Origin of the sequence: Desulfurobacterium thermolithotrophum DSM 11699 (assembly GCF_000191045.1) — a bacterium.
Classification (GTDB): domain Bacteria; phylum Aquificota; class Aquificia; order Desulfurobacteriales; family Desulfurobacteriaceae; genus Desulfurobacterium; species Desulfurobacterium thermolithotrophum.
This window is the reverse complement of record NC_015185.1, coordinates 1-228513: the sequence shown is the minus strand read 5'-3', so window position 1 is coordinate 228513 and position 228513 is coordinate 1. Positions and strand designations below refer to the sequence as shown.

General features: G+C 35.5%; 245 protein-coding genes, 4 tRNA genes, 3 pseudogenes and 1 riboswitch (1 of these 253 only partly in view). Of the genes and pseudogenes, 98 read left to right on the top strand and 154 right to left on the bottom strand.

The annotated features are described in order from the left end of the window. On the bottom strand, window positions 1-424 hold the 5' portion of the coding sequence (locus DESTER_RS01255; RefSeq protein ID WP_013637861.1) for an ABC transporter substrate-binding protein. 1334 nt of this gene lie to the left of the window's left edge; only the first 424 of its 1758 coding nucleotides appear in the window; the start codon lies at window positions 422-424; its stop codon lies off the left edge, out of view. A gap of 288 nt (window positions 425-712) precedes the next feature. Here DESTER_RS01255 and DESTER_RS01250 point away from each other — a divergent pair, with 288 nt between their 5' ends. Continuing rightward, the gene (locus DESTER_RS01250; RefSeq protein ID WP_013637860.1) at window positions 713-2788 is read left to right on the top strand and encodes a WD40 repeat domain-containing protein; all 2076 of its coding nucleotides are present in this window, start codon (window positions 713-715) and stop codon (window positions 2786-2788) included. A gap of 473 nt (window positions 2789-3261) precedes the next feature. On the opposite strand, the gene DESTER_RS08270 is transcribed toward DESTER_RS01250, so the two are convergent. Then, entirely contained in the window at window positions 3262-3423 is a 162-nt protein-coding gene (locus DESTER_RS08270; RefSeq protein ID WP_218914921.1) for a DUF4315 family protein, read from the bottom strand. A 245-nt stretch (window positions 3424-3668) separates the two neighbouring features. Between DESTER_RS08270 and gyrB the strand changes: the two genes are divergently transcribed. Next, window positions 3669-6083 (top strand): DNA topoisomerase (ATP-hydrolyzing) subunit B, encoded by a 2415-nt coding sequence (gene gyrB / locus DESTER_RS01245; protein ID WP_013637859.1) that lies wholly within the window; start codon window positions 3669-3671, stop codon window positions 6081-6083. A 9-nt stretch (window positions 6084-6092) separates the two neighbouring features. Further along, complete coding sequence (locus tag DESTER_RS07980) at window positions 6093-6506, top strand: gamma-glutamylcyclotransferase family protein (protein WP_013637858.1); 414 nt, start codon at window positions 6093-6095, stop codon at window positions 6504-6506. Between the two features lie 36 nt (window positions 6507-6542). On the opposite strand, the gene DESTER_RS01235 is transcribed toward DESTER_RS07980, so the two are convergent. The 3 genes from DESTER_RS01235 to DESTER_RS01225 are packed head-to-tail and all read right to left on the bottom strand — an operon-like array spanning window position 6543 to window position 10073. Then, window positions 6543-8450 carry an Ig-like domain-containing domain gene (locus DESTER_RS01235; RefSeq protein WP_013637857.1) on the bottom strand — a complete coding sequence of 636 codons (1908 nt, stop codon included), beginning with the start codon at window positions 8448-8450 and terminating at the stop codon, window positions 6543-6545. 12 nt (window positions 8451-8462) lie between these two features. Next, a complete protein-coding gene (locus DESTER_RS01230; RefSeq protein WP_013637856.1) occupies window positions 8463-9752 on the bottom strand; it encodes an OmpP1/FadL family transporter in 1290 nt (429 codons plus the stop codon). 33 nt (window positions 9753-9785) lie between these two features. After that, window positions 9786-10073, bottom strand: a complete 288-nt coding sequence (locus DESTER_RS01225; protein ID WP_013637855.1) for a DUF503 domain-containing protein — start codon at window positions 10071-10073, stop codon at window positions 9786-9788. 84 nt (window positions 10074-10157) lie between these two features. On the opposite strand from DESTER_RS01225, the gene rd reads away from it, so the two are divergent. From rd to DESTER_RS01210, 3 genes are read left to right on the top strand one after another with little or no spacing between them, the layout of a single operon-like run. Further along, window positions 10158-10337: a rubredoxin gene (gene rd, locus DESTER_RS01220; RefSeq protein ID WP_013637854.1), complete on the top strand. Its 180-nt coding sequence runs from the start codon at window positions 10158-10160 to the stop codon at window positions 10335-10337. Next, window positions 10337-11314 carry a glycosyltransferase family 9 protein gene (locus tag DESTER_RS01215; RefSeq protein WP_013637853.1) on the top strand — a complete coding sequence of 326 codons (978 nt, stop codon included), beginning with the start codon at window positions 10337-10339 and terminating at the stop codon, window positions 11312-11314. Before rd ends, DESTER_RS01215 begins: the two co-directional genes overlap by 1 nt. A gap of 21 nt (window positions 11315-11335) precedes the next feature. Next, on the top strand, window positions 11336-12325 hold the full coding sequence (locus DESTER_RS01210) for a DUF475 domain-containing protein (protein ID WP_013637852.1): 990 nt from the start codon (window positions 11336-11338) through the stop codon (window positions 12323-12325). Here DESTER_RS01210 and DESTER_RS01205 read toward each other — a convergent pair. The 4 genes from DESTER_RS01205 to DESTER_RS01190 form a co-directional block, all read right to left on the bottom strand. After that, window positions 12322-13191, bottom strand: coding sequence for an MTAP family purine nucleoside phosphorylase (locus tag DESTER_RS01205; protein ID WP_013637851.1), 870 nt, complete (start codon window positions 13189-13191; stop codon window positions 12322-12324). The two genes, DESTER_RS01210 and DESTER_RS01205, sit on opposite strands and share 4 nt — an antisense overlap. Beyond that, window positions 13184-13675: a preQ(1) synthase gene (gene queF, locus DESTER_RS01200; RefSeq protein ID WP_013637850.1), complete on the bottom strand. Its 492-nt coding sequence runs from the start codon at window positions 13673-13675 to the stop codon at window positions 13184-13186. Before queF ends, DESTER_RS01205 begins: the two co-directional genes overlap by 8 nt. Window positions 13676-13846: 171 nt before the next feature. After that, a tRNA-Glu gene (locus tag DESTER_RS01195) sits at window positions 13847-13924 on the bottom strand. Between the two features lie 33 nt (window positions 13925-13957). Then, window positions 13958-15031, bottom strand: coding sequence for an IS481 family transposase (locus tag DESTER_RS01190; RefSeq protein ID WP_013637849.1), 1074 nt, complete (start codon window positions 15029-15031; stop codon window positions 13958-13960). Between the two features lie 153 nt (window positions 15032-15184). Here DESTER_RS01190 and gltB point away from each other — a divergent pair, with 153 nt between their 5' ends. From gltB to cimA, 3 genes are read left to right on the top strand one after another with little or no spacing between them, the layout of a single operon-like run. Then, window positions 15185-19513 (top strand): glutamate synthase large subunit, encoded by a 4329-nt coding sequence (gltB, locus tag DESTER_RS01185; protein WP_013637848.1) that lies wholly within the window; start codon window positions 15185-15187, stop codon window positions 19511-19513. Between the two features lie 22 nt (window positions 19514-19535). Beyond that, window positions 19536-20756, top strand: a complete 1221-nt coding sequence (locus DESTER_RS01180) for an aspartate kinase (protein ID WP_013637847.1) — start codon at window positions 19536-19538, stop codon at window positions 20754-20756. A gap of 26 nt (window positions 20757-20782) precedes the next feature. Next, window positions 20783-22378, top strand: a complete 1596-nt coding sequence (gene cimA / locus DESTER_RS01175; protein ID WP_013637846.1) for a citramalate synthase — start codon at window positions 20783-20785, stop codon at window positions 22376-22378. A gap of 38 nt (window positions 22379-22416) precedes the next feature. Here cimA and DESTER_RS01170 read toward each other — a convergent pair whose 3' ends face one another. Genes DESTER_RS01170 through speB form a run of 3 tightly spaced genes read right to left on the bottom strand, consistent with a single transcriptional unit; the run spans window position 22417 to window position 25143 of the window. Continuing rightward, window positions 22417-23472 carry a bis-aminopropyl spermidine synthase family protein gene (locus DESTER_RS01170; RefSeq protein WP_013637845.1) on the bottom strand — a complete coding sequence of 352 codons (1056 nt, stop codon included), beginning with the start codon at window positions 23470-23472 and terminating at the stop codon, window positions 22417-22419. Between the two features lies 1 nt (window position 23473). Then, window positions 23474-24337, bottom strand: coding sequence for a polyamine aminopropyltransferase (speE, locus tag DESTER_RS01165; RefSeq protein WP_013637844.1), 864 nt, complete (start codon window positions 24335-24337; stop codon window positions 23474-23476). A 2-nt stretch (window positions 24338-24339) separates the two neighbouring features. Continuing rightward, on the bottom strand, window positions 24340-25143 hold the full coding sequence (gene speB / locus DESTER_RS01160) for an agmatinase (RefSeq protein ID WP_013637843.1): 804 nt from the start codon (window positions 25141-25143) through the stop codon (window positions 24340-24342). 66 nt (window positions 25144-25209) lie between these two features. Between speB and DESTER_RS01155 the strand changes: the two genes are divergently transcribed. From DESTER_RS01155 to DESTER_RS01145, 3 genes are read left to right on the top strand one after another with little or no spacing between them, the layout of a single operon-like run. After that, complete coding sequence (locus DESTER_RS01155) at window positions 25210-25860, top strand: septum site-determining protein MinC (RefSeq protein WP_013637842.1); 651 nt, start codon at window positions 25210-25212, stop codon at window positions 25858-25860. Continuing rightward, window positions 25860-26657 carry a septum site-determining protein MinD gene (gene minD, locus DESTER_RS01150; protein ID WP_013637841.1) on the top strand — a complete coding sequence of 266 codons (798 nt, stop codon included), beginning with the start codon at window positions 25860-25862 and terminating at the stop codon, window positions 26655-26657. Before DESTER_RS01155 ends, minD begins: the two co-directional genes overlap by 1 nt. Window positions 26658-26661: 4 nt before the next feature. Next, entirely contained in the window at window positions 26662-26895 is a 234-nt protein-coding gene (locus DESTER_RS01145; protein WP_013637840.1) for a cell division topological specificity factor MinE, read from the top strand. Window positions 26896-26972: 77 nt separating this feature from the next. On the opposite strand, the gene rplQ is transcribed toward DESTER_RS01145, so the two are convergent. From rplQ to DESTER_RS00930, 43 genes are all read right to left on the bottom strand, one after another. Next, window positions 26973-27353 (bottom strand): 50S ribosomal protein L17, encoded by a 381-nt coding sequence (gene rplQ / locus DESTER_RS01140; protein ID WP_013637839.1) that lies wholly within the window; start codon window positions 27351-27353, stop codon window positions 26973-26975. Next, on the bottom strand, window positions 27350-28306 hold the full coding sequence (locus tag DESTER_RS01135; protein ID WP_013637838.1) for a DNA-directed RNA polymerase subunit alpha: 957 nt from the start codon (window positions 28304-28306) through the stop codon (window positions 27350-27352). Before DESTER_RS01135 ends, rplQ begins: the two co-directional genes overlap by 4 nt. A 27-nt stretch (window positions 28307-28333) precedes the next feature. Then, entirely contained in the window at window positions 28334-28960 is a 627-nt protein-coding gene (gene rpsD / locus DESTER_RS01130; RefSeq protein WP_013637837.1) for a 30S ribosomal protein S4, read from the bottom strand. 12 nt (window positions 28961-28972) lie between these two features. After that, window positions 28973-29365, bottom strand: coding sequence for a 30S ribosomal protein S11 (gene rpsK, locus DESTER_RS01125; RefSeq protein ID WP_013637836.1), 393 nt, complete (start codon window positions 29363-29365; stop codon window positions 28973-28975). Between the two features lie 19 nt (window positions 29366-29384). Further along, window positions 29385-29765, bottom strand: coding sequence for a 30S ribosomal protein S13 (gene rpsM / locus DESTER_RS01120; protein WP_013637835.1), 381 nt, complete (start codon window positions 29763-29765; stop codon window positions 29385-29387). A gap of 11 nt (window positions 29766-29776) precedes the next feature. Further along, the gene (gene rpmJ / locus DESTER_RS01115) at window positions 29777-29893 is read right to left on the bottom strand and encodes a 50S ribosomal protein L36 (RefSeq protein WP_013637834.1); all 117 of its coding nucleotides are present in this window, start codon (window positions 29891-29893) and stop codon (window positions 29777-29779) included. Window positions 29894-29955: 62 nt separating this feature from the next. Next, window positions 29956-30174, bottom strand: a complete 219-nt coding sequence (gene infA / locus DESTER_RS01110; RefSeq protein ID WP_013637833.1) for a translation initiation factor IF-1 — start codon at window positions 30172-30174, stop codon at window positions 29956-29958. Window positions 30175-30226: 52 nt separating this feature from the next. Next, window positions 30227-31009: a type I methionyl aminopeptidase gene (map, locus tag DESTER_RS01105; protein ID WP_013637832.1), complete on the bottom strand. Its 783-nt coding sequence runs from the start codon at window positions 31007-31009 to the stop codon at window positions 30227-30229. After that, window positions 31002-31565, bottom strand: coding sequence for an adenylate kinase (locus tag DESTER_RS01100; protein WP_013637831.1), 564 nt, complete (start codon window positions 31563-31565; stop codon window positions 31002-31004). The genes map and DESTER_RS01100 overlap by 8 nt, the downstream gene beginning before the upstream one ends. A gap of 1 nt (window position 31566) precedes the next feature. Beyond that, on the bottom strand, window positions 31567-32895 hold the full coding sequence (gene secY / locus DESTER_RS01095) for a preprotein translocase subunit SecY (RefSeq protein ID WP_013637830.1): 1329 nt from the start codon (window positions 32893-32895) through the stop codon (window positions 31567-31569). Between the two features lie 9 nt (window positions 32896-32904). After that, window positions 32905-33363 carry a 50S ribosomal protein L15 gene (rplO, locus tag DESTER_RS01090; protein WP_013637829.1) on the bottom strand — a complete coding sequence of 153 codons (459 nt, stop codon included), beginning with the start codon at window positions 33361-33363 and terminating at the stop codon, window positions 32905-32907. Window position 33364: 1 nt separating this feature from the next. After that, window positions 33365-33550 (bottom strand): 50S ribosomal protein L30, encoded by a 186-nt coding sequence (rpmD, locus tag DESTER_RS01085; RefSeq protein WP_013637828.1) that lies wholly within the window; start codon window positions 33548-33550, stop codon window positions 33365-33367. Window positions 33551-33552: 2 nt separating this feature from the next. Next, the gene (gene rpsE / locus DESTER_RS01080) at window positions 33553-34110 is read right to left on the bottom strand and encodes a 30S ribosomal protein S5 (RefSeq protein WP_013637827.1); all 558 of its coding nucleotides are present in this window, start codon (window positions 34108-34110) and stop codon (window positions 33553-33555) included. 12 nt (window positions 34111-34122) lie between these two features. Then, window positions 34123-34488, bottom strand: coding sequence for a 50S ribosomal protein L18 (gene rplR / locus DESTER_RS01075; protein ID WP_013637826.1), 366 nt, complete (start codon window positions 34486-34488; stop codon window positions 34123-34125). A gap of 22 nt (window positions 34489-34510) precedes the next feature. Beyond that, on the bottom strand, window positions 34511-35053 hold the full coding sequence (gene rplF / locus DESTER_RS01070; RefSeq protein ID WP_013637825.1) for a 50S ribosomal protein L6: 543 nt from the start codon (window positions 35051-35053) through the stop codon (window positions 34511-34513). Between the two features lie 22 nt (window positions 35054-35075). Then, on the bottom strand, window positions 35076-35498 hold the full coding sequence (gene rpsH, locus DESTER_RS01065) for a 30S ribosomal protein S8 (RefSeq protein ID WP_013637824.1): 423 nt from the start codon (window positions 35496-35498) through the stop codon (window positions 35076-35078). A 26-nt stretch (window positions 35499-35524) separates the two neighbouring features. Further along, window positions 35525-35710, bottom strand: coding sequence for a type Z 30S ribosomal protein S14 (locus DESTER_RS01060; protein ID WP_013637823.1), 186 nt, complete (start codon window positions 35708-35710; stop codon window positions 35525-35527). A gap of 13 nt (window positions 35711-35723) precedes the next feature. Further along, complete coding sequence (gene rplE / locus DESTER_RS01055) at window positions 35724-36278, bottom strand: 50S ribosomal protein L5 (protein WP_013637822.1); 555 nt, start codon at window positions 36276-36278, stop codon at window positions 35724-35726. 23 nt (window positions 36279-36301) lie between these two features. Next, window positions 36302-36655, bottom strand: a complete 354-nt coding sequence (gene rplX / locus DESTER_RS01050; RefSeq protein WP_013637821.1) for a 50S ribosomal protein L24 — start codon at window positions 36653-36655, stop codon at window positions 36302-36304. A gap of 11 nt (window positions 36656-36666) precedes the next feature. After that, window positions 36667-37035, bottom strand: coding sequence for a 50S ribosomal protein L14 (gene rplN / locus DESTER_RS01045; protein WP_013637820.1), 369 nt, complete (start codon window positions 37033-37035; stop codon window positions 36667-36669). Between the two features lie 23 nt (window positions 37036-37058). After that, window positions 37059-37349, bottom strand: a complete 291-nt coding sequence (gene rpsQ / locus DESTER_RS01040; RefSeq protein ID WP_013637819.1) for a 30S ribosomal protein S17 — start codon at window positions 37347-37349, stop codon at window positions 37059-37061. 11 nt (window positions 37350-37360) lie between these two features. Then, a complete protein-coding gene (gene rpmC, locus DESTER_RS01035) occupies window positions 37361-37561 on the bottom strand; it encodes a 50S ribosomal protein L29 (RefSeq protein ID WP_013637818.1) in 201 nt (66 codons plus the stop codon). A 1-nt stretch (window position 37562) separates the two neighbouring features. Next, window positions 37563-37991, bottom strand: coding sequence for a 50S ribosomal protein L16 (rplP, locus tag DESTER_RS01030; RefSeq protein WP_013637817.1), 429 nt, complete (start codon window positions 37989-37991; stop codon window positions 37563-37565). 2 nt (window positions 37992-37993) lie between these two features. Continuing rightward, window positions 37994-38692 (bottom strand): 30S ribosomal protein S3, encoded by a 699-nt coding sequence (gene rpsC / locus DESTER_RS01025; protein WP_013637816.1) that lies wholly within the window; start codon window positions 38690-38692, stop codon window positions 37994-37996. A gap of 12 nt (window positions 38693-38704) precedes the next feature. Continuing rightward, on the bottom strand, window positions 38705-39100 hold the full coding sequence (rplV, locus tag DESTER_RS01020) for a 50S ribosomal protein L22 (RefSeq protein WP_013637815.1): 396 nt from the start codon (window positions 39098-39100) through the stop codon (window positions 38705-38707). A 13-nt stretch (window positions 39101-39113) separates the two neighbouring features. Continuing rightward, window positions 39114-39398: a 30S ribosomal protein S19 gene (gene rpsS, locus DESTER_RS01015; RefSeq protein WP_013637814.1), complete on the bottom strand. Its 285-nt coding sequence runs from the start codon at window positions 39396-39398 to the stop codon at window positions 39114-39116. A gap of 9 nt (window positions 39399-39407) precedes the next feature. Beyond that, window positions 39408-40232: a 50S ribosomal protein L2 gene (rplB, locus tag DESTER_RS01010; protein ID WP_013637813.1), complete on the bottom strand. Its 825-nt coding sequence runs from the start codon at window positions 40230-40232 to the stop codon at window positions 39408-39410. A gap of 15 nt (window positions 40233-40247) precedes the next feature. Further along, window positions 40248-40571, bottom strand: a complete 324-nt coding sequence (gene rplW, locus DESTER_RS01005) for a 50S ribosomal protein L23 (protein ID WP_013637812.1) — start codon at window positions 40569-40571, stop codon at window positions 40248-40250. Continuing rightward, window positions 40568-41194 carry a 50S ribosomal protein L4 gene (rplD, locus tag DESTER_RS01000; RefSeq protein ID WP_013637811.1) on the bottom strand — a complete coding sequence of 209 codons (627 nt, stop codon included), beginning with the start codon at window positions 41192-41194 and terminating at the stop codon, window positions 40568-40570. The genes rplW and rplD overlap by 4 nt, the downstream gene beginning before the upstream one ends. Window positions 41195-41204: 10 nt before the next feature. Continuing rightward, window positions 41205-41828 (bottom strand): 50S ribosomal protein L3, encoded by a 624-nt coding sequence (gene rplC, locus DESTER_RS00995; RefSeq protein WP_013637810.1) that lies wholly within the window; start codon window positions 41826-41828, stop codon window positions 41205-41207. Between the two features lie 11 nt (window positions 41829-41839). Then, a complete protein-coding gene (gene rpsJ, locus DESTER_RS00990; protein ID WP_013637809.1) occupies window positions 41840-42151 on the bottom strand; it encodes a 30S ribosomal protein S10 in 312 nt (103 codons plus the stop codon). A gap of 14 nt (window positions 42152-42165) precedes the next feature. Further along, window positions 42166-43362: an elongation factor Tu gene (tuf, locus tag DESTER_RS00985; RefSeq protein ID WP_013637778.1), complete on the bottom strand. Its 1197-nt coding sequence runs from the start codon at window positions 43360-43362 to the stop codon at window positions 42166-42168. Between the two features lie 129 nt (window positions 43363-43491). Then, complete coding sequence (fusA, locus tag DESTER_RS00980) at window positions 43492-45591, bottom strand: elongation factor G (protein WP_013637808.1); 2100 nt, start codon at window positions 45589-45591, stop codon at window positions 43492-43494. Between the two features lie 24 nt (window positions 45592-45615). Then, window positions 45616-46086 carry a 30S ribosomal protein S7 gene (rpsG, locus tag DESTER_RS00975; RefSeq protein ID WP_013637807.1) on the bottom strand — a complete coding sequence of 157 codons (471 nt, stop codon included), beginning with the start codon at window positions 46084-46086 and terminating at the stop codon, window positions 45616-45618. A gap of 16 nt (window positions 46087-46102) precedes the next feature. Then, window positions 46103-46483: a 30S ribosomal protein S12 gene (rpsL, locus tag DESTER_RS00970; protein ID WP_013637806.1), complete on the bottom strand. Its 381-nt coding sequence runs from the start codon at window positions 46481-46483 to the stop codon at window positions 46103-46105. A gap of 100 nt (window positions 46484-46583) precedes the next feature. Continuing rightward, window positions 46584-47012 (bottom strand): hypothetical protein, encoded by a 429-nt coding sequence (locus tag DESTER_RS00965; protein ID WP_013637805.1) that lies wholly within the window; start codon window positions 47010-47012, stop codon window positions 46584-46586. 21 nt (window positions 47013-47033) lie between these two features. Beyond that, window positions 47034-48341 carry an IS110 family RNA-guided transposase gene (locus tag DESTER_RS00960; RefSeq protein ID WP_013637804.1) on the bottom strand — a complete coding sequence of 436 codons (1308 nt, stop codon included), beginning with the start codon at window positions 48339-48341 and terminating at the stop codon, window positions 47034-47036. Window positions 48342-48361: 20 nt separating this feature from the next. Next, on the bottom strand, window positions 48362-49909 hold the full coding sequence (locus tag DESTER_RS00955; RefSeq protein WP_013637803.1) for a 2-isopropylmalate synthase: 1548 nt from the start codon (window positions 49907-49909) through the stop codon (window positions 48362-48364). A gap of 55 nt (window positions 49910-49964) precedes the next feature. Then, on the bottom strand, window positions 49965-50672 hold the full coding sequence (locus DESTER_RS00950) for a rhomboid family intramembrane serine protease (RefSeq protein ID WP_013637802.1): 708 nt from the start codon (window positions 50670-50672) through the stop codon (window positions 49965-49967). 9 nt (window positions 50673-50681) lie between these two features. Continuing rightward, complete coding sequence (locus DESTER_RS00945; RefSeq protein WP_013637801.1) at window positions 50682-51536, bottom strand: dUTP diphosphatase; 855 nt, start codon at window positions 51534-51536, stop codon at window positions 50682-50684. Then, a complete protein-coding gene (locus DESTER_RS00940) occupies window positions 51529-53667 on the bottom strand; it encodes a polyribonucleotide nucleotidyltransferase (RefSeq protein WP_013637800.1) in 2139 nt (712 codons plus the stop codon). The genes DESTER_RS00945 and DESTER_RS00940 overlap by 8 nt, the downstream gene beginning before the upstream one ends. Before the next feature lie 134 nt (window positions 53668-53801). Further along, window positions 53802-54071 (bottom strand): 30S ribosomal protein S15, encoded by a 270-nt coding sequence (rpsO, locus tag DESTER_RS00935; protein WP_013637799.1) that lies wholly within the window; start codon window positions 54069-54071, stop codon window positions 53802-53804. 83 nt (window positions 54072-54154) lie between these two features. Further along, window positions 54155-55414: a tetratricopeptide repeat protein gene (locus DESTER_RS00930; RefSeq protein ID WP_013637798.1), complete on the bottom strand. Its 1260-nt coding sequence runs from the start codon at window positions 55412-55414 to the stop codon at window positions 54155-54157. 85 nt (window positions 55415-55499) lie between these two features. Between DESTER_RS00930 and DESTER_RS00925 the strand changes: the two genes are divergently transcribed. The 14 genes from DESTER_RS00925 to DESTER_RS00860 all read left to right on the top strand — a co-directional run bounded on the left by DESTER_RS00925 (window position 55500) and on the right by DESTER_RS00860 (window position 68398). Next, complete coding sequence (locus tag DESTER_RS00925) at window positions 55500-56822, top strand: peptidylprolyl isomerase (protein ID WP_013637797.1); 1323 nt, start codon at window positions 55500-55502, stop codon at window positions 56820-56822. Between the two features lie 18 nt (window positions 56823-56840). Continuing rightward, window positions 56841-57710, top strand: coding sequence for a YicC/YloC family endoribonuclease (locus DESTER_RS00920; protein WP_244829569.1), 870 nt, complete (start codon window positions 56841-56843; stop codon window positions 57708-57710). A 15-nt stretch (window positions 57711-57725) separates the two neighbouring features. Next, window positions 57726-58379 (top strand): guanylate kinase, encoded by a 654-nt coding sequence (gene gmk, locus DESTER_RS00915; RefSeq protein ID WP_013637795.1) that lies wholly within the window; start codon window positions 57726-57728, stop codon window positions 58377-58379. After that, entirely contained in the window at window positions 58372-58578 is a 207-nt protein-coding gene (rpoZ, locus tag DESTER_RS00910; RefSeq protein ID WP_013637794.1) for a DNA-directed RNA polymerase subunit omega, read from the top strand. Before gmk ends, rpoZ begins: the two co-directional genes overlap by 8 nt. Window position 58579: 1 nt before the next feature. Further along, window positions 58580-59329 carry a dihydroorotate dehydrogenase electron transfer subunit gene (locus tag DESTER_RS00905; RefSeq protein ID WP_013637793.1) on the top strand — a complete coding sequence of 250 codons (750 nt, stop codon included), beginning with the start codon at window positions 58580-58582 and terminating at the stop codon, window positions 59327-59329. A 38-nt stretch (window positions 59330-59367) separates the two neighbouring features. Further along, complete coding sequence (locus DESTER_RS00900) at window positions 59368-60609, top strand: (Fe-S)-binding protein (protein WP_013637792.1); 1242 nt, start codon at window positions 59368-59370, stop codon at window positions 60607-60609. A 196-nt stretch (window positions 60610-60805) separates the two neighbouring features. Further along, a complete protein-coding gene (locus DESTER_RS00895; RefSeq protein ID WP_041737302.1) occupies window positions 60806-61162 on the top strand; it encodes a hypothetical protein in 357 nt (118 codons plus the stop codon). 4 nt (window positions 61163-61166) lie between these two features. Beyond that, window positions 61167-63272, top strand: a complete 2106-nt coding sequence (locus tag DESTER_RS00890; RefSeq protein WP_013637790.1) for an HD domain-containing phosphohydrolase — start codon at window positions 61167-61169, stop codon at window positions 63270-63272. Between the two features lie 158 nt (window positions 63273-63430). After that, window positions 63431-64600, top strand: a complete 1170-nt coding sequence (gene sucC, locus DESTER_RS00885) for an ADP-forming succinate--CoA ligase subunit beta (RefSeq protein WP_013637789.1) — start codon at window positions 63431-63433, stop codon at window positions 64598-64600. Between the two features lie 18 nt (window positions 64601-64618). Next, window positions 64619-65521, top strand: a complete 903-nt coding sequence (gene sucD / locus DESTER_RS00880) for a succinate--CoA ligase subunit alpha (protein WP_013637788.1) — start codon at window positions 64619-64621, stop codon at window positions 65519-65521. Window positions 65522-65535: 14 nt separating this feature from the next. Beyond that, a complete protein-coding gene (locus tag DESTER_RS00875) occupies window positions 65536-65763 on the top strand; it encodes a 4Fe-4S binding protein (RefSeq protein ID WP_013637787.1) in 228 nt (75 codons plus the stop codon). A gap of 10 nt (window positions 65764-65773) precedes the next feature. Next, window positions 65774-66916, top strand: a complete 1143-nt coding sequence (locus tag DESTER_RS00870; protein WP_013637786.1) for a 2-oxoacid:acceptor oxidoreductase subunit alpha — start codon at window positions 65774-65776, stop codon at window positions 66914-66916. A 10-nt stretch (window positions 66917-66926) separates the two neighbouring features. Further along, window positions 66927-67775 (top strand): 2-oxoacid:ferredoxin oxidoreductase subunit beta, encoded by an 849-nt coding sequence (locus tag DESTER_RS00865; RefSeq protein WP_013637785.1) that lies wholly within the window; start codon window positions 66927-66929, stop codon window positions 67773-67775. After that, a complete protein-coding gene (locus DESTER_RS00860) occupies window positions 67772-68398 on the top strand; it encodes a 2-oxoacid:acceptor oxidoreductase family protein (protein ID WP_013637784.1) in 627 nt (208 codons plus the stop codon). The genes DESTER_RS00865 and DESTER_RS00860 overlap by 4 nt, the downstream gene beginning before the upstream one ends. 35 nt (window positions 68399-68433) lie before the next feature. Here the strand turns inward: DESTER_RS00860 and DESTER_RS00855 are convergent, their stop codons facing one another. From DESTER_RS00855 to DESTER_RS00845, 3 genes are read right to left on the bottom strand one after another with little or no spacing between them, the layout of a single operon-like run. Beyond that, window positions 68434-68907 carry a universal stress protein gene (locus DESTER_RS00855; protein WP_013637783.1) on the bottom strand — a complete coding sequence of 158 codons (474 nt, stop codon included), beginning with the start codon at window positions 68905-68907 and terminating at the stop codon, window positions 68434-68436. Next, on the bottom strand, window positions 68907-69377 hold the full coding sequence (locus tag DESTER_RS00850; protein WP_013637782.1) for a universal stress protein: 471 nt from the start codon (window positions 69375-69377) through the stop codon (window positions 68907-68909). Before DESTER_RS00850 ends, DESTER_RS00855 begins: the two co-directional genes overlap by 1 nt. A gap of 9 nt (window positions 69378-69386) precedes the next feature. After that, complete coding sequence (locus DESTER_RS00845) at window positions 69387-70370, bottom strand: DUF814 domain-containing protein (RefSeq protein WP_013637781.1); 984 nt, start codon at window positions 70368-70370, stop codon at window positions 69387-69389. A 61-nt stretch (window positions 70371-70431) separates the two neighbouring features. Here DESTER_RS00845 and hpf point away from each other — a divergent pair, with 61 nt between their 5' ends. Then, complete coding sequence (gene hpf / locus DESTER_RS00840; protein WP_013637780.1) at window positions 70432-71001, top strand: ribosome hibernation-promoting factor, HPF/YfiA family; 570 nt, start codon at window positions 70432-70434, stop codon at window positions 70999-71001. Between the two features lie 112 nt (window positions 71002-71113). On the opposite strand, the gene DESTER_RS00835 is transcribed toward hpf, so the two are convergent. Then, window positions 71114-72460: an alginate export family protein gene (locus DESTER_RS00835; protein ID WP_013637779.1), complete on the bottom strand. Its 1347-nt coding sequence runs from the start codon at window positions 72458-72460 to the stop codon at window positions 71114-71116. Window positions 72461-72711: 251 nt separating this feature from the next. On the opposite strand from DESTER_RS00835, the pseudogene DESTER_RS00830 reads away from it, so the two are divergent. The 17 genes and pseudogenes from DESTER_RS00830 to DESTER_RS00750 form a co-directional block, all read left to right on the top strand. Next, window positions 72712-73776: pseudogene (locus DESTER_RS00830) on the top strand (IS481 family transposase); the annotation flags it as partial. A 41-nt stretch (window positions 73777-73817) separates the two neighbouring features. Further along, window positions 73818-73894, top strand: a tRNA-Thr gene (locus DESTER_RS00825). A gap of 183 nt (window positions 73895-74077) precedes the next feature. Beyond that, complete coding sequence (tuf, locus tag DESTER_RS00820) at window positions 74078-75274, top strand: elongation factor Tu (RefSeq protein ID WP_013637778.1); 1197 nt, start codon at window positions 74078-74080, stop codon at window positions 75272-75274. 29 nt (window positions 75275-75303) lie between these two features. Beyond that, window positions 75304-75468 (top strand): 50S ribosomal protein L33, encoded by a 165-nt coding sequence (rpmG, locus tag DESTER_RS00815; RefSeq protein WP_013637777.1) that lies wholly within the window; start codon window positions 75304-75306, stop codon window positions 75466-75468. Window positions 75469-75494: 26 nt separating this feature from the next. Then, window positions 75495-75570: transfer RNA gene (locus DESTER_RS00810), tRNA-Trp, on the top strand. A 96-nt stretch (window positions 75571-75666) separates the two neighbouring features. Continuing rightward, window positions 75667-75849 carry a preprotein translocase subunit SecE gene (secE, locus tag DESTER_RS00805; RefSeq protein WP_013637776.1) on the top strand — a complete coding sequence of 61 codons (183 nt, stop codon included), beginning with the start codon at window positions 75667-75669 and terminating at the stop codon, window positions 75847-75849. Window positions 75850-75862: 13 nt separating this feature from the next. After that, window positions 75863-76600: a transcription termination/antitermination protein NusG gene (gene nusG, locus DESTER_RS00800; protein ID WP_013637775.1), complete on the top strand. Its 738-nt coding sequence runs from the start codon at window positions 75863-75865 to the stop codon at window positions 76598-76600. Window positions 76601-76620: 20 nt separating this feature from the next. After that, window positions 76621-77046 (top strand): 50S ribosomal protein L11, encoded by a 426-nt coding sequence (gene rplK / locus DESTER_RS00795; RefSeq protein ID WP_013637774.1) that lies wholly within the window; start codon window positions 76621-76623, stop codon window positions 77044-77046. 85 nt (window positions 77047-77131) lie between these two features. Further along, window positions 77132-77854: a 50S ribosomal protein L1 gene (gene rplA, locus DESTER_RS00790; RefSeq protein ID WP_013637773.1), complete on the top strand. Its 723-nt coding sequence runs from the start codon at window positions 77132-77134 to the stop codon at window positions 77852-77854. Window positions 77855-78043: 189 nt separating this feature from the next. Beyond that, window positions 78044-78571 carry a 50S ribosomal protein L10 gene (rplJ, locus tag DESTER_RS00785; protein WP_013637772.1) on the top strand — a complete coding sequence of 176 codons (528 nt, stop codon included), beginning with the start codon at window positions 78044-78046 and terminating at the stop codon, window positions 78569-78571. Window positions 78572-78603: 32 nt separating this feature from the next. After that, on the top strand, window positions 78604-78981 hold the full coding sequence (gene rplL / locus DESTER_RS00780) for a 50S ribosomal protein L7/L12 (protein WP_083802004.1): 378 nt from the start codon (window positions 78604-78606) through the stop codon (window positions 78979-78981). A 137-nt stretch (window positions 78982-79118) separates the two neighbouring features. Beyond that, window positions 79119-83459 carry a DNA-directed RNA polymerase subunit beta gene (gene rpoB / locus DESTER_RS00775; protein ID WP_013637770.1) on the top strand — a complete coding sequence of 1447 codons (4341 nt, stop codon included), beginning with the start codon at window positions 79119-79121 and terminating at the stop codon, window positions 83457-83459. A 54-nt stretch (window positions 83460-83513) separates the two neighbouring features. After that, window positions 83514-87926: a DNA-directed RNA polymerase subunit beta' gene (gene rpoC, locus DESTER_RS00770; protein WP_013637769.1), complete on the top strand. Its 4413-nt coding sequence runs from the start codon at window positions 83514-83516 to the stop codon at window positions 87924-87926. Between the two features lie 138 nt (window positions 87927-88064). Continuing rightward, window positions 88065-90053 carry a TonB-dependent receptor gene (locus tag DESTER_RS00765; protein ID WP_013637768.1) on the top strand — a complete coding sequence of 663 codons (1989 nt, stop codon included), beginning with the start codon at window positions 88065-88067 and terminating at the stop codon, window positions 90051-90053. Between the two features lie 302 nt (window positions 90054-90355). Further along, window positions 90356-91879 carry a helicase HerA-like domain-containing protein gene (locus DESTER_RS00760; RefSeq protein ID WP_013637767.1) on the top strand — a complete coding sequence of 508 codons (1524 nt, stop codon included), beginning with the start codon at window positions 90356-90358 and terminating at the stop codon, window positions 91877-91879. An 84-nt stretch (window positions 91880-91963) separates the two neighbouring features. Next, a complete protein-coding gene (locus DESTER_RS00755) occupies window positions 91964-92197 on the top strand; it encodes a ribbon-helix-helix domain-containing protein (protein WP_013637766.1) in 234 nt (77 codons plus the stop codon). Beyond that, window positions 92187-92465 (top strand): type II toxin-antitoxin system RelE family toxin, encoded by a 279-nt coding sequence (locus tag DESTER_RS00750; RefSeq protein ID WP_013637765.1) that lies wholly within the window; start codon window positions 92187-92189, stop codon window positions 92463-92465. The genes DESTER_RS00755 and DESTER_RS00750 overlap by 11 nt, the downstream gene beginning before the upstream one ends. Here DESTER_RS00750 and hydE read toward each other — a convergent pair. From hydE to DESTER_RS00710, 8 genes are all read right to left on the bottom strand, one after another. Next, complete coding sequence (gene hydE / locus DESTER_RS00745; RefSeq protein ID WP_013637764.1) at window positions 92412-93539, bottom strand: [FeFe] hydrogenase H-cluster radical SAM maturase HydE; 1128 nt, start codon at window positions 93537-93539, stop codon at window positions 92412-92414. The two genes, DESTER_RS00750 and hydE, sit on opposite strands and share 54 nt — an antisense overlap. Beyond that, window positions 93508-93789 (bottom strand): hypothetical protein, encoded by a 282-nt coding sequence (locus tag DESTER_RS00740; protein ID WP_013637763.1) that lies wholly within the window; start codon window positions 93787-93789, stop codon window positions 93508-93510. The genes hydE and DESTER_RS00740 overlap by 32 nt, the downstream gene beginning before the upstream one ends. Next, window positions 93782-95251, bottom strand: a complete 1470-nt coding sequence (gene hydG / locus DESTER_RS00735) for a [FeFe] hydrogenase H-cluster radical SAM maturase HydG (RefSeq protein WP_013637762.1) — start codon at window positions 95249-95251, stop codon at window positions 93782-93784. The genes DESTER_RS00740 and hydG overlap by 8 nt, the downstream gene beginning before the upstream one ends. Beyond that, complete coding sequence (hydF, locus tag DESTER_RS00730; RefSeq protein ID WP_013637761.1) at window positions 95208-96500, bottom strand: [FeFe] hydrogenase H-cluster maturation GTPase HydF; 1293 nt, start codon at window positions 96498-96500, stop codon at window positions 95208-95210. Before hydF ends, hydG begins: the two co-directional genes overlap by 44 nt. After that, window positions 96484-97887, bottom strand: coding sequence for an aspartate ammonia-lyase (locus DESTER_RS00725; protein WP_013637760.1), 1404 nt, complete (start codon window positions 97885-97887; stop codon window positions 96484-96486). Before DESTER_RS00725 ends, hydF begins: the two co-directional genes overlap by 17 nt. Before the next feature lie 88 nt (window positions 97888-97975). Further along, window positions 97976-98653 carry a cytochrome b/b6 domain-containing protein gene (locus DESTER_RS00720; protein ID WP_013637759.1) on the bottom strand — a complete coding sequence of 226 codons (678 nt, stop codon included), beginning with the start codon at window positions 98651-98653 and terminating at the stop codon, window positions 97976-97978. Next, window positions 98643-99008 carry an iron hydrogenase small subunit gene (locus DESTER_RS00715; RefSeq protein ID WP_013637758.1) on the bottom strand — a complete coding sequence of 122 codons (366 nt, stop codon included), beginning with the start codon at window positions 99006-99008 and terminating at the stop codon, window positions 98643-98645. Before DESTER_RS00715 ends, DESTER_RS00720 begins: the two co-directional genes overlap by 11 nt. A gap of 25 nt (window positions 99009-99033) precedes the next feature. Continuing rightward, on the bottom strand, window positions 99034-100386 hold the full coding sequence (locus tag DESTER_RS00710; protein WP_013637757.1) for a [Fe-Fe] hydrogenase large subunit C-terminal domain-containing protein: 1353 nt from the start codon (window positions 100384-100386) through the stop codon (window positions 99034-99036). A 209-nt stretch (window positions 100387-100595) separates the two neighbouring features. Between DESTER_RS00710 and DESTER_RS00705 the strand changes: the two genes are divergently transcribed. Genes DESTER_RS00705 through fsa form a run of 5 tightly spaced genes read left to right on the top strand, consistent with a single transcriptional unit; the run spans window position 100596 to window position 104198 of the window. Next, window positions 100596-101864, top strand: a complete 1269-nt coding sequence (locus DESTER_RS00705) for a cation diffusion facilitator family transporter (RefSeq protein ID WP_013637756.1) — start codon at window positions 100596-100598, stop codon at window positions 101862-101864. Next, window positions 101839-102426 (top strand): LabA-like NYN domain-containing protein, encoded by a 588-nt coding sequence (locus tag DESTER_RS00700; protein ID WP_013637755.1) that lies wholly within the window; start codon window positions 101839-101841, stop codon window positions 102424-102426. The genes DESTER_RS00705 and DESTER_RS00700 overlap by 26 nt, the downstream gene beginning before the upstream one ends. Next, window positions 102386-103033 carry an MBL fold metallo-hydrolase gene (locus tag DESTER_RS00695; RefSeq protein WP_013637754.1) on the top strand — a complete coding sequence of 216 codons (648 nt, stop codon included), beginning with the start codon at window positions 102386-102388 and terminating at the stop codon, window positions 103031-103033. The genes DESTER_RS00700 and DESTER_RS00695 overlap by 41 nt, the downstream gene beginning before the upstream one ends. Further along, a complete protein-coding gene (locus DESTER_RS00690) occupies window positions 103030-103539 on the top strand; it encodes a metal-dependent hydrolase (protein WP_013637753.1) in 510 nt (169 codons plus the stop codon). Before DESTER_RS00695 ends, DESTER_RS00690 begins: the two co-directional genes overlap by 4 nt. Next, window positions 103536-104198, top strand: coding sequence for a fructose-6-phosphate aldolase (fsa, locus tag DESTER_RS00685; protein ID WP_013637752.1), 663 nt, complete (start codon window positions 103536-103538; stop codon window positions 104196-104198). Before DESTER_RS00690 ends, fsa begins: the two co-directional genes overlap by 4 nt. 31 nt (window positions 104199-104229) lie before the next feature. Here the strand turns inward: fsa and DESTER_RS08515 are convergent, their stop codons facing one another. The 4 genes and pseudogenes from DESTER_RS08515 to DESTER_RS00660 form a co-directional block, all read right to left on the bottom strand. After that, complete coding sequence (locus tag DESTER_RS08515) at window positions 104230-104442, bottom strand: KH domain-containing protein (RefSeq protein ID WP_083802003.1); 213 nt, start codon at window positions 104440-104442, stop codon at window positions 104230-104232. Then, window positions 104431-105485, bottom strand: a pseudogene (locus DESTER_RS08525) (IS481 family transposase); the annotation flags it as partial. The pseudogene DESTER_RS08525 and the gene DESTER_RS08515, both read right to left, overlap by 12 nt. Window positions 105486-105555: 70 nt before the next feature. Continuing rightward, on the bottom strand, window positions 105556-106902 hold the full coding sequence (ffh, locus tag DESTER_RS00665) for a signal recognition particle protein (protein WP_013637750.1): 1347 nt from the start codon (window positions 106900-106902) through the stop codon (window positions 105556-105558). A gap of 10 nt (window positions 106903-106912) precedes the next feature. Next, entirely contained in the window at window positions 106913-107626 is a 714-nt protein-coding gene (locus tag DESTER_RS00660; protein WP_013637749.1) for an MBL fold metallo-hydrolase, read from the bottom strand. Window positions 107627-107736: 110 nt separating this feature from the next. On the opposite strand from DESTER_RS00660, the gene DESTER_RS00655 reads away from it, so the two are divergent. Beyond that, window positions 107737-107823: transfer RNA gene (locus DESTER_RS00655), tRNA-Leu, on the top strand. Between the two features lie 14 nt (window positions 107824-107837). Further along, window positions 107838-108659, top strand: coding sequence for an SIR2 family NAD-dependent protein deacylase (locus DESTER_RS00650; protein ID WP_013637748.1), 822 nt, complete (start codon window positions 107838-107840; stop codon window positions 108657-108659). On the opposite strand, the gene DESTER_RS00645 is transcribed toward DESTER_RS00650, so the two are convergent. Continuing rightward, window positions 108581-110158 carry an ArnT family glycosyltransferase gene (locus tag DESTER_RS00645; RefSeq protein ID WP_013637747.1) on the bottom strand — a complete coding sequence of 526 codons (1578 nt, stop codon included), beginning with the start codon at window positions 110156-110158 and terminating at the stop codon, window positions 108581-108583. The two genes, DESTER_RS00650 and DESTER_RS00645, sit on opposite strands and share 79 nt — an antisense overlap. Beyond that, on the bottom strand, window positions 110136-110384 hold the full coding sequence (locus tag DESTER_RS00640; RefSeq protein ID WP_013637746.1) for a hypothetical protein: 249 nt from the start codon (window positions 110382-110384) through the stop codon (window positions 110136-110138). Before DESTER_RS00640 ends, DESTER_RS00645 begins: the two co-directional genes overlap by 23 nt. Before the next feature lie 80 nt (window positions 110385-110464). Between DESTER_RS00640 and DESTER_RS00635 the strand changes: the two genes are divergently transcribed. From DESTER_RS00635 to DESTER_RS00615, 5 genes are read left to right on the top strand one after another with little or no spacing between them, the layout of a single operon-like run. Continuing rightward, window positions 110465-112012, top strand: coding sequence for an ArnT family glycosyltransferase (locus DESTER_RS00635; protein WP_013637745.1), 1548 nt, complete (start codon window positions 110465-110467; stop codon window positions 112010-112012). Continuing rightward, the gene (locus DESTER_RS00630; protein ID WP_013637744.1) at window positions 112005-112970 is read left to right on the top strand and encodes a glycosyltransferase family 2 protein; all 966 of its coding nucleotides are present in this window, start codon (window positions 112005-112007) and stop codon (window positions 112968-112970) included. The genes DESTER_RS00635 and DESTER_RS00630 overlap by 8 nt, the downstream gene beginning before the upstream one ends. Beyond that, window positions 112957-113862: a lysylphosphatidylglycerol synthase transmembrane domain-containing protein gene (locus DESTER_RS00625; RefSeq protein ID WP_013637743.1), complete on the top strand. Its 906-nt coding sequence runs from the start codon at window positions 112957-112959 to the stop codon at window positions 113860-113862. The genes DESTER_RS00630 and DESTER_RS00625 overlap by 14 nt, the downstream gene beginning before the upstream one ends. Before the next feature lie 43 nt (window positions 113863-113905). Beyond that, window positions 113906-114547, top strand: coding sequence for a nicotinate (nicotinamide) nucleotide adenylyltransferase (gene nadD / locus DESTER_RS00620; protein ID WP_013637742.1), 642 nt, complete (start codon window positions 113906-113908; stop codon window positions 114545-114547). After that, window positions 114537-115751 (top strand): phosphoglycerate kinase, encoded by a 1215-nt coding sequence (locus DESTER_RS00615; protein WP_013637741.1) that lies wholly within the window; start codon window positions 114537-114539, stop codon window positions 115749-115751. The genes nadD and DESTER_RS00615 overlap by 11 nt, the downstream gene beginning before the upstream one ends. A 43-nt stretch (window positions 115752-115794) precedes the next feature. On the opposite strand, the gene DESTER_RS00610 is transcribed toward DESTER_RS00615, so the two are convergent. Further along, window positions 115795-116994 carry a LysM peptidoglycan-binding domain-containing protein gene (locus DESTER_RS00610; RefSeq protein ID WP_013637740.1) on the bottom strand — a complete coding sequence of 400 codons (1200 nt, stop codon included), beginning with the start codon at window positions 116992-116994 and terminating at the stop codon, window positions 115795-115797. Next, window positions 116973-118283, bottom strand: coding sequence for an FADH(2)-oxidizing methylenetetrahydrofolate--tRNA-(uracil(54)-C(5))-methyltransferase TrmFO (gene trmFO, locus DESTER_RS00605; RefSeq protein ID WP_013637739.1), 1311 nt, complete (start codon window positions 118281-118283; stop codon window positions 116973-116975). Before trmFO ends, DESTER_RS00610 begins: the two co-directional genes overlap by 22 nt. Before the next feature lie 54 nt (window positions 118284-118337). Here trmFO and rfaE2 point away from each other — a divergent pair, with 54 nt between their 5' ends. Further along, window positions 118338-118817: a D-glycero-beta-D-manno-heptose 1-phosphate adenylyltransferase gene (gene rfaE2, locus DESTER_RS00600; RefSeq protein WP_013637738.1), complete on the top strand. Its 480-nt coding sequence runs from the start codon at window positions 118338-118340 to the stop codon at window positions 118815-118817. A 39-nt stretch (window positions 118818-118856) separates the two neighbouring features. On the opposite strand, the gene carB is transcribed toward rfaE2, so the two are convergent. Further along, the gene (carB, locus tag DESTER_RS00595; RefSeq protein ID WP_013637737.1) at window positions 118857-122072 is read right to left on the bottom strand and encodes a carbamoyl-phosphate synthase large subunit; all 3216 of its coding nucleotides are present in this window, start codon (window positions 122070-122072) and stop codon (window positions 118857-118859) included. Window positions 122073-122163: 91 nt separating this feature from the next. Here carB and DESTER_RS00590 point away from each other — a divergent pair, with 91 nt between their 5' ends. From DESTER_RS00590 to DESTER_RS00580, 3 genes are read left to right on the top strand one after another with little or no spacing between them, the layout of a single operon-like run. Next, on the top strand, window positions 122164-122664 hold the full coding sequence (locus DESTER_RS00590; protein WP_013637736.1) for an adenylate kinase family protein: 501 nt from the start codon (window positions 122164-122166) through the stop codon (window positions 122662-122664). Then, entirely contained in the window at window positions 122639-123976 is a 1338-nt protein-coding gene (gene rsmB, locus DESTER_RS00585; RefSeq protein ID WP_244829537.1) for a 16S rRNA (cytosine(967)-C(5))-methyltransferase RsmB, read from the top strand. The genes DESTER_RS00590 and rsmB overlap by 26 nt, the downstream gene beginning before the upstream one ends. A gap of 10 nt (window positions 123977-123986) precedes the next feature. Continuing rightward, a complete protein-coding gene (locus DESTER_RS00580; protein WP_013637734.1) occupies window positions 123987-124664 on the top strand; it encodes an HDOD domain-containing protein in 678 nt (225 codons plus the stop codon). Here DESTER_RS00580 and truD read toward each other — a convergent pair. Together truD and DESTER_RS00570 are read right to left on the bottom strand one after the other, a co-directional pair. Continuing rightward, window positions 124654-125823: a tRNA pseudouridine(13) synthase TruD gene (gene truD / locus DESTER_RS00575; protein WP_013637733.1), complete on the bottom strand. Its 1170-nt coding sequence runs from the start codon at window positions 125821-125823 to the stop codon at window positions 124654-124656. The genes DESTER_RS00580 and truD overlap by 11 nt on opposite strands. Further along, on the bottom strand, window positions 125789-126328 hold the full coding sequence (locus DESTER_RS00570) for a D-glycero-alpha-D-manno-heptose-1,7-bisphosphate 7-phosphatase (RefSeq protein ID WP_013637732.1): 540 nt from the start codon (window positions 126326-126328) through the stop codon (window positions 125789-125791). Before DESTER_RS00570 ends, truD begins: the two co-directional genes overlap by 35 nt. Before the next feature lie 76 nt (window positions 126329-126404). Between DESTER_RS00570 and DESTER_RS07970 the strand changes: the two genes are divergently transcribed. Genes DESTER_RS07970 through DESTER_RS00555 form a run of 3 tightly spaced genes read left to right on the top strand, consistent with a single transcriptional unit; the run spans window position 126405 to window position 128298 of the window. Next, window positions 126405-127022 (top strand): DUF309 domain-containing protein, encoded by a 618-nt coding sequence (locus tag DESTER_RS07970; RefSeq protein ID WP_013637731.1) that lies wholly within the window; start codon window positions 126405-126407, stop codon window positions 127020-127022. Between the two features lie 45 nt (window positions 127023-127067). After that, window positions 127068-127388 carry a hypothetical protein gene (locus DESTER_RS00560; RefSeq protein ID WP_013637730.1) on the top strand — a complete coding sequence of 107 codons (321 nt, stop codon included), beginning with the start codon at window positions 127068-127070 and terminating at the stop codon, window positions 127386-127388. A 7-nt stretch (window positions 127389-127395) separates the two neighbouring features. Continuing rightward, complete coding sequence (locus tag DESTER_RS00555) at window positions 127396-128298, top strand: selenium metabolism-associated LysR family transcriptional regulator (protein ID WP_013637729.1); 903 nt, start codon at window positions 127396-127398, stop codon at window positions 128296-128298. Here the strand turns inward: DESTER_RS00555 and DESTER_RS00550 are convergent. The 5 genes from DESTER_RS00550 to DESTER_RS00530 are packed head-to-tail and all read right to left on the bottom strand — an operon-like array spanning window position 128279 to window position 133489. Then, a complete protein-coding gene (locus DESTER_RS00550) occupies window positions 128279-129256 on the bottom strand; it encodes an HpcH/HpaI aldolase/citrate lyase family protein (RefSeq protein WP_244829535.1) in 978 nt (325 codons plus the stop codon). The two genes, DESTER_RS00555 and DESTER_RS00550, sit on opposite strands and share 20 nt — an antisense overlap. Window positions 129257-129307: 51 nt before the next feature. Further along, entirely contained in the window at window positions 129308-131080 is a 1773-nt protein-coding gene (locus DESTER_RS00545) for a TonB-dependent receptor plug domain-containing protein (RefSeq protein ID WP_013637727.1), read from the bottom strand. A gap of 3 nt (window positions 131081-131083) precedes the next feature. Next, window positions 131084-131830: an ABC transporter ATP-binding protein gene (locus tag DESTER_RS00540; protein WP_013637726.1), complete on the bottom strand. Its 747-nt coding sequence runs from the start codon at window positions 131828-131830 to the stop codon at window positions 131084-131086. Further along, a complete protein-coding gene (locus DESTER_RS00535; protein WP_013637725.1) occupies window positions 131817-132725 on the bottom strand; it encodes a FecCD family ABC transporter permease in 909 nt (302 codons plus the stop codon). The genes DESTER_RS00540 and DESTER_RS00535 overlap by 14 nt, the downstream gene beginning before the upstream one ends. Beyond that, on the bottom strand, window positions 132713-133489 hold the full coding sequence (locus tag DESTER_RS00530) for a helical backbone metal receptor (protein ID WP_013637724.1): 777 nt from the start codon (window positions 133487-133489) through the stop codon (window positions 132713-132715). Before DESTER_RS00530 ends, DESTER_RS00535 begins: the two co-directional genes overlap by 13 nt. Window positions 133490-133520: 31 nt before the next feature. Further along, window positions 133521-133708, bottom strand: a riboswitch (cobalamin riboswitch). A gap of 70 nt (window positions 133709-133778) precedes the next feature. Here DESTER_RS00530 and alaC point away from each other — a divergent pair. From alaC to DESTER_RS00505, 5 genes are read left to right on the top strand one after another with little or no spacing between them, the layout of a single operon-like run. Continuing rightward, window positions 133779-134987: an alanine transaminase gene (gene alaC, locus DESTER_RS00525; protein ID WP_013637723.1), complete on the top strand. Its 1209-nt coding sequence runs from the start codon at window positions 133779-133781 to the stop codon at window positions 134985-134987. Window positions 134988-134995: 8 nt separating this feature from the next. Continuing rightward, a complete protein-coding gene (locus DESTER_RS00520; protein WP_013637722.1) occupies window positions 134996-136279 on the top strand; it encodes a homoserine dehydrogenase in 1284 nt (427 codons plus the stop codon). Between the two features lie 2 nt (window positions 136280-136281). After that, window positions 136282-136980: an orotidine-5'-phosphate decarboxylase gene (gene pyrF, locus DESTER_RS00515; RefSeq protein ID WP_013637721.1), complete on the top strand. Its 699-nt coding sequence runs from the start codon at window positions 136282-136284 to the stop codon at window positions 136978-136980. Between the two features lie 19 nt (window positions 136981-136999). Beyond that, window positions 137000-137875, top strand: a complete 876-nt coding sequence (locus DESTER_RS00510; RefSeq protein WP_013637720.1) for a DNA-methyltransferase — start codon at window positions 137000-137002, stop codon at window positions 137873-137875. Next, complete coding sequence (locus DESTER_RS00505; protein WP_013637719.1) at window positions 137875-138777, top strand: type II restriction endonuclease; 903 nt, start codon at window positions 137875-137877, stop codon at window positions 138775-138777. Before DESTER_RS00510 ends, DESTER_RS00505 begins: the two co-directional genes overlap by 1 nt. A 1-nt stretch (window position 138778) precedes the next feature. On the opposite strand, the gene DESTER_RS00500 is transcribed toward DESTER_RS00505, so the two are convergent. The 17 genes from DESTER_RS00500 to DESTER_RS00425 form a co-directional block, all read right to left on the bottom strand. Then, on the bottom strand, window positions 138779-139363 hold the full coding sequence (locus tag DESTER_RS00500) for a flavin reductase family protein (protein WP_013637718.1): 585 nt from the start codon (window positions 139361-139363) through the stop codon (window positions 138779-138781). After that, window positions 139363-139785, bottom strand: a complete 423-nt coding sequence (locus tag DESTER_RS00495; RefSeq protein WP_013637717.1) for an FKBP-type peptidyl-prolyl cis-trans isomerase — start codon at window positions 139783-139785, stop codon at window positions 139363-139365. Before DESTER_RS00495 ends, DESTER_RS00500 begins: the two co-directional genes overlap by 1 nt. A 32-nt stretch (window positions 139786-139817) precedes the next feature. Beyond that, the gene (locus DESTER_RS00490) at window positions 139818-140966 is read right to left on the bottom strand and encodes a pyridoxal-phosphate-dependent aminotransferase family protein (protein ID WP_013637716.1); all 1149 of its coding nucleotides are present in this window, start codon (window positions 140964-140966) and stop codon (window positions 139818-139820) included. Between the two features lie 22 nt (window positions 140967-140988). Then, window positions 140989-143106: an ATP-dependent helicase gene (locus DESTER_RS00485; RefSeq protein WP_013637715.1), complete on the bottom strand. Its 2118-nt coding sequence runs from the start codon at window positions 143104-143106 to the stop codon at window positions 140989-140991. 61 nt (window positions 143107-143167) lie between these two features. Beyond that, window positions 143168-144742: a hydantoinase B/oxoprolinase family protein gene (locus tag DESTER_RS00480; RefSeq protein WP_013637714.1), complete on the bottom strand. Its 1575-nt coding sequence runs from the start codon at window positions 144740-144742 to the stop codon at window positions 143168-143170. Window positions 144743-144762: 20 nt separating this feature from the next. Further along, the gene (locus DESTER_RS00475) at window positions 144763-145389 is read right to left on the bottom strand and encodes a nucleotidyl transferase AbiEii/AbiGii toxin family protein (RefSeq protein ID WP_013637713.1); all 627 of its coding nucleotides are present in this window, start codon (window positions 145387-145389) and stop codon (window positions 144763-144765) included. Continuing rightward, a complete protein-coding gene (locus DESTER_RS00470; protein ID WP_013637712.1) occupies window positions 145325-145621 on the bottom strand; it encodes a hypothetical protein in 297 nt (98 codons plus the stop codon). Before DESTER_RS00470 ends, DESTER_RS00475 begins: the two co-directional genes overlap by 65 nt. Before the next feature lie 77 nt (window positions 145622-145698). After that, complete coding sequence (locus DESTER_RS00465; protein WP_013637711.1) at window positions 145699-147669, bottom strand: hydantoinase/oxoprolinase family protein; 1971 nt, start codon at window positions 147667-147669, stop codon at window positions 145699-145701. Between the two features lie 81 nt (window positions 147670-147750). Beyond that, window positions 147751-148365 carry a hypothetical protein gene (locus tag DESTER_RS07965; protein WP_083801940.1) on the bottom strand — a complete coding sequence of 205 codons (615 nt, stop codon included), beginning with the start codon at window positions 148363-148365 and terminating at the stop codon, window positions 147751-147753. Further along, window positions 148277-148873 (bottom strand): hypothetical protein, encoded by a 597-nt coding sequence (locus DESTER_RS07960; RefSeq protein ID WP_083801939.1) that lies wholly within the window; start codon window positions 148871-148873, stop codon window positions 148277-148279. Before DESTER_RS07960 ends, DESTER_RS07965 begins: the two co-directional genes overlap by 89 nt. A 278-nt stretch (window positions 148874-149151) precedes the next feature. After that, the gene (locus DESTER_RS00455) at window positions 149152-149337 is read right to left on the bottom strand and encodes a hypothetical protein (RefSeq protein WP_041737293.1); all 186 of its coding nucleotides are present in this window, start codon (window positions 149335-149337) and stop codon (window positions 149152-149154) included. A gap of 13 nt (window positions 149338-149350) precedes the next feature. After that, window positions 149351-149971 (bottom strand): site-2 protease family protein, encoded by a 621-nt coding sequence (locus DESTER_RS00450; protein WP_013637710.1) that lies wholly within the window; start codon window positions 149969-149971, stop codon window positions 149351-149353. A 38-nt stretch (window positions 149972-150009) separates the two neighbouring features. Continuing rightward, window positions 150010-150621, bottom strand: a complete 612-nt coding sequence (locus DESTER_RS00445; RefSeq protein ID WP_013637709.1) for a TIGR00296 family protein — start codon at window positions 150619-150621, stop codon at window positions 150010-150012. A gap of 19 nt (window positions 150622-150640) precedes the next feature. Then, on the bottom strand, window positions 150641-151015 hold the full coding sequence (crcB, locus tag DESTER_RS00440) for a fluoride efflux transporter CrcB (RefSeq protein ID WP_013637708.1): 375 nt from the start codon (window positions 151013-151015) through the stop codon (window positions 150641-150643). Then, the gene (locus tag DESTER_RS00435) at window positions 151012-152172 is read right to left on the bottom strand and encodes an ATP cone domain-containing protein (protein WP_013637707.1); all 1161 of its coding nucleotides are present in this window, start codon (window positions 152170-152172) and stop codon (window positions 151012-151014) included. Before DESTER_RS00435 ends, crcB begins: the two co-directional genes overlap by 4 nt. Next, the gene (gene mltG, locus DESTER_RS00430) at window positions 152132-153163 is read right to left on the bottom strand and encodes an endolytic transglycosylase MltG (RefSeq protein WP_041737291.1); all 1032 of its coding nucleotides are present in this window, start codon (window positions 153161-153163) and stop codon (window positions 152132-152134) included. Before mltG ends, DESTER_RS00435 begins: the two co-directional genes overlap by 41 nt. Further along, window positions 153160-153741 (bottom strand): CDP-alcohol phosphatidyltransferase family protein, encoded by a 582-nt coding sequence (locus DESTER_RS00425; RefSeq protein WP_013637705.1) that lies wholly within the window; start codon window positions 153739-153741, stop codon window positions 153160-153162. Before DESTER_RS00425 ends, mltG begins: the two co-directional genes overlap by 4 nt. 68 nt (window positions 153742-153809) lie before the next feature. On the opposite strand from DESTER_RS00425, the gene DESTER_RS00420 reads away from it, so the two are divergent. The 3 genes from DESTER_RS00420 (at window position 153810) to nifB (ending at window position 156241) form a co-directional block, all read left to right on the top strand. Then, the gene (locus tag DESTER_RS00420; RefSeq protein WP_013637704.1) at window positions 153810-154190 is read left to right on the top strand and encodes a hypothetical protein; all 381 of its coding nucleotides are present in this window, start codon (window positions 153810-153812) and stop codon (window positions 154188-154190) included. Next, window positions 154190-155116 carry a tRNA modification radical SAM protein MnmL/YtqA gene (mnmL, locus tag DESTER_RS00415; RefSeq protein WP_013637703.1) on the top strand — a complete coding sequence of 309 codons (927 nt, stop codon included), beginning with the start codon at window positions 154190-154192 and terminating at the stop codon, window positions 155114-155116. The genes DESTER_RS00420 and mnmL overlap by 1 nt, the downstream gene beginning before the upstream one ends. A 156-nt stretch (window positions 155117-155272) precedes the next feature. Then, window positions 155273-156241, top strand: a complete 969-nt coding sequence (nifB, locus tag DESTER_RS00410) for a nitrogenase cofactor biosynthesis protein NifB (protein WP_013637702.1) — start codon at window positions 155273-155275, stop codon at window positions 156239-156241. Window position 156242: 1 nt separating this feature from the next. Here the strand turns inward: nifB and DESTER_RS00405 are convergent, their stop codons facing one another. The 7 genes from DESTER_RS00405 to DESTER_RS00375 all read right to left on the bottom strand — a co-directional run bounded on the left by DESTER_RS00405 (window position 156243) and on the right by DESTER_RS00375 (window position 163295). Continuing rightward, window positions 156243-156656, bottom strand: coding sequence for a 23S rRNA (pseudouridine(1915)-N(3))-methyltransferase RlmH (locus DESTER_RS00405; protein ID WP_013637701.1), 414 nt, complete (start codon window positions 156654-156656; stop codon window positions 156243-156245). Next, window positions 156653-157021 carry a ribosome silencing factor gene (gene rsfS / locus DESTER_RS00400; protein WP_013637700.1) on the bottom strand — a complete coding sequence of 123 codons (369 nt, stop codon included), beginning with the start codon at window positions 157019-157021 and terminating at the stop codon, window positions 156653-156655. Before rsfS ends, DESTER_RS00405 begins: the two co-directional genes overlap by 4 nt. Before the next feature lie 10 nt (window positions 157022-157031). Next, a complete protein-coding gene (locus tag DESTER_RS00395) occupies window positions 157032-157982 on the bottom strand; it encodes an outer membrane protein assembly factor BamD (protein WP_013637699.1) in 951 nt (316 codons plus the stop codon). A gap of 16 nt (window positions 157983-157998) precedes the next feature. Next, window positions 157999-159525 (bottom strand): Rne/Rng family ribonuclease, encoded by a 1527-nt coding sequence (locus tag DESTER_RS00390; RefSeq protein ID WP_013637698.1) that lies wholly within the window; start codon window positions 159523-159525, stop codon window positions 157999-158001. Beyond that, window positions 159482-161905 (bottom strand): TIGR03936 family radical SAM-associated protein, encoded by a 2424-nt coding sequence (locus DESTER_RS00385; protein WP_013637697.1) that lies wholly within the window; start codon window positions 161903-161905, stop codon window positions 159482-159484. Before DESTER_RS00385 ends, DESTER_RS00390 begins: the two co-directional genes overlap by 44 nt. Continuing rightward, window positions 161892-162509: a hypothetical protein gene (locus tag DESTER_RS00380; protein ID WP_013637696.1), complete on the bottom strand. Its 618-nt coding sequence runs from the start codon at window positions 162507-162509 to the stop codon at window positions 161892-161894. The genes DESTER_RS00385 and DESTER_RS00380 overlap by 14 nt, the downstream gene beginning before the upstream one ends. Window positions 162510-162584: 75 nt before the next feature. After that, window positions 162585-163295 (bottom strand): DUF481 domain-containing protein, encoded by a 711-nt coding sequence (locus DESTER_RS00375; RefSeq protein ID WP_013637695.1) that lies wholly within the window; start codon window positions 163293-163295, stop codon window positions 162585-162587. Window positions 163296-163356: 61 nt separating this feature from the next. Between DESTER_RS00375 and lepB the strand changes: the two genes are divergently transcribed. Then, on the top strand, window positions 163357-163998 hold the full coding sequence (lepB, locus tag DESTER_RS00370) for a signal peptidase I (protein ID WP_041737289.1): 642 nt from the start codon (window positions 163357-163359) through the stop codon (window positions 163996-163998). An 18-nt stretch (window positions 163999-164016) separates the two neighbouring features. On the opposite strand, the gene dprA is transcribed toward lepB, so the two are convergent. Both dprA and pgeF read right to left on the bottom strand, forming a co-directional pair. After that, a complete protein-coding gene (gene dprA / locus DESTER_RS00365) occupies window positions 164017-165030 on the bottom strand; it encodes a DNA-processing protein DprA (protein ID WP_013637693.1) in 1014 nt (337 codons plus the stop codon). Then, window positions 165030-165632, bottom strand: a complete 603-nt coding sequence (pgeF, locus tag DESTER_RS00360; protein ID WP_013637692.1) for a peptidoglycan editing factor PgeF — start codon at window positions 165630-165632, stop codon at window positions 165030-165032. The genes dprA and pgeF overlap by 1 nt, the downstream gene beginning before the upstream one ends. Window positions 165633-165670: 38 nt before the next feature. Between pgeF and DESTER_RS00355 the strand changes: the two genes are divergently transcribed. From DESTER_RS00355 to DESTER_RS00325, 7 genes are all read left to right on the top strand, one after another. Beyond that, window positions 165671-166045, top strand: a complete 375-nt coding sequence (locus DESTER_RS00355; RefSeq protein ID WP_013637691.1) for a hypothetical protein — start codon at window positions 165671-165673, stop codon at window positions 166043-166045. Further along, on the top strand, window positions 166042-166392 hold the full coding sequence (locus DESTER_RS00350; RefSeq protein WP_013637690.1) for a hypothetical protein: 351 nt from the start codon (window positions 166042-166044) through the stop codon (window positions 166390-166392). The genes DESTER_RS00355 and DESTER_RS00350 overlap by 4 nt, the downstream gene beginning before the upstream one ends. Next, window positions 166382-167074, top strand: coding sequence for a hypothetical protein (locus DESTER_RS00345; RefSeq protein WP_013637689.1), 693 nt, complete (start codon window positions 166382-166384; stop codon window positions 167072-167074). Before DESTER_RS00350 ends, DESTER_RS00345 begins: the two co-directional genes overlap by 11 nt. Before the next feature lie 147 nt (window positions 167075-167221). Continuing rightward, window positions 167222-168775, top strand: coding sequence for a glutamine-hydrolyzing GMP synthase (guaA, locus tag DESTER_RS00340; protein WP_013637687.1), 1554 nt, complete (start codon window positions 167222-167224; stop codon window positions 168773-168775). Window positions 168776-168779: 4 nt separating this feature from the next. Further along, window positions 168780-169682: a quinolinate synthase NadA gene (gene nadA, locus DESTER_RS00335; protein ID WP_013637686.1), complete on the top strand. Its 903-nt coding sequence runs from the start codon at window positions 168780-168782 to the stop codon at window positions 169680-169682. 23 nt (window positions 169683-169705) lie between these two features. Next, window positions 169706-170155, top strand: coding sequence for a hypothetical protein (locus tag DESTER_RS00330; protein WP_013637685.1), 450 nt, complete (start codon window positions 169706-169708; stop codon window positions 170153-170155). 9 nt (window positions 170156-170164) lie between these two features. Further along, window positions 170165-170581 (top strand): NIL domain-containing protein, encoded by a 417-nt coding sequence (locus DESTER_RS00325; protein WP_013637684.1) that lies wholly within the window; start codon window positions 170165-170167, stop codon window positions 170579-170581. Here DESTER_RS00325 and DESTER_RS00320 read toward each other — a convergent pair. The 7 genes from DESTER_RS00320 to DESTER_RS00290 all read right to left on the bottom strand — a co-directional run bounded on the left by DESTER_RS00320 (window position 170578) and on the right by DESTER_RS00290 (window position 176053). Further along, a complete protein-coding gene (locus tag DESTER_RS00320) occupies window positions 170578-171771 on the bottom strand; it encodes an HD domain-containing protein (RefSeq protein ID WP_013637683.1) in 1194 nt (397 codons plus the stop codon). The genes DESTER_RS00325 and DESTER_RS00320 overlap by 4 nt on opposite strands. Further along, a complete protein-coding gene (locus DESTER_RS00315; protein ID WP_013637682.1) occupies window positions 171758-172186 on the bottom strand; it encodes a Fur family transcriptional regulator in 429 nt (142 codons plus the stop codon). Before DESTER_RS00315 ends, DESTER_RS00320 begins: the two co-directional genes overlap by 14 nt. An 89-nt stretch (window positions 172187-172275) precedes the next feature. Next, the gene (gene fmt / locus DESTER_RS00310; RefSeq protein ID WP_013637681.1) at window positions 172276-173211 is read right to left on the bottom strand and encodes a methionyl-tRNA formyltransferase; all 936 of its coding nucleotides are present in this window, start codon (window positions 173209-173211) and stop codon (window positions 172276-172278) included. Then, a complete protein-coding gene (locus DESTER_RS00305) occupies window positions 173195-173806 on the bottom strand; it encodes an L-threonylcarbamoyladenylate synthase (RefSeq protein ID WP_013637680.1) in 612 nt (203 codons plus the stop codon). Before DESTER_RS00305 ends, fmt begins: the two co-directional genes overlap by 17 nt. Continuing rightward, window positions 173790-174689, bottom strand: coding sequence for a damage-control phosphatase ARMT1 family protein (locus DESTER_RS00300; RefSeq protein WP_013637679.1), 900 nt, complete (start codon window positions 174687-174689; stop codon window positions 173790-173792). The genes DESTER_RS00305 and DESTER_RS00300 overlap by 17 nt, the downstream gene beginning before the upstream one ends. 1 nt (window position 174690) lies before the next feature. Continuing rightward, window positions 174691-175158: a 5-(carboxyamino)imidazole ribonucleotide mutase gene (purE, locus tag DESTER_RS00295; protein ID WP_013637678.1), complete on the bottom strand. Its 468-nt coding sequence runs from the start codon at window positions 175156-175158 to the stop codon at window positions 174691-174693. Then, window positions 175127-176053 (bottom strand): fibronectin type III domain-containing protein, encoded by a 927-nt coding sequence (locus DESTER_RS00290; protein ID WP_013637677.1) that lies wholly within the window; start codon window positions 176051-176053, stop codon window positions 175127-175129. Before DESTER_RS00290 ends, purE begins: the two co-directional genes overlap by 32 nt. A 79-nt stretch (window positions 176054-176132) precedes the next feature. Here DESTER_RS00290 and efp point away from each other — a divergent pair, with 79 nt between their 5' ends. The 5 genes from efp to DESTER_RS00265 all read left to right on the top strand — a co-directional run bounded on the left by efp (window position 176133) and on the right by DESTER_RS00265 (window position 179661). Further along, entirely contained in the window at window positions 176133-176705 is a 573-nt protein-coding gene (gene efp, locus DESTER_RS00285; RefSeq protein WP_013637676.1) for an elongation factor P, read from the top strand. A gap of 9 nt (window positions 176706-176714) precedes the next feature. Further along, a complete protein-coding gene (gene accB / locus DESTER_RS00280) occupies window positions 176715-177149 on the top strand; it encodes an acetyl-CoA carboxylase biotin carboxyl carrier protein (RefSeq protein ID WP_013637675.1) in 435 nt (144 codons plus the stop codon). 10 nt (window positions 177150-177159) lie between these two features. Next, window positions 177160-178509: an acetyl-CoA carboxylase biotin carboxylase subunit gene (accC, locus tag DESTER_RS00275; RefSeq protein WP_013637674.1), complete on the top strand. Its 1350-nt coding sequence runs from the start codon at window positions 177160-177162 to the stop codon at window positions 178507-178509. A gap of 111 nt (window positions 178510-178620) precedes the next feature. After that, complete coding sequence (locus DESTER_RS08135) at window positions 178621-179157, top strand: RNA chaperone Hfq (protein ID WP_013637673.1); 537 nt, start codon at window positions 178621-178623, stop codon at window positions 179155-179157. A 9-nt stretch (window positions 179158-179166) separates the two neighbouring features. Beyond that, window positions 179167-179661: an RNA chaperone Hfq gene (locus tag DESTER_RS00265; protein WP_013637672.1), complete on the top strand. Its 495-nt coding sequence runs from the start codon at window positions 179167-179169 to the stop codon at window positions 179659-179661. 249 nt (window positions 179662-179910) lie between these two features. On the opposite strand, the pseudogene DESTER_RS00260 reads toward DESTER_RS00265, so the two are convergent. Then, window positions 179911-180888 (bottom strand): annotated as a pseudogene (locus DESTER_RS00260) (IS5-like element ISDeth1 family transposase). Between the two features lie 89 nt (window positions 180889-180977). On the opposite strand from DESTER_RS00260, the gene DESTER_RS00250 reads away from it, so the two are divergent. From DESTER_RS00250 to DESTER_RS00225, 6 genes are read left to right on the top strand one after another with little or no spacing between them, the layout of a single operon-like run. Next, entirely contained in the window at window positions 180978-181511 is a 534-nt protein-coding gene (locus DESTER_RS00250) for a hypothetical protein (protein WP_013637669.1), read from the top strand. Window positions 181512-181520: 9 nt separating this feature from the next. Continuing rightward, window positions 181521-183497 carry a chemotaxis protein CheA gene (locus tag DESTER_RS00245; protein ID WP_013637668.1) on the top strand — a complete coding sequence of 659 codons (1977 nt, stop codon included), beginning with the start codon at window positions 181521-181523 and terminating at the stop codon, window positions 183495-183497. Continuing rightward, on the top strand, window positions 183494-183997 hold the full coding sequence (locus tag DESTER_RS00240; RefSeq protein ID WP_013637667.1) for a chemotaxis protein CheW: 504 nt from the start codon (window positions 183494-183496) through the stop codon (window positions 183995-183997). Before DESTER_RS00245 ends, DESTER_RS00240 begins: the two co-directional genes overlap by 4 nt. 1 nt (window position 183998) lies before the next feature. Then, entirely contained in the window at window positions 183999-185876 is a 1878-nt protein-coding gene (locus DESTER_RS00235) for a methyl-accepting chemotaxis protein (RefSeq protein WP_013637666.1), read from the top strand. 3 nt (window positions 185877-185879) lie between these two features. After that, window positions 185880-186845, top strand: a complete 966-nt coding sequence (locus tag DESTER_RS00230; RefSeq protein WP_013637665.1) for a chemotaxis protein — start codon at window positions 185880-185882, stop codon at window positions 186843-186845. A 23-nt stretch (window positions 186846-186868) separates the two neighbouring features. Beyond that, window positions 186869-187270 (top strand): response regulator, encoded by a 402-nt coding sequence (locus DESTER_RS00225; protein ID WP_013637664.1) that lies wholly within the window; start codon window positions 186869-186871, stop codon window positions 187268-187270. Window positions 187271-187283: 13 nt separating this feature from the next. Here the strand turns inward: DESTER_RS00225 and DESTER_RS00220 are convergent, their stop codons facing one another. From DESTER_RS00220 to DESTER_RS00135, 18 genes are all read right to left on the bottom strand, one after another. Then, entirely contained in the window at window positions 187284-187880 is a 597-nt protein-coding gene (locus tag DESTER_RS00220; RefSeq protein WP_013637663.1) for a GGDEF domain-containing protein, read from the bottom strand. A 3-nt stretch (window positions 187881-187883) separates the two neighbouring features. Continuing rightward, window positions 187884-188549 (bottom strand): FIST C-terminal domain-containing protein, encoded by a 666-nt coding sequence (locus tag DESTER_RS00215; protein WP_041737280.1) that lies wholly within the window; start codon window positions 188547-188549, stop codon window positions 187884-187886. Between the two features lie 167 nt (window positions 188550-188716). After that, window positions 188717-189037: a hypothetical protein gene (locus tag DESTER_RS00210; protein WP_041737278.1), complete on the bottom strand. Its 321-nt coding sequence runs from the start codon at window positions 189035-189037 to the stop codon at window positions 188717-188719. A gap of 90 nt (window positions 189038-189127) precedes the next feature. Continuing rightward, window positions 189128-190924, bottom strand: coding sequence for a translation elongation factor 4 (gene lepA / locus DESTER_RS00205; RefSeq protein WP_013637662.1), 1797 nt, complete (start codon window positions 190922-190924; stop codon window positions 189128-189130). 42 nt (window positions 190925-190966) lie between these two features. Further along, window positions 190967-191698 (bottom strand): methyl-accepting chemotaxis protein, encoded by a 732-nt coding sequence (locus tag DESTER_RS08460; RefSeq protein ID WP_013637661.1) that lies wholly within the window; start codon window positions 191696-191698, stop codon window positions 190967-190969. Then, window positions 191677-192453, bottom strand: coding sequence for an oxygen-binding di-iron domain-containing protein (locus tag DESTER_RS00195; RefSeq protein WP_013637660.1), 777 nt, complete (start codon window positions 192451-192453; stop codon window positions 191677-191679). The genes DESTER_RS08460 and DESTER_RS00195 overlap by 22 nt, the downstream gene beginning before the upstream one ends. 29 nt (window positions 192454-192482) lie before the next feature. After that, window positions 192483-193454, bottom strand: a complete 972-nt coding sequence (locus tag DESTER_RS00190; RefSeq protein WP_013637659.1) for a carbohydrate kinase family protein — start codon at window positions 193452-193454, stop codon at window positions 192483-192485. Window position 193455: 1 nt separating this feature from the next. Then, window positions 193456-193989, bottom strand: coding sequence for a YlxR family protein (locus DESTER_RS00185; protein ID WP_013637658.1), 534 nt, complete (start codon window positions 193987-193989; stop codon window positions 193456-193458). Further along, window positions 193986-195110: a transcription termination factor NusA gene (gene nusA / locus DESTER_RS00180; RefSeq protein ID WP_013637657.1), complete on the bottom strand. Its 1125-nt coding sequence runs from the start codon at window positions 195108-195110 to the stop codon at window positions 193986-193988. The genes DESTER_RS00185 and nusA overlap by 4 nt, the downstream gene beginning before the upstream one ends. Before the next feature lie 16 nt (window positions 195111-195126). Then, on the bottom strand, window positions 195127-195615 hold the full coding sequence (locus DESTER_RS00175; protein ID WP_013637656.1) for a ribosome maturation factor RimP: 489 nt from the start codon (window positions 195613-195615) through the stop codon (window positions 195127-195129). A 149-nt stretch (window positions 195616-195764) separates the two neighbouring features. Then, a complete protein-coding gene (smpB, locus tag DESTER_RS00170) occupies window positions 195765-196223 on the bottom strand; it encodes an SsrA-binding protein SmpB (RefSeq protein WP_013637655.1) in 459 nt (152 codons plus the stop codon). Then, the gene (locus DESTER_RS00165; RefSeq protein WP_013637654.1) at window positions 196199-197215 is read right to left on the bottom strand and encodes a 30S ribosomal protein S1; all 1017 of its coding nucleotides are present in this window, start codon (window positions 197213-197215) and stop codon (window positions 196199-196201) included. Before DESTER_RS00165 ends, smpB begins: the two co-directional genes overlap by 25 nt. Continuing rightward, a complete protein-coding gene (ispH, locus tag DESTER_RS00160; protein ID WP_013637653.1) occupies window positions 197163-198062 on the bottom strand; it encodes a 4-hydroxy-3-methylbut-2-enyl diphosphate reductase in 900 nt (299 codons plus the stop codon). The genes DESTER_RS00165 and ispH overlap by 53 nt, the downstream gene beginning before the upstream one ends. Then, window positions 198043-198699 carry a lysophospholipid acyltransferase family protein gene (locus DESTER_RS00155; protein WP_013637652.1) on the bottom strand — a complete coding sequence of 219 codons (657 nt, stop codon included), beginning with the start codon at window positions 198697-198699 and terminating at the stop codon, window positions 198043-198045. The genes ispH and DESTER_RS00155 overlap by 20 nt, the downstream gene beginning before the upstream one ends. A gap of 9 nt (window positions 198700-198708) precedes the next feature. Beyond that, complete coding sequence (locus DESTER_RS00150; protein ID WP_013637651.1) at window positions 198709-199947, bottom strand: EAL domain-containing protein; 1239 nt, start codon at window positions 199945-199947, stop codon at window positions 198709-198711. A 211-nt stretch (window positions 199948-200158) separates the two neighbouring features. Next, window positions 200159-201181: an outer membrane beta-barrel protein gene (locus DESTER_RS00145; RefSeq protein WP_013637650.1), complete on the bottom strand. Its 1023-nt coding sequence runs from the start codon at window positions 201179-201181 to the stop codon at window positions 200159-200161. 59 nt (window positions 201182-201240) lie between these two features. Beyond that, the gene (locus DESTER_RS00140) at window positions 201241-202524 is read right to left on the bottom strand and encodes an ammonium transporter (RefSeq protein WP_013637649.1); all 1284 of its coding nucleotides are present in this window, start codon (window positions 202522-202524) and stop codon (window positions 201241-201243) included. A 23-nt stretch (window positions 202525-202547) separates the two neighbouring features. Continuing rightward, complete coding sequence (locus DESTER_RS00135; RefSeq protein WP_013637648.1) at window positions 202548-202886, bottom strand: P-II family nitrogen regulator; 339 nt, start codon at window positions 202884-202886, stop codon at window positions 202548-202550. A 158-nt stretch (window positions 202887-203044) separates the two neighbouring features. Between DESTER_RS00135 and rsmH the strand changes: the two genes are divergently transcribed. Continuing rightward, a complete protein-coding gene (rsmH, locus tag DESTER_RS00130) occupies window positions 203045-203935 on the top strand; it encodes a 16S rRNA (cytosine(1402)-N(4))-methyltransferase RsmH (protein ID WP_013637647.1) in 891 nt (296 codons plus the stop codon). A gap of 41 nt (window positions 203936-203976) precedes the next feature. On the opposite strand, the gene hisA is transcribed toward rsmH, so the two are convergent. From hisA to dapA, 4 genes are all read right to left on the bottom strand, one after another. Continuing rightward, on the bottom strand, window positions 203977-204699 hold the full coding sequence (gene hisA, locus DESTER_RS00125) for a 1-(5-phosphoribosyl)-5-[(5-phosphoribosylamino)methylideneamino]imidazole-4-carboxamide isomerase (protein WP_013637646.1): 723 nt from the start codon (window positions 204697-204699) through the stop codon (window positions 203977-203979). 278 nt (window positions 204700-204977) lie between these two features. Further along, window positions 204978-205760 carry a 4-hydroxy-tetrahydrodipicolinate reductase gene (gene dapB, locus DESTER_RS00120; protein ID WP_013637645.1) on the bottom strand — a complete coding sequence of 261 codons (783 nt, stop codon included), beginning with the start codon at window positions 205758-205760 and terminating at the stop codon, window positions 204978-204980. Window positions 205761-205763: 3 nt separating this feature from the next. After that, entirely contained in the window at window positions 205764-206792 is a 1029-nt protein-coding gene (locus DESTER_RS00115; protein ID WP_013637644.1) for a protoglobin domain-containing protein, read from the bottom strand. Further along, complete coding sequence (gene dapA, locus DESTER_RS00110) at window positions 206792-207664, bottom strand: 4-hydroxy-tetrahydrodipicolinate synthase (RefSeq protein WP_013637643.1); 873 nt, start codon at window positions 207662-207664, stop codon at window positions 206792-206794. Before dapA ends, DESTER_RS00115 begins: the two co-directional genes overlap by 1 nt. A gap of 98 nt (window positions 207665-207762) precedes the next feature. Here dapA and thrC point away from each other — a divergent pair, with 98 nt between their 5' ends. From thrC to DESTER_RS00095, 3 genes are read left to right on the top strand one after another with little or no spacing between them, the layout of a single operon-like run. Next, a complete protein-coding gene (gene thrC, locus DESTER_RS00105) occupies window positions 207763-208824 on the top strand; it encodes a threonine synthase (protein WP_013637642.1) in 1062 nt (353 codons plus the stop codon). A 2-nt stretch (window positions 208825-208826) separates the two neighbouring features. Continuing rightward, entirely contained in the window at window positions 208827-210095 is a 1269-nt protein-coding gene (gene hisZ, locus DESTER_RS00100; RefSeq protein WP_013637641.1) for an ATP phosphoribosyltransferase regulatory subunit, read from the top strand. 18 nt (window positions 210096-210113) lie between these two features. Then, the gene (locus DESTER_RS00095; RefSeq protein WP_013637640.1) at window positions 210114-211403 is read left to right on the top strand and encodes an adenylosuccinate synthase; all 1290 of its coding nucleotides are present in this window, start codon (window positions 210114-210116) and stop codon (window positions 211401-211403) included. Window positions 211404-211450: 47 nt separating this feature from the next. Here DESTER_RS00095 and DESTER_RS00090 read toward each other — a convergent pair whose 3' ends face one another. The 8 genes from DESTER_RS00090 to murI form a co-directional block, all read right to left on the bottom strand. Next, a complete protein-coding gene (locus DESTER_RS00090; RefSeq protein ID WP_013637639.1) occupies window positions 211451-212203 on the bottom strand; it encodes a hypothetical protein in 753 nt (250 codons plus the stop codon). 190 nt (window positions 212204-212393) lie between these two features. Then, on the bottom strand, window positions 212394-212675 hold the full coding sequence (locus DESTER_RS00085; RefSeq protein WP_013637638.1) for an HU family DNA-binding protein: 282 nt from the start codon (window positions 212673-212675) through the stop codon (window positions 212394-212396). Window positions 212676-212751: 76 nt separating this feature from the next. Beyond that, complete coding sequence (locus DESTER_RS00080) at window positions 212752-212973, bottom strand: DUF167 domain-containing protein (RefSeq protein WP_244829532.1); 222 nt, start codon at window positions 212971-212973, stop codon at window positions 212752-212754. Further along, window positions 212930-213433, bottom strand: a complete 504-nt coding sequence (locus tag DESTER_RS08325; RefSeq protein WP_083801934.1) for a DivIVA domain-containing protein — start codon at window positions 213431-213433, stop codon at window positions 212930-212932. Before DESTER_RS08325 ends, DESTER_RS00080 begins: the two co-directional genes overlap by 44 nt. A gap of 2 nt (window positions 213434-213435) precedes the next feature. Then, complete coding sequence (locus DESTER_RS00075; RefSeq protein WP_013637636.1) at window positions 213436-213678, bottom strand: YggT family protein; 243 nt, start codon at window positions 213676-213678, stop codon at window positions 213436-213438. Further along, entirely contained in the window at window positions 213672-214268 is a 597-nt protein-coding gene (gene rdgB, locus DESTER_RS00070; RefSeq protein ID WP_013637635.1) for an RdgB/HAM1 family non-canonical purine NTP pyrophosphatase, read from the bottom strand. The genes DESTER_RS00075 and rdgB overlap by 7 nt, the downstream gene beginning before the upstream one ends. Further along, window positions 214268-214975 (bottom strand): ribonuclease PH, encoded by a 708-nt coding sequence (gene rph / locus DESTER_RS00065; RefSeq protein ID WP_013637634.1) that lies wholly within the window; start codon window positions 214973-214975, stop codon window positions 214268-214270. Before rph ends, rdgB begins: the two co-directional genes overlap by 1 nt. Beyond that, window positions 214962-215753 (bottom strand): glutamate racemase, encoded by a 792-nt coding sequence (gene murI / locus DESTER_RS00060; protein ID WP_013637633.1) that lies wholly within the window; start codon window positions 215751-215753, stop codon window positions 214962-214964. The genes rph and murI overlap by 14 nt, the downstream gene beginning before the upstream one ends. A gap of 67 nt (window positions 215754-215820) precedes the next feature. Between murI and DESTER_RS00055 the strand changes: the two genes are divergently transcribed. The 4 genes from DESTER_RS00055 to pdxA are packed head-to-tail and all read left to right on the top strand — an operon-like array spanning window position 215821 to window position 220820. Then, window positions 215821-217971 carry a RelA/SpoT family protein gene (locus tag DESTER_RS00055; protein ID WP_013637632.1) on the top strand — a complete coding sequence of 717 codons (2151 nt, stop codon included), beginning with the start codon at window positions 215821-215823 and terminating at the stop codon, window positions 217969-217971. 59 nt (window positions 217972-218030) lie between these two features. Next, the gene (clpP, locus tag DESTER_RS00050) at window positions 218031-218633 is read left to right on the top strand and encodes an ATP-dependent Clp endopeptidase proteolytic subunit ClpP (protein ID WP_013637631.1); all 603 of its coding nucleotides are present in this window, start codon (window positions 218031-218033) and stop codon (window positions 218631-218633) included. Between the two features lies 1 nt (window position 218634). After that, window positions 218635-219888 carry a bifunctional 3,4-dihydroxy-2-butanone-4-phosphate synthase/GTP cyclohydrolase II gene (locus DESTER_RS00045; protein ID WP_013637630.1) on the top strand — a complete coding sequence of 418 codons (1254 nt, stop codon included), beginning with the start codon at window positions 218635-218637 and terminating at the stop codon, window positions 219886-219888. Beyond that, window positions 219843-220820 (top strand): 4-hydroxythreonine-4-phosphate dehydrogenase PdxA, encoded by a 978-nt coding sequence (pdxA, locus tag DESTER_RS08125; RefSeq protein WP_218914925.1) that lies wholly within the window; start codon window positions 219843-219845, stop codon window positions 220818-220820. The genes DESTER_RS00045 and pdxA overlap by 46 nt, the downstream gene beginning before the upstream one ends. Here the strand turns inward: pdxA and dxs are convergent. The 7 genes from dxs to DESTER_RS00005 all read right to left on the bottom strand — a co-directional run bounded on the left by dxs (window position 220809) and on the right by DESTER_RS00005 (window position 228474). Further along, window positions 220809-222668, bottom strand: coding sequence for a 1-deoxy-D-xylulose-5-phosphate synthase (gene dxs, locus DESTER_RS00035; protein ID WP_013637628.1), 1860 nt, complete (start codon window positions 222666-222668; stop codon window positions 220809-220811). The genes pdxA and dxs overlap by 12 nt on opposite strands. A gap of 14 nt (window positions 222669-222682) precedes the next feature. Continuing rightward, window positions 222683-223567, bottom strand: coding sequence for a polyprenyl synthetase family protein (locus tag DESTER_RS00030; RefSeq protein WP_013637627.1), 885 nt, complete (start codon window positions 223565-223567; stop codon window positions 222683-222685). Then, window positions 223567-224157: a glycerol-3-phosphate 1-O-acyltransferase PlsY gene (gene plsY / locus DESTER_RS00025; RefSeq protein ID WP_013637626.1), complete on the bottom strand. Its 591-nt coding sequence runs from the start codon at window positions 224155-224157 to the stop codon at window positions 223567-223569. Before plsY ends, DESTER_RS00030 begins: the two co-directional genes overlap by 1 nt. Beyond that, window positions 224150-224677: a CDP-diacylglycerol--glycerol-3-phosphate 3-phosphatidyltransferase gene (gene pgsA / locus DESTER_RS00020; protein WP_013637625.1), complete on the bottom strand. Its 528-nt coding sequence runs from the start codon at window positions 224675-224677 to the stop codon at window positions 224150-224152. The genes plsY and pgsA overlap by 8 nt, the downstream gene beginning before the upstream one ends. A 3-nt stretch (window positions 224678-224680) precedes the next feature. Continuing rightward, on the bottom strand, window positions 224681-225778 hold the full coding sequence (gene dnaN, locus DESTER_RS00015) for a DNA polymerase III subunit beta (RefSeq protein ID WP_013637624.1): 1098 nt from the start codon (window positions 225776-225778) through the stop codon (window positions 224681-224683). A gap of 220 nt (window positions 225779-225998) precedes the next feature. Beyond that, a complete protein-coding gene (gene dnaA, locus DESTER_RS00010) occupies window positions 225999-227408 on the bottom strand; it encodes a chromosomal replication initiator protein DnaA (RefSeq protein ID WP_013637623.1) in 1410 nt (469 codons plus the stop codon). Then, on the bottom strand, window positions 227389-228474 hold the full coding sequence (locus tag DESTER_RS00005; RefSeq protein ID WP_013637622.1) for a glycosyltransferase family 4 protein: 1086 nt from the start codon (window positions 228472-228474) through the stop codon (window positions 227389-227391). Before DESTER_RS00005 ends, dnaA begins: the two co-directional genes overlap by 20 nt. Window positions 228475-228513: the final 39 nt, after the last annotated feature.

The window sequence follows — 228513 nt, the reverse complement described above, 5'->3', positions numbered from 1 at the left end:
TGTAGGTAAAAACAACATCGTCAGCTGTGAACTCCTTTCCATCAAACCATTTAACACCTTTTCGAAGATGAAAGATCCACTTTAGACCATCGTTTTTAAACTCCCAGCTCTCTGCAAGAGCTCCTCTTGGCTTTAAAGTTTTCAAGTCAACCTCTGTTAAACCTTCAAAGAGCTCTCCAATCGTCTCTGTTGATGATGTTTCGTGTGCCATTACAAGGTTAAACGTTTTAGGGTCTGAAGAAGTAGCAGTGTAAAGTGTTCCTCCGTAGTGTCCTACTTGAAATGTGACGTTATCAAGATCTACTGTTTTCCCAAGGGTGTAGTTTCCACTTTTTCCAGATGGTTCTAGAATGAAGAAAAGAGGAAAAATTATTGCTACAATAAAGCAGAAGAGGAAGATAACTAAAGATCTAATAGATTTCATTTTCCTCTTTACGATCCTATCGTATGGTTTTGTGTGATTTTATACGATGCTATTGTATAGGTCAATTTTTCAAATGTAATCACATAACAATGAGAATATCAGAGTTTGCAAAAATTGATAAAACGTGGATAAATAACTCTTTGGTTACACCTCAAATTGTTTTTGTCCTACCAATTATACTTCCTTTTGGAGATATTTTTCTGATTACAGATAAAAAATTTTCTGTTTCTCTGAAGAGTATAATTGTGGTATAATAGAATTTGGGGTTATTCCAAATGGGGGAAGATAATGAAAAAAGTAGTAAGCTTAATAGTAAAACACTTACTATACATTTGTTTAAATCTTATTTTTATAATCTTTAGCCTTAATTCCGTGGCATCTCCTCAAAAAGAAAAATTTAAGTTACCCAAAATCAGAACTATCCCGAACAAAATTACCTTAGATGTCTGGGAAAAATGGAACTCAAAAAATTGGATTCTTTCTGTCACCTTTAGCCCTAATGGAAACTGGATTGCTTATGGAAGTTATTCCAGCTTCAATGGGAGAGGAACGGTAACTATTATTGATCCACTAACAGGAAACCGTAAAGCAGTTCTATACACTACAGGTGGGCAGGTTGAAAAGTTAGCCGTTAGTCCCGACGGAAATTTAATTGCCGCTGGGAATGCAGGAGGAACTATTGATATATTCGATGTAAAAAGTAAAGAAAAAATTAAAACTTTAAGGGAACACAAAAGAACTATCTCTTCCATAGCTTTTAGCCCCAATGGAAAACTATTGGCTTCTGCTGACTACGATGGAGTTGTCAAATTATGGGACCTTAATACATGGGAACCTATTAAAACTTTTTCAGGAAAGTTAGTCGCATTTAGTCCAGACAGCAAGTATCTTGCAATACTAAATAGGAAAGAATTATTTATATACGATATAAGCAAAGGAAATACTTCGAAAATCCTAAGTCTTAAAAATTTATATGGTCCTGTTGATACTATATGCTTTAGTCCAGATGGAACCTTAATTGCCTTTAGCAATTTTGACAATATTTATATTTTAAAGGTTAGTAAAGACAATAAAATGCAAATAAAGCTTAAGATGAAAAAAGTAATAAAAGGAACACAATACAGAAAAAGAATGGAACACTATCCTAACTACGGGGAGATACTATCTATGTCCTTTAGTCCAGACAGTAAATTGATAGCCATTGGTACGATTAACTTCTTTAAGAATAGACCTCAAGCAGGAGTAGTTGCTATTTTCGATGTAAAGACTGGAACGTGTATCAAACTTTTAGAAAAATACAGGAACGATGTTAGAAGTGTAACTTTCAGTCCAGACGGTTCTATGATCGCCTTTGGATGTCATTCAGGCGAATTAGGGGTTTTAAAAGTAGAAGAACCCTTTTTCTCTCTAACTACTCTTGATATTCTTGACAAAGACAAACTCTTAAGTATTCCTAAAGGCACTGTAATTAAAGCTGTTAGAGGTAACGGTGGAACTTATATAGTCTATCCTATATACGGGAAACTTAAAGAAGGAAGACTAAATCCATTATATTATTCAGCCAATCCCATCCTTGTTTTTAAAGAGTCTCCTTTACTTCCGTATCCCGGTTCCCAGTACCCAGTGGGTACCATTAAAAAAGGTGAAATTGTAGATAAAAAGCAGATTCTCATCACACGAGACAAGAAATATCTGTACTTAGATAGAAAAGGTTTCATAAGTGCAAATTCGACAGTTAAAATAAAGCCGTGCAAGATTTCTTTTCTTGCGAAAATAGAAGGAACAGTACTAAAAACATTACCAAATGAAAACGCTTCATACACAGTTCCAACTGGAACAGTTTTATTTGCAAAATATTTTTGTCCATACTTCAATTATTACCTAGTTACTTCCCCTTCTGGCAAAAGCGGGTGGGTTTCTGCCCAGTATCTTGAAAAGCTTCCCGTAAAAGATATTAATAAAGATGCAGTGGCTTTAAAAAGTACAAACTTGTTCTTTTCTGTTTCCTCTAAGGATCACGGAATCCCGATTAATCAAGGAGAAATTATAAAAGTAGTATTTAAGCTTAAAAACTATCCCCTTTATTATGTCAAAAAAGGGAAAAACAAGGGACTTATAAATAAGGATAGTATAGCTTTCATAAAAATGTTTAATCCACAAAAATTGTGGACCATTACAGATACTGTCCTCCTAAAAGCTCCTCAAAAGTCTGCTGACGTAATCAGGAACCTTCCTAAATTCACAGAACTCAAAGTTTTAGGTAGGGTAAATGATTTCTATTACGTAGAAGTTATTTCAATAAAATTGAAAGGGTGGATTCCAACAGAACTCACAACACTTGTTAAACCTGATAAGCTAAGTTAGTATAGTTAGAAATTAGACGACATTTGACTGCATAAATCTTGCATACACGAGTAAGAAGTGTCATAGGTGTAGGGTAAACTGTAGGAAGTAGTAAGTTAGGTAATTATTAAACCCCTCAGGTCAATTCCATAGAATTTTTGCACTTTATAAGCATGATAGAATTTACGCAGTTGCATGAACATTCCCTGGGAGGATGTCACTAGCTCTTTCTTCAATTTCCACTATCTATTCAATAGATTTATTTTTAGTGAATTTAAATCCAAGTTTTATCAAATCATAATCCTTTGCAGATATCCTTTCGTTTTCCTACTCTCAATATCAAGATAACAAGTTAATTATTTTTAACTCTAAAAAAAGCTCTTATTTCCTGGCAATCACAAACCTGTAAAACTTACTGCCCTCTTTAAGTTTCTTTACTTTCTTTAATACTAAAATGTTCTAAATCTTTTTTGGCAACTTCAGAGAATAGGAGTTTATACATCTATTTCCAACTCTTTAAAAACCTCTTCTGCTTCATAAACTTTCATTCTGCCTTTTTCTATTTCCTTATTTATTTTTTCGGCAACAGCTACATCCAAGTAATCAAAGTAAAATCTCGCTGGGTAACTCACAATAGAATAAAAGTTCGCTATCAAGCTTCTCGCTTATAGTAATTAGCTTTTTAGTAATAGCTACAACTCCCCCGTACGTAAATTACTTTATAATATCCTTTATCTTAAAACTATGATTCTATTAACTTTCTTTCTTCTTCGTTCGTAAGGAAGGTAAGATCGTTAGAATGGAAACTCAATCCCTTTTTCTTCTTTAAGCCAACGGTAACCATTGATTTACAAATATTTTGCTATAATTTTAAACAAAAATCTCGCTTAAAGGAGAGTTAATGGCAAATAACGAAAAGTATGATGCTTCAGCAATAAAGGTTCTTGAAGGGCTTGAAGCTGTAAGAAAAAGACCTGGAATGTACATTGGAGATACTGGAAGCTACGGTCTCCACCATTTGGTCTTTGAAATTATTGATAACAGTGTAGATGAAGCCCTTGCTGGATACTGTACAGAGATAAAGGTAATAATCCACGAGGATAACTCAATAACGGTTGAGGATAACGGAAGGGGAATCCCAGTTGATATACATCCTGAGTACGGTAAACCGGCAGCAGAAATTGTTATGACTGTTCTTCACGCTGGTGGTAAATTTGAGAAGAAAGCTTATAAATACTCTGGTGGTCTTCACGGTGTTGGAGTTTCAGTAGTTAACGCACTTTCTGAATGGCTAAAACTTGAAATTCATAAAGATGGAAAGGTCTATAAACAGATCTATGAAAAAGGTAACCCTGTAACAGAATTTGCATGTATTGGAGAGACAAAGAAAAGAGGGACAATAGTAACCTTTAAACCAGATCCAGAGATATTCGAAGTAACAGAGTTTAGCTGGGACATTCTTGCCAATAGATTAAGAGAATTGGCTTTTCTTAATAAAGGCTTAAAAATAACTCTCATAGATGAAAGAACAGAGCCTCAAAAAGAAGAGACTTTTTATTACGAAGGTGGAATTGTTGAGTTTGTTAAGAAAATTAACGAAAAGAAAGACCCTCTTTTTCCAAATCCAATATACATAGCGGGAGAAAAGGACGATATTCTCGTTGAAGTCGCTCTTCAGTACAACTCTACCTATACAGAACAAGTCTTTAGCTTTGTTAACAACATCAATACTCGTGAAGGTGGAACACACGTTTCAGGATTTAGAACTGCTTTAACAAGAGCTATAATCAAATTCATTGAGGAAAATAATCTATTACCCAAAAACGCTAAGATTTCTGTAACTGGAGATGATGTAAGAGAAGGTCTCGTTACTGTAATTTCTGTTAAGGTTCCAAATCCTCAGTTTGAAGGTCAGACAAAGGCAAAGCTTGGAAACTCAGAGGTTAGACCTATTGTTGCTTCCATTGTTTACGACAAACTTTATGCCTTTTTGACCGAACGTCCTGATATTGGAAGGAAGATTGCAGAGAAAGTGATAACTGCCGCAAGGGCGAGAGAAGCTGCCAAAAGGGCGAGGGAGCTGACAAGACGTAAGAGTGCCCTTGAGGAGTTCTCCCTTCCCGGAAAACTTGCAGATTGTTCTGAAAGAGATCCTCAAAAAACCGAACTTTTCTTAGTTGAGGGTGATTCAGCTGGAGGTAGTGCAAAGCAGGGAAGGGACAGGCGTTTTCAGGCAATCTTGCCGCTCAAGGGTAAGATAATAAACGTTGAAAAGGCAAGGATTGAGAAGGTTCTCTCAAACGATGAAATTAAAACGATAATTACAGCCCTTGGAACTGGAATCGGTAAGAACTTTGATATGAGCAAGCTCCGTTATAGCAAGATAATCATAATGACGGATGCGGACGTTGACGGAGCTCATATAAGAACACTTCTACTTACCTTTTTCTTCAGACAATTCCCAGAAATTGTTGAAAGAGGACACCTTTACATTGCACAGCCTCCACTTTATAGGGTGAAAAAAGGAAAAAGAGAAATGTACATAAAGAGCGACTCAGAACTTGAAAGTGTGGTTTTAGATTTTGCTCTTGATTCTGTTTTACTTCTTGATAATAACGGAAAAGAGATTCCAAAAGAAGAAGGATTAAAGGTAGTTGAAGATATTTCAAAACTTGAAAGTGTCGTTTCTATACTCTCAAGAAAGAGGGACAGAGATATCATAAATATTCTTCTTAGAATAGGGGCTGACTATAAGGATCTCTACGATAGAGAAAAGGCTGAAAAGCTAGTAGAGGAAATAAAGAAGAACCTTCCAGAATCACTAAGAAAAACAGAGTTTGAGCTCATAGAGGATAAGGAACACTGCTGTTTCAAAATCTTTTGCCGTATTCCTTTTGATAGATATCTCAAAAAGACCGTTGAGATAAACAAAGATCTGTTGATATCAGATCTTTATAAACATGGAAGAGGCTTAAAGTCCAGAATAAGAGAAAAACTTGGAGAGCCTCCTTACAAAGTTGAAACTAAAAAGGGTGAAGTTAAGGAGTTTCTGACCCTTGAAGAGCTCTACAACTATCTCCTTCAGGTTGGAAAAGAAGGTATATATATTCAACGTTACAAGGGTCTTGGTGAGATGAATCCAGACCAGCTCTGGGAAACAACGATGAATCCTGAAAATAGAACTCTTTTAAAAGTTTCTGTTGAAGATGCTGTAAAAGCAGACGAAATCTTTACAATCTTAATGGGAGACAAGGTAGAACCGAGAAAAGAGTTTATTCAGAAATTTGCCAAAGAGGTAAGAAACCTTGATATTTAGGGAAGTTTGATGTACTACGAGCTTCTTTTTGTCTATGGCACTTTAATGTCTGGGCTTTCCGCCCATACGTTTCTTTTCGACTCAGAGTTTGTTGGTCATGGTATTCTCTATGGTGCAAAGCTTCTTCACTTAGAAGAAGGGTATCCGGGAGTCATTGAGGGTGAGGGAGAAGTTTTTGGAGAAGTTTATAGAGTAGATTCCCTAACTCTTGCAGCAATTGACTTATTTGAAGAATTTTATAAATCTTTTCCAGAAAGGAGTTTCTATCTAAGAATTAGAAAACCTATAAGGCTTATTCAATTTAACGATTTTGTTGATGCTTGGGTTTATGTTCTTAATCCTTTAATAATTAAAAATCTTTCCTTTACAGAAGTTCCTTTTGGGAACTGGAAGGAATTCATAAAAAAATTAATGAAGCTTTAAAAGAAGAGAAAAAGAAAGGAAAAAAGAAAAAAATCTTTAGTTAGAAAGGAAATTATAGATTTGTTCTCTTGCAGCTTTTTGTGCTCTTTGGAGAAATTCAACGTCTAAGTGTTCTTTTGCTTCAGGATAGTTTTCAACGTTTGTATGAAGCAAGAAGGCATGATTTACCCAATATGTGCTATTTCCAAACATATACCAACCTGGAACTGTAGATAGTGGATTATTAGGATCAGGAGATTCTATTTGTACATAGCTGTCAAAGTTAACTTTTCTTGCTAAAGCTTTATTTGAAACATTAGGAACAACAGTATCTTGATATGCACTTTGAATAATAGTATTTGTCAAGTTTGTTGTTCCAACGTAAACTGGATCAGCTGGATCAAGAATTAGTTGGAAAATTCCAAGAAGCATGCAGTACTTATTAGTGTTTTTCTTTACTCCTACTGATTCAAGCAAAGATTCAATCAAGGAATTTGTCGCTCTATCAAGGATTGAAACAAAATTTCCACCACCAACGTTTAAAACAACTTTATTGGGAGTTCCATAATTTGCGTAAATAGAACCTACAATAGAGCCCATTGAAATTCCAAGAAAGTTTACAGCTGAAGGAATATCGGTATTTCCATCTCCATTTAGGTCATAAAAACCGTTTCTTATAAGCAGTTCTAATAATCTTAAGTTAAAAACTGCTTGATAAATGTTTAATCTATCTTGAACAACATTTGATGTGAGGAAACACTTTCCTTCACTGCATTCAAAAGTACTGTTTTCTGTAAGCTTTGTATAGTCTCCGTGGAAAGGCAAGTCAATTGCAACAACTGGAAGCTGGATATCTTGAAGAAGAGCTTCTACTCTTTCTTTACTTCCACCTAATCCATGCTGGAAGATATAAACAGAGCCACTGTAAAGATCTCTGTTTCCAAAATATATGGGGATGAATTTAACATAATCATTAATGTCAAATGTTTCTCCTAAGTTAATTTTGGTAAACAATTCTGAAAGTTTTGTGATATCAAAAGCTGGAAATTTACCTGAAGAAATCAAAGCTTTAAGATTGTTATCGCTACTTACAAGTTTCAAAACACCATAAAGAGGGGATAGTGTGGTGTTTCCCAAGTCAAAGCTTCTATAATCGTTTTCAATTTCGTTATAGGAAATTCCAGAAATCGTTAGCGTTGCATTTTCACCTTGATTAAGAGATTCAAGATATCTTTTTATAGATCCAAGGTCAGAAACAGACAAAGTCTTATCTGCGGTTGTAAAAGTAAACGCTTCAAGAATATTATCTTTATTTAAATTCGGATTAATTGTCGAAAGAGCTCCATAAAGTTCATCAAGTTTTCCTTCTTCTTCTAGTTTGTTAAAGGCTTGAGGAGAAAGAATGGGATTGCCATTTACATCTTTAATTCCGTTTATAAGAACAACAGCATACTTATGTCCAGCCTCTAAAGGTTTAGTAGGATAAAGTTTAATGTAATTTCCTTCTTGGATAATCTCAAGTCTCTCTGTTTGGTCTATTAAATTACAAAACGTACTATTAGAAGAACACAAGGCTAAAGCCGTTAAGTCAAAAATCTTTAAGTTACTCTTTAGAGATTCCACATCCAGCTGAATAGAGTCTATAAGAGGAATAAATATTGGCGTATTTGGACTAAATCCCTTTATTTGTAACTGATTTATTGCTTCATATAGAGCTTTGGTTTCAAGATTATCCGTAGTTGAAGGGTCAAAGTAAACATAAGTAGAATTCCAAAATAGATCATTGGGAAATGGAATTCCTAAAGGACTATCAGGTTCTGTTGCAAATGGATCAAACACTAGTCCGTTCCTCTCAAAAACTGAACTATCAGCAGAAAGTTCTGGAGCTGAACTTGTTTTTTGAAGACTACCTCCACATGAAAAAAATAACATAGGAGTTATCAACAGGCTTAACAACTTCTTCATCCTATCCCTCTCCTAAAATCTATAGTTAACAGTAACTCCATATCCCCATAGATGTCCATCTGCCGATAAAGCTACTGTCCCAGGATTTCCGGTTACGCCCTCATAACTGCTGTTAAGTTCGACACTTTCACCATCAATTTTTCTTTTATGGTTAGCAGTTATGTACTGAAGAACTGAGTCTATAGAAAGTTTTCCAAAATTCAAACCAACACCGAAAGAATACGTTCTCTTATCTGCATCTGGCCAAAGCATGTCAAAGGTTTCATCTGGAATTGGAGATGGATCGTAGTAATATCCTCCTCTTAAAGTTACAATCTCGTTCCACTTATATTCGATACCAAATCTTATTTGTTTTGTATCTTTCCAGTTTCTTGGAAATTTTTCTTCTTTCTTACCAAGAAAAGGTTTGTCAAATTTAACCGTGTAATCTTGAATGGAGCTCCAGTCTGTCCACACTACATCTGCCATAAGATTTAGCTTTTTAGTTGGTTGATATCTAATACCTGCTTGAATCTGAGCTGGATGGTCAATACTGGTCTCTGCTTTTACTTTTTGACTAAGTTCTACTATTTCAACAGTTCCTTTAAAATCAGTACTTGTTCTTGATCTATATGTAAAGCCAAGAGATAGATTATCACAAAGTTTATACATTAAACCAAAATTGAAAGAGTAATTAAAATCGTCACTAAATTCTCCTTTTATCGTTTTATTGTGAAGCGTTGGAATTGAAGGAGAGTAAATTCTTCTCTGAGTTCCTGCATCAGACCTTCCAAGTGATATTCCAAAACCTACTGAAAGTTTTTTAGAAAGCTTTATTGCAAGAGTAGGTGTTACAACTCCCCTTAAATAGTAGGACTCAAAACCATTGTAAGCTGCTGGATTTTTAGAAGGATCAGATTCCCATTTAATATGGAGACCATAAGGAACATAAGCTGCAATACCAAAATAAACATTATCAAAAAGATAAGTTGCTAAACCAAAATGTGGGACAATAAGATTATTAGAAGTATCTGTAAATGAAACATCGTAAGGCTGAACTTTTAAGCCATCACCATCAACAGCCTTAAAATTATAAACCTTTAGAGTAGGACTTAAGTATTCTGCTCCTACTGAAATTAAAGAACCATTTATTTGAGTAAGGCCAGCAGGGTTATAATAGACAGCAAATGGATCATCTGCATACGCTGAAAATGCTCCTCCAAGAGACGTAGCCTTTGAGCCAATTCCAAAAGTATCAACGTTTCCTGCTTTGGCAACGAATGGAATAGAAAGTAGGAGGAAAAAAGAAAAAAATTTTTTCATTCCGTGCCTCCCATTCTCAAAAATAAAATCATCTTAAAATATTTCTTTATAGTAGTTAATCACTTTTCCTGGATAGAGGTCCTCTATATAAACAACAACCTTTTCTAAGGTGGCATCTACTACTTTTTTACTGCTAGCAATAGTTACTACTCCTATTACAGAACTTTGCCACTTATCCTGCTCTCCTATTTCACTTACCGAAACGTTGAACTTATTTTTTAATCTTTCAATAATTCTTTTTACAACTCCCCTTTTCTCTTTTAAAGAATGAGCTTCTGGTATTCTTAAATGAACTTCCAAAAAACCTATAGCAGCAGCCATTTAATTCTCCAGATGTAGCAAAATTTAGAAAAGTTTATAATTTTGAAAGAAAGTATATAAAATTCTTCTTTAGCTGGAGGAATCATGGAAGAAAAACAATACAAACTCTGGAGATGTACCGTTTGTGGATATATTTACGATGTTGATGAAGGAGATCCTGATAATAACGTGCCTCCAGGAACCTCCTTTGAAGCTATACCAGATGATTGGGTATGTCCTATATGTGGAGTTACAAAGGATAAATTTGAACCTGTTGACGATTGATGAGGATATTAATAATAAGGTTTTCTTCCTTAGGAGACGTAATACTTGTTAGTTCTGTTTTTAATTCTTTGAGAGAAAAGGGAATCGAAATTGATCTTTTGACATACAAGCCTTTTGGAGAAGTTTTTAAAGGAGATTATCGAGTAAACAAGGTTATAGAAGTAGAAAAAAGAAAGTACAAAAACCTTAAATCCTTAAAAAAACTTTCTGAAAAGTTAAAAGATTATGACTATGGATTTGATCTTCATGGAAATCTAAGAACTTTTTTCCTATCAAGATACTTACCATTTCCTGTTTTTAAGTATAGTAAAAAAAGTATTTTAAGACGTTTAATGATTACATTTAAACCTTTTAAAGCAAAGTGGCTTTATGTTCCAAAAATGTATGCAGAAACTTTTAAAAAAATTGGAGTCGAAATAGAAAATCCCAGACCTGAAATTCCTATCTTTCATCATGAAGTAGAAAAAGTAAAAGAGCTCTTACCTAAAAGTAATTTTGCAGTAATAGCTCCTGGCGCAAGATGGAAAACAAAAAGATATCCAGAAGAAAACTTTAGAGAAATTATAAAGATACTAGAAAGAAAAGATATTAAAACAGTTATTGTAGGAGGAAAAGAAGAAAAGGACATAGGAGAAAAACTATCCTTAGAGACAGGAGCTATAAACTTATGTGGGAAACTTTCAATAAGAGAAAGTTTATCTGTTTTGTCTCTATCCAGGGGAGTAATTTCAAACGATTCTGCAGTTGTTCATATGGCAAGAGCCGTTAAAAAACCAGTAATAGCAATTTTTGGCCCTACCCATCCTGCCTTTGGCTTTGCACCTTATGAAGATGAAGGAAAAGCAATCACTAGAAACCTTCCCTGTTCTCCATGCTCCCTTCATGGAAAAACTAAATGCAAAGAAAGAAAATGTTTTGAAATACCTCCAAGTAAAATAGTTTCAGAATTTATATCTCTGGTAGAATTTCACCGATAAAATCAAAGAGGAACTTAAAGAATGACGTTTAGAAGACTGTTATTGGAATTTACTCTTGTTTTAATAATAAGTTGGATAATTGAGTTTTTCTATATGGGAGTAAAGGGCATTTTTGAAGGAACAACTCTTTCTCTCCTTGAGATTTCTCTTTCCTTTGATAATGCTGTCATGAACGCTGTTGTCTTAAGTGGTATGTCTTACATTTGGAGACGTAGATTTCTCACTTGGGGAATGATAATAGCAGTTTTTGGTATGAGATTTTTATTTCCTGTTCTTATAGTATCCTTAACCGCAGGAATTGGTATAGAAAAAGTTACTGAAATGGCGTTTTCTAATCCTGAAGAATATGCTCACTATCTTGAGATTGCTGAACCTTTAATTCTTTCCTTTGGAGGTTCTTTTCTCTTAATGGTTTTTATTAACTGGTTGTTTGATGCAGGAAAGGAGCTCTACTGGATAAGATTTCTTGAAGAAAAAGCTGCAAAACTTGCAAAAGTAGGCGAAATTAAGCTTATTGTTGCACTTACAGTTGTCTTTATCGTTGGTTTCCTTAAAAAAGATTCCAATATTTTACTTGCAATGATTTTAGGAATTCTTCTTTTTGAGCTAGTGCATTTTATAAAAGGAGCAATTGAATATTTTAAAAGGAATAGCATATCTAGTGGAGGACTTGCAAATTTCATTTACTTAGAACTTTTAGACGCCTCATGTTCTTTAGATGGAGCTGTAGGTGCGTTTGCTATAAGCCAAAATCTCATCATTATTACACTTGGTCTATCAGTTGGTGCTTTTATTCTGAGATCTTTAACCGTTTACTTTGTTGAATCTGGAAAACTTCGAGAACTTCCCTATCTTGAACATGGGGCTCACTGGGGAATCGGAGGCCTCGGAATAATGATGTTAGCTCAACTTTTCCACCACATTCCTGAACCAGTGATAAGTACTGTTGCACTTGTATTTATTCTTTCATCTCTATATACATCTATTAGAAAAACAGAACACTTGTTTTAACTATGTATCCACTCCTTCCAGTTTTCTCCTATTCTTCCTTTTAAGCGATATCTTTCCATTAAGCTTTTACAGGGACAATTTCTTTCTTTTGAAACAAGAACCTCTACTACCTTTTTCATGATTTTTGGAAAATTACTTACAGCAAGGTCAACCTGCTCTTTTTGTTCCTCTGTTAGCATTCCTTCAAAGAGAACTCCTGATTTAAAACCATAAGGTTTGATTCCTTCTGCGTAATTTGTCACATAACAAAGAGCTCCATAACATATTTCAAGTTCTTTTGCTAAGAAAACTTCCGGGATAAGAGTCATACCAACTAATTCTCCTTCCATTCGCTTAAACATTTCAATTTCTGCTGGTGTTTCAAGACGGGGACCTTCTGTACAAACATACGTTCCACCACAGTGATAATTAAATCCAGAAGTCTTGAGAACAGAATTCAAGACATCCCTAATTTCAGGACAAAAAACAGGACTCTGTCTAACAAATCCTAAACCACCGTTTTCAAAAAAGGTGTATTTTCTACTTTTTGTAAAGTCTAAAAGGTCATCTGGAATTACGTAATCACCAGGTTTAAAATCCTCCCTCATCGAACCTGGTCCAGTCCACGCAACTATTCTTTCAACTCCTAAAGATTTTGCAGCATATATATTTGCTCTATAGTTAACAAAAGGAGCTGTTATCTCGTAATCTTTTTCACCATGCCTAGAAAGAAAGAAAAACTCAAAATTATTTTCATGTTTAAGTTTATAAATAGGGTTAGAAAGTCCAAAAGGAGTATCTACCTGTTTTTTCTCAACAATCTTCCCAAAAGCTTCTTTTTCAAGGAAATAAGCTCCACTTCCACCTAAGATCAGCACTTTAACCACGGTTTCTCCTTATGTCCGGTGGAGTAATTCTATGAAGTTTAAAACGTTCCCTTGCAAGCTCTATTACCCAATCAAGTTCTTGGTATCTTTGAACGTAAGGGTCTATAGAAATTCCTCCCCGAGGATTAAACTCCCCATAGACTTCTATATAAAGAGGATTAAGGAGGTTGAAAATATCATCTGCTATCCTGTTAACTGTATCTTCATGAAAATCCCTCGCATTTCTAAAAGAGAAGAGATAAAGCTTCAAAGATTTACTTTCAACAAGCCATTTGTCAGGAATATACTGAATATAAATTGTTGCAAAATCTGGCTGTCCTGTAATAGGACACAGAGTAGTAAATTCAGGACAGTTAAAGGAAACCCAATAAATTTTTCCTGGAAATCTATTAGGAAATTTCTCTAAAACTTCCGGAGTATATTCAAAAGTATAATCCGTTTTCTTTCCTAATTTTGAAACAGTACCAAAATCTTTTCTTTCCATTTCCGATTTTCCAATCCTTTTTCTTTGATCTTTACTATGGAAAATAATAGACTTGAAATAAAAAAGGGTGGCGCTTAAAGCGCCACCTTTCTCCTATAAAGGGGAGGGAGGGGGAAAAGGGGGGATTATGAAGACACAAACCTCCCCTTGCCTTCAAGGCCAAGAAATAATTGGCGTCCCCAGGGGGATTCGAACCCCCGTCGCCGGCGTGAAAGGCCGGTGTCCTAGGCCTGGCTAGACGATGGGGACGCTGTACGCAGGACAAAAATATAGACTTTCAATTTAAATTGTCAACCCTGTGTTCGAGTTCAATACATGGTGGACACCTTGATGACTTCTAATATAGTCCTCAAACTTCTCAGCGGGAGTCTTGTAATTTAAAGAGTGATGGGGTCTAAGAAAGTTGTAAATCTTTAAATACTCAAAAAGTTTTTTATTCATCTCATCAACAGTCGGTTCTGTTCCTTCTATCATCCATAGTTCACTTTCTGTCGTTTGAATAAACCTTTCTACATGCGCATTAGTCTTGGGAGATTTCGGATAACTAAAGTAGTGTTCTATCCCTTTTCTTTTAAGATATTCGTCTAACTCCCCTAAAAATTCGCTCCCGTTATCCGTTTGAACTTTCTCTATCTTGAAGGGAAGAAATTTTTCAAGTTCTTCAAAAAACCTTCTTCCGCTCCTGCTGCTTTTTGTAGAATAAACCTTGGCAAATGCTATTCGGGTGAACTTGTCTATTGCCGTGAACTGGTAAAAGGTTTTACCGCACCAGTAGAGGTATTTAACGTCCATGAGGATTGTTCCTGGTTTGTCTGCTCTTAGTCCTTTTCTGGTGCGGTTCTTTTTCCCTTTCTGTTTCTTCCTCTTGTAGGTACTTTTTAGTTTCCAGGTTCTTTCTATTAGTCCGTGTCTTTTGAGAACCCTGTAAACTGTAGAGGATGATATTTTTACATTTAGGTATCTTTCCATGAAGGCTGCTATCTTTTCTTTGCTCCAGGTTGGGAATTTTTCCCTTATTGTGACGATGATGTGTTCTATTTCAGGTTCTGTTTGGGGTTGTCTTACTTTATGAGGTCTTTTGTTTCTGTCTTGGAGTCCTTCTATCCCGTACTTGTCGTATCTTTTTTTCCACTTGTAGAAGGTTGTTGGACTGATGCCAAAGTATCTGCATGTTTTTCTGGCGTTGCCTGTTTTGTGGTAATACTCTATCCATTTGAGTCTCCTTTTAACATTTCTGTCTTTTGTTAGGTCAAGTTTCTTTTTTACTCTTCTTCCTTCTTTCAGGGTTTCTTTGAATGCTGTATTTGTGCTTGATATATGGAGGGATGTTCCTTTGAATCTTTTCAATTGTTTCATCGGTGGACACCTCCTTGTGGTATTCAAAGGTTATTGTAGGGTGTCCACCTTCTATCTGAACTTCAACAACACCCTAAAACCCAAAAAGGAAATTCCATGTTTTATCTTTGATAGAATTTAACTCTATCTGAAACCTAAGGAAAAGGAGCAACAATGAAATCTAAGGATTCGTGTGGCGTAGGCTTTATTGTCAATACTAAAAGAAAGAAATCTTATTCAATAATAGATAAAGGACTAAGAGCTGTTTCAAATCTTACACATAGAGGAGCTACTCTTGCAGACGGTAGAACGGGTGACGGTTCGGGAATTCTATTTCAAATACCCCACGAGTTTTTCCTAAACGAAGCAAAAAGACTAGATCCAAACTTTCAAGCTAAAAAAGTTGCCATTGGTACATTCTTTCTAAAGGAAAATATAGACAAGTCTATAGAAACTATAGAAAAAGAAGTAAAAAAAATCTTTGGAAGTTACGTAATTAGAGAAGTTCCTATTGATAAAAAAGAATGTGGAGAATTAGCAAGAAAAGCTTTGCCCGAAATTATTCAGATAATCGTTCCAGCTAAAAAGAATTCTATTGAAATATATCTTTTAAGAAGAAAGTTAGAGAAGCTACTTAAAAACATATCCTATCAAAACTATGTAGTTTCTTTTTCTGACAAACTCGTTGTGTATAAAGGAATGCTTTTGGCACCAGACCTAAAAAGATTTTATTTAGATCTTCAAAACGAAGAACTAAAGAGCTCTTTTGCTATTTTCCATCAAAGATATTCAACAAATACAAATCCTGAATGGAAACTTGCGCAACCTTTAAGACTCATTGCCCATAATGGAGAAATAAACACAATTACTGCTAATAGAAATTTCATAAAGGCTGTTGAACCCATACTGCGTTCTTCAGTCTTAGGTGAAAAGATCAAAGATGTTTTACCTCTTGTAGATTTTGACGAAAGCGATTCTGCTTCTCTTGATAGAGTATTTGAACTTATGGTAATGTGTGGGATTGATCCAGCAGTAGCCATAAATGTTCTTATTCCTCCAGCTTACGAACTTCTTGACAATTTAAATGACGAAGTAAAAGCCTTTTTCCAGTATGCAGCCACTCTTATGAAACCATGGGATGGACCAGCAGCGATTACCTTTACAGATGGAAAAGTCGTAGGAGGTAAACTTGATAGAAATGGATTAAGACCTGCAAGATACATAATAACAGAAGATGCGGTCATTTTTGGTTCTGAAGTTGGAATGATTGATATTCCTGAAGAAGATGTTAAAGAATTTGGAAGACTTAAGCCAGGAGAAACAATATTAATAGATACAGAAACTGGTACTATTGAAAAAAGTGAAGAAATACTAAATAGAATCACTATAGAATTTAATGTAAGCAGGGAAGTTAGAAGAAAGCTATTCAAACTAAAGAACTTTGAGAAAGTAGAGCCAAACCCTTCTGAAAATCTTAATAAAGAACTTATAAAGTATTGCTTTTATAAAGAAGATCTTGAAGAAGTTGTTGAATACATGGCAGAAATGGGTAAAGAACCTGTTTTCTCAATGGGGGATGACACTCCAATTCCTAATCTCCTTGACAGACCTTACTTGCTTTTTAAACACTTTAAGCAAAGGTTTGCTCAAGTCACAAATCCTCCAATTGATCCAATAAGAGAAAAGTCTGTAATGTCCTTAAAAATGAAATTAGGAGCAAAAGAAAATTTTCTTGAACTTACAGGAAAAGTCCCAAGAAGGCTTGAAATAGATTCTCCTCTTCTTACTCCTTCTGAGCTTAAGAAAATAAAGAAAGCTGAATTCTTAAAAGTTAAAGAATTCAGAATGGAATTTGAAGATTCCTTAAAGGATGGACTTGAAAAACTATTTGAAGAAGTTAAAAAAGCGATAGTAGAAGAAAGTATTGATATAGTTATTCTTTCAGATAAAAGTGTTAAATATCCAATACCTTCACTTCTTGCTGTTTCCGGACTTTCAACCTTTTTAGAAAAAGAGAAACTGCTTTCTAAAATCTCAATAATTGTGGAAACAGGAGAGGTAAGGGATACTCATCAGATAGCAGCTCTTATTGCTTTTGGAGCTGCAGCAGTTCATCCATATCTTGTTTTTGAGTATTTAAAAACAAAAGAGCTTGATTTAAATCTTTCTTACCACCAACTTGAAGAAAATTACAAAAAAGCAATAAATAACGGAATTCTTAAGATAATGTCAAAAATGGGAATATCCCTTCTTTCTTCTTACCATAGATCTCAGCTTTTTGATATTGTAGGAATCTCAAAGGAAGTTGTAGAACAGTATTTCCCAAATACATTTTCTCCTATTGGTGGTGTGACTCTTGACGATATAGAAAAGATAGTAAGGGATAGAGTAAAACTTTCCGAAGAAAAGGAAGAACCAGAGTTTAGTGGAGAACTCAAGTTTCGTCCAGATGGAATTTATCACTCTTGGAATCCTGAAGTTGTAAGAGGAATTTTTAAAGCCGCAAGAAGTGGGAAATATGAAGATTTTAAGAAGGTAGTGGAAGCCGTTAAGAAAAGACCAACCTACATAAGAGATTTATTAAAAATAAAATCTGACAGGAAACCGATACCAATAGAGGAAGTAGAACCGATAGAGTCAATTGTTAAAAGACTTATGGTTCCGGGAATGTCTGTTGGAGCTCTTTCAAAGGTTGCTCATGAGGTAATAGCAGAAGCAATGAATATCTTAGGAGCAAAGAGTTGCTCGGGAGAAGGTGGAGAAGACCCTGAAAGGTATGGAACAATTAAAAACAGTAAAATCAAGCAGGTAGCATCTGGTAGATTTGGTGTAACTCCTTCTTATCTTGCATCTGCCGAAGAAATTGAAATAAAACTTGCTCAAGGAGCAAAACCTGGAGAAGGAGGACATTTACCAGGGCACAAAGTTACACCATACATTGCATTTCTTAGATTTTCTGTTCCGGGAGTTGCACTTATATCTCCACCACCTCACCACGACATCTATTCAATCGAAGATCTTGCTCAGCTCATTTACGATCTCAAACTATCAAATCCAAAAGCAAAAATTGCCGTTAAGCTCGTTGCTGAAAGTGGAGTAGGAACTGTTGCTTCAGGAGTTGCAAAAGCAAAAGCAGACATTGTTCAAATTAGCGGAGCAAGCGGTGGAACGGGAGCTTCCCCTCTTTCTTCTATTAAAGGTGCTGGAATGCCTTGGGAAATAGGACTTCCCGAGACACATAGGAATCTTGTTGAAAATAATCTCAGAGAAAATGTAGTTTTAAGGGTTGATGGTGGATTTAAGATAGGAAGGGACGTTGTAATAGCAGCTCTCATGGGAGCTGAAGAGTTTGGCTTTGGAACAGCCGCAATGATTGCAGAAGGCTGTGTAATGGATAGAGAATGCCATACAAATAGGTGTCCTGTTGGAATAGCTACACAAGATGAAGCAAAAATTAAACGCTTTAGAGGAGCAGTTGAAAGTGTAGTCAACTACTTTAAGCTTGTTGCTGAAGATATAAGACACATACTAGCAGAAATGGGATATAGAAGTCTTGATGAAATTATCGGCAGATATGATCTCTTAGAAGAAAATAAAGAAGTTAAGGAAAGTTATAGATTTGCAAAGAACCTCGATCTTAGCTTCATTACTGAAAGTCCTGTTTATAGAATAAAAAGAAAAAATTACCCATACACTCCTATTAAATCACAACTTAATGAGCAAATTGTCAAAGATGTTCTTCCGTATCTTGAAAGAAGAGAAAAAACTTTTAAAGAGTACGAGATAAAAAATACTGATAGAAGCGTTGGGGTTTTACTTGGTTATCATGTAGCAAAATCTTTAGGAAAGGAAAAACTCTCTCCTAATTTTATTCATCTAAGATTTAGAGGAGTCGCTGGTCAAAGTTTTGGAGCATTTCTTCCATGCGGCATAACACTAGAGCTCATAGGAGAAGCTAACGATTACGTTGGGAAAGGTCTTGGCGGAGGAACCATAATCCTTAAGTTTCCAGAAGAATTTAAAGGAAATCCTCATGAAAATGTAATAGCTGGTAACACGCTTCTTTACGGTGCAACAGGAGGAGGTCTCTTTGCTTCTGGAGTTGTTGGAGAACGATTTGCAGTCAGAAATAGTGGTGCAATAGCAGTTGTAGAGGGTGCAGGGCAACACGCCTGTGAATACATGGTTAGGGGAATAGTCGTAATTCTTGGAAAAGTTGGAAAGAATTTTGGAGCAGGAATGACAGGTGGAACTGCTTTTGTTCTTGATAGAGACATTGAAGAAAAGATAAATAGGGATTATGTAGAAGTAAGAAAACTAAACAATCAAGATTTTGAGGTTCTTAAATCTCTACTTTCTAAGCATTATAAATTTACACGTAGTAAAATTGCAGCCATTATCTTAGAGAATAGATTTCTCCTTGAATCAATACGGAAAATAGTTCCTATCGGAGTTAAAGAGTTAGAAGTAAAACTTTCAGGAATGGATAAACTACCTGAATAATTGACTATTTGGAGGTAGCTTAATGGCACTCGTTGTTCAGAAGTTTGGTGGAACATCTATGGGTTCGATAGAGAGGATAAAGCACGTTGCAAGAAGAGTTCTCCAAGAAAAAGAAAAGGGGAATGATGTTGTAGTTGTTGTTTCTGCAATGGCAGGGGAAACGGATAGGCTTATTAATCTTGTAAAAGAGATAACTGCTGAGCCAAATGAAAGAGATATGGACTTTGTTGTTTCTACAGGTGAACAGGTTTCTGCTGGTCTCCTTTCAATTGTCCTTAACAACATGGGATATCCTGCTGTTTCTTTAACTGGATGGCAGGCTGGAATAAAAACAGACAATGCCTTTACAAAGGCAAGAATACTTGACATAGATGTTGAAAGAATAAAAAAACACCTAAAGGAAGGAAAGTTAGTTGTAATTACTGGATTTCAAGGTATTACCGAAGAAGGAGATATAACAACCCTTGGAAGAGGAGGTTCAGACACTTCAGCAGTTGCACTTGCTGCGGCTTTAAATGCTGATAGATGTGACATCTATACAGACGTTGATGGAGTTTACACTGCCGATCCAAGAATTGTTCCTCAGGCAAAAAGAATAGATGTTTTATCTTACGAAGAGATGTTAGAGCTTGCTTCCTTAGGTGCTAAGGTTCTTCAAATAAGGTCTGTTGAATTTGCGATGAAGTACAACGTACCCTTAAGAGTTAGAAGTACATTTACAGAAGATGAAGGAACGCTCATTAAGGAGGAAGACGAAACAATGGAAAGAGTAGTTGTTAGAGGAATAGCTCACAATAAAAACGAAGCAAGAATTACTGTAGAAAGAGTGCCTGATAAACCTGGAATTGCCGCAAGGATATTTGATGCTCTTGCCGAAGCTAACATTCCAGTTGACATGATAGTTCAAAACGTTTCTGTAGATGGTTATACAGATATTTCTTTTACAGTAGAGAAAAATGATGCTTCTAAAGCTGAAAAAATTACTAAGGAAGTTGCTAATGAAATTGGAGCAAGAAACGTTATAAGAGATGACAGAATTGCTAAGGTTTCTGTAGTTGGACTTGGAATGAGGAGTCATGCAGGGGTTGCAGGAAAAGTTTTTGAAACCCTTGCAAAGTATGGAATAAATATCGTTATGATTTCAACTTCCGAAATAAAAATATCCTGCATTGTAGAAGAAAAGTTTACAGAGCTTGCTGTAAGAGTTCTCCACGAGGCTTTTGGACTGGATAAAAGTGAGTAAAAAGAGGCAAAGTAAGAGGTTGAATAATGGTTTACATATACGATACAACTCTTAGAGATGGTGCTCAGACAAGAGGAGTTTCCTTTTCTCTTGAAGATAAACTAAGAATTACTCAGGCACTTGACGACCTTGGGGTTCACTACATTGAGGGCGGTTGGCCAGGTTCAAATCCGAAGGATTTAGCCTACTTTGAAACTGTAAAAGGGCTTAACCTAAAGAATTCCAAAATCGTTGCATTTAGTTCCACAAAGAGAAAGGGAATAAAGATAGAGGAAGATGCAAACATTGCACAGCTTGTAAAAACAAAAGTACCAGCGGTTACAGTCTTTGGAAAGTCCTGGGATTTGCATGTAACTGAGGCACTGAAGATTAGCCTTGAGGAAAATTTAGAACTTATCTATCAAACAATTGAATATCTGAAAAAGTACTTTGATGAAGTCTTCTTTGATGCCGAACACTTCTTTGATGGATACAAGGAAAACCCAGAATATGCAGTTAAGACCCTAAAGGCTGCCGAAGAAGCTGGAGCAGACTGTCTTATCTTGTGCGATACAAATGGCGGAACACTTTGGTATGAAACAGAAGAAATATTTGATGCTGTTTCAAAAAAAGTAAAAGCTCCACTTGGAATACACGCTCACAACGATTCAGATATGGCAGTTGTAAACTCTTTAATAGCAGTCAAAAAAGGAGCAATTCAGATTCAAGGAACAATAAACGGACTTGGTGAAAGAGCTGGAAATGCAAATCTTTGTTCAATCATTCCAAATCTTGTAATAAAAATGGGATATAAATCAATACCTATTGAAAACTTGAAAAAACTTTATTCTGTTTCAAGACTTGTTTCAGAGCTCTTAAACAGACCTCACCCTGCCAATCTTCCTTTTGTTGGAGATAATGCATTTGCCCACAAAGCAGGTGTCCACGTTTCTGCAGTTGAAAAGAACCCAAGAACCTATGAACATATAAATCCGGAACTTATTGGAAACAGAAGGAGAATAATGGTTTCTGAGCTTTCAGGAAGAAGTAATATAGTAAATAAGGCAAGAGAGCTCGGAATAGAACTGGACAAAAATTCTCCAGAAGTCAAGAAAATTCTTGAAAAGATAAAATATTTAGAAGCTCAAGGATATCACTTTGAAGGAGCAGAAGCTTCTTTTGAGCTTCTTCTAAAGGAAACTCTTGGTATGTCTAAAAAATACTTTGAGCTTAAAGGATTTAGGGTCTTCACAGAAAAGAGATCAGAAGAAGAAGAAGCTTATGCTGAAGCAACCGTAAAAGTGGAAATACCTGAAGAAATAGCACGAGAAAAAGGAATAGAAGATAGATTTGAACATACAGCTGCAGAAGGTAGAGGTCCTGTTGAGGCACTAGATAAAGCTTTAAGGAAAGCTCTCGAAAAGTTTTACCCTTCAATAAAAGAAGTTAAACTTACCGACTACAAAGTAAGAATCCTTAACGAAGCTGCTGGAACAGGAGCTTCACCAAGAGTTTTAATAGAATCAACAGATGGAAAAAGAAAGTGGGGAACGGTTGGAGTATCTCCAAACGTAATTGAAGCTTCATGGATTGCTCTTGTTGATGCATTAAAATACAAGCTTATGAAAGATGACGAAGGATAAAGGAAGGGGATGTTCCCCTTCCTTTATTTAAGTTACTTTTAAGTAGTAGAACTTTCAGCGTCGTTATAGATGTCTCCAACAATTGGGTCATTGAAGCCTTTGAATCCTCTAACAGTTTCAACTCTAAACTGAGTTGACTTGTACCAGATATCTTTTGGAGGCTCTTTAACAGGTGTAAGCTGCCAGCCTCTCATATCTTCGTAGTAATCCCAGTTAACGTACTCGTTGAAGTTGTGAAGAAGATCTGTAATCACAAGTCCCATCTCAAGGAGAACCTTTTGAATTCTTCTCCACTTATCAAGTGAAGACTCTCTTCTTGTTACACCAAAGTAACCTGCACATCTTTCACTTTTAAGTGTAGCAACTCCTCTACCAACAAATGCCTTTATAGCTTCAACTGTTTCTGGTGGATCAGTGAAAAATGTGTCGTAAGCACCAACAACGTCTTCTGGAAGAGGCTGTCTTAAATCGTGAACCCTTGCATCAATGTTAAGGTTATACTCGTTAGAAACCTCTTTAATGAAGTTAACAAGTCTTTCGTCAATTTCAAGAATTGTAACTTTCTTTGGAAGACCACTCAAAGCAAGGGCAATACTCATAAGATCATCATCACCAAGAACAATAACATTCTTACCTCTTAAGTCTCCTCTGTCGTCTGCAAGTGCAACCCTTGCAAATGTATTTTCAGGAGTTACAAATCCTTGGTCATACTGATGGATAGCCGGAGGTCTTTTCTCTTGAATTTTTAGAAACTTTTCAAAAGCTTCTTTGAGAGACCCCTCGATAACTACTCCTCTTCCGTTACAGCAAGAACACCTGTGGGAAACAAAGGTTTCAATTCCAAGTTTCTTAACTAGTTCATTTCCAGCTTCTGTAAGAAGAATTTGATTTCCTTCAAATACAACAAGACCGTGTTTGTTCAAAAGCTTTAAAATTTCAGCAACAAGTGGAAGAGGTTCATCAGAGAGATCAACAACCTTCCAGAAATTTGGAGTGGAAATGACAGCAGCAATTACTTTTTCTACACTTCTTGGGTAAGCAGGAACCTGTGTGTTCTTTTCAGCTTCCTGGGCAATTTGTTTTAGTATCTCCATTTTACTCCTCCTCGTATATAAAGTTTGGAACTGCAAAGGCGCCATAGTGAATCTGAGAGTTGTAGTATTTAAGCTTTCCTGCTGATTTTTCAAGATTTGAGACTTTTCCTAAAAGCTTTTCTGGATTTACAGTAAGAGGATCAAGAATTTTTGAACCAATAGTAAAACTCCACATTCCGGAAGGATAAGTTGGAATAAATGCAAAGTAAGGCCTAACTATAGAAAATACTTTTTGGAGCTCTTTAACTACCTTTTTATGAACTCTATTCTGTGCAAATGGAGATTCAGACTGAGTGACAAAAATTCCGTCATCTTTTAAAGCTTTAAAAGCATCTTTATAAAACTCTTCTTCATAGAGAACTCTTGAAGGACCAATTGGATCTGAGCAGTCAACAATTATGATATCGTAAAGGTTTTCCTTTCCCTTTATGTATTCTCTTCCATCGTCAAAAATAAGCTCTACCCTTTCATCATCTAAAGCACATGAAATTGAAGGTAGTTCTCTTTTAGCAAATTCTACAACTTCTCTGTCTATTTCTACCAATTCCACTTTTTCTGGATTATGTTTTATAACCTCCCTTACTGTTCCACCATCTCCACCACCTATAACAAGAACCCTTTCTGGTTTTCTACCAAGCGTAAAAAGAGCTGGATGAACTATCATTTCATGGTAAATAAACTCGTCCTTTTCTGTCGTCTGAATTGCACCATCAAGAACAAGCATTTTTCCAAAATCTTCAGTATCAAGAAGCAGAATTTCCTGAAATGGAGTTTTTGTTGTTAGAGCATTTTTTACTTTTATGGTTAAACCTGTTCCTTTTAAATCCATTCCTTCACCACTATAGTATTCAGTAAACCAAAGCATTCTTACCCCCAAAACTTTAAAATCAATTCCCTAACAATCTTAGCAGCAAGCATTTGAGTAATACCACTTGGATCATAAGGTGGAGAAACTTCTACTACATCAAATCCAACTACTTTAACAGGCGGTAATTTATAAATGGTTTCAAAGAATTCAATAGGAGAAAAACCACACGGTTCAGGGGTTCCTGTTCCAGGAGCATAGGCTGGATCAAAAAAATCTATATCTATTGTAATGTAAACTGGAGTTTTTATTGACTTTAAAATCTCAGGTAAATCTTTTGGTGAATAGAGATATGTAATTTGTAGACTATTTTTCATAAGCTCAAATTCTTCTTTTGTTCCACTCCTAATGCCAATCTGAATTAGATTACAGCCGAGCTCTAAAATTCTTTTCATAACACAGGCATGGGAGTACTTTGTTCCAGAATATTCATCTCTTAAATCTGCATGAGCATCAAAATGTATAACTGTTAAATTTCCGTAGCGCTCAAACAAGGATTTAACAACTGGATAGGTTACAGAGTGCTCTCCTCCAATCATGATAGGAATTTCTACGTTTTTCATGAAATCTTCTACAGTCTTAATTAATTTTTCGGGATTAGCAGGAACGTCAACGTTTCCTAAATCTCTAAATCTTACAGCTTCCAAATCCTTATCCAAAGAAGGACTGTATGTTTCAAGATTTTCAGAAAAAAATCGAATTCCGTCAGGGGCAAATCTTGCACCTGGTCTAAAACAGGTTGTAGAATCGTAAGGTATTCCAAACAGTAAAAGTTTGCCTTGTGAGGATGCTCCGAGAAAAACCATTATACCCTCTGTGATAAAATTTCAAACTAAAGTAAAATTAATTTGAAGTGGGAGAATTATACAGAAATGGAGTTTAAATTAAGGGGAACTAATGTAATTGGAATAGAAATCATCACTGATAGTAAGTCTTTTGACGTTGAAGCTATAAAAAATTTTATCTTAGAAAAGAAACAACTTTTAAAAGGTTCAAGGTTTATAGTTTGTGTGGAAGATAGAAAGCTTTCAAAAAATGAAATTATAGAACTTAGCTTATTCATACAAAACGTTGATGAATTGACATTTTGCGGTTTTAAAACTAATCTAAAGGAAAACAGAGAGCTCTGTATTTCCTTAGGAATCCCATGTGACCTTTCCGAAATGGAAATTGAAAAGGAAAGAGAGAGAGCTGAAACTGAAGAAGTGAAATTTGTAAGAAAAACTTTACGTTCCGGAGATAAAGTTACCTCTACTGGTGATCTTGTCATTTTAGGAGATGTAAATCCCGGAGCTGAAGTTGAAGCAGGTGGAAATGTTTATGTGATGGGAAGTCTAAGAGGAATTGTTAAAGCAGGGATTGGTAAATCAGAAGCAGAAGTAAGAGCTCTCTACTTTGAAGCTCCAAGGTTAGAAATATGTAACCAAGAAAGAACATTTGATAGAAAGGAATCTTATGTTAACTTTAAAGCAAGAGTTAAATCAGGAAAACTTAAAATAGAATCTTTAAAGAAGGGGAGATGATGGCTGATAAAGTAATTTGTGTAACATCCGGGAAAGGAGGAGTAGGAAAAAGTACTATAACAGGTAATCTTGCTACTGCTCTTGCAGCTAAAGGATATAAGGTAGTGGCGATTGATGCCGACATAGGACTAAGAAACCTTGACTTAATCCTTGGATTAGAAAACAGAATAGTTTACGACATAGTTCATGTTGCCGAAGGAGTTTGTCCAGTAGAAAAAGCTCTTGTAAAAGATAAAAGGACAAAAAATTTACACTTACTACCTGCTGCACAGACAAAGGACAAAAATGCAATTAGTCCGGAAGACCTTGTTAATATCGTTGAATCTCTCAGAGAAAAATTTGACTTTATATTCATAGACTCTCCAGCAGGAATTGAAGAAGGATTTAAAACAGCAGTTACTCCTGCAGACACTATACTTGTTGTTGCAAATCCTGAAATGGCTTCAATTAGAGATGCCGATAGAGTTACCGGTCTTTGTGAAACTATGGGAAAACCAGAACCTAAATTAATTGTCAATAGGCTTGATCCTAAAAAAGTTGCAAAAGGAGATATGCTTGATGCTGAAGATGTAGTCCAAATTTTAGGATTGGAACTTATAGGTATTGTTCCAGAAGATAAAAATATGGTTTCTTACATAAATAGAGGAGAACCAGCTGTTCTTTTTGAAGAATCTATTGCTGGCAAGGCCTTAAGAAATGTAGCAGAACGTTTACTTGGAAAAGAAGTTCCATTCCTTAACTTAGAGTACAACGAGGGATTTTTTGAAAAGCTCAAGAAACTTTTTGGAGGGGACTAAAGAAATGGGGTTATGGCCATTTAGAAAAAAATCCAGCAAGGAAATTGCTAAAAAAAGGCTGCAATTGGTTTTAAAATATGATAGAGCCGGATTACCTCCAAATGCTATAGAAGAAGTGAAAAATGCTATTTTGAATGCTTTGAAGGATTTTCCATTTATTGATGCCTCAGGTGTTTCTATTTACGTTCCAAATGAAGATTCAGAAAAAATTGAAATTGAAATTCCAGTTAAAAACTAAATTTTCCTTTAAATAAAAGTTAAAAAAATTAAAAAAGCCCCACAAAGGGGCCTTTATCTTTTTTTGGGAATAAAAAATTACTCTTCAGAGTTTCCTTCTTTAGGTTCAACGAGCATAACTATTGCTGTTGGAGCAGCATCTCCTTTTCTAAAGGAATAGTGTAAGAGTCTTGTATATCCTCCATTTCTATTTGCATACTTAGGAGCAATTTCGTTTACAAGTTTATAAGCTACATCTTTTCTTGTAACGATAGTAAGAACTTCTCTTATAGCCTTTACTTTATCCTCTTGCTTTGCTTTATTTATAACTTTATCTGCAAGTCTTTTTAGTTCTTTTGCTCTTGCCACTGTAGTAACAACTTTTCCATGCTCTATAAGATCAGTTACAAGATTTCTCAACATCAATAATCTATGCTCTGTAGGTCTTCCTAGCTTTTTACCTTTTACTCTATGTCTCATTTTTGTCCACCTCCAAGTTCAAATCCAAGGGAAGCCAAGAAATTCTCAATTTCAGCCAAAGACTTCTTTCCGAGTCCTTTCATAGACTCAAGTTCTTTTTTGGTTAGTTTTACTAAGTCTCCAACTGTTGTTATTCCATTTTCTCCTAAGATCTTGAGAGCTCTACCCTTTAAACCAGCTTCTTCGAGAGTCTGATTGTAAATTTCCGGTACTTCTTCTTTTTTAACCTCTTCAGGTTGAGCTGTAGCAAAAATAGCCTCAACAAGCTTATCCCTAACCATAGAAAAGTGTTCTATAAGAATATTAGCAGCTCTAACAACAGCATCTTTTGGAGTAATACTACCATCTGTCCATATTTCCATAGTGAGTCTGTTGTAGTCAGTCCTTCTTCCTACCCTCGTATCTTCTACTCTAAACGCAACTTTCTTAATAGGAGAAAAATCCGCGTCAAGAGGTATCCAACCTATTGTAGAAATGTCAAAGATTTCTTGAATATCCTCAGATAAAACAAAACCTTTTCCTTTGTCTATTCTAAGGTAAATCTCTATTTCTGAATTTTCATTATCAAGAGTTGCTATTTCTTGGTCAGGAGTTAAGAGCTCAACTTGAGATGGAAGTTCAAAATCCTTTGCATATACTTTTCCAGGTCCTCTTTTCTTGAGTTCTATAAAAACAGGACCTTCCCCGTGAAGAATAAATCTAAGCTGCTTAAGATTGAGGACTATTTCTGTTACATCCTCGACAACTCCAGGAAGAGTTGTAAATTCGTGATAAGCCCCTTCAAACTTAACAGCAGTTGGAGCAGCACCTTCTATAGAAGAAAGAAGTACTCTCCTCAAAGCATTACCAACAGTAGTACCATAACCCTTTTCCAAAGGTTCTACAACAAATCTTCCATAATTTTCTGTATGTTCCTCCCAGAGAAACTTCTCAGGAGTAATAAATTCAACCATTATTTTCCTCCAAAGTTCGGTTAACTATTACTTGGAGTAGAGCTCAACAATCAAGTGTTCTTCAACTGGAATTTCTATTTCCTCTCTTGTTGGTTCAGCCTTAACTACACCTTTGAAGTTTTCGGCATCAAGCTCAAGCCAAGAAGGTATACCTCTTCTTTGAGCAAGCTCTATACCCTCTTTAATTTGAGGAATTTCTCTACTCTTTTCTTTAACTTCAACAATATCTCCAGGCTTTACAAGGTAAGAAGGTCTATCAACTTTCTTTCCATTTACAAGGATATGACCATGAACAACAAGCTGTCTCGCATGTCTATGAGATTTACCAAATCCAAGTCTATAAACAACGTTATCAAGCCTACTTTCAAGGAGTTTAAGAAGGTTCTCACCAGTTTGACCTCTCATTCTCTCGGCCATTTCATAAAAACGCTTGAATTGTCCTTCTCTAATACCGTAGTAGTACTTAACCTTTTGCTTTTCCATAAGCTGACGGCCGTAGTAGGAAATCTTTCTACGACTACGCCCATGCTGTCCTGGTGGATAAGGTCTTCTATCAAGAATTGATTTTCCTTTCTGAGACTTTTCTTCACCAACGTATATGTTAACGCCAAGGCGTCTAGCAATACGCCACTTTGGTCCTGTATATCTTCCCATTGATTACCTCCGTTACACCCTTCTTCTTTTTGGTGGTCTACATCCGTCGTGAGGAATAGGAGTAACATCCTTAATAGCTTTTACATTTAAACCAACTGCAGCAATAGCCTTAATAGCTGTTTCTCTACCACCACCATTACCTTTAATTCTTATTTCAACATCCTTTACACCATACTCTTTCATAGCTCTTTCTGCCGCTTTTGTTGCAGCAAGTTGAGCAGCATAAGGAGTACTCTTTCTTGTTCCTTTAAAACCAACAGTTCCACCACTTTCCCAGACAAGAGTATTACCCTCTTTATCTGTAAAAGTAATAATAGTATTATTAAAGGTTGTCTGTATATGAGCAATTGCAAAACCTACAGTTCTCTTTTGCTTCTTTTTAACGTTTCTTCTGGCTCTTGCCATTAATAACCTCCCAATTCAATTACTTCTTAGGTGCCTTCTTCTTACCAGCAACTGTCTTTCTTGGTCCCTTTCTCGTTCTTGCGTTTGTTCTGGTTCTTTGACCTCTAACAGGAAGACCAAGTCTGTGGCGAATACCTCTGTAACATCCAATTTCCATAAGCCTTTTAATGTTCATTGCAATCTCTTTTCTGAGATCCCCTTCAACCTTGTACTCTGTTTCAATGATTTTTCTAATTTTAGCTATTTCTTCTTCAGTAAGATCCTTAACTCTTTTTTCTGGATCTATTCCTGCCTCTTCACAGATCTTGAAACCTGTCTTAATACCTATTCCATAAATATAGGCAAGAGAATAAGGTACTTTTTTATTATCGGGAATATCTACTCCTGCTATCCTTGCCACAGCTTTCCTCCTTACTTACCTTGTCTCTGTTTGTGCTTTGGGTTTTCACAAATAACCCTAACAACACCTTTTCTCTTAATAATTTTGCACTTCGGGCAAATCTTCTTTACAGATGGCCTTACTTTCATCTGCTACCTCTCCTTAAAACTTTTTTCGTGCCTTCAGCCGCGGGTTTATATAAAGGGACGGTTTAGCCTTTTCTATAAATAATCCTTCCTCTTGTTAAATCGTAAGGACTAAGCTCGACAACCACACGGTCGCCTGGCAGAATTCTAATAAAATGAACTCTCATCTTTCCTGATGCATGAGCAAGTACTTGATGCCCATTATCAAGTTCTACCTTAAAGTAAGCATTAGGTAAAGCTTCAACTACTTTACCTTCTACTTGAATACCCTTTTCTTTTGCCATCCTTTCTCCTATTAATTAGGTAATGAACAAAAATTTTTTAATTTTGGAATAATCAAATTGCGGACATAATTATAGTCCCATCTTCTGTAATAGCAACATCATGCTCAAAATGAGCAGAAAGCTTACCATCTTTAGTAACAACAGTCCATCTGTCTCTCTTTACTTTTACTTTTCCTGTTCCTTCATTTACCATTGGCTCAATTGCAAACGTCATTCCTGGCTCAAGAGTGATATCTGGATAGCCTTTGTAAACATAGTTTGTTATCTGAGGTTCCTCATGCAAAGACCTTCCAATTCCGTGACCTGCGTAACCACGAGTTACATTAAAACCATGAGACTCAACATACTTCTGAATGGCTCTCGATATATCGATAAGTTTTCCACCTGCTTTAGCTGCTTCAATACCTTTGTAGAGAGATTCTCTCGTAACATCTATCAACTTTTGTGCAGTCTCACTTATTTTTCCAACTGGAACTGTTACTGCAACATCACCAATCCAGCCATCCACGACAGCACCAAAGTCAAGGCTTACAATATCTCCCTCTTTGAAAACTTTCTTCTTTGTAGGAAGTCCATGAACAACTTCCTCGTTAACGGAAACACAAATTGCACCAGGGAAGCCACCATAACCGAGGAAAGCAGGCTTTACGCCATATTCCTTACAGAGACTTCTTGTAATCCTATCTATATCAAGAGCTGTAATACCCGAGGATATTTCCTCAGCAACTCTGAGGAGAATTTCCATAGTTGTTGCTGCAGCAGTTCTTAGCCTTGCAATCTCCTCCGGAGTTTTTAGGATTATTCCATGCTTTGTTTTCCTGAGCGTCTTAACCATTTAGTCCCAAGCTCTCCTCAATTTTCTTCGTTATCTCATCAATTTCACCAACACCGCAGATCTCAACAAGGATGCCCTTTTCAGAGTAGTAATCGATGAGAGGAGCTGTTTGCTTCCTGTAAACTTCAAGCCTATTCCTTATAACTTCCTCAGTATCATCTGCTCTACCGCGGGCTAAAAGCCTCTTTACTATCTCCTCATCGTCAACGTTGAGGTAAACAACCTTATCAAGAGGAAGCCCGAGTTCGGCAAGCATTTTGTCTAAAGCTTCAGCCTGAGGGAGAGTCCTTGGAAAACCGTCAAGGATAAAACCTCTCTCTCTAACATCCGATTGAGAAAGTCTTTCCCTGATAATGCCAATGATTACATCATCTGGAACAAGTTCTCCCTTATCCATATACTCTTTTGCCAGCTTTCCAAGTTCTGTTCCCTCTTTCACAGCTGCCCTTAAGATGTCTCCAGTTGATATGTGAGGAACGTTGTACTTTTCTGCAATCCTTACTGCCTGCGTTCCCTTTCCTGCTCCTGGTGGTCCTAAAAAAACAACTTTTAACACTTTAACCTCCAGTGCCTAATTTCAGTTTCTTTTTCTTTCTACCAAGAAATCCCTCGTAAGAAATAGAAAGTGCATAAGCTTCCATTCTCCTTAGTGTATCAAGAGCAACTCCAACAACAATCAAAATTGCTGTTCCACCAAAATAAAATGGAAGTTGCATTTTTTGCGTAATTATTAATGGAACAATAGCAACTAAAGTAAGGAATACCGCACCGGCAAAAGTAAGTCTTGAAACAATCTTATCTAAGTATTTTGCTGTATCCGTTCCTGCCCTTATTCCAGGAATAAATCCACCGTGCTTATTTAGGTTCTCAGCTATTTCTTCTGGATTAAAGATTATTGCTGTATAAAAGTAAGTGAAGAAGAAAATGAGCACAGCATAAACGATTAAGTACAAAGTACTTCCTGGCTGAAGAGCATCATAAATTGCTTGAGCAATAGGATTATGAATGAATTTGACGATTGTGGCTGGAAACATGAGAACTGAAGCTGCAAAGATAATAGGAATAACGTTAGCAGGATTTAGCTTTATAGGAAGATAACTTGTATATTTTCCAACAGCTTGTCTTCCGATATTTCGTCTTGCATACTGAAGAGGAACTCTTCTTTCTGCTTCCTGTATGTATACAATGGCTGCAATCATAGCCAAAATAATAGATATAATACCAATTATCTTAAAAAGGGATATTTCTCCATTTTTAAATAGAGTAAAAGTAGTAATGGCTGCATTTGGAATACTTGCTACAATACCCGCAAAGATTAGAATGGACATTCCGTTACCTATTCCTTTCTCAGTTATCTTTTCTCCAAGCCACATAAGAAAAGTTGCACCAGCAGTTAAACACGTTACACAGACAAACATAAAGGTAAATCCTGGATTAGGTACCACAGGTATGCCTGATGGACTTTTCATACTCTCAAGTCCAATAGCAATACCCAAAGCTTGAATGAAAGCAAGGAGAACAGCTCCATATCGAGTATACTGATTTATTTTCCTTCGTCCGTACTCACCTTCCTCTTTAGCAAGCTTTTCAATTGAAGGAATGGCAACAGTTAAAAGTTGCATAATAATGGCAGAACTAATGTACGGCATTACACCTAGAGCAAAAATTGTGAGCTTACTTAAAGCACCTCCGGAAAAAACATCCATAAAGCCAAAAACGGTACCTTGAGCTCTTTTGAAAAATTCAGACAAAGCTATAACATCAATTCCAGGTGTAGGAATATGTGCTCCTAGCCTATAAACAGCCAGGAGCAACATCGTAAAGATAAATCTTTTTCTAAGCTCAGGAACTTCTGTTACATTGAAAAAAATCTTTGATAGGTTCATTCTCTACTCCTAAGCTATCTCCTCGCAGATACCACCTGCTGCTTCAATTTTTTCTTTTGCAGATTTTGAGAACTTATGAGCTTTAACTGTAAATTTTTTGGTAACTTCTCCATCTCCAAGAATTTTTACAGGAAGATTCTTCTTAATAAGCCCTACTTCTTTGAGAGTTTCAGGAGTAATTTCAGCTCCTTCTTCAAATCTTTCATTTATATCTTTAAGATTAACAATTGCATATTCTTTCTTAAATGGAGCGTTTGAAAAACCTCTCTTTGGAAATCTCATATAAAGAGGAGTTTGACCACCTTCAAATCCTGGTCTTGTTCCTCCTTTCCACCCAGACCTTGAAGTTTGTCCTTTTTGACCTCTACCAGAAGTCTTACCGTGACCAGAACCGTGGCCTCTACCTACTCTTTTCTTTTCTTTAACTGCACCTTCATTTGGTTTAAGATTATGTAATTTAAGTTCCATCTTACTCCTCCACTGGTTCGAGCTTAATAAGTTCTCTTACCTTTTCAATCATTCCATTAATTGCAGGGTTAAGTTCTTTTACAGTGCTCTGCCCTCTTTTATGTAGACCAAGAGCTTCAAGAGTTGCTCTCTTCTTTCTACTCTTCCCTGCAAGTCCTCTAACAAGAGTTATCTTAACTTTGGCCATAATTACCTCCTAACAATCTCTCCTTCCTTGGTTATCTTCCTTCCTGGAAGTTTCCAACGTCTTCTAAGTTCCTCAACAGAAACACCTCTTAATTGTGCAAATTCTTCTGGAGTTTTAAGCTGTTCAAGTGCTTTAAGAACAGCTCTTACAACTGTATGAGGATTCGTAGAGCCAATAACTTTTGTAAGAATGTCTGTGACTCCAGCAGACTCAAGAACCGCACGAACTGGTGCAGATGCGATAACTCCTGTACCAGGAGCAGCTGGTCTCATGATTATTCTTGTTCCACCAAACTTAGCTTGAACTTCAAAAGGAATAGTTCCGTCTACAACAGGTATCCTTATTAAGTTCTTTTTTGCATCTTCAGTAGCCTTTCTAATAGCATCTGGAACTTCAGCAGCCTTTCCTCTACCAAAACCAACAACTCCATTTCCATTTCCAACTACCACAAAAGCTGTAAAACTAAACTTTCTACCACCAGTAACAACCTTAGCGTTTCTATTAATATGAACAAGCCTTTCCTTTAATTCCAATCCTTCAGGTCTAACTTTCTTAGCCATCAATTACCTCCCTTAAAATTCAAGTCCACCTTCCCTTGCACCTTCAGCAAGAGCTTTGATCCTTCCATGGTAGATGAAACCACCTCTATCAAAAACAACCTTTTTAATACCTTTTTCAAGAGCCCTCTGAGCTATGAGCTTACCTACTTCCCTTGCTTCTTCTGTCTTTGTAAGCTCAGAAAGTTTTGTTCTAAGTTCTTTATCAAGAGTAGAAGCTGCAGCTAAAGTTACACCATTTACGTCATCTATAATCTGAGCATAAATGTGTTTAAGACTTTTATATACTGCAAGTCTTGGTCTCTCTGGAGTGCCAAAAATTTTCTTTCTTACTCTTCTATGTTTCTTAGCTATTCTTTCCCTTCTAGTTAACTTTGCCATTTTTACCTCTCCCAATTAAGGATTACTTCTTAGCAGACTTACCAGCCTTAAGAACGATCTTTTCACCTCTATATCTAATACCCTTTCCTTTGTAAGGCTCTGGTGGTCTGAAAGATCTAATTTCAGCAGCTACCTGTCCAACTTTTTGCTTATCGATTCCTCTAACGTAAATGTTGTTATCCCTATCAACTTCTATTTCAATACCTTCAGGAATCTGATAAAGAACTGGGTGTGAAAAACCAAGGTGAAGTTCAAGAACTTTTCCTTTAGCAAACGCTCTATAACCAAGTCCTTTTACCTCAAGAACCTTTTCAAATCCCTTAGATACTCCTATTACCATGTTATTGATAAGAGCTCTTGTAGTTCCGTGGAGAGCTCTCATTTGCTTTTCATCAGTAGGTCTTTCAACAATCACCTTATTATCTTCAACCTTTATAGTAAGTCTTGGATTAAAAGTGTACTCAAGAGTTCCCTTTGGACCTTTAACAACTACATGATTTCCTGGTTTTACCTCTACAGTTACACCCTGTGGTATTTCTATAGGCATTCTACCAATCCTTGACATCTTCCCACTCCTTTAATCAGTTTTACCAAACGTAGCAAAGAACTTCTCCACCAACTCCAAGTTTTCTCGCTTTGTAACCAGGAATAATTCCTTTATTGGTGGAAAGAATTGCAACGCCAAGTCCAGCCTTTACGAGAGGGATTTCATCTTTACCCACATAGATTCTTCTACCTGGCTTACTAACCCTCTTAATTTCATTTATAACTCTTTCTTTGTTTGGACCATACTTAAGATAAACTCTTATAAGCTTCTTTTTATTTTCAGGATTTTTTGTCCTCTTAAACTCCTCTTCTCTTATCTCATAATCTTTAATAAAACCTTCTTCTTTAAGAATCTTAGCTATAGCCTCATTAACCTTGGAATAAGGAGCATCTGCATATTCGTGATATACAAAGTTAGCATTCCTAATTCTCGTTAGAAAATCAGCAACTGTATCCATCATCATGGCTACTCTACCTCTCCTATGAATTTTTACCAGCTTGCCTTCTTAACTCCAGGAATTTTTCCCTGAAGGGCAAGAGTTCTGAAACAGAGTCTGCACATACCAAACTCTCTAATAAATCCTCTCGGACGACCACATAAAGGACATCTATTATACTTTCTAACTTTGAACTTTGGTTCTCTTTGTGCTTTAACAATCAATGCCTTCCTTGCCATAGTTCCTCCTTAACTATTTCCTGAATGGGAAGCCAAAAGCTTCAAGAAGAGCTTTAGCTTCTTCATCAGTTTCAGCAGTTGTAACAATAGTAATGTTCATTCCTCTAATCTTGTCAACCTTGTCATAGTCTATTTCAGGAAAAACTGTTTGCTCATCTAAACCAAAGTTATAGTTTCCTCTCCCATCAAAAGACTTAGGAGAAAGTCCTTTAAAATCTCTAACTCTAGGTAAAGCAACAGAAATAAGCCTATCGAGAAACTCGTACATTCTATCTCTTCTAAGAGTCACTTTTGCACCAATAGGCATTCCTTTTCTGAGCTTAAATCCAGCCTCAGATCTTTTCGCCCTCCTAACGGAAGGCTTCTGCCCTGTAATTAGTGCAAGATCATTCATAGCATTTTCAAGAGCTTTAATATTCTGAACAGCTTCACCGACACCCATGTTAACAACTATTTTCTCAATCTTTGGAACTTCCATTATATTCTTGTAACCAAACTTCTTCATTAAAAGAGGAACTACTTCTTTCTCATATTTCTCCTTAAGTCTTGGAACATACTTATCAGCCATCTTTCCTCCTTAAATTTAGCGGATTACCGACCCGCCTTTTTTGGTTTACTAATTTCATCAATAACAGCACCGGAACGTTTAGCATACCTTACCTTTTTTCCATTCTCAAATTTTATGCCAACCCTTGTTGGCTTTCCAGTTTTTGGACAAATGAGCATTACATTGCTGATGTGAATAGGAGCTTCCTTTTCAATAATTCCACCTTCAGGATACTTTTGACTTGGTCTAAGGTGCTTCTTTACTATTCTTACACCTTCAACGATAACCCTTTCCTCTTCAGGTAAAACTTTCAAAACTTTTCCTACTTTTCCCTTATCTTTGCCGGCTATAACAACAACTTTATCGCCGGCCTTTATCTTAAACTTCTTCTTAGCCATTAGAATCCTCCTTAAATAACTTCTGGAGCAAGTGAAGCTATCTTGGTATAGCCTTTTTGCCTTGCTTCTCTTGCAACAGGCCCCAATATACGAGTTCCAAGAGGCTCTCCTTGTTTATTAAGTAAAACAACAGCATTGTCATCAAACTTAATGTAAGTGCCGTCAGGACGTCTTACCTCTTTTTTTGTTCTGACAACAACAGCTCTGTAAACTTCCCCTTTCTTAGCTGTTGCATTTGGAATTGCATCCTTTACAGTAACTACTATTTGATCCCCTAAGGATGCATATCTTCTATTAGAACCACCTAAAACCCTGATACACTGGACCTTTTTTGCTCCAGTGTTATCAGCAACATTGAGGTATGTTTGAACCTGGATCATCGCTCCACTCCTTTAACGAAAGTTTACTCCTCTACTTCCTCACCACCAAGCTTTTTAGCCTTTTCAATAATTTCAACTACTCTCCATCTTTTGCGTTTAGAGAATGGTCTAGTTTCCATTATCTTTACAACATCACCAATTTGACACTGATTGTTCTCATCATGAGCCATGTATTTTTTAGAGAACTTAACTCTTTTACCGTAAACCGGATGTCTAAATTCTCTTGTAACTCTAACAACTACGGTTTTGTCCATCTTATCACTAACAACAACACCAACCCTTACTTTTCTTCTATTAACTCTGGTTTCAGCCATTCTCTCCTCCATCAAGCCTTAACGCCACGTTCTCTGAGGATAGTGAAAATACGGGCAATCTGTTTCCTTGTTTTCCTAATTTCCATAGGATTTTCAAGTTGACCAAAAGCGTTTTTAAATCTAAGTTTAAGGAGCTTCTCTTTAAGCTCCACAACCATCTTTTTAAGTTCATCAGTTGATTTCTGTCTTAGTTCTTCTGTGTACTTCTTCATCTTACTCCTCACCTTTTGGAGTTTCTTCTCTTTTTACGATTCTACACTTTATAGGAAGTTTATGAACTGCAAGTCTGAGAGCTTCAAGAGCAACTTCTTCACCAACACCAGCAACTTCAAACATTATTCTTCCTGGGAGAACCTTTGCCACCCAAGTTTCAACGTTACCCTTACCCTTACCCATACGGGTTTCAAGAGGTTTCTTAGTGTAAGGCTTATCTGGGAAAATTCTGATCCAAACCTTACCACCTCTTTTCATTGTTCTTGTCATAGCAACCCTTGCAGCCTCAATCTGATTAGTTGTAATATAACCAGGCTCAAGGGCTTGAATACCATAGTCTCCGAAGGCAAGTTTGTTGCCTCTGTAAGATTTACCTTTAAGTCTTCCTCTTTGCTGCTTTCTAAACTTAGTTCTTTTTGGCATCAACATGGTTATTCACCTCTCGCCATCTCTTGTTTTACTTCTTTTTCAATCTTCTTAAGGATCTCTTCAGTTTCGTCCTTGTAAACGTCACCTTTATAAATCCAAACTTTAACACCAATAACACCGTATTTTGTCTTTGCAATTGCAGTGCCATAATCTATGTCAGCTCTGATTGTCTGCAACGGTACCCTTCCTTCACGGTACCACTCTGTTCTTGCCATATCGGCACCACCAAGTCTTCCAGCACATTGAACTTTAATTCCTTTTGCACCAGCTTTCATAGCGTCTGCGATAACTCTTTTCATCGCACGCCTGAACGCCACACGGCGCTCTAGCTGTTGAGCAACATTTTCAGCAACAAGCTGAGCGTTAAGCTGAGGGTACTTAACTTCTTCAATATTGATGTAAACACTCTTTCCTGTAAGCTCTTCTAAGTACTTTCTTAAGGCCTTTACTTCAGCACCCTTTCTTGCAATTAAAAGACCTGGCCTTGCAGCCCAGATTCTTATATTGATTCTGTCAAGAGTCCTTTCAATATCAATTCTTGCAATTCCTGCATGGTAGTATTTCTTTTTAATGAGATCTCTAATTTTGAGATCTTCATGGAGAAATTTTACATACTTACCTTTTTCCTTAACAACCCACTTAGCTTCCCAATCCTTTGTAATTCCAAGTCTGAATCCTATAGGATGTACTTTCTGTCCCAAGGTTTACCCCCATTATTTTGATTCAGGTTTTCCTACCACAACTGTGATGTGGCAGGTTCTTTTTCTAATGATATTAGCTCTACCCATAGCACGAGGTCTAACTCTTTTCATTGTAGGACCTTCATCAACATAAGCTCTCTTAACAATAAGTTCTTCGGGATCAAGTCCCTTTTGTTCAGCATTTGCAATAGCACTCTTTAAAACCTTCTCAACCATTCTCGCAGCTTTCTTTGGGCTGTTTGCTAATGTAGCAAGTGCCTGATCAACTTGCTTTCCTCTTATGAGATCAACAACAAGCCTTACTTTTGAGGCTGACATTCTAGCCCTTCTCCAGATGGCTCTTGCTTCCTCTGGAGCGGCGAAGCCTCTTTCTCCTTGTTGGTAATATTCTCTTTGTTCAACTGCCATGATTTACCTCTCCTTACTTCTTCTTGGCTACTTTCTGCTTCTGTCCGGCATGTCCTCTAAAAGTTCTGGTTAAAGAAAATTCACCAAGCTTATGTCCGACCATTTGTTCAGTAACGTAAACAGGTATGAACTTTTGACCATTGTAAACAGCAAATGTGTGTCCAATGAACTCAGGAACAATTGTACACGCTCTGTCCCATACCTTAATAACTTTTTTTTCACCAGTTTCGTTCATCTTTCTAACTTTCTTAAGGATTTTAGGGTTCACATAGGGACCCTTTTTTAATGAACGTCCCATTTAAACCTCCTACTTAGTACGACGTTTAATAATGAATTTATCAGAATACTTCTTAGCTCTCCTTGTTTTGTAACCTTTAGTAGGTTGACCCCATGGAGTAACAGGATGCTTACCAAATGTCCTACCTTCACCACCACCGTGTGGGTGATCAACTGGGTTCATTGCTGTACCACGAACTGTTGGTCTGATTCCAAGCCACCTAGACCTTCCAGCTTTACCAATAACAATGTTTTCGTGATCAAGGTTTCCTACCTGCCCAACTGTTGCCATACAGTCAAGGTGAACAAGGCGAAGTTCTCCAGATGGAAGTCTAAGCTGAGCATAGTCTCCAACTTTACCCATAAGCTGAGCAAAAGAACCAGCAGCTCTTGCAAGCTGTCCACCTTTACCAGGCTTTAGCTCAACATTATGAACAATTGTACCAACTGGAATATTTCTAAGTGGAAGAGCATTTCCAACTTTTATTTCCGCATCTGGTCCTGCAATTACTGTATCTCCAACTTTAAGACCATCTGGCCAAAGAATGTACCTTTTTTCACCATCGGCATAAACAAGAAGAGCAATTCTTGCCGATCTGTTTGGATCGTATTCAATAGCAGCAACTTTTGCTGGAATTCCAATTTTATCTCTTCTAAAATCGATAATTCTATAACGTCTTTTATGTCCACCACCTTTATGACGACATGTAATTTTTCCTTGATTGTTTCTACCAGTTCCTCTTACAAATCCAACTGTAAGAGATTTTTCAGGTTCTGTCTTTGTAATCTCAGAAAAGTCAGAAACGGTCATAAAACGCCTACTTGGCGTATATGGTTTAAACTTCTTAATTCCCATTTTTCAACTCCTTACTTAGAGTTTCTCAAGATCTATCTCGTATCCAGGTTTTAAGGTAACAACTGCTTTCTTCCAATCTTTCTTCTTTCCCCTTAAGAATCTAATACCTTTTCTTTTACCCTTAACTATCATTGTATTAACTTTCTCAACCTTAACACCAAAAATTTTCTCAACAGCTTCTTTTATCTCCGGCTTTGTTGCATCCATTGCAACTTCAAAAGTTATCTTTGTAATCTTTTTAGTTTCCTTTGTCTTAGAGCTCTTAGCTTCAAGGTTTGCAAGCTTTACGCTCTTTTCCGTAATAACAGGGCGCAGGATTATATCATAGGGAGTCCTCATAGCGATAACCTCTCCTCTAGTTTAGGTAGAGTTGACTTAAAGAAAATGCATTTGTCATAACAAAGCATATCGTAAACGTTAAGTCCTTCAATCTCAAGTAGTTTAACGTTTGGCAGATTCCTGAAAGATTTATAAGTATTTTCCTCAAGTTCAGGAACAACGATGAGAACTTTTTCGTTCTCAAGTCCAAGATTCCTGAGAAACTCTATTGCTTGTTTTGTCTTTGGCTTTTCAAAAGTAAAGTCTTCAACAACAATTAAATTTCCTTCTTGAAGTCTTCCAGCAACAACGCTCCTGAGAGCTACCTTTCTAACTTTTTTTGGAAGTGGGTAGTAGTAGTCTCTTGGCTTTGGACCGTGAACTACTCCACCACCAACCCACTGTGGAGCTCTGATAGAACCTTGGCGAGCTCTACCTGTATGTTTTTGTGGCCAAGGCTTCTTACCACCACCTCTTACTTCACCACGAGTTTTTGTGGAATGAGTACCTCTTCTGCGCTTAGCAAGCTGCCACTTAACAGTTTCCCAAACAGCATGCTTTTTTATAGGAGCATTAGCAATTTCATCTTTTATAGTAACTGTTCCTACTTCTTGATTAGCTGCATTTACTACCTTGATCTCCATTTTTCACCCCTTACTTTCCTTTGACTATAACAAGTCCGCCTTTATGTCCAGGAACTGAACCCTTAACGAGAATAAGGTTTTTCTCAGGAATAACATCAACAATTTCAAGATTTCTAATTGTTACAGTTTCATTTCCGTAGTGTCCTGCCATCCTCTTACCTTTGTGTACTCTACCAGGAAAAGCACAAGCACCAATAGAACCTGGACCTTCATGGAAATCTGAACCGTGGGACTTTCTACCACCACCAAAACCATGTCTTTTATGGTAACCAGCAAATCCTCTACCTTTTGAAGTTCCAGTAATATCGACTTTCTCTCCAGGCTGGAAAATCTCAACAGTTATTTTGTCACCTACGTTGTACTGATCTATGTTATCGAACTTAACTTCTTTAAGCCATCTTGTTGGCTTAATTCCAGCCTTTTTAAAGTGGCCAAGGAGCGGCTTTGGAAACTTACTTTCGTGCTTATTCTTTTCCATAAATCCAAGCTGAAGCGCAGAATAACCATCTCTCTCTGGAGTTCTTTTCTGAACTACTGTACATGGACCTGCTTCTATAACAGTAACAGCAATGGCTTTACCATCTTCAGTAAAAATCTGTGTCATTCCAACTTTTCTACCGAGGATACCTTTCATCACTTCACCTCTTAATCAAGCTTTATCTCTACATCAACACCGGCGGGAAGCTTAAGATCCATTAAAGCTTCCACGGTTTGTGGCTTAGGATTTTTAATATCAAGAAGTCTTCTATGTTTTCTAATTTCAAACTGTTCTTGCGAATACTTATACTTGTGTGGAGACCTAATTACACTCCAAACAGAACGCTTTGTTGGAAGAGGAATAGGACCGGCGACAATAGCACCAGTCCTCTTAACTGTATCTATAATTTCCTGAACAGATCTATCAAGAAGTCTGTGATCATAAGCCGTTAACTTTATTCTTATACGATCCTGAGCCATTACCTACCCCTCTATTAGTCAAGAATTTCCGTAACAACGCCAGCACCTACAGTTTTTCCACCTTCACGAATAGCAAATCTAAGCCCTTCTTCAATAGCTACTGGTTTTAGAAGTTCTACTTCAAATGTAACGTTATCTCCAGGCATTACCATCTCTACGCCTTCCGGAAGCTTTACCTTCCCTGTTACGTCTGTTGTTCTAAAGTAAAACTGTGGCTGATATCCATTAAAAAATGGTGTGTGTCTTCCACCTTCTTCTTTAGAGAGAATGTAAACTTCTGCCTTAAACTTCTTGTGTGGATTAATTGAGCCAGGCTTTGCTACTACCATTCCTCTCTCTACTTCGTCCTTTCCTACACCTCTTAAAAGAATTCCTACGTTGTCTCCTGGAAGTGCTTCGTCAAGTACTTTCCTAAACATCTCTATTCCTGTTGCTACTGTCTTGATTGGTTCTTCTCTTAGTCCTACTATCTCTACTTCTTCTCCTACTGTGAGCTTTCCTCTCTCTACTCTTCCTGTTACTACTGTTCCTCTACCAGAAATAGAGAATACGTCTTCTATTGGCATGAGGAATGGCTTGTCTACTTCTCTTACTGGCTCAGGTACATATTCATCTAATGCGTTTACTAATTCATAAATTGGCTGGCAGTCAGGACAGTCTGGAGATGTACATTCAAGAGCTTTAAGAGCTGATCCTTTAATTACTGGTACTTCGTCTCCTGGGAAGTCGTATTCGTTAAGTAGTTCTCTTACTTCAAGCTCAACGAGTTCAAGAAGTTCTTCGTCATCTACCATGTCTACTTTGTTTAAGAATACTACGATGTATGGAACGTTAACCTGTCTTGCAAGAAGAACGTGTTCTCTTGTTTGTGGCATTGGACCGTCTGCTGCTGATACAACAAGGATAGCTCCGTCCATCTGAGCAGCACCAGTAATCATGTTCTTGATGTAGTCTGCGTGTCCTGGGCAGTCTACGTGAGCGTAGTGGTACTTGTCAGATTCGTACTCAACGTGAGCAGTAGCGATTGTAATTCCTCTTTCTCTTTCTTCTGGAGCTTTGTCAATTTGGTCGTAGGCTACTTCTTGAGCCTTTCCTTGGAGAGCAAGACAGTGTGTGATTGCTGCTGTGAGAGTTGTTTTTCCGTGGTCAACGTGTCCGATTGTTCCCACGTTCTTGTGGGGTTTTGTCCTTTCAAACTTTTGCTTCGCCATAGCTATTCCTCCTAAAGATTCCTTATTGGTTTGTAAAAGATCAAGCGGCCTAAATTATATTCCAAATCATCAAAATGTAAAGGGGAAAGCCCCAATAAGCTTTCCCTTTTTTTTAAAAAACCTAGGTTACTATTTTGTTCTTTCACCAATAATTTGCTCAGCTACTTGTGGTGGAACTTCTTCATAGTGACTAAACTTCATAATGTATGTAGCTCTACCCTGAGTCATAGAACGAAGATCTGTAGCATAACCAAACATTTCTGCAAGAGGAACAAGAGCTCTGATCACCTGAGCGTTACCTCTTGCTTCCATTCCCTGAACTCTACCACGACGTTTATTTAGGTCACCAATAACGTCTCCCATGAACTCTTCAGGAGTTGTAACCTCAACTTCCATGATAGGTTCAAGGAGAACAGGATTAGCCTTCTTAGCACCTTCTTTGAAGGCTATGGAACCAGCAATTTTGAATGCCATTTCTGAAGAGTCAACTTCGTGGTATGAACCATCAAATAGAGTAACTTTGATGTCTGTCATTGGATAACCAGCAACAACACCAGTTTCCATAGCTTCCCTTACACCAGCCTCAACAGCTGGAATGTACTCTTTTGGAACAACACCACCTTTAATTGTTTCGTAGAATTCAAATCCCTTACCTGGTTCAAGAGGTTCAATCTTGAGCCATACGTGACCGTACTGACCTCTACCACCTGTCTGCTTAATAAACTTACCTTCAGAAGTAACTTCTTTTCTAATTGTTTCCCTATAAGCAACCTGAGGTCTTCCGACGTTAACGTCTACTTTAAATTCTCTCTTAAGTCTATCTACAATGATTTCAAGGTGAAGTTCACCCATACCGGAAATGATTGTCTGTCCGGTCTCATGGTCTGTTGAAACTCTGAAAGATGGATCTTCCTTTGCAAGCTTTTGAAGAGCAAGAGAAAGTTTTTCCTGATCTGCTTTTGTCTTTGGTTCTACAGCAACAGAGATAACAGGTTCTGGGAATTCCATAGCTTCAAGGAGAATTGGATGGTTTGGATCACAAAGTGTATCACCTGTGTAAGTTTCTCTTAAGCCAACAGCTGCTGCAATGTCCCCAGCACCAAGAACTGGAATTTCCTCTCTCTTATTAGCATGCATACGAAGGATTCTTGCAAGTCTTTCCTTCTTGTCTCTTGTAGCGTTGTAAACATAAGAACCAGATTCCATTAAACCTGAATAAACTCTAATGAAAGTTAACTGACCAACGTATGGGTCTGTAAGAATCTTAAATGCAAGAGCAGCAAATGGCTCATCGTAAGATGCTGGTCTTTCTTCTTCTTCTCCAGTTTTTGGATTAATTCCCTTAATTGGAGGAACATCAAGAGGTGATGGAAGATAATCAACTACTGCATCAAGGAGTGGTTGAACACCTTTGTTTTTAAATGCTGAACCGCAGAGCATTGGGAAGAATTTGAGTTCGATTGTACCTTTTCTAATAGCTTGCTTAATCTCTTCTTCAGAAATTTCCTCACCTTCAAGGTATTTCATCATAATTTCTTCATCAACATCAGCAAGCGCCTCAATCATCTTCTCTCTGTATTCTTCAGCCAGATCCTTGAGATCCTCTGGAATCTCCTCGTAGTGGAACTTGGCACCAAGGGTTTCCTCTTCCCAGATGATTGCTTTCATAGTAATAAGGTCAACAACACCCTTAAACTCATCTTCGGCACCTACTGGAATCTGAAGAGGAACAGGTTTTGCTCCAAGCTTCTCCTCAACGTCGGCTACAACTTTGAAGAAGTCCGCCCCAATTCTGTCCATTTTGTTAACGAAGATAATTCTTGGAACACCGTACTTATCAGCCTGTCTCCAAACAGTCTCTGTCTGAGGCTGAACACCACCAACAGAACAAAGAATTGTTACAGCACCATCAAGAACTCTTAAAGAACGCTCAACTTCGATTGTAAAGTCAACGTGCCCAGGAGTATCAACAATGTTAATCCTGTGATCTCTCCAAAAACATGTTGTTGTAGCAGAGGTAATTGTAATACCTCTTTCCTTTTCTTGCTCCATCCAGTCCATTTCGGCAGCGCCTTCGTGGACCTCTCCAATTTTATGAATCCTACCTGTATAGTAGAGAATACGCTCAGTAGTTGTTGTTTTACCAGCGTCAATATGAGCAATAATTCCAATGTTCCTAACTCTTTCAAGAGGAACCTTAATCTGCTTTATAGCTATTTGTTTACTCAACTTAGCCTCCTACAATCATGTTGCTTACCATCTATAGTGAGCAAAAGCTTTGTTTGCTTCTGCCATCTTGTGGGTATCTTCCTTCTTCTTAAATGCTCCACCCCTTTCGTTGTAGGCATCAATTAGCTCATTTGCAAGCTTGTTTACCATTCCGCGCTCAGAACGAGCACGTGCAGCGTCCACGATCCACTTAAGTGCAAGGTGAATCTGTCTTTCTGGTCTTACTTCCATTGGTACTTGATATGTAGCACCACCAACACGGCGTGGACGTACTTCCATAATTGGTTTTACATTTTCTACAGCTTTGTGGAATACGGCAAGTGGATCTTCTCCGAGTTTTTCCTTAATGATGTCAAATGCACCGTAAACAATCTTTTCAGCCTTACTTTTCTTACCATCCTTCATAACCTTGTTGATAAGCTTTGCTACAAGCTTATCACCATAAACTGGGTCGGGAAGAATTTCTCTTGGTGGAACCGGTCCTTTCCTTGGCATGTCCTTCCTCTCCTAATTATTTTTTCTCTTTAGGTCTTTTTGTTCCGTACTTAGATCTTGACTGTTTTCTACCTTCAACACCAGCAGCATCAAGAGCTCCACGGATAATCTTATAACGAACACCTGGAAGGTCTTTAACCCTTCCACCCCTTACAAGAACTACAGAGTGTTCCTGAAGGTTGTGTCCAATTCCTGGAATATAGGCAGTCACCTCAATACCGTTAGAGAGCCTTACCCTTGCAACTTTACGAAGAGCAGAGTTTGGCTTCTTAGGTGTAGTTGTGAAAACCCTTACACAGACACCTCGCTTTTGAGGGTTACCCTGAAGAGCCGGTGCTTTGGAGCGCTTTACCTTCTTCTCACGCCCCTTTCTAACAAGCTGGTTAATTGTGGGCATACTACTCCTCCTACTTTAGTTTGGCGGTTGAATATAAGCAAACAGAAAAGGGTTTGTCAAGAAAGAGGATATGCAGAAAAAAAAGAAAGTCAAGGGAAGTCTACTTTGTCTTCTTCCTCTTAAGAAGTTCTCTGGATAATATTAAACTTGCTCTCAGTTTCTCTAAACGTTGATAAATTCTTATCAAATCAACATCAGCTATAGGACTAAGCTCTACCTTATAATCAAAATTTCCTTTGCTAATTTCTTCTGCAAATTGTTCAACCTTTTTATAATCTTCAGCAGAAATCTTTGCATACATGTAAGTAATAATAAAAAAGACTGCTCCAACAGCTAAAATAGCAACGAGTAATTTAAAAAAAACTTCTTTTGCCAATTCAGAATTATGAATACTTTCTGTTATTATCACATAGGAAGCAACTAGGAAGATGAGCGCAGTAGTGTAATAAAAAATACCCATTCTTAAAGGATATGAAACACGAATGGGCAAATCCGAAAGGAAAAATTTTCTTAAAAAATTTATTTTCATTATTTCCTCCTATGAAAGATGTCAACCCCCAACACAGAGGTTGCATTTATTTTCAACAAAATCCATAAATTGCCTTCTCTCTCTCAAAACTGCGAACATTACTTTAACCAATTTCCTCGCCGCAGCTATCAGCGCTTTCTTCTTCTCTAAACCTTTCTTAACTAACCCTTCGTAAAATCTTTTAACTGAATTGTCTAACTTGCTGTTCAATAACGCTCTCGTAGCCTGGATAATCTTGTTCCTCGTTCTGCTGTCCCCTTTCTTTGTTATCCTTCCATTTCTAACTTCGTCTCCACTGCTATTAGCACGAGGAACAAGTCCAAAATAAGCCGCTACCTTGTCTCCGTTTTCAAACCTCTCTTCGTTACATACGGCAGATATAAAGGCTATAGCTACTATATCTCCTACTCCAGGTATGCTTTTTAGAAGTTCTACTTTTCCCTTAAGCTCCTCATCTTCTCCTATAAAACTCTTGATATCTTCTTCTGTCTCTCTTATCTTATCTGTTAAGTATTCTATTGTTTCTATTTGCCTCCATATCGTTTCTCGTAATGACGGAGGCACTTTCTTCTTCGTTTCTTCCTTTATCCTTTCCATCCCTTTCTTCGTGGTGAGTTCTCTCTTGTTTGTCTTTATCCCATATTCAAGCAATAGGCTATGAAGTCTGTTAATTACCCCTTTTCTCATATCTACAAAGCTATCTCTCTCTTTCATCTTTATCCTTAGCTCTTTTTCTTTTCTCGTCGGGACGTAAACTGTCGGAAGTAAGCCCATTTCATAGTAAATGGCTATCGTTTCTGCATCTATCCTGTCGTTTTTAGCACTGTTAACACCTTTTAGAATGTTCTTAAATTTGTTAGTGTTAACGTAAGTTATTTCATCAACGCAGTTCCTTATCTCCTCCGTAAAAAATGTTACTCCTGTTAAGGTTTCTACCGCAACTTTTACTGAATATCCTTTTTTCCTAAAAGTTGTTAGGTGATTTTTAAATTTCTCTAACTCTTCTGCTTCGTACTTCTTGGTATTAAGTATCCCTGTCAGACAATCTAAATAAGCTGCTGTAAAGCTGTTTTTGTGGTAGTCCACTCCGACATACAGTGTTTTCTCTACCTTCTCCTTCATCTCTACCCCCTGATATGTTTTGTGTTTTGCAACCTCTGCTTCGGAACTATTCCCATACTCCAATACGGCGCTTCCCGCCACTATAATTAGCCGGCAGGAGGCATCGGCTAATCTCCACGCACGGGGCTTATTCCCCAGGGAAAAATCCAGCCTCCTGCCTTTAAAGGTTGCCTCTTTACTATAGTCCCGAATTTCAGGGGGTGACATCTTTTATATCATCTCCTAAACTATTCTAACGGCTTTTTTCTATATTTTCTTCTTTCAAGCCTATCAAGAACCTCAAGAAACGCTAAAGCCGAAGCTCTAACTATATCAGGATCAACGCCTCTTCCACTTACCTTTATACCTTCACTCTCTATGGTAAGAAATACTTCTGCAAGAGCATCTGTTCCAGCTGTTAAAGCTCTTATCTTAAAATCTTTTAGTTTTATCTCCTTATCATAACCTAAAGCATTTTTAATAGCTCTGTATGTTGCATCTACTGGACCATTTCCAACTGCAAGACCAAGTTTTTCTCCTTCAGGAGTTTTTATTTTTACGGTTGCAGAAGGAATGATTCCTTCCCCACTAACAGCTTGATTGTAAATGAGCTCAAACTTCCTCTCTTTTTCTCCTTCAAGACCTTCAACGATAAGTTCAATATCAATATCATAGATTTCTTTCTTACGGGAAGCCAATTCTTTAAACCTTCTAAAAGCTTCTTCAACTTTTTCTTCCGGAAGTAAAATTCCCATTTCCTCAAGCTTCTTCTTAAAGGCATGTCTTCCAGAGTGTTTTCCAAGAACAATTTTTGATTCTTTAAGACCAATATCCTCAGGCTTCATGATTTCATAGGTTTCTCTCTTTGCAAGAACCCCGTGCTGATGAATTCCAGATTCATGAGCAAAAGCATTCTCACCAACAATTGGCTTGTTCCTTGCAATCATCATTCCGGTTAATCTGCTTACAAGCTGAGAAGTCCTATAGATCTGAGTTGTATCTATATCTGTATAGACTGAAAACTGATCAGGTCTTACATTTATTGCCATAACAATCTCTTCCATCGCAGCATTCCCAGCTCTTTCGCCGATGCCGTTAACAGTACACTCAACCTGTCTCGCCCCGGCTTTAACAGCCATCAAAGAATTTGCAGTTGCAAGTCCAAGATCATTATGGCAATGGACACTGATTATCGCCTTATCTATGTTTGGAACATTTTCCTTAATTGAAAGAATTTTTTCATACCATTCATCAGGAACTGCATAACCAACAGTATCAGGAATATTTACAACTTTAGCTCCTGCTTCAATAACAGCTTCAAGAATTTCATAGAGATATTTAAGATCTGTCCTTCCTGCATCTTCAGCTGAAAACTCAACTTCTGCCTTTCCTTCACTTATATCTTGAATAAGCTTTACAGCACTAACAGCTCTTTTTAAAGCTTCTTCTTTAGACATTTTGAGCTTGTACTTAAGATGAATATCAGAAGTAGCAATAAAAGTATGAATTCTTGGTTTTTTAGCCTCTTTCAACGCTTCCCAAGCAGCTTTAATATCAGCCTCAACAGCTCTTGCAAGAGAACAAACAGCTGAGTTTTTGACTTCTTTTGCTATTTGCTGAATAGCTTCAAAGTCTGCTGGAGAACTTATTGCAAAACCGGCTTCTATTACGTCGACTCCAAGCCTTTCAAGTTGTTTTGCTATTTGTACCTTTTCTTCAATTGTTAAATTAACACCAGCAGTTTGCTCACCATCTCTTAAAGTAGTATCAAATATGTAAAGTTTCTCTCTTGTCAAAGCCTCCTCCTTATTGCAAACTATTTGCAACTATATTAAAACTAATCATATATACTTAATATTTCAATCCAAAAATTTCTCTTTCTCTTTTTCTTCCTTTACGCGGACCAAATAGTATAGTAAGAATAATTCCTGCTAAAAAACCACCGACATGAGCAAACCAGGCAACTCCTCCCATCGACAAACTATCCATAGAGATGAGAGCGCTTGTAAACTGGATAAAGAACCAAATAGCTATCCAAATAGCTGCAGGAATGACAACAATACTTATGAAGATGAAAATGAAAATAAGAGTAACAATCTTAGCTCTTGGAAAGAGCAACATATAAGCTCCCAAAACACCACTTATAGAACCAGATGCCCCAATTAAAGGAATAGTTGCTTCAGGATAGACAGAAACTTGTATGAGAGCAGCTATAATGCCACAGAGAGTATAAAAGAGAAAATATTTTAACCTTCCAAAATAGTCCTCGACGTTATCTCCAAAAACCCACAGAAAAAGCATATTACCAATGATATGAAGAAAACCTCCGTGAAGGTATTGATAAGAAATTAAATTACCGTACGGGGTAAGTGGATTAGGTGGAGGAACATCAACTCCATGCGTAATCTCGTAAGGTACAACTCCAAACATTCGAATAAAAATTTCATTATAAGGACCAAGAAAGAGTTCATAAATGAAAACCAAAACACATATAATGATAATAGAAACTGTAACTATAGGAGTAGAACTACTTGGATTGATGTCTTTTATTGGTATCAACTTTCACCTCTAACCTGTACTTCCAAATCCTCCTTCCCCTCTGATCGTTTTATCAAGGGAAGTTGTAAGTTCAATTTCAATCGGGAAAAATTTTCTTGGAATTAGTTGAACTGCTCTCCAAGGAAGCTCTGGATCCGGTTTTGAAGCATCAACTTTGATAAGAGGAACTTTTATTGTTCCTCTGTAAGTCATATCTATTATTCCAACAGAATTAGCAAGAATAAAACCGCTTTTATAGATTGAAGATCTTGGAACAAGATCAAAGTAAAAACCAGGAGGTGGGGCTACCCTCACTCCCGTATCAAAAAAGTAAAGATTTCCTTCCTTTTTTATAAGCTTTATTAAGTGAAGATCCCAACCACTATCGGAAATTCTTTTTTTGTATGGAGGAAGAGCTCCCTCTTCTAAGGAAACTTTAAAAAATTTCCTTTCCCAAGCTTCTCCAGTAAGTATTGATAAATATCTTTCAAAAAAGAACTCAGACCTATCTTCTGTATCTTCATCGTAAAGAGAATGGACAAAAAGATCGGCATTCTCACCGGTAATAAAAATTCCTTCTTGAGTAAAGGTGGGAGAAAAGTTAGAAAGAAGGGATGTCATTTCTTTTTTAAACTTTTCAATAAACGGAATAAAGACAGTTTTACTTCCCCAACTTCCTGAAGACTCAAAAACTCCCCTTATAAAAGAAAGATCAATACTATTAACTTCTGGATAGAAAGGAAGAGAGAGAAAGAAACTGTTCTCTCTCCTTTCAAGTTTTCCACCAAAGTAATTATAAATTTTTACAGCAACGTCTAAAAATCTATCACTAAATTCAATATTTAAACCTCTTGCATAGATCCATCCAGCAGCCCAATTACTCATTGTTCTTCTCCGGTTCAGCGTAAAATCCACCATGTTCTCTCAGTTTTCTTTCTTCTTCTGGAGTAACATCTATGCGACTAAGCTTTGGTCTTCCCATTTGATCGAATTCAATAATCTTAACTGGAATAATATCTGAAACTTTAATACTTTCAAAAATGTTTTCTCTCATCTCTGGTGGAAGTTTTGAAATGTGAATAAGTCCAATTTTTCCTGGAGCAAGTTCTACAAATGCACCGTAGTTTTCTACTCTTGTAACCTTTCCTAAGTAGGTATTTCCTATTTCAAGGTCTTTTGTAACATCTTCAATCATTTTTATTGCTTGAGCAGCTGCATCTTCAGATGGAGCTGAAACTAAAACAGTTCCATCTTCTTTTATTGTTATCTTAACTCCTGCTTTATCTATAATTGCTTTTATTGTTTTTCCAGAAGGTCCAATGAGATCCCTTGTTTTCTCTGGATCTATTTTCGTTGAAACTATCCTTGGAGCGTAAGGAGAAATTCCTTCTCTTGGGGAAGAAATTACAGCATCCATCTTATCAAGTATGTACATTCTTCCTTCTCTTGCCTGTTTTAAGGCTGTCATGAGAATATCACGGCTTATTCCTTTTACTTTCAAATCCATCTGTATTGCTGTAACACCTTTTCTTGTTCCAGCAACCTTAAAGTCCATATCTCCAAGATGATCTTCATCACCAAGAATGTCTGAAAGAACAACAAACTTGTCTCCTTCAAGAATTAATCCCATAGCAATACCGGCAACTTGTGCCTTTATTGGAACACCAGCATCCATCAAAGACAAGCTACCACCACAAACAGTTGCCATTGAGGAAGAACCATTTGACTCTAAAATATCGGAAACCACTCTTATAACGTAAGGGAATTCATCTTCTTCCGGAATAACAGGAGCTAAAGCCCTCTCAGCAAGAGCTCCATGCCCTATCTCTCTTCTTCCAGGTCCCCTTAAAGGAGCTACCTCACCAACACAGAAAGGTGGGAAGTTGTAATGAAGCATAAATCTCTTTTGCTCTTCAGGCATTAAACCTTCAACAAGTTGATACTCTTCTGGAGTTCCAAGAGTCGTAGTAACAAGAGCTTGAGTTTGACCTCTTGTAAAAAGAGCTGAACCATGAACTCTTGGAAGAAGTCCAACTTCTATAGTAATTGGCCTTATTTCATTAGGCTTTCTACCATCAATTCTAATTCCTCTTTCAAGAACTAACTGCCTTACAAACTTCTTCTCAGCTTCTGCGAAAGCTTCCTTAGCAAGAGATTGTTCTTCTTCAGGAATATTTAACTCAATAAACATGAGCTCTCTAAGCTCTCTAAGTTTTTCTCTTCTTTCATGTTTATCCGAAATAGTAATAACTGGTTCTATTCTTTCAAATACCCATTTTTCTATCTTTGCCTTTGTTTCTTCGTCAAGAGAAGGAGCTATAAATTCGTACTTTTCCTTACCAGCAAGATCTCTGAGTTCTTGTTGTGCTCTTATAGACTTTTTTATCTCTTCATGGGCAAGCTCTATAGCATCAAGAATCTCTTCTTCAGGAACCTCTTTTGCACCTCCTTCAACCATGACAACAGCATCTTCTGTACCTGAAACAACAAGATTTATATCAGCATTTTGCTGTTGCTCATAAGAAGGATTTACAACAAGTTTTCCATTTACTCTTACAACCCTTACAGCACCAACAGGCTTTTCGAAGGGAATCCTTGAAATGTGCAAAGCTGCCGAAGCGCCATTTATCGCTAAAACTGCTGGATCGTTTTCCTGATCAGCAGAAATAACAAAAGCTACAACCTGAACATCATTCCTAAAACCTTTTGGAAATATTGGCCTTATCGATCTATCAATTACCCTTGACTTTAAAACTTCTTCATCGGTTGGTTTTCCCTCTCTCTTTACAAAACCTCCTGGAATTTTTCCAGCTGCATAAGCTCTTTCCCTATATTCAACTAAAAGAGGAAAAAAGTCTATTCCTTCCCTTGGTTCATCACTCATTACAGCTGTAACTAAAACCATAGTATCGCCTTGAGAAACAATAACAGCACCATCAGCTTGCTTTGCTAGTTTTCCAGTTTGAAAACGCAAAGGCCTTCCCCCGACCTCCACTGCTACTTCTGATATTGACATTCTTACCTCCAAAATTAATTCTTAATTACCAAAATTAAGAAATTAAATCAATTTGACAAAATGATAACATAAAGGAAAGGAAGGATTAAGGCAGTAGAAAAGAAATAAAGAAGGAGGCAGAACGCCTCCAGATGTTACTTTCTAAGACCAAGCTTTAGAACAATGTTCTGATATCTGTTAAAGTCCTTTTCCCTAAGATATCTAAGAAGCTTCTTTCTTCTACCAACAAGTCTTTGAAGAGCTCTCTTGTTGTTGTTGTCGTGCTTGTGAACTTTAAAGTGCTCTGTTAAGTTTCTAATTCTTTCTGTAAGAATTGCAATTTGAACTTCTGGAGAACCTGTATCCTTTTCGTGAAACCCATACTTCTTGACAATTTCTTGCTTAATATCCTTATCTACTGGCATTAAAACAACCTCCTTAAAAACTTTTCACCGGTGGCAAAAGGCAAAAGGAAATTTAACAAAGAGAAATTAAATTGTAAAGTACCTCACGATAATTTTAGCATTCTTTCTAAAGATTCTATTTCCTCAACTTCTTTAAGTTTATTATAAGCTCTTTTTATCAGTTTTTCGTCCTTTGAATAATTTATTATTTCTCTATAATACTCTATAGCTTCTTCATAATCTCCTTCTTCAAAAAGAGCATCTGCAACTATTTCAGCAATTTCACAGTATTCTTCTTCTGAAAGCTCAGGATTCTTAAGTACAAAACTTCCTAACTCAGCTATATCTCTAAACCTTTCTTGATCAATCAAAAGAATTGCTAATTCTGAAAAGGAATCTATGAGAATCCAAACGTTATCGGTACTTTCAATTAGTTCCTTTAGAATTTCTTCTGCCTGGTCAAACTTTCCTTTTTCAATAAGAAACTCAACAAAAAGCTTTTTTGCATCTTCTTTTACAAAACCTTCTGACTTTGAAATTGCAAGTCTATAGTAATATTCGGCAATCTCCTCCTTTCCAAGAAGATCGTAAAGAGCAGCAGCACTTTGGATAACATAAACCGCATCAGGGTAAAGTTCTAAAGTTGACATTACAACTTTTAAAGCATCTTCATACTCTTCGTTATTTACCATAACTTCAGCAAGCTTTTGCCTGTATTCAATATTTTTAAAGTCCATTCTACAAGCTTTTGAAAGTTCTTCCTTTGCTTCTTCCAACTTACCCATATCAGCATAAAGTTTTCCAAGCTCAAAGCGAAGTTCTGGAGAATCTACTACTGAAATTCCTGAAATAAGAACCTGTTCAGCCTTTTTGAACTGTCTTCTTATTCCATAAATTCTTGAAAGTTCAAGATAAGGAAAAACACTATATGGATCTATGGTTATAAGATTTTCAAGAGCTCTAACCATTCCTTTATAATTGCCCATCTCTCTGTAAAGTCTATAGAGCTCTAAGTAAGCATCTTTCTCAAAAGGATTTAATCTCACAGACTCAAGAAGCTCTTTTTCTGCAGCTCTAAAGTTTTTTGAAGCAACAAAAGAAACGCCCCTTTTTAGTTTTTCCTTTGAGCGAAGTTCTGTATCCAAGAATCTTGCTTCCTCAAAGTAAGTCTCTGCTTTTTCCTTATTTCCAAGACCTTCATAAGCTTCAGCAAGGAGAAGATAAAAATCTACATTTCTTATACTACTTTTATATTTTTCAAGTTCTTCAACTGCTTTTTTGAAGTTTTTTGATTTGATAAGATTTTCAGCTTTTTTTAAAATTGATTTTACTTCTAATCTACTTTCCTTAAAGCTCTTCTTCACAAAAAACTCTCCTTTGACTAAAAGGTTGAGATAAACTTTAATTTTAAGTATAAATCACTCTTATAAAATTTCAACTGGAGGATTCATGCTTTCAAAGATAAGGAAAAACATGAGAGCTTTTAGCCTTCCCTTATGGATAGTGGCTGCTTCCTTTGTTGGTACTATTTTTCTTGTTTGGGGAAAAGGTTCGCTAACAGGACCTTCTGGAAGCGAAGTAGCAACAGTCAATGGAGAACCAATAGACCTTATAGAATTTAATAGGGAATATAACCAACTAACTAACCAACTTCAACAGCAGTTTGGAGAAAATTATAGAAAGCTCTTTCCCGATAAAGAAATAAAAATTGCCGCTCTTCAAAGGTTGATAAACAGAAAACTTGTACTCGAAGAGGCAAAAAAAGAAGGAATACAGGTAAGTGACTGGGCAGTTGCAAAAAGAATAAGATCGTTTCCGTTCTTGCAAAAGGATGGAAAATTTTCTGAAGAACTCTACAAAGAGTTTTTAAAAGCAAATAGACTCTCTCCTAAAGTTTTTGAAGATAAAATAAGAGAAGATCTTTTAATTGAAAAGATTATGGCTGTTATTGATAAAGCTCCTTCAGTAACTACTTTTGAACTTCAAAATCTTTATAGAAAGACCTTTGGAAAAAGAGAATTTAAGTACAAACTCTTTCTAAAAAAAGATTATAAACCTTCCATTTCAGAGAAGGAATTAAGAGAATTTTATAGAGAAAATATCAGTCAATTCAAGGAAAAAACTGGTAAAAAATACTTTCTTATAAAAATTCCTAAGAGCCAAAAAGATTCTGAAGGACTAGCAAGAAAGGTATATAATCTTGCAAAATTAGGAAAAGTAGAAAAACTAAACGATTTTCATCCCCAACAGGTAAACGATAAAAAACTTATTTCTGAAAAATTCAAAGATAAAAATTTTGGTTTTTATAGCGACGAAAGTAACTATTATGTCTTCTTTAAAAAAGAAGGAGAAAAGGCTAAACCATTTGAAACGGTTAAAAAAGACATAGAAAAAACTCTTAAAGAGAAAAAAGCTGTTGAACTAGCAAAGAAGTCTGCCGAAGAATTTTTAAAGAAAGGGCTTGAACCTAAGGAAAAAACCAAACCTTTAGATAGAGATCAATTCTTTGAGATGTTTAAACCTATTAACCCTCAAGAAATCGAAAATATTTTCAGTAGTAAAAAAGGAAAAAGATTTTTACTAGTTCTTACAAACGGTTATGGAATTTTTGAGCCTATTACTGACTTAAAAGTTGAAAAGATGGAAAAGGAAAAAATAGAAAAACTTAAACAGTTTATATTGGATGCCAAGAAACAAAGTGATTACCAAAACTTTTTAAATCTTTTAAGACAGAAAGCAAACATCAAGGTAAATGAGAAGTTTTTCAAGTAGAGGTGAAACTTGAAAAGCATGACAGGATTTGGTAAGTGCACAAAAGCAAATGAAGAAATAGAGGTTTCAGTAGAAATCAGAACACTAAACGGAAAGTCGCTAAGGGTCAGATACTCTTTACCAAGAGCCTTTAATCCTTTTTTAAATGAAATTAACAACATTATTAGGGATTACATTAAAAGAGGAGAAGTAGATCTTCATATTCGCTATAGACTTTCTCCTAATACTACAGTCCCTGTGACGATAAACTACAAGGAAGCATTAAAATACATTCAAGCTTCTGACAGAATTGGCGCTCTTTCTGGAAGAAAGATAGAAGTTTCTTTAAGAGATCTTTTATCAATTCCAGACCTATTTATGAAAGAAGAAATTGATCTTACTTCTCATAGTGAAATCCTTTTTGAAGCCTTAAAAGGAGCTCTTGAAGAAGTTGAAGAAGCAAGAAGAAAAGAAGGAGAAAAACTTAAAGCCTACTGTGAAGAAAGACTTAAGGTTATAGAAGAAGTCTTAAAAGAGCTCCAATCACAAATAAAAGACATAGAAAAAAGGCTTTTTGAAAGATTAAAAGAAAAAGTTGAAAAACTTTTATCTATAGAAGAATTTTCTGAAGATTTTCAAAAAAGAATTGAACTTGAAGTGGCTCTTCTTGCAGAAAAGCAGGATGTTTCAGAAGAAATATCAAGGTTACACACTCATATTGCAAGATTTAGAGAACTTTTAGAATTTAATGAACCTGTAGGAAAAACCTTAGATTTTCTCTGTCAGGAAATACATAGAGAAATAAATACTCTTGGAAATAAAATAAAAGAAGTAGACATCACAGAGCCTGTGCTAAAGATAAAAACGGAAGTAGCAAAGTTGAAAGAACAAGTCCAAAACATTGAGTAAGAATTGGAGGAAGCTTTGTCGGAGAACTTGAAAGGACTTCTCATAGTTATATCTGCTCCTTCAGGCACAGGAAAGACAACACTAAGCCATAAACTTTTGAAAACTTTTCCAAGTATGGAGTTTTCTGTTTCGTATACAACAAGAAAGCCAAGAAAAGGTGAAGTTAATGGAAGGGACTACTTCTTTGTTGATAAGGAAACTTTTGAAAGTATGATAAAAGAAGGAGACTTCTTAGAATGGGCTGAAGTTTACGGAAATCTTTATGGAACTTCAAAAAGTCAGGTTATGAAAGCTCTTGAGAAAGGAAAAGACATTCTTCTTGATATAGATACCCAAGGAGCTCTTCAGGTAAAAAAGAACTTTCCAGAAGCTGTTCTAATTTTCATTTTACCACCTTCTTTAAGAGAACTGGAAAAAAGACTAAGGAAAAGAGGAACTGACGATGAAGAAACAATAAAGAAAAGATTAAGAATTGCAAGAGAAGAAATTAAGAAAGCATTCTTTTATGATTATCTGCTAATAAATGATGATCTTGAGGTTGCTTTTGAAAAATTAAGGTCTATCATTACGGCTGAAAAGTGTCAGGTTAAAAGACTTAAAAGTCAAGTAGAAAAGGTAGTAAAAGATAAGGAAATAGTATTGCTTTTAAAGGAGGCTGAAAATGGCTAAAAGAATTCCTCTAGAACCGGTTGTTGAAAAAGTAGGGAATTACTATGAAACTGTTCACGTAGCAGCAAAAAGAGCAAGACATCTTTACACTGTTGATTCATACACTTTCGAAAAAGACGAAAAAGGAGAAGAACACAAAAAAACTGTTATTGCTCTTATGGAAATATCAGAAGGAAAAATCTGTCCAAAGAGAGATTAAGATGGAGTTCGTATTTAGAATAGTTGAAAATAAACGTGTTACTGGTAAAGATTATCTTCTAACTGTTGAAGTTGACAAAAATATTGTGGAGAAAATAAAGCCTGGTCAGTTTGCTATGGTTCAGGTAAGGGACAAAAGGCAACTTGATCCTCTTCTAAGAAGACCCCTAGGAATCTTTAATGTTGAAAGGAACGAAGTTTCTTTCTTGTATAGAGTATATGGAAGAGGAACAGAACTTCTCACAGAAGTTAAAGAAGAGATTTCTATTCTCCTTCCACTTGGAAATTACTTTGAAGACGATAGTGAAAAATATCTTTTCATTGCAGGTGGAATTGGTATCGGAGGATTATTTTACACTGCAAGGCTCTTTTCAGAAAAAGGAAGAGAAGTTAAGTTTCTCTATGGAGAAAGAAATAGAGAAAACCTATCAGGACTTGAATTCTTGAAAAAATACAACATCGACTTTGAGGTCTATACCGAAGATGGAAGCTATGGAAAAAAAGGACTTGTAACTGCCGATCTTGAAAGGTATAGAGATTATAAATGGCTTGCCTGTGGACCAACTCCAATGCTTAAAGCTATCAAGGAGTTAGCTGAAAAACTTGATGTCAATTGTCTTCTTTCTCTTGATAGAAGAATGGCCTGTGGAGTTGGTGCTTGCCTTGGTTGTACTGTAAAAACAACCAAAGGCTACCAAAGGTGTTGTGTAGAAGGTCCTATATTTAACTCTAAGATAGTTTTATTTGACTAGTCATTTCATTAGTTCTTAGTAACTTATTGGAGAACTTAATGACGGAAAAAGAAAGTAAGAAGAAAATACTTGGTATCAGCGACGAAGTTATAGAAAAGTGCGTTCGCTGTGGTTCCTGTAGAACTGTCTGTCCCGTATTTAACGTTACTCACGAAGAACCTTCTGTTGCCAGAGGTAAAATTTTCCTTGCCAACATGATAAATAAAGGGAATATCAAACTTGACAAAGAAGCTGCTGGAATTTTTAATCTCTGTGCAACTTGTCTTAGATGTGCTGAAATTTGTCCTTTGAAAGTTGACTATGAAAAAATAATTATTTCTGCAAGAGCTCTCTGTGTGGAAAAGTTTGGTTTGTCACCTGAAAAAAAAGCAGCTGTTTTTCTATTTTCAAACAGAGAATTACTCAAAGCACTTGGAAAAGTTGCAGCACCACTAACAAAGATTTTTACCAAGAGTTCCAAAAGTCCTCAAAATAGACTCTTTCCAATAGATATTCCTAAAATTGGAAAAGTTCTTCTTCCTGAAATAAAATCAACGCCTTTTAACGATAAAGATAGATGGTACAGTGCAAAGGGAAAAGAAAAAGGAAAAGTAGCCTTTTTTTCAGGTTGCATGCTTAATAATTTTTATACTGAAACTGCCCAAAACGTCGTAAAAGTTTTAAATGCCCTTGGATACTCTGTTTTTGTTCCTCGTGATCAATATTGCTGTGGAGCTCCAGCATTTTTTGCAGGAGATCTTAAAACCTTTGAAAAAATGAAGGAAAAAAACCTTAAAACATTCCAAAACTTAAACGTTGATTTTGTAGTAACAGCTTGTGCCACTTGTGGACACATTCTGAAAAAAGAATACAATGAACCAAGCTTCAAAACAAAAGAATTAATAGAAGTACTTTTTGAAAATCTTGAAGAATTAAGAAAGTGGAAGTTTCCGCAAAAAGTAATAGTTACATGGCATCATCCATGTCACATTGTTAGGGGACAGAAAATTCCAAAAAATTATCCGTTAGATGTTTTAAAGGTCATTGAAAACATCGAATTTGTAAATCTAGAAGAGGCAGACAATTGCTGTGGAATGGGAGGTTCATTCAAGCTTTCTCATCCAGAAATTTCAAAAGAAATTCAACTTAAAAAAGTAAGAAATATAGAAAAGACAAAAAGTAATTTTGTTCTTACTGAATGTCCTGGATGTGTCATGAATATTGCTGAAGGATTAGAAAGGATTAATTCCAATATTAAGTCTTTACACATTGCTGACATTTTAGCAACATGTATAGATTGAAATTAAGTTGCAATTTTTATAAAATTACTTCATGACAATAAAATATTTTATTTTAAGCTTATTTTCGATTTTTATAATTTGCGGATGTAACTCTAATGACGATATAACACTTATTACAAACGACAAGTATTTATTAATCCCTCTAAAAGCTGCTAACTTTTGTGGTTATTTTCAGAAGAATAAAATTGGAATTCAAATGGATTCAGTAGAAAATGAAAAAGCACTGGTAAGATTTATAAATTTTAGTAAGTACAATTCTATAATAACAGATAAAAAAACAACAAACTACATTTTATCCAATTCAAAAAGCTGGATAAAGCTTTGTATGATTGCTATAGAGAAAACACCTAATACTCCAGAAATTAAAACGAAATTTTACTTATTAGTGAAAAAAACTCTGCTAAATAATAAAAAAAAGATAGTAACATTAATTAAAGGTTGGAATCAAGGAGTTTATTTATTAAAAGATCCTTTTTTTTACGATTTTCTCTTAAAGGAAGAAGGATTAAAATATTCTCGAAATAAAAAGTTTATTCTATGCATAGAAAGGTAGAATAATGTTAAAAAATACTGATAAATATTGGATTTTATCAGTTCTATCGTTACTAATATCAGGACTGGTAACTACTCTCAGTTACTTTTCAACAATGTCAATAGCAAAAGACTATTTCTTAAAGGATAGTATTAAGAATGCTCAAAACTACATAGAAGTAGTTGCTACATCAATAGGTTCTTCAAAGAAAAAGAAAGAGTTAAAAGAGATTCTAGAAAGAGCTCCATATATAGAAAAAGTTTCTTTTTCGTCTACAAATCCCATTGGAAAGTTTCAGCTAAAAAAAGAACTTTTGTTTCCCGATGGAACTTCAGAAATTACTGTTACATTAAATAAAAAAGAAATATCAAGAAAGGCAAAATCTTTAACTCAGTTAATAGCAGTAATCGTTTTCTTTATTTCTACTTTCTTTCAAATTGTTTTACTTCTTTTGATAAGAAAGCTTTATTTATCTCCTCTAAAAGAAATAAAAAGAGATATTAAAGACATTTATGAAGGTAAACTAAAAAAACTTTCTGAAAAAGGAAGTGATGAATTTGGAAGAATAAGAAAAAGCATAAATAAAATGATCGACAGTATTAAAGAAAAAGATACTAGAGCAGATATAATATCTCAGTTTATTTCTCTTTTAACAGTGGGAAAAGGATTTAATGATGAATTTGTTTCTCTTATGAGAAAAGTATTGGAAATAACAGAAACTGATGGCATAATAATAGGAATTATTCAAGATAACGAAAATATAAACTTAAAAACTATTACCAAAAGCGATAAGTTCGAATTAGAGAAAAAATTAAATGAGCTAGAAGGAATAGAACCTTATATTCTTGAATTAGAAAAAGAAGTAGAAACTACAAAAAAAGATATTTTATCAGAAAAAGAAAAAGAATTAGGTATTCAGTATGTTTTTGGGTTACCAATGAAAGTATTCTCTCATAAACTCGGTTTTTGTCTCTTTTTTAAAGAAAGTCCTAAAGCTCTTCCTCAGGAAGATAAGAACTATATAAGAAATATAGCAAAATCTATAGCAATTTCTGTAGAAACAAGGAAGTTAATATCAGAATTACAAGAAAAATTAAAGAAAGAAGAAAAACTAACAGAAACTATAATTAAGACACTTGTACGAGGTATTGAAATTAGAGACTCCTATACACGAGGACATTCTGAAAGAGTAGCTTTTTATTCAAAACGCATTGCCGAAGAAATAAATCTTTCAAAAGAAAAAATCAACAATATATATATGGCTGCTATACTCCATGATATCGGTAAAATAGGAATACCAGATAGCATTCTTCTAAAACCTTCAAAGTTAACAGATAAAGAATACGAGATAATCAAGTTACACCCTATCCTCAGTTATGAGTTACTTAAACATATAGAACTTTTAGAAGGAGCTCTTGATGGAATTAGGTACCACCACGAAAGATGGAACGGAAGTGGTTATCCAAAAGGATTGAAAGAAAAAGAAATACCTATTGAGGCTAGAATTATAGCAATTGCTGATTCATTTGATGCCATGACCAGCAACAGAATTTATAGAAAAGCTATTGATAAAAAGAAGGCTATAAAAGAAATTAAAGAAAAAGCAGGAATTTTCTACGATCCTGAAATTGTAGAAGTAGCTTTACCTATACTTATGTATGAAGAACCAGTAGGACTAACAGAAGAGTATTTAGATTTATCTATAATTCGAGAAATAGAAGAAAGGAGGCTAGACTACTTCCTTAGAGATTCTCTAACTGGTGTCTTTAATAGGAATGCTCTTGAGTATGTTTACAATCTCATGAAAGATAAAAAAGAAGCATTTTCTGTCTACGTAGTAGATATTGCTAAGCTGAGAGAAATAAATATTTCCCAAGGTTGGAAAAAAGGTGATGAAATCCTTAAGAGAGTCGTTTCTATGATTGAAGAAAAATTTAAGCCAAGCTATATTGTAAGATATGCAGGAGACAACTTTGTATTCTTTATAAATGAAACTGTAGAAGAACCTGTAGTAAGAAAAAGAATAGAAGAGATAGAAAAAGAACTTGACATTCAATTAAGCTTTGTAGAGCTCCATAACGTAGAAAATATAGAAGATCTAAAAAAAGAACTTACAAGAATAGAATTATAAATTAAGGATATTTGCACTTGAAAGTTTTTTCATCATCATTGCTAAAGACAGCTTTTGTTTTTCAAGTTTCTGAGAGTCTTTTTATCTTTTTCATTATTGTTAAAAAGTTGTAAAAGTTTTGTTAAAATAATTGTCAATTCAAAGGCGGGAGGAAAAGAATGAAGATACACGAATATCAGGCAAAAGAAATTTTCAAAAAGTATAAACTACCTGTTCCTAATGGAATAGTTGTTTACAACGCTCAAGAAGCTGAAGAAGCTGCTAAAGAATTAGGAACACCTGTAGTTGTTGTAAAAGCTCAGGTCCACGCTGGAGGAAGAGGAAAGGCTGGAGGAGTCAAACTTGCAAAGTCTCCAGAGGAAGCTGGAAAAATTGCTTCCGAAATGATAGGCAACCGCCTTAGAACTTATCAAAATCCAGAAGGTCTTCCAATAAATTGTGTATTAGTTGAAGCCGGAGTAAATATAGACAAAGAATTTTACGTAGGTCTTACTCTTGATAGAGAAGTTTCAAGACCTGTTTTAATGGTTTCTGCTGCTGGTGGAATGGAAATTGAAGAAATAGCAAAAACAAATCCAGAGCTCATTATTAAAGAACACATTGATCCTGCAATTGGTCTTCTTCCATATCAGGCAAGGAAAATCGCTTATAAGGTTGGAATTACAGACAAGAATCTTCTTTCCCAGTTTGTAAAGATAGCAATGACTTTAAGCAAAATGTACTTTGAACTTGACGCATCATTAATTGAAATTAACCCGCTTGTTCAGACAAAAGAGGGAGAGTTTATATGTCTTGATGCAAAAATTGACTTTGACGACAATGCACTCTTTAGGCATAAAGACATACAAGAGCTTGAAGATACAACTCAAATCGATCCTCTTGAGCTTGAAGCTAAAAAGTGGGATCTCAACTACGTTAAGCTTGATGGAAACATCGGTTGTATGGTTAACGGTGCAGGTCTTGCAATGGCTACTATGGATACAATCAAGTACTACGGCGGAGAACCTGCAAACTTCTTAGACGTTGGTGGTACTGCAACAGTTGAAAGAGTAGCAGCAGCATTTAAGCTCCTTCTTTCCGATCCAAACGTTAAGGCAATTTTTGTAAACATCTTCGGTGGAATCGTAAGGTGCGATAGGATTGCAGGAGGAATTATTGAAGCTGCAAAGCAGGTTGAACTCGATAGACCTCTCATCGTAAGACTTGAAGGAACAAACGTTGAACTTGGTAGAAAAATGCTTGAAGAAAGTGGTTTAAACATCATTCCAGCAAAAGACATGGCTGACGGTGCACAAAAAGCTGTAAAAGCTGCCAAAGGTAAACTATAAAATAAGGGGAGGATAGAAATGAGCGTACTTATAAATAAAGATACGAAAGTAGTTGTTCAGGGACTTACAGGAAAAGAAGGTTCATTCCATGCTAAGCAGTGTCTTGATTATGGAACACAAGTTGTTGCAGGTGTTACGCCTGGTAAAGGTGGAATGATTTGGGAAGACGATGAAAAGAGACATAAGGTTCCAGTCTTCAACACAGTAGAAGAAGCTGTAAAAGAAACAGGAGCTAATGCATCTTTAATTTTTGTTCCTCCAGCTTTTGCTGCAGATGCAATTATGGAAGCAGCTGATGCAGGAATAAAGATCATCATCTGTATTACAGAAGGAATTCCTGTAAATGACATGGTGAAAGTTAAGAGAGCTTTAGAAGGAACAGGCGTAAGATACGTAGGACCAAACTGTCCAGGTGTTATTACTCCAGAAGAGTGTAAAATGGGAATTATGCCTGGACATATTTTCAAAAAAGGAAAAGTAGGTATTGTTTCTCGTAGTGGAACTTTAACTTACGAGGCTGCATACCAGCTAACTCAAAGGGGAATAGGTCAGTCAACAGTTATTGGAATTGGTGGAGACCCAGTTCCAGGAACAACTCACAAAGAAGCTATCGAAATGTTTAATAACGATCCTGAAACCGATGCAATTGTTCTTATTGGAGAAATTGGTGGAACAATGGAAGAAGAAGCTGCTGAGTACATAAAAGAAAATGTTGAAAAACCTGTAATTGCATACATCGCTGGTGTAACTGCACCTCCTGGAAGAAGGATGGGACACGCTGGTGCTATTATTTCTGGTGGTAAGGGAGATGCTAAGAGTAAAATGGACGCTCTAAGGGCTGCAGGAGCTTATGTCTGCGAAACCCCTGCAGTAATTGGAGAGACTGTAGAGAAAGCTTTAAAAGAAAGAGGCTTAATCTAAGTAAGGAGGAAAAAATGGCAGCAAAAGCAGTGGTTGTAGTTAAAGAAGAATGGTGCAAAGGATGTAACATATGTGCAGCTGTTTGTCCTACAAAAGTTCTTGAGCTTGATAAGGTAAAAGCTGTAATGAAAGTAGTTGCTCCTGAAAAGTGCATTGGCTGTAAGCAATGTGAAATGATTTGTCCAGATTTCTGCATTTACGTCTTCACTCCAGAAGAATATGAAGAAATTCAAAGCGCTTAAGGAGGAAAAAATGGCGAAATTGGAATTAAAGTACGGGAACCATGCCTGTGCGGAAGCTGCAATCCTTGTAGGTTGTGATTTTTATGCAGGTTATCCAATCACTCCATCTTCTGAGATTGCTGAAAAAATGTCTGAACTCCTCCCAAAAAATAACGGTACTTTTATTCAGATGGAAGATGAAATTGCTGCAATGGGAGCAGTTGTTGGTGCTTCTATGGCTGGAGCAAAAGCAATGACAGCTACTTCCGGTCCTGGTTTTTCTCTAAAGCAAGAGAACATAGGACTTGCTTTTATGGTAGAAGCTCCTTGCGTTATTGTTAACGTTCAAAGAGGTGGTCCATCTACAGGTCTTCCAACTCAAATTGGTCAGCAAGAAATTATGCAATCTCTTTGGGGAACACACGGAGACAAGCTTATTCCAGTCTTTTATCCTGGAAATGTTCAAGAAATCATGGAAGAAACCATCAGAGCTTTCAACTGGGCAGAAAAATTAAGAACACCTGTAGTTCTCTTACTTGACGAAGTTCTTGGACACATGAGAGAAACAGTTGACGTAGACAGATTCACTCCTGATAAGATAGAAGTTTGGAAAAGAAAGCAACCAGCAGTCCCACCTGAAGAATACCTTCCATATAAAGCTCTTGAAGATGATGTTCCTGCAATAGCAGATTATGGAACACCAGGCTACAGAGGACACGCTACAGGTCTTCATCATGACTATACAGGTTTCCCAACAACAAACCCTGAAATGTGTCAAGAGTTAATTGAAAGACTCATAAGAAAAGTAAAAAGATGCCAACCTGAAATGGAAAAGAACGAAGAATATATGCTTGACGATGCAGAAATCGCAATTGTTGCTTTTGGAACTACTGCAAGATCTGCAAGAACAGCTGTTCAACTTGCAAGAGAGAAAGGAATAAAAGCAGGACTATTTAGACCTATTACAATTTGGCCATCTCCAGAGGAGACTCTCAACAAACTTGCAAAACATGTAAAAGCAATCTTAGTTCCAGAACTAAACATGGGACAGTATGTCCTTGAAGTTGAAAGGTGTGCGAAAGGAGAATGTGAAGTCTTTAGAATGAATAGAGCTAATGGACATGTTATCTATCCTCACGAAATCCTTGAAAAGTTAGAGGAAATCGCTAAGTAGGAGGTAAAAAATGAATATTCCTATGGAAAAAATAGTAGAAAAAAAGCCTTACTTTAAATATCTAAGACTTAACAAAATGCCAACTATCTGGTGTCCTGGTTGTGGTATTGGTCAAGCGTTTAGAGCTACATGTATGGCTCTTCATGAACTTGGAATTCCTAATGATAAAGTAGCAATGGTTTCCGGTATCGGTTGTTCTTCTAGAACCCCAGGATACTTTGATGGATTTACCCTCCATACAACACACGGTAGAGCTCTAACAGCAGCAACAGGATTAAAGCTCTATAAACCTGAACTTACAACAATAGTCTTTTCAGGAGACGGTGATTCCCTTGCCATTGGAGGAAACCACTTTATCCACGCTGCAAGAAGGAACATTGATATAACACTTGTTCTTATTAATAATTGGATTTACGGTATGACAGGTGGACAGGTTTCTCCTACAACTCCTAAAGGTTCTTATGCAACTACAACTCCTTACGGTAACTATGAACCTAACTTTGATATTGCAAAAATGGCAATTGCTGCAGGAGCCACCTACGTGGCAAGGGGAACAGCCTACCACGCAACAGAATTAGCAAAACTCATAGCTGATGGAATTAAGCACAAAGGTTTCTCTCTCATTGAAGTTCTTTCTCCATGTACGATTATCTACGGAAGAAAGAACAGAATGTCTATTGAGGAAATGTACTTCTGGTTCAAGGAAAATACTCTTCCTGTAAAGGCTTGGGAAAAACTCCCTGAAGAAAAAAGAGCAGGAAAGATACCAAGAGGTGTACTCTACCATGACACTTCAAGACCAGAATACACAGAAGTTTACTGGAATCAGGTCAAAGCGCTATCTGGAGGTCAAAAATGAGATACGAGGTTAGAGTTATAGGATCAGCAGGACAGGGTTCTATTCTTGCTGCTGTAGTTCTTGCAAATGCTGCAGCAGAAGAAGGGCTAAATGCAACTCAAACAGCTACATACGGCGCTGCAATGAGAAGCGGTGTTTCCTTGGGAGATGTAGTTATTTCTACTGAGCCTATAGACTTTCCTAAAACTATTAACCTCGATGCTGTGATCATTCAATCCCAGGAAGCTTACGACGATATGGTTAAAAGAAACCCTGTAAAGTTTGATCCAGAGTGTGGCGAGCAGGATGCAGATATTCTTGTAAATGTAAAGCCTGGAGGTCTCGTCATAGTTGATGAAGACCTCGTTCAGTGTAATGCTGATTGCAACATGTATAGAATTGTTTCCGCTCCTATTGCAAGAACAGCAACAGAAGTTCTTGGGAAAAGACAAGTAATGAACATTTTAGCTCTTGGAGTTTTCCAGGTTGCAAGCTCTCTCCACTTTGATGGAAAATCTCTAATCTCTGAAGAAAGTTTCCTTAGAGCAATTGAGAAAAACGTTCCTTCAAGATTTGTTGAACTTAATAAGAAAGCCTTTATGGAAGGAGTAAAATTAGGAAAAGCTGCTCTTCAAAAAGCATAAAAAGGGGGAAAAATCCCCCTTTTTTTCTTAATCCTTTATTCTTTTTTCTTACTTTTGACTATTAAAATAGGTTTAGTTGAAGCTTTTATAATACCCAAAATCTCACCAACATTGAAGAAAGAAAGGGATTCAGCAGAAATTCCCAAGGCTATGAGCTTTATATCATTTTCTTCAGCATAAGAAGCTATAACTTCCTCAAGTTCTCCCGGAATTAAAGAAATAACCGTTTTTATTCCTTTTTCTTCAAATTCTTTAGCAATTTCTTTTAGTTTTAAAAATCTCCTCTTTAGACCATCTACGTAGCCTTCACTTAAAGAGGCTTTTAGAGCTTCTATCTTCTCCTCAGAATTATAATTTTCCTTTGAAATTAATCCCCATTCAGAGTGAAGCATAACATATAAAAGATGTACTTCCATACAACCTGCATTTTTTAACTTGAATATATAAGGTTTAACCTCTAAACTTGCTTCTTCTAAATCTATTGGATAAAGAATTTTCTGAAATAGCATTATCCCTCCTCCTTTTTAATAATTAAAACTGGACATTTTGCATTTCTTATTACATCGGTTGACACACTTCCTAAAAGTATCTCCGTAAGTAAACCTTTACCGTGAGCTCCCATAATAATTAATCTGACTTTTTCGCTTTCTGCTATGTTTACTATTTGCTTAGAAACGTTTCCGTACTTAAGATAGATTTTAGCAGATAGACCTTCCCTTTCTAACTTATTTTTAATAGTTTCAAGTTTTTGAAGTAATGTAGTTACGTACTCCTGATCAAGGTCCGGAAGAATCTTAAAAAGTTCTTTCTCTTTAATAAGATCTGCTCCCTCTGGAAGCTCAATTGATACATCATCAACTACATGAACAACTATTACTTCTTTCGTTCCAGCATTTTTTAGCTTTCTAACATAATCAAGAGCATACTCTGCAAGTGGAGAAAAGTCTGTTGAATAAAGAATTTTTTCAAATAACGGCATTTCTCCCCCCTAACGGATAGAAAACTCTTCCGTATTAAAGTTTGGTTTTACAGTTAATCTATCTATTAGTTTATCATTTTTTTCAACCGCTACTTCAACACTTGGTCTATCTTTCGCATCAGAATACCTTGCAACAATTTCTGCTGCTATCTTAAGAAAGGAAGATTCGGGCGTTTTTTTACACCTTAAAAGAGCAGTTGGACCAGGAATAGAAGGAGTCCATAAAACGCAGTCTTCTTCTTTTTTATGTTTTCGTAAGAACCTATTTTCTTCTCTATTTCTACCAATAATAAGCTTACAGTCTCCAATTCTAAAATGTCTTCCTATTTTTAAAAGTTTCACATTTTCCCATGTTAATTCATCATGTGCCATCAAATCCTTTACTTTCTTTGCGTAAATAGGTTCTGTTAAGAGACATCCTCCTGCAGGAGTTGGAAGATTTTCAAGGTTTATCTTTAGTTTTTCTAAGATTTCGGGATACCTCTTTCTTGAACGTCCCTTCAAATCCAAAAGTTCTTCTTTTTTTACTATTCCTTCTTCTTCATAAACTGTTTGAGGAAGTAACTTGGCAGATAAAGGTCTTAGAACTTTTCCTTTTAATCCTGAAAGCTTTTCTATCTTTCTAAAAGCATCTAAATGTTGAGACATAGGCCTTTGTCCAAGAACTTCTCCTGTAGCAATAATATTACCCTTAGCTAACTCTTTAATCTTTCTTAGCATGTAAGCTTTGCAGTCAATACAAGGGTTTATGTTCTTTCCATATCCATAAACGGGATTTTTCAACATTTCAAGGTAATCATCTCCCGCTTCTATAAATTCTAAGTTTATTCCAAGCTCTTTAGCTAAGTTTTTTAAATCTTCTAAGTTTTTTTGAAAAAAGGGAGATGTAATATGAACTCCTATAACTTCAAATCCTAAATCTTTCAAGAGTTTTGCCGCAATAATACTATCAAGTCCTCCTGAGAAAAGCAGATAAACTTTTTTTCTTTCCATAGACACAACCCCTATTTTGGTTTAATTTAAAGATAAGAGACAAGAGAAAAAGGAGGAAGGGATGGCAACCCTAAAACTACATCTAACAGGCGACGGTATTGATTTAACAGGAGCTATAAAAAACACGTTGGAGGAAAAGTTCAAGAAACTTGAAAAATATCTTGGAGATGATGAAGAAAGAGAAATCTCTGCTGATATAGTTGTAAAAAAAGAAAAGTATCGTGCTTCTGTAGAAATCGTTATATATCACGTTTTCGACCATACACTCAGAATAAAGAAAGAGACAGACGATCTTTATACTGCTATTGACTACGTTGTAGATGCAGCTGAAAAACAGCTAAGAAGACTAAAAGACAAAGTTGTAACTGAAGCTAAAAGAGATGCTCAAAAGAATTCTTTTAAAAGAAGTATTACCTTTGTAGAGGAAGAAGTTGTAGAAAAGCCTGTTGAAATAATTGAGGTAGAACCTGAGCTCTACAAACCTATTTCCGTAGAAGATGCTGTAATTAAACTTTTAGGTTCAAATAGAGAATTTGTTGTCTTCTGTAACGTAGAAACAGGGAATGCAGCAGTTGTATATAAAAGAAAAGATGGAAACGTAGGACTAATAGAAATGCCTTCCTGTAAGTAAGAAGGACTTCCTTTCATGGAAGTCCCTTCTTTATAGCTCTAAATTTTCTCTTATCCAAAATAAAAAAGGGAGGCGTGAAGCCTCCCTTTTATTGACAATCTTAATTACTTCGTTAGAACTTAACTGTAGCTTGAGTATAGATCCAGTCTCCAGCTTTATCTTCACCATTTAGATAGTCGTTTGCATAGTCCTTATCTGGATCAAGGTGAGACCATCCAGCCTCAAAGCAAAGGTTCTTGCTGTACTCATAAAAAGCACCAAGGTCTACTTCCCATCCTATGTTGTTTCCACCATTTGAGAAGTCTTTATCAGACTTAAGGTAGTGATAACCAAATGAAAGTCCGATCTTTTCTGTTGGATTAGCACCAACTTTAAAGTAAAGATCTTTGATACCTTCCTTTACAAACTTAGCATCTGACATTCCTAAATAAGCTCCTAGAGACTGATCAAACTGGTTGTAAGCACCTAAGAACTTATCAACGTTTGGAACTGGAGCAAGGAAAGCATTAAAATCTCCCTTTCCATCATCTCCAGAGTATACATCATATCCTACAAATACACTTGGATTCCATGCATAGTTAAGGTCAGCACCAGCTCCAACGCTGTACATGTAACCCTTAAAGTTAGCTCCAGCAACTGCTACTTGATCAGCATTACCGCTTTGCCATGCGCCTTCAACATTTGCTTTTACTTTACCAAACTCAACATCAACTTCTGGAGTTACTCTTGCATAAATAGTGTTAAGATCAAAGTTTGCAACAGTTGGATTAATATATACATCTGTTAACTCGTAAGTTCCACCAAATCCAAATGGCTTAAATGAACCTTGCCATGTGGCTACATAGAGATCTATATCATAAATTGGCTCTCCATTTTTATCAGTACCTACCTTACCCTTTGTATCCTCAAGCTTTCCATAGAAAAATCCAGCAAGTCCGTAATCACCTGCTACATAGCCAAGTAAAATACCATCAAGAGATCTATCTTCCTGGAACCAATCGTTAGAAGATACAAGTCTTTCGTTTCCAAGGTTAACTTCCTGACGACCAGCTTTAACAATTACATTGTTGATTCCAAATGGATTTGATAAAAGGAAGTAAGCTTCATGGATGTTAATAGAGTCTTGAGCTACTTCCTTATTTAGATCTAATCCATTTGTTCCTACTCCATGAAAATGGCTTCCAGCATTAAATGCTGCTTCTGGAACAAATACTGCACTTACACCATCAGAGAGCTCAGCTTTAAGTTTAAGCTTTGCTCTCATAGGAATATAAATGTCTCTTCCCTCTCCTGTTCCTACATCGTTTGCATACCATTCAATTCTTTCTCTTAACTCACCGCCGATAGTTACCTTCGTGTTACCCATTTCCATATCATCGGCAGCTTTTGAAGGTGTACTAGGTACTATAAGTGCTGCTGCGAGACCCATTAAGGTCGCTACTTTTAGTGCTTTTCTCATCTTCGGGACCTCCCCATGAAATTTTTTCTAAACTTTAACTTTACACCAGCTAATTTAATACCTTTTTTAAAAAAGTGTCAAGTCTTCCAACTGCTCTACCAAGCTCAAATTTTGCAAATTTGCAAAAATAGTTAAAATAATATCATGCTATATATAGAGTATTTTATATAAACTTGCAACTTCTGTTGAAGTTCAGATAGAAGGTGGACACCCTACAATAACCTTTGAATACCACAAGGAGGTGTCCACCGATGAAACAATTGAAAAGATTCAAAGGAACATCCCTCCATATATCAAGCACAAATACAGCATTCAAAGAAACCCTGAAAGAAGGAAGAAGAGTAAAAAAGAAGCTTGACCTAACAAAAGACAGAAATGTTAAAAGGAGACTCAAATGGATAGAGTATTACCACAAAACAGGCAACGCCAGAAAAACATGCAGATACTTTGGCATCAGTCCAACAACCTTCTACAAGTGGAAAAAAAGATACGACAAGTACGGGATAGAAGGACTCCAAGACAGAAACAAAAGACCTCATAAAGTAAGACAACCCCAAACAGAACCAGAAATAGAACACATCATCGTCACAATAAGGGAAAAATTCCCAACCTGGAGCAAAGAAAAGATAGCAGCCTTCATGGAAAGATACCTAAATGTAAAAATATCATCCTCTACAGTTTACAGGGTTCTCAAAAGACACGGACTAATAGAAAGAACCTGGAAACTAAAAAGTACCTACAAGAGGAAGAAACAGAAAGGGAAAAAGAACCGCACCAGAAAAGGACTAAGAGCAGACAAACCAGGAACAATCCTCATGGACGTTAAATACCTCTACTGGTGCGGTAAAACCTTTTACCAGTTCACGGCAATAGACAAGTTCACCCGAATAGCATTTGCCAAGGTTTATTCTACAAAAAGCAGCAGGAGCGGAAGAAGGTTTTTTGAAGAACTTGAAAAATTTCTTCCCTTCAAGATAGAGAAAGTTCAAACGGATAACGGGAGCGAATTTTTAGGGGAGTTAGACGAATATCTTAAAAGAAAAGGGATAGAACACTACTTTAGTTATCCGAAATCTCCCAAGACTAATGCGCATGTAGAAAGGTTTATTCAAACGACAGAAAGTGAACTATGGATGATAGAAGGAACAGAACCGACTGTTGATGAGATGAATAAAAAACTTTTTGAGTATTTAAAGATTTACAACTTTCTTAGACCCCATCACTCTTTAAATTACAAGACTCCCGCTGAGAAGTTTGAGGACTATATTAGAAGTCATCAAGGTGTCCACCATGTATTGAACTCGAACAACTTCTTGCAAGTAAGTTTTTTTATCCTATATTTTTCATCTAAAAATTTGCCCACGTGGCTCAGGAGGTTAGAGCGCACCCTTGGTAAGGGTGAGGTCGGCGGTTCGACTCCGCCCGTGGGCACCATTGCTCATACGATAAAGAGTGAATAGTGAACTGTAAATAGTGAAAAGTAGTTAAAAAAACAAAAAATTAAAGTTTTCTTTAACTTCCTCTTAACGTATCTTGAATTTCCGTTTAGATGTTGTTAAATTTTTGCCTAAAAATTCACAAAATATTTAACTATTTAATAGTTATGGAGGAATAGCTATGGCGAAGCAAAAGTTTGAAAGGACAAAACCCCACAAGAACGTGGGAACAATCGGACACGTTGACCACGGAAAAACAACTCTCACAGCAGCAATCACACACTGTCTTGCTCTCCAAGGAAAGGCTCAAGAAGTAGCCTACGACCAAATTGACAAAGCTCCAGAAGAAAGAGAAAGAGGAATTACAATCGCTACTGCTCACGTTGAGTACGAATCTGACAAGTACCACTACGCTCACGTAGACTGCCCAGGACACGCAGACTACATCAAGAACATGATTACTGGTGCTGCTCAGATGGACGGAGCTATCCTTGTTGTATCAGCAGCAGACGGTCCAATGCCACAAACAAGAGAACACGTTCTTCTTGCAAGACAGGTTAACGTTCCATACATCGTAGTATTCTTAAACAAAGTAGACATGGTAGATGACGAAGAACTTCTTGAACTCGTTGAGCTTGAAGTAAGAGAACTACTTAACGAATACGACTTCCCAGGAGACGAAGTACCAGTAATTAAAGGATCAGCTCTTAAAGCTCTTGAATGTACATCTCCAGACTGTCCTGACTGCCAGCCAATTTATGAATTAGTAAACGCATTAGATGAATATGTACCTGAGCCAGTAAGAGAAGTAGACAAGCCATTCCTCATGCCAATAGAAGACGTATTCTCCATTTCTGGTAGGGGAACAGTAGTAACAGGAAGAGTAGAAAGAGGAAAGCTCACAGTAGGAGAAGAAGTAGAGATAGTAGGACTAAGAGAAGAACCAATCAAGACAGTAGCAACAGGAATAGAGATGTTTAGGAAAGTACTTGACGAAGCACTTCCAGGAGACAACGTAGGAATTCTTTTAAGAGGTGTAGGAAAGGACGAAGTAGAGAGAGGAATGGTAGTAGCAAAGCCTGGCTCAATTAATCCACACAAGAAGTTTAAGGCAGAAGTTTACATTCTCTCCAAGGAAGAAGGAGGAAGACACACACCATTTTTTAATGGATATCAGCCACAGTTTTACTTTAGAACAACAGATGTAACAGGAAAGGTAAAGCTTCCGGAAGGCGTAGAGATGGTAATGCCTGGAGATAACGTTACATTTGAAGTAGAACTTCTAAAACCAGTAGCTATTGAAGAAGGGCTTAGATTTGCTATTCGTGAAGGTGGAAAAACTGTAGGTGCTGGCGTTGTTACGGAAATTCTTGACTAAGTAAATTACAAAATAATGAGGAGATAGAAATGGCTAAAAAAGGACCTCGCGAGATAATACAGCTTGCATGTACAGAGTGTAAGAGAAGAAATTATTCTACTACTAAAAACAAAAGAAACACTCCAGATAGACTTGAGCTAAAGAAATACTGTCCATGGTGCAATAAACATACCTTGCACAAAGAGGTAAAATAGACTATATTGTTCTCTGCAATTTTGGTAGGCCAGTAGCCCAATTGGCAGGGCTCCGGACTCCAAATCCGGCGGTTGGGGGTTCGAGTCCCTCCTGGCCTGCCATTTATTATTTTTATCTTTTCGTTTTAATTAAAATCCCAAAAATTTTATAATAAACTTATTTTAATTTTTGACGCTAAATAAAAAAGCGGAGCAGATATGTCACCCATAACATTTTTAAAAGAGGTAAGGGAAGAGCTCAGTAGAGTAACATGGCCTTCTAAAGAAGAGGTCATAGAAGCAACTGCTGGTATTGTTATTTTTTGCATAGTTGTTGCCGTTTACTTTTGGGCTTTAGATTTTGTATTCTCCGAACTACTTAAACTGATAATAGAGAAATAAGGGAGTAGATTCAATGGAAGAGAAAAAGTGGTATTCACTCCATGTTCAGTCTGGATTTGAAAACAGAGTTAAAGCTAACATTCTTAAAGCTCTAAAAGAAGAAGGACTAGAAAATAAAGTAGAAGAAATATTTATTCCAGCGGTAGAAAAAGTTATTTTTAAAGTAGCAGGAAAAGAAAAGGGGGAAATTCCTTTAAGAGGTGAACCTCGAATTCATGAAATAGAAGGAGAAGAAGGAAAAAAAGTCGTATTTAAAATAGAAGACGGAAAAGTATGGGTAGAATCTTGCGAATGCGAAAAGAAAAAGTGTATTCCTGATAAACCAATAGAAAAAATTGGTCAAAAAATAAAATGTCCAGAAAATAAAGTAGAGGCAAAAATAGAATTAAGAGATAAACTATATCCTGGATATATATTTATCAAAGCAGATCTTGATAAGAATGTTCAAAGTACAATAAGACGTGTTCCAAGAGTACTTGGATTTGTAAGTGCGGGGGGGAAACCTGTTGTTGTTCCAGAAGCAGAAATTCAAGCTATGAGAGAAAGACTCAAAAAAGGAGTTCCAAAAATCAAGAAACTTAAGTTTGATATTGGAGATAAGGTAAAAATTAAAGAAGGACCATTTATTGGCTTCGAAGGTAGCATTTCAGAGATTGACCCAGAGCGTGAAAAGATTATAGTTTTGGTTAACATTTTTGATAGACAAACTCCGGTCGAGCTGGAGTTTGACCAGATTGAGAAAATAAGCTAAGGACTTAAACGGAGGAAGAAATGGCAAAAAAAGTTGTAGCTGAAGTGAAGCTGCAGCTGCCTGCCGGTGAGGCAACTCCTGCACCTCCTGTTGGACCAGCATTGGGACAACATGGTGTAAACATCATGGAGTTTGTAAAGGCATTTAACGCAGCTACAGCTGATAAGAAAGGACTCGTTATTCCGGTAGTTATTACCATCTATGCAGACAGGTCATTTACTTTTGTTCTCAAGACACCTCCTGCATCTGTTCTTATTAAGAAAGCTGCAGGTATAGAAAAGGGAGCTCACCAACCAAAGAAAGAATGGGTTGGACAGATTACTAAGGAACAGTTAAGACAAATAGCTGAACAGAAGATGCAGGATCTTAACTGCTATGACATTGAGTCAGCTATGAAAATCATAGCTGGAACAGCTGAGAACATGGGAGTAAAAGTAGTTGAATAGTTGAACTACTTAACGATTCAACCAATTAACTAACCACCGAGCGGTGGGAGGCATTTTGAGAAAACTGTGCCGATAGGAGGAGAAAATGCCAAAGCACGGAAAGAAGTATATGAACGCTCTAGCCCTTATTGAAAGGGGCAAACTTTATCCACTTGATGAAGCTATCGGCCTTGTAAAGAAAATGGCTGATGTGACAAAGAGAAACTTTGATCAAACAGTAGAGATGGCAGTAAGGCTCAACGTTGATCCAAAATACCAAGATCAAATGGTAAGGGGTAGTGTTGTTTTACCTCACGGTCTTGGTAAAGAAAGAAAAGTTGCAGTAATAGCTCAAGGTGAAAAGCTTCAAGAAGCTCAGGAAGCAGGAGCAGATTTTGTCGGTGGAGATGATCTTATACAGAAGATTCAGCAAGGATGGCTAGATTTTGATATTTTAATTGCTACTCCAGACATGATGAGTAAGGTGGGAAGGCTCGGAAGGATTTTAGGTCCAAGAGGTCTTATGCCTAACCCTAAAACAGGTACTGTAACTTTTGATATTGCAAAGGCAGTTAAAGAGGCTAAAAGCGGTAAGGTAGACTTTAAAGTTGAAAAAGCTGGTATTGTCCATGCTCCAATAGGAAAAGTATCCTTTGATGAACAAAAGCTTCTTGAAAACGCAGTTGCTCTTTTAAAGGCTATTTTAGCTGTCAAACCATCAGGAGCTAAAGGGCAGTATGTAAAGAGCATTGCTGTTTCAGCTACAATGGATCCTGGTGTTAAGGTTGACATTTTTGATGCAATAAACAGAGCTCAATCAGCAGAATAAGGTTGACAATAAAAGAATTTTGAATAGAATTACCGTTGCAGTTTGCGGTGGTCGTAGAGGGTAGGTGCATAGCTTAAATGCCTGAAAAAGGCAGCCTACTGAGACCAGAGAGCGTAATTTTTCTCTCCCTCCACTATGCCCTTCCCTCTACACTCCCGCCGGAAATTAATTATTTAGGAGGTAACTCCTTTGAAAACGAGAAAAGCTAAAGAACAGATAGTAAAAGAACTTAAAGAGAAGTTTGAAAAAGCTTCTCTTGTTATTCTTACAAATTTTGACGGAATGACAGTTGCAGAAAGCAACAAACTTAGAAGGTCTCTTAAAGAAGTAGGAGCAGAATACAAAGTTGTTAAGAATACTCTTATGAGGTATGCTTATCCAGGCACACCTGTAGAGCAAATTAAAGATGCTTTTACTGGACCAACTGGAATTGTTTTTGCCTTTGATGACATAGTAGCAGCTGCAAAAGCTCTTAAGGAGTTCTTTGAGGAAAAAGACTCCAAGCTTAAGTTTAAAGCAGCTGTTGTAGAAGGAAAAGTTGCTGATGTTGAAATGATCAAACAACTTGCTTCTCTTCCTGGAAGAGAAGAACTCCTTGGTCAGCTCGCATTTACTCTTAAGTATCCTGTTAATGCTGTTGCATGGTCTCTTGACAATCTATTCCAAAAGCTTGTTACAGTTCTTGAAAATGTTAAAGCTGAAAAAGAATCAGCATAAAGTAAAAAAGGAGGTTTAAAGAAATGGCAGAAATCACAAAAGAACAAATCATCGAAGCTATCAAAAACATGACAGTTCTTGAGCTTGTTGACCTCATCAACGCTATCAAGGAAGAGTTTGACGTATCTGATATGCCTGTAGTTGCTGCAGGTGCTGTTGCTGCTCCAGGTGCTGCTGCAGGTGCTGCTGCTGAAGAAAAGACAGAATTTGATGTTATTCTTAAGTCTCCAGGTGCTAAGAAAATCAACGTTATTAAAGTTGTAAGAGAAGTTACAGGATTAGGTCTTAAGGAAGCTAAGGAACTTGTAGACAATGCTCCAAAGCCAGTTAAGGAAGGTGTTTCTAAAGAAGAAGCTGAAGAAATTAAGAAGAAACTTGAAGAAGCTGGTGCTGAAGTAGAAGTTAAGTAACTCTTGAAAGTTTATCCTAAAGGTATATAATTTCTGCTGGGAGACTGCCAATGGGGTAGTCTCCCTTATCGCATTTGAGGAATAGGTAATTTTTAAGTTCCTTTGAACCCAAAATAATCCTTAGAGAAGAGGTCAGTATGGGAAAAATCCAAAAAGCAGCCCCTTCCGTAGAAACTAAAAAAATAACCTCTCTTCCAAGAAAAAGTTTTGCAAAGAGAAAAGAGACATTCCCTATTCCAGATCTACTCCAATTTCCATTTGAATCTTATGAAAGATTCTTACAGTTAAACAAAGCTCCAGATAAAAGAGAAAATGTTGGTCTTGAATCTGCTTTCAGACAGGCTTTTCCCATCGTTGACGAATCTTCAGGAGTTGAGATTCATTATAAAGGTTATGAAATAGGAGATTGGTATTGTAAGTGTGGAAAGTTTCAAGGGCTCGGCGGAAAGGGAGTTGTATGTCCAAAGTGTGGAATGGAAGTAGTATTTAGACCAAAATATTCTCCAGATGAATGTAAAGAAAGAGGTATTGACTATAGCGCACCTTTAAGAGTTCTTTTTGAGCTCCATATATGGCAAAAAGATCCAAAAACAGGAGAAAAAATAGCTCCAATTATTAAAGAAAACAAAATGTACTTTGGTGAAATTCCCCTTATGACAGAAAGGGGAACTTTTATCATAAATGGAACCGAAAAGGTAGTTGTTAGTCAGCTTCATAGATCCCCAGGACTTTTCTTTAAAAGTGAAGTATCAAAAACAACTCAAGTTGCAAGAATTATTGATATTGCAAGCATAATCCCTGCAATGGGATCATGGCTTGAATTTGAAATTCCCTACAACGAAATTCTCTATGCTAAGATAGATAGAAAAAGAAGATTTATTGGAACTTATCTATTAAGAGCTTTTGGAATAAGAACTGATGAAGAAATCCTCAATCTTTTCTACGGCGATGCTATCGAAACTTTCAAAGTAGAAAATGGAGAAGTTGTAAAAGTAGAAAATGGAGAAGTTGTAAATATTAAAACAGGAGAAATCAAAACACAAGAAGAACTTACAGGTTACTACCTTGTAAGTGATGTCATAGATCCAGAAACAGGAGAGATTGTACAAGAAGCTTACGAAGAACTTTCTACAAGTTCTAGAAAACTTCCTGAAGGTGCTGAGTTTAAAGCAATTCACAGCAAAGCAACTCCTTATGGTGCAGTCATAGTTAATACTCTTAGAAAAGAAAAAAGAGACAGGGTAAGAGAGAAAATAGACGATCCTCTTATCGCTGCTTACGTTGAAATTTTTAGAAAAGTAAGGCCTGGAGATACTGCTACTGTAGAAGGGGCTAAAAAACTATTTGAAAGCATGTTCTTTAGTACCAAAAACTATGACCTTTCAAGAGTTGGTAGAGCAAAAATAAACGAGAAAGTTTATCCTAAAGAAAAACTTTCAAAACTTACTAAAGAAGACTTAAAATCGATAGAATGGCTACCTCCTTTAAGAGTAGCTGAAGATATTTATAACGAAGAAGGAGATATCGTTGTTCCAAAAGGAACACTTATCAATAGCGAAGTTGCTTTGAAATTAGCTTCTCTTAACATAGAAGAGATTCCTGTTGAACCAGATTATGACGATGCAGGAAGAATTCTTCATAAAGCCGACATTATAGGTGCGGTTAAAGCTTTACTTGAAGTTCACGCAGGTTTAAGAGAATACGATGACATTGATCACCTCGGAAATAGAAGAGTTAGAGGTGTTGGAGAGCTTGCAGAAATTGCATTTAAATCAGGTCTATTTAAACTTGAAAAAGCAGTAAAGGAAAAACTTGCCGTTGCCGATGTTGATTCTGTAATGCCACAAGACTTAATCAATCCAAGAACTGCTTTAAATCCACTTAAGGAATTCTTCACACTCACTTCTCTTTGTCAGTTTATGGATCAGACAAACCCACTTGCTGAAACAACACATAAGAGAAGACTATCTGCTCTTGGTCCTGGAGGTCTTACAAGAGAGAGAGCTGGATTTGAAGTTCGTGACGTTCACCCATCCCATTACGGTCGTATCTGTCCAATTGAAACTCCAGAAGGTCAAAACATTGGTCTTATTAACTCCTTAACAACTTATGGAAGGATAAACTGGCTTGGATTCCTTGAAACGCCTTATAGAAAAGTTGTAAACGGAAAAGTTACAGATGAAATAGTCTACATGACAGCAGAGGAAGAAGAAAACTACGTAATTGCTCAGGCTAACGCTCCTGTTGATGAAAACGGCTACATTGCCGCCGACACTGTAATGGCAAGGCATAAGGCCGAATTTAAACTCGTAAAGAGAGAAGAAGTTCAGTTCATGGACGTTTCTCCAAAGCAGGTATTCTCTGTTTCTTCATCTTTAATTCCATTCCTTGAGCACGATGACGCTAACCGTGCCCTCATGGGTTCAAACATGCAGCGTCAAGCTGTGCCTCTTATTAAGACAGAGGCACCATTTGTTGGAACCGGAATGGAAAAAGAAGTGGCACTTTATAGCCGTAGTGCAGTAGTTGCTAAAAGATCTGGAATTGTAGAGAGCGTAACTGCAGATAAAATTATTGTAAGAGTTGATCCTGAAGAGATAGAAGAAGGGGGAATTTCTGTAGATACAGGATTTGATGTTTATGAACTCAAGAAGTTCCAGAAATCCAACCAGAAAACTTGTATTAATCAAAGACCTATTGTTAGAAAGGGTGACAGAGTTAAGAGGGGACAGATTATTGCCGATGGTCCTTCTATGGAAAACGGAGAACTTGCCCTTGGAAAGAACGTACTTGTTGCCTTTATGCCATGGAGAGGTTACAACTTTGAAGACGCTATCCTTGTTAGTGAAAGACTCTTAAAGGATGATGTCTATACGTCTATTCACATACAGGAATTTGAGTGTGAGGCTGTAGAAACAAAACTTGGTAGAGAAGAAATTACAAGAGATATTCCTAATGTTTCTGAATCTCTCCTTAGAAATCTTGATGAATCTGGAATTGTAAGAATTGGTACTTACGTTAAACCTGGAGATATACTTGTTGGTAAAGTTACTCCTAAAGGAGAACAAGTATTAACTCCAGAAGAAAAACTCCTTCAAGCAATCTTTGGTGAAAAAGCTAAGGGAGTTAAGGATTCTTCCCTATATGTTCCTCACGGTGTTGAAGGAGTTGTAATAGACGTCAAGATACTTTCAAGAAAAGGTGAAAAGAAAGATCCAAGAACTCAACTTATAGAAGCTGAAGAAAAAGCAAGACTTGAAAGAGAAAAACAAGAGGAGATTGCTCTTATTAAGAAAGATAGAGACAGAAAGGCTGCTGAGGTTATTCTTGGAAAGAAAGTTAGGGAAGATGTTTACGATGCAGCTGGAAACCTTGTTCTTTCTGCAGGAGAGACAATTACAGAAGACAAAGTAGAGCAAATGGTTTTCTTTGCTCTTAGAAAGCCATCTGTTATTGACGATGAAAAAGCAACTGAAGAACTCAAGAAGATAAGACTTAGAGCTGTTGACAAGATCGCTCTTGTTGAAAACATCTATGAAGAGAAAAAAGCTGCTCTTGAAATGGGACATGACCTCCCAGCAGGAGTTAATAAGAAGGTTAAGGTTTACATAGCTACAAAGAGAAAGCTCACAATCGGCGACAAGATGTCAGGTCGCCACGGTAACAAAGGTGTTATTTCCCAGATTAGACCTGTTGAAGACATGCCATTCCTTGAAGATGGTACACCTATCGATATAGTTCTTAACCCACTTGGTGTTCCATCCCGTATGAACGTCGGACAGATACTTGAGGTTCACCTTGGACTTGCTGCAAAAGCTCTTGGTGAAAAGATTGAAAAGCTAATGAAAGCTGGACTCAAGCAAGTTAGAGAAGAAATTAAGGCTATCTACAACGACGAAAGAATAAGTAAGCTCATTGATTCTCTATCTGATAATGAACTTAAAGAAGTTGCCAAAAAACTTAGCAAAGGAATAAAGTTTGAGTCTCCAATCTTTAATGGTGCAAAAGAAGAAGAAATCAAAGAACTCTTAAAACGTGCTGGTCTTCCTGAAACTGGAAGACTTAAAGTTTACGACGGTCTTACTGGTGAACCTTTTGACCAAGATGTAACAGTTGGTTATATGTACATGCTAAAACTCATTCACCTTGCTGACGATAAAATTCACGCTCGTTCTACTGGTCCTTACTCTCTCATCACTCAACAGCCTCTTGGTGGAAAGGCGCAGTTTGGTGGACAGAGATTTGGTGAGATGGAAGTATGGGCGCTTGAAGCTTACGGCGCTGCCTATACGCTCCAGGAGATGCTAACTGTTAAGTCTGACGACGTTGAAGGTAGATCAAGAGTATATGAAGCTATCGTTAAAGGTAAATATTCATTTGAACCAGGACTCCCTGAGTCCTTTAACGTTCTTGTAAGAGAACTTAAAGCACTTGCTCTTGATGTTAAGTTCATCAAAAACGTTGAAGAGGAAGAATAATCTTTCTGCCCCCGTTTCCAGGGGGCATTTAAACCCCATCAGGAGGATTCAGTAGTGAAGAAAGAAATTGTCTTCTCTGAAGAGCCTAAAACTTTTGACTTTGATGCAATAGAAATTGGACTTGCTTCTCCAGAGAAAATAAGAGAATGGTCTCACGGTGAGGTAAAGCTTCCTGAAACTCTAAACTATAGAACATTAAAACCTGAAAGAGATGGCCTTTTCTGTGCAAGAATATTTGGTCCTATTAGAGATTGGGAATGTCTTTGTGGAAAGTATAGAGGTTCAAAATATGCAGGTGTTGTTTGTGATAGATGTGGAGTTGAGGTAACCCTTTCAAAAGAAAGAAGAAAAAGATTTGGACACATAGAGCTCGCTGCTCCATGTACACATATCTGGTACGTAAAGTCTGTTCCAAGTAAGATAGGAGCTCTCTTAGGACTTTCTGTTAGAGAAGTTGAAAGAGTTGTTTACTTTGAAAGCTACATTGTATTAGATCCAGGTGATGAAGAAGAAACAGGTCTTAAAAAGTTCCAAATTCTTACAGAAGAGGAGTATAGAGAAAAAGTAGAAGAACTTGGAGAAGATGCTTTCGAAGTTGGAATTGGTGCTGATGGAATAAAAGAAGCCTTAAAAAGAGTTGACCTTGAAGAGCTTGCAGAAGAGCTCCGTGAAGAAATAAGAATGTACTCAGGAGAAATTAGTTCTATCAACGCAGACCTTCAGAAAAGACTTCCTAACGTATTTAAGACTGCAGTTGAAACACTTTCCTACTACACAGGACTTTCTGAAGACACAATTGTTGGTATTGTGAAAAATGTCCTTGTCGTTGTTACAGACCCAGGTGATTCAAACCTCGAGAAAGGACAGATAATTGAGTACAACGAATACAAAGTTTTAAAGGATAAAGTAAACATTGAAGTAGAAAAAGGTGGAAGAGCTCTTGATTGGTATGTTGATTTCTTAGTTGAACAAGGAAAAATTCAAAGTAAAGAACTCCTTAAAGAAGAAATAAGAAGAGCTACAAGAAAAGACACAACAGAAGCGAAGCTTAAAAAGCTTGTAAGAAGGTTAAGAGTAGTTGAATCTTTTCTCAATTCCGATAACAAGCCTGAATGGATGGTTCTTGAAGTTCTTCCTGTTCTTCCACCAGAACTCCGTCCACTTGTTCCTCTTGAAGGTGGAAGATTTGCAACTTCTGACCTTAATGACCTTTATAGAAGAGTTATCAACAGAAACAACAGACTAAAAAGACTTATAGAGCTTGATGCTCCAGACATCATTATTAGAAACGAAAAACGTATGCTCCAAGAAGCAGTAGACACACTTATCGACAACGGAAGAAGGGGAAGACCTGTAAAGAGTTCTAAAGGACATCCTCTTAAGTCTCTATCTGATGTTTTAAGAGGTAAACAAGGTAGATTTAGACAGAACCTTCTTGGTAAAAGGGTTGATTACTCAGGTCGTGCTGTTATCGTTATAGGTCCTGAACTCAAAATGCACCAGTGCGGTCTTCCAAAAGTAATGGCACTTGAACTCTTCAAGCCATTTATTTACAGGAGACTAGAAGAAAAGGGTTATGCTAACACTGTAAAACAAGCTAAGAAAATGGTTGAAAGACAAGAACCAGAAGTTTGGGAATGTCTTGAAGAAGTTATTAAAGAGCATCCAGTTCTTCTAAACCGTGCTCCAACACTTCACAGAGTTTCAATTCAAGCTTTTGAGCCGGTTCTTGTTGAAGGTAAAGCTATTAAGCTCCATCCGCTTGTCTGTACTGCGTTTAACGCAGACTTTGACGGCGACCAGATGGCTGTCCACGTTCCACTTTCTTTAGAAGCCCAACTTGAAGCTTATACTCTCATGCTCTCTACACAAAACATACTCTCTCCAGCTCACGGAAAGCCACTTGCAGTTCCATCTCAGGATATGGTTTTAGGTCTTTACTACATGACTCTTGAAAAAAGTGGAGCGAAAGGAGAAGGAAAAGTATTTTCATCCATAGATGAAGTTCTTAAAGCTCTTGACCTTGGAGAAGTAGAGCTCCATGCAAAAATCAAGGTAAGAATACCTGAAAATAAAACAGAATCCGGTAAGCCAGAAATAATCACAACTACAGTTGGAAGAGTTAAATTCAACACTCTTCTTCCTGAAAATTATCCATTTGTAAATAAAGTAATGACAAAGAAAGCAGTCGCCGAGCTTATTGGAGATATACATAAAAAGCTTGGTAATGAAGTTACTGTTGATATGCTTGATAGAATCAAAGAAGCTGGATTTATTCAAGCAACACTTGGCGGACTCTCAATTTCTATTGATGACCTTCATATTCCACCTTCTAAGAAAGAACTTATTGAAAAAGCTAAGAAAGAAGTTGCTGAAATTGAAGAAGGATACAGAAAAGGTCTCCTTTCCAAAGACGAACGTTACAACAAGATCGTTGATATTTGGACCAGAGTAACAGAACAGCTAACAAAAGACATGATGGAATACATGAAAAGTCACGACCTTAATTCTCGTGGAAGACTTCCAAACGATGGTACTTTCAACCCTGTGTTCATGATGCTTCAATCTGGAGCTCGTGGTAGTCAGACACAGATTAGACAGCTTGCCGGTATGAGAGGTCTTATGGCCAAGCCTTCCGGTGAAATTATTGAAACGCCTATTATTTCAAACTTCCGTGAAGGTCTGACAGTTCTTGAATACTTCATCTCAACCCACGGTGCAAGAAAAGGTCTTGCCGATACTGCTTTAAAAACTGCTGATGCGGGATATCTTACAAGAAGACTTGCAGATGTGGCTCAAGATGTCATTGTAACAATGGAAGACTGTGGATGTGATGACGGAATAGAAGTTTCTGCTCTTATTGAAGCTGGTGAAATAGTTATTCCTCTATCTAAGAGAATTGCCGGAAGATATGCTGCTGAAGATATCGTTGATCCTGTAACAGGTGAAATTCTAGTTAAAAAAGACGAAAAGATTACAGATGAAACTGCTGAGAGAATTGAAGATCTTGGAATAGATACAGTAAAAATAAGATCAGTTCTCACATGCCGTGCACCATTTGGCGTTTGTGCTAAGTGCTACGGAAGAGACCTTGCAAGAAGAAGACCGGTTCAGATTGGAGAATCGGTAGGTATCATTGCTGCTCAGTCTATTGGTGAACCTGGTACTCAGCTAACAATGCGTACCTTCCACATCGGTGGTATCGCTATGCGTGGTGCTGAAGCTTCTGAATACAGAGCTAAGCACGATGGAATCGTAAGAATATTTGATGTTAATACAATTACGGATAAGGAAGGAAACATAATAGTTATTAACAGAGCTGGAAAAATTGCTGTTGTTGATGAAAAGAACGGAAAGCATCTTGAAAGGTATGACCTTCCATATGCTGCTGTTCTCAAAGTAAAAGATGGTGATAAAGTTCAGAAAGGTCAAATACTTGCTGAGTGGGATCCACACGCTATACCTATTCTTGCTCTAAGAAATGGTACTGTTAAGTACAAAGATATTCTTCCAGGAATTACCGTCTCTGAAACTGAACCTGTTGTTCTTGAATACAGAACACTTCCATACGAACCAACAATAGAACTTCTTGATGAAAATGGAGAAGTTATAGACTTTTATCCTCTTCCAGTTGGTGCAAGAATAATGGTTAAAGAAGGTGAAAAGGTTGAAATCGGAGCTCAGCTTGCAAGACTTCCACGAAGAATTGGAGGTACAAAGGACATTACAGGTGGTCTTCCAAGGGTTGCAGAGCTCTTTGAAGCAAGGAGACCAAAAGATACTGCTATCCTTGCAGAAATTAGCGGTAAAGTGTATGTAGAGACTGAAAAGAACAAGAAAAAGATTACAATACTTGATCCTGAAACAGGAGTTAAGAGAGAATACGAAGTTCCAAAAGGAAAGTATATTTACGTTAGAACAGGAGATTTTGTTAAGGCGGGAGAGCCTCTCACAGATGGTCAGCTAAATCCTCACGACATTCTCGCAATTCTTGGAGAAAGAGCAGTTGCAAGATTTTTACTTGATGAAATTCAATCCGTTTATAGAGCTCAAGGTGTAGATATTAACGACAAACACTTTGAAGTAATTATTAAAAAGATGCTTTCTAAGGTTAGAATTGAAGACTCTGGAGATAGTAACTTCTTAGTAGAAGAAGTTGTTGATAGAGAAGAGTTTGAAAAAGTTAGAGAGCAACTCTTTAAAGAAGGTAAGAAACCACCAAAAGCAAAGCCTGTTCTCACAGGTATAACAAAAGCTGCTCTGTCTACAGATTCCTTCATTTCAGCAGCTTCCTTCCAGGAAACAACAAGAGTTCTATCAGAAGCTGCTATTGCCGGTAAGAAAGATTACTTAAGAGGTCTCAAAGAAAACGTAATCATTGGAAGACTCATTCCTGCTGGAACGGGAAGAAAAGAGTATAGAAAAGTCACATGGGATTATTGTGAAAAAGTAAAAGAAAACCAGTAATTTGTAATTCTTAAAAAAAAACTTTAAGCCCCGCTAAAAGCGGGGCTTTTTTATTTGTTATTCACTATTGATTTTTTTAGAATATTTGATATGATTTATACATAAAACTTTCATACTACTTGAGTAGGGAGCAATAAAGTGATAAGAAAGATTCTTCTTTTATCAACTTTCTTTTGTCTACCAGCAACGGCTCAAGAAGTTGTAATAGAAGCATCTTCAGCAGTAGGAATAGATAAAACTGAGCAGAAAATAACTTCTCAATATCTTTCACTAAAAAAAGATATCGATTTACTACCTGGACTAAATCTTGCAAGTCTCAGTAGTTCTGTATCTCCAAGAGACAAAATCTTTCTTAGAAGCTTTAGTCCTGAAAGAGTGTACATATACCTTGATGAATTTCCTTTAAATGGTTCTGGTATAAGAGGTAACTTTTACATTGACCTATCAACATTAGACCCTGAGAAAATAAAAAAGCTTGAAGTTATCTATGGACCTTCTGTCATTTACGGTTCAAATCCGGGAGGAAATATTATCATTAAAACAAAAGGATTTCCTACAAAAAATACTTTGGAAATTAATTCTCTAACCGGTTCTTTTGGAACTATTAAAGGCAGTGTGAATTATCTTGGAAGCTGGGAAACTAACGGAATAGAGCTCTCCTTTGGAGGAATGAAAAGCGATGGATATCTAAGAAACGACTTCATGGATAGCAAAAATGGAAAAGTAACCTTTTACCATTTAATAGGAGATTCTACCGTTATAAAAGTTTTTGCTGGAAGATACAGAATAAAAGACGGAATACCCGTTCTTAATGATCCTAACAATGCTAAAACAAACTACGATAGTGATTATCCTGTAGTTAAAGAAACCTACTTTAGCTTAGCTTGTGCCCCTTACTGTAAGCTTAAACTTATTGAAAAGGAAGGTGAAAACTATATAGAAAGAACAACCGATAGATTTGGAGTTTCCCTATCAAAAGATACTGACATTGGACTTTTAAACCTTGCAATTTATACAAATAAAAGTTACAAAAAAGAAAGATACTACGGTTTCTTCAAAACACCAGCAGGCATAAAACTAACTTATCTTAGGTTTAACGGTCAAGATGATAGAACCTATGGCTTTAGAACAACTTACGAAAATCTTTCCATTTTAAATGGAGAAGGAATTGGAGGAATAGAGTTTCAAAATTCTGGATACGGTCAAATAGATAAAAATGGAAAACCTTTTGTGGCCAAAAATCACAATGCACTAAGAAGATTTGCTCTTTTTGGAGAGTTTAAAAAAGAATTACCTTTGTTAACAATTAAAACTGGCTTAAGAGTGGAAAACTGGAAAGGCAATAGCATTACTGATGCGCCAAACATCAAAGGTACACAAATTCTTCCCTCTCTGACCCTAAGCAAAAAATTAGGAAGTGTAGAACTTTTTGCTGGTACAGGTAGGGTCTATAGACCACCAAGAGCAGAAGAAATCCTTTGGTACAGTAAAGAATATTCAGATATAAAAAGTAAAGGTTATGATTACGACTTAAAAGCAGAAAAAGGTTGGGACTACGAGGTTGGAATTAGAAAGAAGTTTCCTAACTTAAAACTTACTGCAAGAATTTATAGATATGAAATAAGAGACTTCATTGTAAGCAACTTTGAAGCGGCAAAAGATGTTTTAAATAAGTCATTTCCCGATAGAATAATCGAAAATCTTGATTACTACAGGCTTAATGGGCTTGAAATAAGTAGTAACTGGAAACTCCTTGAGAATTTATCAGTATATACTGCTTATTCCTACCAAGATACAAAAACTTCTAAGTCTAAATTTACTCCTGATAAAACACCTGACCCTTCAGTTTTAATTCCAAAACATAAGTTAACAACAGCAATAACCAAGAAGAACTTACTTAAAAGAGATGCTCTAAAATTGACAGGTACATTCTACTCAAAAAGGAATGGCTATACAGAAAAACTTCCAGGTTTGGGAGTTATTGATGTCTCTTATTCTATATCTCCTGTAAAAAACATCACTTTTAACTTCCAAATAAACAATCTTTTCGACAAAAAATATTACTACGTTGAAAACTATGAAATGCCAGGAAGAAACTATTCTCTTTCCATAAAAGCACTCTTTTAGCCATCTTTTAAACCTTCCCATCTTCTTTAGGAGGTCTTCGGACCTCCTTTTTTTTAAATTTAACTTTGAAATACGCTCTAAGTCCCTTTACGTAAGGGAGGAGATACAGAGCGAACTGTTGAGGCGTTGGTTGTTCTATAATATCTATAATATTTATAGCGGAGACCCGAACTAAAGCCTCGTGGAGAGGGCAATGGCGGGGCACTCTCTAAAGAGAGTGTTAGCTATCCCTCGTTGAAGCAGGAATCCTCTTGCGGCCAATAGGGCGGAATAGTTCACTTGCAATTAAATCGGAGGCTTCTATGGTCAAACCAATAGGAGTATGTATAGGAGAACCTTCCACTAGAGAAGTTGATTTTATAAGTTCAGAAATCATTCAACTTGGAGATTATGTAGAACTTGAGTATGAAGGCTATAAAGTTTTAGGATTTGTAAAGGAAATAAAGAGAGTTAATAAATCTTTAACTGAAGATCTTGAACCTGAAGATGTTGAACACCTTAAAACATTAATAGGTAAAAACTCTTTCTTTTTGGGAAAAATATCCCTTCTTGGAGATGTAGATAAGAAGATGTTTATTCCGCGAATTCCTCCAGAACCGGGAACAAACATATTTAGAGCTTCTAAGGAAACTCTTCAAAAGGTATTTGGAAAAAATGACGATAGAAAAATTCACATAGGACATTTACTTACAAGAGAAGATGTGGATGTCTTCATTGATATAGATAGTATAGTCAGTAGACACCTTGCAATTCTTGCAGTTACAGGTGGAGGTAAATCAAATACAGTTTCAGTAATCCTTGAGGGTATGCTTGATAAGTTTGGAACGATTTTGGTTTTTGATATGCATGGAGAATACGTAAATTTTGATTATAAAAGAAATGGAAAACCGTGTGTAAGAAGAATAGACCTTGAACTTAATCCAACAAGATTAAGTTACCATGAATTCAGACTCTTTGCCAACGTTGATGATAGTGCTTACATCCAAGATAGATATTTAAGAAGAGCCTTTAAAATAACAGTAGAAGAAATTCAAAACGGACAGATTTCAGCTTCAAACTTTTGGGGAAGGCTTTTAGGGGAGCTCCAAGCCTATAAAACTGATGAAGCATACAAAGAAGATTGGAAGTCGATAACAGGTGTAATAAACAAAGTTGAAGATATGCAAGAATTTTATTCAGATCTTTTTAATCTTCTCCAGACTCCAATAGTTGATCAAATTGAATTTGGAAAACTCAACGTTCTAGACCTATCCCACGTTGATGAAAAAATAGCCGACATTGTCGTAAGCCACGTTTTAAGGAATATTCTGGAAAAGAGGAAAGCTCATGTTAGAAATGAAACAGGGGGGCTTGAATTTCCAGTTTTTATGATTTTAGAAGAAGCTCATATCTTAGCATCATCTACAATTAACACAAAATCAAGATACTGGATTTCAAGAATTGCAAGGGAAGGAAGAAAATTTGGTTTAGGACTTTGTTTAGTTACTCAAAGACCCAAAGCTCTTGATTCAAATGCTCTTTCTCAGGCTAACAACATGATAATTCTTAGATTAGTTGAACCTGGAGATCAAAGGCACGTTCAACAAGCTTCAGAATCTTTGAGCTCAGATCTTGTAGACCAGCTCCCATCTCTTAATGTTGGAGAAGCTCTTATTATGGGAAAAATGATTCCCATTCCTGCACTTGTGAAGATTAAACTTGCAAGATCAAAGAAAGGTGGAAATGACATAAGTGCTGTTAGTGAATGGAAAAAGTATAAAGAAAGTACTCAAATTTCTGAAAAAGATTTAAGCAATTTCCTTGAACTCGGAGATACAGAATTTTAACTATAAGAACCAAATACCTTGAAAATTAATATATCTTATATAATTTGTACAAAAATGATGAACCTAATCCGTGTGAGGTAAGAAATGCCTACAAAAAACCCTCGAATTAATATCGTTCTTGAAGAAAGTTTATATGAAGCTTTAAAAAAACTTTCAAAAGAATCAGGACTTTCTCTATCTAGAACAGCTAGAGAACTTATTAAAGAAGCTCTCGAGCTTAGAGAAGATGTTGTACTTGTAAAAACAGCAGAAGAAAGAGACTACTCATTTGATAGAGAAAAAGCTCTAACTCATGAGGAAATATGGAATGAATTATAAGGTATTTTATCATCACAAAATTCCGGAAGATTTAAGAGAAATATCATCAGAAACAAAAAAGAGAATTAAATCTGCAATTGAAAATAAACTAATGACTTTTCCTGAAAAATATGGAATTCCACTTAGAAAAAATCTAAAAGGTTTTTGGAAACTAAGAGTAGGAGATTATAGAATAGTCTTTAAAATTAATTGTGCTGAAAAAGAGATATATATCTTAGCTATTCTTCATCGAAGAAAAGTTTACGAAATTGCAAAGAAGAGAATTTGACATTTTATTTCTTTTAAAGAAATGTAATGGATCTCCCCATTTATCCCACACAGGTTCATATCCTGCTTTTTTTATTCTTTGACTCATTTCCTCTGGAGTAAGATTTTTCTTTCCTTCGTAAATTCTATAGTTTTTCCTTTCAGAATAAGGAGTAAAAACTGGCATTACAACATTAGCACCAGCTTTTATGCCAAGTTCAAGTGCATTTTCACATCCAGGAACACTCTGAAGAGCTGTTGAAGCAACAATATTGACATCTTCAAGTAGAATCCTTGCAAAGGCAATCATCTTTATGGATAGCTCAAAGACCTTTTTATAAAATCCGTTAGAAGTTATTAAGTCTTTATACCAACAAAAAATTGGAGTGTCGCGGTGTTCAATGTAAGGCCCCATTCCTATCATATCTATGTCAAAATCTTTAAAGAAAAGTAGATCATTCACAAGATCCTCATAAGTCTGTCCGGGAATCCCAATAATAACTCCAGTACCAACTTGGTAACCTATTTCCTTCAACCACTTTAAACATTTAAGTCTTTTTTCAAAAGAATGATCTGAAGGATGCAGTTTTTCATAAAGCTCCCGTTTGGACGTTTCAATCCTTAGAAGATACCTATGAACTCCTGCTTTAAAGAGCTCTTCATAGTGTTCTCTTTCTAACTCTCCAAATGATCCGGTTATTCCAGCACCTTTTGGTTCTTCTCCGTTTTGAATGTCTATCTTCTTTGTTTTTTCTTTTATTTTACGAATAATCCTTAAAAGCTTTTCAAAAAAAGCTTCGTTTTCCATTTCTCCTGATTGAAGAGCAAGAGATTTTATTCCCTTTTTATAAATTAAAAGAGCAAGTTCAACGACTTCATCTTCAGTTAGAGTATACCTTTTGACGTTTTTGTTATCTTTTCTAAGGCCACAGTAATAGCAATTTTTCTGACATACATTTGATATTTCTATAAGACCTCTAAAGTAAACGTAGTTTCCTACCTTTTGTTTTCTTATTAAATCAGCTAAAGAAAGAAGAGAACGGCTAATACCATTGGAAAATAGTTCATTTAGTAATTTCTTTGAAGAAATCTCCATTAAAATATCCTCTTATAAAGTCAATAATTTCTTTTAAATTATCCTGGGAATTCTCATAAAAAATAGAAATACCAAAACGTTCTATAACCTTAATTCTTTTAACAAAAGGAGAAAGATTAGAAGAACCTCCCTCCACGAAAGACCACCTTCTACCAAGGAGCTCGCAGAGGGCAACATCTACATCTGGATATACTTCTTTTAGCTTTCTTTGAAGTTCTCTAAATCTTTCCACAACTTTCTCTTTACACATAAAGATCTCTCTCTCCTTTTTCTATTCTCTTTAGGTAATCCTGAATAATTCCTTTAATCTTAGGATCTAAGGATTCAAGTTCCTTTTCAATAAGTTTTTCGCCTACCTTCCTTGTTTCTTCACTTGCGTAATCAAGAAGATATTCCTTAAACGTTAGTATTGCATTAGGCATACAGAGTTTATGTACTTTCCCTTTCTTTGCTATGTCCATAAAGTAGTTACCTGTCCTACCACACCTATAACCTGCAGTGCAGAAGCTTGTAATTAAGCCTTTTTCAGCAAGCCACCTTATTCCTTCGTCAAGAGAACGCTCATCATTAATTAGAAACTGCTGCTTTTCGGGACTATAAGCCCCTTTACTATAAGCTCCAACACCTATGTTTGTTCCAAAGTCAAGCTGCGTAACACCAAGTGGTAAAACTTTTTCTCTAACTTCTTTCGGCTCTCTTGCAGTAAGAATCATTCCAGTGTAAGGAACAGAAAGCCTTATAACTGCAACTAGTTTCATAAAATCTTCATCACTTACGATGTACTTTTTATTCTTTTCATAAAATGGTGTTCCAACAGCTGGTTCAAGCCTTGGGAACGAAATTGTATGAGGACCAACTCCTCCAAATCTTTTTTCTAAATCAATTGCATGGTAAAGAAGTCCCATTACTTCAAAACGCCAGTCGTAAAGTCCAAAAAGAGCTCCTATTGCAACATCATCAACTCCAGCTTCCATAGCTCTGTGAAGTGAATAAAGACGCCAATGATAGTCTGCCTTTATACCCTTATGGAGTCTTTTGTAAGTTTCGTGATGATAGGTTTCTTGAAATACTTGATACGTTCCAATGCCTATATCTCTTAGTAACTCAAGATCTTCAATACTCATTGGTGCTGCATTTACGTTTACACGTCTTATTTCACCGCCTTCTATTTTTATTCCATAGGTTATTTCCAAGGTTTTAGCTATAAATCGTGCATCAGAAGAAGGATGTTCACCATAAACCATTATTAGCCTTTTATGTCCCTGCTTTACCAGTGCTTCTACTTCTGCTTTTAACTCTTCTTCTGTAAGTTGTTTTCTCTTTATGTGCTTATTTGATATCCTATAACCGCAGTATTCACAATCATTTACGCAGTAGTTTGAAACGTAAAGAGGAGCAAATGTTACTATTCTCTTTCCATAAACCTTTTCTTTAATCTTTCCTGCAGCTTCAAAAATTTCCTGCCAGAGCTCTTTGTCTTCCACATTAAGAAGTGTTGCAGTTTCATCAGGTTCTAGTCTTTCAAGAGAAAGAGCTTTCGCTATAATGTCTCTTACCTTTGAAGGCTCAGGCTTTGAGTTTTCTTTAAGTTTTTCCCATATTTCTTCATCATTTATAAAATCTTTTCCTCCTTCCATAAACTTTTCATACTGCTCTCTTTTAATAACATTATGCATCCAAGATTTTACAGCTTCTTCTGTTACGGTAATCATACTTTTTCCTCCCAAACTGATTTCTAAAGGCAAGCAAGGCTGCTGGAAATGGTTCTAAAACTTTTTCAATAACTCCTTGAACAAGAGAAATACACATACCGTAATTTGTAATAGGAACATTTTTAGATTTTGCTAACTCAATTCTTGAAAGCATTTCTCTTCTATTAAGTGTGCAAGCTCCACAGTGAACAACAAGATCGTACTCGGAAAGGTCTTCAGGATAACTTCTTCCTGAATGAAAAGAAAAACTAATATCCTTTAAACCAGTATACTGCCTTATCCAGCGAGGAATTTTTACTCTTCCTATATCGTCTTCTATAGGATGATGCGTACATGCTTCGGCTATTAAAACTTTGGCTCCCTCTTTTAAGTTTTTCAAAGCATGAAGTCCTTTTGCAAATTCAACAATATCTCCTTTATATCGGGAAAAAAGGATTGAAAATGTTGTAAATTTAACACCTTGAGGGACATCTCCAGCCACTTTTAAGACAACTTGAGAATCACAGACGATAACATCAGATTTTCTGTTAAGAACAGAAAGAAGATAAGGTAGTTCTCTTTCTTTTACAACTATAGCTGTTGCATCACTATCAAGAACATTTCTAATTGTCTGAACTTGAGGTAGTATTAGACGACCTTTAGGAGCTTCTAAATCTATAGGGACAACAAGTACAGCAATACCACCTGGAGGAACAAGGTCTCCTATAAGCTGAGGTTCTCTTAAAAATTCTTCAGGTACAACCTTTAAAAGTGCCGTTTTTAGTTTTGCAAGAATATCTTCCCTTTTATTCTTTAGTGCACAAATCTCTATTACCGGAATTTTCTTTTCTTCAAAATTTTTCAAAAACTCTTTTTCTGGTTTTTGAACGTCAATTTTATTAATAACTACAACGTATGGTATTTTCTTTTCTTCAAAAAGCTTAATAAGACTGCTTTCAAATTCAGTAAAAACATTAGGTTCAAGCATAAGCAGCGCAACATCGCAACGTCTTAAAACTTCAAAAGCTTTTCTAACCCTTTCTTTACCTAAAAGCGTTTCGTCATCAATTCCAGCTGTATCAAGGAAAAGAACAGGACCTATCGGCAAAATTTCCATTGCTTTTTCAACAACATCTGTAGTTGTTCCTGGAATGTCTGAAACAATAGAAACCTCTTGACCAGTTACAAGATTTATAAAACTTGATTTTCCAACATTTGTTCTTCCAAAGACACCAATGTGGAGTCTTAAACCCTTAGGAGTTGTTATCATTTCGTAGCTCCTCTAACTCATATTCATCATATCCAAGAGAATTGAGGCTTTCAGGGGATAACAACTTAAGAATTTTGTTACCAAACTTTTGTTGCAGAAATTCTTTTATGTTTTTTACCTCTTTTGTCTTCATTTCTTGTACTATCTCTACTGCTTTTTCGTAACCTATTAAAGGAAGTAAGGCTGTAATAATAGAAAAACTTTCTTCAAAATATTTTTTGCAAAACTCCTTATCGGCTTTGAGCTTTGTAAGATGTTCTTTCAAAACAGTAGTTACGTTAAGCAAAAGTCTTAAAGACTCTAAAAAGCTAAATGCTATTAAAGGCATAAACTCAACGATTTGGAAAGTTGATGAGGATGCGCATTCTCTAACTATATAAGAGTTAGCTTTAACTTTTAAAGCTACTTGCATAGTAGCTTCAAGTACAACAGGATTTACCTTTCCAGGCATTATTGAAGAACCAGGTTGTACAGGTTTTAATCTTACTTCTTTTAAAAGGTTCATAAGGCGAAGATCATTTGAGATTTTAAATAGGTTTGAAGCATAAGCATCGAGAATTCCAACAACTTCAACCATATCGTCTGCAAATGCCGTCACACCAACTGGATTTTCTGCCCGTGAAATATTAAGACCTGTAAGTTCTCTTAAAACTTCTATTACAAAGAATACGTAGTCTCTTGGAGCAGTTAAACCAGTACCTATTGCAGTGCCACCAATATTTAAAACTCTTATTCTTTCTTTACACTTCCAAACTCTCCATCTGTCTCTTGAAATAGCTTCTGCAAAACCGGAAAACTCTCTTCCGAGTGTAAGAGGAACAGCTTCTTGGAGCTCTGTCCTTCCAATTTTTAAAATAAAGGCAAACTCTTTCTCTTTCTCCTGTAAAACACCTTGAAGTCTTGCTATAGCTTCGCTTAAATCTTCAAGCATAAAAAGAGCTGCTATTTTTAAAGCTGTTGGATAGGTGTCATTTGTTGATTGATGAAGATTTACATGCTCAAGCGGATGTACAGGATAATACTGTCCTTTTTTGTATCCGAGTATTTCATTTGCTCTATTTGCTATTACTTCGTTTATATTCATATTCGTTGAAGTACCAGCTCCACCTTGAAGAGCATCAACTATAAATTCTTCTTGAAATTTCCCCTCCAATATTTCGTCACACGCTTTTATTATTGCATTTCCAATTTTCTCTTCAATATACCCAAGCCTTGTATTAGCAATTGCACAAGCTTTTTTTACTAACGCATAGGCAGTTATAAGTTCTTTTGGAACTTTGTATCCAGAAAGAGGAAAATTCTTTAGTGCTCGTGCAGTATGAATGCCGTAGTAACTATCAGCTGGAATTTTCAACGATCCAAGGAAATCTTTTTCTTCTCTAAACATTATTAGTGTTGACCTCTATTTATCTCTTAATCAATCCAAAATAAAAAGGAGGAGCAGAAAAAGCCTAACTCCTCCTTAAATAGACTTTTTACTGTTTTTTCATGGGCTCAATCTGAACTAAATCTCTCTCTACCCACTTAGGTGAGTGGTGCTCAGCAGCTTCAAAAGGCATATATCCGCTACCAAATCTCCACATAGCCTTAAAGTCTTCTATGTTAATTAAAGAAAGAGGTAAATGAACAAAAGTCACAAGAAGAGTAGTAATTATTGAACCCCATACATGGAAGTAAAACATTAGAAGAAAGAGCTCTTTTCCAAGTGCATGTTTAAGGAAATAAAGCACCCATCCTGTTACAATTAAACCGAATATCATAAAGATAAATAGAAGATATGCTATTTTCTGACCTGCATTGTACTTACCCTGTGGAGCAGTTTCTTTTGCACCAAAAGGAATACCAAACTTTCTTGGATAACCACCTAAATTCTTAAACCAAGCAAATGAATCTTTATCCCACTCCAAAAGGTTCTTAAGCATTATGTAGAACCTATCTGGAGCTATTAAAACAAAGGCAATAAAGTTTACTGTAAAAATCACTCCTACCCAAATATGAATTTGCATTAAAGTTTCTGCTGTACTTTTAGGAACTAGTTTGAAAAAGGCAAGAATTCCTGTTATAGCTAAAATGTACCAGGTAATAGCATTGATGTTATGAAACACTTTTTCAGAAGCCGGAAATCTTAGTACCCTTTCTTCTTTAGCAGCCATGTTCTCCTCCACCTATTTTGAGGTTAGATCTCACAACATACTTTGTATGAAGAAGGTGTTCTGAAACTTCACTTAAAGGATGACCTGCAAATTCTTTATAAAACTTTTGTACTACAGGGTTTTCGTATGATGCTGCTAATCCCTTTTTCTGTAGTCTTTGGTCATCTTTATAAAGGCCAGCCTGCCTCATCTTTATATACTTATTTCTCTTCTTTAAAAGATCAGTTATAGCGTATCCACTTATTGCTATAACTGATACTATAGCTCCTGTAACTTTTAAGAAGGTTCTTCTACTTATTAAAGTCGAAGCTGGTTTTTCTTCATACTGATAAGGGAGCGTTCTTTCTTCTTTCATTTTGTTCCTCCTTACTTAAGTTCTCTTAAGCTTTCAATCTTAAAGGAAGTAATGGGTCTATCCAGGATGTTCCCATTGGATTAATTGGTTGTCCTCCTCCGTTTATACAACCACCTGGACAGTTCATTACTTCTATAAAGTGATACGGCGATGTTCCTTTTATTACATCTTCAACGATTTTATCTAGGTGATTCTTTATTCCGTTAACCACTGCTACTCTTATCCTTATTGTCTCACCTGACTTAAGAGGAATTGGAATTTCCATTTCCTTTAATCCTGTTGTATGTCCTCTTACTCCATAAATATTCCAGTTAGGTGGCTTCTTTCCGGAAAGAACATAATAAGTTGTTCTAAGAGCTGCTTCCATAACTCCACCGCTATTACCAAATATGGTTGCAGCTCCCGTGTAAATTTCTCCTGGTTCTTCCTCTTTTTCTTTCTCAGGTAACTCTAAAGGATTAATACCTTTCATTTTGAACAATGTTGCTAAATCTCTTGTTGTAAGTACTGCATCAACATCTGGAAATGGAGGAGTATCTTCTGGAATAGAACCTTTTTCTTTCAAAAACTCCCAAGCTGATTTAAATTCTGGTCTGCTTGCTTCAAATATCTTAGCTGTACAAGGCATTATTCCAACTGTATAAACCTTCCTTGGATCTACATTCCAAATATTTAGGGCAGCCCAAGTTTTTGCTGAAGCACCTGCCATTTGTTGAGGAGATTTTGCTCCGGATATATGTGGAAGAAGCTGTGGATAGTATATTTCTGCATATCTGATCCATCCAGGACAACAACTTGTAAAGTGAGGAAGTGGATGATGTGCTATTTCCTTTAGCTCTTCATCCCTTTCTCCAAGAAGCCAGTATCTTACCTTGGCTATAAACTCAAAACCTTCTTCCATTATTGTCTGGTCAGCTGCTAGGTTAGTTTCATAAATCTTAAAACCTAATTTCTTTAGCGCATTATGAAGACGCCCAACTGTTAGTGTTCCAGGAGGAGCTCCAAACTCTTCTGCTATTGCCACACGAACTGCTGGAGCTATTAATGCTACAACAGTTACTTCTGGATCAGAAAGCTTTTTAGCCACTTCATCAACAAAACTCATTTGCTCAATAGCACCAAAAGGACAGTTAACTAAACACTGACCACAATTAATACATCTCATGATATCTACTGAATGAGCTACACCTAGTCCTCCTTTTATAGCATCTGCAGGACAGTGTCCTTTACAAGTATCACATCCTACACACTTATCTTGATTGATCCTTACTATTCCTTTTAGTTCTCCTGGTCTATAAGTACCTAACGGTGAATGTCCTTTTACTCTTGCGTCTGGAGGTGGGGGAAAAGTGGCTACTCTTGAGACCTTGTTATCCATTACTTCCTCCTTATAATCAATTCTCATAATACAAATTCTAAAAAAATTAATAGAAAGTGTCAACTTCATAAGTAAAAGGTAATATTTAATAATCCTTAAAACCTAATCAGTAAAACTCATAATTTCGACTTTGTATTTTAAAAATTCTTCTACCCTTTGATATCATTCACGCTTAAATTTTGATTAAAGAAATATTTACGGAGCTAAAGATGGTAGAAGAGAAAAAGAAAATAGCCCTTTATTCTGTTTTTCTAAACCTTTTTTTATCTCTTTTAAAGATTATTGCCGGAATAATCTCTGGTTCTGCGGCACTAGTTGCAGATGGAGTTCATTCTGTAGCTGATTTTGCAGCTGCTTTATCAGTTTATGCAGGTATAGTCATAGCTAATAAAAAAGTAAATGGTTTTCCTTATGGACTTTACAAAGTAGAAAATGTAATTTCTTTAGTTAGTGCTTTTGCAATATTCTTTGCAGGCTATGAAATAGCAAGAGACGTTTTATTTAGCCAAAGCAAAATGGAAATAGAAAATCTTCCTGTGGCTATCGGAGCTATTATTACTACGATTACACTTACTTATTTATTCTCAAAATACGAAAGAAAAAAAGGAGAAGAACTGAATTCTCCTAGTCTTATTGCAGATTCTGAACATATAAAGACTGATATGCTCTCTTCTATTATCGTTCTTACCGGTATTCTTGGAAACTACTTTGGTTATCCAATAATTGAGAAAATAGCTGTTCTTATAGTTGTACTATTCATTTTTCACTCAGGTTTTGAAATAATGTTAGAATCTTTAAAAGTTATTCTTGATGCTTCTATAGATAGGGAAACTCTTGAGAAAATAAAGAAAATAATGCTTTCTTATCCTCTAATCTCCCGTGTCAAGTCAGTAACAGGAAGAAGTTCTGGAAGCTATAAGTTTATTGAAGCAGAAGTCTGTGTTTCTACAGACAGTCTTGAAAAAGCTCATAGTCTCATACATGAAATTGAAGAAAGAATAAAAAGAGACATCCCATTTATAGAAAAGATAATTATCCATTTTGAACCTGAAGAAAAAAAGAAACTTATCTATGCTATTCCAATAGAAGAAAATGAAGAGAGAGTGTGCGGAAGGTTTGGCGAATGTCCTAAGATTCTTCTATTAGAAAAAGAAAAAAATGAACTGAAAAAATTAGCAATTTTTAGAAATCCTGCTTCCAATATGCAATTTGGCAAATGTATCGAATTAGTAGAGTTTTTAATTTCTAAAGGAGTTAATTGCATAGCTGTAAATTCACTTCCCTTAGGTAAGGGAGTAATTTTTGCTCTATCAAACTATGGAGTAGGAATGAAGTTAATACCAGAAGAAGATTTATCTGTTTTTATCGAAAAACTAAAACAAGAGCCAACTTGTGAGCCTCCTCTTGCTATATGGAATAGATTTGTCTGTGATATTTCTAACGGAGGTTCTAGTGAAGGCACAAGAGCTAATAGATAGAGATAAAATAACTTCCCATTTAAGAGTAGCTGTTTTTGTTGATATGCAAAATATTTACTACGGCGCTAAAAATACTCTGAAGAAAAAAGTTGACTTTAAAAGATTATTGGAGCTAGGAGTAAGAGGAAGAACTCTTTATAGAGCAATTGCTTATCTTGTTGATCTTGATAAGGTAAATCAGGATAGTTTTATCTATGTTTTAAGAAGTCTTGGTTACGAAGTAAAGCTAAAAGAACCTAAAAAGTTTTATAGCTGGGATAAGATAGAATATAAAGCTGATTGGGATATGGGAATAGCCATTGATGCTATTGCAATGGCAGAAAATGGAAAGATTGACGTTGTTGTTTTAATGAGCGGAGATGGTGATTTTGTTGATTTAATAAACTTTCTCAAAGCAAAGGGAATAAAGGTGGAAGTTATTTCTTTTAGATCTATAACTGCAAAAGAACTCATTCACGCAGCTAATGAATACATTGATCTTGGTGAAATAGGAGACTACATCGTTTTAGAGGAGAAGGAAAATGGAGATATTAGCAATTCCAGCCGGTCCTTTTTTGGTTAACACTTTACTTGTTTGGGATAAGGAAAGTAAGTGTGCTGCTATAGTTGATCCTGGTGATAAAAAGTCTATTGAAGAGATAGAGGACATACTTTCTAGGAAAGACCTTAACGTAAAGTACATAATAAACACTCATGAACATCCTGATCACATAGCTGCAAATGCATGGGCAAAGCTAAAATTTCCTAAGGCCGATTTAATAATGCACGAAGAAGCAGCTAAGCATTTAAACTTTTGGGTTGAAAGTGAAATCGGAGAACTTGCAGGTGCAGAGTATTCTCCATCTCCAGAAAAAACTTTAAAAGATGAAGACGAGCTAAAACTTGGAAACTTTAATTTCAAAATTATTCACTCTCCTGGTCATTCTCCTGGAAGTATTGTCTTATTTTCTCCAAAAGCAGATGTAGCAATTGTTGGAGACCTAATATTCAAGGGAAGTATAGGTAGATACGATCTTCCTATGAGTAATCGCCATGAACTTAAACGTTCAGTAGTAAAAGTTTTAAATCAGCTAAATCCTGATACGCTTATCATTCCAGGACACGGCCCTAGAACAACTGTAAAAGAAGAAATAAATAACAATCCTTTTATAAGAGAGTTTATAGGATGACAGCAGGTACTCATATCTTAGGAGGAATTCTCCTTGCTGCGTTTTTTCAATTACCCATAATTCCGGCAGCTTTTGGAAGTGTTTTACCAGATATTGACTTGAAAAAGGGATTGCCATTTAGACAAAATAGAACCCTTTTTAACTCTCACAGAGGAATTACACATCATATTGCTATACCAATAGTCTTAGTTTTTCTTTCTCTATATCTTAGAGATCATTACAGCTACGAAATAGGACGCTACTTCCTTTCTTTTTCAATAGGTTACGCTTCTCACATTCTTCTTGATATTCTAAATCCTCTTGGAGTTCCATTCTCTTTTAAGTACTATCCTCGTTTATCTTTAAAACTTGTTCGTTCAGGAAAATTTGGTGAAATTTTTGTTATACTTACGCTAGTTGTAATGCTGATTTATTTTGTAGATTCAGGAAAACTTAGCTACGCAGGATTCATAGACAAAGATATTCTCGAAGTTCTAAAAAAGTTAATAGAGGAGGTTAGAGGATGAAGTTTTTCATAGACACTGCCGACATAAACGAAATAAAGGCTGCAATGGAAATGGGAATGGTTGACGGGGTTACAACTAACCCAACTCTCATTTCAAAAACGGGAAGACCATTCCTTGAGGTTGCAAAGGAAATAGTAGAAACAGTTCCTGGTCCTGTGAGTTTAGAAGTAGTTAGCTTAGACGCTCAAGGAATGATAAACGAAGCAAGACAACTTGCAAAGTTTGGAGATAACGTTGTCATAAAAATACCAATGACGACAGAAGGTTTAAAAGCAGTAAAAACACTTTCTAAGGAAGGAATAAAAACAAACGTCACTCTTGTATTTTCACCTCTTCAAGCACTTCTTGCAGCAAAGGCTGGAGCTACTTACGTTTCTCCATTTGTTGGAAGACTTGACGACATTGGACATGATGGAATGGAATTAATATCTCAGATTGTTCAAATTTATGATAACTACGGATTTAATACAGAAATTATCGTTGCCAGTATAAGACACCCTCAACATGTTCTTCAGGCAGCACTTCTTGGTGCAGATATTGCAACAATACCATTTAAAGTAATAAAGCAGTTAGCAAAACATCCACTAACAGACATAGGACTAGAAAGATTTTTGGAAGATTGGGCAAAAGTACCAGGAAAGGATTCTATTTTTGAATAAAGATTAAAAAACTTTGAGTAGCGGGTACCCGCTACTCAATTATCTCAAGAACAGCTCTCTTTCCTATCTTTGTTGCAGCTGCAGAAAGAAGAGTTCTCAAAGCTTTTGCAGTTCTTCCTTGTCTACCAATTACTTTTCCAAGATCTTTTGGATCTACCTTAAGCTCAATAATAATTGTTCTTTCTCCTTCTGTCTCTACAACGTAAACAGCATCAGGATTATCAACTAGTTTGTTCGAGTTCAATACATGGTGGACACCTTGATGACTTCTAATATAGTCCTCAAACTTCTCAGCGGGAGTCTTGTAATTTAAAGAGTGATGGGGTCTAAGAAAGTTGTAAATCTTTAAATACTCAAAAAGTTTTTTATTCATCTCATCAACAGTCGGTTCTGTTCCTTCTATCATCCATAGTTCACTTTCTGTCGTTTGAATAAACCTTTCTACATGCGCATTAGTCTTGGGAGATTTCGGATAACTAAAGTAGTGTTCTATCCCTTTTCTTTTAAGATATTCGTCTAACTCCCCTAAAAATTCGCTCCCGTTATCCGTTTGAACTTTCTCTATCTTGAAGGGAAGAAATTTTTCAAGTTCTTCAAAAAACCTTCTTCCGCTCCTGCTGCTTTTTGTAGAATAAACCTTGGCAAATGCTATTCGGGTGAACTTGTCTATTGCCGTGAACTGGTAAAAGGTTTTACCGCACCAGTAGAGGTATTTAACGTCCATGAGGATTGTTCCTGGTTTGTCTGCTCTTAGTCCTTTTCTGGTGCGGTTCTTTTTCCCTTTCTGTTTCTTCCTCTTGTAGGTACTTTTTAGTTTTTCCGTTCTTTCTATTAGTCCGTGTCTTTTGAGACCCTGTAAACTGTAGAGGATGATATTTTTACATTTAGGTATCTTTCCATGAAGGCTGCTATCTTTTCTTTGCTCCAGGTTGGGAATTTTTCCCTTATTGTGACGATGATGTGTTCTATTTCAGGTTCTGTTTGGGGTTGTCTTACTTTATGAGGTCTTTTGTTTCTGTCTTGGAGTCCTTCTATCCCGTACTTGTCGTATCTTTTTTTCCACTTGTAGAAGGTTGTTGGACTGATGCCAAAGTATCTGCATGTTTTTCTGGCGTTGCCTGTTTTGTGGTAGTACTCTATCCATTTGAGTCTCCTTTTAACGTTTCTGTCTTTTGTTAGGTCAAGTTTCTTTTTTACTCTTCTTCCTTCTTTCAGGGTTTCTTTGAATGCTGTATTTGTGCTTGATATATGGAGGGATGTTCCTTTGAATCTTTTCAATTGTTTCATCGGTGGACACCTCCTTGTGGTATTCAAAGGTTATTGTAGGGTGTCCACCTTCTATCTGAACTTCAACAGCTTACATAAAAGGAAATGGAAATCTTCCACCTTTCTTAGCCATCTTCCTCTGCATTTTCTTCATCTGCTTCATAGCCATCTTTGCTTGAACAAACTGTTTTATAAGAGCATCAACCTCTTTAACCGATGTTCCACTACCTTTTGCAATTCTCCTTTTTCTACTAGCGTTTATAATTGCATGATTTCTACGCTCTTCCGGAGTCATTGAATTTATTATAGCCTCAATCCTTTTTAGCTTCTTATCATCTATTGCTTTTTCAAGTTGCTTTAACATTTTTTGACTGGAAAGTCCTGGAATCATCCTAATTATCTGTTGAAGAGGTCCTAATCTCTGTATCATTCTAAGTTGTTGTCTAAAATCTTCTAAGGTAAACTCACCAGACAAAAGCTTTTCCTGCATAGAAAGAGCTTCTTTTTCATCTATTACTTCTTGTGCCTTTTCAACCAAGGAAACAATATCTCCCATTCCAAGGATTCGTGACGCGACTCTATCTGGATAAAAAGGCTCAAAGTCATCAATTTTTTCACCCACACCTGCAAATTTTATAGGTTTACCTGTTACACCTTTAACAGATAAAGCTACCCCTCCTCTTGCATCTGAATCCATCTTTGTAAGAACAATTCCTGTCATTCCCACTCTTTCATCAAAAGCTTTTGCAATATTTACAGATTCCTGACCAGTCATTGAATCAATAACAAAAAGTGTTTCATCAGGAACAACTTCTTCTTTTATTTTCCTTGCTTCTTCAAGTAGCTCTTCATCAATGTGAAGTCTTCCAGCTGTATCAACAACGAGAACATCATAGCTTTCATCTTTAGCCTTCAAGAGAGCATCTTTTGCAATCTTTACAGCATCCTTTTCTTTTTCTTCAAGAAATACCGGAATCCCAATCTGATCTCCAAGCTTTTTAAGCTGAAGCATTGCAGCAGGTCTATAAACGTCAACAGATGTCAGAAGTACTCTTTTCCCTTGTTTTTTCAAGTAATTTGCTAACTTTGCTGCCGTTGTAGTCTTACCCGAACCTTGAAGACCAATTAAAAGAATAACAGAAGGTTTTCCTTTTAAGTTAAGTTTTTCTGCTTCTCCACCAAGAGTTTGAACAAGCTCGTCGTGAACTATTTTTACAAGCTGCTGTGCTGGATTTACCCCTTTTATTACCTTGGCTCCTAGGGCTTTCTCTTTAATATCTTTGATAAAGTTTGAAACAACCCTGTAGTTAACATCAGCTTCAAGAAGAGCTAGTTTTATTTCTCTAAGACCTTTTTCTAGAGTCTCTTCATCTATTCTTCCTTTTCTGCCAATTTTTTCTATTGCAGATTGAACTTTTTCTGCTAAAGCATCAAACATCAACTACCTCCTATTCGAGCGGGATTTCCACACCAGCTGCTGCTTCTACAAATCTATCTTTCAAGATTTCCTTGAAAAGTTCTATTCCTCTCTCTCCTGTACAGTGACAGGGAGCAACAAAGCGAGTAAACTTTTTAAGTTCTTCAGCCACTTCGATGATTTTCTCATCTGGTGATCTATAAAGGTGAAATCCACCAACTATGAGGAACAGTTCCTCTCCACAGATTGTCACAGCTTTCTTAGCTATCTCGACTATTCCAGGATGACTACAACCTGTTAATAAGACAAAACCTTCTGCTGTACTCACTATTAGAGAATGCTCAAAGGAAGGTTTTTCAATTCCCGTTTCCATTATACCCGTAGAGACTGCTCTTTCTGATATGTAAGTCGGTGTAGTTATTGGAACGCACACAACACTTTCTGGCAGGTTTTCTTCAAACTCTACACAATCTGGCTCAGGAACAAAAAGCTCAAAGTCCCTATTTTTCTTCAAAATGTACGGTAATCCTCCGACGTGATCCCAGTGGTTATGAGATATAAAAACAACATCTACTTCCTCAATATTTACACCAAACTTTTCTAAATTTTCTGCAAGAACCTCCGGTTTTGCACCTGTATCAAAAAGTATAGTTTCGTCTGAGAGCTCTATAAGAGCAGCAAATCCCCAATCTTCTCTATAGTCAGGGAGAGCTCTATTATCGTAAAGGATCTTTAGATTTTCCATTCTTAACCTCAACTTTTTTCTTACTGCTGTCAATTTATGCAGCTAAAGATAAATTGCATATATTATAGTTAAAAAGCCTTGAAAAGAAATAACTTTTCTTTAATTTAAATGCCCGGGTGGCGGAATTGGCAGACGCGCAGGACTCAGGATCCTGTGGGAGCAATCCCGTGCGGGTTCAAATCCCGCCCCGGGCACCAAAGGAATAGTAAAAATGAAAGACATAGAAAAGCTTTCAGAAATACTTAAAAGTTTCCAATCAGTTGCCGTTCTTACAGGTGCTGGTGTAAGTGCCGAAAGCGGCATTCCTACGTTTCGTGGAAAAGATGGACTGTGGAATAAGTACGATCCAACAGAACTTGCGACATTTGAAGCCTTTGAAGAAGACCCTTTAAGAGTTTGGAAATGGCACCTATGGAGAATGAGACTCATAGCAAACGCAAAACCTAATCACGCTCATTATGCGATTTCTGAAATGGAAAGGTTATTTCCTGACTTTCTTCTCATAACTCAAAATGTAGACAGTCTTCACAAAATAGCTGGTTCTAAAAAACTTGTAGAGCTCCACGGCAACATTTTTGAAGGAAAGTGTAGGTACTGTGGTAAAAGATACAATGAGAAAGAACTTTTCAACCTATTTCCCCTTGCAGATAGGAAATTCCTGAAAGGACTAAGAGAGGAAGATTTCAGAAAAAGAATTTTAGAGGGTTTAGAGGCAAAAGATTTACCAAAGTGTTCTATTTGTGGAAACTTTGTTGGTCCCGGAGTTGTCTGGTTTGGCGAAAATCTCCCCGAAGATGCTCTCCAGAAAGCTTTTCAAGCAGCAGAGAAAAGCAAAATCTTTTTCTCCATTGGAACATCAGCATTGGTTCAACCAGCAGCTTCTTTGCCGCTAATTGCAAAGAAAAAGGGAGCAGTTCTTGTTGAGATCAATATAGATAAAACTCTTATATCTTCCTATTGTAACTTTGTTTTTCGAGATTCAGCTTCTAAAGTTTTACCTTCTATTCTTTCAATACTAAAAGAACATAAGTAAAATTTATGCTTACCCAGGGAAAACTCTTTTAAAACATTGCCTTCTGGTCTTTCAGAAAGGAATAAAGAATCTTTTGGAGGTTTTGAAGAATAAGGTAAAACTGAATTCTTAAACTTTTCAACATAAAAACAGAGTTGAAGGTATTTTGTTTTTGTAAAGAGAGGATATTCTTTAGTTAAATCTGCAATCTCTTTTGCAACTTCTCTAACTGGAGGATATTTAGACTCTGCAATTGGTAAATAATAAGAACTGTAAAATCCTCTAAACAAAAGCATTAATAAAGCAAAGAGAATTACAATAGGAGTAAAGTTAATCCTTGGAAGAAAGTAGAAATAGAAAAGATAAGCAAATATTAAAAATATAATCGTTTCCTTAAGTATGAGAGATGAGTTACCAGTAATAATTACACCCACAACAATCCCTAGGGGAACTATGAGCTCTAACGTAAATTGGAGTATATTTTTTGCTCTCTTATGAATGAAATATTTATCTTTTAAATAAACTGCAATTAGAATTGACAAAAGCGGAAGTAAAGGCATTGTATATCTCATTCTTGAACCCGGGAAAAACCAATAGATAAGAAAGTTTCCAATAAATGTTAGAATTAAAAAAAGAGTAGTTTTATCGCTTATTAGCTTTTTATAACCTTCCTTTTCTCTATATAGATAAAAAAGAACAATTACTGACCACGGGAAAGTTGCAAACAGAAATCTAAATGGAAAGGAAATAAATCTTTTGATAGTTTCTAACAAATCAAACTGAGTAGGAGCACGAGAAATAACTTCTGAAAAAAGCGTCTTTAAAGCTTGTTCTGTTGGAACTATAAGTATCCATCCAACAAAAGGAATAATTCCTAAAACAAAGCCAACTATATGATTAAGGGAAAGAAGTCCTTTTAAATCTTTTTTTAAGAAAAAGTAAACGAATATAGCTACTAAGAAAAAGTGAAAAGCTGGAAAGCCTTTTGTTAAAGCAGCAAGAGATGTGAAGAAGTATCCTAAAAACCAAGCAATTCTTTCTTTTCCCTTATCTATAAAGTAATACCACGAGATTATGGATGACGAAACTAAAAAAGTAAAAAGAGTGTCTGGTTCAGCTTTTGTAGAATATCCAAAAAGAACCATAAAAAATGTTGGGAATATAACTGCTGAAAAAAGAGCTACTTTTCTTTCAAAGAGCTTGGAAGAAAAAAAGAACAGAAAAACGGAAGTTAAAATAACCGAAATAAGAGAAGGTAATCTTAATGAAAATTCAGATACAGAACCAAAAATCTCTGAGGAAATAGCTAAAATCCAATTGTGAAAAGGTGGCTTTCTAAAATATGGCTCTAGAAGAACTGTTGGCTGAAAAAAATTATGAGTTTTTAACATTTCAAAGGTAATTATTCCTCTTCTTGGTTCTTCATGGTAAAGAACAAATGTTCCAATATTTATTAAAAGAGCAAATGAAAGAAAAACCAGAAAAAGTTTAAAAGTTCTATCTATCATTTCCTTCTTCAACAGCCACCTCTCTGAAAAATTCCTCTGGAATATCTGGTTTTTCACCTACAGGGTGAAATTCTACCTCAATAGAACTACATTCAGGACATTTAAAATAGCTTATCCACATTTCTTTGTTTCCTATGATATCTTTGACATCTCCCTTTTTATTTACGTCTCTAGAACCTACATATTCAAATTCTCCTGTATTTCCACAAGTGCTACACTTTAAAAGCCTTTTGTACATAGATACCTCTTTAAAAAATTTTTCTACAAACAATAATTTCTCTGTTATACTTCAAAATGCAACTTTAAGAGGATGAAAAGATGCAGGATAGACGCTTTTGGCTCTTAGCTTTAATTTCAACAGTTCTCCTTCTTTTACCCAACGGTTTCTATTCGGCTTTTGATAAAGACGAACCGAAGTACATGGAAGCAGCTTGGGAAATGGTTAAAACGGGAGACTACATTACCCCTTACTACAATTATGAATACCGTTTTGACAAACCTATTCTTGTTTATTGGCTTATAGCCTTAGGTTACAAGATTTTTGGTATTAACGAATTTGGTGGAAGGTTTTTTGTTTCTATCTTTGGAGTTTTTACTGTTCTTCTTCTTTACTGGTGGCTTACAAGATGGAAAGGAAGAGACCTTGCCTTCTGGACTTCTCTCGTTTTCCTTTCACTTTTAGATTTCATAGTCATGTCTTCTGTTGCAATGCCCGATGTGGTTTTGACTTTCTTCTTTGCAGCTTCTTTGATCTTCTTCTTTGAAGCCTACCACAGAAAAAGTGAAAAGTTTTACCTTCTTGCTTTTGCCTCCTCAGGATTTGCAACCTTAACTAAAGGTCCTGTTGGTCTTGCTCTACCTGGTCTTGTTGCCATAATCTATCTCTTACTTAGAAGAGACCTTTTGAAAACTCTTAAAGAAATTCCTTGGTTTAAGGGATTTGGTATCTATCTTCTTATTGTAGCTCCGTGGTACGTTGCAATTTTTAAAAAGCACGGTTATCAATTTTTTAAAGACTTTATCATATTCCACAACATCCATAGATTTACCTCAAAAGTACCGGGTCATCCAACTGAGTGGTGGTACTATCTTGCAAACTACTTCTGGTTGTATCTTCCTTGGAGTTTCTTTTTCCCCTTTGCTCTATATAGAGTGTTTAAAAGAAAAGAATCAATTACCGATAATGTCCTTAACTTTTCCCTTGTGTGGTTTTTTACTGTTGTTATTTTCTTCCAAATTGCTCATACAAAACTTGCCCACTATCTCCTTCCTTCTTTTCCTGCTTTTGCTGTTATCACAAGTTGGTATCTTTCAAAGTTTAAAGATAAAATACCAGCTTACATTACAGCTGCTATTTTTATAGTTTTCTCCGTTATAGCTTTTATTTTCTTTAAGATAAAAGGATGGCCTCTTCTTTCTCTTGTAATGCTTTTACCGGTACTCTTAGCTACTATTTTCCTTAAGAAAGATTATCTCAAACCCCTTACATTTGGCTTTATTGGAACTATGGTGCTTTTTAAGTGGATAACACTTCCTTCTCTTGAATTTCATAGAGCTAAACCTGCTGTTGGAAAAGAAATTCAACAACTTGCTAAAAAGTGTAAAGAGTGTAAATTCTACTTTTTAGACTATACAAGTCCTGAAATTGTCTATTACTTTAAAGAAGGAAAACTTGAAAGTATAGATTCAAATAGAGCAAAAGCTTTACTGCGCTCAAAAGAACCGGTTATTATTGTGACAAGAGAAAATAGACTGAAAAAACTAAAAGGAGAAAGTTTCTATATTTTAGATAAGAAAAAAGAACTCATCACTAAACACAGTATAGTTATTATCTCAAACTATCCTAAGGAGAAAATAGATGGATAGCATAAAGAAAATTTCCATCGTCATTCCTGTTTTCAATGAAGAGGAAAACATTCCTATACTTTACGATAAATTAAAGAAAGTTCTTGAAAAATTACCTTACGATTATGAAATAATCTTTGTTGATGATGGAAGTACTGATAGGACAGAAGAGCTCTTAGAAAAAATTGCTTCTAAAGATAAAAAGGTAAAAGTAATTGAATTTGCAAGAAATTTTGGACAAACTCCAGCAATGATGGCCGGAATGGACTATGCTACTGGAGACGTAATAGTAACAATGGACGGAGATCTTCAAAACGATCCTGAAGATATCCCAAGACTTCTTGAAAAGATAGAAGAAGGCTACGACGTAGTTAGTGGTTGGAGAAAACATAGGCAGGATGCTGCAATTTCAAGAAAATTACCGTCAAAGATAGCTAACTGGTTAATAGGAAAGATAACAGGAGTGAAAATCCACGACTACGGTTGTACTTTAAAGGCTTATAAAAGTAACGTTATAAAGAAGGTAAGGCTTTATGGAGAGCTCCATAGATTTATTCCAGCTCTTGCCTCAACTGTTACTTCTGTAAGCAAGATTATAGAAATACCAGTAAAGCATCATCCGAGAATTTATGGAAAATCAAAGTACGGTATATCAAGAACCTTTAAAGTTCTTGCAGATCTTTTCTTTATATGGTTTTTAAAAAAATTCATGCAAAAACCTATCCACTTTTTTGGAATCTTTGGACTCTTTCTCTTTTTAGTAGGTTTAATTCCATTTTTATACCTTATAGGACTTAAGCTAACTGGACATTCTATTGGCGGAAGACCTCTTTTAATTATTTCAGTTTTATTTATACTTTCGGGAATTCAAATGTTTACAACGGGAATTATCAGTGAAATTCTCATGAGAATATACTTTGAAGCTCAGGATAAAAAACCTTACGTTGTTGGGAGAGCTATAAACGTTGAAGAAGAATAGCCTTTTTTTCCCTACGCTTATACTGATTATATTTGCCTATTTTCTATATAGGTTTGATGTTTTTTTCAAGCTGAAAGAGATAATCAAAAACCTTGATCCAATTTATTTAATTTTTTCTCTTTTCTTCTACCTTCTCACATACATTTTTAGGGCTAAAAGGTTTAGTATTATCTTTCCATCTATTTCCACTCAAGATCTTGCTGCCGTTATGGGAATTCACACCTTTTTTAACAATATTCTTCCCTTTAGATCTGGAGAAGCATCTTTTCCTATAATTCTTAAGAAACTCTTTGGAGTCGATGCAACAATTTCTTCAGTAGCTCTTCTCTTTATAAGAATATTAGACCTTATTGTCCTTTCGTTATTTTTCCTTACTTCTGTTCTCTTTGTTGCTACTAAAAGTAAAGAGCTCCTCTGGATTCCTGTTATTACAATCTCCATATTAATTCTTCTCCTTTATTTAGGATTTAAACTGCTCAAAAAGTTTCGCGGTCGTTTCCTTATCATTGGAACAGTTTTTTCCTTTGTTCAAACTTTCATCTCCTTTAGAGCAGTTGGAAAAATCCTCTCTTACTCTTTTCTAACGTGGCTTTTCAAGTTTGTTTCTTTCTTTTTTATTCTAAAAGCAGGAAAAATAGAGCTTAATTTCTTTAAGACTGTTTTTGTTTCAACCTTTGGAGAAGTAACAACAATTTTACCAATCCACAGCTTTGGAGGATTTGGAACTTATGAGGCAGGACTTGTAGGAGGGTTTTCTTTAATAGGAGTTAAAGTTAGCTACGCTTTAACGATTGCTTTTTATTTTCACCTTCTCCTTCTCCTAATGTCCGGCATTCTAGCGCTTGTTGGATGGTTCTATCTTTCAAAAAAATTAAAAAGAAAAGAGTATTAAAAACATTTATAATACCGCCAGCAAAAAAGTCTAAGAGGAGAAGTTGAAGGCTCTCTTTGGAGGAAGCTTTAATCCGGTTCACATAGGTCACTTGATAGTTGCAAGGGATATCCTTGAAACTTTTGGATTTGAAGAAATTATTTTCGTTCCAGCATATTTGCAGCCTTTAAAGGATAAACTGTTTTTACCTCCAGAGCTCCGCTTAGAGCTTTTAAGGATTTCAATAGAGGAAGAAAAAGGATTTTCCATCTGGGACTATGAAATAAGAAAGAAAGGAATCTCGTACACAGTTGATACATTAAGGGAGTTTTGGAAAATCTACAAAGAAAAACCCATTTTCATAATAGGAGAAGATTCTTTTGAATCATTTCATCTTTGGAAAGAACCAACAGAAATTTTAAAACTAGCCAAAATTATTGTTGTTAAAAGACCTAGATATAAAATTGACGTTGACAAAATTGCTAAGAAAATAGGCTATTCAATTAAGTTTTCAGAAGTTGATAAAGAGAAGTCTGTTGATAGCAACGTTCTTAATGACATTGATATCCTTATATATAACGGTAGATTGGTAGAAATTAGCTCAACAGAAATTAGAAACCGCTTGAAATCAAACAAAAGTATAAGGTATCTTCTCCCAGACAAAGCTGAAAAGTCATTAAGGAGGTGGTGGAAAAATGCCTTTTAAAAAGATATGCAACAAGATGTCTCTTAGAGATATCTCTCCGGAAAAGCTTAAAGGAAAGAAAGTCTTTGTAAGAGTTGACTTTAACGTTCCTCTTGAAAATGGCGTAATTCAAAACGACAAAAGAATTAGAGCAGCACTTCCAACAATCAATTACCTTATAGACCATAAAGCCAAAGTTATTCTTTGTTCTCATCTTGATAGACCTGAAGGTTGGGATCCAAAACTTTCTTTAAAGCCAGTTGCAGATAGACTTTCAAGACTTCTTGAAAAAGAAGTTAAGTTCATTCCAGATTGTGTTGGTGAAGAAGTTGAATGGGAAGTTAACAACTTAAAGGAAGGGGAAGTTGCACTCCTTGAAAATGTAAGATTTTATAAAGAAGAAACAAAAAATGATCCTGAATTTGCTAAAAAGCTTGCAAAACTTGCAGATATTTACGTAAACGACGCTTTTGGTACTGCTCACAGAAAACATGCTTCAACTTATGGAATTGCTCAGTATGTAGAAATTGCAGTTGCAGGATTCTTGCTTGAAAAAGAAATAAAGTACCTTCAGAAAGCTCTTGACAATCCTGAAAGACCTCTTGTTTTAATAATAGGCGGTTCTAAAGTTTCTGGAAAATTAGAAGTAATAGAAAATCTTTTAAAAGTTGTTGATAAGATGCTTATCGGTGGGGGAATGGCTTATACCTTTTTAAAAGCAGCTGGTTACAATGTTGGAAAATCTCTTGTTGAAGAAGAGCTCCTTGACACAGCAAAAGAGATAATGGAAAAAGCCGAAAAAAATGGCATTAAGTTTTACCTACCTGTTGATAGTAATAATGCTGATGAATTCTCTCCTACAGCACACGCTAAGTTAACAACTTATAAGGAAATTCCAGACGACATGATGGGACTTGATATTGGTCCAGCAACTGTAGAACTATTTAAAGAAGCTCTTTCAGATGCCAAGACAATTCTCTGGAACGGTCCAATGGGAGTTTTCGAATTTGAAAAATTTGGATACGGTACTATGGAAATAGGAAGAATTGTTGCTTCTCACGCTGAAGCTTTAAGAATTGTAGGTGGTGGTGACAGTGTTGCAGCTGTAGAAGCGCTAGGCCTTGAGCATCAGATAGATCATGTTTCAACAGGCGGTGGAGCTTTCTTAGAGTTTCTTGCAGGAAAAGAGCTCCCAGGTGTTATGGCTTTGACAGACAAAAAATAAGAAAAAAATTGTTAAGGAAGGACTTTTTGTCCTTCCTTTTCCCTTAATAAACAATTAAATTCACTCCTTTACTTCTAAGATAAGGAATTTCTTCAGGTTTATCTACATAGTCAACAACAAACCAATCACCTTTTTCCGTAGAAATTAAAAGTCCTGGAACTTCTAACTTTGACCTTTCTCCATTACTTCCAGGTGGTTCAACTACCATAAGATTTATTCGTTTGTTGACAATAGGAATACTAGAAAGAATATTTTCTAAATCCTTTAAAAAGTTTCCAGTTAGTATTACAACTTTATAACCATTTAGCTCTAACTTTACTTTTCTTTCTGGATCAAGAAAATCAAAAGCTATGAACAAATGATTTTTTGCAAATTCAATCCCATCTTCTTTAAAGACTCCTTTTTCGCCAGTAACAATTTTCAGCAGTTCAGAAATTTTTTCAATACCACCACCAGTTAGAATTTTAAGTTTTCCTTCTTTTCCTTCAAGTTCTTTTCCTTCTGGTTGCAAAACTCTTATGTTATAAGATTTAAGTAGATTCACAAGTTCAGTAGGAGTATCTCTTTTTAAGTTTATTATAACTCTATTTCCCGTAGTAGCGTCGTAACTTAAATAATCATATCTATAAGTAAGTACATCTTTAATTCCTAAGATAAGTTTGCCATTTTTTTCAATAACACCAAAGTTTGATTCAATAAGCTTTTCTAAAAGTTTTTTCAGCTCTTGGGAAGTTATTACCTTTATTCCAAGACTACTTAGCTCGTCTTTAATCTCTTTATTCAAACCATTATCAAAATCTAAGATATATTCTCTACCATTAATAGAAATTTTAGGATTTTTTTTAAAATCTACTTTACCGTTTTTCAAGAATAGAGAACCTTTTTTCTCTACTTTCCCTCCTAGCATAGAAACAGCAGGAAGAATACTTTCTTTTATTTTCCTTCTTCGTTTATCTAAAAATTTTCCTTTTTTTCCTATAGGTAGCTTAAGCTTTTGCCCAGCATATATTAAATTTGGATTTTTTATCTTGTTTAATTTTATTACTTTATCCAGTATGTTAGGAGATAATCCTAACTTAGATATTATGCCAGATAAGGTATCTCCTCGTTTAACTTTATAAATAATAACACTTTGATTAGAAAGTTTTTCTTCCTTTATATGCTTGATAATTTTTATCTCGTAAACTTGAGCAAACACAAGCTTTGTAAAAAGAAAAAAAATCAATAAACTAATTCTAACCATTTTTTCATATCCTCTAAAGCTCTTTCTGCAAGATATTTTCTTCTTTCTCTTTTACCTCTTATCTTCTTTTCAGGTGGTAAAAGAATTCCAAAGTTTGCATTCATCGGTTGAAAAGTTTTTGGATCAGCAGTTGTAATGTACTTTAAAAGAGCTCCTATCATTGTAGTTTCCGGTGGATAGACTAGCTCTTTACCTTCAGCTAGTTTTACAGCATTTATACCTGCAATAATTCCAGTTGCTGCTGATTCTGGATATCCTTCAACTCCAGTTATTTGTCCAGCAAAAAAGACCTTAGGATTTTTCTTAAGTTGAAGAGTTTTCAAAAGAAGTTTTGGAGATTTTATAAAAGTATTTCTATGAATGCTTCCAAATCTTGCAAATTCAGCATTTTCAAGGCCTGGAATTAGTCTAAATACCCTTTTTTGTTCAGGATACTTAAGCTTTGTCTGAAACCCAACAAGATTTAAAAGAGTTCCTTCTTTATTTTCCTTCCTTAACTGAACAACCGCAAAAGGTCTTTTCCCTGTTTTAGGATCTATCAATCCAACAGGTTTTAAAGGACCAAAAAGAAGAGTTTGTTTTCCTCTTTCTGCCATTTCCTCTATCGGCATACAACCTTCAAAGTAACAGGCCTTTTCAAAATCTTTTAAAGGTACCTTTTCAGCTTCCATTAAAGCAGTGTAAAACCTTTCATATTCTTCCTCAGTCATAGGACAGTTGAGATAATCATCTCCTCCTTTCCCGTACCTTGAACCCCAAAAACACTTTGAGTAATCAATAGTATCTGCATAAACTATTGGAGAGATAGCATCGTAAAAGTGGAGTTCTTTTTCTCCAAGATAATTCCTTAGATATTCTGAAAACTTATCTGAAGTCAACGGACCACTTGCAACAATGGTTATTCCTTCTTTTGGAATTTCTGTAACCTCTTCTCTAACTACTTCAATGTTAGGATGATTTTCAATCTTTTCAGTTATATACTCGGCAAATTTTTCTCTATCAACAGCTAGAGCTCCACCTGCTGGAACTTCTGTTTTTCTTGCAGCTTCAACTATTAAAGAATTTAGAAGTTCCATTTCGGCTTTAAGAAGTCCCCGCGGAGTTGTTACTTCTTTTCCTCCTAAGGTATTGCTACAAACAAGCTCAGCAAATAGGCTAGTTTTGTGTGCCGGTGTAGTCTTCTTTGGCCTCATTTCAAAAAGTCTAACTTTATGTCCCTTATTAGCTACTTTATACGCTGCTTCAACTCCAGCAAGTCCTGCCCCAATTACGTTTATAATTTCTTTCACTTTTTCTCCTTTTTGTATAAATTTTTAAATCAAATTTAGGTCAAGGAGCAAGCTTTGAATAGAATTTTAAAAGATTTAGAAAACCTAAAAACAATCGTCTCAAATCTGAAAAGAGAAAAAAAGAAGATAGTCTTTACAAATGGTTGCTTTGACATACTCCATGCAGGTCACGTTGACTATCTTGAAAAAGCAAAGTCTTTAGGTGATGTTTTAATTGTTGGAATGAATAGTGATTCTTCCATAAAAAGAATAAAAGGAGAAAAAAGACCTATAGTTTCTCAAGATTATAGAGCAAAAGTTTTAATTGCTTTAAAAGCTGTTGACTACGTTTTTATCTTTGAAGATGATACCCCTTATAAAGTTATAGAAATTATTAAACCTCATGTTCTTGTGAAAGGTACAGACTGGCCTATTGAAAAAATTGTGGGAAAAGAATTTGCTGAAAGAGTTGAAAGAATTCCTTTTGAGTATGATATATCAACGAGTAAAATCATTGAAAGAGTCGTAAAGCTATACTGTAGCAATAAATCCTAAGAATATATCCCCCACAAGAAGGGGGATAACAAAAAAGAACTACGAATAATACTCTTGAAGAGGCTTAACTTCTAACTGCCTTTTTCTCATAGACTCTATTGCCATTACAGCAGCTTGAGCTCCTCTTATCGTTGTGTAGTAAGGAATGTTGTAGTTAACTGCAAGTCTTCTTATACTAACAGCATCTTTTGTTGACCTTGTACCGGAAGGAGTGTTGATTATAAGAATGATTTCTCCATTCTTAATTAAATCTCCAACATTTGGACGTCTTCCTTCTTGAATCTTAAAGACAACTTCAACAGGAAGTCCTTTTTCCTTTAAGAACTTATAAGTTCCTTCTGTAGACACGATTTTAAATCCCATATCTGTTAACTTCTTAGCTATTCCGTAAACTTTCGGTTTGTCTTTATCTTTAACGCTTATAAAAACTTTCCCTCTTGATGTATCAACAGGAAGTCTTGAACCTGCCGCAAGCTGAGCCTTGTAAAAAGCAATTCCAAGATCATCATCTATTCCCATTACTTCTCCAGTTGATTTCATCTCCGGACTAAGAACTGGATCAACTTCTGGAAATCTGTTAAATGGGAACACAGCTTCTTTAACTGAGTAGTATCTAGGTTCAACTTCTTCTATTCCAAGTTCGTCAAGGGTTTTACCTATTGCTACTTTTGTAGCTACTTTCGCAAGAGGAATTCCAGTAGCTTTACTTACAAAAGGAACTGTTCTTGAAGCTCTCGGATTAACTTCAATTATGTATATTTCACCATCTTTAACAGCAAACTGAATGTTTATAAGACCTTTTACATTTAATTCAAGAGCTATTTTTCTCGTAATTTCTTTTATCTCCTCAACAATTTCTTTTGGAACTGAAAAAGTTGGAAGAACACAAGCACTATCTCCTGAGTGAATACCAGCTTCTTCAATGTGCTCCATTACTCCACCGATAACAACTCGTTTACCATCACATACAGCATCAACGTCAAATTCGACGGCATCTTCAAGGAACTTATCTATGAGAACAGGCCTATCTTCAGAAACCTCAACAGCTTCTGTCATATATGTTCTAAGTTCATTTATATCGTAAACAATTCTCATTGCTCTTCCACCAAGAACGTAAGAAGGCCTCATAAGAACAGGGAAACCTATTTCTTCAGCGATTTTCTCAGCCTCTTCAAGAGATCTTGCAATCCCTGAAGGGGGTTGTTTTAACCCTAACTTGTTAAGAAGAGTTCTAAACCTTTCTCTATCTTCAGCAATGTCAATACTTTCTGACGAAGTACCAAGGATTTTTACGCCTTCCTTTTCAAGAGGGACTGAAAGCTTAAGCGGAGTTTGACCACCGAATTGAACAATAACTCCTTCAGGTTTTTCCTTTTCAACAATATTGAGAGCATCTTCGAGAGTAAGGGGTTCAAAGAAGAGTTTGTCAGAAGTGTCATAGTCAGTAGAAACAGTTTCAGGATTACAGTTTGCCATGTGAGCTTCGTAACCTAGTTCTCTTAAAGCCCAAACAGCATGTACACAGCAGTAATCAAACTCAACTCCCTGGCCAATTCTATTTGGTCCAGAACCAAAGACTGTAACTTTTTTCTTGTCAGAAGGATTAGCTTCGCATTCCCTTCCATCATAGGTAGAATAATAGTACGGCGTGTAAGCTTCAAACTCTCCAGCACAAGTATCAACTGTTTTGTATAGAACTTGTGCAACTTGTTTTCTCTTTTCTCTAACTTCTTTTTCAGAAACGCCTACAAGGTCTGCAATGTACTTATCTGAAAATCCCCACTTCTTGGCAAACTTGAAAAGAATAGGAGGAATAGTATCGAGAGAATATTTTTTAATTTCGTTTTCAAGATCTACCAGCTGCTTAATATTATGCAAGAACCATTTATCTATTTTTGAAAGCTCATAGAGCTTATCTAAACTCCAACCTCTTCTAAGAGCCTCAGCGATATACCAAATTCTGTCAGCATTTGGAACAGCAATTTTGCTTTCAAGATCCTGATCAGAAAGTTTGTCTACACCTTTCATTAAAAGTCCATATCTACCTATCTCCAAAGATCTTATAGCCTTTAAGAGAGCTTCTTTAAATGTTCTACCAATTGCCATAACTTCGCCGACAGATTTCATTCTTGTTGTAAGAGTTGAATTTGCTTCTGGAAACTTTTCAAAAGCCCACCTTGGAAACTTGACAACACAATAATCAATTGCCGGTTCAAAGGAAGCTGGAGTTTTCTTAGTAATATCGTTTGGAAGCTCATCAAGCGTATATCCAACAGCTAACTTTGCAGCAATTTTTGCAATCGGAAAACCTGTAGCCTTTGATGCAAGAGCTGAAGAACGGGAAACTCTCGGATTCATCTCTATTACAATTACACGTCCATTTTCCGGATTAACGGCAAACTGAACGTTTGAACCTCCAGTTTCGACACCAATTTCTCTAATTATTGCAATAGCAGCATCTCTTAGTACCTGATATTCTTTGTCTGTCAGTGTTTGAGCAGGAGCAACAGTTATAGAATCTCCTGTATGAACACCCATTGGATCAATGTTTTCAATAGAACAAATAATCACAACATTATCATTAAGGTCTCTCATAACCTCAAGCTCATATTCTTTCCAACCTAAAACACTTTCTTCAATGAGAATTTCATTAATTGGACTTGCATCTAAACCTCTTTTTGCAATTTCCTTAAACTCTTCGATGTTATAAGCTACGCCTCCTCCTTCACCCCCAAGGGTAAAGGCAGGTCTAATAATAGCTGGAAGCCCAACCTCTTTTACAACTTCCATAGCTTCATCTAAAGAACGAGCAAGTCCGCTTTTTGGAACTTCCAGCCCTATTTTTAGCATAGCTTCTTTAAAGAGCTCTCTGTCTTCTGCCTTCTTTATAGCCTCTATCTTTGCACCGATTAACTCAACACCATATTTTTCTAAAATTCCAGCTTCATAAAGTTCCACTGCTAAGTTAAGAGCTGTCTGCCCTCCAACTGTTGGAAGAAGAGCGTCAGGTCTTTCTTTTTCTATTATCTTTTCAAGAACTTCAACTGTTAGAGGCTCTATGTATGTCCTGTCTGCAATATCTGGATCGGTCATTATTGTTGCAGGGTTTGAGTTAACAAGAACAACTTGATAACCTTCTTCTTTTAAGGCTTTACAGGCTTGAGTTCCTGAGTAGTCAAACTCAGCAGCTTGGCCAATTACTATTGGTCCAGAGCCTATTATCAGTATTTTCTTCAAATCTGTTCTCTTTGGCAAAGTAATCCTCCAACAACTTGTTTGAAAAATTTTACGAAAAATTTTTGGCTGGTTATAATTTAAGAACTATTTTAATTTAAGGAGTTCAATCTTGAAAATTACCATAACCGGAACACCCGGAACTGGAAAAACAACTGTAGCAAATATACTTTCTAAAAAACTAAACTTGCCTCTTTTTAACATTTCAGAACTAGTTAAAAAAGAAAAACTTTACATTGAGTTTGATAGTGAAAGAAATGCTTTTGTAGTTGATCCGGAAAAACTAAGAGAGTTTTTTCACAATAAAAAACACTTCATAGCAGAAGGACTTGTCGCCCATTACATTCCTTCTGACATTCTCATCATTTTAAGAGTTAATCCAAAAAAAATTCCTGAAAGACTTGCAGAAAGGAACTATACAGAAGAAAAAGTAAGAGAAAACGAAGAAGCCGAAAAATTTGCTGTAATTGCAACAGAAGCGATAGAAAAATCAAAAGCAAAAAGAATTCTTCACATAGATACAACAAAAAGGAAACCTGAAGATGTAGTTAATCTTATATTAGAAGGAATAGGAGGAAAGGAGGTCTTTGAAGAAGTTGACTGGCTGGAATGAAAGGCTAATTGCTATAAAAATATTAAATAGATTTGAAAAAGATAAAAAGTTAAAAGAACACATAGAAAAATTTACTTCAAGACTACATCCTCAGGATAGAGCTTTTATAAGAGAAATAGTTTCAGGAACTGTAAGATTTTTAAGACTCCTTGATTTTTCCATTGAAAAAGCAACAGGAAAAAATTTAAAAAGGCAAAAGAATACAGTTAGAAACAGCCTAAGAGTTATTGCTTATCAAATATTTTTCACAAACGTTCCACCATACGCAGCACTAAATGAAACCGTTGAAGCAGTAAAAAAAATTCTTGGAAAAAAAGCAGCAGGATTTGTTAATGCTATTTCTAAAAAAATTATAGGTTTTGACTATAAAAAAGAAATAGAAAGAATTTCTGATTACTTTGAAAGATTATCCATTCTCTATTCTTTTGAAACGTGGATGGTAAAAAGATGGAGTAATTTTTACGGAAAAGAAGAAATTGAAAAACTTTTAAAAGGTTTAAACAGAGTTGCACCTCTTTTTATAAGGGTTAATACAATAAAAATATCTCAACAAGAGCTCTTAAATCTATTGGAAAAAACCAAAATAGATGCTGAACCCCATCCGTTTATTCCATACATGATAAGAATCAAAGGACGAGTTCCAATAGAGTCAATTCCTGGTTACAAAGAAGGTTTCTTCTACATTCAGGATCCAGCTTCTTTTTTATCAGCTTATCTTTTAGATCCAAAACAGGGAGAGATTATCTTAGATGTCGGTGCAGCACCAGGTGGGAAAACCACAGCTCTTTCATCGCTAACTATAGACAAAGCAAGGATAATTGCTGTTGATATCAACAAGGAGAGAATGAAACTTTTGAAAAACAACCTTAAGAGACTTGGCATATCAAACGTTGAACTAGTATTAACAGACATTCAAAAGGACAAAAACTTCATTGAAAAACATGAAAATAGTTTCGACAAAATTCTCATAGATGCTCCATGTAGTGCAACAGGCGTAATAAGAAGACATCCAGAAGGTAAGTGGAACAAGTCTTTAAAATTGATTAAATACAATCAGACAATCCAAAGAAATCTTTTAAGCAGTTGCTATAAGCTCTTAAAGCCTGGAGGTGTCCTCCTTTATAGTGTTTGCTCTCTTGAAAAAGAAGAAGGCGAAGACATTCTTAAATTTGCTCAAGAAATTGGCTTTAAAGAAAGTTCTTTATATAATTTGCCAGAACTGCTAAAATCTTTTGCAAAAAAACACTTTCTCAGAGTCTTCCCACACAAAAATAATATGGACGGTTTCTTTTACAGCAAATTTGAAAAGTAAGGAGGTTATAATGGCTGACATAGAAAGACTTGAATTAAATGATATAGAAAGACTTGAGTTAAATAGAGAAGTAATGCTTAGACTTATAAAAGCACTCGTAGATGGTGAAGAACTAGAAGAAATTGCAAATATAATAAGCATGGATCCAAATCTTTCTGCAAAACTCTTAAAGCTTATCAACTCCCCTTATTTTGGACTGAGAAAAGAAATTAAATCTATCATTCAAGCAATAGCTTATCTAGGTTACAATAATCTAAAGGATTATGTATTTGTACTTCTTACTTCTTCTTTACTGAAAAACAAAAGTAAAGAAGAGATAAAAAAAGTCTTAAAATTTGCTTATCTCTTAAGGGCTCTTGCTGAGAAAATTTTGCCAGAACATGCTGATGAAGCTTACATGGTTGGAATTTTTGAACCTGTAAAACAGGAAGTTGGAGAGGAAACAATAAAGGAAATCTTAGAAAAAGCAGGTATATCCGAACATGTAATTTTAGGTCTTTCAGATTCAGAGAGCGAATTAGGAAAACTAAAGGAACTTGCAAAACAACTAATAGATTTGTGTGGAAGTATTATTACAGGAGAAAATATCGAGCTTCCAAATTCTCTATCAGAACTAGATAGAGAAGAACTTATTCAAATATGTCTTGAATCTGAAAATAAGGCTCATGCATTAGTTTCTACACTTTAAGCAAAAATCTTAATAAAACTGTTGCATAAGAACCAGGTGGAAGAGAAAACTTGAGTTTGATGGTTCGTTTTGTTTTTTCCAGTATCTTTAGTTCTTCTGGAAAGACTACAGCCTTTCTTAAGCCATCAGTCATAACTCTCATACCACCAACCTCTTTATCAAACCACTCCTTCTTTATTTCATATTTTTGCTGAACTTTCTTAATAATCTTCTTTAAAGTCTTATCTACTGGAGAAAACTGATGGCCTGTATAAGGTATTTCAAGTTTTCTCAAGTAATCTATATCGTAGACTTGAGTATAGTAACTTAATTTCCAGTTGTTTATAAAAGGAACTCTTTCAAAAGGATACTTTGCTTCAATATACTCCCTTAAGTACTCATTCCAAAGAAAGCTTTGAAAGGCAAAGTTAAACATAAGTCTTACGTTTTTTGGAAGTATTCTAAAAGCTTTTTCTGCTGTGAGTCCTCTCATTAAACCTCTGATTAAATCCTTTTCGTATTCCTCAAGAGCTGGAGAAAGAGTTTTATAAAGTCTTCTCCAATCTCCCCAGTAATCAACTGAGCTCTTACCAAAGAAGTAACTTCTTAGAGCTCCATCAAAATCTCCTTTCAAAAGATACCTTAAAACAAAATCATCTCGACTTTTTACACTTCCAAATCTCTGCTCTCCAAAGTAGTTTGGAAAACCATAACTTTTGACTACTTCTAGATTTTTATAAAAACGTTCCCTCATATTCTTTTCAAAGTTCTTCACTGTAATAATAAATCTGTTTCCTTTTAAATCACCAAGACTTAAAAACTTTTCTACGTATCCAAGAACTTCAAGACAAAACCCCATTTCTTTTTCAAAATTTACGGAATTAACTTCTTTCCACCGATTATTAATCAATTTAAAACACTTTCTTTCTATTTGATAAGTAATAGGAACTGTTAAATATTGCTCTGTAATTGCATATCTATCTTTAAGACCGGCAAAACCCACTTCTTTAAGAGGAATTTTCAATAATCGCGAAATCACCCTCAAAGCTTCCAAAGTTGAAACATTTGATTTTTTTAACTTCACAAAGTAATATTTTCCCTCTTCCTTAGGCTCTAAAATAGGAATTTCTTCAACTATAAAATCTTTAGGCTCTCTCTTTATTTTGTTGTAAAGTTTCATTATCTTCCTCCAAAATAGATATAACATGCTTAGCAGCTATAAGAAAATTTTCAAAAGGTTTAATTCCTACACGTATTCCTCCTTTACAACCAGCATTAAAAGCTAACATTACATCAATCTCTTTATCTCCTATAACAAAGCTTTTTGACAAATCAATGTTCCAATTTTTTACTGCCTTTTCAACCATCCCTACTTTCGGTTTTCTGCAGTTACAGTTATCACTAGGTTTATGGGGACAGAAAAAAAAGTCGTCTATCTGAACACCAAAAGGGTTAAGGAGCTCTTGTAATTTTCTATTTACAGCCCAAAAATTATCCTCTCTAAAGTATCCTCTACCAATTCCAGACTGATTACTAACCACTATAAGTAAGAAACCAGCCTCTTTCAAAAGTTTTAATCCTTGCGGAACTCCTGGCAAAAGCTCAACTTTCTCAGGTTCATGAATATACCCATCATCTTTTATAAGAGTGTTATCCCTATCCAGCAATATAGCCTTTCTTTTCACGATTCTCTCCCAAAAATTTGTTTTAGAAAACAATTTAATTTATGTTTAGAATGGTAACCTAATATTAGAGGATATAATGGATATCATCGAAATAAGAAACTGGTTTGCTCAAAACCTATGTAACTATCTCAGAAACAAAGAAAAAAAATCCTTAGAAAAACTTTTAACTGTCATAGAAGTAGTAGAAAATGGAAGTTCTAAGACCAAAAAAGATATTGCCGAGTCTATCAGCCTTGAATTTTCTCTCGTTGTAAGGAAAAACGAGAAATTACTCTTAAATCAGGAAGAGTTAGATTCATTTACTAAAGAATATCTAACAAAAAAGGTTAAAGCATACAAAAATTTTCTTAACTCACTTAACGGTTTTGAACCTGTTGATAGTGATATAGAAAGAAATGTCCGTATGGCTAGAAAGCTATTTGACGCAGGACTTTATTTTGAAGTTCATGAACTTCTTGAAGAGCTCTGGATGGTAGAATTTGGTAAGTATAGAGAGTTCTTGCAAGCTCTAATTCAAATTGGGGTAGCTTATTACCACATCACAAATTACAATACAAGAGGATTTGAACACCTAATAAAAAATGCAAAAAAACTTTTAGAACCTTACTCGGGAGTGCTCTTTAGTGTTAACGTTGACCTATTAAAAGAAGAAGAATTGAGCAATCAAACTTCAGATAAGGTTATAAAGTTTTGATAAAATCAACATCTAAATACAGAGAATAAACAAAAGGAGGAAGTCATGAGAAGCTTTAATGATGATCTTGCAAGAAGCCTTGGAATAGGTAATACAATCGTTGGTTTTATGATGATGATAATGTTTATTCTTTTACCTCTAGGTATCTTTTCAGAAGTTCTTGATTTAGAACACTACATGGGACTTAAAACTGTTCTTTCTATAATTTTTGCCTTTATTACTTTTCTGTTCTATGTAAACTATGCTAAAAGTCTCAAGTTATCTCCTATAGTGCAAGGATTTGGCGCAATGATATCTCTTTTAATGGGAGGGATTCTTTTCTTTGTTACAGTTGATGTCATCCTTAAAATATTAGGACTGGAATAGATAAGGAATGGATTTAAGGCAGCTAGAAGTATTTTCTAAAGTTTTTGAGCTCAAAAGCTTTTCAAAAGCTGCCGAAAAGCTTAGGATTTCTCAACCTACGGTAAGTGCGCACATTCAAAATCTTGAGGATGAGCTTGGAATTAAACTTTTTGATAGAATGGGTAGGAAAATACTTCCTACCCTTGAAGCAAGAATTCTTTATAGACATGCCGTTGAGCTTTTAAAAAAGAAAGAAGAAGCACTTTCTGAGCTTTTATCAGTTACAAAAAAGTCAAAAGGAACTTTAAAGTTAGCAGTAAGTAATATTCCGGGGGACTATCTAATCCCCCATATACTTTTAAAATTAAAACACCTAATGCCTGAAGTTGTAGTTCAAGTTGAAATCTTTGATTCGAAAAAGGTTATAAAACAACTTAAAGAAGTGATTCCGGAATACGATATAGGATTTGTCGGTTCTTTAATTACAGATCAGAAGTTAGAATACAAAAAAATACTTGACGATGAAATTGTTTTAATAGCTCCACCTTACTACAATTCCGAAAAAATGACACTTGAAGATTTTAAAAAACTACCACTCCTTATAAGGGAAGAAGATTCAGGAACAAGAATAGCTGTCGAAAGAGCTCTTAAAGAAAAAGGAATTAGCTCACTATCTCTTAATATTACTGCCTTCCTTGGAAGTAATACTGCCATAAAAGAAGCAGTAAAAAAAGGAGTTGGCTTTGGTCTTGTATCAAAGTACTCCATTAAAGAAGAACTTGACTGCAACAAGCTAAAAACAATAAAAATTGAAGGATTATCAATAAAAAGAAGTTTTTATGCAGTCAGAAGAAATGACATTACACCTATTCCGGCTGCAAGAACACTCTGGGATAATCTAGAAAAACTCTTTAACTCGAAAAATACTTAAGTTTATTAAGAGCGTCTTTATAAATTGGCTGATCTATAAACTTTCCTTTGTAAGTTATTCCTCCCTTTCCTTCTCTTAGTGCTTCTTCATAAAGTTTTACAATTTCCTTAGCTTCTTCTATTTCTTCTAATGAAGGAGAGAAAACTTCATTGGCTATCCCTACCTGCTTAACTGAAATACAAGATTTTCCATCAAATCCAAGTTCTTTCTCTCTTTCTACCTCTTTCCTGAAACCTTCCAGATCCTCGTAATCCTGATAAGCTGGGGCAATTGAAGAAACGTTATGAGCTCTACAGGTAAGAACAAACTTTTCTCTAATGTAGTCTGCAAATCTTGATGTTTTTAAAAGCTTCTGGGAAAGCTTTAGGTCTGCAAAAAGGTCAAGTATTCCAAGATATGCAGCATTAATTCTCTTAGAAGCTCTTAAAATCTCTCCTAAATTCTCAATTGCTCTTCCGGTTTCAATCGATAGTTGTAGTTTTATAGTTCCCTCCTCTAATCCTTTCGATAGTTCAAAAGCTTTTAGAATTCCCTCAAGTACAACGATGTCTTCTGCTGTTTCTACCTTACTCAGACGAATGGCATGGGGAATAGCTGGAAGAAGCTTAGTTATATCTTCCCAAAAATATTGTGAATCAAGAGGATTAACTCTTATAACAATCTCTTTTGAACCATCAAAAGAGGTGTTAGTTAGAAACTTCCTCAAAAATAATCTGGCAAAAGGCTTATTCTTATCTGAAACTCCATCTTCAACGTTAAAAATAATAATATCGGCATCCCTACCAAAAACTTTTCTCAAGTGTTTAACCCTATCTCCAGAAACTATAAGTGCAGACCTTCTGAAAGGCTTTTCAAAAAATTTTCTTTCCTGAAGATTTTCAGGATATCTTTTCAATTCTTCAACTTTCAGTTCATCTGCTAAAACCTTTTCACCAAGTTGAAAGAGCTCTTCCACCATTTTCCTCCAATTCAGACAATTAAAATTAACGGGGCAGAAGCCCCAAAAATTTTATCTAAAATTCAAATTAACGCCAGCAAAGAATGCTCTTCCCATTGTGTTGTAGCCGTAGGCGAGCTCGTAATCTTTATCTGTCAGATTAATCCCTTTAAGGTAGAAGTTAACCCTGTCGTTAAGCTGGTAAGAAGCGTAGCAGTTGTAGGTGGTAAAAGAAGGAAGAGTCTTTCCATTAGAGTCCTCTCTATCGCTATAGTGTTCAGCCCAAGCTGAAAACTTAATTTTTTGATAGACAGAATTGAAACCTAATGTATAGCTAATTTCAGGTCTTCTAGCCCTTAAATCTTTGGAAGTATGGAGATGGGTATATGTTCCGTAAACATTTAACCAATCTGTAATATCAGCATTAATTTTAACTTCAGCACCTTCTGTAGTTGCTTTATTAACATTCCTATAACTACCAGTCCAAGAACCTGGAGGATACCAGTCAATCATATCCCAAACGTGATTTTTAAAGTAGTTAACTTCAACATTTCCATTAAGTTTTTGAAAGTTTATACCTTGCTTTATTCCTAATATCCAACCTTCACTTATTTCTGGTCTAAGATCTGGATTTCCTCCATATCCATAAAGTTGGCTAATGTTAGGAGCTTTAAAACCTGTTCCATATTGGCCCTTTAAAGTTGTTCCTGTTTCTTTAAAGTCGTAAGCTGAAGATACCTTATAAGTAGTTTTAGCTCCAAACTGACTATGGAAATCCCTTCTAATAGCAAAGGTATTATGCACTCCTAAATAATCTGTATGAATTTCAAAAAATGCTGATTTTGTGTGAAGGTTAGGAGCTCCTGAAGTATTTGTTATCTCTTGTTTGTAGTTAATCCCACCTGTCAAAAATAGGTTATCTAACAAATAATAAATGGGCTGAATTGAAACATAGCGTGTAATTCCGATAATATCTCTTCCATAATTTCTAACTTCTTTATTATTTGATAGCTTAGTTGTAATCATAAAGTTATCAGAAAAGATCTTATCAATTTTAACTCCAGCAAAATAATTGTTATAAGTTGTATAGGCATCTGGAGTCCAGCTACTATCATACTCTACAGTTCCTTCTTTGAGCTTAAAGTTTCCAGTTATCTTAACTGTATCTGTTAAATTCCAACCATAACTTATCCAACCACTTCTATAGCTATACTTATCGCTATCTGATTCATAATTTGGTGATTTATCGTTAGTAGCGCTAAATCCATTAGTTTTAAAGTTTTCAAAAGATAAAGACAAATATCCATCTTTTAGCTTAAGTGCTGAATAAAGGTTTTCTTTAAATGTTTTGTACTTACCACCTTCAAAATTAAGCTTAAGTTCATTTTTATCTGGTTTTTTAGTAATAATGTTGATTACCCCAGCAATTGCCTCAGAACCATAGAGAGCTCCTTGAGCTCCTTTAAGAACTTCTATTCTCTCCACATTATTTAAGTCTATGTAAACAAAATTAGCTTGAGAATCTATACTACTTGGATCATTTACCGGTACGCCATCAATCATAACTAAGATGTACTTTGTCGGGAGCCCAAGCATATAAACACTTGTCGTCTGTCCAAAACCACCATTTGAGCTAATATGCACCCCTGCAACATACTTTAAAACATCGGCAATACTTGTAAATCCATACTTTTTAATTTCTTCCTGAGTAATGATGTCAACGTCATCACCAACGTGCTCAACAGGAACTTCTACTCTTGTAGCTGTTACCTGTACTTCCGGTATTTCTTCAGCAGAAGCTCCAGAAATCAGCAACAAAGAAAGAACAAGTAGTCTTTTTCTCACTCTCTACCTCCTAAGATTTGATTTTATGAAAACTTCTTCTTTTAACTTTAAAACTTTGAGCTTAGTATCAAAAAGATGTTCTACGTTCTCAAGAAATTCCTTTCTTCCACCAGTAAAGAAAAGCCTTCCATTTTTTAATCCTAAAAATTGATCTGCAATATCAACAAGAAAATTAAGATCATGCGCTGTAATAATTACTATTTTTTCTGCTTTTTTTAATTTTTCTATTATTTCAGCAAGGAATGGAAGAACTTTAACATCTAAAAAAGCTGCTGGTTCGTCAAAAAGATAAACGTCAGGGTCAATAAGAAGAAGCCTTGTTATGAGAACCTTTATTCTTTCTCCACCACTAAGAGTAGAAAAAAGTCGATCTTTCAAATGGTATATATTCAATTTCTTTAGATAAGATTCAACCTTTTTAATATCTTCATCAGCCAAAGAAGGAAAAAATCCCTTTAACGGAACGAGTGAAGATAGTAGAAATTCAAAAACTGTATAAGGAAAGGAAATTTCCAATATTTGTGGGAAATAGTTGACTTTTAAAACTCTTTTTCTTGTTGAAAAATTATTTAAGTCTTCTCCATCAAGAGTTATCAGGCCGGAAGACTTTAAGAACCCTCCGATACACCTAAGAAGAGTTGTTTTTCCCGAACCGTTTTTACCTATAAGACCTACTACTGAACCTCTTTTTACTTTGAAGGAAATATCATAAAGTATATTTCGATAAGAGAGATTTTTAACTTCTAACAACAGAGTACCTCCAGACGATGTAAAGAAATGCAGGAACTCCTATGATAGAAGTTATAACGCCTACAGGCAGGACAACTGGAGAGAAGATATTTTTAGCCAACCCTTGAGAAAAAACAAGAATACTACCTCCAAGGATGAAAGACAGAGGTAAAACTTCCTTGTAAAGCCTAAATCCTAAGAATCTAACAGCATGGGGAACAACAATTCCTACAAAACCAATTATTCCAGCTTTTGCAACAAAAAGAGAAACAAAACAGGAAATAACAATGATGTAGAAAAACTTTTCTTTATTTGGTGAAATTCCTGAAAAAAATGAAAGCTCATCTCCAAGGCTTAAAGCATCAAGTCTAAAAGCTACTGGCAAAAAAACTAAAAGAGCAAGTAAAGAGAGAAGTAAATATCTAAGAGCAGTTTCTATTTCTATAGAGGGAATGTAACCAAGAGTAAAAAAGAAAGCATCTTGGACAGAATAAAAAGGAATTACTGCAAAGAGAAATAGTATAAAAGCAGAAAGAAAAGCATTAATTCCTACTCCAAAAAGGAGAATCTTAAGGTTATCCATGAGAAAAAAGCTAACTATAGAAATGAGAAAAACAGTTAAAAGTCCTCCAAGTAGAGCTCCAAATTCTATATTTATTCCCTGCCATGCACTTATCGTTGCTCCTAAAGCCCCTCCGGCAGAAACTCCTAAAATGTAAGGATCTGCCAGAGGGTTTCGAAAGACTCCTTGGAAAATACCCCCTCCCATTCCAAGGAGTCCTCCAACAGAAAAAGCTAATAAGAGCTCTGGAAGTCTAATGTCGATTAAAATAGTTTTGTCAAACGCCGAAAGGTTCCAAAATAAAGAAAAAGCAAAAGAAGATATCACAATTAACAGTAATATTATTTTCTGCAAATATTTTCCTCCACTTCCTCAAGGCTTTTTAAAATCCTGGGACTTGGATGTAAAAGATTATCAGGAGTAACAAAAATAGACTTTATAGAAAACTTTCTTAAAAATTTTTCTGCCAATTTAAGCTTATTTCCCTTAAAGGACAAAAGTGCTAAATCCGGCTTATTCATAACGATAAATTCGTTTGACACAACTCCAAAAGAAATATCAGGAACAACTTTTGCCTTACTTAAACTAAAAATCTCTCCAATAAAACTTTTACTACCAGCAACATAAATAGGTTGAAAGGAAATAAGAATGATTAAATTTTTCCCATTAAGGCAAGTAGATAAAGTCTTTGCTTTTTTTTCTAAAGATTTTATGAATTCCTTTTTCTTTACTTCTCCATTATTAGAAAGAGTATTACCTATAACTTCTATAGCATTTTCTATATCCTTTAAGGAAATAAGTCTTAAAACAATAACTTTAATTCCTAATGTTTCAAGTTTTTTAAGAGTTGCTTTAGGAGTAAGATTTGAAGCTATTACAAGATCAGGATGTAGAGAGTAAATCTTTTCTACATTAGGATTTACAATACCACCTACTTTAACCTTCTTTTTCGCGTCATCAGGATAGTCACAAAAAACAGTATCACCTACAAGTTTGCTATCAGCTCCAACGTAGTAAATAATTTCAGTTATTGCCGGTGAAAGAGAAACTACCTTATTAAATGAATAAGCCGGTAAAACAAGAAGTAAAGCTAATAAAACAGCAAGAAAGTATCTCACCCTTCCTCCTTGTCCCGACCCCCCGCAGGACAAAAGAATCTCAGCGCAGGCCGGTCTCCCGGCTCGCAGGGTTAAATAGGCTTTAACCTTCCCAGAGAGGGAGCTTTCCACCCACACTCTCCAGTGGTTAAAGCCCATTATTTGTTCCCTGCTCACGGTTGCGGGGACAGCGCCGGACTTTCACCGGACTTCCCGTTCACCTGCGCAAGAGAGATTATACTAATTTACGCTTTTTTTTAGGTAAAATAACTCTTACTTCTAAAATCTATATTCTTGGAGAGTGTGAAAAATGTCAAAGTTTCAGTTTGCAAGGATAGATAGGCTTCCTCCTTACGTTTTTGCAGTTGTAAACGACCTAAAAACTAAAATGAGACGTGCAGGAGAGGATATTGTTGATCTTGGAATGGGAAATCCAGACCTGCCAACTCCTCAACACATAGTTGATAAACTCTGTGAAGCTGCTCAAAATCCCAAAAATCATCGCTATTCTCAAACTAAAGGGCTGTTTAAGCTAAGAGAAGCCTTAGCTTTATGGTATAAGAGAAAGTACAACGTCGACCTTGACCCGGAAACAGAGGTTATAACAACAATCGGTTCTAAAGAAGGACTTGCTCATCTTGCCCTTACCCTCATAAATCCTGGAGACGTTGCTATTGTTCCAAGTCCTGCATATCCAATTCATCCTTACTCAATAATCATCGCAGGAGGAGACGTTAGGTCAGTTCCACTAATTCCTGGAGAAGAAGAAGGATTCTTCGAATCAATAGTGAAGGCCTATAAAGAGAGCTGGCCAAGACCAAAACTTTTGATTCTAAACTTTCCACATAATCCAACAACTGCATGTGTTGATCTTCCTTTCTTTGAAAAAATTGTAGATTTTGCAAAGGATAATAACCTCATAGTTATTCAAGATATTGCTTATGCAGAAATATCTTTTGATGGATACGTACCTCCCAGTATTCTTCAGGTAAAAGGAGCAAAAGACGTTGCTGTTGAGTTTTACTCACTCTCAAAAAGTTACTCAATGGCCGGCTGGAGAGTAGGTTTTGCAGCTGGAAACAAAGAAATAATACACGCTCTTTATAGAATGAAAAGCTATCTTGACTATGGAATGTTTCAACCAATACAAATAGCTGCAATTATTGCTTTAAAAGGTGATCAATCCTGTGTTGAAGAGTACAGGAAGGTCTATGGAAGAAGAAGAAATGTCCTTGTTGAAGGTTTAAACAGAATTGGATGGAAAGTAGAAAAACCTAAGGCTACTATGTTCGTTTGGGCTGAAATTCCAGAAAAGTTTCAGTCGATGGGATCTCTTGAATTTGCCAAAATGCTTCTTCTTGATGGTAAAGTTGCCGTCTCTCCAGGAATAGGATTTGGAGAGTATGGAGATAAGTACGTAAGATTTGCTCTTGTTGAAAATGAGCTCCGAATTAAGCAGGCAATTAGAGGAATAAAGAGAGCTTTTGAAAAATATGGACTAAGAAACATAAATGTTTAGGAGATAGTATGGAGAGCTTAAAGGTTGGAATTATCGGTTGTGGAACCGTTGGAAGTGGTGTTGTAAAACTTTTAACGGGAAACAAAAAAGTCATAAGTGAGCGAATAGGTAAGGATATAGAAATAGCTTTTGTTGCAGATAGAGATGTTGAAAAAGTAAAAAGGCTTGGAATCCCTGAGGAGAAAATAGTTGATGATGGATTTAAAGCTCTCAATATTGAGTGTGATGTTGTTGTTGAGCTAATTGGAGGAACAACAATAGCAAAGGACATTGTTTCTCTTGCAATAGAAAAAGGAAAACACGTTGTAACCGCGAATAAAGCTTTACTTGCAGATTATGGAGAAGAATTATTTAAAAAAGCAAAGAAAAAGGGAGTTTCTCTTAAATTTGAAGCAAGTGTTGGAGGAGGAATCCCTGTTATAAAAGCTCTAAGAGAGGGCTTAGTAGGAAATAGAATAAAAAGAATCTACGGAATTATAAATGGAACTGCCAACTACATCTTAACTGAAATGACGGAAAAAGGTATAACTTTTGATGAAGCTCTAAGGAAAGCACAGGAATTGGGATATGCTGAAGCAGACCCAACACTTGACGTAGAAGGGTACGACGCTGCTCACAAGATAGCAATCCTCAGTACACTCTCGTTCTGCAGATGGGTAAAGACTGAAAACGTTTATGTTAGAGGAATAAAAGACATTACACCCGTTGATATAGAGCTCGCCCGTGAATTTGGCTACAAAGTAAAGCTTCTTGCAATTTCAAAGCTCGTCGATGAAGAGTTAGAAGTTAGAGTCCATCCGACAATGATTCCAGAAGACCACATTCTCTCAAACGTTAACGGCGTTTTCAATGCCTGTCTGATAGAGGGAGACTTCGTTGGAGATACTCTCTACTACGGAAAAGGAGCAGGAGAAAAGCCAACTGCAAGCGCAGTTGTCAGTGATATTGTAGATATTGCAATTGGAAATAAATACTTTGTTCCAGAATGTCTCTTTAAAGAAGGTGATAAACCTAAGATAAAAGCTCCTGAAGAGTTTATCTCAAGTTTTTACCTAAGATTTACAGCAGTTGATAAACCAGGAGTTCTTGCAAAAATTTCTAAAATCCTTGCAGATTATGGAATAAGTATAAAGATGGCTCTTCAAAAGAGCATCAACATTAACGGTGGTGTTCCTGTTGTAATGACAACTCATCCAGCCTGTAAGAGCAATGTTCAAAAAGCAATTGAAGAGATAGACAAACTTGACGTTATTTTAAAACCAACATTTGTTTGCATGATAGAGGAGCTTTGAAAATGATAATAGTAGCACTTGATTTTGACTCTAAGGAAAAAGCACTTTCATTGGTTGACAGGATAAAAGGGAAGATAAGCCACTTTAAAGTGGGATTGGAGCTCTTTTCAAGGTGCGGAATAGAAGTAGTAAAGGAAATTTCATATAAAAACTGTAAAGTTTTCCTCGATCTTAAATACCACGACATACCAAATACTGTGAAATCTGCTGCTAAAGTAGCAGTTGAAGCCGGTGTCTGGATGTACAACATCCACGCTCTTGGCGGTTTTGAGTTTATGAAATCGGTAGCTGAGTTCAACAAAGAATATGCTCAAAAAATTGGAGTTGAAAGACCACTCCTCATTGCTGTTACAATCCTCACAAGCATGGGAAATGAGGATTTGAAACAAATCGGAATTAATACAGATGTTGAAACAGAGGTCCTAAAACTTGCAGAGCTGGCAAAAAAGGCGGGACTCGACGGTATCGTCTGCTCAGCAATGGAAGTAAAGAAAATAAAAGAAAACCTTGGAGAAGACTTTTTGACCGTTACTCCTGGAATCAGACCGGCCTGGGCATCAAAGGATGACCAGAAGAGAATCGTAACACCAGCAGATGCTGTGAAACTGGGAACCGATTACATGGTTATTGGAAGACCAATAACAAGAGCGGAAGACCCAAAAGAGGCAGCAGAAAAAATACTGGAAGAGATAAATTCGTAATTCTTGAGGAGGATTTGGTTTGTTAAAAGCTTATTACAAACGTAAAGGCATCAGATTGTACCTTGATGATGCTTTAAATGTCCTTGATAAGATACCTGACGAATCTGTTGATATGGTATTCGCCGATCCACCGTATAACCTTTCTAATGATGGTTTTACATGCCATGCAGGAAAAAGAGTAAGTGTAAATAAAGGCGAGTGGGATAGAAGCCAAGGTTTTGAGAAAGATTTTAATTTTCATTATCAATGGATAGAAAAGTGTAAAAGAATTTTAAAACCAAACGGAACTATATGGATTTCCGGAACTTATCATTCCATTTATCTTTGTGGATTTTCTCTCCAGAAACAAGGTTGGCACATAATAAATGAAATTTGCTGGTATAAGCCAAATGCTTCTCCCAACTTAAGTTGTAGGATGTTTACTGCAAGTCATGAAACTCTCTTATGGGCAAAGAAAAAGAAAGAAGCTAAACACACTTTTAATTATGATCTTGCCAAGAACGGAAGTTGGGAAGAAGATTTACTTAAGAAACCCAATAAACAAATGAGAAGTGTATGGGCAATACCTACTCCTAAAAAATGGGAAAAAAGATATGGAAAACATCCTACTCAAAAACCGGAACTTTTGTTAAAAAGGATCATCCTCTTGACAACTAAACCGGGCGATATAGTCCTCGATCCGTTTTGCGGTAGCGGAACAACCGGAGTAGTCGCTATTAGATATGGAAGGAGATTCGTTGGAATAGACTTTAATGAAGAATATCTTAAAGACCTTGCAATACCAAGAATAGAAGATGAGCTCAAAGCTAAGCAAATAAATCGTGAAAGATTTCTCAAAGAAGAAAAGGAAATAGAATACGACGCCAACAATTACTTTGAAGGGGTATTTACATAATGTCTTGCCTTAATCTCTATGGAAATACAGAAAAATTCTTTGATTATTTTTTCAGAACTCTAAAAGACAACATTAATACATGGGATTATTTTGTAAACTGGAATAAAGTTAGAGAAAATTTGAGAAAGATAGAAAAAGAACTTCATCTTTTAGATTACTTGATTGGAAAGAAAAACTTAGAAGATGAATTAAAATCTCTTATACGTGAGTATCCTAAGGTTACTCGAGCTATTCCTTATCTGATTGCTCTACGGAAAAATAGAATTCAACTTTTAACAGATATAAAAAGCTTTCAATACAGAAACTTCAACTTTGGAAAGGAAGAATACTCAGAAGGAGAAATAGACAAAATAGTTGAGTTTTTTGTCAAATGCGGATTGAAAGAAGTTTTTCAAACAGAAATAAAAAATGTTGCAGATTACGTCTTTGGAGTAGAAGTAGGTCTTGATAGTAACGGTAGAAAAAATAGAACAGGAAAATTGATGGAGAGTATTGTTGAATTCTTCATAAGGGACATTACAAACGAGCTGAATGCTGATTTTATCTCTCAAGCTAATAGAGAAAAAATAAAGAAAAAATGGAATTTAGAAGTTAAGCTGGATAAAGCTGATAGAAGAATTGATTTTGCTGTCCTTTACCAGGATACCCTATTTTTCATTGAAGTAAACTTTTATTCCGGAGGAGGTTCAAAGTTAAAATCCACTGCCGGTGAATACATAGAGATAAGTAAATTCTGGAAGGAACAAGAAATAATTTTTGTATGGATCACTGATGGAAAAGGCTGGCTCTCAGCAAAAGCTCCTCTAATAGAGTACTTTGAGAAATCAAATTACCTTTTGAACCTTGAAATGTTGAAAGAAGGATGTCTAAAAGAAGTAATTCTAAAAGAAACGAAAAATTAATTTAATCCAAATCGGAAATATTTATTTCTTCTCTTACAATGCAGTATCTTTTGCCACCAAGTCTTCCAACAATTCCTTTTTGAGTTTCAAGGATAGAAGGCTCATAGTGAATTGCAACAACCTCGCCAATAACCAAATCCATTGGCGTATCGCCAATTTCAACGATTTCCTGACATCTACATTCAAGGGCTGCTGGAACACCTTTTACCCTTGGAGGTTTAACCATCAAGGAGGGTTCAAGAGCTATCCCAATCTTTTCGGCTTCACTCTCTTCAGGTGGAAAGTCGTTCCCTGTCTCAACCATTTTATTGAGAAACTCTTCACTGACAACGTTTATTACAAACTCTCCAGTTTCCCTGATGTTCCTTCCGGTGTCTTTTCGGGTTCCATCTTTTCTCTTTCCGATTGAGACAACAACTATAGGAGGCTTCGTTGTCACTGCATTATAGAAGGAAAAGGGAGCCAGATTAACGACTCCCTCATTTGAAACGGTTGTAATCCAGGCTATGGGTCTTGGAACAACTGTATTGAAAATAAGTTTACTAATCAATTTCTGATCGGTTTCCCCAACTTTTGCTACTTTCATTAGCCGTTAAACTCCTCTTTGTTAAGAAGTTTTACTGTAAATGTAAGAGCTTCTCCTGCAAGAGGATGATTATGGTCTATAGTTACAGTTTCATCGTTAAAATCAAGAACTGTAACCATTACTGTTTGTCCATCTGGAGTTTGACCGTAAAGAACGCCTCCCTTTTGGAGCTCTACTCCCTGAAAATACTGTCTTGGTAACGTTTCTATGAGTTCTTCTCTTCTTTCTCCGTAAGCTTCCTGAGGAGAAAGTGTAAAAGTTTTCTCTTCACCAACTTCCATTGAGGAAACTTCCCTTTCAAAGCCTGGAATTACTTCGTTTCTTCCACTTACAAACCTGAAAGGTTCTCTTCCCTGGCTTGTGTCAATTACTCTCCCTTCGGAGTTTCTTAAAGTGTACTCAACTGTGTAGATGTAATTCATCTTCTCTCCTTAAAATTTTTTTAACCACTATACTATAGATTTTGATAAGTTTCCATAGCTGCAGATACTGAATCACCAAACTTAAAGTTTCTGTATCCAAGCTCATAAAGTGCAAACTCAACAACCTCAAGGCCTGTCAGGATGTCAAATATATCAACGTATCCCATGTGAGAAAGTCTAAAAATCTTCCCTTTCAGATGTTCCTGACCACCGGCAATTGTAATTCCGTATTTTTCTCTAGCGATTTTCACGATATCCTGACCGTTAATTCCTTTTGGTGAAAGAACTGCTGTAACACCGTTTGCAGGATTTTCAGAAAGAAGTTCAAGTCCAAGAGCTCTAACACCAGCCCTTGTGGCTTGTGCAAGTCTTTCGTGTCTCTTTGCAACGTTTTCAAGTCCTTCTTCTTCGATCATCTTAAGAGCTTCATTTAAAGCAACAACAAGATTTACTCCTGCAGTATAGGCAGTTTGTCCACTTTGTTGTTTCTTAAGTTCCTTTTTTAAGTCAAAGTAGTAGCTTCTTGTTTCTACTTCTAATAGTCTTTTTTGTGCTTTTTCGTTTAGAGAAATAATTGCAAGTCCTGGAGGTGTCATCAAAGCTTTCTGAGAACCTGTTATTCCAACATCAATTCCCCACTCATCTGTAGGAATGTCATAAACCCCGTAGGCTGTTATTCCGTCTGCTATAAGAAGAACGTCAGGATAATTTTTAAGGAGATCTCCAATACCTTTGACATCGTGTATTGTTCCTGTGGAAGTTTCACAGATCTGAACGAGAACGCCCTTAACGTCTGAGTTTGCTTTTAAAGCTTCTTCAATATCCTCTAATCTAACACTTTTTCCCCACTCAACCTCAATAACTATTGGTTTTACCCCAAAAGTTTCGCAGAGCTCTTTCCATCTCTCTCCAAACTTACCACCAACAACGACAACTGCACTATCTCCAGGATTAAAAAGATTTGTAACTGCAGCTTCCATTGCCCCAGTTCCTGAAGACGTAAGAATGAGAACTTCTCCTTCTGTTCTAAAAAGTTTTTTTAGTCTTTTTCTTGCTTCAAGAAAAATTTCCTTAAACTTAGGAGAGCGGTGGTACAAAGTAGATTTTCCCAAAGCCTCAAGAACTCTTTCTGGTACCACTGTTGGACCTGGTGTTAAAAGTCTTTGCTTTATCGGTTTCAAAGCTAACCTCCTAGTATAATTTTTATCCAATTACTTTTAAAAACTTCATGACTATTGTTTTTTCTCCATAATTAGCAAAAAAAGCAGTCACTTTTGCACTTTCTCCAACTCCTTCTACTCTCTTTACTACTCCTTTTCCAAACTTTTGATGAAATACTAATTTAGGTTTTTTCTTCTGGACAACTTCAAAATCAATAGCGTTTCTTCTTTCACTTTCTTTTTTAGCAACTTTTCTTTTTACCTCTTTAATTAGATGTGTCGGGACTTCATCTAAAAACCTTGACTTTCTCGTATCCTTATAACTTCCAAAACTTCTCCTCTTTTTAGCATAGGAAAGAGAAAGGAGCCTTTTAGCTCTTGTTATTGCAACGTAAAAAAGTCTTCTTTCCTCTTCTATCTCTTCCTTTGTATCAAGACTTTTTATGTGAGGGAAAAGACCTTCTTCAAGTCCTGTGATAAAGACAATGGGAAATTCCAAACCTTTTGAAGCGTGAACGGTCATGAGAGTAACCTTTTCATCTTCTTCATCTAACTCATCCTGGTCAGAAGAAAGAGTAATCGTGCTTAAAAACTCTAAGTAAAGATCTTCTCCTTGAAGTTTTTCTCTTTCTGAAAACTCTTGAATTGTGTTACCAAGCTCTTTTATGTTTTCAACTCTAGATTCCCAATCTTCTGGATGCTCTTTTCGAAGATACTTCTCATACCCTATTGAAACAGTGATGAACTTAATAAGATCATAAGGTTTTAGGTTATAAAGCTTTTTTCTAATTTCCTCAACTATATCTATCAAGTCCTCAATTGCCTTTTTTTGCTTTTCCATTCTCAATTCATCAGAAAGAAGCTTTAAAGCTCCAATATTAGAAGTTTCCTGTTGAAGAATTTCTTTCAATTTCTTTTCTACGGCAGAGCCTAGTCCTCTTTTAGGAACATTCAAAATTCGAAGGAGAGAAATAGTATCCTTTTCAAATAAAACCACTCTTAAATAGGCTATAATGTCTTTAATTTCCTTTCTTTCGTAAAACTTTAACCCGCCAACAATTTTATAAGATATGCCTTCCCTTCTTAAAGCGTCTTCAACTACCCTTGATTGTGAGTTCGTTCTATAAAAAATAGCAATGTCAGCTGGCTTTACTCCCTTTTTCAAAAATTGTTTAACCGTTTTTGAAACAAACCTTGCCTCATCAACGTCACTTTCTGCAACGTAAAGTCTTATTGGTTCTCCTGCGGGATTGTCTGTGTAAAGTTTTTTTCCCTTTCTCAGCTTGTTATTTTCAATTACTGCATTTGCAGCATCAAGGATTACCTTTGTACAACGATAGTTTTTCTCAAGCTTTATTATTTTTGCATTTTGAAAGTCTTTTTCAAATGAAAGAATGTTTTCTATATTTGCTCCTCGCCACGTGTAAATACACTGGTCTTCATCTCCTACAACGCAGATATTCCCTTTATCCTTTGTTAGAGCTCTTGCAATCTCATACTGAATTCTGTTTGTATCCTGGTACTCATCTATGAGAACGTACTGGAAAAAGTCAGAATACTTTCTTTGGAGTTCTTCACTCTTTAAAAGCTCTCTTCCATAAATCAGCAAGTCATCAAAGTCAAAAGCGTTATTTTCCTTCAGTCTTTTGTTGTAAATTTCAAATATATCTTTGATTCTATCGTAATAAGTGGTCATACTCTCTGGAGAATAAAGGCCATTTTTTATGTTGCTTATAACAGATGCTATGGCCGAAGGATTGTAGAGTTCAGAATCAAGGTTCATGTCCCTTATTATTTCTCTTACTAATCTCTTTTTGTCATCTGTATCAAGAATTAAAAAGTTTGGCTGATAACCAACTCTTACGCTGTGAGTTCTTAAAAGTCTTACACAAAAAGAGTGAAAAGTAGATACAAGAACTGGAGCTGAATTTCCAACTAACTTCTCCACTCTTTCTTTCATTTCTTTAGCAGCTTTATTTGTAAATGTAACTGCCAGAATTCTTTCAGGTTTATATCTTAATTTCTCAATCATGTAGGCAATCTTATATGTAATGACTCTTGTCTTCCCAGAACCTGCTCCTGCTAAGATTAAAAGAGGAGAATCAAAATAAGTTACTGCTTTCTTTTGCTGAGGATTTAAACCTTTTAATAAACTCTCCAACTATCCACTCCTTAGAAAAACTAATTAATACGCTCGGAGTATCATACTCCAAATAGAAAAGCTATTTTACGACTTTCTGCCCAAAACCTCCTCCGCCAGGAGTTTCTATTCGTAAAACATCTCCTTTGGAAAGTTTCTCCGTAAACTTTCCATCTTTTCTAATCTTTTCTCCATTTTTAATAATCCAGTTCTCTCCAGTTCTTCCTGGTTCACCGCCAAAGAGTCCATAAGGTGGAACTCTTCTTCTTTCAGAGATAACTGTTACCTCAACATCTGTCAGAAATTTGAATTCCCTTACGATTCCATTACCACCTTTAAAAAGTCCGTCTCCTCCAGAATTCCTTCTTACAGAGTATTCAGTAACTAAGAATGGATAGGCAAACTCAAGCGCTTCAACAGGGGTGTTCAGCGTATTTGTCATGTGGGAGTGGATTGCGCTCTCTCCATCGCCTTTAGCAGAAGCTCCCATGCCACCGCCAATTGTTTCATAGTAGGTAAAGGGAGCTCCTGTTTCTGGATTAAATCCGCCGATCGTTACGTTGTTCATTGTTCCCTGGCTAGCAGCGGGAATAAAGTCTGGAAGAGCTTCAGAGAGAGCTCCCAGCAGAACATCAACAATCCTTTGTGAAGTCTCAACGTTTCCCGCAGAAACAGCGGCAGGGAATTTAGCATCAACAATTGTTCCCTCTTTTGTAATTACCTCAACAGGAGCTAAACAGCCAGCATTTGTTGGAATATCTTCCTTAACAAGACACCTAAAAACATAAAGAACTGCTGAAAGAGTTATTGCTTTTACGCTGTTTATGCTTCCTTCAACCTGAAAGTCAGACTCGGAAAAGTCAACTAAAGCTTGCTCTCCATCTATGGTTAGTTTCACTTTTATCTTTATGTCACTGTTTCCTGAACCGTCATCTTCCATAAAGTCCTCAAATTCATAAACACCATCTGGAATTGATTTTATAGTTTCTCTCATAATTCTTTCTGAGTAACTAATCAAAGCTTTGCTGTAACCTTTAACAGTTTCTAAAGAGTATTTATTTATGAGCTCCTTTAATCTCTTTATTCCAACCCTATTTGCCATAATTTGGGCGGCAAAGTCTCCTTCTCTTTCTTCTGGAGTTCTAACGTTAGCTTTTATGAAATCAAGGAGTTTTTCATCAATCTCTCCATTTTCAACAATTTTTACTGGCGGAATTATCAATCCTTCTTGAAAAATAGAGTTTGAAAGAGGCATCGAACCGGGAGAAATTCCTCCAATGTCTGCATGGTGAGCTCTGTTTGCAACGTAAAAGGCTGGTTTATCTCCACCGGTATAAACAGGAGCAACGATTGTAATATCGGGTAGATGTGTTCCTCCCCTGAAAGGGTCATTGAGAATTGCCATGTCCCCTTCTTTTAATTCTAAACTCTCAATAACTGACTTAACCGACAAAGGCATTGAACCAAGGTGGACAGGAATGTGTGCAGCCTGAGCCACCATTTCTCCATTTTCATTAAAAATGGCACAGGAGAAGTCTCTTCTTTCCTTTATATTGGGAGAAAATGAAGTTCTCTGGAGGACAACACCCATCTCCTCGGCAATAGAGGAAAACCTATTTTTAAATATCTCAAGAAGAATTGGATTTACGTTCTGCAATTTGTCTTCCTCCGAAAAATTTACAGGGATGTTACATAATCGGTAACTGTTTTAATGAAGAAATTTTTAATGCTATTCCATTCGACATCGATATCTTTGTAACTTTCCAGTTCTGCTTCTTTAAAGTACGTTAAAGCTTTTAAAAAAGCAGGTTCAGGAAACACATTTCCGTACTTTTCCTTACAAAAAGTTATTATTTTTTCTAGTTCCCAGTTATTTTTCTTTATCAAAAAGTAAAGATCAAAAAAATCTTTTTTGCTTCCTCTTTGAATAACTGCAACTGCTTTCATAGCTGCTATATCTTCATCAGAAGCAACATATATACCCAGCTTTTCAAACCTGTCTGGAAATTTTAAAACAGGATAAGGATACTCAAAAAAGCTAAATTTCACACTGTTTAGATAAAAGATCAATGTATCACTTTTTAACTCTTCCACTTTCAAGAATTCTGATGGAATTTTTTGTATTCGTCTAAAAAAATCAAGGTTTTTATTTTGGGAAAAGCTAAAAAAATCGAAATCATCAGATTCTCTATGTCCGTATCTGATGAGTAAAGCTGTACCCCCTGCAAGATAAAATCCTTCAGTAATTCCAGATTTTACAAGTTTCTCTAAAACTTCTCTCTGCTTTTCTTTTAATCTCTTCATTGGAAATCCCTAAGATAATCTTCCAAAAGTTTCTGTTGACCCTGTTAAACAGGTTATAGTGTTTTAAAAAAACCTCTTTTAAGTAGTCTCTTTTATAATCATGGAAAACTTTCTTCGGATGGTCATACATCATTCTTCTTGCTACAAGTACACTTTTAGTTCTATTTTTATCCCACGAATATTTTAATTCCTCACTATTGAGTTTTTCACTTTCTGCTGCAAAAGCTCGCAACCTTATTTTCCTCCGAAGGTTCGATTCTTAATCTATCTTTCCCTTTTAGAAATGACAACAATAGTAGCGAGAAAAATTCAGACTTCAATAATTAAGTTTTTATACTCATCTACAAAAGCCTTTGCAAAAGGCGGAATCACAGTTGTTGAGCTGTACTCAACAACAATAGCAGCTCCCTCTATCCTGTTTCCGGGAAGGAGCTTTTCTCTATTATAAACAGAGGTTTCTATCCACTTTCCATCAAAGTAAACTTTTCTCTTCTCTAAGAGAGCTCCTTCTGGAACTTTTTCTGAAACAAGATTGAATTTCTTCAATTCCGGCTTTTCTGTTTCTCCAATTGCTCTTATTCTCACGTTGACAACTTCAACTTCCATCTTCCGACTGGAGTATCCATAAACCCTCTCATGTTCTTTGTGAAAGGCTTCAATAAAGTCATCTACAAATGGGACAATTAGCTCGAAGGATTGTCCTTTGTACCTCATATCAAGATATTTCTCTACTTTTATTTTATTTTCTGAAATCCCCTCTCTCTTTAAGTCTTCGACAGCCCTTTCTTCAAGAACTTTAAAGAACCTTTCAATGTTTTCTCTGTTTACACTTTTGCCTGTAAGCATGACTGTTAGGGAGTAGTCTTTAACAATATCTGAAAGAACCATTCCCATTGCAGAGAGGATTCCCGGATTCTGAGGGACGATAACTCTTGGAATGCCCAGCGCTTTTGCAAGGAAAGCAGCGTGAAGACCTCCAGCACCTCCAAAAGAGAAAAGGGAAAACTCCTGAGGATTGTAACCCCTTTCTACAGAAATTACTCTAATAGCTTTTTCCATTTTTGTATTGGCAATATTTAAAATCCCTTCTGCAAGCTCTAAGGGAGTAATCCCTGCTTTCTTTGCCATTTCCTCAAAGTATGGAACAATCCTTTCAAATTGGAGTTTCATATTCCCACCGAGGAAGTAATCAGAAATAAGCCTTCCAATGAAAAGGTTTGCATCTGTTATCGTTATCTCCTCTCCTTTACCGTAGCAGATAGGACCTGGGTCTGCGCCGGCACTTTCAGGTCCTACGGTTAAAGCTCCTCCAGAATCAATCCTTGCAATAGAACCTCCGCCAGCACCAACTGTGTGAATGTCAATTACCGGAACTTTTACGGGATATCCTTCTATTTTTGACTCTGTTGTTATGATAGGTTTTTCATCTATCAGAGACACATCCGTTGATGTCCCACCCATGTCAAAGGTTATAAGTTTTTCGTATCCTGCCAGTTTTCCTATTTTCCACGCTCCAGCAACACCACCAGCAGGTCCCGAAAGGATTGTCCTGACAGGCTGCTCCTTTACAGTCTCAGAGGAGATAACTCCACCGTTTGACTGCATAATTCGGAGTCTGTCTTCCTTACCTAAGTGGTTCTCAAGGAAAGAGATGTAACCTTTCATTTTCGGCATAACGTAGGCGTTTATTACGCTAGTGGAGCTCCTCTCATACTCCCTGAACTCAGGAACAATTTTGCTTGAGATAGAAACCTCAAATCCAAGTTTCTTCAAAACCCTCTCAACTATCTCTTCATGCTCGGGGTTAAGAAAAGAAAAAAGGAATGAAACAGCTACAGACTCAACACCTTTCTCCTTTAAAATTTTTGCAACTTTTTCTATTTCTGCTTCGTCCAATTTTTCAATTTCTTCACCTGTATAAATGATTCTTCCTTTAACGCCAAAAGAGAGCTCTTTTTGAACAAGGGGAGGATTTTTTCTGTAGTGAAGGTCATAAAGCTTTTCTCTATTTTGCCTTCCTATAAAGAGAATATCCTCAAATCCTTTATTAGTTATGAAAGCCGTTTTTGCTCCCTTTCTTTCAAGAACCGCATTTGTTGCGACAGTCGAACCATGAGTAATGTTTTTTGGTTTATCCTTTGCAATTTTTTCAATTCCAAAAAGGACAGCCTTTGCTGGATTTTCAGGAGTTGAAAGAGTTTTAAAAACTCCCCACTTATCACCGTCTTTATAGATGAAATCAGTAAAAGTCCCACCTGTATCAACGCCTATGATGACCATTTCTTACCTCGTAAGTTGATAAAAAATTGAAAAACTCCTGTAGATAAAATGATAGCAGTATCTCTTAAAATCGTAAGAAATTCAAATAATTTTCTTTTTCACAAGAGTAGGAGCAGTTACTTTCTCTTTTTCTGAAATTATGTAAGCTGACAGGAACTTTTCCAAAAACTTTTCTGGATTTCCTCTGCTGTAGTAAATCTCTCCTATAGGTTCTCCTTCTTCTACATAATCCCCAATCTTTTTGAAAAACCTTAATCCAACAGAGTAATCAATTTTATCAAGAGCTCTTCTTCTCCCACCGCCGAGCTCTATAACAAGATAACCGAGCTGTTCGCCGTTTATATGGGTTATGTAGCCAGAGACTGGAGCTCTTACTTCCATCTTTTTCTCTGCAACTTTTACACTAGGAGCTCCACCAAGGTACTCAATCCATCGGATAAATCGCTCTACTGCCTTTCCAGAAAGAATTATTTCCGTTGCTCTCTTTTTTCCATCTTTAAAACTTCCATAACCTGTAAGCTCAAAGAGGGCTCCGACTAAGGAGGAAGTAACTTCTAACAAATCTTTTGAAATATCTCCGGAAAGGGCATCAATTGATTCCTTTACTTCAAGAGCATTTCCAGCATATCTTCCAAGGGGCTGGTTCATTTCGGTTATCAGAGCTCCAGCTTTTTTTCCCGTAGAGCTTAGAGACATTCACGAGTCCTTCAGCTAATTCTGTGGCTTCATTTATAGTTTTCATAAATGCACCGCTTCCTACCTTTACATCAAAAACTATTGCTTCTGTGTTGACTGAAAGTTTTTTACTGAGAATGCTTGAAACGATGAGAGGAATACTTTCAACTGTTGAGGTAGCGTCCCGTAAAGCGTATATCTTTTTATCTGCTGGAGCTATTTTTTCTGTTTGAGCAGATATTGAAAACCCAAACCTTTTAACAACATCAGTTATCTCCGTATCTGTAAGCTCCACTTTCATTCCAGTACTTTCAAGCTTATCAATTGTCCCTCCAGTAAATCCTAAAGCTCTTCCGGCAAGTAGTGGAGCTTTAAATCCCATTTCTGCAAGTACCGGAGCTATAATAAGAGAAACTTTATCCCCTATTCCTCCTGTACTATGTTTATCAACAGCTATTCCATTAATGTTAAGCTCAATAGTTTTTCCACTCTTTAACATTGATTTCGTAAGAGGTGAACTACTCCTCATTGAAATGAGGAGCTTCCCGCTTCAACGAGTGCGCTCGCACTCTCTGCGGGCGTAAGTTCGGGTCGTTCCAACCCTACCGCTCGTAAGGTGAGCGACCCCGCTACCAGTCCCCTCCCCGCATCCACCGTTCATTAGGTAGGTGGATGGGCCGTCTACTAGTAGCACACCCGGCCTATTCACTTGTTCAAAGACCAGTAGGCTTGGTTATCGCCTTGCGTAAATTATATCAAACAACGGCTTACGCCGTGCGCTGTATCTCCCCTTTGAAAAGGAGAGGATTAGCGCAAAATTCTTCCTAAAGTTTCTTCGTAATCAAGTCCTTGAAAGTAAACAGCCATAAGAAAAGCTGCCATTTGATAATCCGGAGTTACTCCCAAAGTGTAAGAATTAACTACAAACTCTATTTCTTCTTTTGAAAGCTTCTCGCCATTTCTTTTTTTTCTTATGAGCTCTTTAAAAATCATATCTTTCTCAAGATTAAGTTATCATAAGCATTAAATTGATTACCATGTTTACCAAAGGAACAAGTATCCAATTAAGTAGAGGGCTTATGACAAGAATAATGAGGATTATTGGACCATAAGGTTCTATTTTCTTATAAGAGTAGTAAAGTTTCGGTGGTAGGAGTGCTTCCAGTATCTTTGAGCCATCAAGTGGTGGAATAGGTAAAAGGTTAAAGATTCCAAAGGCAACGTTTATGAATATGCTGTACTTAAAAATTAAAAACAACGGTTCTGATACGTTAAATGGCAAAGAGGAAAAAGGAAAATACTTAAGAACTAAAACACTAACAAAGGCACTTAGAAAGTTTGCTAAAGGTCCTCCAGAAGCAACAAGGATTTCTCCTTTACGGGGATCTATTCTAAAATTATTAGGATTTACCATTACAGGTTTTGCCCATCCAAAGTGAACAAGAACCAAAGCTAGGAAACCTATAATATCAAGGTGTGCAAACGGATTTAAGGTTAGTCTTCCCGTTATCTTAGGTGTCGGATCTCCCAACTTATAGGCTATATATCCATGAGCAAATTCATGAATTGTTATAGCCCAAAGGATTGCTGGTAAAGCAATTAAAAAGTTCATTATCCACTCGTGCAAATGAAACCTCCTTTATAAACCTTATTTATCACTATTCACTACTTAATTATTTTTTCTTCCACTACTTCACTAAAGGGTTCAACTTCTGTAAATATCTGACCTTGGAATCTATAAAACTGACATCTTGGATCAAGCCAACAATTTGGAGGAAGACCTGCTTTTACACAGGTTTGAGAAAGAAACTCTTCTTCACTCCATCCCCACTCAATAGGAACCTGTGGAAGCAAAAGACCACTGGCAAGGCCACACCTAACAATCAAACCATCTCTCCCAACTTTTATCTCTTCTGGAAGTCTTTCAGGAGGAACATCTAAAGGCTCAGGTGGAGTTAAAACGGTTACCTCCACCAAAATATCTCTTAATTCTTCTGGTCTTACTGGATAAAACCTTGGATCTCTTGTAGCTGCAGAAATTGCAGCATCTATTGTTGCAAAAACCAAAGGCATTACAGGTTCAGGATATCCTATACAACCTCTAAGTTCCATTGACGGATACCTTTTTAAAGTAACAAAAACTCCTCTTTCTTCAAAAAGCCTTGAAGGTGTATTTTCGGGAGGATCAATCTTTATTCCAAAATTTAAATAATCTTCAATAGTTTTTCTTGCAAGTTTAACTAAAAATTTCCCTTCTTTGAGAGTTAAAAGTTCCATGTTTTCCTCTAAATACGGTTTAAACTTTAAACATTAATTTAAATAAAGTCATTCCGGAAATGGTAGCTACCAAGCATAAGATAACGTTTAAAAAGACGTTTAAGAATGCTTTTTGGTAAAGACCTTCTTGGATCAAGATAACAGTTTCGTAACTAAAAGTTGAGAAAGTAGTTAGAGCTCCTAAAAAACCTGTAATGAAAACTGCTTTCCACTCAGGAGCTATTATGTTTTCAAATAACATTGCTAAAAATCCTATTAAGAAGCTTCCAAAAACGTTAACGGCAAGAGTTCCAACAGGAAAAGAAATACCAAAAAATTTTTGAACAAATCCTGAAATAAGAAACCTTGATATAGCTCCTAAGAATCCTCCAATGCCTACATAGAGGAAAATCATATTTTTACTCCTACTTCTCTTATCATCTTTTCCGTAATTATTTCGATTGCTTTTTCTCTTGTTTGGTCAAAATCGATATTTTCAACTATAGGAATGTTTTTTTCTGCAGCTGTTTTATAAAGGTAATCCTGTATAAGTCTTATCGCTTTAAAATTTCGCAAGTATTTTTTGCTAGTTCTTTGGGAAACTTTTTCACGAGATTTGAAGCGACTTTTATGTATTTCTTCATCAAGAGTCGTAAGTATCAGGTGAATTACGTAAGCTTTCTCCTTTAACCTATCAAAAACACCAGGAATAAGGTGAATTCCTTCAACGATAAGACTTATATTTTCTTTAATGGCTCTGTTTATTACTGCTTCAACTCCAGTGAGGACTTTTTCAGTCTGATCAAGAAAGCCGTAAAGTATCTTTTGCTCCTTTTCCATCTCTCCAAATTTATAAACGACATCACCTGCTTCGTAACTTGAAACGTGAATAGAAGGAACAAGCTCTTTTGAAATCATCTTCCTCATAACTTCTCTAATAGAGTCTGTCGAAGCCATTCTGTTAATTTCAAGAATTCCCGCAAGCTCTGCTGCAAGTTTTGATTTCCCAACTCCTGTAGCTCCACCTATTAAAATTATTACGGGTTTATCTAATCTTTTCATTTGACGCCAAAGAAGATATCTTTGAGCGTACTCTTTTCCAAGTTTTCTTTTTAAAAATTTAACCGTAATATCACGGAGCTCAGCTCTTTTTATTCTGAATTTTCCCTTTCGTCTTAGATAATCTGCAATTCTTTTAGCAATTTCAAAAGCTTCTTGAGTATCTACTCCTGCAGACCTAATAGATCCAGCAAGAATGCCTCTTGAGAAGGGCACAAAAGTTTTTCCGTCTGCCTCTACAACTAATATTTCTTTTTCTTCTACAAGCTGTTTGTATTTTTCTGCAATTTTTTTACCGTACTGGTTTTTTAAAACCTTGAAAACAAGATTTGTGAGATCTTCAGAAGTTATTGTACCTTTAAACTTAGCAGCAACCTCGTCAGCAATGTTATAAGCCTCATTTATTGAAAGACCGGTTTTAGTAAGAGACCGAACAAGAACACCTTTTGAAAAAGGATACTTTTCTCCCGAACTATCTATTACGTACCGTTTTCTCTTTTCTTTTTTCGCCATACTTATAAATCTTCCTGATAAGTTTTAAATGATGATTATAACTTTTTGAAAACAAATGCCTACCGTCTTCTGCAACAAAGTAAAGGTAGGAAGTTTTCTTTGGGAACATTGCAGCTTCTATCGATTCTAGTCCTGGATTACAAATAGGTGTTGGAGGAAGCCCTTTCGTATAATAGGTATTATACGGAGAAGGAAACAATGTATCTCCTTTGTGAAGCTTCCTTTTTTCTATTCCTACTAAACGGTAAGAGTAGTAAACTGTAGGGTCGCACTGAAGTCTCATTCCTTTTATAAGTCTATTGTAAATAATTCCTGCTATTATAGGCTTTTCCTCTGGTATAGATGTTTCCTTTTCAACTATGGAAGCTACTGTTAATATTTTCTCTTTGTTGACTTTTCCAAGTCCTTTTTTTACAATTATTGGTGGATTGTATCCTTCAAAGAGCGGCTCTACCTTCTTTTTAAAGTTTTCTACAGCTATTTTCAAAACTTCTTCACAATTTGCACTTTCTTTTACGTAGTAAGTATCTGGAAAAACATAACCTTCCAAAAATTTTAGTTTTAGAGAATTCAGAAAATTTCTATCTTTTGATAGTTTTATTACTTCTCCTTTCTTACAGAAACCCTTTTCACTAAGAATTCTGTCTACATCAAAAATATTGGCTCCTTCTGGTATAGTAAACTTAGTAAGGCAAGGAGTTCCTTTTGTAAGTTCTTGAATTATTTCTATGGGTGAATACTCTCCCTTTAGTCTATAACAACCTGCTCTTATAGGAATATGATTAAAACGAATCCAAAAGTAAAGAATTTTATCGTTTTCTATGACTTTTAAATTTTTTAGTTTTTCAAGCACTTTTTTTATTTTTTGATTTCTTTCAATTTTTAAAGAAAAATCAACTTGTTTTTTTTCGTTAAGAGATTTACGAATATAAGAAAAAACAAAAAAAACTCCCAAGATAAAAATAAAGACAAAAACTAAAAACCTTTTCACTTTTTTAACTTCTCCATGGCGCAAATTAACCTTTGGAACGCAGTAAAGTTAGATAAAATAGCAAGAATAGATAGAAACTCTACTAAAAAACCAGTTAAAAAACCTGCAAGAAGAATGAAAAACCTTTCAGGTCTTTCAAGTAGCCCAACTTTACACTCTAAGCCTAAGGACTCTGCTTTTGCCCTTGCATAACTTGTTGCAAAAGAACCAACAATGGAAAGAAGAGAAAAAATAAAAAGATTAAAGTCTTGAAGATAAAACCCGAGTGTAGCAATTCCTGCAAGAGGGAAAAAATCTGCATATCTATCTAAAAAAGAATCAAGAAAAGAACCAAAGTTTGTTGTCTTACCGTTAACCCTTGCAATAATTCCATCAAGCATGTCACAAAGACCAGAAATAGTAAAAAAAATTATTCCAAGGGTAAGATTACTAAAAGCTATAGCAATACCTGAAAAAATAGAGAAAAGAAAACCTAAAATTGTAATAACATTGGGAGATACTCCTATTGAACCTGCCAGTTCCGCAAAAGGTTTAAGGAACTCTTGAATCTTTAGCTTTATATCTGTAGAACTAATCATTATCCTTTTCCTTGTGATTGTTAGGGAAAATTATAAATTAATCTTAACTAAAATTGGAGGAATAAAGTATGGAAGAAAAACTTTCAAGAGAAGAATTAATAGAAGTAATTGCTGCTTTAATGGAAGAAGAAGGATTTGAAATTTACGAAGTAGAGGCAGACGAAGAATACCTTCCTGACTTTTTAGCCGTTTATACGGATGAAAACGGCGAAAATCAGCAAATTGCTGTCCAGGTAGAAGATTGCCAAACTCTTGAAGCAGAAGAATCTGAGAAAAAAGCAAAAACAATAGCAGAACACTGCAGAAGATCAGGTGAAGGTTTTCTCTTTGTTGTCCCAATGGAATGCGAAGAACTTGGTAAACAAAAATTTGAAGAGTGGGAACTTTCTGATGTTGCAGAGCTCATACCAATTGGTATAGAGTTTGAGGAAGAAGAAGAGGAACTCTAATGGAGAGGTATTACTCCTATTCCAGATACCTTAAAAATCTATTTGGGGAAAGAGTCTATCGAGTAACAGTAGATGCCGGCTTCACCTGTCCTAATAGGGATGGCTTTAAAGGGAAAGGGGGATGTATTTACTGTTACTCTGGCTCTGATTATGATCCTGAAAAGAGAAGGAAGGAGATAGAGAAGCAGATAGCTGAGGGAATAGAAAGGGTTAAGAGGCGCTACAAAGCAAAGAAATTTCTCGTTTATTTTCAGGCATACACCAACACCTACGCTCCACCGGAAGTTTTGAAGCCCATATACGATGAAATTAAGAAATTTCCGGAAGTTGTAGGTCTTATTATTGGTACTCGTCCAGACTGTGTACTAGATGAAACGCTAAAGCTAATTAACTCCTATACAGAAGATTATCTTGTGTGGATAGAGTATGGACTGGAAAGCTCTCACTTTAAATCCCTAAGATGGATGAATAGGGGACATGGGGTTTCCGATTTTGTGGATGCTGTTTTGAGAACCCGGAAGTTTTCAAAGATAAACATTTGCGTCCATACGATTTTAGGTCTTCCAACAGAAGATTACGATGACATGATGGAGACGGCAAAATTTTTAGCAGCACTGAAAGTTGACGGCGTAAAAATCCATCCACTTCATGTGATAAAAAATACTGCGCTTGAAAAAATTTACCTTGAGGAGCGGTTCAGACTTTTAACGCTTGAAGAATATGTGGATTTAGTCGTTGACTTTATCGAAAGATTACCAAAAGAAACAGTTATTCAGAGAATAACTGGAGAAGCTCCAGAAGACCTTTTGATCGGCCCCGAATGGTGCAGCCATAAGGAGAAGAACAGAGTAATAAATTTGATAAGAAGAAGATTTGAAGAAAGAAATACCTTTCAGGGAACGAAATGTAAATTCTCAAAACTGTAGAAAAATTCTATCTGTAGAAAAACTTACAAAATGTAAGGAAAATTACACTTTGTAATAAAAATAACAAAAGAGCTGTTCTAAAATCTTTGATTTCAATAAAAATTCTTTGGCATGTTACTTGCTTCCTTCGTTTTTTAAAGAAAAACGGAGGTCATTATGACAGTAACAACAAAAATTGAAAAACTGATAAGAAAACATCCTTGCTATAACAAGAATGCAAAAGATTATGGAAGAATTCATCTTCCTGTAGCTCCAAAATGCAACGTTCTTTGCAATTTTTGCAATAGAAAATACGACTGCTCAAATGAATCTAGACCCGGTGTTACAAGTCAAGTCCTGACTCCAAAAGAAGCTGCACTTAAAACAATTTTCTATAGAGAAAAACTTCCTTACTTAACAGTTGCAGGAATTGCAGGACCTGGAGATCCTCTTGCAAATGCAGAAAAAACAAGACAAACCTTTAACCTAATTAGAAAAATCTATCCAGATATGCATTTATGTCTTAGTACAAACGGCTTAAGTCTTCCTGAAAATATAGACTGGATAGAAAAGCTTGGGATAAAACATGTTACAGTTACAGTTAACGGTATTGATCCAGCAATCGTTGAAAACATTTATTCCTTTGCTGTAAAAGATGGAAAAGTTTACAAAAATAGAGAAATGGCTGAATTAATTATTGAAAATCAAATAAAAGGCATAAGAAAACTCCTTTCCCGTAACATTTTAGTAAAAGTTAACACCGTTATGATTCCCGGCATTAATGACAACCATATAATTGAAATAGGAAAATTTATGAAAGAGTTAGGAATCTATATTTACAATGTTATTCCTATGATACCAGTTGAAGGTACAGTCTTTTGGAAAAAAGGTATAAAAAAAACACCCCAAAAAGAAAAATTAAAGAAAATAAAAAATGAACTTGAAAAACTTGGTCTTAAAATAATGAACCATTGTGGAAGGTGCAGAGCAGATGCAGTAGGAAGAGTAAGAGGAGAACAGAAAAGAAAAAATAAATTTATAACTGTTGCTTCTTCAAATGGTTATGACCTGTTTGAAGTCTTCTTAGAGAAGAGTGGAAAAATAGTTGTATGCAGAAGTTGTGAACTTGAAAAGATTGAAGAGTGATTCAGTCTCTATGATAAGGTGTTCCCTTGATTATCTGGTCAGCTCTATAGATTTGTTCTAAAAGAACTATCCTTGCAATATCGTGCTGAAGAGTAAACTTGGAAAGGGAGAGGAGAAAATTACTCTTTTCTCTAACTTCTTCTGAAAGTCCATCTGCACCACCAATTATAAAGGTAATGAAAGGGTGTTTTTGAAGAAAGGATGCAAATTCCTTTGAGGTCATCTCCCTCCCCCTTTCATCAAGAGCCACGATGTATCCCTTAGCCTTCTCCAATAGCTTTTTCCCTTCATCTTCCTTTGTTCTCTGCTTTTTGACTTCTACAATCTCTAAAATTCTAAGCTTTTGCAAATAATGTTCTTGTGCTTCTTTCAAAATAGTAGAAATTTTTCCTACAGCGACAATTCTTATTTTCAAACGCCTGTTTCCTCCGGTAAGAGGTCTGCAATTTCCACTCTTGGAGCATCCATCCACAGAGATTCGAGATTGTAAAGCTCTCTGAATTCGTCCTTAAATATATGAACGATTAAATCACCATAGTCTATTAGAATCCAATTTGCAGCATCGTAACCTTCAATGTTCAAAGGTACAATTCCCTCTTCTTTCAGCTTTTTCCTTATCTCATCAGCAATTGTTCTTCCATGTACATCAGAGTTAACAGTAATTATTAAAAAATAATCTGCAAGAGTCGTTAAATCTTTTAAATCAATAATCACAGGATTTTCTGCTTTTTTATCAAGGGCCGCTTTTAGAGCAATTTTTAGCTTTTCTAGAGTATCCAAATTTTCCTCCTTAAAGTGTTTCTTTTATTTTCCACCAAATTGAACGCTTTAAAGGATTTATAACAGGTTCAACATTTAAAATTTTCTCTCCCTCTAAAATTCTCTTTGCTTTTATACCGTAAGTAGAATTAGGGTACTTTGCTGCTACTTCAGTAAGTATCCTTTTACCTATTTCTTTATTCTTCTTGGCTATTTTCTGCCATTTTTCTATGTCCTTTTCTACTAATCTAATTCTATTTTCTGCAACTTTCTTAGCTTCCGGATCGCTTGAATTTAGTTTTTCTTTCTCCTTATCAAGCTGTCTTTTTAATCTATCTATTTCCTCCTTAGCCTGAATATCTGTAAAGAAGTAAGCCCTTCCTATTAGATAATCAATCCTATCTAAAGATTCTACATCTCTGTACTTTTCTTTTACTATCTTGTATCTATTAATTGAAGCTGTAAATTTATGAAGCATATCGTAAGTTCCACCAATGTAAACTTCATTTTCTGCAAGTATCTTTCTTGCTATATTCTTATAAATTTTTGCCTTTTCCACTCGTGGATCGTTTGGAAACTCTTTTACAAACTTTTCAAAAGCTCTAATTGCTTTTTTCGTAAATGTTTGATCCCACTGGGGACCTTTTACAAGGTTAAGATAAGAAATTCCTAGCCTAAAAAGGGCATCTTTTGCTCGTGGAGATGCAGGATAAAGATCTAAAAACTCTTCGTAATTCAAAGCTGCGTTTTCAAAATCCTGATCATTAAAATAAGAATTGGCTAATGTAATTTTGGCTAATTCTTGCTTACTTGGTGGAAGTTCACCCTCAAGAGCCTTTTCAAGCATTTCGGTTGACTTTCCCCAATCCCCTTCTTTTGCAGCTTTCATTCCTTCTTGATAAAGACCTTCAGCGGTTCTTGGAATCTTTTCACAGGAAAATAGGAAAAGCAAACAAACAAAAAAGATAATTCCCTTTCTCAAGATAACCTCCTTTTATTCATCCTCTGACAACAGTAAACTTCTCAATGTGATAATACTCAACAGGAATAACCTTTATCTTTTTTTCATAAACTTCCTCAATTTTATCAATTATATCCTTTTCATCACCTTTTAACTTTTCAGCAACCAACGGATTAGCATAAACTTTTATCACCTTTGAGTTATTAGTTTTTAAAAGAGATAAAATTTCCCTTTCTATTTCAAAAGCTACGGTTTCTATTGATTTTACTCTTCCTTTTCCTTCACAGTAAGGACATGTCATTGTTAAACTTTTTCCAAGACTCTTCTTAACCCTTTTTCTTGTCATTTCCACAAGACCAAGATCAGACATACTGACTATTTTTGTTTTTGCTCTATCCTTTGATAACTCTTCTTCAAGAGTTTTAAGAAGAAGTTGCTTATTTTCTTCTTCTTTCATATCAATAAAATCAATTACAATAATTCCACCTATGTCTCTAAGTCTTAGTTGTCTTGCAATTTCTTTTGCTGCTACGAGATTTATTCTTAGAGCTGTTTCCTCAAGAGTTTTTGTCTTCTTAAATTTTCCGCTATTTACATCGATAGATACTAAAGCTTCGGTTTCATCTATTACAATGTAGCCGCCATTTGGAAGATATACCTTTCTCGAAAGAGTTTTCTCTATAGCTTTTTCCACTTCAAATCTTTGAAAAAGTGGAATATCTTTGCTGTAGTATTTTATTCTCCCAGCAAGTTTTGGAATAAAAGCTTTCGCAAAACTTAAAGCCCTTTCAAACTCAGCCTTTGAATCTATAATAACTTCCGAAACTTCCTCTGTGAGAAGGTCTCTCAGTGTTTTTGGTACTATTTCCAGATCTTGATAAAGGAGTGATGGAGGTGGTCTGTTTTCAGCCTTTTCTAGTAATCCTTTCCATACCCTTAGTATGTATTCAAGATCTTTCTTAAGATCTTCTTTTGTAGCTCCTTCTGCTGCAGTTCTAACTATAATTCCATAATCTTCCGGTTTAATATCTTCAGCTATTTTCTTTAACCTTTCCCTTTCAGCTTCATCTGTAATTCTTCTTGAAATTCCTATTTTGTTTACAGTTGGAAGAAGAACAAGGTAGTGACCAGGAACTGTAATGTTTGTTGTTATTCTTGGTCCCTTAGTTCCTATAGGTTCTTTTGAAACTTGAACAAGAACTTCCTGACCTTCTGAAAGTACTTCCTCTATTGGAGGGAGCTCTATTTCCTGTGGTTGAGTTGTTTCTTCAAATAGATCTTCTTCCTCTTCAAATTCAACCGTAACTGCATCTTTTACATACAAAAATGCTTTTTTTGAAATTCCAATGTCAACAAAAGCAGCCTGAACAGCAGGAACGATCTTTACAACTCTACCTTTATAAATATTTCCAACTATTCCTCTGTTACCCTTTCTTTCAACATAAAACTCTACAAGTTCACCTTCTTCTAAAACAGCTATTCTAACTTCCTTTGTATGAGCATTTATTAGTATCTGCTTTTTAGGTTTTGATGAGTTCTTCTCTACACACTTTTGCTGTTCCAAGGCTCAATCCTATCCAATTTAGTATATCCTGAATGTTTAAAATATTGCCGTTTATTACTTTTATGGCAATTTTAATTAAATTTTTTTCTTCCTTAAACCAAGCTATGTGATCTTTTAAAACTACTTCTTTCCCCTTTCTATTAAAAAGCTTTTCTTCTCTTAGCAAAGAAATATTATAATCTTTAAAAGGAATAATTATATAGGTCACAGTTTCTATTTTACTTAGTAAAGTTTCCTTAGAGTGAAGCTCAATAAACTTCTTAAATCTTAATCCTTCTGGTAAAAATTCTTTTGAATTCTCAATAAACTTTTCAAAATCATAGCTTTCTTCTGTAAGTTCTACTTCAACAATTTCTCCATTACCTTCAACTCCAACAGGAAGTCCAAGCAGTATATTTATTTTTGGATGAGGATTAAACCCTTGAGAATACCTTAGAGGAACTCCAAACTTTCGAAAAGTCCTTGTAAATGCTCTGGTAAGATCAAGTAGAGATAAAAATTTTGTAAATCCCTTCTTTTCAAAAACAAGAGCAACCTTTCTCTTTAATGGAAATTCTCTCTTTGGTCTTGGAGGAACGTTAAATTCTATTTTTTCTGGAATAGGATGGTTCTTTAGTTCTTTTATTTGCTGCAAAGTACAAGCACCACAACCATGGCAACCTACAATTCTACAGTCTGGAGTCTTCTGGGCTTTTTTTGCTTTTTCAAACTCTCTAATAAGAAATTTTTTGCTTACCACTCCTTTTATGAAGTCCCACGGGAGCTCTTTTTCAAGATCTTTCTTCTTAGTAGCTTCTTTAACGTCAAATCCTGTTTTCTCAAAAGCCCTTAACCAACCTTCCCAGTTAAAGAATTCATCCCAACCATCAAGCTGACATCCTTCAAGGTAAGCAGTTTCAATGAGTTTACTAACTTCCTCATTTCCTCTTGTTAAAATCGCCTCTATTAAAGATTGCCTATAATCATGAAACCTTAGTTTAAAACTTCGAGGAGCTTTCTTTTTTATGTAAGCTATCTTTTCTTTTACTTCTTCTTCACTAGCAAAAGATTCCCACTGAAAAGGAGTAAAAGGCTTTGAAACAAAAATGGATATTCCTGCAGCAAGATGCTTTTTACCTTTATATTTTTTTCCGATTTTGTAAACCTGCCATAACATATCAATTAAAGCATCTATGTCTTCTTCATCTTCAAAAGGAAGTCCTATCATAAAGTAAAGTTTTAATCTTCCCCATCCTCTTGAAAACAATCCTTCCACAACTCTAAATAAATCTTCATTTGTAAGGTCTTTGTTTATAGCTCTCCTTAATCTTTCTGAACCAGCTTCCGGAGCAAGAGTAAAGCCTGTTTTCTTTACCTGCATAAGCTGAGATGCAAGTTCTGGATTAAAGCTTTTAACCCTCATAGAAGGAAGAGAAAGAGAAATCATCTCTTTATAGCAGACTTCCATAACTTCAGGAATTAGACTATTAAAGCGACTATGGTCAGAAACAGAAAGGGAAGAAAGAGATGCCTCTTCATAACCAGTATTCTTAAAAGTACTTTCTAAAAGCGTTTCTATTAACTTTTCGTTTCTTTCTCTGTAAGGTCTATAGATAAATCCTGCTTGACAAAATCTACAGCCTCTAAGACATCCTCTTGAAACTTCAATAGTTATTCTATCTTGAGATGTCTCAACTACTGGAATTGGAGGAGAAGTAGGGAAAAAACCTTCAGGTATTTTTGTAAAAACAGCCTTTTTGACAGGATACTTACCAAACTTAGGAACCCAAATACCCTCAATTTTTCTTGCTTCGTACAAAAAGTCTTCTTTTGTTCCACCTGCTTTTTTGATTTCCCTTGTAAGTTTTGCTACTTCAACAAGAGTTTCTTCTCCATCACCAATAGACACTAAATCAACAAATAGAGAAATTGGAATAGGATTATACATACAAGGACCACCAGCAAAGATAATAGGAAATCCTTCTCTTTCTTCTCTTTTTAAGGGAAGACCTGCAAGATTTATTACTCTCAATGCGTTTGTATAGGTTAATTCTGAAGAAAAAGAAAGTCCCCAGAGATCATAATCTTTTACTGGTCGGAATTCTTCTAAAGTATAAAGAGGAATTCCCTTTCTTTTCATAAATTCCTGCATATCAGGGCGGGGAAGATAAGCTCTATGGCAAAGGGCAAAATCTGTAAGGTCATTAAGAATGTAGTAGAGAATTTTTCCACCTATATGTGATGTTCCAACTTCGTAAAGGTCAGGATAGGTAAGAACAAATCTGACTTCCCTTTCTTCAAACTTGGGAGCTCTTTTATTTAGCTCTAACGAAAGATAAGAGGCAGGTTTTTTAACGGAATAAAGCTCCTGTAAGAGCAATTCATCTTTAAAAATCGTCAAAGAAATCCCCCGTCTCAAACTCGTCATTGTAACTAGCAAAATCCAGTCCTTCCGAGTCTACATAGTCTTTGCTTTTATCATCGCTATCAGTTTCGGTTTCCTTTGATACGTCTTTTTCGTGTTCTTCTGAATTATCCTTTTCTTGGTTTTCCTGTTGATGAGCTACTGCATCGTGCATAGAGTCAGCTATAAGGTCCGCTATGAAAAAACCTGCCGCAGTACCTAAGATTGTTCCAAGCCATGGAAATCCAGGGGTATAGGTCAGTTCCCCATTAGGAGAATACGTCCTTTGAAAAAGTTTTTGCACCTCTTCTTTTTTTACAGGAACAGTTATTATCTCGCTACCATTATCTACTTTTATTTCATAGGTATTTTCATCTAACTTCTCAAAAGAAAACCTTTTTATTTCAGAGCTCTTAAAAAATTTGAAATTTCCATCCTTAAAGTACGAAACACCATCATTAGAAAACATTAAGATAGAACCGTCAAGTCCTTTGATTTCGACTGTTTTAGGCCTACTTACTGTTTGTCTATTACTTTTCATTAAAGGAACAACTATTAGAATGAAAAGCAGAAATAGAATCAAAAAAAACATTATTCCCATGACTTTCTCCAAAGTAGATTTCCTTTAACTTTTAAATATAGTTCTAATTATCATTTCCTGCGTTTTTTCCTATCCTTAAAAACTGTATATTAGGCTTGTAGAAAACATCTTATCGGTATGATACTTGGCGCCATCTGGTAAAAGATTGTGATAATTAATCTTATAAGAAACTCCAAGAGCCATTTTTTCTGTAATAGGTACCTTAAAACACGTTTCACTATGAACAAAATAGTCTTTACTGTTTTTTAATGACATTAAATAGGACACTTTCTGTGTGAAAAACAAGTTTTCTAATAACTGTCTGTTGTACTCTAATCCAACATCTCCAGCAACATAGTTTTCAGTACCTTGGTCTACATAGTTGTTATAAGTAAAATCTGCGCCAAAAAACAGTTTAAGGTTTTCGTTATCTTTCTTTAGCAGCTGATAACCTACACCTGGACCTACTCCTAACCGCAGGTTATATCCTGAAAATGTGTCCCTGTGTATGAAATTTTTAACGAAGAAAAGAAGTCTATTTGTTATATCTAGTTCAAATCTATTATCAACTACAAGTTTATTAGCTGTTTCTTTTCCATCGTCTTTTTTATAAAAGTAAGACCCGTTTGAGTAAAATCTTTTTCCTTCTAAACCTTTTTCAAATCTATAGCCTACTGTAAGACTTTGAGTATTCGTATTTCCTGCTGTATTTGAATATGAAATAGATATCTGATTATTCTGTCCTAAAGCTGTTAATGGAAAACAAGCCATAACTATCAAAAAAAATAGTTTTTTGCCATAATCCATAATACCTCTCTCCTTTCAAAGAGTATAATTTCACCATCAAAACAACCTTGTGGAGATAGCAATGCAAAATAAAATAGTAGAAAATCTGAAATCTTTTGCAATAGCATTGGTTTTAGCTCTGATAATAAGAACTTTCCTCGTTCAGTCCTTTCATATTCCTTCAGGTTCTATGATTCCTACTTTGCTTGTTGGAGACTTTATTCTTGTCGATAAGATAACATATCATCTTAGAGAACCTGATAGGGGAGATGTTGTTGTTTTTCACTTTCCCCTTAATGAAGATGTTTACTACATAAAGCGAATAATTGGTGTTCCAGGAGATAAAGTTCAAGTAATTGACGGCAAAGTTTACATAAATGGAAAGCCGTGTAAATACGAACCTGGTGGTACCTATTCCTACACTGAAAAAGGTTCAAGTTATAAAGGAAGACTCTTTTATGAATTTTTGCCAAGGAAAGAAGGTGGTGAAAAGAAGCATCTTATTCTAAAAACAGGAGGTAGAGGAGACAATACACAGGTATTTGTCATACCAAAGGATAAGTACTTGATGATGGGAGATAACAGAAACAATAGTTATGACAGCCGTTATTGGGGTTTTGTAGATAGAAGTAAAATTGTAGGCATTGCCAGAATAATATTCTTCTCTTGGGACGGTGAAAAACATCTTCCAAGATTTAATAGGATTTTTAAACTTATTAATTGAGCGTGAAAAAAATTAGCTTTAGAGTGTTGTGTAAATGCCTCCTTCTTTTCTAACAAGACCTAATATTTCCATTTCCAAAAGAAGTGTGGTTAAAGTTGGAATATCCATGTCAAGTTTATCAGCGATTTGATCAATTGAAAGAGGAGATCTAGAAAGAAGTTCATAAATTCCTTTAAAGTTTTCAGGTATATACTGTTTGATAGAAGACTTTTTTAGGAAAGATAGTTCATCAAATAGGTCTTTAAAGTCAAGCAAAGGAGAAGCTCCTTCTTTTATCAATCTGTTTGTACCTTTACTAAAACTTGAGTCTATGTTTCCTGGTACTGCAAAAACAGTTCTTCCCTGTTCTAACGCAAAATCGGCCGTTATTAGAGCTCCACTTTTTTCTCCTGCTTCAACTACTATAGTAGCGTGAGAAATACCACTTATTATTCTGTTTCTACGGGGAAAATTCTCTTTTGAAGGTTTTGTTCCCAGTGGAAATTCAGAAATAATAGCTCCACCTGTATCAACTATCCTCTCAGCAAGAGAAAAATTCCCTCGTGGATAGATAGAATCAACTCCACTTCCAAGAACAGCAATAGTTTTTCCTTTTCCATCAATTGCTCCTTTATGAGCATAAGAGTCTATTCCGTAGGCAAGACCACTTACGACTGATATATCGTTCTCTGAAAGGAATTTCCCAAGCGAATAAGCAATTCTTCTTCCATAGTTAGATGTTTTCCTTGAACCAACCACTGCAATAAAAGGAATATCTGGTAAAGTTCCCCTTACATAAAGAACAATAGGAGGTTGATGAATTTCTTTAAGAAGGGAAGGATAACTTTCCGAACATAAAGGTACTATCTTGATACCAAGCTTTTTAGCTTTTCTTAACTCTTTTTCAGCTAATTTTAGCTCTTTACTTAAATCTATTTTCTCTTTTCTTACAGCTTCAGATAAGCTTTCATAATTCTTAAGAAGAAAAATATACTTTCGTGCACCAATTCCTCTTTTAAATAGAAAAGCTATCGAAATTAAAGTTTCTTCCATTAAATAATCCTTATTGCCGAAAGTATTCTCTTGTCTGTTTTTTCTGCTCTATAGGAATGGAAAATATCATTATTACAAACGGTACATTTTTTAATGTCTTCTATTTCATGGACTCCTGCAGCTTTTAGTTGAATCTTATTTGCCTCCTTAAGGTCAAAAAGAAATTTGCTGTTTTTTAACTTTTTAAAACATTTGGAATACTCTTTTGGGTAAAGAGAGTAAACATCCTCTCCTACTTCGTAACATTGACTGCAAATAGAAACTCCCAAGATAGCCTTTTTAACAGCAGAAAACTCAGAAATATACTTTACAGTATTAAAGACAATTCCTTTAAGAGTTCCTCTCCAACCAGCATGAACAACACCTACAACTCCTTCTCCCACAAGAAAAACAGGAAGACAGTCGGCAGTTAAAACCCCTATCCAGTAGTTCTTACTATCTGTAACTATGGCATCTGCCTGAAGATTGAACGGAACAGAGCGACCCACAAAAACAATGTTAGTTCCATGAACTTGAATAGGTTTTAAAACAGGTATTCCCTTAATTTCATTTATTTCACGCCCGTCTTTTGGTTTTTCAGAAATGAATATTTCATACTTCATAATGATAGAATTCTAACATGACAAAGATAAGGATTAGCGTGAAGATTGCTAAAACAGATTTGCCATCAATTTATAATTTGAAGCCTTCAGAGGCTTTTGACCTTTTTAAAGGAAAACTTTTTAAAGTAATTAATCAGCTTCCTCCAAATAAGGTTACAAATAGAGCAATTAAGGAAATATTTAAAAAGGAAGGAAAAGAAAGGTTAGAGTTTTTAGAAAAAAAATTTAAAGAACTTGACTGTTCTTCGCTGGAAGCAAGAAAGGTAATTTACAATTCCTTCCATAGAGTTTTTCAAAGACTTAGATGGGCAGAAGATGCCGGAAGAGAAAAAGAGATAGAGCTCCGAGTTTGGGCTACCTCTTCAGTAGATTTCCTTTGTGAAGTGGTAAGAGTATTAGGAGAAAGAGAATGAAGGAAAAATCAAGTTACTGGGTACTTCAAGAAGTTTTCATAGATCCAGGAATTGCGGGAAAAACAGTAGAATGCAACTTAAACGTTAAGGTAGCTACAGATGTTAAGAAAGAAAAAACAACATGTAAAGTAACAGTAGAAATATTTGGTTCTCTTACCTCTGGCAATGAACAAATTGCAAATATTAGGTTCGTTAACGTTACAAACTTATCTTTAGATAAAAAAACTGCTAACAAGGTAATTGCAAAAAAGGTAATGAAAAGAAAAATAGAAGAGCTTTTAGCTTTTCTTCCTCTTTACTTAATAAAAGCTGGAATAACTGTAAAGGAAATAGAATATGAGCTGTAGTTGTAGAAAAGGGAAAAGTGCAAAGAAGTTAAAGACTAAAGAGATAGATGAACTTCTTAAATTTTTGAAAAAAAATCCTGAGCTTTTCTTTTTTATAGCTAACCTTGTTAATAGCTTTCGTCCCATTGATCCTGAAAGGATAAAGGCAGAAAGAGTTTTTTTAACAGTAAGAGAAGTTCACGAACTTGGTCTTTTAAGCTTTTCACAGTCAGAAGAGTTATTTAGACTTCTCAAAAACTTTTTTGTAGAAAAAACCGATAAACAAAGAGGAAATTTCCTTGAACTTCTTGTTTCAATCTTAGGACCTTTTACGTTTAAAGCTAAGAACAAGAGAATAAATCAATGTAAAATGTTTAAAAAGTACAAAAAGCTTTCTGACAAAGAAATAGATGTAGCCTTTTCCTCTAAGGAATATCTTGAAGTTCACGAATGTAAATCAAACATGGGACGGCAGTGGAGAGATCCTCTTTCAAAGAAAAGTAAGAAAGGAGCAAAGCTTTTTTTTATGAATGAATTACCTGAAGTTTGTAAAAGTAAAAGAAAAGTCATTGTCTGCTGTAGTGGATTGGATGGAGAGTTAACTACTTGCTACGTAAAAAAAGTATTCAAGTTTTATAAATTTAAAAACATAAAAGTTATAGGTAGAAAGGAGCTCCTTGAAAAAATAAAAGCTTCTTTCTGATAAAATTCCACCATCTTTAAATCAATTTCCAAAGAGCGTAAATATGGATGCAAAGTTAATAGAATTGATTATTATTTTCTCATTAGGACTTGTTAGTTCGCTTATTTTTCTCTACTTTGTAGTAAAGAAACTTTAGGAGATAGAGAGATGGTAAAGGATATACACGAAAGCAAAATACTTATACTTGATTTTGGTTCTCAGTACACTCAGCTTATTGCAAGGAGACTAAGAGAAAAACATATCTACTGTGAAATTCATCCTTTTAACATTTCTATTGAAAAAATAAAAGAATTCAAACCAAAGGGAATAATACTTTCTGGAGGACCTGCAAGCGTTTATGCTCCAGATTCTCCAAAGATTAGCAAGGAAATTTTTGAGCTCGGTGTTCCTGTCTTAGGAATATGCTACGGTATGCAGCTTATTACTTACCTTTTTGACGGAGAGGTTGTAAGAGCTGAAAGACACGAATACGGAAGAGCAGAACTTGAAATTTTAGATAGTTCCGATCTATTTGCCGAGCTCCCCGAAAAGTTTGTAGTTTGGATGAGCCACGGAGATAGAGTTCTAAGAATTCCACCAACGTTTGAACCTATAGCCAAAACGGAAAACGCTCCTTATGCCGCTATAAGAAACAAGGAAAAAAGGATCTTTGGTGTTCAATTTCATCCCGAAGTTAAGCACTCTCAATATGGAGACAAGGTCTTAGAAAACTTTGCAGTCAAGATTTGCGGTTGTGAACCAAGTTGGACTATGGAAAACTTTATAGAATACGAAATTAAAAAGATAAGAGAAATCGTAGGAGACAAAAACGTTATCTGTGCTCTTTCTGGAGGAGTTGATTCTTCTGTTGTTGCAGCACTTCTTCACAAAGCAATAGGAGATCAGCTTTACCCTATCTTTGTTGATACAGGACTTTTAAGAAAAGGTGAAAGAGAATCTGTAGAGAAGACTTTCAGAGAAAAATTTCAGATGAAAAACTTTAGAACAGTTGATGCATCTTCTCTCTTTTTAGAAAGATTAAAAGGAGTAACAGATCCTGAGAAGAAAAGAAAAATTATTGGACATACCTTCATAGAAGTTTTCGAAAAAGCTGCCAAGGAAATTCCAAACGCTCACTTCTTAGCACAAGGAACACTTTATCCTGACGTTATAGAAAGTGTTTCAGTTAAAGGTCCATCTGCAACAATTAAGTCTCACCACAACGTTGGTGGGCTACCTGAAAGACTAAACTTTAAGCTTATAGAACCTTTGAGAGAACTTTTCAAAGATGAAGTAAGAGAACTTGGAAAGGAATTAGGTCTTCCTGAGGAAATAATTAAAAGACAGCCTTTCCCTGGACCTGGCCTTGCTATTAGAATAGTTGGAGAAGTAAAACCTGAATACATAAAAATCTTGCGCGAAGCAGATGCAATAGTTCTTGAAGAAATAAAGAAAGCAGGACTTTACGACAAGATTTGGCAGTCTTTTGCAGTCTTTTTACCTGTACAGACTGTTGGAGTCATGGGAGACGTTAGAACTTACGATTACGTAATTGCTATAAGAGCAGTTGAAAGCGTCGATGGAATGACTGCTGACTGGGTTAAGTTACCTTACGAGCTTCTTGAAAGGATTTCAAACAGGATAATCAATGAAGTCGAAGGAGTAAACAGAGTAGTTTATGACATTACCTCAAAGCCACCAGGAACAATCGAGTGGGAGTAAGAAGATGGATAAAATTGAAAGGATAAAAGAGTTAAAAAGAGAAAAAAACGCTGTAATCCTTGCTCATTACTATGTTGATGGAGCAATTCAGGATATTGCAGACTTTGTCGGAGATTCATTAGAACTTGCAAGAAAGGCAAAAAGCGTAGAAAGTGATATTATTGTTTTCTGTGGTGTCTACTTTATGGGAGAAACTGCAAAGATCTTAAACCCAGACAGGAAAGTTTTAATCCCATACTACAAAGCAGGTTGCCTCATGGCAGATATGGCAATTGCTGAAGAAATAGAAGAATTTAGAAGAGAAAATCCTGACTATGCAGTTGTTACTTATGTAAATAGCTCTGCCGATGTAAAGGCAGTATCAGACGTTTGCTGTACTTCTGCCAATGCTGTAAAAATTGTGGAAAACTTAAATGCAGAAAAAATTCTCTTTGTTCCTGACAAAAATTTAGGAAGTTATGTTGCAGAAAAAGTTAAAAATAAAGAAATAAAAGTTTGGAGTGGTTACTGTCCGGTTCATCAGAAGTTAACTGTAGAAGAAGTTGAAAAGAAGAAAAAAGAATATCCTAATGCTGTTTTTGTAGCTCATCCAGAGTGTAAAAAAGAAGTAAGAGATTTAGCTGACTTTGTTGGTAGTACTTCTCAGATTATAAATTTCGTTAAAGAAACTAAGGCTAATAAAGTGATAGTTGGTACAGAAGAAGGAATAATTCATCAGCTTAAAAAACAAAGACCTGATATTGAGTTCATTTTAGCTTATAGTGAATTTTCCTGTGATCAGATGAAGATGATAACAGTTGATAGACTCCTTAACGCCTTAGAAAGAGAACAGTTTGAGGTTGAAGTTCCAAAAGATACAGCTAAAAAAGCAAAAGTAGCAATAGAGAAAATGATAGAGATGAGTTAATAACTTTACGGAGCGAGAAGAAAATGAAAGAATTTAGAGTAAAGCAAGAATCGGGAGTTGCCCTTTTTCCCTTAATAGTAGACTTTTTGCTCCTTATAGGAGCTCTCTTTATGGACGGCATTTGGCGCTGGATATTTATTAGCCTTTCACTTATCTTTGCAGGATTGGTTATTTATCAATCAAGACCTATCTTCAAAAATTTCCAGTTAGTAATTACTCCAAAAGAGATAAAGGTTTTGGACTTTAGAGGCAACGTTGTAAGGAAAATTGATTGGAAAAAAGTTGAAGGAGCTGCAGCAGGATTTAGAAAAACTTGGCTTATTTACACTTATAGTTTTTACTTTAGAGTTAAAGGTGACGAAGACTTATTGTTTTCCTTAATTTCAAGAGAAGCAGGTTTAACTGGAAAGTTTCAAAATTTTATAAAAGTCTTTGTTAGAAAGAAGATTCCAGTTCAAGTAATAAAAGGATGAGGTAGATAAATGAAAGAGACTTCTACAAGGCTTGTTCTTCACTTTCCAAAAGAGACCTGGGATAAACCGGTTATATATAAGCTTGTAAAAGATTACGATTTAATTGTTAACATACTAAGAGCAGAAATTCTTCCTAAAATGGAGGGCTCTGCAGTAATAGAGCTCCGCGGTGAAAGAAAAAGAATAGGAGAAGCAGTAAAGTTTTTAAAAAGCCTAAAGATAAAGATAAAACCCTTAGAACTTGATATCTTTCGAGAAGATGAAAAATGTGTTCACTGTGGAGCATGTATAGCTCCTTGTCCTACAAATGCCTTTTACTTAGATCAAGAAACTTTTAAAGTTAAGTTTGATAAAGATAAGTGTGTCGGTTGCGGCCACTGTATTCCTGCGTGTCCTCTTAGGATAATTTATTCAACAGAATTTTAACTTAGTACTTCTTTCGGAAGGACAACATAAGTTTTAGAAACTTTTCTTGAAAGAGCTTTAAGCGCATCTGTTGGAGCTACATTTGATAACTCGTCAATTCTATCTTCAACTTTAACCCTTATTATATCCACTCCAGAAGGAGAATAATAAGAGTAAGCAACCTTAGAAGGTTCGATAACTTCAAAATAGTATTTTGGATCAAAACCAGCTCTTTCTACCCTTTCTCGATATTCAAGAACTTTAGAAGGAGTAACCTCCACTGTTTCAAAAAAATTTCTTTTAACTAATCTTTTACAAAGATCAGAAAGAATATTGTCATTTGAATCCATGAGCAAATATATAGATGAAACAACATTTCCATCTGTCAATCTAAAAAACTTTTCAATATTTTCTTCTTTAAGGACTTTTGAAAGAGTTAAATCCATATCTAAAGAAACACCATTAAAAATCAACTCCTTTATTCTTTCAACTATTTTCTTTAATAGAACCTGAACTGAAAGATTAACCTTATGAAAGTAAACAGCCCAGTACATTTGATAACGGGACATTACATAAGCTTCAAGCGCGTTAAATCCTTTGAAACTCCATATGAGCTCTCCATCTTCAATAAGCACAGAAACAAGAATTCTATTAACATCAATCTTTCCAAAAGAAACTCCTGTATAGAAAGCATCTCTTGTTAGATAATCCAATCTATCACAATCAAGCTGACTGGATATAAGCTGATAGACAAAAGGTAGAGAATGCTCCTTTTTGATTATTGCCTTCACCGTATTGATAAGCTCTTTTTCAAGATTCAATTCCTCTAAAAGCATATCTAAAGCATAAAGTGTTAAATCTTCATGTTTATACGGAAGAATTACTCCTTCAAGAGCATGAGAAAAAGGAGAATGACCAGTATCATGGGTAAGTGCAGCAACAAGAATAGAAGTTTTAAGAAATTCGTCTATTTGATAATCTTTCAAGCTTAAGTAATCTAAAGCTTTCTTTGCAAGCCACATAACTCCAATAGAATGCTGAAAACGGGTATGCTCAGCACCAGGATACACATAATAGCAAGGACCTAATTGCCTTACGTGTCTTAATCTTTGTATGTAAAGACTATCAAGAATTTTTGCAAGAATTCCCCCTCTCTCCACCATTACAAATTCATTATAAACAGGATCCATAAGGAGCTTATACTTCTTCATTTTTTACCTTACAGTTTTTACAGATACCGTAACATATAAAAGCAGAATTTGAAACCTCAAATCCTTCTTTTTTTAAGTTTTCAAAACTTACTTCCGGAGAAACTTCCACATCGTAAATTCTGCCACACTTTAAGCAGATAAAATGACTGTGAGGCTCAACTCTTGCATCGTAATGAACTTTGTCCTTTAAAGTTGGAATTCTTACAACAAGACCTACCTCTTCAAGATTTGAAAGAGTTCTATAAACCGTTGTTAAGGATATACCCTCAACTTTATCTTTTAAAGCTTCATAAATTTCTTCCGCTGATGGATGATCCTTCCTAGAAAGAATCTCTTTATAAACAGCAACTCTTTGAGGAGTTACTCTAAGTCCTCTCTCTCTCGTTATCCTCTTAAATCTTTCTAATTTCTCCATGAGTTTCACTTATTTACCCCGCAAATTAAAAGGTTCACCTGTAAATATATGTTTCTTCTTAATTTTTTTCATCTACTACTATATGTAAATTAAAAAAATTTTTCACCAACTTTTATTCTATAACCTCTGATAAACTCTTCTCCAGATATTTCTTTCTTACCCTCAGGCCTTAGTTTTTTCACTTTCAACGCTCCTTCTCCTGTAGAGATGACAAGTTCCTTATCCGCTTTAATAACTTCTCCGGGATTTCCACTTCCTTCAATAGGTTCAGCTTCTAAAAGCTTTATCCTTTTTCCTCTAAAAGTTGTATAAGCAGATGGCCAAGGGGTAAATGCTCTAATCATGTTAAATATCTTCTCCGCAGGAAGAGTCCAATCAATCTTTCCCATTTCCTTTGTTATTGGCTTACAGTAGGTAGCTTTTGAATTTTCTTGCGGAATTGGTTTTAGTTTACCGGACACATAATAAGGAATAGTTTCTACAAGGAGTTCTGCTCCCAAATTTGCAAGTTTATCATGGAGAGTTTGAGCGTTATCTTTTCTATCTATAAGAACTTCCTTTTGAGAAATTATATCGCCTGCATCAAGCTCAGGAGAAATGAGCATAATAGTAACTCCTGTTTTCTCTTTTCCATCCAAAAGTGCAGATTGAATGGGTGATGCTCCTCTATACTCTGGAAGGAGCGAAGCATGAACATTTATACAACCAAATTTTGGAAGATCTAAAATTTCATTTGGAAGAATTTTTCCATACGCAGCAACAACTATAAGGTCTGGAGAGATTTCCTTTAGTTTATTTAAAAGTTCTTCATTTCCCTTTACTTTCTCAGGTTGATAAACTGGTATATTAAATTTTTCGGCCAAAACCTTTACAGGAGGAGGCTTTATTCTTTTTCCTCTGCCTGCAGGTCTATCTGGCTGAGTAATAACAAGAGGAATTTCAAAACCTGCTTCAAATAGTTTTTTTAGTGAAGGAACTGCAAAATCCGGTGTTCCCATAAAAACAACTTTAAGTTGTTTTGTCACTTAAAACCTCCAAAACTTTCTCAAACTTAACTATTCCTTTCCTTATAAGTACAGGTGTTTCACCAGTAAGGTCAACTATTGTGGATGGAGCTTCTGAAACTTTTCCTTCTATACAGAAATTAATCACTCCATCAAAGTAGTTTTTACACTCTTTACAGTTTTTTGCAGGCAATTCTCCCTGAGGATTTGCACTTGGAGCAAAAAGAGGAAATGTCTTTTTTATGAGTTTCTGCAAAAAATCATCCTTAGGTATTCTAACAGCAAGATTATCCCTTTGGAAAACTTTTCTAAACGGACTCTCTTTTGAAAGAGGAAGAATAACTGTAACTGGAGCAGGATAGAGTTTTTTTAAACCGTTTAAGTATTTCAAAGGAACAAGCACTCCAAAGTTTACTAACTGCTCAATAGAACTAAAAAGAACAATTAATGGTTTGTTTACATCTCTTTTTTTTACAGAATAAAGTTTTTTTACAACCTCTTTATCAAGAGCATTTCCAAGTATTCCAAAAAGAGTATCTGTTGGGGAGCAAATAAGCTCCCCAGCTCTTAAAATCTGAGAAATTTTTTCTATGTCTTCTTTACTTAGTACCTGCACTTTCTGCTATCTCTAAAAGATGTTTATTGTACAAGAAAATAAGGTCATTAACATTACAATTAAGTTCCTTTGCAACGGGTTTACACTTTGCTTTAAGTATAAAGAAAATATCCTTGGAGTTTATTCCATCAAGGGTTTCAAAATTTGCCTGTCCTTTAGAAATAACAAAAAAGGCTCTATCCCAATAGTTTTTAAATTCCTCAGAAACAAAATCAAAATCAATTCCTATAAAGTCTTTTCCTGTTGTTATAAGTTCGTCAACAACTTCTGCTATCCCTGATTTAAGAGCATCTTCTACAGTAGCATCATTGAGAATTGGACCACCCCTAACAGCAAAGATAACTTTGAGACCTCTATTTTTGAGCTCTCTAAGGAGAAACTTATCAAAAACTATTTCTCCAGCATTATCTGCAACGTAAAGGACAGGCTTTCCAGAAACAAAAAATCTTTCTAAGATAGCTACATCAAAGTAGGCAAAAGGAATGTGCAATAAGTTCTTTATTTCCTCTAATAAATCAAACTCTCGAGGAATTCCAAAGTCTATGACGTTTCCTAAGGCAGCAAGTCTTATAGCCATAGAAAGTTGGTCATCAGACTTTCTGTAGAATTCTTCTTCAAGATAAGGTTCTAATCTTAAGGCAATTTCTGTGTATTTATCCTTCAAAGATTTATATGGATCCTGTATTTTTGTTTTTTCTTTAAAAATCCTATGTAAAAAAGTAGCATTATGACCTGGAGATTTATTAATCTTAAGATCTTTTGCTATAAACTTAGCAGATTCTTTCAAAACTTCCATTATAGCAGAGTCAGGAATATCTGCAATTCTTGAAACATTAAGAATTTGTTTCATAAAACAAGGAATACATTCAGGATAAACTTTCATCTTAACCCTCTAAAATTTTTCTCCTCATCTCTTCTCTATAGTTTTTAAGCTTTTCTTTTAACTCAGGATACTTAATTGCCATTATTTCAACAGCTAAAACAGCAGCATTTTTAGCTCCAGCTTTTCCTATTGTAACCGTTGCTACAGGAATACCTCCAGGCATTTGGACTATGGAAAGAAGAGAGTCTATACCTTTGAGAGGAGAAGCATCAAGCGGTACTCCAATAACAGGAAGAGTTGTTTTTGCAGCAATTACTCCTCCAAGGTGAGCAGCATATCCCGCTGCAGCAATAATAACGTCATATTCTTCTTCTGCTTTTTCACAAAAAGTAATTACTTCATCAATTGTTCTGTGAGCTGAGAGAACTTTTACATCATAAGGAACTCCAAATTCATCAAGAGTTTTTGTACAGCTTTCCATAACTGGAAGGTCAGACTTACTTCCCATTATTACTGCTACCTTCTTCATTGTGAACCTCCTTTACCTCTTTTGGTTTTGAACTATTTCCAGCTTTATCAATTGCTTTTACATAGTAATTATTTGAACAATTTGGAAGGAAAAGGTATATACCGCCATTAGTAGAACCTACAACTTCATTTCCTCGAAAAATTATATATTTAACTACATCTTTAGAAGGAGAAGGATCCCACAAGATTACACATCCCTTACCTTTTCTTATAAGAAAAGCATTTTTTGGAGGTTTAGGAGGCATTCTATCTTCAGGTTTAAGCTTATAAACTTTTGAAAATCTTCCTTTTACGTTTCCTTTTGAAAATCTAAACTTATAGAAATATTCTTTACCATTAACCACTTTTTTATCAATAAATGTATTAACTTTAGGAGAAAGAATTTGATAAGGAGAAAAAGTATCGGCATTTTTAAAAACTTCAATTTTATAGCCATTTACTGGTTTAAATCTAAATTCAACAAAACCATCACCAGCTTTATAACTTAAAATTTTTGGTATTTTTTCTATTGGTTTTTCAGCCTTTACACAAACAGATTCTGAAGGCTGGCTAAAATACTTTCCCCTATAAACAGCAGTAATGGTGTAACACCTTCTTTCACCTACAGAAATTGTTTTGTTATCAAGAAAAAAAGCATCTTTTACTTTTACTTTTTCCTTTCCAAAGTTGATTGAAACTATATAATATACATCCTTAGAATTGGCCAGTTTCCTTCCATCTGAAAATTTTTCTATTGGTTTCCACCTCACTAAAAAGTTTTTATAAACCTCTTCTATTTTTGAAATTTCTGGAGATTCTGGAGAATAACTCAATGGAGGTAAAGGGTCACCTCTGTTTCCACACATCGTAAAAGAAAAAACAAAAGGCACGAAACATAAAAGTAATAACTTCCTCAAGTCACCCTCCGCTTGAAATTTTAGCACAGTATTAAAATAAACTGTTATAATTTTCAAAACTTCATTTTGGAGGTTGAAGTTGGCTTCTATCGATGTAAATCAAATAGCAAAGGGAATGAAACTTGAAATTGAAGGTTACCCATACGAAATAGTAGATTATCAGCACGTAAAACCTGGAAAGGGACAGGCATTTGCAAGGATAAAGCTTAAAAACTTGAAAACCGGAAACGTTGTTGAGAAGACTTATAAAGTCGGCGAAAAGCTTGAGTTGGCAGACTTTGAAGAAAGAGAAATGGAATACATTTACAATGATGGAGAATCTTACTACTTCATGGACACAAAAACCTACGAGCAAGTTGGCGTTTCAGAAACTGCTTTAGGTGAGAAAGCAAAATTTCTCAAAGAAAATACTACTGTAATGGTTCAATTTTATAAAGGAGAAGCGATTTCTGTTAAACTACCAAAGAGCATAGTTTTACAAGTTACCGATACAGAACCTGGATTTAAAGGGGATACTGTTTCAAACGTTACAAAACCTGCAACACTTGAAACAGGTGCTGTTATTCAAGTGCCAATGTTTATTAATCCTGGTGATTATGTAAAGGTAAATCCAGAAACTGGTGAATACATAGAAAGGGTTAATATTAAGTAGGAGGGTATTTTGCTTGATAAGGTAAGAGAACTTTTAAAAGCTTTGGAAAATACTTCTATTGAAGAAGTAGAAATTGAAGTTGAAGGAATAAAATTACGAGCTAAGTTTGCTCGAGGTGTAGTTAAAGAAATTCCATTACAGGAAGTAGTTCCTAAGGAGATAAAGAAAGAAGAAAAAGAAGAAATTACAAAAAATACTGAAGACTACTACGTTGTAGAGTCCCCAATGGTAGGAACTTTTTATAGAGCTCCTGCTCCCGGAGCGGAGCCTTTTGTAAAAGAGGGAGATTTTGTTGAAAAGGGACAAACTCTCTGCATTATCGAAGCTCTTAAGGTAATGAATGAAATAGAAGCAGAAGTTTCAGGAGTAGTTAAAAAAATCTTAGTAGAAAACGGCCAGCCTGTTGAGTATGGCCAGCCTCTTTTTTACATAGAAAAAGCATAAGGTGGGCTGTATGTTCAAAAAAGTTCTCATAGCAAATAGAGGAGAAATTGCTGTAAGAATAATTCGTACCTGTAGAGAGCTTGGAATAAAAACAGTAGCTATTTATTCTACTGCGGACAGAGATTCCCTTCATGTTTTTCTTGCAGATGAAGCAGTTTGTATAGGAGGTCCCCGTCCCCAGGAAAGTTATCTAAACATTCCTTCTATCATCTCTGCAGCAGAGATAACAGGTGCAGATGCCATCCATCCTGGCTATGGATTCCTTTCCGAAAATCCTGGTTTTGCAGAAATTTGTACAGCCTGTGGCATGAAATTCATAGGCCCTTCGCCAGAAACTATGGTTTTAATGGGAGACAAGGCAAAAGCAAGAGAAGTTGCAATAAAGGCCGGTGTTCCTGTTGTTCCAGGTAGTGGAATTATAAAGAACGTTCAAGAAGCTTTAAAAGTCTGTGAGGAAATTGGTTATCCAGTTCTAGTTAAAGCTGCCCATGGTGGTGGTGGTAGAGGAATGAGACTTATTACTTCTTCCAAAGAAGCAAAAACTTTAATAGTTACAGCAATGGCTGAAGCTGAAGCTGCTTTTGGAAGCGGAGAAGTTTACATAGAAAAGTACATAAAAAATCCTCGCCATATAGAAATCCAGGTAGTTGCAGACCAATTTGGAAACGTTGTAACTTTCGGAGAAAGAGAATGTTCTCTTCAAAGAAGACATCAAAAAGTTCTTGAGGAAGCACCATCTCCTTTTGTAGATGAAGATCTAAGAAATAAACTCTCGGATGCTGCTAAAAAAATTGCTGAATTTATTAATTACGAAGGAGCTGGAACAGTAGAATTTTTAGTTGATAAGGATAAAAACTTTTACTTTATTGAAATGAATACTCGTATTCAGGTTGAACATCCTGTTACAGAATTTGTAACCGAAAAAGACTTAATAGCAAAACAAATTATGGCTGCTGCTGGAGAAAAACTAAATATTTCTGACGTTAAACTAAAGGGACATGCAATAGAATTCAGAATAACTTGTGAAGATTATGAAAAAGACTTTCGTCCTACTCCTGGAAAAATTGAAAAGCTTTTAATTCCTGGTGGATTTGGTGTAAGAGTTGATACTCACATATATGAAGGTTACAAAGTGCCGCAGTACTACGATTCTCTTTTAGCAAAATTAATTGTTTGGGGAGAAACAAGAGAGGAAGCAATAAAACGAGGAGAAAGAGCTCTTTCAGAATTTGTAATTGAAGGGAATCTTAAAACGACAATTCCATTTCACTTGAAACTTTTAAAAGATGAAAACTTTATAAAGGGAGCTCTTGACACAAAAATTCTTGAAAATAAAATTCTACCTAAGCTTAAAAGATAATCTTTACTTTTTTATGATTTTGTTTTAAGCTTTAATTATAGAGTGAGGATTTTTTCATCTCAGAAATCTTCTTAAGAGTTGCAAAGCTATACAATGTATTTGGAGGAAATCATGGCTTCTCAATCGAAAGCCGAAAAAGTAAAAATTTGGTTGAGAGAATATCTTTCAGAATTTGGAGAGTATTCTGGAACGTTAGAAGAACTTGCTCATCTTGCAAACTCAACTCCCTATCTTGTCAAAAAAGCTCTTACAGAGTTAGAGGAAGAATCTTTAGTAAAATCTGAATCAAGAAGAGGAAAAGGATTAATAATAACCTTACTTTCACAAGAAGAAAAAGTGGAAGATACTCATGAAGAGCAAAAAGAAGAAGTTGAAGCAAAAGAAGAAAAGGAAACTCAAATCATAGAAAAAGTAGAAGAAGAAAAAACAAAAGAAGAGCCAGAAAAAAAGAAAAAAGAGAAAAAACTCTCTCTTCAAGATAGAGTATTAACTTCTCTAATAGGTAAGGATATAACTGTATTCCTTATAAGCGGAACAAGACTCGAAGGAAAACTTTTAGACTTTGATAACTTTACATTATCTATGACAGCTCCAAAGGGAAAATCTCTTGTTTACAAACACGCAATTGCTACAATAATTTTTGAATAGGTAGCTGTTATGAAAAGGTACAAAACTCTCGAAGACGCACAAATAGAATTAATAGAGCTTCTTGAAGAAGAAGGAGAATTCAGAGGCTCAATTGAAGAATTAGCTGAAAGGCTTTCTGTTAAACCAGAAAATATAAAACCTCTCCTGCAACTTATGAAATCTGCAGGGGATATTGTCTACGAAGAAATCGAAGATGAATTAATCATAAGACCAGCAACGTTTATACCTCTTCTTCCTCCTACACCTACAGAAGAACAAAAGGAAGAAATTGAAAAAAAGCTATCTGAAGGTTATAGACTAATAGCTTCTTCCTATATGGGAGGTGTTCAAAGTAGAGAATTGCGTCAAGCTATGGGAAAAAGGATTATAGTTTTCTTCAGGAATGGAAGCAGACTAGAGGGTAGATTAAAAGGATTTGATAGATTTACCCTAAAAATGAGAAACTATAGAGGAAACATCCTAGTTTATAAGCACGCCATTTCAACAATAGTTTATAAAACTTAATTAGAATACCCATCTATATTTTCTAGTCTAACCCATGAAATTTGAAAATGCATGGTAAACTATAGAATAGTTCTGAATCTTTTATGATTGAATAAATTGGTATTGACTAGTAATAATCAACTACTCCTACGCAAAAGAAGTGTGAAGTGAAAACTGGAACAAGAGGAAAAGTATCTTTGAATCTCTGCTAAAAGCAGAAATAGAAGTATGTGACAACGTAAATCTTTTAAGAGATAAGAATTAGAGAAACTAATCAAACTCCGAGAGTGTTTGAAAAATCATCCAGACAAAGAACAAAACTCCCATGTTAAAGAGGATAAACTTAGCTAAAACAAACAGTTGAGCTATATGAAAGCTCTTTGTTCTCTCGTAACTTCCAACATCCTGCTTAACTTCTCCAAAAATACTCTCTATCAGTCCTCTAAACCTGTAAATTTCATCAGATTCTAAAAGCTCTTTGCATTTAAGCCTAATCTCAGATTTAATTCCCTTCCTTAATGTTTCTCTCACCTTTATGTAAGGCTTTAAGCCTGCTAACAGAACAAGCTCAATAAACTTAATGCTGTCATAAGCTTTGTCTCCTAAAAATGGCTTTCCTTTCAAAGCTCTCCATATAAATCTCCTTTCGTTTAACCACCTAACTATTTTCTCTCCAAGTTTCACTTCCGAAGCGTAACTCTCTCCAGGTAATGCAGTAAGAATGAACCTTTTTCCATCTTTTAGATGAACGCTTAATACAACAACTTTAACGTGGCTTTTTACCTCCTTTATCTCTTTGCCTCTTAGAATTTTCAATGGATAAATCTCATTGTATTTGAAGCCAGTTCCATCTATTATCAGAAATCTTAATTCTTTATGATACTTCCCTAAGAGTCTTCGAGAGACAAAGTTCAGAAAATTTACAAGGAGAATGGAAGGTAGTTGCTTGAGTCGGTAATAATAGGTTGAAAAATCAGGAATATTCTCTCTTCCAAATATCTGAACTGCCAAATATTCAAGGTCTCTGAATGATAGGTTCTAGGCTACTTGGAGGAAAAGAAGGGTAAGAATTATCTCGTCAGGGTATTTCTTGGGTCTTCCTCTTTTGGTTTTAAAAGGATATAAATATACCAGTACAGCCTGTCCTCTCCGGTTCATGTATGTTTTTGATAGGTTGAGTACTTTGTGGAAATTTAGTCTTTTCGCTTTCATACCGGAGAGGATAGGCTTTTTTCTTAATTTTGGCAATTTTCAAACATCCTCAAATAAATACTTGCTAAAATATATTAGACATTATATAGTTATTAGTGGGGGACTTAAATAAACCAGGAGGGAATATGGAAAAAAGTCTTTTGCAGGAATTAAAAGAACTTTTAGATCTCATTGAGTCATTTAAATCAGAAATTTCTCAAATTTCTGCACAGAAAGCAGGTTTTAAAGCTATAAACCACCATATTGATATAGCTATATTGGAAAGCGAAGAAGCAACCAAAAAAATAATAGACTTTATCGGTTCTTCCCTTGAGGCAGTTCAAGAAAGTCTTGAATTAATTTCACAAATAAAAGTTAAGGAAGATTCTACTGAGAAAGCTAAAAGGTTAAGAGAACTTTTAAGTGCTACTACTTCCAGTTTAATTAATGCTCTAACTCTTTTAGAGTTCCAAGATATTTTGGCTCAAAGACTTTTAAAAGTAAAAAATTTTTTGTCTGATATTGAAAAAAGTATTCTTAAAATAGCTATTCTTGCTGGTATAGAAGAAACTGATAAAAAAAAGAGAGGAGAATTAGAGAAAAAGCTTGAAGAACTAGAATGGAAAAAAGAGATATCTCAAAACGAAGTTGATGAAATTATGAAACAGTTTGGGCTTTAGGAGTAACAAATGAAAGCGAATATTCCAGAGGAATTAAAGGAAATACTTGAAGAGTTTCTCGTTGAAGCAGAAGAAATATTAGAAAACTTAGACCAAGATTTGATAGACCTGGAAAACAATCCTACAGATAAAGATCTTTTAAACAAAATATTCCGTGGAATGCATACTCTTAAAGGAGGGGCTGGTTTTTTAAACCTTACTCCTATAGTTGAATTAGCTCATCGAATAGAAGATATCTTTAATAAGCTCCGGAACGATGAAATGACTCTGACTACGGAGCTTATGGACATTATTCTTGAGGGAATTGATCATCTAAAATTAGCCATTCAGATGTTGAAAGAGAGCGAAGAACTTCCCGATATGGAAGATATAGAGTCCGTTCTTAAAAAACTTGATACTGCACTCAAAGGTGAATTTGTTGAATCTCCAGAAGTTGAAGTTCCTTCCACTGAAGATGCTCCTCAGGAGAGTGAACTTGAATTTGTAGAAGACGTATCTGATGAACTGAAAGAGCTAATAAAAAAATTTCCTGGAAAAAACCTTGCTGATCTTCTTGAAGAGATAATTCTCATGCCTCCTGATGAGAGGCCTATGGAGGTTATTCCTGAAATTGAGAAGTTGATCGAGGAAGGAAAGGACATTCAGGACATAGTAAAAGTAAAGAAAAAGGAAGAAAAAACAACTGCTCCGAAGCAGAAAGCAGAGGAGAAACCACAGCCTCCAACGGTTGAAGAGAGAAAAGAAAAAACACCATCCCAATCTATGCAGAAAAAAGCAGTATCAGAAAAGAAAACCACAGAGACCATTCGTATTGATGTTGAAAGAGTTGAAAACCTAATGAACTTGGTCGGAGAAATAGTTCTTGATAGAAATAGGATACTAAGAGTAACTTCAGAGGTTGACAAAGAGTGTAGAAGTGAATCAGTTGAAAAACTTGTTGAAGCAGTAACCAGCCTTGATAGAACTGTTAGTGATTTACAGGTTGCAGTTATGAAACTTCGCATGCAACCTATCAAGAAAATATTTAGCAAATTCCCAAGACTTGTTAGAGACCTTGCTAGAAAACTCAATAAAAAAGTTCAACTTATAATTGAAGGTGAAGATACTGAACTTGATAGATCAATTCTTGATAAATTAGAAGATCCTCTCATTCATCTTGTTAGAAATGCCCTTGACCATGGAATAGAACCTCCTGAAGAAAGAGTAGCAAAAGGAAAACCTGAAGTAGGAACAGTAAAACTTTTTGCTTATCACGAAGGGGATCACATAATTGTTGGAATACAGGATGATGGAAAAGGAATAGATCCTGAAAAAGTAAAACAGAAGGCTATTGAAAAAGGTCTTATTACGCCTGAGCAGGCTGCTCAGATGTCGGAAAAAGAGGCTTATGAACTTATCTTCATGCCTGGATTTTCTACGGCAGAAAAGGTCAGCGATGTTTCTGGTCGTGGTGTTGGAATGGATGTTGTTGCCAGCACAATTCACTCTCTAAGAGGTTCAATAGAAATAAACAGCGAATTAGGAAAAGGAACAACCATAATATTAAAACTACCTTTGACAGTAGCAATTATCAGAACTTTAATGATTAGTGTAAAAGACCAAGTTTTTGCTGTTCCACTACATTCTGTTGTGGAAATTGTTAGATATGATGAAAAAAACGTAAAAGAAGTAGGAAGTTTTAAAAGCTTTATGCTCAGAGACGAAGTTTTACCTCTTTTTTCTCTAAACGAGCTTCTTGAACTTAGTGATGAGAATGAAAAGAACTTTGTAGTAATTGTAAAAGTAGGAGAAAGGTTAATAGCTGTTTCAATAGAAGAACTTTTCGGAGAAGAAGAAATTGTTATTAAATCTCTTGGGGAACTTTTATCAGATATTCCAGGCATTGCTGGAGCAACCATTGCAGGAGATGGTAAGGTCGTTCTAATACTTGATCTCAATTCCCTACTTTCCGACTACAAGGTAAAGCTTATAGGGGTTGGAAGATGAATGAAAAAATAAATGAAGAAATGAATATTGTTGGTGTTGAGGATCTCATAGGAGAGATTAAAGAAAAAGAGATTCAAGTTATTGCTTTTAGGCTAAAAGATGAGCTGGTTAGTGTTCCTATAGAGCAGGTTGTTGAAATAACAAACAATAGAGATATAACCCCTGTTCCAAAAGCTCCTAGTTACGTTATTGGAGTAATGAATCTAAGGGGAAAGATTGTTCCTGTTATCAACCTTAAAGAACATTTAGGAATAAAAGATGAAATTCCTGAAGATGTATACACAAAAAATAAAATAGTTATAGTTGAAACGCCTAAAGGAGAAGTTGGAATAATAGTTGATGAAATTGTAGGTTCGATTAAGTTTCTGGAAGGAGATGTTCTTCCTGAACCAATAGGAACTATAGGAATTGACGTTAAATATATCTCTGGAGTTGTTCAATTAGAAGGAGAACTTTTAATAATTCTTAACATTGAATCGATTTTTAATCAGGAGGTCTAAAATGTTTTGCTCATGGGAAAAAAAGGAAATAAAAAGACTTGAAGAAGAGTTAAACTCTTTAAAACAAAAATATCAAAACCTTCAAAAAGCATACGACGCATGTGAAAAAGAAAAAGAATCCTTAAAGGAAAAACTTTCAGAGTTTTCTCAAAAAAATCTCGAACTTTCTAAAGAAATAGAAAAACTAAAAAAAGAAAAAGAAGTACTTGATAACGACGTTTATATGTACCAGCAAATCTTAGATTCTCTTATGGAAGAAGCTATTTTCATTGCCACTCCTGACTTTAAACCGGGAAGGGCAGGAAATGAGATTATTTATGCAAATAGAAAGGCTTTTGAGATTGCTAATAAGTGGAGAGATGCCTTTATCTCTGAATTTGGGATAGATCCAGATAAGTTAATAGGTGCAAGTATTCACCTCTTTCATAAAGATCCAGAAAGGGTTAAAGAGCTCCTTAAAGCTACAAAGCCAGGAGAACACAAGAAAAATGCTGATATTCCTGTAGGTCCTTATATCATGGCATCTTATAGACATGCTATTGCAAACAAAGATGGATCTATCAGATGTTACATAGCTACCTGGAAGGATGCTACCCCTGAAAGAGAAATTGAAAAGCAACTTGAAAAAGCCCAGAAAATGTTCCTTTCAAATCTAAAAGCAACCAAGCAGTCTCTTGTGAACAACCTTGCGACCATTGTTGCAGTTTCCGTTGCTATTAAAGAACTACAAGAAACATTGAAGCTTTCAGAAAACCAGATAAATTCTACGCAAGAAATAGAAAGTGCTGTTAACAAACTTGTAGAAGTATCAGATAAGCTTCTTGAAAATTATCAGTTTGTTTTAGAAGAACTTGGCATTGCCGAGAAGAAAACTCTAGAGTCAATTGAACAGATGCAGTACATCAAAGATATTACTCGAGACATGGAAGATGTTGTAAAAGCTCTCCAGGCTCAGACTGAACAAATTGATAGAGTTGTTGAAGTAATCACATCAATTACAGAACAGACAAATCTTCTTGCTCTAAATGCAGCAATCGAAGCAGCAAGAGCTGGAGAAGCAGGTAGAGGATTTGCTGTTGTGGCTGATGAAGTTAGAAAGCTTGCAGAAAGAACAAATAAGTCTGCTACAGAAATCAGAGAAGTTGTTAAGAATATGAGAGAACAGATGAACAAAACAGCAGAGATTACAGATAAGAGCGTTAGAGCTGTTGATGATGGAATGAACATATTCAAGGAAAACAAAGAGATTTACAATAAGTTGAAAGGAGCATCCGAAGAAGTTCTGGGAGTTATCAATAAGTTAACGGATTTTGTTAATACTCAAAAGATCAACATAGGAGATATTGTTAAGAACATTCAGAAGTCTAACGAGTATATCAACTCTATTAAGGAACAAGCTAGCAAGATCATCAAAGTTGCTGAGAAAACAGACACAAGTCTTCACAAGATCTGGGAGACATTCTCTCTTGTTGATACTGGCGATGCAGCGATACTCCTTGATAGGCTTGCTGAACTTGGAAAGTTCACCGCAAAAATAAATGAGATTATAAAAGGAAAATTGGTTGATGATATCAATCCTGATATTTCTATTATTGCAGAAGTTGATAATCTAATTAGAATACTTGGTCCACAAGATAAAGAGATTTCTAGAATAATCAGAAAATATCCTGAGATCGAAAGATACTTTAACTCCTTGGAAGAACGTCTTTTCGACATTAAGCTTTTACTAAAGGAACTTTTCTTAGCTATCAGTTCAGATGATATTAAAGAAATCATTGAAAAAGAAGGAGAGATTACTTCTATTACAAACGAAATAAGCAGTCAGCTCATAGAAGCAATATCTATTGTCCTTCTAACCTTAAAACAGGAAAGGAAATAAGAGATGGCAAGGAAGAAAGAGCTTCTACCCAAAATATTAGAGACAGGAGCAAATGAGTTAGAAATTATTGATTTTAGAATGTATGAAGTTCTTGAAGATGGAGAAACTTATGAATGGATATTAGGTGTAAACGTAGCAAAAGTTAAGGAAGTAATATTTAAGCCAAAAGACATTATCAAAGCTCCTGGTCTACCTCCTGAAGCAGAAGGTCTTGCAAAAATTAGAGGACAAATGATTCCTATTATAAGCCTTGCTAAGTGGATGAAGATAAAAGAGCCATCTGGTGCAGGTAAGTATGTGATTGTTATGGAGTTTCTAAGAGAAACTGTTGGGGTTATTGTCCATGAAGCGAAGAGGATAAGGAGAATAAGGTGGGCAGATATAAAAAGGCCTCCTAAGAGCATAGATGAGAAGCTGGGTGGAAAAGTTGTAGGTGTAGTTGAGATTGAAGACAATAAGCTGTTACTTCTTCTTGATTTTGAAGGAATTCTTGATGAACTTGGAATGATAAAGATATTTGGAATGGAAGAATTGGAAAAGGTAGAAGGAATTGAGAAGAAAGGTCATTTCAAGATTCTTATCCTTGACGATAGTCCAGTAGCACGTAAGATAATCCGCAAAATTCTTGAAAATGATGGGCACACAGTTTTTGAGGCACAGAACGGAATAGAAGCTCTTCAGATGCTTCACAAATGGCTTGAGGAAGCAAAAACTACAGGAAGAGATATTACAGATTATGTACAACTCATTATTTCAGATATCGAAATGCCTGGAATGGACGGACTAACATTTACTAGAAAAGTAAAAGAAGATACAGAATTTTCAAAAATACCTGTTATAATTAATACCTCTTTAAGCGACAGAGCTAATGTTGATAAGAGTAGATTTGTAGGAGCAGATGCTCATCTGGTAAAATTTGATGCTCCAGATTTGGTAAAGCTGGTTCACCAACATGTTATTAGCAAGTAAAGGAAGAAGGAGGTTAGAAAAGAATGGCTATGCCTGATCAAAATATAAACATTCTTACAGTAGACGATATGGCTGCTATGAGAAAGATATTAAAAACACTTCTTGCACAACTTGGTTATAAAAATGTTGATGAAGCAGAAGACGGAAAACAGGCTCTTGAAATTCTAAAGAAAAACCCTAATAAATATGGTCTTGTTATTACCGATTGGAACATGCCTAATATGACAGGAATAGAGCTCGTTCAGGAAATTAGAAAAGATCCTGAACTTAAAAATATTCCAATTCTCATGGTTACAGCAGAAGCAAAGAAAGAAAATGTACTAATGGCCATAAAAGCAGGTGTTAACAACTACATAGTTAAACCTTTTACGGCTGAAACACTTAAGGAAAAAATAGAAAAAATTTTCTCTTCTCTAAACAAATAACAACTTTATTTTCTTATAAGTTTTTTTCTTCATTTTCTCTCCTCTTTTTCTTTTTCATTTCATACATTCTTTTATCAGCTAACTGAAGTAGTGTATTAGAATTAAGTCCTTCATCGGGAGCAACAGCTACGCCATAACTTATAGATATACCGTAAGAAGAAAAGGCAGATTCTATCTTTTCTTTTATTCTTTGAAGAATAGAATTTAAACTTTTCCCAGAATCATCTTTTACTACTACAACAAACTCATCTCCCCCAAATCGAGAAACTATATCGTACTCTCTAAAGCTATCTTTTATTATCTTAGCTACTTTTTTTAAAACTTCGTCTCCTTTTTTATGTCCATAAACATCATTAACTAACTTAAATTTGTCTAAATCCATAAAAACAAAATAAATTTTTCCTTTTTTTGTTCTCTCAAGCCGTTTAAGCTCTTTCTCAAGAAAATCAAGTAAAATATGGCGATTGTAAGTGCCAGTGAGAGAATCGTACATTGCTTTTTCTTTGAGTTCTTTTAAAAGTCTTTCTTTAAGTTCAAAAGTTTCCTCATATTTTCTGGTAAGTTCTTCCAAGTAATTAAACAAAAGATTTACTTTTACTTTTTCAATCATAACTCAAATCTCCTTTAAAGCTACTCCTACAGAAGTTTGATTATGTATTTCTAGTTTTTTCTTATTACTATTTGGATTAAGAGTAATTTCTCCATGAGTGAAAAAACCAAAAAGAGGAGCATTAACTACACTTCCATAGATTATTAGTTCTTCTTCTGCTTTATCTTCTAAGGTGTATTGTCTTGCGGTACAGGAAAAATTAAGACATAAATCAGCTGTCTTAATTGTTGCCTTAAGTCTTCTTGCTGTTTTTTCTGTATCTTTCAATATTTCTTCAGGTATAAGGAATGAAAGCTTAACTTTTTGTCCTTCTTTTATAGGTGCCCATACCTCTATGTACTCATCTGTAAAACCTTTAAAAGTTCTAACAGCATGATGATTTCCCTTATCGTCAATTATAATAAAAGGCGTATACCATAAGTATTCTAATCTCTCTCCATCAATATTTTTAAGAAGAGTCTTGGGTAAATAACCTGCAGGTCTACCATCAAGTTCATAAATTTTAAAACCTTTTCCTAAAGTAATTGTATAAATAGGTCCTCTTTTAAATGTTCCTGTTGATATTCCAACTTCTGCTAAAACATTTTCAAAACTCAGTATTACAAAACCTTCTTCTATAAACTTACGATCAGTAAACAGGTATCCTGGAAATCTTTTTCCATCTTCCATAAAAGATGAAGTTATCCCACCACAAATCTTATTTGGGGAAATATTCTTTTTTTCTAGTTCTACACTCAATTTTTCAAAAAAAAGGGGAAAATATCCTTGACAGTAATCGGCAATAATTATGTGAAAGAGAGATGAATTCTTTGAAATGTAATCTACTGTATCTGATACTAACTCTGAAAATTTACAGTTTGTAATGTTTTTTTTATAAATTTTTTGATACTGCCCTTTCTTTCAAAAGTTATAAAACAAGCAACAACACCATTTTCAACAATATCTGTATTTCCAAAAGCATCAATAGCATTAAAAGCAAGATATTGATCTTCTTTAATTTCCAATATATCAAGAACATAAATAGGGATATCTTTAGAAGGATACTTAGGAGAAATTGCTAAAATAACAAAATCAAAAGGATATTTAACCTGAGATGCAATTTCTTCTAACGCTAACCTTAAAATGGGATTAGTAGAACTATAAATCTGAACTTTCATTTTACTACCTCTCTACTTAAATTATATAAGAAATTTGGAAAAATTTACCCCTTCCCATTAAAATTGAAAGTAATTTTCATTTTTAAAGAACTATTCCACCTTCAAAACAGCTAAGAAAGCTTCTTGAGGAACTTCTACTTTTCCAAGCATTTTCATTTTCTTTTTACCTTCTTTCTGCTTTTCAAGAAGCTTTTTCTTACGCGTTACGTCACCACCATAACATTTAGCAAGAACATCCTTTCTAAGCGCTTTAACATTTGAACGAGCAATTATTTTATTTCCAATTGCAGCTTGAATAGCAACTTCAAAAAGCTGTCTTGGAATAATTTCCTTAAGTTTATCAACAAGCTGTCTTCCTCTCTGGTAAGCTTTACTTTCATGAACAATAACAGAAAGAGCGTCTACGGGTTTTCCATTTATGAGAATATCAAGTTTTACAAGCTCTGAAGGTTTATACCCAGCAAGTTCATAGTCAAAAGAAGCATAACCACGAGAAACTGACTTTAGCTTGTCAAAGAAATCAAAGAGAATTTCCGAAAGTGGCATATCGTATCTAAGCTCAACCCTATTTTCATCAAGGTAAGTAAACCCTGTCTGTATACCTCTTCTATCCTGGCAAAGCTGCATGATTGAACCAACATACTCAGCAGGAGTAATAATTGAAGCTGAAATATATGGCTCTTCTATTCTTTCTATTTTTTCTTTTGGTGGCATTTCAGCAGGGTTTTGAACATCAATAACAGTTCCGTCACTAAGGTAAACCTTATAAACAACGCTTGGAGCAGTTGCAATAAGCTCTAAACCAAACTCCCTTTCAAGTCTTTCTTTTATTACTTCCATATGAAGAAGTCCTAAAAAGCCACATCTAAACCCGAAACCAAGAGCTGCCGAAGTTTCAGGCTCAAAGAAAAGAGCTGCATCATTTAATTTGAGTTTTTCAAGTGCCTCTTTTAGATCTTCATATCTATCTGAATCTATAGGATAAAGACCTGCAAACACCATAGGTTTAGCTGGTCTAAATCCTGGACAAGGTTCCTTTGTCGGATTTTCTGCATTAGTAATAGTGTCTCCAACCTGCGTATCTTCAATATTTTTAATGTTAGCCGCCAACCAACCTACTTCTCCTGCCTTAAGACTATCAAGCTTTATCATGTTCGGAGACTGAGTTCCAACTTCTACTACCTCAAACTCTTTATTGTTTGACATTAGTTTTATTCTCATACCAGGTTTAATTTCTCCATCGTATACCCTAATAAACGGAATAACTCCTTTATAGTTATCATAAAAAGAATCAAAAATTAGTGCTTTTAATGGTTTATTTACATCTCCAGATGGTGGCGGAACTTTTTTTACAATAGCTTCTAGTATTTCCTTTATTCCAATTCCTTCTTTAGCTGATGCTAATATTGCATCGTCTGGGTCAAGTCCTAAAACATCTGCAATTTGTTCTTTTACCCATTCAACGTTCGCACTTGGAAGATCTATCTTGTTTATCACAGGAATTATTTCAAGACCAGCATCAAGAGCCAAAAAGAAATTAGCAATTGTTTGAGCTTCAATACCTTGAGTTGCATCTATAACAAGAAGAGCTCCTTCGCAAGCAGAAAGACTTCTAGAAACTTCATAGGTAAAGTCAACGTGTCCTGGAGTGTCTATTAGGTGCATAGTATAAGTTTTACCATCACTAGCTTCATAGTTCATCCGAACAGCGTTAAGTTTAATGGTAATACCTCTTTCTCTTTCAAGCTCGAGAGTATCAAGCATCTGTTCCTTTAGTTCTCTTTTTGAAACAGTACCGGTAAACTCTAAAAGTCTATCTGCAAGAGTTGATTTTCCGTGATCTATATGAGCAATTATGCAAAAATTCCTTATGAGCTCCTGATTCATACATCTCCCTCAAAAAGTTTTGATTAAATATAGGCAAAATTTCTACTTAGAAAGGAACTCTCTAATAGAAGTAACAATATTTTTTTTAACACTAAAAAGTATCTTTGATATTTTTTTTATTCCAGCAGATATTCCTGAAAGCCCTTTTATATCATTAATAACACGGGATTGTTGACGATAAATAAGATCTAGTTCATCAGAAATACTAACTATACTATTTATTCCTGAAACCAATTTATCTACATCTTCTTTTATTTTGTCAATAGTATCTATACTATTTCTTAGCCTACTAATTTTCTCATCTATTTCCTTTTCTATTTCTTTTACTTCTCCAACAGATTTAAATGTATCTCGTGCCATTGTTCTTATTTCATTAGCAACAACAGCAAAGTTTCTTCCTGCTTCTCCTGCTCTGGCAGCTTCAATAGAAGCATTAATAGCTATAAGCTCAGTATGAGATGCTATTTTCTCAATATCTTCTAAAGATTTTCTCATAGCATCTAAACTCTCATAAAGATGCTTAAAATCAACTGAAACCTTTACAAGTTCTCTCATAAGAGGAATAAAATCTTCAAGAAACAGTTTTAGATCATCTGAAATTTTCTTAAGAGACTCAACATCTTTAGCTATTACACTATTATTCTTTAAAAATACTTTCTCTATTTCCTTAACCAAGGATTCAATAGTTTCTGCCATCCTCTTTTGAGATAAATGACATCTTTCTATACCTGAAAGAGCCTCTATTAATGAATCTAAACCAGATCTACCCCGCACTTTATATTCTCCATAAATCTTAAGAAGTATTTAACAAACTGTTCAGGAATTATTGCTCCATGTTGAGGAAGTATTGCCTTTATCTCTAAATTTTTGATTCTTTCAGCCCATCCTCTTGTAACTTTATTACTACACATTAAGATTCTATGAGGAATATACATTTTATCCATATGTTCCATCCAATCTTTTACAACCAGATAATCAATATCTCCTAAAGCTATTCCTATATCTCCTGTAAAAAGAAACTTAGAAACAGGATCATAGATAGAAAAATGATTAGGAGAATGCATATAATGAGCAGGAATAATTTCTAAGGGAACCCTTCCAAGATTAAGATGACCACCTTCCATAGGAATTGGATGTACAGAACTTTCCATATCTTCAACCCCAAAATGTGGAAGAAATCTCGTCCAAAGTTCTCCGATGACTATTTTCCCTTTAGGACAAACATCTTTCCACATAGGGAGAGAGCCACATACATCAGGATCTTGATGACAGAAATAGATATATTTAATTTTTTCAAGAGAAATATATTTAGTAACATTGGCTACAAGTAAAGGAAATAAATGATAACCTCCTGGATCAATAAGAATAGCTTCATTATTATTAACTATTAAATAAGAAAGAACATCAACTGCTTCATTACTTGAAGCTACTCCTCTACTACCAAGGTAAATTACCATATGCTTTCCATTATCAAACAAAACAGTATCTTTCCGTAAATCTAAATCAGGAGAAATAAAATAGTTTCCCATAGCACCCCCTGCTTCTAGTCAAGTTTACATTATAACAATTTTGCCTTTATTTCTTCCCAATTTCTTTTTGGTTTTGGAAACTTTTCTTTAAAGAAGTGCTCATATCTCTTTACAACTTCATTCCATGTTGGAAGACTTGTTTGTGCTCCTTCTGCTTCTATCGTAAAAGAAGCTACAGTTGAAGCAATTTTCCCTGCCGTAAGCACGTCGTAACCTTTCAAAAGAGCAACTAAAAAACCTGCTCTATGAGAATCTCCTGCTCCCGTCGGATCAACAAGCCGAATGGGTCTAACAGGAGGAATACGGAAAAGCTTTCCTCTATAGATAACTACTGCACCGTGAGCTCCAAGAGAAATACAAATGAGTTTTGGACCTTTTATTTCCCTTATACTTTTTATTTTTAAGATTTCTTTTATTCTTTTAGCCTCATGATTATTCATAAAAAGAAGATTGGCATACTTTAAAAGTCTAACTACTCTGTAAGAATAAGAAAAAGTTTCCTGTCCTGGATCAAAACTTATTAGGGTTTTAAAATTGTTATTTTTTAGTAAGTGATAATAAAATTCAAAGTGACCAGTTGAAAAATGAACTATTTTGTACTTTTTTATTAAACTCAAGGCAAGTTTTTCATTTTTAAATAGAAGGTTTGCCGTTTCCTTTTTATTTTCATAGTAATAAATTATTTGATCGTTGCTTTTTTCTTTACTAATTATAAAACTCCTTGCCATTGGAAATGTTTTTGTTTTTATAATTCCTCTTATATCTACTCCTTGTTCCTTTAAAGCTTTTTCGTAGTTTAATTTTTCAAAATCATAACCAGAAACAGCAAAGATACCGCTTTTTACACCAAGTCTTGCAACTGCAACAGCTACATTTGCTCCAGCACCCCCATAAGTATATCTATACTTTTTCGCTAAAACAGTTTCGTTAATAGAAGCAAACTTCTCAGCAACAAGAACATTATCTATAACAATGCTTCCAAAAGCTAATACATCCCCCACATTATCTCCTGGAATTTATAAGTTTTTGAAGTTTTTCACCTATTTCTCTTAATTTTCTTCCAATCCCTGCCCTTTCAACAAAAACAGCACCAATTGTTCTATCTTTTCTAAGAGCATTACCAATTTCAAGAGAAGTAAAAACATTATCTACAATAAGATAAGAGGACTTCATTAATCTCTTTTTTGTTTTCTCGCTTAAATCTAAGGCAAGTATAAGAGTTCCTTCTCTTTCTCCAAGTCTTTTAATGTTATCCTGTCCTATAACGGTAACTCCAGTTTTGTGCGACAAAGAAAGTAAATGGAGGAAGTAATCTTTTAGAGCCTTTACTGTGTACTCGTAAACTTCTTCCGGAGAAACCTTATTTTTGAATCTTTTTTTAACAAAATTTTTAATACAGTTAAAGTTTGGACAAATATTAAAGCCCCTACCTGGAAGCTTTCTAGCTATATCAGGCAGAGGCTTTCCTTCAAATTCAACGTATCTTATAAACTTATCTGTTTCATCCTTCACTTTACATCCCACACATGTTCTCATTCTTCTTCCAATGCTTCAAGCTCTTCAAGCTTTCTAAAATCACTTTCTTTTATAATGTCAATTCCTACAATTTGACCTACTAATTTTGAAGCAAGTCTTGCATTAACACCGTGCTTTCCAATTGCAAGAGAGAGCTGATCATCGGGAACAACAACTTCCACTCGGAGCTCTCCATTTTCGTCCTCGTAGCTTTCAGACTGAAGAACCTTAGCAGGAGAAAGAACTCTTGCCACAAGCTCTGCAACATCGTCTGTCCATCTGATTATTTCTATTTTTTCTCCTGAGAGCTCTCTTGAAATTGGAAGAATTCTACTTCCTTTAACACCTATACAAGCTCCTACAGGATCGATGTATTCTTCTTTTGAATCTACTGCAACTTTAGCTCTTATCCCAGGTTCTCTTGCCACTGCCTTAATTTCTACAAGTCCATCAGCAACTTCTGGAATTTCGATTTCCATAAGCCTTTTTAAAAATTTTGGATGAGTTCTTGAAAGGATAACGTAAGGAGGTGGATAATCATCTATCTTAGAAGGTTTCCTTCTATTGTAACGTTTATAATCAAAAACAACATCGTAAATATAAGCTCTTACCCTATCTCCTATTCTATATTTCTCCTTCGATATCTGCTCTTCTTTTGGCAAAATACCAACAATTCTTCCAAGATCTAAAATAACATCTCCATTTCTCTTAATTTCTTTAACAGTTCCAGAAATTATATCTCCTACCTTTTCCTTAAAGTAATCATAAAGAGCCTTTCTCTCAGCTTCTGAAATTTTTTCATGTATTACCTGAGCTGCAGCTTTTGCAGCAATACGACCAAGTTCTTCTGTTTTTATCTCTACAAGAACTTTATCTCCAAGTTTTACACTATCTCCAAAGAGCTCCTTAGCTTCCTCGAGGGAGATTTCATAATCTATGTCTTTTACATCCTCTACTACTGTTTTTTCCTGAAATATACCAAAATCCTTACCATCTTCATCTATTTTAACTACAAGATGACCTTTGTAACCAGCTTTTCTTGCAGCATTAATAATACCAACCTTCACTGCTTTGACCACATCTTCCTTTGATATACCTTTCTCCCGGCAAAGCAACTCAACAGTTTTACCAAGACTTTCCATAAGTTTTCCTCCTTATTTACCTGTTAAAAAGAGAATCTATGTCTATTCTGGCACTTTTAATGTTTTCAAAAGGTATTTCCACTTCAGCATTTCTTGAAACATCATGAATAACTACAGCACTTTCTGAAGCAGAGATAACCTCACCTTTAAAGTTCCTCTGATTATCCATAGGTTCATGAGTTTTTATCTTTACAACTGTTCCAAGATTCCTTTCAAAGTCCCTTTGATTTTTCAAAGGTCTGTTAAGTCCTGGAGAAGAAACCTCAAGATTGTAAGCATGAGGTATTAGATCCTCAATATCAAGTAATGTTCCTATTCTCTCACTAATCCACTGACAATCGGAAATAGTAATACCACCTTCGGGTCTATCTGCATATATTCTTAAAACCCATCCAATAGGTTCTCTTACAAACTCTATATCAACAAGTTCAAAACCACCTTCTTCTAAAATTGGAAAAAGGAGCTCTTTTACTCTATCAACGATTTCTTTTGTTCTTTCCTCCATGATAAACCTCAAATCACATTAAATTAAATAAAAAGGAGCGGTTCCAAAGAACCGCTCGTGAAAAAGGAATATGAGTGCGATGAACACAGACAGCTTCTAACCGCCGCAATTAAATTTAGTGCAAAATTGCAAAATTAGCAAATAAGAACTTATCTATAATATTTCATTGCTTTTTGTGCTTCTCTTTCAAGCTCTCGTCTTTTTATAGCCTCTCTTTTATCATACTTTTTCTTACCCTTAACAAGAGCTATCTCTACTTTTACTTTTCCTCTTTTGTTAAAGTACATTCTCAAAGGAACAATAGTGAGACCCTTTTCTTGTGTTTTTCCTAAAAGTCTTTTTATCTCAGACTTATGAAGAAGAAGTTTTCTCTTTCTATTTGGTTCGTGATTAAAAAGATTTCCATGAGTATAAGGAGCAATATAGGCATTAAATAGGAAAGCTTCTCCGTTTTCTATCCTTACAAATGAATCCCTTAAATTTGCCTTTCCTTCCCTTAAAGATTTTACCTCAGTTCCTTTAAGTTCTATTCCTGCTTCATATTTTTCAAGTATTTCATAGTCATAAAAAGCTTTTTTGTTCTTTATTTCTGGCGTTCTTCCTGCCATTTTAAAATCACTCTCCTTTTTTCTTCGTCTATTCTATCAACCATAAATCTATACTTATGGTGGTATTTTAATTTAATTCCTTTTGGAAGAGTGTCGACAGGAACATAACCCGCAATATCATCTGGTAACTCAATCCAGTATCCTGACTTATCTTCTCTAACTATGATTCCCTTTACAAGAGTTCCTACTTTATACCTCTTATTAACTTCTAGCCAAGGATCTTCACTTATATCTTTAATACTTAAAACAAGTCTCTCTTTCTCCCTATCTATCTTCTTTATTTTTACTTTTATCCTATCACCAATTTCTGCAGTATCAAAAGGAGTCTTTAAGCCTGACCAAGAAATATCACTTTTATGAACCAAGCCATCAACACCTTGAACATCAACAAAAATTCCAAAATCTACAACATTCTTAACAATACCTTCTACAACATCCCCCTCTTTTAATTTCTCAAGAGTTTCCTTCCTCATCTTAGCTCTTTTTTCTTCTAATAGTTTTCTCCTAGAGATTACGATACTCCTTCTCTTTCTATCTACAGAAAGAACTTTTGCTTCTATTTCTCTATCGAGCCAATCATCAGGTTTTGTAACAGGCATAATATCTACTTGCGACATAGGAAGGAAAACAGTTATTCCTTGACTAATAGCAACTTTGTATCCTCCTCTTACTCTTTGCTTTATCCTTCCCCTAATAACTCCTTTCTTCTCTAAATCACTAGCAATTTTTTCCCATTCTTTAATAGAACGAGCACAATTAACAGAAAGGAGTGCATAACCTTCTTCTGTCTCTGGCTCTACAACGCATACATCTATCTCTTCCCCAATCTTTGGTTTGTATCCCAACTCTTTTAAAGGAACTATCCCTTCTGATTTCCATCCAAAATCAATAAAAGCTTCCCTATCTGTAACTTTTACGACAGTTCCAGTAATTATTTCATTATTTAGACGTTTGAAACTCTTTTCTAATAGTCTGGCAAACTCCCCTTCCACTTATATCTCCCCCTTTATCAAGAAGTCTCACATAATTAACAACTTCTTCTATAACCCACTGAGGTGTTGATGCTCCAGCTGTGATTCCAATAATTTGAGCATTTTCAAACCATAAAGAATCTATCTCTTCTTTTGATTCAATATGATAGCTTTTGCTATTAACACTTTTTGAAATTTGGTAAAGCTTTGTTGTGTTAGAACTGTTTCTTCCACCAACAATTAACATAACATCTACCTGTAAAGCAAGTTTTTTGGCTTCACTTTGTCTAATAGACGTAGCACTGCAAATAGTATTGTAAACTTTTAGTTCTTTAACTTTTAGCGCCAAACGAAAAACAGCTTCTCGAAAGAAATCCATGTTTAAAGTCGTTTGACAGACAACGCCTAACTTTGATAGTTTTGGAAGTCTCTCTATCTCTTCAATTGTGTTCATTATCATAGGGGACTTAACATGACCGGCTATACCTATAACTTCTGGATGTTTTGGATTTCCTAATATAAGAACAGGATATCCTTCTTTTTCAAGTTTCATAACTTTTTCATGAACATCTTTTACAAATGGACATGTAGCATCTACTATTTGAAGACCTTTTCTTTTTAAAAATTCAATAACTTTTGGAGAAACTCCATGAGAACGAATTATTACCGTATTCCCCTTTTTTAAAACATCTATATCTTCGATAAAAACTATTCCCAATTTTTTTAGTCTTTCTATTTCTCTTTTATTGTGAATTAGTTCCCCAAGACAGTAAACTTTTCCATTTTTTCTTACAGCATCAACAGCAATGTTTACAGCTCTCTTGACACCCCAACAAAAACCAGCACTTTTAGCTACTCTTGTTTCCAACTTTAAGCTCCTGTATTCTTTCCATCAATACATCAGCAGCTTTTTGATAGTTTTCCTTCTTATCTTCTAAATCTATGTAAAAAGGCTCTCCAAATCTAATTGTTACCTTAGGCCATCCAGAGATTATCTTTTCCTTACCTATAATTTTTTCACTTCCTTCAATCAAACAAGGAACTATCGGTACCTTTGCTTTAAGAGCAACCATTCCAGCTCCCCACTTTGCTCGTGCAAAACTATTTGCAGGAGCTCGTTGACCTTCGGGAAAAATACAAACCAATTCACCATTATTAATAACTTCAAGAGCAGTTTTCAAAGCCGTTAAATCAGCTCTTCCTCTTTTTACAGGAAAAGCATTCCCCCAGTGCTTTATTAAAGATGAAAGAAACGGCATTTCAAAAAGTTCTGATTTTGCCATAAAAAAAACTGGTCTTTTTTTTACAGCATAAGCTACTAAAGGTGGATCCAAGTAGCTTTTATGGTTTGCTACTAACAAAACCTTACCTTCTTTAGGAATATTTTCTCTCCCATAAACTTTTAAATGACAAAAATTTGATATAAATCTTCCAACAGTGTTTAACCAGAACCAATAAATGCTAGTTTTTCTTACCCACGGATACTTTTTCGTTAAAGATTTCATAATCCAATTTTACCAAATATTTTCCAAATCTTTAGCTTTAAAATCAATACACAAAATAAAAATTTTTCCATTTGATGCTTTTAATTTACATGAAGCTGTAATAATTTTATTACCTGTAGCTAATGAAACATAAGGTTCTGTTGTAATAAAAAATGAAGAATTTCCATTTACTATCGAGTGTACGTATTCTCTATGACAAAGATTTTCACCAAAAGAAGCAGGTCTAAAAAGAGGAGAGTTTCTTAAACTAATTTTTGGATTAAAAACAGTCCTTGTAATCAGAGTACCTTTTGAATCTAGAATATAAAGACATTCTATTTCTTTTTCTTTTAAAACAAGTTTTTCAAGAACTTTTTCAAATTCTTCTTCCTTTGAGTTTTTAAGTTTTTTTATGTACGTCATAACAATTTCTTTATATCTTTGATGAATAGTTTCTCTTTTTTGGAAATTTTCTTTCACTAAAGAGTGAAAAAGTTTATCAATATCTGCAATCTTTTCCTGCAGGTCTTTTAACTCTTTTTCTATAAAAACTTTAGTGGGAAACTGAGGTTTTGCAAAATAAAAGCCTTGATGTAAGTCTATTCCTAATCGCATAGTTTTAAGGAGCTCTTTTTCTGTCTCCACACCTTCAGCTAAAGTTAAAGAACCTATCTCTTTTGCCATGTAAGCTAAAGCTTTTACAACTTTACTTTTATATTCTTCCTTATTAATACCTTTAATAAGTGTTCTATCTATTTTCAAAATATCAGGCTTAAGTTCTGCAATACGGTTTAAATTGGAATGTTCAATACCTACATCATCAAGTGCAATGAGAAAACCAAGTTTTCTATAATTTTCTACAAAGTCTTTTAGAGCTCCTGAATCCTTAACTTCAGATTCTGTAACTTCAATAACTACATTAGAGGGAGAAATATTATTTTCTTTCGCAATTCTAAAAATAAAACCTGTATACTTTACTCCAAGATCTATTACTGAACCATCAAAATTAAAAAAAAGCATAAGATTTGGATTCTGATGATAAAATTTCTTAAACTCCTTAAAGGCAATTTTCCTACATAAACGATCAAGTTCTATTTTTATTCCTTTCTTTTCTGCTAATTCAAAAAGAACAAGAGGAGAAATAATCTTTTTGTCCTTTCTCCCTCGAGCAAGAGCCTCAAATCCTATAACTTTCTTTCTCTTGGTAAAAATAACCGGTTGAAAATAGATAAAAAGATCATCTAAATCTAACAACTTCAAAATTTCCATTTTTAAACCCTAGTCAATTTATAAAAAATTAGTTAAAAAATTTCAAGAACTCTATTAAAGAAAAAAAGAGTCCCCAAAGGGGCTTTAACAAAAGTAAAGAGGTGTAGGATGAGGAAGTTAAAAGTACTTTTATAATTTTAAAGGAAAGTTTGTTAAGTTTGTTTAAAAAAATAAAAAGGGAGGTGCCCGAAGGTACCTTTTATGAAAAGCTTTAGAAAGTAAATGCAAATTGGAGAGAGGCTACACCTTTATGGCTTGAACCGTTAAATGCAGTTTTGTCGTTGCTTTTAACATAAGAGTACTCAGCTCTAACGAATGTATGGTCTGAAAACTTATAAGTTGGTGTAACAGTAAATGAATAAGTTCCTTTATCTTTAAATCCATAGATTCTTGAACCGTTCTTATTCTTTACATATTCAACTCTTACAGGAAGAGAAACTTTATCAAACTCAGGAATTACATAAAGGGCAATTCCATAACCTTTTTTGCTGCTGTCGCTATCAAGCCACTGGTAATCACCGTTAACTCCAAACTGAACGTTTCCGTATTTGTAGCCAAGTGTAAAATCAACAAGGTTTTTGTAATTTCCATAGTCAAAGTAAGTAAAGGTATAGTTAATATCTTTAATACTCCCTATGCTTCCAACTGCAAAAGCATGGTCTTTGCTATATCCATTTAGCTCACTACCTCTATCGTATTCTGCGTAAACTTGAACGTCATCTGTAACGGTATAAGTGGCTCTTACACCTTTATAAATAAAGGGCTGAGAATTCCAGACAAGACCAAAAGTGGTGTTAGGATTAAGATAAGTAGCTGCAAGTTCATAACCTACGTTAGTAGGTAAAACTCCCGCATCTATTTGAAGACCTTTTATTGGAGTAACAGAAACATAGCTCCAGAGAATGCCGAATTTATCATTATTCCTATTAAGACCAAAGTTTCCTTGATTTTCTGCGTCAACACTACCAATTACCGTTGGAGTTACTAAAGAACCGACAGCAATATCAAATCCACCAAAATCATCACCGCCAGAAAGCTCAATTACAGCATCTGTAAGCTTTATGTCGTTTGTAGAGCTCCCATCAGCGTTTGCCTTAGATTCATTAAATCCAGTGGCAGAAATACCTCCGGAGAGCTTGATGTTTGGAATATCAACCTTTACTTCTGTCGCACCTGATTCAGCAACAGCCATTAGTAGAGTAGTTGTTAAAATAGTTAGTGCGCGTTTTACCATGTTTTACCTCCTGTTTTTTTTATTTTTGGGGGAGCACCCCTCCCCCCCTTTATTAATTATTAAAGGTTAAAACCTTTTTCTCCGTGAATTGCAGAATCAAGACCTTCGATTTCTTCTTCTTCACTAACTCTTGCTCCACCAGTAAGGATTGAAGAAACAAAGTAAACAACTGCAGTCATAATTCCAGAGTAAACAATTGTTGCTATTACAGCTTTAAGTTGAATCCAGAGCTGAGGTAGGTTTCCTTCAAGAACTCCAGGAGTTCCACCTATTGTCTTAACCGCAAAGATACCTGTAGCTATAGCTCCCCAGACACCGCAAAGTCCATGAACACCGAAAGCATCAAGGGAATCGTCGTATCCAAGTTTCTTCTTAAGGACAAAGACCCCAAACCATCCTAAAATTCCTGCAACAAGACCGATAACAATTGCTCCCGTTACATCAACAAACCCTGCAGCAGGAGTAATAGCAACGAGTCCTGCAACAGCACCAGAAGCAGCGCCAAGAAGTGTAGGTTTCCTTAACATTATCCACTCTGTAACTATCCACGAAATTGCAGCCATTGATGCAGCTACGTTAGTAACCAAGAATGCAGATGCAGCAACCCCATCTGCAGCAAGTTCAGAACCTGCGTTAAATCCAAACCATCCAAACCACAAGAGAGCTGCTCCAAGAACTGTCAGGACAACAGAAGAAGGGAAGAAAGCTGTCTTTCCGTAACCTTTTCTTTTTCCGAGTAGAAGTGCCATTACAAGGCCTGCTATACCTGCGTTAATGTGGACAACAGTCCCACCAGCAAAATCGAGAGCTCCATCATTTCCAAGGAATCCTCCTCCCCAAACCCAGTGAGCAACAGGTGCATAGACAACTGTTACCCAGAGAACTGTAAAAATGAACCAGGTTGAGAACTTTAATCTCTCAATGACAGCACCGCTTGCAAGGGCAACCGTAATTGCTGCAAATGTTCCCTGAAATGCAGCAAAGAGAAACTCAGGAATGGTTCCGCTTAAAGTTTCAACACCAACTCCTTTCATAAAGACCTTTTCAAGACCGCCAATAAAACCGCCGATATCTGGCCCAAAGGCAAGAGTATATCCCCAAAGAACCCAAACAACTGATGCTACACAGTAGGCAAGAAAGCTCATTCCTATGGTATTCAAAATGTTCTTACTTCTTGTCATCCCACCGTAAAAGAGTGCAAGACCAGCAGGCGTCATGAGCATAACAAGAGCTGTTGAAACAAGCATCCACGCCGTATCACCACTGTTTAAAGTTGGTGTTTCTTCTGCCATTGCTGCTAAGGGTGTTAAAGCCATCAACAGAACTCCAAGTATCCTCTTCATTGCTTAAACCTCCTTGATTATTTTTAAAGTGCTTCCTGTCCTCTCTCTCCCGTTCTAATCCTCACAGCATCCTCAACTGAAAGGATGAAGATCTTTCCATCCCCAATTCTTCCTGTTTTTGCTGAGTTCACTATTACTTCCACTACCTTCTCAACAGATTCATCGGGAACAATCACTTCTAACTTTATCTTTGGTATGAAATCGATAACGTACTCCGCTCCTCTATAGAGCTCTGTGTGTCCTTTTTGTCTTCCAAAACCCTTAACCTCTGAGATAGTCATTCCGGTAATTCCAATTTCTGTTAATGCGTCTTTTACTTCGTCCAGTTTGAAAGGTTTGATGATAGCTTCTATCTTCTTCATCTTCGACCTCCATTAAGCTTTTGTATTTAGTAATTAGCAACAAGCATGCCAAATTAGAAAACTTAAGAAAAAAGAATATTTTTTCTTTTATCTGCACAAAAGCTGTAAATTTATCATCAAGACTGCACTTTTTTTATGCAATCAAAAAAGGAGAAGCGATGGAAAAAGAGATTTACCACCCACCTGTTTTATTAAAGGAGTCAATAGAACTTCTTAAGGCAAAGGACGCGAGGATATTCGTTGATGCAACATTGGGAGGAGGAGGCCATACAGAAGCGATCCTTGAAGCAAATCCCGAAAACAGAGTTATTGCAATAGACAGAGACGAAGAAGCAATAGAAAGAGCAATGAAAAGGCTTGAAAGGTTTGGAGACAGGATTTCAATCTATCACGCAAACTTTTCCCAAATTGGAGAAGTCTTAGAAGCTGAAGGAATAAAAGAAGTAAATGGAGTTTTGTTTGACCTTGGAGTTTCCCACTTTCACCTAAGGGGAAACAGAGGTTTTACAGTTTGGGAAGAGCAGCCTCTTGATATGAGAATGGACAGAAGACAGAAGTTAACTGCAAGAGATGTAGTTAATAAGCTTTCAGAAAAAGAGCTTGCCGACATCATATTCAAGTACGGAGAAGAAAAGTTTGCCAGAAAAATCGCCCGTGAAATTGTTAGAAGGAGAAAAATCAAACCGATTGAGACAACCTTAGAACTTGCAAAAATCGTTGAGGAGGTAATTCCAAAAAAACTTTGGGCAGGAAGAAAAAAACATCCAGCAATCAAGACATTTCAAGCCATAAGGATTTTTGTTAACAGAGAATTTCAGGAAATAGAAGAAGGAATTCCAGAAGCTGCAAACCATGTTGCCTGTAGCGGTAGGATAGTCGTTATAACATTCCATTCCTTAGAAGATAGGCTTGTAAAAAATATTTTTAGAAACCTTGAAGGATTTAAAGTAATAACAAAAAAACCAGTTGAACCAACAGAAGAAGAAATAAAGAAAAATCCAGCATCAAGAAGTGCAAAATTAAGAGCGATAGAAAGAGTTTGTGAATAGAAGAAAAAAAGAAAACTCAGGACTGCAAAGTCCTGAGCAAATTAAACTTTTAACTTTTCAAGGCATTTTCTTAAAGAAACTTTTCCTTCATAAAGAGCTTTACCTACTATTGTTCCAGCAACGTTTTCAATCTTTGAGAGTTTGAGGATATCTTCTACCTTAGAAACTCCACCAGAGGCTATTACAGGCTTTTTAACATTATTTGAGAATTTCTCTACCTCTTCAAAGTTTGGACTTGTTAAAGTTCCATCTCTTGAAATATCTGTATAAACAAAGCCCCATATATCCATTTCATCGTATTTTTTGGCAAGTTCTACAGCAGGTATTTCAGTTACTTCAACCCAGCCTCTTGTCGTAACCATTCCACCTTTTGCATCTATACCAAGAACGATCTTTCCTGGATATTTTTTAACCATTTTCTCAAAGAGTTCTGGCTTCTCCACTGCAACCGTTCCAACTATTACTCTGTCAACCCCAATCTCAAATAGTCTATCAACTGCTTCAATAGTCCTGACACCACCGCCAAACTGAACTGGAACACAAACACTTTTCACAATCTCTTCAACTATGGCAATGTTTTTTGGAATTCCCTCAAAAGCTCCGTCAAGGTCAACAACATGAATCCTTTTAGCTCCTTCTGCTTCCCACCTCTTTGCAACTTCAACAGGATTTTCAAAATAGACCTTCTCCTCTTCAGCTTTTCCCTGATAGAGCCTTACACACTTTCCACCTTTTATATCAACTGCTGGAATGACTTCGAACATCTGGTTTGACCCCCTAAAGATTGTACAACTTTCAACTAACATTAGACAATACCTAAGGTTCTTTTCGGTTTTAGAGCTAAACTTTCCTCTTTTCCTCTTTCATTTAGTAGGGCTCGTTTTAAGCATATAAAGAAACAGTCCAAGGATTATCGACATCAAGAATAAGACAAAAAGAATTTCAACCATTTTCAACCTCTCTTAATAGCTTTAACAACTTTGAAATTTTTCTCTTAAATTCTCTTTCCAAACACCAATTTCTTCCTTCAGTGCCTCTTTCATCAAATCCCCAAAACATCAAACATCGTATAGAGCCCTGCTTCTCTTCCAGCTACCCACTTTGCAGCAACTACTGCACCTCTTGCAAATGTCTCACGGCTTGTAGCTCTATGGGTAAGTTCCAATCTCTCCCCAAGTGTTGCAAAAAACACTGTGTGGTCTCCAACAACATCTCCCATTCTTGCAGCTAAGACCCCAAGCTCATCCGGCTTTCTCTCTCCAACAATTCCCCTTCTGCCATAGACCCCTATCTCATCTAAATCCTTCCCAAGATTCTCAGCAATTATCTCAGCAAGCCTCATTGCAGTTCCAGAAGGAGCATCTTTTTTGAACCTGTGGTGAATTTCGAATATCTCTATATCGTAACCTTTATCCTTTAAGGCTTTTGTTACTTCAGCAACCAATTTAAAAAGAAGGTTTACACCAAGACTCATGTTAGGAGAGAAAACAACAGGAACAGATTTTGCAGTTCCTTCTATTTTCCTTTTCTCTTCATCTGTAAAACCTGTAGTCCCTATAACAAGAGCAGCTCCGATTTCTTTTGCTTCGTCTAAAAGTCTCAAAGTAGCCTCTGGAACCGTAAAATCAATTACAACATCAGGCTTCTCTGGAATATCCCTTAGCGAAGCATAGAAATTAACGCCCTCAGAAAACTCTCCACCAATAACATCTGAATCTGGTCTTTCTGTAACTCCTACAAGCTTTAAATCTCTATCTTGAAGAACCAAGTCTGCTATCAAATTTCCCATCCTTCCTTTAGCACCAGCTACAGCTACTTTTACCATCTCTTAACCTCTTCTTCTTTGTTTTTTCAGCTCAAACCACTTAACGATTCCAAAAACAATACCAAGAATAAGAATTAAAGCTCCTATCCCCAGCTTAAACTCTATCGGTTTATCGTGCTCAAGTGAAACAACCAAGGCTTCCCTGATGGTTGCTGCAAGAGCAACACTAACAAATGCACTAACTGCGAGCTCCCCACCAAGCATGAACTTAATTTCACTATTGAGGAGTTCAAGAACTGTCCAAAGAATCAGTAAATCACCAAGCGCAGCAATGAGTCCGTGAGCAAGATCTCCATGGAATATGTGGGATATATCCATGCCGAAAAGACCAATAACAAAGATAGCAAGAAACATAAGCCCCAAAAGTATTGCAATATCCATAAATATTGCAAATTTTTTACTAAAAGAAATGATAAATCTTTCTATTTTACTTGCATTTATAAACGTTCTTAGTTCAGAATCTACATAGTAAGAGACAAGAACATCTTCATTAAGCGCTAGAAATTTTCTTAAAGATCTATTTAGATCTTCCATTCTTTCAAATACTTCATCAAGAATGAAATCTTTTATGATTTCCCTTTGTGAAGAATCACAAATTTCATTTTTCTCATCTTCATACTTCTTATTAAAGAACTGATGTGCCCTTTCTGAAAAATATTTTGCAACTCTCCTGGTACAAAATCTACCAACGAAATTCATTGCTACAATGATATAGTGGGGAGGAATTCCTTCCTCGACATGAGCTTTTGCAACTCGAAGAAGATAAAGGAGATATTCAGAATCGTATTTCCCAGAAAAAAGTTTTCTGTACCAAATTCTTATAGTCTTTTTAAGCTTCTCTAATTTGCTTTCTGGAAGATATTCTTTTATATCCTCAAATTTCATCAGGTTGTTGTAGAAAGCCTCTGCGAACTCCTCTTCGTAGGGTAGAAGAATCTTCCCAAGGAACTGCATATTTTTCGCATCTTTTTCCCTTATCTCAAAGTAATGAAAGAGCTTCTCAAGATCCCTGTAGTTTACGGTAAATGCCATTATAGAACTCCCAATTTGGTTAATACAGCCTTTATTTTTTCTTCATTTTCACAAGTTGTTGGACATAGAGGTAGTCTAAACTCTTTTTCCATTCTTCCCATAAAGTTAAGAGCAGTTTTTACAGGAATAGGATTAGTATCTACGAATAAAACTTTTGACAATGGATAAAGTTCGAAATGAAGCTTCATAGCTTTTTCAATATCTCCCTCAACAAAACTTTTGTACATCTTAACCATCTTAGCAGGAACAATGTTAGCAGTTACTGAAATAATTCCTTTTGCCCCAACAGAAAGCAACGGAAGAAACGTAAGGTCATCTCCAGAAATAACGGTCATTTTATTGCCACACAGTTCAATAATTTCTGTAGCTACATTTGGATTTCCCGTTGCTTCCTTAATTGCAACTATGTTGTCAATTTCAGAAAGTCTTGCAACTGTTCCAGGAAGCATGTTAACACCGGTTCTTCCTGGAACATTGTAAAGAACAATTGGAATACTCACAGCTTCAGCAACAGCTTTGAAGTGGAGGTAAAGTCCTTCCTGATTTGGCTTGTTGTAGTAAGGAGTTATAAGGAGAGCTCCATCTGCTCCTACTTTTTCAGCAAACTTTGTAAGTTCTATAGCTTCTTCCGTAGAGTTTGAACCTGTTCCAGCAATTACTTTTATTTTTCCTTTACACCGTTCAACTGCTAAAGCTATTACTTCTTCATGTTCTTTGTAAGAAAGAGTTGCACTTTCGCCTGTCGTTCCACATGGAACTATTCCATCAACGCCGTTTTCTATGAGAAACTCAATATGTCTTATAAGAGCTCCTTCATCTACTTTTCCATTTTTAAACGGCGTTGGAATAGCAGCGTATATACCTTCAAACATGCTACCTCCAAATTAATTTGGTCAAATAAACTTAAAATAAATATAATTCTTTGTGTTATTTTAACTTAATTTCTATAGCGTTTTTTTGGAGGTTTTAAATGAAAAGATGGAAAGGAGTAATAGAAGAATTTAGGGAGTTTCTACCAGTTACAGATAAGACACCAGTAGTAACACTACTTGAAGGAAATACCCCTTTAATAGAGGCTAACAACTTAGCAAAAGAGATAAAACCTGGAATAAAACTTTATCTTAAGTTTGAAGGTCTCAACCCTACGGGCTCTTTTAAGGATAGAGGAATGACAATGGCCGTCTCAAAGGCTGTTGAAGAAGGAGCAAAGGCTGTCATATGTGCCTCTACCGGGAACACCTCAGCATCTGCTGCAGCTTATGCTGCAAAAGCTGGACTCAAAGCAGTTGTTCTTATTCCTGAAGGGAAAATTGCACTTGGCAAACTCTCTCAGGCTGTAATGTATGGTGCCGAGGTTGTTCAGATAAAAGGAAACTTTGACGAGGCCCTTGAAATAGTTAGGAAGATTGGAGCTGAATACCCTATTACAATTGTTAACTCAATAAATCCGTACAGACTTCAGGGACAGAAAACGGCTGCATTTGAAATCTGCGAGCAGCTTGGAAGAGCTCCAGATTACCACTTTATCCCTGTTGGAAACGCTGGAAACATCACAGCTTACTGGATGGGGTACAAAGAATACTTTGAGGTTGGAAAAATTGACTCTAAACCAAAGATGTGTGGATGGCAAGCTGCTGGAGCTGCTCCCATAGTCTTAGGTCATCCAGTAAAAAATCCCGAAACAATTGCAACAGCAATTAGAATTGGAAATCCTGCAAGCTGGGAAGGAGCAGTAAACGCAGCCAAAGAATCTAAAGGATTTATAGATATGGTCACAGACGAGGAAATACTTGAAGCTTACAGGCTCGTTGCAAGAACAGAAGGAATATTCTGCGAACCAGCATCTGCTGCTTCAATCGCAGGAGTTATAAAATCGGTAAGAGAAAAAGATATGTTTGAAAAAGGAGATGTAATTGTCTGTACACTTACCGGACATGGACTCAAAGACCCAGATACAGCAATATCTATGGGAGTAAAACCAGTTACACTTCCAGCTGATAAAAACGAAATAGTAAAACACTTAGGATTTTAAGGATGAGACCGACAGAAATACCAAAAGGATTTAAAACATTTCTTCCAGAAGAAGCAGAAAAGAGGGAAAGAATCCTAAAAATAATGGAAGAAGTTCTTTCATTGTGGGGATATAGACTTCTGTCTCCTCCTACGATTGAATACCTTTCAACTTTTAAAATAGTTGACGAAAATTTGGAGGAATTTTCGTTTAAACTCGTTGACAGGTTTACCGGAAAACTAATGGCTATAAGGCCAGACTTTACTCCTCAAGTAGCAAAAATAGTGGCTTCTTCTTTTAAAGACGACGACCCTCCTTTTCGCTTCTTCTATAAGGGAAAAATCTTTAGAGATGCTGGAAAAGATAGAGAAATTTTTCAGTTCGGATTTGAAGTAATAGGTGTTTCGGAAGTTGAAGCTGATGCAGAGGTAGTGTCTGTTGTTGTTAACATACTTGAAAAGTTGGGACTTTCTTCTTTCCAAATAGATATCGGAAATTCCGAATTTTTAGAAGGAGCTCTTGAAGAACTTAAGATCCCAGATAGAGAAGAGTTTTTAAAGCTCCTTAGTCACAAAGATTTATCAGGAATTGAGATTTTCTTAGAAGAGAGAAAGATAAGTAAAGATACAAGAATAAAGATTGAAAAACTCCTTGAGCTTTACGGCAGAGAAGAGGTTTTAGATAGTGCTTATCAGCTTTTTGAAAACAGTAAGTCTAGAGCTGCTCTTAAAAGACTAAAGGAAATGTTTGCAATTCTCAAAAGTTATGGTTTTGAGAAAAAAGTTATTTTTGATCTTTCAGAAAAAAGAGGAATGGAATATCACAAAGGAATTACCTTTGAAGTATTTCATCCTCTGTATGGATTTTCTCTTGGAAGTGGTGGAAGATACGATGGACTTATGAAAAAGTTTGGTAGAAATCTTCCAGCAACGGGAGTAGCTCTTAACGTTGATGCACTTCAAGAGCTCCTTGAAAAAAAAGGACTTCTTAAAGTTGAAGACTCAGGCGACTTTTACATAATAGATTTAGAAAAAGAACTTCATAGAGCTTATGAACTTGCAAAAGCTTTAAGAAAACTCGGCTATAAAGTAGCAAGGGATATAGTTAAAAGGGATCTTAAAAGTTCGTTAGAAATAGCTTTCAAGAAAGGATTTAAAAACGTAATAGTTCTAAACAGAGAAAACGATGAGCATAAATGTACACTATTTCTCTCTAATAAAAAAACGTATCAATATGCATATGTACCAAAAGCTGAAGAGATAGTAAAAGCAGCAGCTCTCGAAAAAATTTAATTAATAGGAGGCAGCTTAATGTCTACAATTGCAATTGTTGGAACCCAATGGGGAGACGAAGGAAAAGGAAAAATCGTGGATATTTTATCCGAAAAAGCAGATTACATTGTGAGATTTCAAGGAGGAAACAATGCAGGTCATACTGTAGTAATTGATGGAACAAAGTATATTCTTCACCTTCTTCCATCCGGAATTCTTCACGATGAAAAAAAGTGCATTCTCGGAAATGGAATGGTTATAGATCTTGAAGGACTTTTAAATGAAATAGAATTTATAAAGAAAATAGGAATGTCTGTTGAAGAAAGAATTTTTGTCAGCGAAAGAGCTCATCTAATCCTTCCATATCACAAAGAGCTTGATGCAGCTTCTGAAAAACTAAAAGGTAATGGTTCTATTGGAACAACTTTAAAAGGTATTGGTCCTGCATATAGGGATAAAGCTGGAAGAATTGGAATAAGAATTGCAGATTTAAGAGATGAAGAAACTTTTAAAGAAAAACTAAAGTGGAACATAAGAGAAAAGGAACTTATTCTAAAACACGTTTATAACTATGATGTAAGTTTTGACTTTGACGAAGTTTATTCTCATACGATGAGAGTTTACGAAAAAATAAATCCGTTTGTCGCTGATACAGTTTCTCTTCTTAACCAAGCAATAGATACAGGAAAGAAAGTTCTCTTTGAAGGAGCTCAGGCAACACTTCTTGATATAGATGTCGGAACTTACCCATATGTAACATCTTCTAACTCATCTGCTCTTGGTGTTACTACCGGTACAGGAATAAGTCCTAAGAAAATTGAAAAGATTTATGGAATTGCAAAGGCTTATACTACAAGAGTTGGTGGAGGACCATTCCCAACTGAACTTAAAAATAACGTTGGAGAACTCTTAAGAGCAAGAGGACACGAGTACGGTTCTACAACAGGAAGACCAAGAAGATGCGGTTGGCTTGACCTTTTTGCGTTAAAGTTTTCAAAGATGGTAAATGACCTTGACGGTCTAATAATTACAAAACTTGATGTTCTTGATGCCTTTGACGAAATAAAGGTGTGTATTGGTTATGAACTAAACGGTGAAATAATTGACTACTTCCCATCAACAGCAAAAGAACTATCAGAAGTTAAACCTGTATACGAAACTCTCCCAGGCTGGAAAAGTAAAACTACTCACATTAAAAGATTTGAAGATTTACCGAAAGAAACTCAAAACTTTTTAAAGTTCATCGAAGACTACCTTGAAGTTGAAATTCCAGTAGTATCAACAGGACCTCAAAGAGACGAAACCATTCCTCGTCATGAAATTTGGTAAGACTTTAAAACCCCCTTATTTCCAAAAAGGAATAAGGGGGAAAAAAACTACATAACAGCCAACGATGTTATACCTACACCTGTATTATTTCTTCTATCTGTAGCAAAAATTGTAATTCTGTAACTACCCTTTTCAGCTGGAATAAATTCTCCCTCAAAAGTACTTGTTTTTCCTGTGAAGTAAAGAGGAATTTCCTTATAGAATTTTCCATCTTTTTCAATTATTGCTCTAACTTTAAAGTCGTCAGCATTCCAGATACCATTTTTCTTTATCGGACAACCACACATCATGTCTATTCTTGCTTTAACTTTAACTTTTTCTCCTACTTTAAAAAATTGATGGGGAGCTGGACTTACTGGATAAACAACAAGACCGTAAAATTCAAAAACAACTCCATCGCCCTTAATGTCATGACCAGGAATGACCCAGAGCTCTTTAGAAAGTTTTAATGCACCTAAACCAGCCGAGAGAGGACCTATAAGGTCTATCTCAACTTTTTTAGGTCTATCAATATCTACTTTGGCAACAAACTTAGCAGTTTTTTCATCTGAGAGTTCTTCACCTCTTTTTAAACATTCCTTCATTAGTTTTTTCGTATTTCCGGTACCTCCTTCAATAAAACCTTCATCCAAAACCTTTCCAGAATAGGCATCCTTCACAATTACTTTAATGCCACCAATAGCACTACCTATAAATTTAGCATCATGCGCTTTTGCTCTCACTGTTATTTCTGTTTCAACTCCATAAGCAGAAGATCCCAAAAGAGTTAAAGCAAGCAAAGGAAAAATTATCTTTCTCATTACTACCTCCTATTTTAAATAAGTATTCATAAAAGTCAATTAAATTATATTCGTATTAACAAATTATGTCAACAAAAAAATATTCCTAAGCAACAAACACCAATTTTTTTCTATTGGAAGAAAATTATTAGAAGAAAAAGAAAGTATCAGAAATGATAGGAAAAGGGGGAAGTACCCCCTTTCTCTTATTTTACTTTACTTTTTCTGTTGCCTCTTTGAGGTCTTTTCCTGGCTTAAAAGCAGGTGAGAGCTTAGCAGGAACTTCTACCTTCTCTCCTGTTCTTGGGTTTCTTGCAACTCTTGGAGCTCTTTCCTTCATGAGGAAAGTACCAAAGCCCCTGATTTCTACTTTCTCTCCTTTTGCAAGAGCTTCTGTAACTACATCGATAAATCCGTTAAGAGCTGCTTCGGCATCTTTCTTTCTGATGCCTGCTTTTTCTGCAATTGCTGCTACAAGATCGCTCTTTGTCATGCCGCTCCCTCCTAGTGGGTTTAAAGTTAAGCCTACCAATACTTTAGAAAGAAAATACTATTTTAGCTATTAGTTGTCAAGAGATTTTTACCACTTTTACTCCAAGTTTTTCTTGCAAATTTGCCAAGGTAACACCTTCTATTCTTACAACTTTTATACGAGAAGTTTCTCCTTTTACAATGTCTATGTCCCTTTTAGGAACTTTTAAAGCTTTAGAAAGGAGTTCTATAATCTTCTGATTAGCTTTTCCTCCTTCAGGAGGCACTGTTACTTTTATCTTCAGTCTCCCCTCCTCCACTTTCTCTATCTTGTTGCGAGAAGCTTTGGGTTGAACTTTCACTTCTATCTCTATTGCCTCTCCTTTCTTCTTTACTTGGAGCATTTGGTCTTATCTCCTCAATTATTCTTGTCATATCAAAAATAGTAAGTTTAAGCTTGTCAAAAATTTGTTTCTGAACAAGTTTAAGTTTTTCTATTTCAATCTCTAACTCTTTTTTCTGTCTTTCCAGTTCTTCCTTTTCTTCCAATTTCTTATGAAGAATTTCTTCTATTCTTTTTCGAGCTTTTTCTACAAGTTCTTCGGTTTTATACTCTGGAGTACTTCTTTTTAAAGATTCTATTTCCTTCAAAAGATCTTGATACGCATTCGCAACTTCTATCAAAAAAGCCTCTACCTCGTCTGGATCATATCCAAAAAGTTTTTTACTAAATTCTTTAGTTCTTATCTCCTGTGGCTTTAACTTTTTCCCTTCTTTCATCTTTATAGTCTCCTGATAATACTATCTATTATCTGAAGAACGATTATAGCAACAATGGGACTTATATCTATTCCTCCAATCGGAGGAACAAAACTTCTTATTGGTCTTAGAAATTTTTCAGTTAAATCTATTACTTTCCATACAGTTGTGTTTCTACTACGGGGAGGAATCCAGGTAAGTAGTGTTCCAATGATAATGAACCATATAGTAAACTCTATCAAGATATGAACAATTTCTTTTACCAATTTTTCATCTCCTTTATAAGCTTAACTAACTTTTCTATAGCCTTTCCTCTGTGACTAATCTTATTCTTCTCATCAAGAGATAGTTCTGCCATAGTTTTTAAGTAATCTTCAGGAACAAAGAGAGGATCGTAACCAAAACCTCCATTACCCCTTGGTTCTGTAATTACTTTTCCTTTCACTTCTCCTTCACTCCAAAGTCCCATTCCTTCAGGAAAGGCAAGAACGATAAAGGAAACGTATCGTGCTGGAGATTCAAAAAGCCCTCTCTTTTTTAATTCATCAATGAGCTTTTGATTATTCATATCGTCTGTAGCATTTTCTCCCGCAAATCGCGAAGATCTTACTCCTGGAAGACCTCCTAAGGCCTCAACTTCAAGCCCCGAATCTTCCGAAATTACAGGTTTACCAATAGCTTTGGCGTAGTAAACTGCCTTTTGATAAGCATTTTCAAGAAAAGTATTTCCTGTCTCCGGTGGTTCTTTTAGCCTTTTTACTTGATCTATTGAAATAACTTTTATTCCAAAGTGAGAAAGTTTCTCCTGAAATTCTCTTAGCTTACCTTTATTTTTTGAAGCAAAAACTATTTCCATTACTTAACTCCCAAGATTTCCTTTTGTTTTAAAATAAGCTTGGTTATTCCCTTTTCTCCAAGAGAAAGGAGTTTTTCAAGATCTTTTCTTGAAAAAGGCTTCCCTTCAGCTGTTCCTTGAAGTTCTACAAATTCTCCAACATCGTTCATCACAATATTCATATCAACTTCGGCAATAGAATCTTCTTCATAATTTAAATCAAGTAGATACTCTCCTCCAACTATTCCTACACTCACAGCAGCCACAAAGTTTTTTACTGCGTCAAGCTTATCTATTTTCTCAAGAGCTCTATAAAGTGCAACAAAAGCTCCAGTTATGGAAGCAGTTCTTGTTCCGCCATCTGCCTGTATAACATCACAGTCTATCCACACAGTTATCTCTCCAAGAGCTGTTAAATCAACAGTACTTCTTACAGAACGACCTATCAATCTTTGAATCTCTTGAGTTCTTCCGGTTAATCTTCCTTTAGCAGATTCTCTAATAGTCCTTGTGGCAGTAGCTCTTGGAAGCATAGAATACTCAGCAGTTATCCAACCTTGTCCCGTTCCTTTCAAAAAAGGAGGTATTTTTTCCTCAACAGAAGCAGTACAGATTACTTTTGTATCTCCAAATTCTATAAGACATGAACCCTCTGCATGTTTTATGTAGTCTACCGTGATTTTTACAGGTCTTAGTTCATCTATTTTCCTTCCATCATTCCTTATCAATAGAAACCTCCTCTATTTCTATCTTGTTTCCCATAATCATCTTAGCTATTTTTTCAAAACGGTCAGTCTTATCGCTAACAAGTATCTTCACATTTCCTTTTCCAGATTCTTTCTTTGAAGGTAAAGCTTTTGCAACTTCATCAGCTATTGCCTGTGCAGAATCTATTAAGGTTACGTTTTTACATATTTTTAACAAAATATCTTTAATTAAAGGATAGTGAGTACATCCTAAAACAAGAGTATCTATTCCTTTTCCAAGAAGAGGCAAAACGTAGCGTCTTGCGACCTCTAAGGTTACAGGATCATTAAGCCAACCTTCTTCTATGAGGGGAACAAAAAGAGGACAGACCTTTTCAAAAACAAGACATGAAGGATTTATAAAATGTATTGCCTTTCTATACGCACCACTTTTAATTGTAGCTTCTGTTCCAATTACCCCTACTTTTCCTGATTTTGTAGCGGAAACAGCCAATCTTGCACCTGGATTTATCACTCCCAAAATTGGCACATCTGAAAATTCACTTTTTAAAATTTCAAGAGCATAAGAAGAAGAGGTATTACAAGCAACAATAACCATTTTAACATTGAAGCGTTTTAAAAGCTTTGTGTTTTCAATACTGTATCTTATTATCGTTTTTGGAGATTTTGTTCCATAAGGAACTCTTGCCGTATCTCCAAAGTAAATTAGATCTTCGGATGGAAGTTTTTTCCTGAGAGCTCTTAAAACAGTGAGTCCACCTACTCCAGAATCAAAAATTCCAATTGGCCTTTCTGACATTGCATCTCCTAAAAGGAAAGCTCTAAATTTAAATGGTTAAGCAAAATTAAACACAGGACGAAAATAAATGAGAAGCTGTAAAGAAATTATAGAAAAAGTAAAAGAATATAGAGACTCTTTTGATGAAGAATTAATAATTAAAGCATACAACTTTGCCAAGGAAAGGCACGAAGGACAATTCAGAAAATCCGGAGAACCGTTTTTTTCTCATCCTGCAGAAGTTGCTTACATACTAGCAGAACTAAGAATGGACACTCCAACAATCATTTCTGGACTTTTACACGATGTAGTTGAAGATACAGACACCACAATAGAAGAAATTGAAAAAGAGTTTGGAAAAGAAGTTGCTTTCATTGTAAAGGGAGTAACAAAGCTTGAAGGTTATCAGTTTTCAAGTAAAGAAGAAAGAGATGCAGAAAGCTTTAGAAATCTTCTTATATCTCTTGCAGAAGACATAAGAGTTTTAATAGTTAAACTTGCAGATAGACTCCACAATATGAGGACTATGGAAAGTATGAAACCTGAAAGTCAAAAAAGAAACGCAAAGGAAACTCTCACAATTTATGCACCTTTAGCCAATAGACTTGGTATGTATAGAATTAAGAATGAACTGGAAGACCTTTCATTAAAATATCTTGATCCAGAAACTTACAATGAATTAGAAAAAAAAGTAAGAGAAAAAAAGAGAAAAATACTTCCTTATCTTGAGGAAATAATCAAGACAGTTAGAGAGAAGCTAAAAGAAAATGGTTTAAAAGGTGATATTCAGTGGAGAGTTAAACACATTTACGGTATATACAGAAAAATGGTAACAAAGGGAATTCCTTTTGAAGAAGTTTACGACGTTGCAGGAATAAGAGTTATTACAGATACAGTAGGAGCGTGTTATCAGATATTGGGAATTATACACAGTATTTGGATACCTGTTCCAGGAAGGATAAAAGATTACATCGCCACTCCTAAACCAAATATGTATCAGTCCTTACACACAACAGTGGTTGGACCCAAAGGGCAGTTTATTGAATTTCAAATAAGAACTTACGAAATGCATCAAGTTGCAGAAATGGGAATTGCTGCCCACTGGAAGTATAAAGAAGGTGGAGGAGCTCTCACAGAAACTGAAAAAGAAAGATTTATCTGGCTGAGAAATCTACTTGAGTGGGTAAAAGAGGAAAAAAATCCTCAAGAGTTTATTGAAACAGTAAGAAACGACTTATATAGCGAAGATATTTATGTTTTCACTCCAAAAGGTGATTTAAAAACGCTTCCTGTTGGTTCAACTCCCGTAGATTTTGCCTATGCAATTCACACTTCAATAGGTCATAGATGCAAAGCAGCAAAAGTAAACGGTAAATTGGTTCCCCTAAACCACATTCTTCAAAGTGGAGACAAGGTAGAAATCATAACAAGTAACGAAGAAAGACCAAGTAGAGACTGGCTAAACTTCGTGAAAACCTCAAAGGCAAAAAACGCCATTAAAAACTTTATACGAAAAGAAGAAAATGAAAGAGCAAGAAAATTAGGAGAAAGCCTTGTAGATAAGATGGTTAGAAAATTTTCTGAAAAAAGCCTTAATTCTATTAAAGAGGAAGAAATAGAAGACATTCTTAAATCTTTTGGATATTCTAATCTTGACTCTGCTCTTGCAGATGTCGGTTATGGAAAATTAGATGCTGAAAAACTTGCTAAAAAACTTCTAAAGCTTCCAATTGAAACTGAAAAAAGAAAGAAAAAGAAGAAAAGAGTAGGAAAAGTCAGTGGCATAAAAGTAGATGGCATTGATAATGTTATGGTATCACTAGGAACCTGCTGTCATCCATTACCCGGAGACAGAGTAATTGGAGTAGTTAATTCAGGCAAAGGTATAGTTATACACACCGCAAACTGCATAGTTGCAAAACAGGTAAAAGAGAGTTCTCCAGGAAAGCTTGTAAAGGTTGAGTTTTTACCTTCTGATAGGGTTTACAATGCAAAGATAAGAGTAACTGCTGAAGATAGACCGGGATTACTTGCAAATGTATCTTCAGCTATTGCTAAACTGAAGATAAATATTACCTCTGTTCAAACTAAAAGTCTTTCTGGTAGAGCTGTCTTAGACTTCATTGTTCAGGTCAAAAGTAAAGAAGAGCTCCAAAAAGTTATACATACTATAAAGCAGGTTAAAGGAGTTATTGCAGCTAAAAGAATCTATAGAGAAAAAGTTCAAAAAGTTATGTAGATTGAAAATAAAAATTTCAATAACTATTTTTAACTTCAGAAAAGTTTGGAGGATATAGCATGGAAGAGATTTTAAACCAGTTTGTTCCGATAGTAATTGAACAAACGGGAAGAGGAGAAAGAGCTTACGATATCTATTCAAGACTCCTAAAAGATAGAATTATTATGTTAGGAACTCCTATTGATGACCACGTGGCAAACCTTATAGTTGCTCAACTCCTCTTTTTAGAAGCAGAAGATCCTGAAAAGGATATCTACCTCTACATAAATAGTCCCGGAGGTGTTGTAACTGCAGGATTAGCTATTTACGATACTATGCAGTACATCAAACCTGACGTTGTAACAATCTGTTTGGGGCAGGCAGCAAGTATGGGAGCTGTTCTCCTTGCTGCTGGTGCAAAAGGTAAAAGATTTGCTCTTCCTCATGCAAGAATAATGATCCATCAACCTCTTGGAGGATTTCAAGGACAGGCAACTGATATAGAAATACATGCTAAGGAAATTCTAAGATTAAAGAAAATGCTAAACGAAATTCTTTCAAAGCACACAGGTCAATCTCTTAGAAAAATTGAAAAAGACACAGAAAGAGATTACTTCATGAGTGCAGAAGAAGCTCAAAAGTATGGACTTATTGATAAAGTTCTTACAAGGAGAGGAGAGTAAATTGGTAAAGGGAAGATTCCCGTTAGATAGAGTAGAAGAAGCTATTGAGGAAATTAAAAAAGGAAAAATGGTGGTCGTCGTTGACGACCCCAATAGAGAAAATGAAGGAGATTTAGTTATCGCTGCAGAAAAGGTTACCCCAGAAGCTATTAACTTTATGGCAAAATATGGAAGAGGATTAATATGTCTTGCTTTAACGGAAGAAAGGTGTGATGAGCTTGAAATAGAACCAATGACTCCTCGTCCAACAGACCCAAAAGAAACTGCTTTCGGAATTTCTATAGATGCCCACCCCAAATTTGGAACAACAACAGGAATATCGGCCTATGACAGAGCTATAACGATAAAAAGAGCTATAGACCCCGAAGCTAAGCCTGAAGATTTTATTAAGCCGGGGCATGTCTTTCCCTTAAGAGCAAGAAAAGGAGGCGTTTTAAAAAGGTCAGGACACACAGAAGCAGCAGTTGACCTAGCAAGACTAGCAGGACTTTATCCAGCTGGAGTTATTTGCGAAATAATGGATGAAGACGGCTCAATGATGCGTCTTCCTAAGCTTATAGACTATGCAAGAAAACACGGACTGAAAATAATAAGTATTGCTGATCTTATTGAATACAGAATGAAAAGCGAAAGCTTGATAAGAAGAGAAGCCGAAGCAAACTTACCTACTCCATATGGAATGTGGAAGATATATGCGTACACTTCCTTAGTTGACAACAAAGAACATGTTGCTCTTACAATGGGAGAAATTAGAGAAGATGAACCTATCCTTGTTAGAGTACATTCTGAATGTCTTACAGGAGATGTTTTTGGTTCTTTAAAGTGTGACTGCCGCTCTCAGCTTCACAAAGCTATGGAAATGATTTCAGAAGAAGGAAAAGGCGTTATAGTTTATTTAAGACAGGAAGGTAGAGGAATAGGACTTGTTAACAAAATAAAAGCTTATCACTTGCAAGATCATGGATTTGACACGGTAGAAGCGAATAAAAAGTTAGGTTTTCCTCCGGATATGAGAGACTTTGGAATTGGAGCTCAAATACTAAGAGACTTGGGCGTAAAAAAAATGAAACTTCTTACAAACAATCCTAAAAAACTTATAGGGCTTGAAGGTTACGGACTTGAAGTTGTAGAAAGAGTTCCTATAGAAGTTGGAATTTGTGAATATAATATCAACTACTTAAAAACAAAAAAGGAAAAACTTGGACATTTATTGAACTTAGAAAAAAAGGAGGACGAAAAATACAACGAGCAATAGGAATAACACTTGGAGATCCTGCAGGGATAGGAAGCGAAATACTTTTAAAATCTCTTCCATTTCTTCGCTCTCTTAACATTCCTATTTTTATCTATGGCTCAAAAGGAGTTTTAAGCTTTTATTCTAAATTACTAAGACTTCCATTTAGTATTAAAGAGGTAAGCTCTCCTATTAACGAACCTGGAACTCATCTTATCAACGTTATTGACAAGATTAAATTTGAAGTTGGAAAAGTTTCTCAAGAGGCGGGAAAAGCTCAAATTGCATTTTTAGAAAGAGCTGTAAAAGACGCAAAAAAAGGTTTAATAAATGCTATAGTAACTCTTCCAATAAATAAGGAATCTGCAAGACTTGGTGGATTTACTTTTCCAGGACATACAGAATATTTGGCTTATGCTTTTAAAACCTCTGAATTTGCAATGATGTTGGCAAATGAAAAGTTAAAAGTGGTCCTTCTTACAACTCACGTAGCTTTAAAAGATGTACCTAAGCTTATCTCAAAGGAAAAAATCCTCTCAAAACTAAGACTAATCCATAAATCTCTAAACTCACCCAAAATAGCTGTTGCTGCTTTAAACCCCCATGCTGGAGAAAATGGATTATTTGGAGATGAAGAGATAAAAATAATCAATCCGGCAGTTAAAGAAGCAAAAAGAAAAGGAATAAATGTAAATGGAGCTATCTCGTCAGACACTGTCTTTGTAAGAGCTCTAAAAGGAGAATTTGACGTCGTCCTCTGTATGTATCACGACCAGGGACTAATTCCAATTAAACTTTTAGGTTTTGGAAATTCAGTAAATGTAACTCTTGGACTTCCAGTAGTAAGAACTTCTGTTGACCATGGAACAGCTTACGACATAGCTGGAAAGGGAATAGCAGATTCTGAAAGTTTTAAAACTGCTGTTAAAATGGCCCTTGACTTACAAACTTGATGCTCTTTTCTTTAAGAACTCCATTACCTTTTTCTTTATTCCTTCTTTATCTATTCCAGCTAAACGTCTTAGAAGATTTTGATCTCCATGTTCAATAAACTCATCTGGAAGACCAATATTTACAAGTTTTCCTTGATACCAAGGAGCTAAAAATTCATCAACAGTTGAACCAAAACCTCCCTTTACTGTGTTTTCCTCAACAGTTAAAATCAACTCATATTCCTTAGCTAATTCCCTTAGAAGAACTTCATCAAGAGGTTTAACGTATCTTGCATTTACAACAGTTACAGAAATTCCTAACTTTTCTAGCTCTTTGGCAGCATCAAGAGCCTGATAAACAGTCCAACCATTTGCAAGAATTGCCATGTCTTTTCCTTTCCTTAAAACTTCCCACGTCCCAATAGGGATTTCATAAAGAGGTTCTCTTAACAAAACCCCGTAACCTCTACCTCTTGGATAGCGAACAGCAAAAGGTTTATTAGATCTTACTGCTGTGTAAAGTAAATGTCTTAGCTCTTCTTCATCTTTTGGAACTGCAACAACCATATTTGGAATAATTCTGAGATATGAAAGGTCAAAAGCTCCGTGATGTGTAGCGCCATCTTCTCCTACAAGCCCTGCTCTGTCAATTGCAAAAACTACTGGAAGCTCCTGAAGAGCTACATCGTGAACTATCTGATCAAAAGCTCTTTGCAAAAATGTTGAATATATTGCAACAACAGGTTTTAATCCTTTTTTAGCCATTCCTGCTGCAAAGGTAACAGCATGTTGTTCTGCTATACCTACATCATAATATCTTTCTGGAAATACTTCTTTAAACTTATCAAGTCCAGTTCCAGAAGGCATTGCAGCAGTTATTGCAACAATGTCCTTATACTTTTTTCCAATTTCTATTAGTGTTTTTGAAAAAACCTCAGTGTATGTTGGTTGTTTACTGTCAGAATTTGTCTTTTTTGGAGAAATACCGTGGAATCTTTCAGGTTTTTCTTCGGCTGGTTCGTATCCTTTTCCTTTCTTAGTTATAACATGAACGAGTGTAGGACCACTCATTTTTGAAACATTTTCAAGAGTAACAATTAAAGTATCAAGATCATGACCGTCTATTGGTCCCACATATCTAAATCCTAACTCTTCAAAAAGCATTCCTGGAGGAAAAAGTCCCTTAACTATTAAGTCTTCAACTCTTTTAAGACCTTTATAAACCTTTTCACCAAATATTTTTTTTGTTACTTCTTCAAGACGATGTTTTGCTTTTCTTAAGAATTCTCCAGTTGTTACCTTTGTAAGGTAATTTGAAATTGCCCCAATATTTTTTGATATAGACATCTCATTGTCATTGAGAATAACAATTAAGTCTTCTCCAAGTTGACCGGCATTATTTAAACCTTCATAAGCTTCACCAGCAGTTAGAGCACCATCTCCAATAACTGCTATAACATGCCCTTCTTCACCTTTTAACTTCTTTCCCACTCTTATACCAAGAGCAGCAGAAATGGAAGTGCTACTATGTCCTACTCCAAAAACATCATAAGGACTTTCCTTTATTGAAGGAAAACCAGAAATGCCTCCATACTGCCTAAGAGTATAGAACTTCTCTTTTCTTCCTGTAAGGATTTTGTAAGGATAGGATTGGTGTCCAACATCCCAGATAATTTCATCCTTTGGGGGAGAAAAAACTTTTAGCAACGCAAGGGTAAGCTCAACTACTCCAAGAGAAGAAGCAAGATGACCACCAGTCTTTGTTACAACATCTATAATGAACTTTCTAACGTCTTGAGCCAACTGCCTAAGCTCTTCTGTCGAAAGCTTTTTCACATCATCTGGAGAATTTACTCTTTCTAAAACCAAACAGAAAACCTCCTTTAATATTCTCTTTCAACTATAAAGTGTGCTAATTTTTTAAGAAGTTCATTCTTTTTAGCAGGAAATAACTCTAATGCAGAAATAGCCTTTTCAATTTCTTCTCTTGCTTTTCTTTTCGCACCATCAACACCAAAAAAAGTAACGAACGTAACTTTCCCTTTTTCCAAGTCTGAACCAACGTTCTTTCCGATTTTATTTTGATCTCCAATAACATCAAGAACATCGTCTATTATCTGAAATGCTAAACCTATGCTATCTCCATACTTTTTAAGAGTTCCAATTTCTTCTTCACTTCCTCCTCCAGTAATTCCACCTGAAACAACAGAAGCAGTTATAAGTCTTCCAGTCTTATGTCTATGTATAAAAAGAAGTTCTTCCAACGTTACATCTTTACGTCCCTCAGCATCCATATCACACTGCTGTCCTAAGACCATTCCAAGCATTCCAGAAGCCTTTGAAATTTCCTCAATTACCTTTATCTTTCTATCACAATCAAAATTCCACTGAGACAGAACTTCAAAAGCTCTATTTAAAAGAGCGTCTCCTGCCAAGATAGCAGTAGCTTCATCAAACTTATACCAAGTAGTAGGATGACCTCTTCTAAGCGTATCATTATCCATAGCTGGTAAATCATCGTGAATTAAAGAATAAGTATGTATCATCTCTATTGCACAAGCTGGAGTTAATGCTTCTTCGTAATTTCCTCCGACAACCTCGCACCCTGCCATACAAAGAATAGGCCTTAACCTCTTACCACCGACAGTTAAAGAATACTTCACAGCCTCGTAAAGTCTTTTTCCAAAAGGTGGAACAGAAGGTAAATATTTAAGAATTTCTCTATCTATTATGGCTTTTCTTTCTTTTAGATATTCTTTAAGTTCCATTACTTAAACCTCTTCTCTTCACCTTTTAACAACCTTATGATGTTTTGATAATGTTTTCCTACAACAACAAACGCAGTTAAGAATACCAAAAGAGACGTAAATTCTGAAGGCTTTTCAAGGAACCTAAAGATTATTGGATATGAAAGTGCTGCAATTATCGAACTTAAAGAAACATAACGAGTTAAGAAAAAAACTGAAAAGAAAATACCAAGAACAATAAAAGTTACCTTTGGAGAAATAACGAGAAAAACACCTAAACCTGTAGCAACTCCCTTTCCTCCTTTAAATTTGAGAAAAGGCGAAAAGCAGTGTCCTAAAATCGCAAAAAATCCTGCAAGAACCTGGTACTCGAGAGGATAGCCTAAAAACTTTAGAATAAAAACAGGAAGAAAACCTTTTAAAGCATCTAAGAAAAGAACAAAAGCACCATACTTTTTCCCTAAAACTCTTGAAACATTTGTGGCTCCGATATTTCCACTTCCATGTTGTCTGACATCAACTCCCTTTAACTTTCCAATAACATAACCAAAAGGAATAGAACCAAAAAGAAAGGCTAAAAAGCTATACAAAATAACTATAGAGTCAATCATCTTCCTCCCCGAAACTTTCGAAAAATCTTATGAAATAAACAAAACCTGTATAAAGAGCAACTCCAGCCGAAACTATAAGAAAAACTTCTCCTACATTCTTTAATCCAGAAAGTAAAAGAATAATAGAAATCATTATCAAGGTTGTTTTTATCTTTCCCCCTTTAGATGCGGGAATTACTAATCCCCTTGAGGCAGCTATTGCTCTCATTCCTGTTACTGCTTCCTCTCTTCCAACTATTGCAATAACAGAATAAGGATCACACAGTTTAACATAAGCAAGAGATATAAGAGTTGATGAGGTTAAAAGTTTATCTGCTACAGGATCAAGCAACATTCCAAGACTGGTAATGCTCTTTTGTTTTCTTGCAATGTAACCATCAAGAAAATCTGTAACAGCGCTAAGTACAAATAAGACAAGAGCAACAAAAAACTGCTTACTTATGATTGAAAAAACTACAAATGGTAAAAGGAAAATTCTTATTAAGGTTAAAAAGTTGGGAATAGTTTTAACTTTTCCCATAAGTTACACCTTCATAGGCATTATTACATTTTTTAGCTCAGGTTCTTCTTCTGAAACAATTAAAACTGGAGAAATAGGCTGATCCATTAAAATTTTAATAGTATCTCCATCAAAGGAAGAAACGGCTTCAAGAAGATGATTTATATTGAAACCTATCTCAAACTCTTCTCCGCTATACTCAACAGGTATGTTTACTTCAGCTTCTTCGGATGCCGAGTCGAGTTCCATCTTCCTTGCTATTAACCTTAAATTGCCAGGAGTGAGGTTAAGTATAACTGCTCTTATTTCTTCTTTATCGTAAATAACAGAAACCTCTTTAAGAGCGTTAACAAGTTCTTCTCTAATAGCTATGCATTCTAATGGATTATCCTCAGGTATAACAGCCATGTAATCAGGATATTCTCCATCTATTACAGAGCTCCAAAATAGAGTATCTCCAATACGGAAAAAAATCTTGTTCTCTTTCCCAAGAAGCTCAATTTCATCACTTTCTTTAAGAAGTTTCTTAAGTTCAGAAAGAGCTTTTCTTGGAATAATAGAAGAAAACTCTTCTGCTTCCGCTTTCATTTCAAAAAGAGCTAATCTATGACCATCAGTAGCTACTGCATGTATTTTATCTCCAAAAGAGCGAAAATAAACACCGGTAAGGATGTAACGTGCTTCGTCTTTACTAACGGCGTAAGAAACCTTCTTAATTGCTCTATCGATATCAGAAGAAGATAACTTTACTCCAAACGATTCGGGAAACTCAATTTCAGGAAACTCTTCAGGAGGAAGAGTTGCTAAGGAAAAACGGGAATTTGCAGATTTAACAATTAGTTTACTATCATCAGTTTCAACCTCAAACTCTTCTCCAATGAGACTTGAAAAGAGTTTTGCACATTTTTGAGCATTAACTGTAGTTTTTCCAGATTCAGTTACTTCACAATCAATAAAAGTAGAAACTCCAATTTCAAGATTTGTTGCAGTGAGCTTTAAAATATTGTCTTCAGCTTCAAAAAGAATATTGGAAAGAATTGGAATATTACCTCTTTTATCCGCAGCGGAAAAAACTTTTTTCACAGCACTCTTAATATTATTACTACTAATCCTTATTTTCATTACTATCCTCCTATAAGTATTTATACTAAGTAATTATATATAGTAGTAGTAAGGTGCACAAAAAAAGTGCAATGGTTTGTTTAACCTTTGTGTTTCAACAACCTTTTTTCACAAGTTGTGGATAACTCACAAAAATTGTGGATAACTTTTGTGGATAACTTCTGTGGATAACTCAAATTAGTGTGGATAACAGGGGTACCATTTATAGTTATCCACATCTTTACGACTTATCCACATACTTATCCACATACTTATCCACACTCCTGTGGATAACTTCATCAACATCTTGTGAGAACTCTTCTAAACGAACTTCAAGCTCCATGATTATTTGGTTTAGATTAGGATTTTTCTTTCTCATCTCTTCTATCTTATGGACTGCATGAATAACTGTAGTATGGTCATCTCTATTAAAAGCAGAAGCTATTTTAGAGTAAGAAAAGTTTCCTAACTTTCTTGCTAAATACATTGCTATTTGTCTAGCTAAAGCTATTTGCTTTTTTCTGGAAGTTCCTTCCATTTGTTTCATTTCAATTTTAAATTCTTCGCACACGACTTTTTTTATTTTTTCTATTGGTAATTTTTTTGTAGAGGTATTTTTTAAGTTTGTAAAGGTGGTTTCAGAGAAGAGTTCTTTTACAAGTTCTTCGTTTATAGGTTTACCTTCTAAGGTTGCTTTTGCTTTAAGTTTTGTTAGAGCTCCCTCAAGTTGTCTAATGTTTGACTTTATAATGTTTGCTATCAACTTGAGTATACTGTCTTCTACTTCTATTCCTTCTGCTTCTGCTTTTCTTCTCAGTATTGCAATTCTTGTTTCAAAATCTGGCGGTTGTATATCTGCAATTAATCCCCATTCAAAACGACTTCTAAGTCTTTCTGTAAGCATTGGAATATCCTTAGGGGGTCTATCACTGGTTAAGACTACCTGTTTTCCTGCATCGTAAAGAGCATTAAAGGTGTGGAAAAACTCTATTTGTGTTCCATCTTTGCCACTAATAAACTGTATATCGTCTATTAAAAGAACGTCTACTGTTCTATATTTTTCTCTAAATTCAGTCATTTTGTCATTTTTTAGAGCATCAATCAGTTCATTCATGAAGCTTTCAGTGGTTATGTAAACAACTGTTTTTGAAGGAGAGACATTTTTTATAAAATTCCCAATTGCTTGCATAAGGTGGGTTTTCCCAAGTCCTACCCCACCATAGATAAATAGAGGATTATAAGCTTTGCCAGGATTTTCTGCTACTGCTACTGCTGCAGCATGAGCAAATTGGTTATTTGCTCCTACTACGAAATTTTCAAAAGTGTACTTAGGATTAAGGTTTGATTCTAAATTTTCTTTTCTTTTCTTAACTTCAAAGAGGTTAAGTTCTAACTGGAGAGGTTTATGAATATCTTCTGCTAGTACGATTGCCACATCTAATTGTCTTCCAAATTCTTTTGAAACGACTTCTTTTATCACGTTTAGATAATTTTTCTCAAGATACTCTTTTACTATTCTATCTTTTGCTTTTAGTTTTAAAACTCCTGAGTCAATAGATACAACTTTTAAGTCTTTGAACATAGTTTTATAAAGTTGGGGTTTTACTTCTTTTCTTATTTCTCTTAGGCATTTATCCCAAGTTTTTTCCACTTTTGATTACCTCTCCATAAAGAGCAATATATGCATCTACCATTTTATCAACAGAAAACTTATCCATAACCATACTGTAGGCATTTGAAGTGACTTGTTCTTTTAGCTTTTCATCTTCTAAAAGTCTTAAGATTCCCTCTGCAAGAGCTTGTGGATTTTTCTTTGGAACAAGAATTCCTGTTTTTCCATCAATTACAACTTCTTTGGTACCACCGGCATCGGTTGAAACAACCGGTACTTTCAGAAACATTGCTATTAGAATAGAACTTCCAAGTCCTTCAAAATCTGAAGGAAGAACGAATATGTCAAATGCTTTTATGTAGTTTTGAATGTCTTTTTTAAAACCTAAGAGTTTAAAGTTTTCCTGTAGATTTAACCTTTCTATTAACGACTGGAGCTCTTTTCTTAGCTTTCCTTCTCCTGCTACAACAAACTTAGCTTCTGGATATCTTTTGATAAGAATTTTTGCTGCTTCTATAAAGTTTGGAATGTTTTTTTGCTGTGTAAGAGCAGCTGCTGTGCCTATGAGAGGTTTTCCTTTTAACTCTTTTTTTATTCTCTCTACTTTTTCATAATCAACGTTTTTTTCAATTTCTGTATCAACAGCAGAGTAAATAACACTTAATTTATCAGTTGGAATTTTAATAGATTCTTCAAGGACTTCTTTTACATACTTAGAAATTGCCACTACCTTGTCTGTCAATCTGTATTTAAGAGCGGTTACTCTGTTTTTCTTTGGTAAGTAATCAACCCTTCTTGTATAGATGACAGGTTTTTGGTGAAATTTTTTTGAAAGAGCAGATATCGTGTGAGCTTTTGCTGCGTGAGCGTGGATTATGTCAAACTCTTTTCCTACTATTCCGATTCTAAAGATATCCTCAAACTGCCTTCCGGAAAGAGGAATGGTTGTAAAGCCGCTTTCTTTACACTTTTTTTCCAGTTCGTCTCCTTTTCTACATGCAATAGCAGATTCTATTCCTTTTTCCTTTAAACCTTTAACTAAATAAAAAAGCTGTTGTTCTCCACCTCTCCATCCTTTTTCAGTATCAACGTGTAGAATTTTCATAACTATTTCCCTAATTTGATTTTGGTTAAATTTTAAGGC

Excerpts from the sequence above, each read along its gene's own strand:
- queF (WP_013637850.1), bottom strand. The coding sequence starts at position 13,675 with ATGGAAAGAAAAGATTTTGGTACTGTTTCAAAATTAGGAAAGAAAACG.
- accC (WP_013637674.1), top strand. The coding sequence starts at position 177,160 with ATGTTCAAAAAAGTTCTCATAGCAAATAGAGGAGAAATTGCTGTAAGA.
- nusA (WP_013637657.1), bottom strand. The coding sequence starts at position 195,110 with ATGGAAAGTCTTGGTAAAACTGTTGAGTTGCTTTGCCGGGAGAAAGGT.
- DESTER_RS00725 (WP_013637760.1), bottom strand. The coding sequence starts at position 97,887 with ATGTTTAGAGAAGAAAAAGATTTCCTTGGATCGTTGAAAATTCCAGCT.
- DESTER_RS00960 (WP_013637804.1), bottom strand. The coding sequence starts at position 48,341 with ATGTCACCCCCTGAAATTCGGGACTATAGTAAAGAGGCAACCTTTAAA.
- DESTER_RS00325 (WP_013637684.1), top strand. The coding sequence starts at position 170,165 with ATGAAAGAGACTTCTACAAGGCTTGTTCTTCACTTTCCAAAAGAGACC.
- DESTER_RS00320 (WP_013637683.1), bottom strand. The coding sequence starts at position 171,771 with ATGAAGAAGTATAAGCTCCTTATGGATCCTGTTTATAATGAATTTGTA.
- DESTER_RS00945 (WP_013637801.1), bottom strand. The coding sequence starts at position 51,536 with ATGAGTAATTGGGCTGCTGGATGGATCTATGCAAGAGGTTTAAATATT.
- truD (WP_013637733.1), bottom strand. The coding sequence starts at position 125,823 with ATGAAACTTTACAACAAAATAAAGAGAGAGCCTAAAGATTTTATAGTT.
- DESTER_RS01145 (WP_013637840.1), top strand. The coding sequence starts at position 26,662 with ATGGGGTTATGGCCATTTAGAAAAAAATCCAGCAAGGAAATTGCTAAA.
- DESTER_RS00435 (WP_013637707.1), bottom strand. The coding sequence starts at position 152,172 with ATGGCGAAAAAAGAAAAGAGAAAACGGTACGTAATAGATAGTTCGGGA.
- DESTER_RS00135 (WP_013637648.1), bottom strand. The coding sequence starts at position 202,886 with ATGAAGAAGATAGAAGCTATCATCAAACCTTTCAAACTGGACGAAGTA.
- DESTER_RS00085 (WP_013637638.1), bottom strand. The coding sequence starts at position 212,675 with ATGACAAAGAGCGATCTTGTAGCAGCAATTGCAGAAAAAGCAGGCATC.
- rpoZ (WP_013637794.1), top strand. The coding sequence starts at position 58,372 with ATGGCTAAAAGAATTCCTCTAGAACCGGTTGTTGAAAAAGTAGGGAAT.
- DESTER_RS00455 (WP_041737293.1), bottom strand. The coding sequence starts at position 149,337 with ATGATTTTTAAAGAGCTCATAAGAAAAAAAAGAAATGGCGAGAAGCTT.
- DESTER_RS00090 (WP_013637639.1), bottom strand. The coding sequence starts at position 212,203 with ATGAGAAAGATAATTTTTCCTTTGCTTGCTTTAACTCTTTTGGGATCT.
- rplX (WP_013637821.1), bottom strand. The coding sequence starts at position 36,655 with ATGGCTAAGAAGAAGTTTAAGATAAAGGCCGGCGATAAAGTTGTTGTT.
- rpsL (WP_013637806.1), bottom strand. The coding sequence starts at position 46,483 with ATGCCCACAATTAACCAGCTTGTTAGAAAGGGGCGTGAGAAGAAGGTA.
- rplO (WP_013637829.1), bottom strand. The coding sequence starts at position 33,363 with ATGGAACTTAAATTACATAATCTTAAACCAAATGAAGGTGCAGTTAAA.
- DESTER_RS00755 (WP_013637766.1), top strand. The coding sequence starts at position 91,964 with ATGCCTACAAAAAACCCTCGAATTAATATCGTTCTTGAAGAAAGTTTA.
- DESTER_RS00115 (WP_013637644.1), bottom strand. The coding sequence starts at position 206,792 with ATGGCATTTACCGTAAACTACAGGGATCTTGAGAAGCTCTTTCATTAC.
- hisA (WP_013637646.1), bottom strand. The coding sequence starts at position 204,699 with ATGTTCGAAGTCATTCCAGCAGTTGATATAAAAGGTGGAAAGTGTGTA.
- tuf (WP_013637778.1), top strand. The coding sequence starts at position 74,078 with ATGGCGAAGCAAAAGTTTGAAAGGACAAAACCCCACAAGAACGTGGGA.
- crcB (WP_013637708.1), bottom strand. The coding sequence starts at position 151,015 with ATGATTTTCCTCTATGTAGGCATTGGAGGATTCTTAGGAGCTATATCA.
- pyrF (WP_013637721.1), top strand. The coding sequence starts at position 136,282 with ATGATAATAGTAGCACTTGATTTTGACTCTAAGGAAAAAGCACTTTCA.
- DESTER_RS00155 (WP_013637652.1), bottom strand. The coding sequence starts at position 198,699 with ATGAAATCTTTAACGAAAAAGTATCCGTGGGTAAGAAAAACTAGCATT.
- lepB (WP_041737289.1), top strand. The coding sequence starts at position 163,357 with ATGCAAAATAAAATAGTAGAAAATCTGAAATCTTTTGCAATAGCATTG.
- DESTER_RS01155 (WP_013637842.1), top strand. The coding sequence starts at position 25,210 with ATGGAGTTTAAATTAAGGGGAACTAATGTAATTGGAATAGAAATCATC.
- dnaN (WP_013637624.1), bottom strand. The coding sequence starts at position 225,778 with ATGAAAATAAGGATTAGTAGTAATAATATTAAGAGTGCTGTGAAAAAA.
- DESTER_RS00940 (WP_013637800.1), bottom strand. The coding sequence starts at position 53,667 with ATGTCAATATCAGAAGTAGCAGTGGAGGTCGGGGGAAGGCCTTTGCGT.
- rpoB (WP_013637770.1), top strand. The coding sequence starts at position 79,119 with ATGGGAAAAATCCAAAAAGCAGCCCCTTCCGTAGAAACTAAAAAAATA.
- DESTER_RS00445 (WP_013637709.1), bottom strand. The coding sequence starts at position 150,621 with ATGGAACTTTTAACTCTCAAAGAAGGGAAATTTTTAGTTAAACTTGCA.
- rpsJ (WP_013637809.1), bottom strand. The coding sequence starts at position 42,151 with ATGGCTCAGGATCGTATAAGAATAAAGTTAACGGCTTATGATCACAGA.
- DESTER_RS00055 (WP_013637632.1), top strand. The coding sequence starts at position 215,821 with ATGAGAAGCTGTAAAGAAATTATAGAAAAAGTAAAAGAATATAGAGAC.
- DESTER_RS00240 (WP_013637667.1), top strand. The coding sequence starts at position 183,494 with ATGAATGAAAAAATAAATGAAGAAATGAATATTGTTGGTGTTGAGGAT.
- DESTER_RS07970 (WP_013637731.1), top strand. The coding sequence starts at position 126,405 with ATGGATATCATCGAAATAAGAAACTGGTTTGCTCAAAACCTATGTAAC.
- rplA (WP_013637773.1), top strand. The coding sequence starts at position 77,132 with ATGCCAAAGCACGGAAAGAAGTATATGAACGCTCTAGCCCTTATTGAA.
- DESTER_RS00475 (WP_013637713.1), bottom strand. The coding sequence starts at position 145,389 with ATGAAGAGATTAAAAGAAAAGCAGAGAGAAGTTTTAGAGAAACTTGTA.
- rplF (WP_013637825.1), bottom strand. The coding sequence starts at position 35,053 with ATGTCAAGGATTGGTAGAATGCCTATAGAAATACCACAGGGTGTAACT.
- fsa (WP_013637752.1), top strand. The coding sequence starts at position 103,536 with ATGAAGTTTTTCATAGACACTGCCGACATAAACGAAATAAAGGCTGCA.
- sucC (WP_013637789.1), top strand. The coding sequence starts at position 63,431 with ATGAAGATACACGAATATCAGGCAAAAGAAATTTTCAAAAAGTATAAA.
- DESTER_RS00740 (WP_013637763.1), bottom strand. The coding sequence starts at position 93,789 with ATGTGTAAAGAGAAAGTTGTGGAAAGATTTAGAGAACTTCAAAGAAAG.
- nifB (WP_013637702.1), top strand. The coding sequence starts at position 155,273 with ATGACAGTAACAACAAAAATTGAAAAACTGATAAGAAAACATCCTTGC.
- DESTER_RS00850 (WP_013637782.1), bottom strand. The coding sequence starts at position 69,377 with ATGCCGTTATTTGAAAAAATTCTTTATTCAACAGACTTTTCTCCACTT.
- murI (WP_013637633.1), bottom strand. The coding sequence starts at position 215,753 with ATGTCAGAAAGGCCAATTGGAATTTTTGATTCTGGAGTAGGTGGACTC.
- DESTER_RS00175 (WP_013637656.1), bottom strand. The coding sequence starts at position 195,615 with ATGGAGGAAAGAACAAAAGAAATCGTTGATAGAGTAAAAGAGCTCCTT.
- DESTER_RS00560 (WP_013637730.1), top strand. The coding sequence starts at position 127,068 with ATGAGAAGCTTTAATGATGATCTTGCAAGAAGCCTTGGAATAGGTAAT.
- DESTER_RS08325 (WP_083801934.1), bottom strand. The coding sequence starts at position 213,433 with ATGAAAGAAGGGAAAAAGTTAAAGCCACAGGAGATAAGAACTAAAGAA.
- DESTER_RS00710 (WP_013637757.1), bottom strand. The coding sequence starts at position 100,386 with ATGGATAACAAGGTCTCAAGAGTAGCCACTTTTCCCCCACCTCCAGAC.
- rpsQ (WP_013637819.1), bottom strand. The coding sequence starts at position 37,349 with ATGGCTGAAACCAGAGTTAATAGAAGAAAAGTAAGGGTTGGTGTTGTT.
- DESTER_RS00195 (WP_013637660.1), bottom strand. The coding sequence starts at position 192,453 with ATGGGAAACTATTTTATTTCTCCTGATTTAGATTTACGGAAAGATACT.
- rpsS (WP_013637814.1), bottom strand. The coding sequence starts at position 39,398 with ATGGGACGTTCATTAAAAAAGGGTCCCTATGTGAACCCTAAAATCCTT.
- rpmD (WP_013637828.1), bottom strand. The coding sequence starts at position 33,550 with ATGGCCAAAGTTAAGATAACTCTTGTTAGAGGACTTGCAGGGAAGAGT.
- DESTER_RS00695 (WP_013637754.1), top strand. The coding sequence starts at position 102,386 with ATGGAGATATTAGCAATTCCAGCCGGTCCTTTTTTGGTTAACACTTTA.
- rpmJ (WP_013637834.1), bottom strand. The coding sequence starts at position 29,893 with ATGAAAGTAAGGCCATCTGTAAAGAAGATTTGCCCGAAGTGCAAAATT.
- DESTER_RS00630 (WP_013637744.1), top strand. The coding sequence starts at position 112,005 with ATGGATAGCATAAAGAAAATTTCCATCGTCATTCCTGTTTTCAATGAA.
- DESTER_RS00865 (WP_013637785.1), top strand. The coding sequence starts at position 66,927 with ATGAATATTCCTATGGAAAAAATAGTAGAAAAAAAGCCTTACTTTAAA.
- DESTER_RS00635 (WP_013637745.1), top strand. The coding sequence starts at position 110,465 with ATGCAGGATAGACGCTTTTGGCTCTTAGCTTTAATTTCAACAGTTCTC.
- DESTER_RS00420 (WP_013637704.1), top strand. The coding sequence starts at position 153,810 with ATGGAAGAAAAACTTTCAAGAGAAGAATTAATAGAAGTAATTGCTGCT.
- DESTER_RS00610 (WP_013637740.1), bottom strand. The coding sequence starts at position 116,994 with ATGGTTAGAATTAGTTTATTGATTTTTTTTCTTTTTACAAAGCTTGTG.
- dapB (WP_013637645.1), bottom strand. The coding sequence starts at position 205,760 with ATGGTAAAAGTAGCTGTAGCTGGTGCTAAAGGAAGGATGGGAAATTTG.
- DESTER_RS00425 (WP_013637705.1), bottom strand. The coding sequence starts at position 153,741 with ATGATTAGTTCTACAGATATAAAGCTAAAGATTCAAGAGTTCCTTAAA.
- DESTER_RS00225 (WP_013637664.1), top strand. The coding sequence starts at position 186,869 with ATGGCTATGCCTGATCAAAATATAAACATTCTTACAGTAGACGATATG.
- DESTER_RS00895 (WP_041737302.1), top strand. The coding sequence starts at position 60,806 with ATGGATTCAGTAGAAAATGAAAAAGCACTGGTAAGATTTATAAATTTT.
- DESTER_RS00265 (WP_013637672.1), top strand. The coding sequence starts at position 179,167 with ATGAAAAGGTACAAAACTCTCGAAGACGCACAAATAGAATTAATAGAG.
- rpsK (WP_013637836.1), bottom strand. The coding sequence starts at position 29,365 with ATGGCAAGAGCCAGAAGAAACGTTAAAAAGAAGCAAAAGAGAACTGTA.
- DESTER_RS00095 (WP_013637640.1), top strand. The coding sequence starts at position 210,114 with ATGTCTACAATTGCAATTGTTGGAACCCAATGGGGAGACGAAGGAAAA.
- alaC (WP_013637723.1), top strand. The coding sequence starts at position 133,779 with ATGTCAAAGTTTCAGTTTGCAAGGATAGATAGGCTTCCTCCTTACGTT.
- DESTER_RS01180 (WP_013637847.1), top strand. The coding sequence starts at position 19,536 with ATGGCACTCGTTGTTCAGAAGTTTGGTGGAACATCTATGGGTTCGATA.
- speB (WP_013637843.1), bottom strand. The coding sequence starts at position 25,143 with ATGGTTTTTCTCGGAGCATCCTCACAAGGCAAACTTTTACTGTTTGGA.
- rplP (WP_013637817.1), bottom strand. The coding sequence starts at position 37,991 with ATGTTGATGCCAAAAAGAACTAAGTTTAGAAAGCAGCAAAGAGGAAGA.
- DESTER_RS00550 (WP_244829535.1), bottom strand. The coding sequence starts at position 129,256 with ATGGTGGAAGAGCTCTTTCAACTTGGTGAAAAGGTTTTAGCAGATGAA.
- DESTER_RS01170 (WP_013637845.1), bottom strand. The coding sequence starts at position 23,472 with ATGGAGATACTAAAACAAATTGCCCAGGAAGCTGAAAAGAACACACAG.
- DESTER_RS07960 (WP_083801939.1), bottom strand. The coding sequence starts at position 148,873 with ATGAGGAGTAGTTCACCTCTTACGAAATCAATGTTAAAGAGTGGAAAA.
- rpsG (WP_013637807.1), bottom strand. The coding sequence starts at position 46,086 with ATGCCAAGGAAAGGACCGGTTCCACCAAGAGAAATTCTTCCCGACCCA.
- DESTER_RS00715 (WP_013637758.1), bottom strand. The coding sequence starts at position 99,008 with ATGAAAGAAGAAAGAACGCTCCCTTATCAGTATGAAGAAAAACCAGCT.
- rplC (WP_013637810.1), bottom strand. The coding sequence starts at position 41,828 with ATGAAAGGTATCCTCGGTAGAAAAGTTGGAATGACACAGATTTTTACT.
- DESTER_RS00520 (WP_013637722.1), top strand. The coding sequence starts at position 134,996 with ATGGAGAGCTTAAAGGTTGGAATTATCGGTTGTGGAACCGTTGGAAGT.
- DESTER_RS00495 (WP_013637717.1), bottom strand. The coding sequence starts at position 139,785 with ATGAATTACATCTACACAGTTGAGTACACTTTAAGAAACTCCGAAGGG.
- rdgB (WP_013637635.1), bottom strand. The coding sequence starts at position 214,268 with ATGGAAATAGTTTTTGCTTCAAAAAATAAAGGTAAGCTAAGAGAATTT.
- hydE (WP_013637764.1), bottom strand. The coding sequence starts at position 93,539 with ATGGAGATTTCTTCAAAGAAATTACTAAATGAACTATTTTCCAATGGT.
- DESTER_RS00235 (WP_013637666.1), top strand. The coding sequence starts at position 183,999 with ATGTTTTGCTCATGGGAAAAAAAGGAAATAAAAAGACTTGAAGAAGAG.
- secY (WP_013637830.1), bottom strand. The coding sequence starts at position 32,895 with ATGAACCTATCAAAGATTTTTTTCAATGTAACAGAAGTTCCTGAGCTT.
- speE (WP_013637844.1), bottom strand. The coding sequence starts at position 24,337 with ATGCTTTGGTTTACTGAATACTATAGTGGTGAAGGAATGGATTTAAAA.
- DESTER_RS00640 (WP_013637746.1), bottom strand. The coding sequence starts at position 110,384 with ATGTACAAAAGGCTTTTAAAGTGTAGCACTTGTGGAAATACAGGAGAA.
- DESTER_RS00760 (WP_013637767.1), top strand. The coding sequence starts at position 90,356 with ATGGTCAAACCAATAGGAGTATGTATAGGAGAACCTTCCACTAGAGAA.
- pgeF (WP_013637692.1), bottom strand. The coding sequence starts at position 165,632 with ATGAAGTATGAAATATTCATTTCTGAAAAACCAAAAGACGGGCGTGAA.
- hisZ (WP_013637641.1), top strand. The coding sequence starts at position 208,827 with ATGAGACCGACAGAAATACCAAAAGGATTTAAAACATTTCTTCCAGAA.
- rplD (WP_013637811.1), bottom strand. The coding sequence starts at position 41,194 with ATGGAGATCAAGGTAGTAAATGCAGCTAATCAAGAAGTAGGAACAGTT.
- DESTER_RS00330 (WP_013637685.1), top strand. The coding sequence starts at position 169,706 with ATGAAAGAATTTAGAGTAAAGCAAGAATCGGGAGTTGCCCTTTTTCCC.
- DESTER_RS07965 (WP_083801940.1), bottom strand. The coding sequence starts at position 148,365 with ATGTCTCTAAGCTCTACGGGAAAAAAAGCTGGAGCTCTGATAACCGAA.
- DESTER_RS00965 (WP_013637805.1), bottom strand. The coding sequence starts at position 47,012 with ATGAAAATAAATTTTTTAAGAAAATTTTTCCTTTCGGATTTGCCCATT.
- ffh (WP_013637750.1), bottom strand. The coding sequence starts at position 106,902 with ATGTTTGATGCTTTAGCAGAAAAAGTTCAATCTGCAATAGAAAAAATT.
- DESTER_RS00900 (WP_013637792.1), top strand. The coding sequence starts at position 59,368 with ATGACGGAAAAAGAAAGTAAGAAGAAAATACTTGGTATCAGCGACGAA.
- rpsE (WP_013637827.1), bottom strand. The coding sequence starts at position 34,110 with ATGGCTAAGAAAGTTAGACCTGAAGGATTGGAATTAAAGGAAAGGCTT.
- nusG (WP_013637775.1), top strand. The coding sequence starts at position 75,863 with ATGGAAGAGAAAAAGTGGTATTCACTCCATGTTCAGTCTGGATTTGAA.
- DESTER_RS00380 (WP_013637696.1), bottom strand. The coding sequence starts at position 162,509 with ATGGGAATAATGTTTTTTTTGATTCTATTTCTGCTTTTCATTCTAATA.
- DESTER_RS08135 (WP_013637673.1), top strand. The coding sequence starts at position 178,621 with ATGGCTTCTCAATCGAAAGCCGAAAAAGTAAAAATTTGGTTGAGAGAA.
- DESTER_RS00220 (WP_013637663.1), bottom strand. The coding sequence starts at position 187,880 with ATGATTGAAAAAGTAAAAGTAAATCTTTTGTTTAATTACTTGGAAGAA.
- rpsD (WP_013637837.1), bottom strand. The coding sequence starts at position 28,960 with ATGGGAAGATATACAGGACCAAAGTGGCGTATTGCTAGACGCCTTGGC.
- DESTER_RS00660 (WP_013637749.1), bottom strand. The coding sequence starts at position 107,626 with ATGGAAAATCTAAAGATCCTTTACGATAATAGAGCTCTCCCTGACTAT.
- DESTER_RS00185 (WP_013637658.1), bottom strand. The coding sequence starts at position 193,989 with ATGAGAACATGTGTGGGATGTAAAGTGAAGGATGAAACAGATAAGTTT.
- mnmL (WP_013637703.1), top strand. The coding sequence starts at position 154,190 with ATGGAGAGGTATTACTCCTATTCCAGATACCTTAAAAATCTATTTGGG.
- rplN (WP_013637820.1), bottom strand. The coding sequence starts at position 37,035 with ATGATCCAGGTTCAAACATACCTCAATGTTGCTGATAACACTGGAGCA.
- DESTER_RS01215 (WP_013637853.1), top strand. The coding sequence starts at position 10,337 with ATGAGGATATTAATAATAAGGTTTTCTTCCTTAGGAGACGTAATACTT.
- dapA (WP_013637643.1), bottom strand. The coding sequence starts at position 207,664 with ATGTTTGAAGGTATATACGCTGCTATTCCAACGCCGTTTAAAAATGGA.
- rpmG (WP_013637777.1), top strand. The coding sequence starts at position 75,304 with ATGGCTAAAAAAGGACCTCGCGAGATAATACAGCTTGCATGTACAGAG.
- rsmH (WP_013637647.1), top strand. The coding sequence starts at position 203,045 with ATGGAAAAAGAGATTTACCACCCACCTGTTTTATTAAAGGAGTCAATA.
- rplR (WP_013637826.1), bottom strand. The coding sequence starts at position 34,488 with ATGGCAAAGTTAACTAGAAGGGAAAGAATAGCTAAGAAACATAGAAGA.
- DESTER_RS07980 (WP_013637858.1), top strand. The coding sequence starts at position 6,093 with ATGTACTACGAGCTTCTTTTTGTCTATGGCACTTTAATGTCTGGGCTT.
- DESTER_RS00720 (WP_013637759.1), bottom strand. The coding sequence starts at position 98,653 with ATGGCTGCTAAAGAAGAAAGGGTACTAAGATTTCCGGCTTCTGAAAAA.
- DESTER_RS00875 (WP_013637787.1), top strand. The coding sequence starts at position 65,536 with ATGGCAGCAAAAGCAGTGGTTGTAGTTAAAGAAGAATGGTGCAAAGGA.
- DESTER_RS00210 (WP_041737278.1), bottom strand. The coding sequence starts at position 189,037 with ATGAAAGTTCAGATTTATAGTTCTACTAATCCCATTTTAAGGTTAGCG.
- thrC (WP_013637642.1), top strand. The coding sequence starts at position 207,763 with ATGAAAAGATGGAAAGGAGTAATAGAAGAATTTAGGGAGTTTCTACCA.
- DESTER_RS00870 (WP_013637786.1), top strand. The coding sequence starts at position 65,774 with ATGGCGAAATTGGAATTAAAGTACGGGAACCATGCCTGTGCGGAAGCT.
- DESTER_RS01235 (WP_013637857.1), bottom strand. The coding sequence starts at position 8,450 with ATGAAGAAGTTGTTAAGCCTGTTGATAACTCCTATGTTATTTTTTTCA.
- plsY (WP_013637626.1), bottom strand. The coding sequence starts at position 224,157 with ATGATTGACTCTATAGTTATTTTGTATAGCTTTTTAGCCTTTCTTTTT.
- DESTER_RS01225 (WP_013637855.1), bottom strand. The coding sequence starts at position 10,073 with ATGGCTGCTGCTATAGGTTTTTTGGAAGTTCATTTAAGAATACCAGAA.
- smpB (WP_013637655.1), bottom strand. The coding sequence starts at position 196,223 with ATGGCAGGAAGAACGCCAGAAATAAAGAACAAAAAAGCTTTTTATGAC.
- DESTER_RS00905 (WP_013637793.1), top strand. The coding sequence starts at position 58,580 with ATGGAGTTCGTATTTAGAATAGTTGAAAATAAACGTGTTACTGGTAAA.
- DESTER_RS00315 (WP_013637682.1), bottom strand. The coding sequence starts at position 172,186 with ATGGAGAAATTAGAAAGATTTAAGAGGATAACGAGAGAGAGAGGACTT.
- lepA (WP_013637662.1), bottom strand. The coding sequence starts at position 190,924 with ATGAATCAGGAGCTCATAAGGAATTTTTGCATAATTGCTCATATAGAT.
- clpP (WP_013637631.1), top strand. The coding sequence starts at position 218,031 with ATGGAAGAGATTTTAAACCAGTTTGTTCCGATAGTAATTGAACAAACG.
- pgsA (WP_013637625.1), bottom strand. The coding sequence starts at position 224,677 with ATGGGAAAAGTTAAAACTATTCCCAACTTTTTAACCTTAATAAGAATT.
- tuf (WP_013637778.1), bottom strand. The coding sequence starts at position 43,362 with ATGGCGAAGCAAAAGTTTGAAAGGACAAAACCCCACAAGAACGTGGGA.
- gltB (WP_013637848.1), top strand. The coding sequence starts at position 15,185 with ATGAAATCTAAGGATTCGTGTGGCGTAGGCTTTATTGTCAATACTAAA.
- minD (WP_013637841.1), top strand. The coding sequence starts at position 25,860 with ATGGCTGATAAAGTAATTTGTGTAACATCCGGGAAAGGAGGAGTAGGA.
- DESTER_RS00925 (WP_013637797.1), top strand. The coding sequence starts at position 55,500 with ATGCTTTCAAAGATAAGGAAAAACATGAGAGCTTTTAGCCTTCCCTTA.
- rplW (WP_013637812.1), bottom strand. The coding sequence starts at position 40,571 with ATGAGGACTCCCTATGATATAATCCTGCGCCCTGTTATTACGGAAAAG.
- infA (WP_013637833.1), bottom strand. The coding sequence starts at position 30,174 with ATGGCAAAAGAAAAGGGTATTCAAGTAGAAGGTAAAGTAGTTGAAGCT.
- DESTER_RS00150 (WP_013637651.1), bottom strand. The coding sequence starts at position 199,947 with ATGGAAATTTTGAAGTTGTTAGATTTAGATGATCTTTTTATCTATTTT.
- DESTER_RS01135 (WP_013637838.1), bottom strand. The coding sequence starts at position 28,306 with ATGGTTGAATTTATTACTCCTGAGAAGTTTCTCTGGGAGGAACATACA.
- DESTER_RS00250 (WP_013637669.1), top strand. The coding sequence starts at position 180,978 with ATGGAAAAAAGTCTTTTGCAGGAATTAAAAGAACTTTTAGATCTCATT.
- DESTER_RS00835 (WP_013637779.1), bottom strand. The coding sequence starts at position 72,460 with ATGAGAAAAGCACTAAAAGTAGCGACCTTAATGGGTCTCGCAGCAGCA.
- nadA (WP_013637686.1), top strand. The coding sequence starts at position 168,780 with ATGGATAAAATTGAAAGGATAAAAGAGTTAAAAAGAGAAAAAAACGCT.
- map (WP_013637832.1), bottom strand. The coding sequence starts at position 31,009 with ATGGTTAAGACGCTCAGGAAAACAAAGCATGGAATAATCCTAAAAACT.
- dprA (WP_013637693.1), bottom strand. The coding sequence starts at position 165,030 with ATGGAAGAAACTTTAATTTCGATAGCTTTTCTATTTAAAAGAGGAATT.
- DESTER_RS00345 (WP_013637689.1), top strand. The coding sequence starts at position 166,382 with ATGAGCTGTAGTTGTAGAAAAGGGAAAAGTGCAAAGAAGTTAAAGACT.
- DESTER_RS00690 (WP_013637753.1), top strand. The coding sequence starts at position 103,030 with ATGACAGCAGGTACTCATATCTTAGGAGGAATTCTCCTTGCTGCGTTT.
- rplK (WP_013637774.1), top strand. The coding sequence starts at position 76,621 with ATGGCAAAAAAAGTTGTAGCTGAAGTGAAGCTGCAGCTGCCTGCCGGT.
- rplE (WP_013637822.1), bottom strand. The coding sequence starts at position 36,278 with ATGGCTGATAAGTATGTTCCAAGACTTAAGGAGAAATATGAGAAAGAA.
- DESTER_RS00555 (WP_013637729.1), top strand. The coding sequence starts at position 127,396 with ATGGATTTAAGGCAGCTAGAAGTATTTTCTAAAGTTTTTGAGCTCAAA.
- DESTER_RS00920 (WP_244829569.1), top strand. The coding sequence starts at position 56,841 with ATGACAGGATTTGGTAAGTGCACAAAAGCAAATGAAGAAATAGAGGTT.
- DESTER_RS01250 (WP_013637860.1), top strand. The coding sequence starts at position 713 with ATGAAAAAAGTAGTAAGCTTAATAGTAAAACACTTACTATACATTTGT.
- gyrB (WP_013637859.1), top strand. The coding sequence starts at position 3,669 with ATGGCAAATAACGAAAAGTATGATGCTTCAGCAATAAAGGTTCTTGAA.
- DESTER_RS00615 (WP_013637741.1), top strand. The coding sequence starts at position 114,537 with ATGCCTTTTAAAAAGATATGCAACAAGATGTCTCTTAGAGATATCTCT.
- DESTER_RS00350 (WP_013637690.1), top strand. The coding sequence starts at position 166,042 with ATGAAGGAAAAATCAAGTTACTGGGTACTTCAAGAAGTTTTCATAGAT.
- rplV (WP_013637815.1), bottom strand. The coding sequence starts at position 39,100 with ATGGCAGTTGAACAAAGAGAATATTACCAACAAGGAGAAAGAGGCTTC.
- rpmC (WP_013637818.1), bottom strand. The coding sequence starts at position 37,561 with ATGAAGAAGTACACAGAAGAACTAAGACAGAAATCAACTGATGAACTT.
- DESTER_RS00705 (WP_013637756.1), top strand. The coding sequence starts at position 100,596 with ATGGTAGAAGAGAAAAAGAAAATAGCCCTTTATTCTGTTTTTCTAAAC.
- DESTER_RS00375 (WP_013637695.1), bottom strand. The coding sequence starts at position 163,295 with ATGGATTATGGCAAAAAACTATTTTTTTTGATAGTTATGGCTTGTTTT.
- cimA (WP_013637846.1), top strand. The coding sequence starts at position 20,783 with ATGGTTTACATATACGATACAACTCTTAGAGATGGTGCTCAGACAAGA.
- hydG (WP_013637762.1), bottom strand. The coding sequence starts at position 95,251 with ATGATTACCGTAACAGAAGAAGCTGTAAAATCTTGGATGCATAATGTT.
- DESTER_RS00245 (WP_013637668.1), top strand. The coding sequence starts at position 181,521 with ATGAAAGCGAATATTCCAGAGGAATTAAAGGAAATACTTGAAGAGTTT.
- DESTER_RS01230 (WP_013637856.1), bottom strand. The coding sequence starts at position 9,752 with ATGAAAAAATTTTTTTCTTTTTTCCTCCTACTTTCTATTCCATTCGTT.
- rplB (WP_013637813.1), bottom strand. The coding sequence starts at position 40,232 with ATGGGAATTAAGAAGTTTAAACCATATACGCCAAGTAGGCGTTTTATG.
- DESTER_RS00750 (WP_013637765.1), top strand. The coding sequence starts at position 92,187 with ATGAATTATAAGGTATTTTATCATCACAAAATTCCGGAAGATTTAAGA.
- DESTER_RS00505 (WP_013637719.1), top strand. The coding sequence starts at position 137,875 with ATGTCTTGCCTTAATCTCTATGGAAATACAGAAAAATTCTTTGATTAT.
- DESTER_RS00215 (WP_041737280.1), bottom strand. The coding sequence starts at position 188,549 with ATGGAAGATGGAAAAAGATTTCCAGGATACCTGTTTACTGATCGTAAG.
- DESTER_RS00890 (WP_013637790.1), top strand. The coding sequence starts at position 61,167 with ATGTTAAAAAATACTGATAAATATTGGATTTTATCAGTTCTATCGTTA.
- hydF (WP_013637761.1), bottom strand. The coding sequence starts at position 96,500 with ATGATAACAACTCCTAAGGGTTTAAGACTCCACATTGGTGTCTTTGGA.
- DESTER_RS00580 (WP_013637734.1), top strand. The coding sequence starts at position 123,987 with ATGGCTGACATAGAAAGACTTGAATTAAATGATATAGAAAGACTTGAG.
- rpsO (WP_013637799.1), bottom strand. The coding sequence starts at position 54,071 with ATGCCAGTAGATAAGGATATTAAGCAAGAAATTGTCAAGAAGTATGGG.
- DESTER_RS00845 (WP_013637781.1), bottom strand. The coding sequence starts at position 70,370 with ATGGAAAGAAAAAAAGTTTATCTGCTTTTCTCAGGAGGACTTGATAGT.
- sucD (WP_013637788.1), top strand. The coding sequence starts at position 64,619 with ATGAGCGTACTTATAAATAAAGATACGAAAGTAGTTGTTCAGGGACTT.
- DESTER_RS00500 (WP_013637718.1), bottom strand. The coding sequence starts at position 139,363 with ATGAAAGTAGCAAAAGTTGGGGAAACCGATCAGAAATTGATTAGTAAA.
- DESTER_RS00855 (WP_013637783.1), bottom strand. The coding sequence starts at position 68,907 with ATGCTATTTCAGAAAATTCTTTATCCAATAGATTTAGAAGAAGCAAGT.
- DESTER_RS00465 (WP_013637711.1), bottom strand. The coding sequence starts at position 147,669 with ATGGTCATCATAGGCGTTGATACAGGTGGGACTTTTACTGATTTCATC.
- guaA (WP_013637687.1), top strand. The coding sequence starts at position 167,222 with ATGGTAAAGGATATACACGAAAGCAAAATACTTATACTTGATTTTGGT.
- DESTER_RS00650 (WP_013637748.1), top strand. The coding sequence starts at position 107,838 with ATGAAAGACATAGAAAAGCTTTCAGAAATACTTAAAAGTTTCCAATCA.
- secE (WP_013637776.1), top strand. The coding sequence starts at position 75,667 with ATGTCACCCATAACATTTTTAAAAGAGGTAAGGGAAGAGCTCAGTAGA.
- DESTER_RS00860 (WP_013637784.1), top strand. The coding sequence starts at position 67,772 with ATGAGATACGAGGTTAGAGTTATAGGATCAGCAGGACAGGGTTCTATT.
- hpf (WP_013637780.1), top strand. The coding sequence starts at position 70,432 with ATGGCAACCCTAAAACTACATCTAACAGGCGACGGTATTGATTTAACA.
- rd (WP_013637854.1), top strand. The coding sequence starts at position 10,158 with ATGGAAGAAAAACAATACAAACTCTGGAGATGTACCGTTTGTGGATAT.
- DESTER_RS00005 (WP_013637622.1), bottom strand. The coding sequence starts at position 228,474 with ATGAAAATTCTACACGTTGATACTGAAAAAGGATGGAGAGGTGGAGAA.
- purE (WP_013637678.1), bottom strand. The coding sequence starts at position 175,158 with ATGAAGAAGGTAGCAGTAATAATGGGAAGTAAGTCTGACCTTCCAGTT.
- DESTER_RS00030 (WP_013637627.1), bottom strand. The coding sequence starts at position 223,567 with ATGGAACTTAAAGAATATCTAAAAGAAAGAAAAGCCATAATAGATAGA.
- DESTER_RS00145 (WP_013637650.1), bottom strand. The coding sequence starts at position 201,181 with ATGGTAAAACGCGCACTAACTATTTTAACAACTACTCTACTAATGGCT.
- DESTER_RS01060 (WP_013637823.1), bottom strand. The coding sequence starts at position 35,710 with ATGGCAAGGAAGGCATTGATTGTTAAAGCACAAAGAGAACCAAAGTTC.
- DESTER_RS00300 (WP_013637679.1), bottom strand. The coding sequence starts at position 174,689 with ATGAAAGTTTATCCTGAATGTATTCCTTGTTTTATGAAACAAATTCTT.
- DESTER_RS00140 (WP_013637649.1), bottom strand. The coding sequence starts at position 202,524 with ATGAAGAGGATACTTGGAGTTCTGTTGATGGCTTTAACACCCTTAGCA.
- rpsH (WP_013637824.1), bottom strand. The coding sequence starts at position 35,498 with ATGATGATGGATACAGTTGCTGATTTTCTAACGAGAATTAGGAATGCT.
- rplQ (WP_013637839.1), bottom strand. The coding sequence starts at position 27,353 with ATGAGACATAGAGTAAAAGGTAAAAAGCTAGGAAGACCTACAGAGCAT.
- DESTER_RS01190 (WP_013637849.1), bottom strand. The coding sequence starts at position 15,031 with ATGAAACAATTGAAAAGATTCAAAGGAACATCCCTCCATATATCAAGC.
- DESTER_RS00230 (WP_013637665.1), top strand. The coding sequence starts at position 185,880 with ATGGCAAGGAAGAAAGAGCTTCTACCCAAAATATTAGAGACAGGAGCA.
- DESTER_RS01210 (WP_013637852.1), top strand. The coding sequence starts at position 11,336 with ATGACGTTTAGAAGACTGTTATTGGAATTTACTCTTGTTTTAATAATA.